We start from the raw sequence: 230,686 nt of genomic DNA, 5'->3' as shown, positions 1-230,686 counted from the left end.
TGTTAGAGGATCTGTTCATTTTCAGTCACCTCAACACTGGCGATTTCTGCACTGTGGTATAACTCACTTCCATGCTCTTTAAAGGCCTGAGACATTTGTTCCATACCAGCCGCATAATCACGTACTTCTTGTGTTATTTTCATTGAGCAGAATTTAGGGCCACACATTGAGCAGAAATGAGCGACTTTTCCTGATGCTTGAGGAAGGGTTTCATCGTGATATTGGCGTGCTGTTTCAGGATCAAGCGCCAAATTAAATTGATCTTCCCATCTAAACTCAAAGCGGGCTTTCGACATAGCATTATCACGGATTTGAGCGCCGGGATGTCCTTTGGCTAAATCGGCAGCATGAGCCGCAATTTTATAAGTAATAAGCCCTTGTTTTACATCTTCTTTGTTTGGTAAACCTAGATGTTCTTTAGGAGTAACATAACAGAGCATTGCACAACCAAACCAACCAATCATTGCTGCACCAATACCTGATGTGAAGTGATCGTAACCCGGTGCAATGTCCGTAGTGAGAGGACCTAATGTATAAAATGGTGCTTCATGACAATGCTCTAATTCTTCTGTCATATTGCGGCGGATCATCTGCATTGGAACGTGGCCTGGGCCTTCTATCATGACTTGAACGTCATATTCCCATGCAATTTTTGTCAGTTCACCTAGAGTATGTAATTCAGAGAATTGTGCTTCATCATTAGCATCTTGAATTGAACCCGGTCTTAGCCCATCGCCCAGTGAAAGGGAAACATCATAAGCGGTACAAATTTCACAGATTTCACGGAAATGCTCGTAGAGGAAATTCTCTTTATGATGTGATAAACACCATTTCGCCATTATCGAACCGCCACGAGACACAATACCCGTTAGGCGTTTTGCCGTCATTGGCACATAACGTAACAATACGCCTGCATGAATAGTGAAGTAATCAACACCTTGCTCTGCTTGTTCAAGCAAGGTATCTCGGAACATTTCCCAAGTGAGATCTTCAGCAATACCGTTAACTTTCTCGAGTGCTTGATAAATTGGAACTGTGCCGATAGGAACGGGGCTATTACGAATGATCCACTCACGTGTTTCATGAATGTAACGGCCTGTTGAGAGATCCATTACGGTATCTGCTCCCCAACGTGTAGACCAAATTAGCTTTTCAACTTCTTCTTCAATCGAAGACGTTACAGAAGAATTTCCGATATTGGCATTCACTTTCACTAAGAAATTACGACCAATAATCATTGGTTCTGATTCTGGGTGATTAATATTGGCAGGAATGATAGCTCGACCAGCAGCAACTTCTTGGCGTACAAACTCAGGGGTAATATTGTCAGGGAGATGCGCACCAAAGCTGAATCCTGCATGTTGTTGACGTAATACTTCGCTTCGAATACGTTCACGCCCCATATTTTCACGAATAGCAATAAACTCCATTTCAGGTGTGATAATACCTTTTCGAGCATAATACAATTGCGTCACGCTTTTACCCTGTAGGGCTTTTTTAGGATTAGGCTTTAACGGGAAACGTAGATGTTCTAATCCTGCATCAGAAAGACGTTGTTGGGTGAAATCAGAGCTTAAGAGTGAAAGCGCTTCAGTATCATTGCGCTCATCAATCCATGGTTGGCGTATTTTTTTTAATCCAAGATTAACGTCGAGTTGAGAAGCCGGATCGCCATAAGGGCCTGATGTGTCGTATACAGGTACAGGTTCATTATCTTCAAAAACAGGGGAATCTTTTGATCCTCCTACTAGCGTTTTATCAAGTTGGATCTCACGCATAGGGACTTGAATATCAGCACGTGATCCTTCGAGGTAAATGCGGTTTGAATTTGGGAAACTGACACCTTGAATGGTGCTGATAAATTCTTGAGCTGCATCACGCTGCTCTTTTCGTGGGCGCAGTTTGTTGTTTGTTGGTGAAATATCTTTAACGGATATAGTTTGATTTTGGGACATAGCATTTCCTAATAAATATCATGCAGGCTGTAGCCTGTCGGGTGAATATTGAGAAAAATGCTTGTCTGGAGGTCGCAGGGAGTATCGACAGATAGGCGTATAAAAAATATACGGATGAAGCTATCAAAAGGTCGAATCACTCTTGTTCCCTTCGCGGGTATTAACCCGATCAGGTTCCGCGGATCCCGAATTAACGGTCTCAGCCTGTGTTTATAATAGCCTTATAAACACTAGGCACTCCGACAAGAAGAAGTCCAGTATATGAAAGATTTTGAAAACTACAAGTCCAGCATGGGTTATTTATTTAAATTCCAATGTTGCTGTTCCCACGCTTTTTCATCCGAAACTTGAGTTAATTTTTTATCTGCATTAACTGCGATAACACGATCCGCTTGGTAACATAATGGAAGGTCATTAGATGAATCAGTATAGAAACAAACATAAAAACTATTAATGTTATTGGCTTCTTTCCATTGATTTAAACGCTCAACCTTTCCTTCTCGAAAGGTAGGAATACCTTCAATAAATCCAGTGTAATGATTGTCCTTAATTTGCATATCAATACCCATTGAAACATCCACATTGAGTTGTTTTGCAATAGCGTGAACGAGAAAGGACATTGTTGCTGAAATAATCATAACGGGAATATTTTGCTGCCGATATTGTGTAATTATTGATATTCCTTGTGGGTAAAGCAGAGGCTGAATTTTTGTTTCAGTAAAGTCATTAATCCAATGATTTATTTTATCTATATTATGATGCTTAAAATATGCTAGATGTTGAAAAAGATATTGGTTTATATCCAGCTTTTCGGCGTAATAGTCTGCAATCATTTGTTCGTCTAGTTTTAGGAAATGAGGATCAGTGACTATTTTTTTATCCCATAAATAACGTGTCCATAAACGACTAGAATCACCCGCTAAAAGCGTTTCATCTAAATCAAAAATCGCAATTTTATTTTGGGTTTTATCAGTCATATTAGCATTCCTTTATTATAAATAAAATTTATGAAACCCCTTTTGAATGTTAATAAATTATAGAGAATAATCATAATACATTGAGAGGGTCTTACTAAAGAGAGTATCCTTAATTCTATATCATTATTTTGGATAGAATTATCATTATGCATTTATATACGTTAACGGGATCAGAGAAAGGCTGGTGGACAGTCAGCCTCGGTGGGCGAGTGTGGTTACCGAAAGGTGAACTCCCTTTTGGTTTTGCAAAGGATTGGGAGCTAGTTGGTCAACACGCCAAAATTGTTGGTGAATGGCAGGGTGAAACTGTTTGGCTTATTCATGGAAAAATGGATAACGATATGTGTTCGCCAAGGCTTATCGCCTCGCAAGATGAGAATTTATTTAAACTAGTGGGTCGTGGTGTTCAGTTAGCAGAGTTTTATCGTTCTCATCGTTTTTGTGGCTATTGTGGTTCTAAAATGCGCCATAGTGAGAGTGAATGGGCTTGTTTATGCGATAACTGTCATGAACGTTATTACCCACAGATTGCCCCTTGTATTATTGTGGGTATTCGTCATGAAGATAAAATTTTACTCGCACATCATGTTAGGCATAAGCATTCCCCTCTTTATACTGTGCTCGCTGGTTTTGTTGAGGTTGGTGAAACCTTAGAAGAGGCCGTCGCTCGCGAAGTATTTGAAGAAAGTAATATTCGTATTCGTAATATTCGCTACGTATCCTCTCAACCTTGGCCGTTCCCTCATTCTTTAATGATGGGGTTTTTGGCTGATTACGATGGAGGAGAGTTGCGCCATGATCCTTCTGAATTAACCAGTGCGGCTTGGTATCGTTACGATCAACTACCACAGATCCCACCTCCAGATACTATTGCGCGACGCTTAATAGAAGATACGATAGCGAATATTAGACAAGATAAAGAAAAGAACTAAATAAAGGCGTTGTCTGCCAACAGTTATTTTTCCAGCATGTTACAATACATACTATTTTGCGGCCCTATTACTGTTAATGGAGTTAGTCATGAGTGAGTTGAAAAACGACCGCTATTTACGTGCGCTGCTGCGCCAACCTGTTGATGTCACCCCAGTTTGGATGATGCGTCAGGCAGGCAGATATCTTCCTGAGTATAAGGAAACACGGGCACAGGCGGGGGATTTCATCTCATTGTGCAAAAATACAGAATTGGCATGTGAAGTGACATTACAGCCTTTAAGACGCTTTCCTTTAGATGCCGCTATTTTATTTTCTGATATTTTAACTATCCCTGATGCAATGGGGCTAGGCCTTTACTTTGAAACTGGTGAAGGACCTCGTTTTAAGTCCCCAATAAATAGCCTTGCCGATATTCAAAAACTGCCAATTCCTGATCCTGAAGACGAACTTGGCTATGTAATGAATGCAGTACGTGCAATTCGTCATGCATTGCAAGGCAGTGTGCCATTAATCGGTTTTTCGGGAAGCCCTTGGACACTGGCAACCTACATGGTGGAAGGTGGAAGTAGTAAGGCCTTCACAAAAATAAAAAAAATGATGTACGCAGAGCCACAAGCACTACATCTATTACTGGATAAACTCGCAGATAGCGTTATCCTTTATTTGAATGCTCAAATTAAAGCGGGTGCACAATCCATTATGATCTTTGATACATGGGGTGGTGTACTAACAGGACGTGATTACCAACTTTTCTCATTACACTACATGCATAAGATTGTTGATGGTCTTATTCGCGAATACGATGGAAGAAAAGTTCCTGTAACCTTATTTACTAAAGGTGGCGGTCGTTGGCTAGAAGCAATGGCAGCAACAGGTTGTGATGCATTAGGGCTAGATTGGACGATTGATATCGAAGATGCACGTCGTCGAGTAGGGGATAAAGTAGCCTTACAAGGTAATATGGATCCTTCTATGCTGTATGCGCCACCAGCTAGAATAGAGCAAGAAGTCGAAACTATTCTTGCTGGGTTTGGTAAAGGCAACGGTCATGTCTTTAATCTTGGGCACGGTATTCATCAAGATGTTCCACCAGAGCATGCTGGTGCATTTATTGATGCGGTTCACCGTTTATCGAAGCCTTATCATCAGGATAATGATTAATACCTCACAATTGCGTCAGGAGCAGACAGAAAAAGCTCAACAAGTTATTTTGACAGACCAATTTACAATGCCTACTTATATTGCTGGTGCTGATGTTGGTTTTGAAGATGGTGGCGCAGTCACTCGCGCTGCCATCGTGATAATGCATTACCCTTCTTTTGAAATTCTTGAATACCAAATCGCGCGAATATCTACAACTCTTCCTTACATCCCTGGTTTACTTTCATTTCGAGAGTGCCCAGCATTACTGTCTGCTTGGCAATTAATTAAACAGAAACCTTCTCTTATTTTTGTCGATGGGCAAGGTATCGCTCATCCTAGAAGGCTGGGTGTTGCCAGCCATTTTGGTTTATTAGTAGACACGCCTACTATTGGCGTAGCAAAAAGTCGTTTATGTGGTACTGATCGGGCGGTCAATGAAGATATGGGAAGTCATGAGCCATTGATGGATAAGAATGAGCAAATAGGGTGGATTTATCGCAGTAAGAAAAAATGTAAACCCCTGTATATATCTCCGGGTCATAAAGTGAGTATGGAAGGTGCTTTGCAGTGGGTTGAGTTGTGTATGAAAGGGTATCGATTGCCAGAACCAACGCGTTGGGCTGATGGTATTGCTTCAAATAGGCGATTATTTGAGCAGTTGAATAAGAATAAGCTCTAAATGACCGGGAAATATGTGGATATTTTTAATTTTCAGGTAAACTGCGCCTAAGTTAAGAAAATGAGTAATCACGAATGTTGAAGAACCCAATCCATTTACGTTTAGAAAAGCTAGAGGCTTGGCAACACCTGACGTTTATGGCGTGCCTGTGTGAGCGAATGTATCCAAATTATCAGGTATTTTGTCGTGAAACAGGATTTGCTGATCCAACGCTTTATCGCCGTATTCTCGATCTGGTTTGGGAAACTTTAACGGTGAAAGATGCAAAAGTGAATTTTGATTCTCAATTAGAGAAGTTAGAAGAAGCTATTCCTGATGCATCTCAATTTGATATTTACGGCGTCTATCCAGCGATTGATGCCTGTGTCGCCTTGAGTGAAGTTGTTCACTCTCGTTTAAGCGGTGAATCGCTAAGTCATGCTATTGAAGTCAGCAAATTATCAGTAGGGACGGTTGCTTCACTTGAAATGACACAAGCAGAAAGAGAAATGAGCGAAGAAGAGCTAAGATCACTGCCTGTTGTTATTGAAGAATTCGATATCCAATGGGAAATTTACCGCCTACTTGTAGAGTGTGAAGAAAGAGATATCGAGCTGATTAAAGGTCTACGTGCAGACCTTCGTGAAGCAGGAATGAGCAATATCGGTATAGAATTAACGCACTAAATCAGAAAAACGTGATTTGGTGCTTGAAAAGCGACGTTTAAAGACTTCACATCACCCCCGTGTATGTTCTACATTGGGTACGAAAAGAAGTGGCTCAGGTGTTTTACTTAATTCATCTTCTTAAAAAGATAAGTTAAGTTTTTTCACCAGATGTTTTTCAAACGATAAAACATACTTTAAGGACTATTTTATGAACAAAGCTGAATTAACCGAATCAGTTGCTGAAAAAGCGGATCTGACAAAAACTCAGGCAAAAGCTGCTATTGAAGCGTTTATCGACTCAGTAACAGGAGCTCTGAAAGAAGGCGATTCTGTACAGTTAGTTGGTTTCGGTACATTCAAGGTAAATCACCGTGCTGAGCGTACTGGTCGTAACCCTCAAACTGGTAAAGAAATTAAAATTGCAGCAGCTAATGTTCCTGCATTTACTGCCGGTAAAGCACTGAAAGACGCAGTAAAATAATTCCTTTGAACGGAATGAACAATAGAGGGGGATTTACTCCCCTTTTGTTGAAACGACAGGGGCTGTTAGCAATAGGATCAGCTTTTTTGCTCAGCGCCTGCTCTTCGACAGTACAACTCCCTGAATTTTCTGCAACAGGGTACATTGCAGATGAAGGTGTTGTGCGACTATGGCGTTTAAATAATAAAACGTCAGAGCCTCAAGTGATCATGAGCGTTTATAGCTTTTATAAAAAGCCAGAAACCATCATCACATTCTATGAGTATCGCCAGAATAAGCTTTGGCAAGTCCGTTCTGAAGTGGTTAATCAAAATGATCCCTCATCTTGGCACCTTCGTTTAAATAAACGTGGTGAAGTCATTTTCATGCAACAGGAAAGTCAGAAGCAAAAACGAGCATTAACAGAAGATGAGCGTTTAAGAATGGTGTTTGCTGCAAGTAAAGAACGTGAAATCAGCGAAGCGCTGACTATTGGAAAAGTGAACTTAGTACAGGGTGTCTGGTATCAAAATACAATGACAACATGTGCTGGCGAGAAAGTGAGTGTTTCATTTGAAGGGCCAGAACAACGCTGGTTAAAAACGAGAACACGTAATCCAAGTAAACCTTCTTATGTTGCTTGGCTTGATTCACCAGAAGGTAAACAGTTGCTTATGGTAGCCGACCATGATTTCTGCAAATGGGAGCCAACAAAAGAGAGTTTGTGATCACTCCCTTCTGCTGTATTTAGTGACTTACTTCTTTAAACGCGCAATTGCACGATAACCAATATCATGACGATAAAAAGCGCCATTCCAATGAATACCTTCCGCTAAAGCATAAGCATTTTTTTGCGCTTGCTCGATATCATCACCTAATGCCGTCGCACATAGCACTCTTCCGCCAGCAGTGATAACTTCACCTTCATTATTCAGAGTTGTTCCTGCTTGAAATACTTTTCCGGTTTTGGACGATGTTGCTGTTAAGCCTTCGATAATATCCCCTTGGCGATAATCAGCAGGATAGCCGCCAGCCGCAATAACAATACCTAAAGCAGGACGAGGGTCCCAAACAGAATCTTTACCTTTTAAATTGCCTTTTGCTCCAGCTAAACAAAGCTCAACTAAGTCAGATTGCATACGCATCATAATAGGTTGAGTTTCTGGATCGCCAAAACGACAGTTAAATTCGATAACTTTTGCAACGCCTTGTTTATCAATCATCAGCCCAGCATAAAGAAAACCCTGATAACGATGACCTTCAGAAGCCATGCCTTTTACTGTTGGGTAAATGATTTTTTCCATTACTTGCTGGTGGATTTCATTAGTGACAACGGGGGCAGGCGAGTAAGCGCCCATCCCACCAGTATTAGGGCCAGTATCACCATCACCAACACGTTTATGATCTTGACTTGTTGCCATTGGAATAACGTGTTCACCATCAACCATGACGATAAAACTGGCTTCTTCACCATCAAGAAATTCTTCAATAACAATGCGATGCCCAGCATCTCCAAAGGCATTACCTGCTAGCATATTTTTTATAGCATTTTCAGCCTCAGATTGCGTCATTGCAACAATAACGCCTTTTCCTGCTGCTAAACCATCGGCTTTGATAACAATTGGTGCGCCTACTTTATTTAAATACTCTAGTGCAGGGGCTATTTCAGTGAAATTTTGATAATCCGCTGTTGGAATATTGTGGCGTGCTAAAAAATCTTTAGTGAAGGCTTTTGAGCCTTCTAACTGAGCTGCACCTTTTGTCGGGCCAAAAATAGTCAGCCCTGCATCTTTAAACGCATCAACAACACCAATAACAAGTGGTGCTTCCGGGCCAACAATGGTTAAATCAATTTTATTTTCTCGTGCGAATGTCAGTAATGACGGAATATCCGTTGCGCTAATTGCAACATTTTGCACACCTTTCTCTAATGCAGTTCCCGCATTACCTGGCGCAACAAAAACGTGTGTTGCAAGCGGGGATTGAACCGCTTTCCATGCTAAAGCGTGCTCACGACCGCCATTACCAATAATCAAAATCTTCATATCAATATCCTATTAATGACGGAAGTGACGCATATTGGTGAAAATCATTGCGATGTTGTGTTCATTGGCAGCGGCAATCACTTCATCATCACGAATTGAGCCACCAGGTTGAATAACACAAGTTACACCGGCAAGTGCTGCCGCATCAATGCCATCTCTGAATGGGAAGAATGCATCTGAAGCCATGGCGCAACCTGCAACTTCTAAACCTTCATCAGCAGCTTTTATACCTGCAATTTTTGCAGAATATACTCGGCTCATTTGTCCTGCACCAATACCGACTGTCATATCATTTTTAGCGTAAACAATGGCATTTGATTTTACAAATTTAGCCACTTTCCAGCAGAAGAGTGCATCTTTAAGTTCGCGTTCACTTGGTTGGCGTTGAGTAACTACTCTTAAGTTTTCTTCTTTAACCATGCCTAAATCACGATCTTGAACTAAAAGCCCACCGTTGACTCGTTTGAAGTCAAAAGCAGGTTTTGGCTCTTGCCATTGACCACAGGCTAATACACGAACATTTGGTTTTGTTTCTAAAATTGGTAGTGCATCTTCATTAATAGAAGGAGCAATGATCACTTCAACAAACTGGCGTTCGATGATCGCACTTGCTGTTTTTGCATCTAATGGACGATTGAATGCGATAATGCCACCAAATGCAGAGGTTGGATCAGTTTTAAATGCATTGTCATATGCTTGTTCGAGCGTGTTCGCAATTGCAACACCGCAAGGATTTGCATGTTTCACAATAACGCATGCAGGCTCGGAAAATGATTTCACACATTCTAATGCCGCATCAGTATCAGCAATGTTGTTATAAGAAAGCGCTTTGCCTTGTAATTGGTTTGCAGTGGCAATAGATGCTTCTTCTATATTCTCTTCTATATAGAAAGCAGCTTGCTGGTGCGCATTTTCGCCATAACGCATATCTTGTTTCTTTATATAGTTCAGATTCAAGGTACGAGGGAAAGTGCCTGATGGTTGTGAAGTATCACCATAATAAGGTGCAACTTTCTGACCGAAGTAGTTAGCAATCATTCCGTCATAAGCGGCTGTGTGTTCAAAGGCTTTAATCGCTAAATCAAAACGAGTATCTAACGTAAGACTGTTTTCGTGATTATCCATTTCTTCAATCACTCTTTCATAGTCATTACTATTTACTACAATCGTAACGTCTTTATGATTTTTCGCTGCTGAGCGAACCATTGTTGGTCCACCAATATCGATATTCTCTACAGCATCTGCTAATGAGCAATCTGGGCGAGCTACCGTTTTAGCGAAAGGATAAAGATTTACGACGACCATATCGATAGGACGAATTTCATGTTCTTCCATAATTGCATCGTCTTGTCCACGGCGACCTAAAATGCCACCATGTACTTTAGGGTGCAGCGTTTTTACCCTGCCATCCATCATTTCTGGGAAACCGGTATAATCGGAAACTTCGATAACAGGTAAGCCAGCTTCTGCTAATAGACGTGCAGTTCCACCTGTAGATAATAGTTCTACGTTTCTTTCAACAAGCGCTTTAGCAAATTCTAAAATACCTGCTTTATCAGACACACTTAAAAGCGCACGGCGGATAGGACGAAGATGTTGCATGAGTTTTATCCCTTGGGTTTGGTATAACGGTAGTAATGATGAAGTTAAATCACATTAATACAGTGAAATTGTGTTTGCTTAACTAACATTTCAGAAGATGGACACAAAATCAATCTTACTTAATAGGCCCTCATAATAACGCAAACGATTGCGTTTGACATGCTAATTTTATGTAAAAAGGACATCTGTGGATAAAATTGTTGATAAGTGCGTATAACTAGGGGTTTTGCTGTGGAATTAAGCAAACGATTTTTTTTCTTAAAAAAACTATTGCCAGCCTCAGAAAACTCCCTATAATGCGTCCTCGTTGTCACGGCAAACCACGCTAAGTGAGTTAGCCGAGAGAACAAAGAAAAAAAGTGAAAAGCCTTGAAAATAAACGCTTGACACTGAATGAGGAAGATGTAGAATGCACCTCCTCGCAACAACGCAGAAGACCGGAAACGGCAGCAAATGTTGCACTGCTCTTTAACAAATTATCAGACAATCTGTGTGGGCACTCGCAGAGACGATATCTTCTAAAATATTAGATGTATCAAGTCTTGAAGAGTGAACAACAAAAGTAAATTCATTTATGAATAGCTAAGTTTTCGATTTCTTTGAGCATCAAACACTTTTAATTGAAGAGTTTGATCATGGCTCAGATTGAACGCTGGCGGCAGGCCTAACACATGCAAGTCGAGCGGTAACAGGAGAAAGCTTGCTTTCTTGCTGACGAGCGGCGGACGGGTGAGTAATGTATGGGGATCTGCCCGATAGAGGGGGATAACTACTGGAAACGGTGGCTAATACCGCATGACGTCTACGGACCAAAGCAGGGGCTCTTCGGACCTTGCGCTATCGGATGAACCCATATGGGATTAGCTAGTAGGTGAGGTAATGGCTCACCTAGGCGACGATCTCTAGCTGGTCTGAGAGGATGATCAGCCACACTGGGACTGAGACACGGCCCAGACTCCTACGGGAGGCAGCAGTGGGGAATATTGCACAATGGGCGCAAGCCTGATGCAGCCATGCCGCGTGTATGAAGAAGGCCTTAGGGTTGTAAAGTACTTTCAGCGGGGAGGAAGGTGATAAAGTTAATACCTTTGTCAATTGACGTTACCCGCAGAAGAAGCACCGGCTAACTCCGTGCCAGCAGCCGCGGTAATACGGAGGGTGCAAGCGTTAATCGGAATTACTGGGCGTAAAGCGCACGCAGGCGGTCAATTAAGTCAGATGTGAAAGCCCCGAGCTTAACTTGGGAATTGCATCTGAAACTGGTTGGCTAGAGTCTTGTAGAGGGGGGTAGAATTCCATGTGTAGCGGTGAAATGCGTAGAGATGTGGAGGAATACCGGTGGCGAAGGCGGCCCCCTGGACAAAGACTGACGCTCAGGTGCGAAAGCGTGGGGAGCAAACAGGATTAGATACCCTGGTAGTCCACGCTGTAAACGATGTCGATTTAGAGGTTGTGGTCTTGAACCGTGGCTTCTGGAGCTAACGCGTTAAATCGACCGCCTGGGGAGTACGGCCGCAAGGTTAAAACTCAAATGAATTGACGGGGGCCCGCACAAGCGGTGGAGCATGTGGTTTAATTCGATGCAACGCGAAGAACCTTACCTACTCTTGACATCCAGAGAATCCTTTAGAGATAGAGGAGTGCCTTCGGGAACTCTGAGACAGGTGCTGCATGGCTGTCGTCAGCTCGTGTTGTGAAATGTTGGGTTAAGTCCCGCAACGAGCGCAACCCTTATCCTTTGTTGCCAGCGCGTGATGGCGGGAACTCAAAGGAGACTGCCGGTGATAAACCGGAGGAAGGTGGGGATGACGTCAAGTCATCATGGCCCTTACGAGTAGGGCTACACACGTGCTACAATGGCAGATACAAAGAGAAGCGACCTCGCGAGAGCAAGCGGAACTCATAAAGTCTGTCGTAGTCCGGATTGGAGTCTGCAACTCGACTCCATGAAGTCGGAATCGCTAGTAATCGTAGATCAGAATGCTACGGTGAATACGTTCCCGGGCCTTGTACACACCGCCCGTCACACCATGGGAGTGGGTTGCAAAAGAAGTAGGTAGCTTAACCTTCGGGAGGGCGCTTACCACTTTGTGATTCATGACTGGGGTGAAGTCGTAACAAGGTAACCGTAGGGGAACCTGCGGTTGGATCACCTCCTTACCTAAGAGATACGTGTTATGTGTAGTGCTCACACAGATTGTCTGATGAAGAACGAGCAGAAATACCGGTATAGGCTTGTAGCTCAGGTGGTTAGAGCGCACCCCTGATAAGGGTGAGGTCGGTGGTTCAAGTCCACTCAGGCCTACCAAATCGTATTGATACTGCGTTGTGAATTCACTCGTTTACTTAATGTAAACTTCGTGACTCCACGCCTTGTCTCACTGCGATTGGCTCAATTCTTACTTAAAGGAAATTCCTGATAAGAGAGAAACCTGAGAAACGACACGGTATTAAGAATGCATTATGGGGCTATAGCTCAGCTGGGAGAGCGCCTGCCTTGCACGCAGGAGGTCAGCGGTTCGATCCCGCTTAGCTCCACCATAATCTCTTGAATATAAAAACAATAATTCAGAGTATATTAGCAATAGTATACTGCGAATTATTTTGCTCTTTAACAATCTGGAACAAGCTGAAAAATTGAAAACAAATCAATATATCACCGAGGTATATTGATGAGTCTCTCAAAATCTCAAACTTTGAATGTGTTTTTCGACATCAAAGTGGGATGAGCGAGCAATTTACAGTTCGAGGCGGCCAGCGCACAGTCAGCGCAACATACATGAGTATGTGAGCATGGCGAGCACTGCCCAACGACGAAATGTAATCTGCACAGTCATCACCACCCAGACGTCTTCAAGAAGAGACACCTTCGGGTTGTGAGGTTAAGCGAATAAGCGTACACGGTGGATGCCTAGGCAATCAGAGGCGATGAAGGACGTGCTAATCTGCGATAAGCGTCGGTAAGGTGATATGAACCGTTATAACCGACGATTTCCGAATGGGGAAACCCAATATCCAATGGATATTATCATGACGTGAATACATAGCGTCATGAAGCGAACCGGGAGAACTGAAACATCTCAGTACCCCGAGGAAAAGAAATCAACCGAGATTCCCCTAGTAGCGGCGAGCGAACGGGGAACAGCCCAGAGTCTTAATCAATAGCAGCATCAGGAGAACGGTCTGGAAAGTCCGGCAGTAAAGGGTGATAGCCCCGTATCTGAAGATGCTGTTATTGTGAACTCGACGAGTAGGGCGGGACACGTGTTATCCTGTCTGAATATGGGGGGACCATCCTCCAAGGCTAAATACTCCTGATTGACCGATAGTGAACCAGTACCGTGAGGGAAAGGCGAAAAGAACCCCGGCGAGGGGAGTGAAAAAGAACCTGAAACCGTGTACGTACAAGCAGTAGGAGCCTCTTTATGGGGTGACTGCGTACCTTTTGTATAATGGGTCAGCGACTTATATTCTGTAGCAAGGTTAACCGTATAGGGGAGCCGTAGGGAAACCGAGTCTTAACTGGGCGAATGAGTTGCAGGGTATAGACCCGAAACCCGGTGATCTATCCATGGGCAGGTTGAAGGTTGGGTAACACTAACTGGAGGACCGAACCGACTAATGTTGAAAAATTAGCGGATGACTTGTGGATGGGGGTGAAAGGCCAATCAAACCGGGAGATAGCTGGTTCTCCCCGAAAGCTATTTAGGTAGCGCCTCGTGAACTCATCTTCGGGGGTAGAGCACTGTTTCGACTAGGGGGTCATCCCGACTTACCAACTCGATGCAAACTGCGAATACCGAAGAATGTTATCACGGGAGACACACGGCGGGTGCTAACGTCCGTCGTGAAGAGGGAAACAACCCAGACCGCCAGCTAAGGTCCCAAAGTCATGGTTAAGTGGGAAACGAAGTGGGAAGGCTCAGACAGCCAGGATGTTGGCTTAGAAGCAGCCATCATTTAAAGAAAGCGTAATAGCTCACTGGTCGAGTCGGCCCGCGCGGAAGATGTAACGGGGCTAAACCATGCACCGAAGCTGCGGCAGCAATACTATGTATTGTTGGGTAGGGGAGCGTTCTGTAAGCCTGCGAAGGTGTACTGTGAGGTATGCTGGAGGTATCAGAAGTGCGAATGCTGACATAAGTAACGATAATGCGGGTGAAAAACCCGCACGCCGGAAGACCAAGGGTTCCTGTCCAACGTTAATCGGGGCAGGGTGAGTCGACCCCTAAGGCGAGGCTGAAAAGCGTAGTCGATGGGAAACGGGTTAATATTCCCGTACTGGTGGTAACTGCGATGGGGGAACGGAGAAGGCTAGGTTGTCCGGGCGACGGTCGTCCCGGTTCAAGCATGTAGGCAGAGTGATTAGGCAAATCCGGTCACTTAATGCTGAGGTGTGATGACGAGCCACTAAGGTGGTGAAGCAATTGATGCCCTGCTTCCAGGAAAAGCCTCTAAGCTTCAGGTTACCAACAATCGTACCCCAAACCGACACAGGTGGTCAGGTAGAGAATACTCAGGCGCTTGAGAGAACTCGGGTGAAGGAACTAGGCAAAATGGTGCCGTAACTTCGGGAGAAGGCACGCTGGCGGTAAGTGAAGTCCCTTGCGGACGGAGCCGAAGCCAGTCGAAGATACCAGCTGGCTGCAACTGTTTATTAAAAACACAGCACTGTGCAAACACGAAAGTGGACGTATACGGTGTGACGCCTGCCCGGTGCTGGAAGGTTAATTGATGGGGTTATCCTTAGGGAGAAGCTCTTGATCGAAGCCCCAGTAAACGGCGGCCGTAACTATAACGGTCCTAAGGTAGCGAAATTCCTTGTCGGGTAAGTTCCGACCTGCACGAATGGCGTAATGATGGCCAGGCTGTCTCCACCCGAGACTCAGTGAAATTGAACTCGCTGTGAAGATGCAGTGTACCCGCGGCAAGACGGAAAGACCCCGTGAACCTTTACTATAGCTTGACACTGAACATTGAGCCTTGATGTGTAGGATAGGTGGGAGACTATGAAATGTGGACGCCAGTCTGCATGGAGTCAACCTTGAAATACCACCCTTTAACGTTTGATGTTCTAACCTAGGTCCATAATCTGGATCGGGGACCGTGTCTGGTGGGTAGTTTGACTGGGGCGGTCTCCTCCTAAAGAGTAACGGAGGAGCACGAAGGTTGGCTAAGCATGGTCGGACATCATGCGGTTAGTGCAAAGGCATAAGCCAGCTTGACTGTGAGAGTGACGGCTCGAGCAGGTACGAAAGTAGGTCTTAGTGATCCGGTGGTTCTGAATGGAAGGGCCATCGCTCAACGGATAAAAGGTACTCCGGGGATAACAGGCTGATACCGCCCAAGAGTTCATATCGACGGCGGTGTTTGGCACCTCGATGTCGGCTCATCACATCCTGGGGCTGAAGTAGGTCCCAAGGGTATGGCTGTTCGCCATTTAAAGTGGTACGCGAGCTGGGTTTAGAACGTCGTGAGACAGTTCGGTCCCTATCTGCCGTGGGCGTTGGAAGATTGAGAGGGGTTGCTCCTAGTACGAGAGGACCGGAGTGAACGCACCACTGGTGTTCGGGTTGTCATGCCAATGGCATTGCCCGGTAGCTAAGTGCGGAAGAGATAACCGCTGAAAGCATCTAAGCGGGAAACTTGCCTCGAGATGAGTCTTCCCTGTCACCTTGAGTGACCTAAAGGAACGTTTAAGACTAAGACGTTGATAGGCTGGGTGTGTAAGCGTAGCGATACGTTGAGCTAACCAGTACTAATGAACCGTGAGGCTTAACCTGACAACACCGAAGGTGTTTTGTCTGAGAGACGAAAAGTAGATGAAGTAAGCTTGTTTAAGATTGAAATTGCTGGTTATGACGAGAAATCGGAGTAACGGGTGATTAAACAGACCAGTTTGTCTGGAACAAACTGGAACAGTGCGGAGCACTGGCCCCAAAGGGGTGAGTCTCAGGATGAGACGAATAATTAAAGAATTTGAAGAATTCTGCTTGGCGGCCATAGCGCAACGGTCCCACCTGATCCCATGCCGAACTCAGAAGTGAAACGTTGTAGCGCCGATGGTAGTGTGGGGTCTCCCCATGTGAGAGTAGGGAACTGCCAGGCATTAAATAAGACGAAAAAGCCAACCCAATGGGTTGGCTTTTTTGCGTTTAAGCTTTTTAAAAGCTCAAATCAATGAGTAATTTATCTTTGTTAATAAAATAATTGCTAAATAATACCTTGGCTCCAACGAGAAAACTGCTCAATTCCCATCCGATTTAATATGTAACGAAACCAAACACTGTAATTTTGTGCGTTCTCTTCAATATCTTGATAAAGATAATCGAGAGAGATCCAGCGATAATTCATCACTTCATTTGGATTACTAAGTGGTAATTCGTTACTAAACCCAAGAAATAGATGATCAAATTCATGTTCTATCAGATCATCAGTCACTTTTTCGTTATATAGAATAGTTCCAATAGATTGCATATCACATTTCATGCCTAATTCTTCATCTAAACGACGATGAATAGCATCTGAAACTAATTCGTTTGGAAGAGGATGACTACAACAAGTGTTTGCCCATAAACCACCAGAGTGATATTTAGATATTGCACGTTGTTGAATAAGTAATTGCTGCTTTGAATTAAAAATAAATATTGAAAAGGCTCGATGTAAGGCGCCTACAATATGAGCTTCAAGCTTTGGCATCGTTCCCAGCTCATTATCATTTTTATCTACGAGAATAACAGCGTCTTCCACAAGAAATCACCTTAATAAAATAATATATTGTTATAGCGTGAATATAACATGACTGTATATCAAATAACGATTTATTGTGTTGTCCTTTTTATGGCATCACATTTGTGATGCCTAGAATAAAAGGAAAAAGATCTAAGCAGTATAATATTGAACGCCAATCTTAATAAGTTCTCGGCCTTGTGATTTACGATATTTATTTGTATCTCTTAACGAATAAATACACCCACAGTATTCTTGTTGATAGAATTGTTCTCGCTTACTTATTTCTATCATTCTGGCTGAGCCACCTTTTTTACGCCAATTATAATCCCAATAAACCATATCTGGATAAGGCGCAACTGCTCTTTCGCCACAACCATTTATCTGTTTCATATCTTTCCACCGTGATATCCCAAGTGAACTTGAAATAACAGAAAAACCATTTTCAGCAGCATAAAGAGCTGTTCTTTCAAAACGCATATCAAAACACATTGTGCATCGGATACCACGTTCAGGCTCTTTTTCCATTCCCTTAGCTCTTTCAAACCAATTGTCAGTATCATAATCGGCATCGACAAAAGGAATATTATGTTTTTTAGCAAAACGGATATTTTCCTCTTTTCGAATTAAATACTCTTTTTGAGGATGAATATTGGGATTATAAAAAAAGATTGTATATTCAATGCCTGATGCTTGTAATGCTTCCATGACTTCACCAGAACAAGGGGCACAACAAGAATGTAATAAGAGTTTATTGGCATTTGCAGGTAATGTCAGTTTTTCTCGTATAAGTGTCATTGATGATCCTAAACTACGTTATTTTAGTTATAAAACAATGCTTATATTATAGATATAAATACGTAATTAATCTGCTGTTTTAAAATTATATTAAAATAACTATTTGTTTTACATGTATTTAAATAATGCAATATCAATATATAAGGTAATAGCTATCAGAGAGTTTACTAGATTCATATTCTGATGAGAGGTAAGATGAAATACTAATTCTGCTATTGTTTATAGCAAAATCAAAAATAAAGGAATTTAGTTATGCCGTCTATATTACCTCGTTCTGTAACCTCCCCAAAAAAATTCTTTATTGGTAGCCAACTTCTTGCTTCTGTTGGTAAATACGTTAAAGATTTTGGTGATAATGCTTTTATTATTAGTGATGAATTTTTCTTAGAAAAAGTAACTAAAGAAGCGCTTCCTTCTCTAAAAGAAAATAAGATTGGAGCGATTGTTGAAAAATTTAATTACGAATGTACTGAAGCAGAAGTTAATCGCCTTGGTCAAATTGCAATTGAGAATAAAGCGAACGTTATTATTGGTATTGGCGGTGGCAAGACATTAGACGTGTCTAAAGCGGTTGCTTATTATCAACATATTCCTGTTATTTTATTCCCTACAATTGCTTCTACTGACGCACCTTGTACTGCACTTTCAGTGTTATACAAAGAAAATGGTGAGTTTGATAAATATTTATTTTTACCACAAAACCCTGATGTTGTTATTGCAGACACTGCGATTATTGCCTCTGCACCACAACGTTTTTTCTCAGCGGGTGTTGGTGATGCTCTAGCGACTTACTTTGAAGCACGCGCTTGCTATCAAGCAGATGGTTTAAACTTAGTCAATCAACGCCCATCACGTACAGGCCTTGGTTTAGCACAATTATGCTTTGAAATGTTAAGTGAAAACATTGATAAAGCAATGGATGCTATCCGTCATAAAATTACTACACCAGCATTAGAACAAACTATTGAAGCAACAATTTATCTTAGTGGTGTTGGTGCCGAAGCTGGCGGTTTAGCCGCTGCTCATGCGGTTAACAATGGTATGTCTGCGGTTGAGTCTTTACATCGTGTTCAACATGGTGAAAAAGTTGTCTTTGGTTTATTAACACAATTAGTGCTAGAAAATGCGCCACAAGAAGAAATTGATGAAGTGATCCGTATTATTAAAGCGGCGGAATTACCACTGACACTTGAAGATATGGGTATGAAAGAATTCATTGAAAGCGAATGGCGTACTGTGGCGAAAATTGCCTGTGCCGAAGGTGATACCATGGGTAATATGCCAATGAGAGTCACTGAATACGATGTTTATAATGCAATGATCGCTGCTAATGCATTAGCTCATCGCTATAAATAATTCTTAGCTTGGCAAATGATTATCTTAAAACCCCAAATTTTATTTTGGGGTTTTTCTTTAATCCAAGGTTGGATTCATATGGGCAAGATCGAACGGTGTTATCTGATAAACATAGTAATTCAACCAGTTTGCAAACAATAAATGCCCATGGCTACGCCAAGAAGCGATAGGTTTTTTACTTGGATCATTATTAGGAAAATAATTTTCTGGTAATTGAGGATCTAGCCCTGCTTTAACATCACGATGATATTCATCTGCTAGTGTATTGGGATCGTATTCTGGGTGCCCAGTTGCAAAGACAACTCTTTTATCTTTTGATGCAAACAAATAAGCGCCAGCTTCTTCTGAAGTCGCAAGGATCTCTAAATCAGTATTATGTTGAATAAAATCGATAGGAAACCCTGCATAACGAGAATGGGGTGCAAAAAAAGTTTCATCAAATCCACGAGTCAATAATGAAAGAGGCGAGCAAGTGCTATGACGATATACTCCTGAAATTTTTTGTTCTAGCGTATATTTTGGTAATCCATATAAAATATTTAGCCCTGCTTGGGCAGCCCAGCAAATAAAAAGTGTTGAAGTGACGTGTTCTTTAGCCCATGTAATAACTTCCTTTATTTCATCCCAATAAGCCACATCTTCAAATTCGACTAACCCTAATGGTGCCCCTGTAACAATAAGACCATCAAAATTTTGTTCTTTAATTTGGTCAAAATCGCAATAGAAAGTATCGAGATGTTCTACTGGCGTATTTTTAGGGATACGAGAATCAATGCGTAATAATTGGATATCAATTTGCAGAGGGCTATTAGAAAGTAACCGCAGAAATTGATTTTCTGTTTCTATTTTCTTAGGCATTAAATTAAGGATAAGCACTTTTAAAGGGCGAATATCTTGAATACTCGCTCTACTGGATGTCATGACGAAGACATTCTCTTTTTGTAAACAACGGACTGCGGGCAGCTCATCGGGTACTCTAATTGGCATTTCAATAACCTCTAAAAAACATCTAGACATCTAGAAGCCTAAATTTAGCTAATAACCTTTTGAATGTCGAGGTCTTCATGTTGTGTATGAAGAATATTCATATAAGAAAAAGCTATATAGGTAAAATCATCAAGTATGAACACTCTTTTTTCCTTTCGTTAGTGATCTCTTCTAGATCCCTCGAGTTATTTTTGAAATTTCCGTTTTTGTACAATAAAAAAACACTATTGTAATCACATTGTTAAAAATTATTTAAATAAAAATGGAATTCATTTTTGATTTTTGTGAAAACTGCATTAATCTTAATCAGGTGTGTAAACGATTTTAGGGGAATGCAGAATGTCACAATCGTTAATAACAGAAGAATTAAATTTTACGCAATCTTTTGGTGAACAGGAAAAAGAGATAGTAAATCAAGACGTTAAGTTATTTTTAACTGATTTGGTTAATCATTTTTCAGAGAGAAGGGATACCTTATTAGCAGAAAGGGAACAGTGGAAAAATAAAGTTGATAATGGAATGCTTCCTGATTTTATTTCGGAATCAGATTCCATTATAAATTCGGATTGGAAAGTTAATCCAATACCTAAAGATCTGCAAGACCGTCGTGTTGAAATAACAGGGCCTGTTGATCGCAAAATGGTTATCAATGCATTGAATGCCAATGTAAAAGTCTTTATGGCGGACTTTGAAGATTCCTTAGCACCAACATGGGACAAAGTGATTGATGGTCAAATTAATCTGCGTGATGCCGTCAAAGGCACCATTTCTTATACCAATGAACAGGGTAAATGCTATCAACTTAAAGCATCACCGGCAGTATTGATTGCCAGAGTTAGAGGATTACATCTTCCTGAAAAACATGTGTTATGGCAGGGGGAGCCTATTTCTGGTGGATTATTTGATTTTGCTTTGTATTTTTATCATAACCACAAAGCACTGTTAGAAAAAGGAAGTGGACCATATTTCTACATTCCTAAATTGCAAACATGGCAAGAGGCTAAATGGTGGAGTGATGTTTTTCATTTCACTGAAAAACGCTTTGGTTTAGCAACAGGAACGATTAAAGCCACGGTATTAATTGAAACCTTACCCGCTGTTTTCCAAATGGAAGAAATCCTCTTCCACATGAAAGAGCATATTGTCGGGCTTAACTGTGGTCGTTGGGATTATATTTTTAGCTATATCAAGACATTAAAAAATTACCCTGATCGTGTATTACCAGATAGACAAGGGATCACGATGACTCAGCCTTTCTTGAGTGCTTATTCTCGTCTACTTGTTCAAACTTGCCATAAACGTGGCGCTTTTGCGATGGGAGGAATGTCTGCGTTTATTCCAAGTCGAGATCCTGAGCAAAACGGCATTATTTTGAAAAAAGTATTTGATGATAAAGAGCTTGAAGCAACAAATGGCCATGATGGTACTTGGATTGCTCATCCTGGTCTTGCTGAAACCGTATTAGCGGCTTTTGATGCCGTATTGGGAGCTCGTTCCAATCAACTTGATGTACAACGTAATGAAAAAATAACGGCAGAAATGTTATTAGCACCTTGTACAGGTGAACGTACAGAAAAGGGCATGAGAGCTAATATCCGTGTTGCTGTGCAATATATCGAAGCGTGGATTTCTGGTAATGGTTGCGTACCTATCTATGGACTAATGGAAGATGCCGCAACGGCAGAAATATCGCGTACTTCTATTTGGCAATGGATTCGCCACCAAAAAACGCTGTCTGATGGGCAAATTGTGACTAAAGATCTCTTCCGTAATATGTTGAAAGAAGAGCTTGAGGTGATACGCCAAGAAGTCGGTGATACTCGTTTCGAAGAAGGGCGTTTTAAAGAAGCCGCCTCTTTGATGGATAACATTACAACCCAAGATGAATTAGTCGATTTTCTGACTTTGCCGGGTTATCAACTTTTAAATTAAAAAAGATACGTCAAAACGTATTTATAAACTGCAAACATCATCACTACCGTATTTATAGGAGCTGTTTTTATGACTATTAGTAGATCAGAGCAAATCGCCCAATTAGAGAAAGAGTGGGAACAACCTCGCTGGAAAGGTATTACTCGTCCTTATAGCGCTGAAGATGTCATTAAATTAAGAGGTTCGGTTAACCCAGAACATACCTTAGCACGACGTGGCGCTCAAAGGCTTTGGTCATCATTAAATGGAAAATCGAAAAAAGGCTATGTGAATGCATTAGGGGCTTTAACGGGTGGGCAAGCGTTGCAACAAGCAAAAGCAGGGTTAGAAGCCGTTTATCTTTCAGGATGGCAAGTGGCTGCTGATGCTAACACTGCGGCAAGCATGTATCCTGATCAGTCTTTATATCCGGTTGATTCTGTTCCTAATATTGTACAACGTATCAATAATACTTTTAGACGAGCTGATCAAATTCAGTGGTCAAATGGTATTGGTCCTCAACATAAAGATTATATTGATTTCTTCCTTCCTATTGTGGCTGATGCGGAAGCGGGCTTTGGTGGTGTATTAAATGCCTTTGAATTAATGAAGGCGATGATTGAAGCTGGCGCAGCAGGTGTTCATTTTGAAGATCAGTTAGCCGCAGTGAAAAAATGCGGACATATGGGGGGGAAAGTATTAGTTCCAACCCAAGAAGCTGTACAAAAATTGGTTGCGGCACGTTTAGCTGCTGATGTGTCTGATGTACCAACTTTATTAGTTGCAAGAACAGATGCCGATGCCGCGGATCTCTTAACTTCTGATTGCGATCCTTATGATAGTTCGTTCTTAACAGGAGAACGTACACCTGAAGGTTTCTTCTGTACCCATGCTGGTATTGATCAAGCCATTAGCCGTGGTCTTGCTTATGCACCTTATGCCGATTTGGTGTGGTGTGAAACATCACTCCCCGATCTGAAAATGGCGGCTAAGTTTGCCGAAGCTATTCACGATAAATATCCCGGAAAAATGCTGGCTTATAACTGTTCACCTTCCTTTAACTGGAAAAAGAATCTTGATGATCGCACGATTGCGCATTTCCAAGATGAGCTTTCTGCAATGGGATATAAATTCCAATTTATTACTTTAGCGGGTATCCATAGCATGTGGTTCAACATGTTTGATTTAGCGCATGACTACGCTAAAGGTGAAGGTATGAAGCATTACGTTGAAAAAGTACAAGAAAAAGAATTTGCTGCACTTAATCAAGGTTATACCTTCTCCTCACATCAACAAGAAGTGGGAACAGGATATTTTGATAAAGTCACGACGATTATTCAAGGTGGTATGTCTTCTGTAACGGCACTAACAGGCTCAACAGAAGAGCAGCAATTCTAAAGTTTAAAAATATTATTATCTCTTTTTGTGGTGATAATTCAGGAGCAGGATGCTCCTCTTTTTCGTGAGGTTGTGAATGACGCCAGAAGATTTGATTGCTCAAACAATTTTACAGGGCTTTGATGCTCAATATGGTCGTTTCCTTGAGATAACATCAGGAGCTCAATATCGTTTTGAACAAGCAGATTGGCATGGTGCTCAACTGGCGATGAAAGAGCGCATCCGTTTATATGATAATCATGTTGGATTAGTGGTTGAACAACTTAGATGTATTCGTCACGACATTGATAAAGAAAGTCTTTTTTTACAAAAAGTAAAAGAAAACTATACGCAATTATTGCCTAATTATCCTCGATTTGAGATTGCAGAAAGCTTTTTTAATTCCGTTTATTGTCGTCTGTTTCACCATCGTGAATTGAATAAAAGAAATCTTTTTGTTTTTTCATCACAACCGGCTTATCGCTTTACGCAAGCCCCTCGACCATTATCAAAGCAGTTTGTTATTCAAAGTGATTTACCGACATTACTGCAAGACATCTTATCGCGCTTACCTTTACGGTTGCCGTGGCAAAATAAGCAACGAGATATTAATTCAATCTGTAATGTGCTAAATGCCCAGTTTTCTTCTTTGCAGTTACGTAATGCGGTATTTCATATTGCAAATGAACTCTTTTATCGAAATAAAGCTGCGTGGCTAATAGGTAAAATTGTTATTGATAATCAATATATTCCGTTTCTATTACCTATTCATAATATTGAACAACAATTGTTGATTGATACTTGTTTGATAACCGCAGATGAAGCCAGTATTGTCTTTGGTTTTGCCCGTTCTTATTTTATGGTTTATGCGCCATTTCCTGCGGCATTAGTTGCATGGTTAAGAGATATATTACCAGGGAAATCTATCGCTGAGCTTTATATGTCTATTGGATGTCAAAAACACGGTAAAACAGAATACTACCGCGAATACCTTGCTTTTATGAATTTTTCATCGGAGCAATTTATCGAAGCACCAGGAGTAAAAGGTATGGTGATGTTGGTGTTTACGTTACCAACGTATGATCGTGTTTTTAAAGTGATCAAAGATAAATTTGCGCCACAAAAAACGATCACCGCTGAGCGTGTAAAAGAGTGCTATCAATTAGTTAAAGAGCACGATCGTGTAGGTCGAATGGCAGATACTCAAGAATTTGAGAATTTTGTGGTCGATAAAAAAAGAATTAGCCCTGAGTTAATGGCTGTCTTTGAACAGGAGATCCCAAATAAATTGGAAGATCTTGGCGATAAGCTACTGATCCGCCATCTTTATATGGAACGCAGAATGACGCCTCTCAATATCTATATGGCGCAATGTAATGATAATCAACTCAAAGCTGTCGTCGAAGACTATGGCCAAGCATTAAAAGAACTTATCGCGGCGAATATTTTTCCTGGTGACATGTTATTTAAAAACTTTGGAGTGACTCGTCATCATCGTGTCATTTTCTATGATTATGATGAAATTAGCTATATTACAGATATGAATTTTCGGGCGATCCCTCCGGCCCGCTATCCTGAAGATGAATTAGCCAGTGAACCTTGGTATAGCGTTGCGCTTAATGATGTTTTTCCAGAAGAATTTCGTTATTTTTTATGCAGTGATAAACAAGTCTGTCGTTATTTTGAGGCTCAACATCATGATCTTTTATCACCAGAATATTGGCAACAACAACAGCAAAGAATTAAAGTAGGGTATATTGAGGATGTTTACGCTTATGCCCAAACTAAGCGATTTGCTTATCGTGATCAGTCAGGATAAAAAAGGTTAAAAACAAAGATAGGCATAAAGGGGATACCTATCTTTATTGAGCTAAATATATTTTTATTGCAAAAATTAGCGCTGAGCGCCAGCAACGGCTTCTCTAGCTAATTCAGTAATACGCTGGAAATCACCAGCTTTAACCGCATCATTAGGCACTAACCAAGAGCCACCAATACAAAGTACGCTTTCTAGCGCCAGATAATTACGGTAATTATCTGGTGAAATACCTCCGGTTGGACAGAAGCGAACTTTTGAGAATGGTCCTGCAATTGCTTTTAATGCCTTAACACCCCCGTTGGCTTCAGCAGGGAAAAACTTAAATTCATTTAAGCCATAACTCATACCGAGCATTAGCTCAGAAACTGTTGAAATACCAGGAATTAAAGGGATCGTTCCAGCTACTGCAGCTTTGAGTAGCGCTTCTGTTAACCCAGGGCTAATAGCAAATTGAGCGCCTGCTTCAGTAACTTGTGCTAACTGTTGTGGATTAATCACGGTTCCTGCACCCACAATGGCTTCTGGGACTTCTTTCGCAATACGGCGAATAGCTTCAATAGCGCAGTCTGTACGTAATGTGACTTCTAAAACTTTTACGCCACCTGCAACTAATGCTCTGGCAACAGGTACAGCTTCATCAATATGATTAATAACAATAACAGGAACGACAGGCCCTGATTTTAGTACAGACTCTGCACTTGTATTCCAATGATTCATCATTTGTATTTCCTAATTAGAAAATGGTGAGCAAATGAATTAAATCTGCTCTTCGTTAGGCATTAGACTTGTTGCTATTAAAAATCAATACAACAAGCACCTTGTTCAGCTCCGGATAAATGACGACGCAAATTCACAAATAGTTCACGGCCACAGCCTATGTCGTTCGCACTTAAATCAGGCATCTTATCTTGGCGAGCATTGAGCGTTTGTTCATCAACAAGGAGTGTTAACTCACCTGTTTTACCATTAACACGAATGATATCACCATCGTGCACTTTGGATAATAAACCACCATTAATAGCTTCAGGAGTGACATGAATTGCGGCAGGTACTTTACCAGATGCGCCTGAAAGTCGGCCATCGGTAACTAATGCTACTTTGTAGCCTTTATCCATTAACACCCCCAGTGGTGGCATTAATTTATGTAATTCTGGCATACCGTTGGCTTGTGGCCCTTGATAACGCACAACCACAACACAATCTTTATTTAGCTCACCGGCTTCAAATTTAGCGGCAATATCATGTTGGCTATTAAACACCACAGCAGGGGCTTCGATAATTTTATTTTCATCAGGTACGGCTGAAGTTTTCATTACAGCTCTGCCTAAATTACCTTGCATCACTTGTGTACCACCATGTGATGAGAATGGTGTATTGATATCAGCAATAACATCTTTATCTAAAGAGCTTGTTGTACCTTCGCGCCAATCAAGTTTACCCTCATTTAACCAAGGTTCTAAGGTATAACGCTCAATGCCAAATCCTGCAACAGTATTAACATCACGATGAATTAAGCCTTTTTTCAGTAGTTCGCGAATAATCAGTGCGATACCCCCTGCTGCTTGAAACTGGTTGATATCGGCAGGGCCATTAGGATAAATACGAGCAATCAGTGGCACAACTTGTGAAAGTTCAGAGAAATCATCCCAATTAATGATAATGCCAGCCGCGCGTGCCATTGCAACTAAGTGCATTGTTAGGTTAGTTGATCCACCCGTTGTTAATAGAGCAATAATGCCGTTTACAATGACCTTCTCGTCAACTAATTGACCGATAGGGAGGTAATTACCTGAGTTTTCAGTAAGGCGTACTATTTGGTTAGCCGCTGCATCCGTCAATGCATCACGCAAGGGGGTATCTGGATGAACAAAAGAAGCACCGGGTAAATGTAACCCCATCATTTCCATGACCATCTGATTTGAGTTCGCTGTACCGTAAAAGGTGCAGGTGCCAATACTATGGTAAGACGCTGCTTCGGCTTCTAACAATGCATGACGATCCACTTTACCTTCAGCATAAAGTTGGCGAATACGCACTTTTTCTTTATTGGGTAAACCACTCGTCATTGGGCCAGCAGGAACAAAAATAGCAGGAAGATGACCAAAAGAGAGTGCTGCCATTGTCAGTCCAGGAACAATTTTATCGCAGATCCCTAAATAGAGTGCACCATCAAACATATTATGAGATAAACCGACAGCCGCTGACATCGCAATCACATCCCGACTCAGGAGTGATAGTTCCATCCCATCTTGACCTTGAGTTACACCATCACACATAGCAGGAACACCACCTGCAACTTGCCCTACGGCACCAACAGCATGTAATGCCTTTTTAATTTTCTGGGGATAATTTTCATACGGCTGATGAGCTGACAACATATCATTGTAAGCAGTGATAATGGCAATATCATTATGAACCATATTTTTCAGGCGATTTTTATCATCAGCCTGACAAGCAGCGAAACCATGAGCCAAATTACCGCAAGCTAATTGAGCACGATGTACTGTTTGGCTTTTTGCAGCTTCGATTTTTTTCAGATAAGCACGACGAGTCAATTGTGAGCGAACAATAATGCGCTCTGTTACCTGTTTTACAGTCTCGTTAAGCGGAACAAAGTCGTTCTGAATTGGGTTATGGTTTTTAGGGTTCATAATGATGCTTCCTTTATTCACACAGGGTGATGAGCGTTACTATCGGCTATGAATAGAGCGTATTTTAATTTAGCTATAGTATTTGTTACCGGTAACATTGTTACGGGTAACAAGAAGAGTTGCAATACTCTTAATGCGTCTTAAACAACATCTGTGATCAACATCAATTTTTTTAGGTGATAAATAACAGTTTTTTAATATTTAACGAATATAAAGCCGAAACTCTGCCTTTTTAAAAAGCTGAATCGGTTTAATTAGGGAGTTCCTTCCTCATTGTTTGGTAACGAGGAAGGTGAAAGATAGGATCAGCTTTTTATACCACCATATTCACGGCTAATTTGTTTTGCGGCTTTGATAACCATAGCGCCTAATTCAGTGATACGTGAATCAGTCATTCTAGAAACAGGGCCTGAAAGTGAAATTGCAGCAAAAGGCTGGTGGTGTTCATCATAAATACAAGCACCAATACAGCGTAAGCCTAAAGCATGCTCTTCATCATCGAAAGAAAAACCTTGTTTACGAGCTTGATCCAAATTTTCTTTTAAAGAAGAAGGGAGTGTTCTGGTGTGAGGTGTATAGGCCATTAAGCCTTTTTTCTGGAGTAGCGGTAGCAATTTATTTTCTGGCAACGTCGAAAGAAATGCTTTACCAGCACCTGAAGCATGCATCGGTAATTTACCACCAATAGGAGCCGACATTCTCATTAGTGCATTACATTGCACTTGATCGACAATCACGGCATCAAATTCAATTTGGTCAAGAATAGCCAGATTGACGGTTTCACCAGAATCTTCCATCAACTGGCGCAAAATAGGATGCACCATTACTAAAAGATTACGAGTTTGCAGAAAGCTACTGCCAACAATAAAGGCGTGTGTACCAACAACCCACAATCCTAAATCTCCAACTTGACGGACAAAACCATGTTGCTGAAGTGTCGTGAGTAAACGGTGTGTTGTGGAATTAGGCAATCCAGCTTGAAAGGCGAGATCTGTTAGGGCGATACCCCCCGGAGATTCGGAAATATATTCCAATAATGTCAGTCCACGGCTTAATGACTGAACGGGGCCTCCTTGTGCAGTACTTTGAGTGGCAGTTGTTTTCGTCTTACGCGCTTTTTTATTTGTAGGGGAAACTGTCATGCATACACTCCAGAAATGCTATCCATATTAATATCTATTATGAACTATCTCGCATAATAAAACTCCTCCGATCACTGCATTTTTCAAAACAAAGTGTGTGATAAGAAATATTTATTAAAAGCATTTATTACTGAGTGAAAATCTCTCATCTTCGTCTTAGAAATCTTTCTAAAAAGATATGGTAGGATAAAAAAACAACGAAAGAAAAATAAAGAAATAAGAATAAAAACATTCTCGATTAAGAGGAAGCAACGTGGCAAACATAAAACAACAACTGGTAGAAGCATTAGAAAAACGTATCTTAGTACTTGATGGTGCAATGGGTACAATGATCCAGCAATATCAACTGACAGAAGCTGATTATCGAGGTGAGCGTTTTGCTAATTGGGGTTGTGATGTTAAAGGAAATAATGACCTTTTAGTGTTAACACAACCCCAGATTATTGCAGATATACATGATGCTTATTTTCAAGCGGGTGCTGATATTGTTGAAACCAATACCTTTAACTCAACGTCCATTGCGATGGCTGATTATCAGATGGAGTCGCTCTGTTTTGAGTTGAATGAAGAAGCTGCAAAATTAGCAAAAATCTGTGCAGATAAATGGAGTGCTTTAACACCTGATAAACCACGTTATGTTGCTGGTGTTTTAGGACCAACAAATAGAACGGCGTCCATATCTCCTGATGTTAATGATCCTGCATTTCGTAATGTTTCATTTGATAAGCTGGTGGATGCTTATCGAGAAGCGATTCGAGGACTAATTAAAGGCGGTGTCGATTTAATTATGGTCGAAACTATTTTCGACACATTAAATGCGAAAGCCGCTATTTTTGCGATTAAATGTGAATTTGAAGCGCTAAATATTGAATTACCTGTGATGATCTCAGGCACCATTACAGATGCTTCAGGAAGAACTTTAACGGGGCAAACAACAGAAGCGTTCTACCACTCATTACGTCATGCTGATGCACTCTCATTTGGTTTAAACTGTGCGTTAGGCCCTAAAGAATTACGCCAATATATTCAAACACTTTCGCAAATTTCTGAAGCCTATGTCAGCGCTCACCCTAATGCGGGTTTACCTAACGCATTTGGAGGTTATGACTTAGATGCTCAAGAAATGGCTGAGCAAATTAAAGAGTGGGCGCAAGCTGGTTTTCTCAATATTGTGGGGGGATGTTGTGGAACAACACCTGCACATATTCTTGCAATTTCACAAGCAGTAGAAGGTATCGCACCAAGAGTATTACCGACTCTTAAGAAAGCGTGTCGCCTTTCAGGTTTAGAGCCTTTAGCGATTGATGAGAACTCATTGTTTGTAAATGTGGGGGAACGAACTAACGTAACAGGCTCGGCGAAATTTAAGCGCTTGATAAAAGAAGGCAATTACCAAGAAGCATTGGATGTTGCACGTCAGCAAGTTGAGAATGGTGCTCAAATCATCGATATCAACATGGATGAAGGCATGCTAGATGCGGTTGAAGCCATGACACGTTTTCTCAATCTTATTGCTGGTGAGCCTGATATTGCCAAGGTTCCGGTGATGATCGACTCTTCAAAATGGGAAGTAATCGAAGAGGGATTAAAGTGTATCCAAGGCAAAGGAATTGTTAACTCAATTTCAATGAAAGAGGGAGAAACACCTTTTCTTGAACATGCTAAATTAGTGCGTAAATATGGTGCCGCTGTCGTTGTTATGGCGTTTGATGAAGTGGGACAAGCGGATACTCGAGAGCGTAAAATCGAAATCTGTCGTCGAGCTTATCAGTTATTAACAGAGCAAGCCGGTTTTCCTCCTGAAGATATTATTTTTGATCCTAATATTTTTGCAGTCGCGACAGGCATTGCTGAACATAATAATTATGCTGTTGATTTTATTGAGGTCTGTGCAGATATTAAATCTCAATTACCTTATGCTTTAATATCTGGCGGGGTGTCTAACGTTTCATTCTCATTCCGGGGTAACGATCCTGTTCGTGAAGCTATTCACTCTGTTTTTCTTTATTACGCCGTAAAAAATGGCATGGATATGGGGATTGTGAATGCAGGGCAACTTGCTATTTACGACTCATTGCCAGATGAACTGCGTAATGCGGTTGAAGACGTTATTTTAAATCGCCATGAAGAAAGCACAGATAATCTATTAGCATTGGCAGAGCGTTATCGTGGAACGAAAAATGATGAACAAAACCATCAACTTGCTGAATGGCGTCAATGGGATGTAGAAAAACGCTTAGAGTACGCCTTAGTTAAAGGGATCACTGAATTTATTGTTGAAGATACGGAAGCTTGTCGTCAACAAGCATCAAGCCCAATTGAAGTTATTGAAGGACCATTGATGAATGGTATGAATACAGTGGGTGATTTGTTTGGCGAAGGGAAAATGTTTTTACCTCAAGTAGTGAAATCAGCAAGGGTGATGAAACAAGCCGTTGCTTATCTTGAACCCTATATTCAAGCAACAAAACAAGCAGGTACTTCCGCAGGTAAAATTTTACTCGCTACTGTAAAAGGGGATGTTCACGATATTGGTAAAAATATTGTCGGAGTTGTTTTGCAGTGTAATAACTATGAGATTATCGATCTGGGGGTAATGGTACCTTGCGATAAGATCCTGCAAACGGCGATTGATGAAAAAGTTGATATTATTGGTCTTTCAGGTCTGATTACTCCGTCACTTGATGAAATGGTGAATGTGGCTAAAGAGATGGAAAGGCGAGGTTTTTCGTTACCATTAATGATTGGTGGTGCAACAACGTCTAAAGCCCATACAGCTGTAAAAATAGAACCAAATTATAGTCATCCTACTGTTTACGTGCAGAATGCATCACGTACGGTCGGTGTTGTTGCAGCTCTATTATCTGAAACACAAAAAGCGGATTTTGTTGCAAAAACACGGCGCGAATATGAAGTCGTACGCCAGCAATACGCTAGAAAAAAACCACGTACACCACCGGTCGCTTTAGACATTGCGCGATCCAATGCACTTAAAATTGATTGGCAAAATTACACGCCACCCAAACCGAACCAACTTGGTGTGCAAGAAATTACTGCAAGCATTGATGTGCTACGTGAATATATCGACTGGACGCCTTTCTTTATGACGTGGTCTTTAGCAGGTAAATATCCTCGTATTTTAGAAGATGACGTGGTCGGTGAAGAAGCGAAACGGGTATTCGCTGATGCGAACGCGATGCTGGATAAGCTAAGTCATGAAAACTTACTCACGCCTAAAGGTATTATGGGGATCTTTCCTGCTAATCGTTTGGGTGATGATATTGTTATTTATCAAGATGAAAGCCGACAACATGAGTTATTGCACAGTTGCCATTTGCGCCAGCAAACAGAGAAAAAAGAGTTTCCTAACTACTGTTTAGCCGATTTTATTGCGCCAGTGGAAAGTGGTGTTCCTGATTATTTCGGTGCTTTTGCTGTAACTGGAGGGCTAGAAGAAGACACGCTCGCCAATGCGTATGATAATGCCCATGATGATTACAATAAAATTATGGTGAAAGCGTTATCGGATCGTCTTGCTGAAGCTTTTGCAGAATATCTTCACCAACAAGTGAGAACAAAAATTTGGGGCTATAGCCCTGATGAAAATCTCTCTAATGACGAACTTATTCGAGAGAAATATCAAGGAACGCGACCTGCGCCGGGATATCCTGCTTGTCCTGAGCACACAGAAAAAGCGAAAATTTGGCAATTACTTGATGTTGAAAATCGCATTGGGATGAAACTAACAGATGCTTATGCCATGTGGCCTGGTGCTTCAGTATCGGGTTGGTATTTTAGTCATCCTGAAAGTAAATATTTCGCGGTTGCTCAAATTCAAAAAGATCAGGTTGAAGATTACGCAAAACGTCGAGGAATGAGTATAAGAGAAGTTGAGCGTTGGTTAGCGCCTAATTTAGGATATGAATCTTAGTTTGTTTTTATTTTTAGATCTCAATAATGTAATAAATAGTGAGGGGATAGTAATATCCCCTTGTTATTTTCACTAGTCGATCCCATTAAAGATGTTTAAGCTGTAAACCTGTATCAGAAAAAAGGACATTACAATGAACTATACTTTGTACCTTCAGAAAACCCCACCTGCTGGCGCTGAAGTGCCATTTCCTTCTTTGGCAAAAGGAAATTATCCATTAAGTGAAGTTTTAATTAATGCTTTTTTAAATCTGATGCAATTAACAGGAAGTTTAGATACAGAGGCAATTTTAGACGAAAAAGTATTTGATAATATTTGGCTAAAAGCAGAAATGACGCCTGCACGAATCGAAGAAGTGGGGGATTATCTTTATCATAAAATTCCTACTACTCCAGAGCCTGTTGAAGAAGAAATTGTGTTATTTAAGCAGGCGATGAAAGAAGAAGAAGCGTTATTAGCCAAAGAGAGTGAGAAAGAAGGCAATATTCCTATTTGTAAATTTGCCACTAATGATGGTTGGATTGTGACACCTAAAGAGTGCGAAATAATTGCAGCTACACTTACCGCTAAATTGCTGGAAGATAACCGAGTTTTCGTTGAAAAAATTGCAAATATGTCACATCTTGCTCATCGTTCTTTAGAAATTGCTTTAATTGATTTTGGTAAGTTTAATCAATTTGCTAAGAAATATGGTGGTTATCGGGTTTATTAATTTATTAGAAGCTAGGCTTCTAGAAAAAGAAGCCTAGATTAAATATTAAAATTTAAGATAAGTGGTATTTATTTTTTCTATGCTTTCTTTATGATTTGTTATTAATTCTAATATTTTATTATGATCTTTTAATTTGTCACTATTTTCTAATATAGATATATAATTTAAAGTAATTGTACATAGTTCATCAATGGCTTTATTTAAATTTTCATTATACTTCTTGGCTTTACTTGTTTCTTCTTCAATTTTCATTCCTATGTTTTTTTGTGATGTATTGTATTTAATTAAGCTTGAGAGAATTGTATTTTGGTCATCATATTCATTTATTTTCTTTTCGAGTTCTGGTGTTTCATCTAGTTTGTCTTTAAGGTTTTGAAAATAACTATCTAGAACTTTTATTATTTTTTTTATTTTGGTGTGATTTTCTATGATTTTATCAGATAGTTTCATAAATTCCTTTGTAAGCTGAATTTCTTTATTTGTAGTATTTATGCCTATTCTTTTTAATATATCTGAATAAAGGCTAATAGCTGAATGGTCTTTTTTCTTTTCTCTATGATGTATATCAATCATAGAGGAAAGGCTATCCTTATCGACTAATTCTAGATTGTATATGGCATCTATATTTTTAGAAATAGGACGCTTATCTTCTATATATTTTAAAAGAGAGAGCGTGGTATCGAGAGGAATATTCAGCGTAACTGAATTATTGTGCAAAGAATTAATTTCTTTTTTTATATCTGTAAGAATACTAGTATGAGGCTTATTAGTGCTAATTTTATTACTTATAATTTCACTTATACTCATGCTGTTATTGCTAGTTATATGCATTTTTTAATACTCCATTAATAGAATTAGGCTTTGATTCTAATTATTATTAAATGAAGTTCTTTAAAGCTTGCACCTTTTCAGCAATAAAGGTTGAATTTTGAGAGAGATAAAATTTTTATCTCTCTTTTCAATGTGAATGTGTTAAAACAAAGTATCATGCAATTTACGCACAATATTATCCGCATCTTTGCCATCAACTAATAAACATAAATTATGAGTACTTGCACCGTGGCTAATCATACGAATATTGTAATTTTCTAATGTGCCGAAAATCTTAATACCTAAACCATTTACCTGTGAAAGAGAGTTACCAATCACGGCAACTAACGCCAGATCTTCTTCTACTTCAACACGGCATAATGCAGAAAGCTCGGTTAATAAGGCATTTGTTAATAAACTGCCTGATGAATTTGTTGTACCTGTTGTATCAAGGGTTAAAGCAATACTGACTTCAGATGTTGTTATCACATCAACCGAAATATGATGGCGCGATAAAATGGTGAAAATTTCAGCCAAGAAACCACGCGCATGAAGCATTTTCAGGCTATGTAACGTGAGCAATGTTTGCTTTCTACGCAGTGCAATCGCACGGAATACAGGTGGATTTTCTGTTTGTGCACAAACTAACGTACCGCCTTCTTCGGGCGCTTTACTTGAGCCAACAAATACCGGAATGCCACTACGAACAGCAGGCAATAATGTAGCGGGGTGTAATATTTTAGCGCCAAAGGTTGCCATCTCTGCCGCTTCATCAAAGGCGATTTGATCAATACGATGCGCCTCTGGCACTATTCTTGGATCAGTGCTGTAAATGCCTGGTACATCCGTCCAGATATCTACACGAGACATTCCTAGTGCTTCACCAATCAATGCAGCCGTATAGTCGCTACCACCACGACCTAGAGTTGTGGTTCTACCTTTTGGCTCTTGACCAATAAAGCCTTGTGTGACAATAACTGTTTCATCTAGACGAGGCTGAAGAAGGCTTTGTGTGAGTTCGGTTAATTGCACCATATCAGGCTCAGCGTGACAAAATAGATCGTTCGTTTTCATCACTTTTCTGACATCAAACCAATCCGCTTGTATGCCATTTTCACGCAGTAACTCAACGAAAAGTAAGGTTGACATTAATTCACCATGACTTACAAGTTCGTCTGTTAATGCATCAGAAGTAGCTAACGTGGCCGCTTCAGAGAGCATCTCAATATTTTCAAGCAGGCGGTTTATTTCTTGGGAAATAATTTCTGGCTGAGAGAGTTGATTGATAATCGCGTACTCAATATCGCGGACTTGTGAAAGTAAAGCTTCTCGTTGTGAAGGCTCAGTGCCTGCTGCAAGTTCAATCAGTAGATTAGTGACTCCTGCAGATGCGGAAAGAACGACGACACGAACTGACTTTTGTTTCAGGATAATATCTGCACATTTTTCCATTGCTGAATAGTTAGCAACACTCGTGCCACCAAATTTAGCGATAGTGTATGGTGATGATGAAGATGAAGGCGTAGCAGTATTATCAGTCATTGTCGTATTCCTTTAGGCAAAAATGAGATGTTGGACACAATTAGGAATATCGGTTATTAAGTAGAGAGTCAATGCAGAGTGAAGAATAATCAATTTAATTAATAATCAGCACCACATTATCGGTTTTACCTATGTAAGTAATTAGTACTAGATTTGTTGATTGGTTTTGACCAATATCATCAAATGAGAAAGAATTGACTGTAACTATTAAATGTCAGGCTACAATCTGAGAATATTGGATTGTAATCTTAAGAGAGTATTGTGAATGAAAAATGTAAACCCAACTCAAACCCTAGCTTGGAAGGCATTAGAAAACCATTTTTCGGTTATCAAAGATACCGATATGAAAACGCTTTTTGCTCAGGAACCATCACGCTTTGAGCAATTTTCAAAAGTATTTTCAGACCAAATTCTAGTGGATTTTTCAAAAAACCGTATTACGAAAGAAACATTAGATAAATTGCAGGCTTTAGCGAAGGAATGTGACGTAGAAGGTGCGATAAATAGCATGTTTACGGGTGAAAAAATCAACCGTACTGAAGATCGTGCTGTATTGCATACTGCATTACGTAATCGTAGCAATACTCCTGTCATCGTTGATGGCAAAGATGTTATGCCAGAAGTTAACGCAGTACTGAATAAAATGAAAAAATTCAGTGAACGTATTATTAGTGGTGAATGGAAAGGTTATACAGGCAAAGCAATCACTGATGTTGTAAATATTGGTATCGGTGGGTCCGATCTCGGCCCTTATATGGTAACAGAAGCATTACGCCCATATAAAAACCACCTTACTATGCATTTCGTTTCGAATGTCGATGGTACTCATATTGCCGAAACACTAAAAAAATGTGATCCCGAAACTACATTATTCTTAATTGCGTCAAAAACATTCACGACACAAGAGACCATGACAAATGCGCATTCAGCAAGAGATTGGTTCTTAGCATCAGCGAAAGAGAGTGTTTTTGTCGCTAAACATTTCGTCGCGTTATCTACGAATAGCACTGAAGTTGAAAAATTTGGTATTGATACTGCCAATATGTTTGAGTTCTGGGACTGGGTTGGCGGTCGTTATTCATTATGGTCAGCAATTGGTTTATCTATCGCGTTATCTGTTGGTTATGACAACTTTGAGCAATTATTGGAAGGTGCTCATGCTATGGATAACCACTTTAGAACCACTGATGCTGAAAATAACATCCCAACAATCCTTGCACTGATTGGCATTTGGTATAACAATTTTTTTGGCACAGAAACTGAAGCGATTCTGCCATACGATCAGTACATGCATCGTTTTGCTGCTTACTTCCAACAAGGTAATATGGAATCAAATGGTAAGTATATTGATCGCGATGGAAATAAAGTCAATTACCAAACGGGACCTATTATTTGGGGTGAACCAGGTACAAATGGCCAACATGCGTTTTATCAACTGATCCATCAAGGTACAAAAATTATCCCTTGTGATTTTATTGCACCTGCAATTAGTCATAATCCATTATCAGATCACCATGCAAAATTGATGTCTAATTTCTTTGCTCAAACAGAAGCGCTCGCTTTTGGTAAAACTCGTGAGCAAGTTGATGCTGAATTTGCGGCAGCAGGAAAAGATCCTAAAACCATGGGATATGTTGCACCTTTCAAAGTATTCGAAGGTAATCGCCCAACTAACTCTATTCTGTTAAAAGAAATTACGCCTTATTCATTAGGTGCATTGATTGCAATGTATGAACATAAGATCTTTGTACAAGGTGTTATTTTCAATATCTTCACGTTTGACCAATGGGGTGTTGAATTAGGTAAACAGCTGGCTAACCGCATTCTTCCTGAATTAAAAGGTAAGGAAAGTGTTAACAGCCATGATAGCTCAACAAATAACCTGATTAATCGTTACAAAGCATGGCGTTAATCGAATAAATTGAATATAAGTAGTCGGTTAGATACAAAGGAGGTTTTTATGGCCTCCTTTATTTTTTGAATGCTTCGTGCTCAATCTGATTTTCTTTTAACGCTTTTTTAGATTATTTATGCGAAATGTTATCAGCTTTTAACTTCCCTTAGTCACATCATGATATCCTTATGTATCATGACTCACACAAGCTAGGATCATCAACGCGTGATGATGAAATAATGTTCAAAAAATCAATAATTACCCCTGCTCCTATCCATTGGTTGCCCAGTGAGGAACATGAAAATATTAAAGAAAGTACATTAAGTTGGTTAATGGAATTAGGCTCAATGACGCGACGCTTTGAACAGCATTGTCAAAAAGTTACAGTGATGCCTTATCAAGAAGGATTTGTTGAGATTATTGAGCCTGCTGATGAAAAAGCATGTTTACCTGAAAGTCAGCGTTATTGGTTAAGAGAAGTGGTATTGTGTGGTGATAATGTTCCTTGGTTATTAGGGCGAACATTAGTACCAGAAGAGACACTGACAGGTGAAGATAGAAAACTGGTCAATTTAAGAACCGTTCCTCTTGGACGTTATCTGTTTCAGGAAACAACCTTAAGCCGTGATTTCATTCATATCGGGCAACAAAATGGATATTGGCTACGCCGTTCTCGTTTCCAGCTTTCAGATAAACCTTTATTATTAACCGAGGTGTTTCTACCTGCATCACCAGTGTATGAGAAGTAATTAGGGGGAGCTAAAATTGGAGGGAAGTATGACGCACAATAAATGGCAGGCATATAGCCGTTTAATGCGTATAGATAAACCTATCGGAGCGCTATTATTACTTTGGCCAACTTATTGGGCTTTATGGATTGCGGCTAAAGGTTTTCCTGATTGGCATATTCTGATTGTCTTTACTATTGGCGTGTTCTCTATGCGTGCCGCTGGGTGTGTAATAAACGACTTTGCTGACAGAAAAATTGACGGCAGCGTTGAACGAACTAAAAATCGACCATTACCTAGTGGGGCTGTGACAGAAAAAGAGAGTAAAATTTTATTTATTGTATTGGTTATCTTGTCATTTGGATTAGTACTTACACTCAATACGATGACAATTTGGCTCTCTGTGGCAGGACTTGCACTAGCATGGTTCTACCCCTTTGTTAAACGCTTTAGTAGTCTACCTCAGCTTATTTTAGGTATGGCCTTTGGGTGGTCAATTCCAATGGGTTTTGCTGCTGTTTCTGAAAGCTTACCATTAGTATGTTGGCTATTATTTCTTGTTAATATTGTCTGGTCGGTGATTTACGATACCCAATATGCGATGGTTGACCGCAATGATGATATAAAGATTGGCGTAAAATCTACTGCTATTTTGTTTGGTCGTTATGACAAAATTATTATCGGTATTTTACAACTGATGATGTTGGCGCTACTCGTGGGTATTGGTGTTCTGCTGAACATGAAAGGTATCTATTATTGGTCGATATTACTCATTACCGCGCTCTTTATCTATCAACAAAAACTGATTGCAGAGCGTGAAAGAGCACCTTGTTTTCAAGCTTTTATGAATAATAATTATGTTGGTTTCGTTTTATTTGCGGGTATTTTATTTAGTTATTTTTAAGATAAATAAGCGCTGAAGTATTCTCTATCATTGAGTAGAAACAAAAAGGGATAAGCAATGCGCTTATCCCTTTTCTATTGCGGTCATGGCGTTATTTACTGATTATTCATCAGCTTTAGGCTCATTTTTTTCATTCATTATCTGTGCTGAATTGTTATCTTCAGTGACACCGACACTCTCAATGGTTAAGCGAATTTCTGGTGACATTAATTTTGCAATCACTTGGTAAAGGGCTGATGCATCTGCTTTTAGGATATCTTCGTTATCGTTGAGATAGCCTTCTTCACGCAGTGTTGAAACTAAGGTAGAGAATACTGCTTTATCAAAAAACTCAGGTGCGTTGATGCCATGTAATACAGAAAGACGTTGTGCCAAGATACGGCTCTCTTTTTCCAATAATGCACGACTAATTTCAGGAGCAAAATTGAGTAAAGACAGCGTAATGCCATAACGTTGTAATGTTTCTCTGACACTAGCCGCTAAAAGCTGTAATGGACGAATACGAGCAGGATTAATGCGTAGTAAGCCATCACTATCACAACAGATTAGACGCTGACGACAAAGTTCTGCGATCAAGGTATTAATGACTTCAGGTAGCTCTTCTTTCTCATAGCGAATAAATAACTCTGCTTTAATTAGAGGGAAGATTAATTCAACCTGTTTCATTAAATCATCACGATGGATTTTTTCATGATGCAAGATGATGCTAGCAATTAACGATGGAGTAATCATTAAATGGATCGTGTTATTACGGTAATAAGTCATTAATACCGCGCTTTCACGAGGAAGCACCACAATATCACCCAAACTATCTTTTTCGACTAAGAATTTATCTGATTGCAGGGCGTGTTCTAATAACGCCTCAGCATTTTTATCAGACACAATCATGTCAGTCGAATAAGGCACATTACGTAATAATTGCAGATAACAATCGACTTGCTCTAACAGCTGTTCTCTAGTGAGTGCTCGCTGACGTGATGCTAACAGTGCCGTTGAGACCAAGTTAATTGCATTAATTGAGGCTGCATTATTGATATGAACCATAATATTGTCAGCTAATGCGCTTACAGCTGGATTTAACCAACTTGGGCGTTGTGGCTCAATGGGATCAATATCATCACGCCACTGTGGAACCGCTTGATTTAAGTACTGTGCAACAGAGATAGGTTCACCAAAGTTAACATAGCCTTGGCCAAGATTACGTAATTTACGTAAACCCCTCACCATCTGCATAAAACCTTCTTTCTCTTTTGTTGCGCCACGTAATTCTTTGGCGTAGGTTGCCACTTCCATAACGTGCTCATACCCAATATAAATAGGAACAACAGAGATAGGGCGTGTTTCACCACGTAACATTGCTTGTACTGTCATTGAAAGTGTTCCTGTTTTAGGATCTAACAATCGACCTGTACGTGAGCGTCCACCTTCAACGAAATATTCAATAGAGTAGCCTCGTGTAAATAGCTCACCTAAATATTCACGGAAAATGGTGGAGTACAGCTTGTTACCTTTAAAGGTTCTTCGGATAAAGAAAGCCCCTAAACGGCGGAAAATTGGACCTGCTGGCCAGAAATTAAGGTTAATACCCGCGGCTATATGTGGAGGAACTAAGCCTTGATGATAAAGCACATAAGAAAGCAGTAGGTAGTCCATGTGGCTACGGTGGCAAGGTACATAAACAATCTCATGTCCATCTTGTGCGAGCTTACGTACACGTTCGGCATTATAGACGTTGATACCTTGATAGAGCTTATTCCATGTCCAACTTAATACGCGGTCACTAATACGCACAGCTTCATATGAGAAATTAGCTGCGATTTCTTCCATGATATCAGTAGCATTTTTGCGCGCTTTATCCAGTGAGATTTTTTTCGCTTTTGATTCATCTTCAATTGCTTTTTCAATGGCTTTCGATGAAAGCAATTTATTGAAGAGGTCTTGACGTGCTGGTAATTTTGGGCCAACAGCGGCTAAACGCTGGCGAGAAAAATGAATACGCGCAACGCGTGCGAGTTTTCGGGCTATACTGGTGTCAGTACCGTGTTCGTTCGCCATTTCACGCATTGATACGGTGGGTGAAAAACGAACAAAGCTATCACGACCTAACCAGAGGATAGCGATAAATTTTTGGATACCATTAAGCACACGTAAATGTGGTACGCCATTATGACCTTCACGGCCAGGAGAGCGACCAAACATCACGGAAACCGGTAACATCTCGATATCAAGGTGTGGATTATTACGATGAGCATCAAGATAAGCGTGGAATGTTTTCACGGAATCTTTACGAGGATCGGGCGAGTAGTAACGGAATACTCTTGGGCCGTCATCAATAAAGACATACGCTGGGAGCTTCGTACCGCCTATCTCAATAGGTTGCAGTGGATCAGGCAATCCTAAAGATAAACATTGCTGTCTTAATGTCAGTAAGTCTGCCTTTGAATGATAAGGCAGCACATAAAGGAAAGATCGCGACGTATCCAACCCTAACTCAGTGATAGGATCAGTCGGAACTCGTTTACTTTTTACCAGTAATTTTAGTGGTAAATTCAATGTGTTATAATATAGTTTACGCCAAGCTGACATAAATAGTTGTAGCCTCTTATTAGCAATACTTCGAAAGCATAACAGAAAGTCTTTCGTAGATCTGTGGTGCTGTGACAATATTAATAGAGAAAAGTGACAAAATAATCGTTTGTTTTCGATAGAGTTTATTATGGCTAATCAAAATAAAGGTCTTACCCGAATCATCAAAGCTGGTGGCTATTCATACAAGGGCATTCGTGCCGCTTGGATTAATGAAGCTGCTTTTAGACAAGAAGCAATTGTGGCCTTGGTTGCAATTATCCTTTCATTTTTCATCGATGTCAGTGGTCTAGAGCGCATTTTACTCATTGGTTCCGTTGTATTGGTTGTGATCTTGGAACTGGTAAATAGTGCAATAGAAGCGGTTGTCGATCGAATTGGATCTGAATACCACGAATTATCAGGACGTGCAAAAGATATGGGTTCTGCTGCCGTTCTCATTGCTATTATATTGGGATTATTTACTTGGGTAACCATTCTTTGGGGACATTTCTTCGCATAAAGTTAAAAAATTCGATTTTTGTCGAAAAATAATCTAAAGATGCGTGTTTTATATTCATTTAAGGTTTCAAATCGTCATATACCTGTATATACTCACAGTCTGACTGTATAAACAAACAGGGGGCGGAATGAAAGCATTAACTGCAAGGCAGCAGCAGGTTTACGATTTGGTTCGTGATCACATTTCGCAAACGGGTATGCCACCAACACGGGCTGAAATAGCTTCCCAACTTGGGTTTCGCTCACCAAATGCGGCAGAAGAGCACTTAAAAGCTCTTGCTCGTAAAGGCGTGATAGAAATTATCTCTGGTGCATCTAGAGGTATCCGTTTGCTGATGGAAGAAGAGCCAGAAGGACTGCCATTAATTGGGCGAGTTGCTGCTGGTGAACCACTTTTAGCACAAGAGCATATTGAAAGCCATTATCAAGTTGACCCAATGCTATTTAAACCAAGTGCAGATTTTTTATTGCGCGTTAATGGTATGTCGATGAAAGATATCGGTATTATGGATGGCGACTTACTTGCTGTGCATAAAACACAAGATGTTCATAACGGGCAAGTGATTGTGGCACGTATTGAAGATGAAGTGACAGTAAAACGCTTTAAGAAAAGTGGTAATAAAATTGAACTTCATGCAGAAAACCCAGAGTTTTCACCTATCATCGTCGATTTACGCGAACAAAGCTTTACTGTGGAAGGTTTAGCAGTAGGGGTTATTCGTAACGGCGAATGGCTGTAATTTGTACCAAAGTAAGTCAATACAACTTATTTTAAAAAGATGCAGATGATGTGTAAAAACACAAAATCATCTGCATTTTTTATTTCTAATTTGTATAAAAAAACACCACCGCACTACAAATGTAATAACAATATGATGTGTTTTAATTGCGGAGGTGCTTATGACAACGATACAAGTTAGAGTAGACGATGAGCTCAAAAAAGAAGCTTATCAAGTATTTGAAAAAATGAACCTGTCTCCTTCAGATGCCATAAGATTATTTCTACGTTATGTTTCTGAAAATGAAAAATTACCTTTCTCAGAAGTTTCTGTCGTTGTTGGGGAGCTGGATGAAGATGGGGATATTTTAGCTGTTGTACGTGAACGTTTGAAAAAACCAAGTAAACGTATAAAAGTTAATATTGATGATCTTTAATATTGAGTTTGATAAGCGTGCCTTGAAAGAATGGCAGAAACTCGATCAAAGCATTAAAGAGCAGTTTAAAAAGAAATTAAAAAAATTGCAGGAAAACCCTTATATCCTTATATAGAGTCAGCTCGCTTAAAAGGTGATCTCACGGGTTGCTATAAGATTAAATTACGAGCATCTGGTTTTCGATTGGTTTACCAAGTTATTGATTCTGAAGTTGTGATTTTAGTTATTGCTGTTGGTAAGCGAGAAGAGAGTAAAGCTTATTCATTAGCTAAAGTGAGAATTCAAAAGTAGAACACGTATTAGCCAGCATTTAGCTGGCTTTTTGTATTTTATAAGCTCAGCGTGGCTTATAGTCACCAGTTTTTTTCTGCTTAAGATTATCATCCATACTGTGGTCATGATGACAACCTTCAGGGTGTGTACACTCTTGAGCTTCGTAGCACAGTGAACACAATCCATGAATTTCGATGACGCTATGTCGTAAATGAAATCCACTCTCTTTTGCTAGTAATGAAATCGCATCTTCGATTTTATGACTATTTTTTTCTGTGACAGATAAGCAACGGTCACAAATTAGCATGACTGACGTATGTTCAACATCATCAAAATGATGACAAAGTACATAACTGTTGGTGGATTCTATTTTATGGATAAATCCTTGCTCAAGTAAAAATTCTAACCCGCGATAGACTGTTGGTGGTTTGGCTTGTGGCTCAACTTGGCGTAATAAATCCAATAAATCATATGCGCTGATAGCAGAAGGTTGCTGCATTATCAGACGTAATACTGCCAGACGTTGTGAAGTCAGGCGAACACCTCGTTTCTGGCAGATCTTTTCTGCCTGAGCGAGCAATTTCTCTTCATTCATGGGGATAAGATGCTCTCAGACGTTGTTAATAACACAGATCCTATCATATTTTTCAAGAGTAAACCTTTGTGTAAAGTGGGGTTTTATGAAAATAACTGTGGTATTACGCTCTTTTTTTAAAGAGAACTGTTGTTAGATAAAAGAACATGTTTTCTTTCAATAATATAAAGAAAGTGTCTTTGAAGAGAGATAAGCACATAACAATTTACTGCGTAAAGCGAATTTATTCTATGTAAACAAGTTGGCTTACATGGGGATATAGCTTTTTGATCATTAGCAACAAAAAACCCAGCCTAAGCTGGGTTAATTTTTTAGATGGTTTTAAATAATTTGTTCTGAACCTTAGAATGGAATGTCGTCATCAAAATCCATTGGTGGTTCATTGTTTGGTGCAGGTGCTGCTGCGGGTTGTTGTGCTGGGCGAGATTGCGCACCACCGCTAAATTGTTGTGATGCTTGTGGCTGTTGTGGTTGGCCCCAACCGCCTTGACCACCTTGTGAAGGTGCGCCATCTTGACCACCACGGCCACCTAACATCTGCATTGAGCCACCGATGTTAACGACAACTTCAGTGCTATATCTGTCTTGACCACTTTGGTCTTGCCATTTACGTGTTTGTAATTGACCTTCGATATACACTTGTGAACCTTTACGCAGATATTCGCCTGCAATTTCAGCTAATTTGCCGAAAATTACCACACGGTGCCACTCGGTTTTTTCTTTCATTTCACCGGTTTGTTTATCGCGCCAGCTTTCTGATGTTGCCAGTGTTAGGTTGGCAACTGCACCGCCACTTGGCATATAACGGATTTCTGGATCCTGCCCTAAATTACCGATAAGAATAACTTTGTTTACGCCTCTGCTCGCCATGTGAGGTACTCCTGCGAAAGTAAATTTTTTGAAATCATAAGCGAATAAGTTTATCACGTACGCTAAAATTTGAATATGACGTGTGATGAATTTCTCAATTGTGAACATTGTCGATATTTTTTTGTCTCAAAATGACAGGTTTACATCATCATTCAATTTCACTATATATACTGTATATCCATTCAGTTAACTTTGTGTCATAATTATCCGATTATTTCTTTTTCGGCGACTCTCTCAATCCGGGATATATTCATGGATAAAATCGAAGTACGGGGCGCTCGCACCCATAATCTAAAAAATATCAATTTGGTCATTCCTCGCGATAAACTTATTGTTATTACGGGACTTTCAGGCTCAGGTAAATCCTCTTTAGCCTTTGATACGCTTTATGCAGAAGGACAACGACGTTATGTTGAATCACTTTCTGCTTATGCTCGTCAGTTTCTTTCGTTAATGGAAAAACCTGATGTTGATCACATTGAAGGTTTATCTCCCGCTATTTCGATTGAACAAAAATCTACATCACATAACCCACGTTCAACGGTGGGAACAATTACCGAAATACACGATTACCTACGTCTCTTATTTGCGCGCGTTGGTGAACCTCGTTGCCCTGATCATGATATTCCATTAGCCGCACAAACGGTCAGTCAAATGGTTGATAATGTGCTTGAACAGCCTGAAGGTAAGCGTTTAATGCTGTTAGCACCAGTGGTGAAAGAGCGTAAAGGTGAGCACATTAAGCTATTGAATAATCTTGCAGCTCAAGGTTATATTCGCGCGCGTATTGACGGTGAAGTGTGCGATCTTTCTGATCCACCAACATTAGAATTACAGAAAAAACATACCATTGAAGTGGTAATTGACCGTTTTAAAGTACGTGACGATCTCGCTCAACGTCTAGCGGAATCTTTTGAAACCGCGTTAGAACTTTCAGGTGGTACTGCCGTTATCTCTGATATGGATGATAACAATGCAGAAGACATTATTTTTTCTGCGAATTTCGCGTGTCCTGTTTGTGGCTACAGCATGAGCGAGTTAGAACCTCGTTTATTCTCTTTTAACAACCCTGCAGGAGCTTGTCCAACCTGTGATGGTTTAGGTGTGCAGCAATTTTTCGATCCCGATTTAGTGATCCAAAATCGAGAGATCTCTCTTGCTGGTGGTGCGATTAAAGGATGGGATCGTCGTAATTTCTACTATTTCCAGATGCTACGTTCACTGAGTGAACATTATCATTTTGATGTTGAAGCACCGTTTGATTCCTTGCCAGATAATATCCAAAAAATAGTTTTGACTGGCTCAGGTAAAGAAAATATTGAATTTAAATACACTAACGACCGAGGCGATGTTGTTGTTCGTCATCATCCTTTTGAAGGTGTACTAAATAATATGGAACGCCGTTACCGCGAGACAGAATCAAGCGCGGTGCGTGAAGAACTTTCTAAGTACATTAGTAACCGTCCTTGTGCATCATGTGGTGGTACGCGTTTACGTCGTGAAGCTCGCCATGTGTATGTTGAAAATACAACATTGCCTGAAATTGCAGATTACAGCATTGGTCATGCCATGACCTTTTTCCAAAACTTAAAGCTCAGTGGGCAGAGAGCGAAGATTGCAGAAAAAGTGTTAAAAGAAATTGGCGATCGACTGAAGTTTTTGGTCAATGTTGGCTTAAATTACCTCACACTTTCTCGTTCAGCTGAAACATTATCTGGTGGTGAAGCACAGCGTATTCGCTTGGCGAGCCAAATTGGTGCTGGGTTAGTGGGCGTTATGTATGTATTAGATGAGCCTTCTATTGGATTACATCAACGAGATAACGATCGCCTACTTGAAACATTGATCCACTTACGTAATTTAGGTAATACCGTGATCGTTGTTGAGCATGATGAAGATGCTATCCGTGCAGCAGATCATGTTATCGATATTGGCCCTGGTGCAGGTGTTCATGGTGGTGAGATTGTTGCTCAGGGGACACTTGAAGATATCATTAATAATCCGAACTCATTAACAGGTAAGTTTTTAAGTGGTGAGCGCCGTATCGCTATTCCAGAGCAGCGTGTTCCGGTTGATCGAGAAAAAATGCTGACCATTCTTGGTGCAAAAGGTAATAACTTAAAAAATGTAAATCTGAAATTACCAGTAGGTTTATTTACCTGTATTACGGGGGTATCAGGTTCAGGCAAATCAACGCTTATCAATGATACGTTATTCCCTATTGCGCAACGCCAATTAAATGGTGCCACAACTATTGTGCCTGCACCTTATTTAGATGTTGAAGGTTTAGAGTATTTCGATAAAGTTATTGATATTAACCAAAGTCCAATTGGCCGAACTCCTCGTTCAAATCCCGCAACCTATACTGGTGTTTTTACACCTATTCGTGAGTTATTTGCGGGGGTTCCTGAATCTCGTACTCGTGGTTATACGCCAGGTCGTTTCAGTTTCAACGTAAAAGGTGGGCGCTGCGAAGCTTGCCAAGGTGATGGTGTATTAAAAGTTGAAATGCACTTTTTACCGGATGTTTATGTTCCTTGTGATCAATGTAAAGGTCAGCGCTATAACCGTGAAACTCTTGAAATTAAATACAAAGGGAAAAATATTCACGAAGCCTTGGATATGACTATCGAAGAGGCAAGAGAGTTTTTTGATGCTGTTCCTGCGCTGGCTCGTAAGTTACAAACATTGATTGATGTTGGGTTGTCTTATATTCGTTTGGGGCAATCAGCGACCACATTATCAGGTGGTGAGGCACAACGGGTTAAGTTAGCGAAAGAGTTGTCAAAACGTGGCACAGGGCAGACACTCTATATTTTAGATGAACCCACAACAGGACTTCACTTTGCTGATATTGAGTTACTGCTTGAAGTTCTTCATCAGTTACGTGATCAAGGTAATACGATTGTGGTGATTGAACACAATCTTGATGTGATCAAGACTGCAGACTGGATTGTCGATCTTGGCCCTGAAGGCGGAAGTGGTGGTGGTCAAATTTTAGTGTCAGGCACACCAGAGCAAGTTGCGGAATTTGAAGGCTCACATACCGCAAGATTCTTAAAGCCAATCCTAGAGCGTGGTTATTAGTACTAGGCTGTTTATTCCCTTATAATCTAAGCGCTACAGATAATAAACTCTTTATTGTTTGTAGCGCTTTTCTTCTAGAAAAGTAAATCTATCATAAATGATAGAATTTAATTCTATTGAAAAAAGTATTCTCTTTTCACCATTCACTTCCTTATATATTTTTATATTATTAATTCTCATTTTTATAAAAAAATAGATTAAATAGTTATTCATGCTGTTTTGTAACGTAATTTTAACCAAATACGATACAACAAAGCTAAATAGAAAAGATTATCATAGTATATCGTGATAGACAGCACAGTTTATTTGGTGATTTGTTTCAATTGTTATACTTGACTATTATTGTATAACAATAAGTGTTTTGCTTTATTAATCAAATGGTTGTGTGTTTCTTGGGGTTACAATAGAGGGAAGGTTATTATTTACTATGCTCTTTGAACAGATAATCCTACTTTTCTCCTTCAGGGAGAATTATTTTCCAAATCATTTCAGGCTATCACGATTTATAACAACTTTTTTCTCCGTAATATTCCCTATCATTTACCCATAATAAATAACGCCTGCAAAGAATAAGGTTATTTTGATATCGCAACGTTAGATAGAGCTTTTTTACCCCCAAAATTCGTTTTGCTATTAACAATTACAATATAAAAAGTGAGTACTAATATGGAAACGGCTTCCTCAAAAACAGAGACCACAAGCTATCCCGCAACTAGTGCTGGCGCTCGCCGCGCAGGTATGACTGAACAAGAATGGCGTGCGGCTATTAAATTCGACGGCAATGATGTGGGCTGGGTTATCATGAGTATCGGTATGGCTATCGGTGCAGGTATTGTATTTTTACCTGTGCAGGTAGGCCTGATGGGATTATGGGTTTTCCTATTATCTTCGATCATTGGTTATCCAGCTATGTACCTTTTTCAACGCTTATTTATTAATACGTTGGCTGAATCTCCAGAGTGTAAAGACTATCCAAGCGTTATTACCGGCTATCTCGGTAAAAACTGGGGTATTTTATTAGGTGCACTCTACTTTGTGATGTTAGTTATTTGGATGTTTGTTTATTCAACAGCAATCACTAATGACAGTGCTTCTTACTTACAAACATTTGGTGTTACTGAAGGTTTGCTATCAGAAAATCCATTTTATGGTTTGATCCTGATTTGTGCCTTAGTCGCTATCTCTTCTCGTGGTGAACAATTACTGTTTAAAGTATCAAGCTTTATGGTACTGACTAAACTGTTTGTTGTTGCAGCATTAGGGATCTCCATGATTGGTATGTGGCATCTTTATAATGTGGGCGCATTACCACCAGCAGGACGTTTAATTAAAGAAGCTATTATCACTTTACCTTTTACACTGACTTCAATTCTGTTTATCCAAACATTAAGCCCAATGGTTATCTCTTACCGTGGTCGTAATAAAAACCGTGAAGTTGCTCGTCATAAAGCGTTACGTGCAATGAACATCGCTTTCGGTGTGTTGTTCTGTACTGTTTTCTTCTATGCAATCTCATTCACATTAGCAATGGGCCATGATGAAGCCGTTAAAGCCTACGAACAAAATATCTCAGCATTAGCGATTGCGGCGAAATTCTTCCCTGGCGGTTGGGTAACAGTTGTTAGCGTTATGCTCAATATTTTTGCCGTAATGACTGCATTCTTTGGTGTTTATTTAGGTTTCCGTGAAGCGACACAAGGGATTGTGATGAATATTCTGCAACGTTATATCCCTACTGAAAAGATTAACCAAAAATGGGTACAAAACGGCATCATGATTTTCGCCGTACTACTAGCATGGGCAGCCATCATCCTTAATGCGCCAGTATTGAGCTTCACTTCAATTTGTAGCCCAATCTTCGGTATGGTGGGTTGTCTTATCCCTGCATACTTAGTGTACAAAGTACCTATGTTACACAAATACAAAGGTGCGTCACTATACCTGATTATCTTTACCGGTTTACTGCTCGTTATCTCTCCGTTCTTGGCATTCTCATAGTCGCCAACTTCGGTTCTAGTTAGACGTTGTTGTAAAAAACTAAATTAATCCAAGGTGTTAGATTATGAGCAAGAACAAGAATTCTCATTTATGGTCACAGTTCGTTCGCCAGTTACGTGAAGGTGTTAAACCTGCAGTGGGTTGTACAGAGCCAATTTCATTAGCACTGGCAGCGGCAAAAGCAACCGCACTTTTAGGCGAGCCAGCTGTTCGTGTTGAGGCTTGGGTTTCACCAAACTTAATGAAAAATGGAATGGGCGTAACCGTACCTGGAACGGGAATGGCTGGGCTTCCTATTGCAGCCGCACTGGGTGCTACGGGTGGCGATCCTGATGCAGGACTGGAAGTCTTGCTAAAGGCTTCCACGGAAGCAGTTGCTCAAGCTAAAACACTGGTTGCTGAAGGTAAAGTCACAGTTGGTGTGAAAGCACCATGTGAAGATGTTCTTTATTCTGAAGCAAAAGTGTATGGTCAATCTGGTTATGCCATTGTCAGTATTGCAAGAGAGCATACACATGTTGTTCGTTGTGAATGTAATGGTGACGTTGTTTTTGAGGAAGATAAAACAGCGTTTGCCAATAATTGTGAATGTACTGATGAAAAACCTTTTACTGATGTTTGTGCCGAAGATATCTATAACTTCGCACTTAATGTGCCTGTGAATGAAATTGAGTTTATGCTCAATGCTGCCCATTTAAACGGTGCATTATCAGAAGAAGGGCTAAAAAACACCTATGGATTAGCAATTGGCCGTACATTAATTCTGCAACAAGAAAAAGGTTTGTTAGGTAAAGATTTACTTAATGAAATCATGATCAGAGCATCAGCTGCTTCTGATGCTCGCATGGGGGGGGCGGTATTACCTGCAATGAGTAACTCAGGCTCAGGTAATCAAGGGATCGCGGCAACATTACCAGTTATGGTTGTTGCTGAATTTATCCATGCTGATGATGAAACTTTATTGCGTGCGTTAGTTTTATCACACTTAATGGCGATTTATGTCCATAGCCATTTTCCACCGCTTTCTGCTCTTTGTGCTGCAACCACAGCTTCAATGGGGGCAGCGGCAGGAATGGCATGGTTACTGACTAAAGATTTCACCACAGTGAGTATGTCTATCAACAGTATGATTGGTGATATCAGTGGCATTATCTGTGATGGCGCATCAAATAGCTGTGCAATGAAAGTATCGAGTAGTGCAGCGAGTGCTTATAAAGCCGTATTAATGGCGATGCAAAATCAAAGTGTTGCGGGTACTGATGGTATTGTCAGCGATGATGTTGATAGCTCAATTGCAAACCTTTGTGCATTAGCCAGTCGCGCAATGCAATATACGGATATTCAAATTATTGAGATTATGGAAGAAAAAGCACGCCGTAATGCTGGGGAAAAGAAACAGGCTGTCAATATATAAAAGGTCAAAACCTAAAATGACAGTGAAAGTTATGATGTAGTAAAAAGAAATACCTGCTTATGAGAATAGGCAGGTATTTTTTATCACAAAAGAGTGTGAGTAATTTAAATACTTACAGCTGCAAAAGCTTGGGCGATGCGCTGAACATTACCTGTATTGACACCAGCCATACAAACACGACCTGTACCAACAAGATAAATACCAAACTCTTCTCTTAATCTATCAACTTGTGCTTGTGTAAAACCGGTATAACTAAACATGCCACGTTGTGTTAATAAGTGATCAAAGTTCTTTTCGGGTAATGCTACTCTCAAGGCATTAACTAAAGTGACTCTCATCTCTTTAATACGATCACGCATATGTGCCACTTCTTTTTGCCATTGTGCTGTTAGCACTTGGTCTGAGAGCACTTTATTAACAATTTGTGCGCCGTAATTTGCTGGGCTTGAATAGATGCGACGTACACCTGCTTTTAGTTGACCTAACACATGTTCGCATTCAGTGGCATTATTACAAACAATGGATAAACCGCCCGCACGTTCACCGTAGATCCCAAAGATTTTTGAAAACGAATTACTGATAAGTATCGGTAATCCTGCTTTCGCCATAGTACGAATAGCATAAGCATCATCATCTAAGTTTTCAGCAAATCCTTGATAAGCAATATCTAAAAATGGAATTGCTTGGCGAGATTTTAATACTTCGGTAACTTGATCCCATTGATCTTTAGTCAGATCGGAGCCTGTTGGGTTATGGCAACAAGGATGCATCAATACAATGCTTTTTTCAGGCAGTTTTTTAAAGCAATCTAATAGTGCTTCAAATTTTACGCCTTTGGTTTCAGGATCAAAGTAAGGGTAGTCATTCACTTTGAAACCTGAACCAGCAAAAATAGAACGATGATTATCCCAAGTTGGATCACTTATCCACACTTCTGATCCTGGGAAATAGCGATGCAGAAAATCAGCACCCACTTTTAATGCACCTGATCCACCTAATGTTTGGATTGTGGCAATTTTTTTTTCTGCAATTAGAGGATTATCTGCACCGAAAAGGAGATCTTGAATTTCGCTACGATAAGGCGCTAGCCCTTCCATTGGTAAATAAAGTGTTGCTGTGGGTGTCATGGCATTGAGTTGCTGGCGTGCAACTGACACTGTTCCTAAAATAGGGGTTTTGCCTTCTTCATCATAATAAAGACCGATGCTTAAATTAATTTTATCCTGACGCGGGTCTTTGTTATAAACATCCATCAATGAGAGAATGGGATCTCCCGGAAACGCTTCAACCTGTTGAAACACGGCTTCTTCTCCAATCACTTTTAGTGTGTCATAGGGATACAATATCGTGTGTATTATTGTTCGTCTAGGTATTCCATGATGACGCGCGAGGTTAATTTTGTAATCAACTCATAGGCGCTAATACCACTATATTTGGCAATTTCTTCTACGGGCAGCACATCTCCCCATAAAATAGCTTCATCACCAACACTATCAATCAATTCAGTCCCCAAATCGACGCTGATCATATCCATCGAAACACGACCCACAATAGGCACTTTTCGACCATTAATCCACACAGGAGTACCTGACGGCGCACTGCGAGGATAGCCATCACCATAACCAATGGCGATAACGCCAAGATAAGTGTCTTTTTCACTTACCCATGTGCCACCATAACCAACTGGTTCACCCGCTTTATGTTTACGAACGGCGATCAGACTTGTTTTCAGTGTCATTGCCGGGGTTAAACCAAAGTCTTTGCCCGTTCTTTCATCACCAGTCGGAGAGATGCCATAAGTGATAATGCCAGGGCGAACCCATTGATAATGAACTTGAGGCCAAAATAAAATACCAGCAGAAGCTGCGATAGACTTATCACCGGCTTTATCTTGAATGAAATCTTGAAATAGTGAGATTTGTTTTTGTGTTGCTTCAGGAACATCAGGTTCATCAGCGCGACTAAAATGGCTCACAATATTGACAGGTTGTTGTACATTCTTGCAGGCAGAAAGTCGTAAATAAAAAGCTTGTGCATCTTCAGGGCGTATACCTAAACGGTGCATACCAGTATCGATTTTCATCCATACTTTTACGGGTTCATCTAAATTGGCTTGTTCTAAAGCTTCCAATTGCTCTTGGCTGTGAACAACGGTTTCAATATGGTTGACGACCAAAATAGGTAAATCAGCAATATCAAAAAAACCTTCTAATAAGAGGATGGGTTTTACAACTCCCCCACTTCGTAAGGTTAATGCCTCACCAATACGTGCAACACCAAAACAATCAGCATTATCCATTAAGGTATACGCTGTTTCTAATAACCCATGACCATAAGCGTTTGCTTTCACGACAGCTATCAGGTGGCTATGTGGGGCATAGTCTCTCACATGCTGAAAATTGTGACGCAGAGCGCGGCGATCTATCACTGCGGTTGCCGCTTTCATATTATTTCAATACTTCCTCTAATTAAATCAAGGTTAGTGATTATTCATCGTCGTAAGCAGGGCCAGCATAGCTATCAAAGCGCGACCATTGACCGTTAAAGGTAAGTCTGACTGTACCAATTGGACCATTACGTTGTTTACCGATGATAATTTCTGCAACACCTTTTAAATCACTACTTTCGTGATAAACCTCGTCACGATAAATAAACATGATAAGGTCAGCATCCTGCTCGATAGAGCCCGATTCACGTAAGTCGGAGTTAACAGGGCGCTTATCAGCACGTTGTTCCAAACTACGGTTTAACTGTGATAGTGCAACCACGGGAACTTGCAGTTCTTTAGCTAATGCTTTTAATGAACGCGAAATTTCAGCAATTTCTAATGTTCTGTTTTCAGATAATGAAGGTACTCTCATTAGCTGTAGGTAGTCAATCATGATAAGGCTTAAACCGCCATGTTCACGATAAATTCGACGAGCGCGAGAGCGCACTTCCGTTGGTGTTAAACCCGATGAGTCATCAATATACATATTACGTTTTTCAAGCAAGATACCCATGGTGCTTGAAATACGCGCCCAATCCTCATCATCAAGCTGGCCTGTACGAATTTTTGTCTGATCGACACGAGATAATGATGCCAACATACGCATCATAATTTGGTTACCAGGCATCTCTAAACTAAAGATAAGTACGGGTTTTTCTTCTGTCATTGCCGCATTTTCACATAAGTTCATGGCAAATGTGGTTTTACCCATCGAAGGACGTGCCGCGACAATAATTAAATCTGATTTTTGTAATCCTGCGGTTTTTTTATCAAGATCTTGATAACCACTTGAAACCCCGGTGACACCATCGTGAGGTTTCTGATAGAGCTGTTCTATTTTTTCAACAGTTTCTTCTAAAATTGCCTCTATTGCTTTCGGGCCTTCATCTTTGTTGGCACGAGTTTCAGCAATTTGGAACACTCTTGATTCAGCAAAATCGAGAAGATCTTCACTGGTGCGTCCTTGAGGATCAAAACCGGCATCCGCGATCTCGTTGGCAACTTTTATCATATCGCGAACAACCGCACGTTCTCGGACAATATCGGCATAAGCGTTGATGTTCGCCGCACTTGGCGTATTTTTAGAAAGTTCTGCTAAATAAGCAAAACCGCCAACACTGTCTAACTCGGCATTTTGCTCTAATGCTTCTGATAGTGTAATTAGGTCAATAGGTTTACCTAATTCCAGCAAGCGTTGCATTTGCGAGAAAATAGTACGATGAGGTCGGCTATAAAAATCTTCTGAGGTAACACGCTCAGAAACATTATCCCAACGTTCATTATCTATCATCAGACCGCCTAACACGGACTGTTCTGCTTCCAGCGAATGGGGAGGTAGCTTTAATCCCTCCATTTGTCGGTCTTTGATATCAGACATCAGTTTGTCAGTGGTCTTATTTCTGGCCATAAATCCTGCATAAAATCGAAAAAGTGTCAGTCAGTGTATGAGAGCGAGTTGATCTTCCCTGTTTATTTTTACAGCAAAAAAAGATCAATTCGTTCTAGTATACGCTAACCCAATTATCTGTGCCTTGTAGAAATAGCTATCCTTTGTCATTATCTCTAAAGGTCTTTTGCGCTCGTTTATTTAACCTCTCATCCTACAAAGGAGATAGTAATGGCTAAACGTATTCAATTTGCAACTCATGGCGATGCAGATGTTCTTGAGTTAGCAACATTTACACCTGCTCCTCTTGGTGATCACGAAGTTCAGGTTGCCAATAAGGCAATTGGTATTAACTATATTGATACTTATGTGCGTAGTGGGTTATATCCTGTAAGCCAATTTCCAAGCGGATTAGGCACTGAAGCTGCGGGCATTATTATCAAAACAGGCGCTAAAGTGACTTCACTAAAAGAAGGGGACCGAGTTGTGTACGCTCAATCTCCGCTAGGGGCTTATAGCGATACGCATAATGTACCAGAAAATAAAGTGGCGCGTCTGCCTGATAATATCTCATTTGAACAAGCCGCAGCTTCTTTTCTAAAAGGATTAACGGTTTATTATCTTTTCAATGAGACCTATAAATTACAAGCGGGTGAAACCTTTTTATTCCACGCAGCAGCTGGTGGCGTTGGTTTAATTGCAAGTCAATGGGCTAAAGCCATTGGTGCAAAAATGATAGGTACAGCAGGCAGTGATGCAAAGGTTGCTAGAGCAAAAGCCGCTGGTGCATGGGAAGTGATTAACTACCAAACAGAATCAATAGTTGAACGTGTATTAGCGTTGACTAATAATCGAAAAGTGCCAGTTGTTTATGATTCTGTTGGTAAAGCGACTTGGTTAGACTCGTTAGACTGTTTGCAACATCGAGGTTTAATGGTGAGTTTTGGTAACGCATCAGGTGCAGTAACGGGTGTTGATTTAGGTATTCTGAATAAAAAAGGTTCTTTATATGTGACGCGCCCATCCATTTCGGGTTATATCACAACACGCGAAGAGCTAGATGCTGCAAGTGACGCGCTATTTGCATTAATTGGTAGCGGTAAAATTGATGTCAGCGTGCCAGATAATCAGAAATTTGCATTAGCGGATGCAAAAGAAGCACATTGTTATCTTGAAAGCCGACAATCTCAAGGTTCAAGCCTACTTATTCCTTAATTATTGTTTGTAAGATTTAAAACCTGTTTAAAATAATTTAGACAGGTTTTAAATATTTATTTTTTAATTATTTTTCAGTCACAAATTTAAGGGCATTATCTAATACAGATAAATCAGCACCTTGCTTATGAGCATTTTCACTTAAATGACGACGCCATTGTCTAGCGCCTGGAATTCCTTGAAAAATCCCCAACATATGACGAGTCACATGTCCTAAATAAGTACCTTGTGAGAGTTCTTTTTCAATATAAGGATACATTGCTTTTACGGCAGCAACTGCATCAGCAATAGGCAATTGATTATCAAAAAGTTCATGATCAACATGCGCTAAGATTGACGGGTTTTGATAAGCCTCACGGCCAACCATAACACCATCCATATATTTTAAGTGTTCCTTAGCTTCTTCTAACGATTTAATTCCGCCATTAATCGCCATGGTGAGATGCGAGAAATCACGTTTTAATTGATAAACACGGGGATAATCTAAAGGAGGAACTTCACGGTTTTCCTTTGGACTTAAACCTGATAGCCATGCTTTACGAGCATGAATTATAAAAGTATCGCAATTATTATCGCGACTAACAGTATCAATAAAGTCACATAAAAATTCGTAGCTATCTTGGTCATCGATCCCAATGCGCGTTTTTACTGTGACAGGGATATCAACCACATCACGCATCGCTTTCACACAATCTGCGACGAGTTGTGCATCTCCCATTAAACAAGCACCGAATCGCCCATTTTGTACGCGATCTGAAGGACAACCTACATTTAAATTAATTTCATCATAGCCACGCTCTTGTGCCAATTTTGCACATTGCGCTAAAGCTTGAGGATCGCTTCCGCCCAATTGTAATGAAACGGGATGTTCTTCTTCACTGTATTTTAGATAGTCGCCTTTACCATGAATAATGGCACCTGTTGTGACCATTTCAGTATAAAGTAACGTATTTTTACTTAATTGACGAAAGAAATAACGACAATGACGATCAGTCCAGTCGAGCATTGGCGCAACAGAGAAGCGGTTTAGTGGGTAATTGCCTTGAATTCCCTGTGTTTGCTTGTTTTCTAGTGTTTTATCAGTTGGTGTGTTTTCGTGCATTATAACCCATTTTAGTGTAATTTCTTGTTATCAGGACACCAGTGAGAACACCAAATTTTGGTGTCTTGCTGAGAGTGAGAGAGGATTTCTATTTAGTTAATCTTCTTTGAGTTAGCTTAATTATATAAAGAAAGAAATAATTGTCTCTATCTTATTTAACTGTTGTTGGTTGCCTTACTGAATAAAATCATCAACCCTTTTAGGTAACGCTTTCATTTAGTGAGAGTTATATTTTTCACCAGACTCGTGAGAACCCAAAATATCATCATGATCAAGCATGGATCGTAGAGAAGCAATGCGATAAATTTCTTTATTTTTATGATTTCGAAAATGAATAGCAAAAAAATAAAATAGGAAAATATAATGCCAACAGAAAAAAAAGCATTACCTTATTTCAAATATCATCCTGAACCGATAAAAACAGGTGCTTTTATTACAGATGATACCGTTATATGTGATTGTTGTGGAAAGGAAACGGATATCTATTATGGTAGCCCTTTCTACTCAGAAGGAGATATTGATGCACTATGCCCGTGGTGTATTGCTGATGGTTCTGCAAGTGAAAAGTTTGATGGTGAATTTCAAGATATTGCAAGCATTGAAGGCGGAGAAGTTCTCTATGACGAAGAAGGGGAGTATTGTGGTTCTACTTTACCTCCTATAGATAAAAACAAACTCGATGAATTAACAAAACGAACGCCTGGTTATCATGGCTGGCAACAAGAATATTGGTTAGTACATTGCGATGAACCTTGTGCCTTTATTGATTATGTAGAATGGGACGATATCAAAGATAAATTAGAACAATTTGCTTCTTTAGAACAAGATATTCAAGACATTGGTTTTGAACTTTCTGATTTATCAGAGCGTTTATGGGATGATGGTGGATGCCAAGGTTATTTATTTAAATGTTGTTGTTGTGAAAAGTTACGTCTACATATTGATTTTAGTTAATAAACATCATTCAAATAATATTAAGTCTATTTAAGTCTATTTTTATTAGAGGATAGGCTTGATATTTTTTTATAAAACACTCTATTTATATTATCTCTATTAAAAATGGAAATAGTCACTGCTCAATATTTTACGCTATAAAGCAAAAATAAAAAGAGGAGCATTGAATATGAACATTAAAAGAAAAATCCTTATAAAATTTAAAAATCCTGATTATGATAATAAAAATCTGTCATGTCCTACTTTCCATGAAAAGCATCGTTCTTTATTATCTGATATATCCTTGGTTCCTGTTATTTCTTCTATCCATCAATTACCTCCTAAAAATAATATTAATTCTATTTCAATAAGCTTTAATGACTTAAACAAATACTATTACATTAAATTACCGGATAATAATCAATATTCATTAGAGAATGTCATCAAAATATTAAAACAGCATCCTGATATTGAATATGTGCAATCTGTACCGATACAACCCATTGAACCTCCTAATATTACACCTGATTTTACTCAGTATCAGCAATATTTAGATGATCCAGAAAGAACAGCCAATATTAATAAGATTATAGGATTGGGGATTTTAGGTGCATGGAAACAAGAAGCATATGGCCAAGGTATACAAGTTGCCGATATTGAATGGGATTTCAATCTATCTCATCATGATTTATCAACTGATAATATTACACCATTACTCCCTTTTAATGAAAAAACGAGTCAGGCAGATCACGGTACTGCGGTTGCAGGATTAATAATGGGAAAAAAAGATGGTAAAGGGATCACTGGGCTAGCGTATAAACTCGATATGTTTTATGCCATCTCTGAATTAACTTGTGGACGTATTGATGCGATCATCGCGAGTAAACGCATACTACATGCTGGTGATATTGTTTTATATGAAATGCAGACAATCTGCGAGCATCAAGCTTATGTCCCCGCTGATTATGAAATGCATATTTGGGAAGCGACACGCGCACTAACAGATGCCGGTATTATTGTGATTATGGCTGCTGGTAATGGTGGTGTTGATCTTGATTTACCTGCTTATGAAAGTTACCGCCAACGTCATGACAACAATTCCATACGTGTTGGCGCTGGTTCACCTTATACATTAAATCGCTTACCTTTTTCAACGCATGGTTCACCCATTCATGTACAAGCATGGGGTGAAGATGTTGCAACAGCAGGTTATGGTGATCTCTTTCGAAGTGATGATAATCATACTTATACCGCCAGTTTTAGTGGAACTTCGTCTGCCAGTGCATTGGTGGCGGGGGCTGCTGCCATGATCCAATCCTGGTATAAAGGCAATACAAATAGAGTGTTAACACCAGTACAAATGCGTGATTTATTAATTAGAACAGGTACTTTCCCATTATTAAAGGACAAGATTGGTCCATTACCCAATGTAAATAATGCAATTTTATACTTAAAAAAATTAATAAAATATCATTGAAAAAACAGTTATCGACAAAACACCTTCTACTGTTTGGGAGGTGTTTTCTAATAAATATCATAATGATTAATAAAAACTTTTATTAGAACTACGTGGGTTTTAGAGCCGTTATCATGCTTTAGTTGTCGAAAAAAAGCATTGAACCAGTCAATATCCTTTTCTGTTTTTATAGAAAAATAGGCCAATTAGCTGACTTATAATAGAAAAATTATTTAATCATAAATTTAGTCGATTTATAATATTTATATAGATAAGTAGCATTCTGATTTTATTAATTTTTTACTAGAAAACAAAAAAGCCTGATTTATGAGGAAAAACTTAAATATGAATAGTTTTTCACTGTTTATGCGCCTTTTTGCTTTCAATTTCGCGCCACTGCGTTTATCATTTTCCGCTTGTACTATACATACGGCGTTGCTGGTTTTGGGCTTCTGTGGAGCATAATGCTCCGGCAGCTCACACAGTCTTTTCCAGTGGCGGTTCTATCTGCATTATTCTTCGGGATAGAGTATTACCTTAAATGACTGAGAAAACATCTCTGACACCAGTTGTCGAATTAAAATCCTTAAGTAAAGGTTTCGACGGAAAACAAATTATTTCCCGCCTCGATCTCACTATCAACCATGGCGAGTTTTTAACCATCCTTGGTCCTTCGGGCTGTGGTAAGACGACGGTTTTGCGTTTAATTGCGGGTTTAGAAGACGTTGACGATGGGCAAATAATTCTTGATGGGCAAGATATTACGGATATCCCAGCAGAACAACGTTTTGTAAATACGGTTTTCCAAAGTTACGCACTTTTCCCTCATATGACTGTTTTTGAAAACGTCGCATTTGGTCTACGCATGCAAAAAACGCCTGCTGAAGAGATTAATGTTCGCGTTGAAGAAGCCTTGCGTATGGTGCAACTTGAAGATTTCGCCCAACGTCGTCCTGCACACCTTTCTGGTGGACAACAACAACGTGTTGCGATTGCGCGTGCTGTTGTGAATAAACCAAAGGTCTTATTGCTTGATGAATCATTATCTGCACTGGATTACAAATTACGTAAACAGATGCAAAATGAATTAAAAGCCTTACAACGTAAATTAGGAATAACCTTTATTTTCGTGACTCATGACCAAGAAGAGGCGCTGACTATGTCAGACCGGATCGTGGTGATGCGTGAAGGGCGTATTGAGCAAGATGGGACACCACGTGAAATTTATGAAGAGCCAACAAACCTGTTTGTTGCGCAATTTATAGGTGAAATTAATATCTTTGATGCGCGTGTTCTTCATCGTATTGATGAGGCGCGTATTCGTGCCGATGTTGAAGGTCATGAATGTGATATTTATACCTCATTGCCTGTAACTCAAAATCAGCAACTCAAAGTATTGCTTCGACCTGAAGATCTTCGTGTTGAAGAAATTCATGATCTTGAAAACCTTCCTGGTCTGATTGGTTATGTTCGTGAACGTAACTATAAAGGCATGACGCTAGATTCTGTTGTTGAAATGGAAAATGGCAAGGTGGTGATGGTCAGTGAGTTCTTTAATGAAGATGATCCAGATGTTGATCACTCGTTAGACCAAAAAATTGCAGTGACTTGGGTTGAAAGCTGGGAGGTCGTGCTGGCAGATGAAGAAAACACGTAAACTATTTCAAAACATCGTAATTACCGGTGTTGTGGGTTGGTTGATGGTGTTCGTCTTCTTGCCGAATATCATGATCATTGCGACCAGTTTTTTAACGCGTGATGATGCTAACCTTGTCGAGATGGTCTTTACACTCGATAACTACTATCGCTTATTTGATCCTATGTATGCAGAAGTATTATTGCATTCAATCAATATGGCGGTGGTAGCAACATTAGCTTGTTTATTATTAGGTTATCCTTTTGCTTATTTCCTTGCAAAAATGCCTAAGAAAATACAGCCATTAATGTTGTTTTTATTGATTGTGCCTTTTTGGACAAACTCGCTTATTCGTATTTATGGATTAAAGATATTCCTAAGTACTAAAGGTTATTTTAACGAGTTTCTGTTGTGGATTGGGATTATTGATAAACCACTCAGGATTATTTATACCCCAGAGGCCGTTGTACTGGGACTGGTTTATATTTTATTACCTTTTATGGTACTACCGTTATATTCCAGCATTGAAAAGTTAGATAAACCTTGCTTAGAAGCAGCGCGCGATTTGGGTGCTAATAAATTTCAGACCTTTATCCGTATTATTATTCCATTAACGATGCCGGGCATTATTGCGGGTTGTTTGCTCGTAATGTTACCTGCCATGGGCTTATTCTTTGTTGCTGATTTAATGGGTGGGGCGAAGAATTTATTAATTGGTAACGTAATAAAAAGCCAATTCTTAAATATTCGTGATTGGCCTTTCGGTGCGGCAACTAGTATTTGCTTAACATTGGTGATGGGATTAATGCTGTTTGTGTATTACCGAGCCGTGAAGCTACTGCATAAGAAGGTAGAAATAGAATGATAGGACGGTTATTGCGTGGTGGATTTATGTCCATTATTTACGCGTATCTTTATATCCCGATTATCATTCTGATAGTTAACTCTTTTAACTCATCGCGTTTCGGGATTAATTGGAAAGGATTTACCACAGATTGGTACGCCATTTTATTTAATAATGACAGCCTGCTTCAAGCGGCTGGACATTCATTAACGATGGCGGTCACTTCTGCAACATTTGCGACATTGATTGGCTCATTAGCGGCGGTTGCACTCTATCGCTACCGTTTTCGTGGCAAAAAATTTGTCGGTGGTATGTTGTTTGTTGTCATGATGTCACCTGATATTGTAATGGCAATTTCATTACTTGTGCTGTTTATGATCCTTGGTGTTTCATTGGGATTTTGGTCGCTTTTATTTTCACATATTACATTTTGCTTACCTTTTGTTGTAGTAACGGTGTACTCACGATTAAGTGGATTTGATGTGAAAATGTTGGAGGCTGCCAAAGATTTAGGCGCGGGTGAATTTACTATTTTACGTAAAATCATTATGCCATTAGCCATGCCAGCAGTGGCTTCAGGTTGGTTATTAAGCTTTACGTTATCCATGGATGACGTGGTGGTTTCTTCTTTTGTGACGGGACCAAGCTATGAGATTTTACCATTGAAAATATACTCAATGGTGAAAGTTGGGGTTTCACCTGAGGTGAATGCGCTTGCAACCATCCTTTTAGGTCTATCCTTAGTATTAGTGTTAATTAGTCAGTTAATCTTAAGAGACCGAACTGGCAAAGCATAATGACATGTATTAGTGCGAGTTTCTCGCACTTTTTGGGGTCTTGATGACCAATCTGTTGGAGGTAGGCTAGCTGCCTATTTGATATTAACGCATCAACCACTGAAGGAAACATAAATGAAAAAGTGGTCCTCTGTACTTGCTGCCAGCGTAATGGCATTAAGTATCGGCACAGCATCGGCTGATGATGGTAAGACATTATATTTCTACAACTGGACGGAGTATGTGCCGCCTGGTTTGCTTGAACAGTTTACGAAAGAAACTGGGATTAAGGTGATTTATTCCACCTATGAATCCAATGAGAGCATGTATACCAAGTTAAAGACCTATAAAGAAGGTGCTTATGATTTGGTGGTTCCTTCCACTTATTTTATTTCTAAAATGAGCCATGAAGGAATGCTGCAAAAAATCGACAAATCAAAATTAACGCATTTTGATAATCTCGATCCTAGCTTATTACATAAGTCATTCGACCCAGAAAATGATTATTCCATCCCTTATATTTGGGGTGCGACCGCTATTGGTATTAATAGTGATGAAGTTGATGTGAGTAGCATTACTTCATGGGCTGATTTATGGAAACCTGAATATAAAGATAGTTTGTTATTAACGGATGATGCTCGTGAAGTTTTCCAAATAGCATTATTAAAACTAGGTTATTCAGGCAACACGACCGATCCTAAAGAGATAGAAGAAGCCTACAAAGAGCTACAGAAGCTGATGCCAAATGTGTTGGCTTTCAACTCAGATAACCCAGCTAATCCTTATATGCAAGGGGAAGTTAATTTAGGGATGATTTGGAATGGCTCTGCATTTATTGCTCGTGATGCTGGTGCGCCGATTGAAATGGTGTGGCCAAAAGAGGGCGGTATTTTCTGGATGGATAGCTTAGCTATTCCTGCTAATGCTAAGAATGTCGAAGGAGCTCATAAACTTATCGATTTCTTATTACGCCCAGAAATAGCAGCCAAAGTGGCGGAAAATATTGGTTATCCGACACCAAATCTAGCCGCACAAAAATTACTGCCAAATGTGATCACTAAAGATAATTCTCTTTATCCAACAGAAGAGATTATTAACAAAGGTGAATGGCAAAATGATGTGGGTGATGCAACCGTATTATACGAAAGCTATTACCAAAAATTAAAAGCTGGACGCTAATCGCGTTTGAGTATAGTTCTGAGCCACCTTTAAGGTGGCTTTTTTATGGTGAAAAAAACGCATTTTTATTTAAGGATATAAGTTGAATTTATTTGTTGAAAGCGTAAAGGTAATTAACACTTTTTATTAGTGAGTGAATAAACTTAATTGAAGGCACAAAATGATATCTAGCGCATCAAAAGGGACGTTATATGGCATCGTTGCTATTTTTCTTTGGAGCACTATTGTTGGTTTAATTCGTAATATCAGTGAATATTTTGGCCCTGTTGGAGGTGCCGCACTGATTTATACCACAGGAACCGTGTTTCTTATTTTGATCTTAGGTGTACCTAAACTATCACTTTTTCCTAAACGTTATCTTTTTTGGGGAGCGCTATTATTTGTTACTTATGAAGTGTGTTTATCCTTGGCATTAGGATTTGCAACAGATAGAACACAAGCCATAGAGCTAGGAATGGTGAATTATTTATGGCCTAGTTTTACCTTAGCGCTTGCTGTCATAGTTAATAAACAGCGATTCTCTATTTTACTGATCGTAGGATTATTATGTTCATTTAGTGGATTAGTCTGGGTTGTTAGTGGGGATAATCCTCTAACCATCGAAGGCTTATGGAAAAATATCCAAAGCAATCCATTAAGCTATATATTGGCGTTTTCAGGTGCCATTTTATGGGCGTTTTATAGCAATTTAACTCGTCTTATTTCTGGTGGGAATAATGGTATTGTGCCTTTTTTCTTATTAACGTCACTTGCGTTATGGGGGCAATACCTATTTTCAACGCCAGTTGAATGGATTATTAATACAAAAAGTATCACGCTTTTGTTAATCACGGGTGCAGCAATTGGGCTTGCTAATGCAGCATGGACAATCGGTATGATCAGAGGCAATGTGACTTTGTTAGCCACACTTTCCTATTTTACCCCTGTTATTTCTACTGCATTTTCCTCAATATTATTGTCTACCGCACTTTCTTTCTCATTTTGGCAGGGTGTAATGATGGTAACTGGTGGCTCTTTAATTTGCTGGTTAGCGACTCGTCAAAAAAAGATAAAAGTGATAAAAACAATAAAATAGAGAGAAAAACAAGATCCTTAACTCAAATATCACAGTGAAAAGCGGCGTTTTGCATTATTGGCGGTATGGTACTTTGGTCGTATTAATCTAAGTTGAAATTTTTTCACTATACGACAGAGACGATATGCGCTTATTTATATGACTTATATACTAAGAATGCTTACTTTGATTTAAGTTATTTAAAATATAAGTAATACGATAAGAACAAATGCAACAAAAAGGGATTGCTATGAAACTTGAGACACTTTCTGTTCACGCCGGTTATTCACCTGATCCAACTACAAAAGCGGTAGCTGTACCTATTTACCAAACCACATCTTACGCATTTGATGATACACAGCATGGTGCGGATCTCTTCGACTTAAAAGTACCTGGTAATATTTATACCCGCATAATGAATCCAACCAACGACGTATTAGAAAAACGAGTTGCAGCATTAGAAGGCGGGATCGCAGCAGTTGCAGTAGCATCGGGTATGGCTGCTATTACTTACGCTATTCAAACCATTGCCCAAGTGGGTGACAATATTGTTTCTGTCGCTAAACTTTATGGTGGTACTTATAATTTAATGGCGCACACTTTCCCTCGTATTGGTATTGAAGCGCGTTTTGCTCCCCATGATGATATTGCTGCATTAGAAGCATTAATTGACGATAAAACAAAAGCGGTATTTTGTGAAACCATCACAAATCCAAGTGGAAATATTGTAGATATTCAAGCATTGGCTGATGTTGCTCACCGTCATGGTGTACCTTTAATTGTTGATAATACGGTTGCAACACCTTATTTGTGTCGTCCTTTTGAACATGGCGCAGATATTATTATTCACTCGTTAACTAAATATATTGGCGGTCACGGTAATTCAATTGGTGGTATTGTTGTTGACTCTGGTAAATTCCCTTGGGCAGAACACAAAACACGTTTTGAAATATTAAATACGCCAGATGTTTCTTATCACGGAGTAAATTATGTTGAGCATTTTGGTGCGGCTGCCTATATTGCTCGTTGTCGTGTTGCTCCTTTGCGTGGAACGGGGGCAGCACTATCCCCCTTTAATGCATTTTTGATCTTACAAGGCTTAGAAACACTGGCACTGCGTATGGATCGTCATACTGAAAATGCGCAGAAAGTGGCAGAATATCTGCAAAATCATCCTCAAGTGGTATGGGTTAAATACGCAGGTTTAAGCAATCATCCTGAACATGATTTAGCGGTACGTTATATGACGGGTAAACCAGCAGGTATCCTCTCTTTTGGGATCAAAGGTGGTGCAGAAGCTGGCGCTAGATTTATTGATGCATTACAACTAATTGTTCGCCTTGTAAATATTGGTGATGCAAAATCATTAGCATGTCATCCAGCATCAACCACACATCGCCAATTAAACGATGAAGAATTAGAACGAGCAGGTGTTTCACGAGATTTGATTCGTTTATCCATTGGTATTGAACATATAGACGATATTCTTGCAGATTTAGAACAGGCATTAAAAGCCAGCATTTAATTGATTTTTATTAATAAGAAACCACTGTTAAATGACGGTGGTTTTTTTATATTTAAAATATAATGTTTATTAATAATACTCATTCTAAAAATTAACTTTATTAGTTCATAGGGAGTATTTAATGAGTATTATCGATTCTGTTAGAACGTCGTTTTCACAAATAAAAGCAACAATAGATAATCTAGATTTAAAAAATAAAATTATGGATTTTTTTTATTACATTGGTTCGAGTATAACAGGATTATTTAATAACAATGTTGAATACCGACATCCTGTTATAGCACGCTATATTCGTAATGATTCTTTTAATGCTCCAAAGCATTCAACATATGAAATGCTAAGAGAAAGTGCTCTTAATATTCAGAATGAAAAAAAATTAGCAATAAATAATGAATTTAACAAAGATGAACCTATATATGAAGAGGTTAATAATATTTTTATTGATAATGGTGTTAGAGACAAAAAAACAAGTGATACGACTACTCAGAGTGAAGAAAATAAAGAACATATTTATGCAACAATAGATTTTAAAAGAAAAAGATCTTATTTGGATAAAATAATAAATAATGAATTTAACAAAGATGAACCTATATATGAAGAGGTTAATAATATTTTTATTGATAATGGTGTTAGAGACAAAAAAACAAGTGATACGACTACTCAGAGTGAAAAAAATAAAGAACATATTTATGCAACAATAGATTTTAAAAGAAAAAGATCTTATTTGGATAAAATAATAAATCAGGCAATTGACGAAATAAAAACTAATTTTTCTTCGATAAAATAGTTTCTTATTAAAATAAAGAAATTAATAAATATTGATTTCTTTATTTTTTCCTAAGCTATCATTTTTAATAAAAAACTAGATCCACATTTGTTTTTTTGATAAAAATCAAACTTATATTATTTTATTTTTTTTAGTTTATTACTTAGATCAATTTTATAAAATAATTTTAATTTTTTAAATCAATTTTAATTGAAAATAAAGGAATGTGAAGTCAACTGCATTATTTACATATAATAAGCATCAGTCGAAATCAGATTGATTTTGATCAATAAGGAACATACCGACTGGTCGGTATTATCCTATGCATGAATACGACTGCACATCACCGAAAAAAAGATCCTATCCGAGTTCAAGAGCAATTATTGGAAGCGGCAAGTGTTATTGTGGCTAATGAGGGAATAGCCTCTCTTTCTTTAAATGCCGTAGCAAAAGAAGCGGGTGTAAGTAAAGGTGGGTTACTTCATCATTTCCCTGGGAAATTAGAATTAGTGCAGGCAGTGTTTAAGCGGTTATTAGGAATTATGGATAGCCGAATTGCAGTTATTATGGAAAATGATCCTATTGAAGCAGGGCGTTTTTCTCGCGCATATTTAACTTATATTTCTGATTTAAAACAGTCAGACGAAAGCCGTCAATTAGCCATACTGTCTTTAGCTATGCCAAACGAGCCTATTATGCGTAAATGCTGGCGAGATTGGATGCTAGACCATTTAGCCAAAGGCGATAAATTAGATAATAGTTATTTAGGTACTTTAATTCGTTATGCCGCAGATGGTCTTTGGTTATCTGAATTAACAGAAGGCCCTACTATCTCACAAGAGGAGCGTAGCGCATTAGTCGAAAGATTATCTGAAATGACATTTGACTATATGGCAAACACAGCAAATCAGTAATTTTAATCAGGATGAATGAGGGCACAATGAAATACAAAATAAATGCCTTAATTTATTACGACGCAACGGATGGCGCGATATCATTAGAAAAAGACAGTGTTGATACACATCTTTCTATTACCGCAAATGCGTTACTTTTTTATTTTATTCAGCACCCTGGAGTAGTTAATCGCGATGAAGTATTAAAACGTGTTTGGGATGATAATGGGTTAGTTTCATCAAACAGTAATTTAAACCAATATTTGAGTTTATTACGAAAGACATTTCGCCATTATGGTATTGAAAATATCATTGTTACCATTGCGAAAGGACGATTAGAGTTTAATCCAGATATTTCTGTTGAGTTAATTGATGACTCAACGCTATTGCCTTTAACTCAAATAAATGAAAAAGCGCTTTCTTTAGCTGAAGATGAAAATAAAACAGCAGAGGAAACAACGTCTTTATCTTCAGTTGCCGATCAAACTCCATTAAATATAACACAAACAGAAGTAACACAAAAAAAACAAAAAACAGAAATTTGTTGGTATTTAGCCAGCATTGGTTTTTTATTCGGTGCGGTATTTCTTGCTGTGATCATCTTTTTTAACCAACATCAATCAAAGCCAATTTCACTAACACCATTAACACACAATGATTGTGAATTACTTTCTAATGAAGCCATGATTAATACTGCGGTAAGTGATAATTATGTTCGCAATTTTGATGCGGTAAGAAAGAAGCTTAATTTACAGTGTGTAAAAGGTGAGCGATTTGTTTTCTTTTATGGTGATAAATTACAAACAAATGGATTAGGGCGGGTATTTTTAGCACATTGTGCAAAGAACGAAGATAACCCATTTAGTTATTGCGATAATTACTTTTACTATTCTTGGAAATACTAATGAAAATCTCAGGGAAACTTTTATGTTTTTTATCGGCCCTGATTTTTATCTTGGTCGCCACTTATGCAGCAACAAGATTATTAACGATTAAAAATGAAGGTGTCATGGTTTGCTCAACCAAAGGCATTATGCGTTTTGAAAATATGGAAGATGAAAATGTAAATGGTAATATTCATTTTTCATTTGGTGCCAATGGTAAAGGATCGATTGTTGTTGAAGGCTATACCACCTCAAAACCAGGATGGTTGTATTTACAACGTTATGTGAAATTTGATTATACGACCAAGCGTGTTTCACCGACAGAACGTCACTATTTTGTTAGCCAATGGGATGCTAGTGCATCATCAATTGATGAATCCCCAGATGTTATTTTTGATTATTTTATGCGCGAAATGTCAGATAGTCATGATGGGTTATTTATTAATGCACAAAAGCTTAATGAGAAAACCTTACTATTAAGTTCGCTTAATTCACCTCTCTATATTTGTACCTTAAAACCAGGTAGTAAATTTGATTAACTGATCCTAATTATCTGATCTTGTTTTTATTATAAGGTGGTACATCTGTTTCCACCTTTTCTGTATTCTAAGAGCTAATTTATTACGCTCCATTCTTTTTCGTATATTCACTGTTATTGTGTGATTACTTTCCCTCTTTTACCTTCCTTTGTTGTACAGACTGAAAACTTTCCTTAAACAAGCATAAATGCTTAGTCGTAGGTTTGTGCCTTTCCAGTAAACGCTACTTTTCTCATTTTATTATTCGTGTCGGCCTCGTGTATAGGTATTAGATAAAACGTGACCCTTTCCACTTTTTTATACCTGTTGTAAGGGTTTAGATTAAATAAATACATTATCAATAAAAAAATAGCACGATTTGTATATAGACTTGATTTAGCCTTTTTCAATTATTGATCTTACGTTGAATTATCAGTGATATTCCGCACATCTTTCCCATCGATATGTACTGGCTTTTTGCACCTTTTAAACATCCTCCTAACAAAGTTTATTTGTCTGTTTTTTAATCTGTTTTTTGTGGGGGCTAATAAATTTATAACGATGAAAAAAGTAAATAAACAGCATGGTTAAATAAATAGAGAGATAAAAAACACTAAATATCAGAGTTAAATTCTATATATATCACCATTGTGGATTTATATTTTGTTTTGTTTTTTGCGCGTTATAGTGATTTTGAAACCAAAGTCTGCGTTTAAAAAATCACCACGCAGACACAATGGGCAAACGTAAAAACGTAAACCGTTAAACGGCTTCTCGGAGGAAATGAAAATGGGTGATGCATTAGGTCTGATTGAAACCAAAGGTCTGGTGGCATGTATTGAAGCCGCTGACGCTATGTGTAAAGCCGCGAACGTTGAACTTATTGGCTATGAAAATGTGGGTTCAGGTCTCGTGACTGCGATGGTGAAAGGCGACGTAGGCGCAGTGAAAGCTGCTGTGGATTCAGGTGTGGAGTCAGCACAACGCGTGGGTGAAGTTGTTACATCGCTCGTGATTGCTCGTCCTCACAATGACATCAACAAGATTGTTATCAAACACAAGGCATAGTTTTTGCCTTAGGAGAACGTATGGGTGATGCATTAGGACTTATTGAAACTCAAGGGCTGGTGGCTTGTATTGAAGCTGCAGACGCGATGTGTAAAGCGGCAAATGTTGAGTTAATCGGCTACGAAAATGTGGGTTCAGGTTTAGTGACTGCAATGGTGAAAGGTGATGTAGGTGCCGTTAAAGCCGCTGTGGAATCTGGCTTAGAAGCTGCTCAACGTGTTGGTACTGTTGTGACTTCATTAGTCATCGCTCGTCCACATAACGATATTCAAAAAATCGTTGCCCAGTACAAAGTGACTGAATAACGAAGGAAATAAATATGAAAGAAGCACTAGGTCTAGTTGAAACCAAAGGTCTTGTCGCTTGCATTGAAGCTGCTGATGCAATGTGCAAAGCAGCCAATGTTGAACTGATTGGTTATGAAAACGTCGGTTCAGGTTTAGTGACAGCAATGGTGAAAGGCGATGTCGGTGCAGTAAATGCAGCGGTTGAGTCAGGTGTTGAAGCGGCAAAACGTATCGGCACCGTGGTGACTTCTCGTGTTATTGCAAGACCGCATAACGATATCGAGAAAATCGCACAACAGCATAAAGCCTAATTATTCAGGCGTGCTGTAAAGCAAAGAAATAAGTTATTCAGCTAAATTTTTTAACTCCTGTATGGGGGAAGACATGGTTGCATTAGATAAAGATTTGCAATCCAGACAACTGGCTCGTGAGCTAGTTCGTAACGCGAAAAATGCACAACTTGTTTATGCTAAATTTTCGCAGGAAAAAATCGACAGTATCGTAAAACACATTGCGTTTGAAGCAGCTCGTCACGCAGAAGAGCTGGCAAAAATGGCAAACGAAGAGACAGGCTTTGGTAAGTGGGAAGACAAAGTTCTGAAAAATACCTTCGCGTCATTGCGTGTGTATGAACATATGAAAGACATGAAGACCGTTGGCATTATCAATGACGATAAAGTGAAAAAAGTCATGGATGTTGGCGTGCCTTTAGGTGTTATCACGGCGTTAGTGCCTTCAACTAACCCAACATCAACCATTATCTATAAAACCCTAATTGCACTGAAAGCGGGTAATGCGATTATTTTCTCTCCGCATCCAAATGCAAAACAGTGCAGTTTCCGTGCGTTAGAAATTGTTAAAAAAGCCGCTTTAGAGGCTGGAGCACCAGCAGGTATTGTTGATGGTGTGACATTACTGACACTGGAAGCGACAAAAGAATTAATGCACAGCAAAGATGTGTCATTAATTTTAGCTACTGGTGGCGAAGGTATGGTGCGTGCTGCTTATGCATCAGGTACGCCAACCATCAGTGGTGGCCCAGGTAATGGCCCTGCCTTTATTGAACGCAGTGCAGATATCAAAAAAGCAGTGAGCGATATCATCACCAGTAAAACATTCGACAATGGCGTTATCTGTGCATCAGAGCAATCCATTATCGTTGAACGTTGTATTTATAACGAAGTTCACCGTGAGCTATTAGCGCAAGGTGCTTACTTTATGAATGACGAAGAAGCAACCAAAGTGGCTTCAATGTTGCTGCGTGCTAACGGCACAATTAACCCAGCCGTTGTGGGTAAAGATGCGATTTATTTAAGTCAGCGTGCAGGTTTTAGTGTGCCAGCAAATACGCGTGTATTAATCGCATTACAAGATACCGTTTCACCTAAAAATCCGTATTCACGCGAAAAACTATGCCCAATCTTAGGGATGTATATCGAAGAAGATTGGAAATCAGCGTGCGATCGTGTGGTGCAATTACTGACTAATGAAGGCTTAGGTCATACCTTAGTTATTCATACCAAAAATGAAGATGTTATTCGTCAGTTTTCTCTAGAAAAACCGGTTAACCGTATTCTGATTAATACCCCAGCGGCATTAGGTGGCATCGGTGCAACCACTAATATTACTCCAGCGTTAACCTTAGGCTGTGGGGCTGTAGGTGGCGGTTCTAGCTCTGACAATGTCGGCCCAATGAATTTACTGAATATTCGTAAAGTGGGTTATGGCGTGCGTACCGTCGAAGAGTTAAAACAACCTTGTCCTTTAGCACAAGAAGCTGCTCAACCTGCTGTTTCTGCTTGCTCTGTTTCCAGTGCAAATCACCAGACCAGCATTCTTGATGATGATCGTTTTCGTTCACCTTCTTTAACGCCTGTTCATGCTGAGTGTGCAACTGCACAACGTCAAACTGAAGGTGATGATCGCTTTGGTGCGTCTCCTTATGCAACAACGGTAAGTGCTTGCGCGCAACAAGTGATTGAACAAGGTGATATTACTGAAGAAAACGTGGAACGCATTATCAAGGAAGTTCTCGGACGTCTGAGTAAGTAACTCATTGATATAAGGCGATATAAACCATGATCCTCGCAAAGGTAATCGGACACGTAGTAGCGACACAAAAAAGCCCAGAACTTAAAGGTAGCAATTTATTAATGATTGCCACTTTAGATGATGAGCTTAAGCCACTGAAAAACAAAACTTATGTGGCAGTGGATAGTGTAGGTGCAGGTATCAACGATGTTGTGTTGGCTGAAGAATATTTTGCACTGAACAAAGAACGTTACAAAGCGATGTCAGTGGTTGCCATTGTTGAGAAGGTTTATCGGGACAGTAAGGAGTAATAACGACATGAGTGAGTTTCTGATAAAACCCAAAATTCAGTTTGGCACCAATGCACTGAATTTTCTCTCTGGGTTAACTGCCCGCCGCGCATTTGTGGTGACAGATAAAGCAATGGTGAAGTTTGGCTTTGCAAATAAAGTTACCGATAAATTATTGCAACGGGGTATCGAGTTCCAAGTTTACGATGATGTTGCGTCAGATCCTGATATTTCAGCCATTGTGAGTGGTATGAAAATCATGGATGCCCATTATCCAGATTTGGTTATCGCACTCGGTGGTGGGTCGGTGATTGATGCCGCGAAAGCCGTTATGTACTCCCTCTGGCATACCCGTAAAGAGAGCAACAGAACAAAACCACAATTTATTGCGATCCCAACCACCAGTGGTACAGGTTCGGAAGTGACCTCATTTTCAGTGATTAAGTCACGCAGTGAAAAATTGGTCTTGGTTGATGAGTTTATGTTGCCTGATGTCGCCATTCTCGATCCTGAGTTGGTGAAGTCTGTACCGCCAGCAATTACTGCTGATACGGGAATGGATGTGCTTTGCCATGCACTAGAAGCATATGTTTCTAAAGCTGCTTCTGATTTTTCTGATGCAATGGCAGAGAAAGCCGTCAAGTTAGTGTTTAGCCATCTTATTGATTGCCATCATCAAGGTGACAACTTACTTGCCCGTGAAAAAATGCATAACGCATCTTGCATTGCAGGAATGGCATTTACTAACGCCTCGCTGGGTATTACACACAGTCTTGCTCACGCATTAGGCGGTGTATTTCACGTTCCTCACGGTAGAGCAAATGCGTTATTGATGACGCATGTTATTGCTTTTAATGCGAATTTTCATGGTGATTGTAATAGCGAAGCAGCCAAACGTTACGCCTATCTTGCTCAAAGCCTAGGACTTCCGGCTAATACGGTAAGAGAAGGGGTCACCAGTTTAATCGTCGCTATTAATGTATTGAAAGATGAAATGGGTATGCCGAAGAGTATTCGCGATACCGGTGTCAGTGAAGCGGACTTTTATGCCCGTTTAACGGAAATGGTCGGACAGGCTTTACGAGATAGCTGTACGCCGACAAATCCGCGTGACGTAAACACACACCAATTAGAAACATTGTATCGTCAGGCATTTGCCGGTGTATCACACAGTTAATGCTCAACCGAATTAATACCGATTAGGTCAAGTAAAGAACATCAGGAGAGCCTCACATGGGCAAATATTCTTTGACGCCACGCGTAAAAATGCTGGCAGAACGTTTAGTTTCACGTAATAGCTCCATCAGCACAGAGCGTGCAACCATTTTTGATTCATTAGACAACAGCATTGCAGGTGTGCCCCAAGCGATTAAACCTGCGCAACGTTTTTATGAATTTATTCGTCATTTTCCAAGCTACATTGCACAAGATGAATTGATTATCGGCAGTCAATCATCAACACCACGTGGCGCGATTTTCCACACTGAAGAAGAAGTGCGTAGCGACTCTATCTACCGTTTCTTAAGTATTAACAATAGCGTTGCATCACCTGATTACATGCTGGTGGTAAACCAAGGTTTCTTAGCAATTAAAGCTCAGCTTGAAGACAGAATTAGAAGCATTGGTAGTGCCGTAAATCGTAGCAGTATGGATGAAGCTAATTACTGTAAATCAGCTATTTATGCATGTGATGCAGCACTATATTTTGCACAAATTCTATCTGCAAAAGCAGAGAATTTAGCTGCAATGGAAGGTAACCCATACCGTAAAGCAGAATTATTAGATAGCGCTGCGGTATTACGTAAAGTACCAGCAAAACCAGCAGAAACCTTTAAAGAAGCAGTTCAAGTTTTCTATTTACTGCAATTAGTCTTACATCTGGAAAATGGCAGTTATGCCATCAATCCAATGGGATTTGATAAAGCACTTTATCCATTCTATCAACGTGATCTCGACCAAGGTCGTTTAACACAAGCACAGGCTTATGAAATCGTTGAAAGTGTTTGGCTGAAATTAGCAGAGCTTTCCGAAGTACGTGCGACCAAAGAAGTTGATGGCTATCCAATGTTTGATGCCATGACTCAGGGTGTTGATATTAACGATCCCCGAGTAAGCATCAACGAATTATCAGAAATGTTGCTATCAGCGCGCGCGAATTTGTCAACATTACACAGTTCACTGCAAGTGCGTTTATACAACGGTCGTATGAATTCACAGCCACAATATGCTGCACCTTCAGCAAGTGTTGTTGCACCAACGGCAGACGCGAGCGAATTCAAAGTGATGGAAGGTTTAACACCTCGCTTACAACGTTTACGTAACCGTTATTTAGAAGCACGTCCAAGCGTTTCTATCTACAGAGCATTAGCATTTACTGAGATTGCTCGTAATAATCCAGGTTTACCACCGATTTTACTACGTGCAAAAGCATTCCGTCGTGCTTGTGAAACCGCACCTATTTTAATTCAAGATGAAGAGCTGATTGTTGGACACCCTTGTGGAAAACCGCGTGCTGGCGCTTTCTCTCCTGATATCGCATGGCGTTGGGTTCGTGATGAACTCGATACTATGAGCACGCGTCCACAAGATCCATTCCAAATTTCAGAAGAAGACAAAAAAGTTATTCGTGAAGAGATTGTTCCATTCTGGGAAGGGCGCTCTCTGGATGAGATCTGTGAAGCTCAATATCGCGAAGCAGGTGTGTGGGAATTTAGTGGTGAAACCTTTGTGAGTGATCTTTCTTATCACCAAATCAATGGTGGTGGCGATACTTGCCCAGGTTATGACGTTCTGTTATTCACCAAAGGTATGAACGGTATTAAAGCCGATGCGCAAGCCAAATTAGCTGAATTAAGCATGGAAAATCCAGCTGATATTGACCGTATCTACTTCTATAAAGCCTCTATTGAAAGCTGTGAAGGTGTGATTGCTTATGCACATCGCATTGCAGAACATGCACGTGAATTAGCATCAAAAGAGAGCAATCCTCAACGTCGTGAAGAGCTACTGACGATTGCTCAAGTCAACGAAAATGTACCCGCAAATCCACCAAAAACACTGCAAGAAGCCTTGCAAAGTATTTGGACAGTCGAGTCATTGTTTGAAGTTGAAGAAAACCAAACGGGTCTTTCTTTAGGTCGCTTAGACCAATACTGCTTCCCAATGTATGAAAACGACATCAAATCAGGGCGTTTAACTCGTGAGCAAGCACTGGAAATGATGCAAGCCTTTATCATCAAATGTGCTGAATTAATGTGGATGTCGAGTGAGTTAGGTGCGAAATATTTTGCTGGTTATCAACCATTTATCAACTTAACCATCGGTGGACAAAAACGTACAGGTGGCGATGCGTGTAATGATTTAACGTACCTAATTATGGATGCTGTACGTTTTGTAAAAGTGTATCAACCATCATTAGCATGTCGTATTCATAACCAATCACCACAGCAATACATGGAAAAAATTGTTGATGTGGTTAAAGCCGGTATGGGCTTCCCTGCATGTCACTTCGATGATTCTCATATCAAGATGATGTTGCGTAAAGGCTTCGATTTTGAAGATGCGCGTGACTACTGCTTGATGGGGTGTGTTGAACCACAAAAATCAGGCCGTATTTATCAATGGACATCAACAGGTTATACCCAATGGCCTATCGCGATTGAGTTTGTATTAAACCGCGGTCGTATGGTGCTGTTTGATAGCTATCAAGGTCTAGATACAGGTGATTTACGTGACCTGCGTACTTATGAAGATTTCGATCGCGCTGTAAAAGAGCAAGTAGCGCATATCGTTCGTTTATCGGCAATTGGTACAGTGATCAGCCAACGTGTTCACCGTGATATTGCACCAAAACCATTAATGTCTTTACTGGTTGAAGGCTGTATGGAACAAGGTAAAGATGTGACCGCAGGTGGTGCAATGGTGAACCATGGCCCAGGTCTGATTTTCTCCGGTTTAGCGACTTATGTGGACTCAATGGCCGCTATTCGTAAATTAGTTTATGAAGATAAAAAATACACGTTAGAACAAATTCGTGACGGTCTATTGGCGAATTTTGAAGGCCAAGAAGAGTTATTACGTGACTGCTTGAACGCACCGAAATTTGGTAACGATGATGATGTTGTTGACCAATATGCGTTGGATATAACGGAATGGACTGAGCGTGAATGTCGTAAATATAAGATGCTCTACTCCACATTCAGTCATGGCACGTTGTCTATCTCTAACAATACGCCAATTGGCGAATTAACCGCAGCTACACCAAATGGTCGTTTGGCATGGAAACCATTATCAGATGGTATCAGCCCAACCCAAGGTGCGGATAAACATGGCCCAACAGCGATTATTAAATCAATCAGTAAAATGAATGTTGAAACCATGAATATCGGAATGGTTCATAACTTCAAATTCCTGAAAGGATTGTTAGATACCAATGAAGGCCGCCAAGGTTTAATTACCTTATTAAGAACGGCTTCCATTTTAGGTAATGGCCAGATGCAATTTAGCTATGTCGATAATGAAGTACTGAAAAAAGCGCAATTAGAGCCTGAAAAATACCGTGACTTAATTGTCCGTGTTGCTGGCTACAGTGCTTACTTCGTTGAATTATGTAAAGAAGTTCAGGATGAAATTATCAGTCGTACTGTGATTGAGAAATTCTAATTACAGCCATAGGGATGGCGCAGGCTATCCCTTTTAATCGACAAGACAAGATTTAAATTTATCGAACAGGGATGTTTGATGCAGATTTGGAGGCGTAAAGATGGAGACGGCAGCAGAAATAAGAGGGCGGATATTTAATATCCAAAAATACTCTATTTATGATGGTGATGGTATTCGTACTCTCGTTTTCTTAAAAGGCTGTAATATCCGCTGCCCTTGGTGTTCCAATCCAGAAGGTCTCAGCAGTCAATTTCAAGTGATGTACTCTCACGACAAGTGTGTGGATTGCGGTAAATGCGTCGATGTTTGTCCTGCGGGTGTGCATTACATGACAACCAATGAAAATGGTAAGCAAGTTCACCGTGTTGATCGTGGCGTTGATTGCATCGGCTGCCGTAAATGTGAAGAGGTCTGTATTTCAGATGCTCTTGATATTATGGGAAAAGATGTTTCTGTTTCTGAACTAATGAAAATCATCATGCAAGATTATGACTTTTACATCTCTTCAGGGGGTGGTGTCACAATCGGGGGCGGTGAAATGAGTCTACAAACTGATTTCGCGGTTGCGCTTTTACGAGAATGTAAAAAGATGATGATCAATACCGCAGTGGAGACGCAAGCGACCACTAACGTGGCGAATTATGAAAAATTAGCGGAAGTCGTTGATCAATTTCTGATTGATATCAAACACATTGATACTACTCAGCATAAAGCGTTGTTTGGCGTTGGTAATGAAAATGTCCGTCGTAATTTAGAACGTTTAATGGATCTCGGTGCCAATGTGGTTATTCGTATGCCATTAGTTAGAGGTTATAACGACTCTTATGATGCAATTACAGGAGCAATTAATTACGCGATGGAGCTATCAAAACGCGGCAATATTCAGCGTATTGATATTCTTCCGTATCATCAATTTGGGCGTAATAAATACGAAAAATTGGAAATGATCTACCCAATAAAAACCGATCCTAGTTATACACCAGAAGAGTTAGACAGTTTAGAAGCCTTCTTTAAGAAATTTGATTTCGATATCCGTCTTGTCCGTCACTAAGTAGGAGAGAAAGATGAACAGTTTAGGTGTGATTGAAACACGAGGATTAACCGCAGCCATTCAAGCGGCTGATGCAGCTTGTAAAGCGGCAAACGTGGAAATTATAGGATACCGAAAAGTAGGATCTGGGTTGGTATCAATTTGTTTTCAAGGCGAGATCAGTGCAGTAAGGACTGCGGTTGATCATGGTGTTGATGTGGTTAGCCAAAAAGAGCTGGTGATTGGTTCATTAGTTATTGCAAGGCCAGAACCAAGTGTTATCACCAAATTACTAACCATAAAAAGTAAGAAAAAAGCACCGGTTGTTACTGAAAAAAAGCCAGAAATTGCTCTTGAAACAGTCGTTGAAACAATCGTTGAAGCCCCGGTTAAAAACGAAGTTGAGAAGCTAGAGGCCACAAAAGCCGTTGCAGATTTACAGGCTCAAAATATTGCTGCTGAAACTAAAGCTACAACAGACAAAGTACAAAGCAGTAAGAAAGAGATCAAACCAGAAGGCCGTAAAGGTAAAAAATAATGATTAATCAACAACTCATGGGAAAAATCCTCTCTCGTTTGCCTGCACATGGCGTGATGTCGGGAGGAACTCAAGGAATGGCAATCCCTGTTGGTATTTCTAATCGACATGTGCATCTTTCACAACAAGATGTTGAAGCATTATTTGGCAAAGGTTATCAACTCACTCCGTTTAAAGATCTTAAACAACCGGGTCAGTTTGCAGCAAAAGAGTGTGTGATTGTTGTGGGATCTAAAGGCTCGATCAGTAAAGTTCGTGTTTTAGGACCAGTTCGTCCGCAAAGCCAATTAGAAATTTCAAAAGCTGACTGTTTTGCATTAGGTATAAAAGCACCAGTACGTGAATCGGGTGATTTAGTTGGTTCTGGCAATGCTGTTTTAATGGGGCCAGCGGGTCATGTTGAATTAAAAGAACAAGTCATTTGCGCACAACGCCATATTCATATGAGCGAAATTGACGCCAGAATGTTAAACGTCATCAATGGACAAAAGGTACATGTAAAAACAGAAGGTGAGCGTAGCCTGATTTTTGATGAAGTCGTTGTTCGTGTTAGTGAAAAGTTTGCCCTTGAGTTTCATATAGATACTGATGAAGCTAATGCTGCTGGGCTTCGTAACAACGATAGCGTATTTATTGTCAGCTAAGACAATGAGGTGACGTAATGGACAATCAGTTAATTGAAAGGATTGTTGCTGAAATAGAAAAAAGAATGAAAAAGTCGGTATTGTTAGCACTTACCCTTGCACCGGGATACCAAGATGAAATCTGTCAACGTATCAACACTTTTTCTGATATTCGATTTTCTCTTTTTGTCACAACACAGGCACAAGTCAGTCATGATTTGTCGAAATGGCGTCATCTAGGGGAAATACATAATGCGAGTGAGTTCGATTGCCAGCAGTTATCGACTTACCATGCACTGTTTGTTCCTTATTTTGATAAAAAGCTGGTGGGTGAAATTATTAACGGGTTATTTATAAGTGAAGAAGGAAAGCTAATTCATTCTGCACTTGCTCAAAATATTCCTGTCATTGCATTACCTTATTTTTGCCAACCAGAAAGTGAATTAAATGAGATTTTAGGTTTAAATAAAAATAAAGAGTACAACCTGCTTATTCAGGAAAATATTAATAGATTAAAGTTATTAGGTGTTTCTTTTTATTCCATCAATGAAATAGAAACTCACTTGATTGATAATAATCATAATAAAGAAACTGAATGTTACCCTGAAATCAAAAAAGAAAATAATAATCGCTATATTACTTTAAATGAAGTAATGAATAAGCCTGGAGAATACTGTTTATCACAAGGTAAATTGACAGATTCTGCTATTGAATATTTAAAAAGCTTAAAAAATTAATATTAAACTATATCTGATAACTCAGGAGTCTTATTATGTCACCAAAAGCTAAATCATGGCTTTGGATGCTGGCGGTTATTATTTCAGAAACCTCAGCAACCTCTACCTTAAAAATGTTTGATAATAGTGAAGGTACAACTAAAACATTATTATTATGCTTAATTGTTGTTCTTTATGTTATTTGTTATTACTCATTATCGCGTGCAGTGAAAAATATTCCAGTTGGTTTAGCTTATGCAACATGGTCTGGTACAGGTATATTAGTGGTTTCTTCTTTAGGTATGTTGTTTTATGGTCAACATCCTGATACTGCGGCAATGATAGGTATGGCTGTTATTGCCAGTGGTATTGTGATTATGAATCTCTTCTCCAAAATGGGATCAGAAGAAGAGGAAGAAGAAACAACTGAAACTCCTAATATTAAACAGACTGCATCGCCAGTTAATAAATAAATCTATTTCTTAATAAATCTATTTTTTAATAAAACTATTTTTTGATAAATAAGTGTTTATTAAAATAAATAAGGATAACAATTATGTTTACCGGATTCTTATGGCTGGCGCTGTCTATCGGTTCTGAAATCACAGGCACGTCTATGATCAAAAAAACAAATGGCTTTAGTAAATTAGCGCCTTCTGTTTTAGTTATTGCTGCTTACTGTATTTGTTATTTTGCCTTGACGCGTGCAATGGGATATATCCCTGTGGGTGTAGCGTATTCACTGTGGTGTGGTTTTGGTATTGTGGGTGTGACGTTAGTTGCGATGATTTTATATAAACAAAAACCAGATTTACCAGCTATATTCTCGATGGCATTGATTATCTCTGGTGGGATAATTATGAATACATTTTCTACAATGTAAGCTAACTTCATCAATTAGATAGTGATTTTACCTTTTTAACTTAAATGCCGATATATTATTAAACTGTATCGGCATTTTTATGTTTTTTGTATTTCTTAAAATGAACATTAGCTATAAAAAGATGTTTTTTTTATATTTAAAAATTTAAGTGAATATAACATTTGGAGGTTTTTATTTAAATGTAAATTATAAAAGGGTCAAATATGTTTTCAATCGTAAATTTTTTTAGCCGCCCAAATGTTGAAAAAATAAATAGAGATTTAGAAATGAGGTATGTTAAGAAAGAGAATGTCGATCATAATAGTATTAGTCATATTAGAAACACCAACCAACAGTTGCATACACCTAATTTAGCACCAAGAACGATGATAGGGGGATCTCCTAAATTAAATAACACTACTAAAATTCAACAAATATATAATCAACCAAGTAGTATTGCTAATCTGCCTGCTTTACCGCCTAAGAGCGTTAAAGTGAATAATCCGCCAAACTTACCACCTAGAGAATTAAGAAATACTACACAGGATTTGAGTACACAAGTACCTATTCAGACAAAATCATTTAGTATCTTAAAACCTGCAGCTTATATTTTTGATGAGAAAGGTAATCGTAACATAGCGAATTCTTCGGATTTTTTAACGGCTGTAAACAGTAAACTAAAAAGTGATGCCCCAGATATAGTGAATATTTTAAATACGTGTAAGATATTATTTAATAATTTAATTTCAAATAATTATTTATCTTCTCGATATGAAAAAATAGATAATTCTAGGTTTGGGATGAATTTATGTAATGAAAATCTATTAAAATATAATAATGAAAAACTACCCGCTAATATAATTAGCGGTACTCAAGAGAACTCTTTAAGGGTTGCTTCGCAATACCCTAAAAATGATGTAAAAAACATGGCTAATTATTTAAACTCTCTAATAGAAAATAAAATTGAGACTGTTTATATTCTTGCATCAGATGATGATATTAAAAATAAAATTAAAAATGTAAAATATTTCGAGAGTAACAGTAGTTATAATGATGTAAATGTAAAAAGTCAGACCTCTAAAGAAAATATAATCGTTAAAGATGAAGACTATATATTGAACTATACAATTTATCCTAAGATAGTAAACTCCTCGCAGGGAACTCAAAAAATAAATTTTGTTCATATTCCTAATTGGAAAGATCATACTGAAGTAGATGCAACTCAATTAGAAATGACACTTTTTTCTATAAAAGAAAAAATAAAGCCGTCTGCTAATTCAAATAGTTTAGTTCACTGTCTTGGTGGTATTGGAAGAACGATAGAAATGCTTCTCGTTGAAAGAATGATGAATATGTCACCTGATGAAAAAAACAAAACAAGTTTAGAAGAAATGGTGCATGAGATAAGAGAAAAAAGAACACCATTAGCACTATATGAAATTAGACAACTTGCAGAATTAACAGCATTTGCTTTAGCAAACGGTATTTCATTATTAAAAAATAACTCCCATTAATAAATAAAATTCCCATTGTATTCACAATGGGAATTGGTTTTACGATATTACTCTTTGTTATCTCTTTAAATTTAAAGATGGAAAACACGATCTTCACCAGTAGGTAATTCAATCGTTAAGCTAAGTTTACCGCCTAAAGCTTCAACATAGCGTTTTAATGTTGCTAGTTTTAGATCGTTACCTCTTTGCTCTATTTGGGTAATCGCAGGTTGAGAAATTCCTAAATGGGTAGCAAGTTCTCTTTGCGAAATATTTAACTCTTCTCTTAAGATTTGCAGCCCTGTTTCTAGTATCAATTCATCAGCCATTTTTTTTATGCGTTCTTGGCTATCAGGAGAACGTTCAGCGATAGCTTGTTGAAGTGTTTTCATTGTCTTCTCTTATTGATAAAAGATATGAGGTAAATTCTCGATCCGCTATATGGATCATCGTTTGGTAAAATTTCTTATTGTTAGCTTTATTTCCTGCACATAGCACAATGGCTCTTCTAGTTGGATCAAACGCAAAAAATATTCGTATAGGTTTTCCTGTGTGTTGTATTCGAAGCTCTTTCATATTCGGATATTTTGAACCTTTGATGTTATCAGCATATGGTCTTGGTAACCTAGGCCCATAAACCTCTAAATTCTGTAAGGCCGCTAAAACGCGTTCTTGTAACTCGATGTTTTGTTCTAATAACCAAGAATCGAAATTATTTGTAAAGAATACATTCCACACAGCTCACCTAATATAAGTTATAACTTATTTACAGGATGATAAGCTACAGCTTATATTTTAATGCTCGTCAGAGTAGCAAGGTAGTGTTTATTTTTCAAAGCATTCCCATTAATAAATAAAATCCCCATTGTATTCACAATGGGGATTGGTTTTACGATATTACTTTTTGTTATTTTTAGTTTTATTGCTCACTGACTTGCTGTAACTGCTTTTGACGCTCAGTTTGAGCGCTGATTTGATGGTTTCGAGCCAAGAAACTATACATCGTTGGTAACACAAACAGAGTAAACAGTGTGCCGACTAACATGCCTGACACAATAATCAGCCCTAATCCATAGCGACTATTCGCCCCAGCACCACTGGCAAATAAAAGAGGAATAAGCCCAATAACCATTGCTGCAGTGGTCATTAAGACAGGACGTAAGCGGATTTTTGCTGCTTCAATAATGGCATCCCGACGGTTTAGATTTTTATGAACTTGCAATTCATTAGCGAATTCCACCATTAAAATACCGTGCTTACTGATAAGCCCTATTAGTGTGACTAAACCAATTTGAGTGTAGATATTTAGCGTCACCATCCCTAAAGCGAGAGGGACTAATGCGCCACAAATTGATAGCGGTACAGTAATTAAGATAATCAAAGGATCGACCAAACTTTCATACTGTGCAGCTAACACTAAGTAAATAATGATAAGTGCGGCAATAAAAGCAAAGACTAACGTATTTCCTTCTTGAGTAAATTGGCGAGAATCAGATTGCCAATCATGGCTAAAACCTGCAGGTAATGAATTAGCCACGGTTTCAAGAAAAGCGACCGCTTGCCCCATTGTTACACCGGGTGCGGGGATCGCTTGGAAAATAGCTGCATTTTGTTGATTAAACTGTGTCAGTTTATTGGGTTCAACTTGAGTCGTAATATTCACAACGGTTGATAATGGGATCAAAACATTATCTTGAGTACGAATATAGTGCCCCGCAAGAGCTGCAGGCGTTAAACGTTGGTGACGTACACTTTGTGGGATCACATCATAAGAGCGGCCATCCATACCAAAACGATTAATATAGTGTTCACCCACTAATAGTGAGAGTGATTCACCAATATCTTGCATACGAATGCCTAAACTATTGGCTTTAGCTCGATCTATGGCAACTTGAACAACGGGATTGTTGTAATCTAAATCGCTATCTACCACGACAAATAAACCGCTTTCTCTTGCTTGTTGTTTTATTTGTTCCATTGTTTCAAACAAAACGGGGTAACCTAATGGACTACGTAGCACCATTTGTACAGGTAATCCACCCACTGAGCCGGGTAGAGAGGCTAATTGGAAAGCAAAAATACTGGTTCCTTCCACATTGTTGACGCGATTTTGTAAATCAGCTTGGATTTGATCTGCGTTGCGATCACGTAAATCCCAACCATCAAAGTTAATACCACCAAAGCTGGCTGAAGGCCCATCTGTACCGTTAATTATCCATGTACTGTCTGTTTCAGGCAGACTCATATAAATTTCATCAAGCTTCTGATTAAAGCGTTCAGCATAGGCAAGGTTTGCATGTTGTGGTGCTTTTACGGCAGTTAAGACACTAGCCTGATCTTCTGAAGGTGCTAGCTCTTGTTTTGTCTGGCTATATAAAAACGGTAAGCTGACGAACACAGCTATGGCAAAAACAACGGTTAACCAGCGATTAGCTAAAGAAAAATTAAGCACGTAACCATAATAATGAGCCAGTTTATCGAAAACAAACTCAGCCATTTTAGCCATTTTGCCTTCATTTTCTTTTGGTTTTAGCATTAATGAGCTCATCACGGGGGATAAAGTTAATGCCACAATACCGGATACAATCACACTACCTGCCAGCGTTATGGCAAATTCTTTAAATAATGCGCCTGTTAATCCAGCCATTAAACCAATCGGAGCATAAACAGCGGCTAAAGTGATCGTCATTGCAATTACAGGACCGGCAACTTCTCTCGCCCCCACTAAAGCGGCTTGAACAGGCGATAAACCCTCTTCAATATGGCGATGCACATTTTCAACAACGACTATTGCATCATCTACGACAAGTCCAATGGCTAAAACCATTGCTAGCAAGGTGAGCAAGTTAATACTAAAGCCAAAGGCAAGCATTAATCCGGCAGCACCTAGCATCGATAACGGAATGGCAAGTACAGGAATAAGAACAGAACGGAACGATCCCAAACAGAGATAAATAACCGCAATAACGATTAAAATCGCTTCAATTAAGGTTTGTACTACTTGGTTAATAGAGGCTTTGATAAAACGTGAGGTTTCAAATGCCAGTTCTACATCGACACTAGGGGGTAAGGTTTTTTGAATATCAACAAGATGATCTCTAATACCATCAACAATCACGAGTGGGTTGCCTGTTGGTGTCGGGAATAAACCTAAAAATACGGCTTTTTTACCATTCATAATACCACTGGTTTCAGTGGCCGCAGCACCTAATTCGACAGTACCGACATCACGCAAACGTACAAGATTATTGCCATCATTAATGATAACCATGTCTTTAAATTCTTCGACATTAGTGAGGTCAGTATTGACATAAACGTTGGCAATTACAAACTCGCCTTCTACTTTACCTGGGGCAGCTTGATAGTTATTACGGCGTACTGCATTTGCGACATCGCTTGCCGTTAAGTTACGACCAGCCAGTTTGTCTGCATCTAACCACAAGCGCATGGCCAATTGTTGACCACCAAATACTTGCACTTTAGCAACGCCATTAATGGATGAAAACATCGGCTCAACAACGCGAGAAAGGTAGTCTGTGAGTTCGGGAATAGAAAGCTGTTCACTTGAGAAACCCACATAAGCTACCGCTGTAGATTCTCCTGATGAAAGTTCGATCACCGGATCATAAGCTTGTTCTGGCAGCTTATAACGAACTTGATTTACCTTCGCCATTACTTGCGTCAAAGCTTGAGTTGGATCGCGGTTTAACTCCATTCTGACGGTAACTAAGCTTTTACCTTGTACTGAAGATGAAGAAATATAATCAACTCCCTCAACAGAGGAAACCGCTTGTGTAATTGGTTGGGTAACAAATCCCTGCATCAATTCAGACGAAGCACCAGGATAATCTGTTGCAATCGTAATTGTTGAGTTTTGTAACATAGGGTATTGACGAACTGGCAGTTTACTGAACGCAAATGCGCCCAGTAACAGGATCAATGTGCTAACAACTAATGCCAAAACAGGTCGCCGAACAAAAATATCGGTAAATTTCATTATTAACTCCCGTTATGGTTTTGTTGTCGCTGATTGAGCTAGTGTTAATGTATCTTGCTCAATAGGTTCAATTGAAATGCCATCACTTAATTTAATTTGGCCAGATGAGACAATTTGATCACCAAGGGATAAGCCTTCTTTTATCTCAATCATGCCGTTGTAGCGCAATCCAACTTTCACAGAGACACGCTTAGCGATAAGGTTTTTTTGATTGTCAGATTGCGCTACAAACACGGTATCTCCATAGGCAGTATAAGTAACTGCCGTTTCTGGTACGGTTAATACCATAGGACTATCTGGAGAAGTAACTTGTACACGAGCAAACATGCCCGCTTTTAATATGTTATCGGTATTAGGTAAAACAGCTTGTACTTGTACAGTACGAGATGGACCAATAAGAGGATCGACGGCATTAATAGAGCCTGTAAATACCATCTCTGGATAAGCATCGACCTCAATATTGATGGGCTGTTTTGCGGAAATTTTGGGAGCAGCTTGCTCATCAAGTGAGAAATTCAGTTTTAAATGACTCGCATCGACTAAAGATGCAACACGTTCACCCGCATTGAGATACTGTCCTTCATGAACAAGTTTTATTCCAACAATGCCATCAAAAGGTGCTTTTATTGCTTTCTGTGCAATTCGCGCTTTCACTTCACGAATGGATGCGGCGATCATATCGCGCTCAGATAATGTACTGTCTAATTGCGCAGCGGCTGCGACATTTTTACTATAAAGCTGTTTTGTGCGGGAGTAGAGTTTATCCGCGTTAGTTAATTGTGCTTGTAAACGCAATAATTCCGCTTGTTCAGGTTCATCATTTAATTTAGCTAAAACTTGACCGGCTTTAACCGTTTGTCCTGAATCAAAATTAATCACAGCAATTCGACCATTGGTTTCAGCGGCTAAATAGACTTGGCGTGCGGCTTCTAATTCCCCAACACCTTGCATATTGTTTGGTAATTTTGATGATTGTACGGTTGCTAATGCCACTTTAGTAGGGGGGTAAGCAAATTGCTGTGATGAATCCTCATCAGATGACGTAGTTGCATAAACCGCAGCTCCTGCACTGAGTAAAAAGAGTGAAGCACATACAGTAAGAGTAAGTTTCTTATTCATATTATTGTTGATCTCATAGTGACTGTTTTTCTATTTTTTATGGTTTTATGCGTTAGCTTTTTTCCATAACGCTCTGAAATGACTTGCCATGGCTGTGGTCATTAACCCGCCAATAACGGCTAGATGCTCTATTGCAAAAAACATCGACAGCATGGCTTTATCTCCCGTCATATCCCAAAAGGTATGAACAATCACAATAGTTAAAAATAAAAAGACAGCTAAAGCGCCAGCACCTAGCCATAGATAGCGATCGAAAAGCACTAAAAGTGAGCCACAAAATAAGACGATCGCAGTGGCAATATTAAAAAACCAATCAGGTTCCAATCCCGCAGCGCGCATTTCCGCCAAACTATTCTCGTAATCAAAGACTTTGGCAAAGCCAGAAGAAAGAAATAAAACAAGAATAAGTAATCTAGCGATAAACCATAAAGAATGGCTTTCGAGAATACGTGCAACTGAACTTGGCATTCATCTGACCTCAACAATCTTAAAAAACAAAAACCAGCATCCCACTGGCTTGACTTAATTTGAGGAGAGGACTATAAAACCTCAAGTTAAGTTGAGGTCAAGAGGAAAAGATGGAAAAAGAGAAAATAGATTTCAATAGAGCACTTACAGTAGGTGAAGTGGCAAAACGTAGTGGTGTTGCTATTTCAACACTTCATTTTTATGAAGAAAAAGGGTTAATTGAGAGTTATCGAAGTGCAGGTAATCAGCGGCGTTACCCACCGGTTGTATTGCGTTATGTGGCAATTATCAAGGCGGCTCAAAGTACGGGAATTCCGTTAAAAGAAATTCAAGAAATATTGGGAAAATATCCGCCAAATAGTAAATTAACAGCAGAACAATGGCACGAAATATCAACGGATTGGAAAGTGCGACTAGATGAACGCATTCGTCGTCTTAAACGATTACGTAACGGGCTTGACCACTGTATTGGCTGTGGTTGTCTATCATTGAGTGATTGTCCGTTGCGCAATCCTGATGATATTTTAGGTGAAAAGGGTGCAGGGCCTCAGATCCTATAATCAAAATGAAAACGATGTACTATCTGGTTTGAAAAATCCCTCATAAGTATCTTGGTTGTCTGTCATTCCCAATAATTCGAGGGTAATCTGATGATAAAAACCTTGATAAGAGAGAAATGAAACCAAGGCCTGATTAATTTCATCTTGGTTTTCTGTGTGTTCTAAAGCACTTTGTTGACGTGCATACATTAAGATGGCTCGTTGGCGATTTTCTTTAATTGTTTGGTTATCTCTATTTTTAACTTCATACTGTACTAAAAAATGAAGAATATCTTTTGCATTGTTAAGATTGAGATTTTGCAACTGTTGATAAAAATCTTGGTTAAGAGAGGCTTGTAAGGGATCCTCTTTTTTTGTCATTAATGCTGATGATGGACGATGAGATGTCGCTTTTGCATTATTAATTTGATGAGTAATATATTGAGGATCAATTTTCATCGTGAGTACCTTTATCTACTGTGTTTTCATCAAACTCTTGTATATAAGCCAATAATCGCATTTTCACTTCTTGAGAAAACAGCATATGATTTTTCTCGCAATAGTATTGATGGAACTGTTTTTTCAGATCTTGAGTGAATAAAGGGGGATCAAAAAAAACAACGTGTGATCCTGAATTGATAGAAAGTGTAGATTCATTATGAAAGATCAATTCAACGTCTTGGCCATTAAGTAATTCTTCCACATAAGAACGCAGTGTTTTCGGGATCTCTAATGTTAATTTAGTATCTGTTGGTACTGTGGTGATCAGATGTTTTGTTAGTTCTATTTGCATTTGTGGTGATTGAAAATAGTGGGCAATTTCTTGAACAATTAATTCTCTTTGTTGTATTTCGTGACGACATAATTCGGTGTGATATTGTGTACATAGCGTCAGGATATCGCCTAATAATACCTGTAACCCTTCAGCATAAGCCTGTTTTTTATTTTCAACAGATTGTAATTCTTGTTTTTTCTCAAGTTCAATCAGCCGTTTCTTTATCTTTTTATGTGTTATTTGCTCTATTCTACGAATATTGTCTAATTGTCGTAGATAGCGAGAACGAATAAGCACACCCTCACAGGTATAACTCAAAAGAGTTTCAGGCAGGGATCGCAACATAATTCAGTACCAAAAGGAAAATAGAATGTGATAAATGCAGTTTTGCAGGCAACGTAATTCGCTTTTTTTCTTTGGGGAAGCAGAGTACAAAGCGTTGTGCTAACGCATTGGATATCGAAGAAATAAAATCTAATAAGAGTTGATAGCCGATATGTTGAGGTTCTCCGAGCATGTCATCTATTTTTTCTTCAGCAAATAAAATCGGTTTTAGAGAAAGAAATGCACGTAATGTAGGGGATAATTGATAGTAATTATCAACCTGTAAAAGAGCTGATGATGAGAAAAGATATCCTAAAAAAAGCGCACATTGAGGCAAGTATGACCATTGCGTAACCAGTTTATTTGCTACAGGATCATTCTCAAGATCAAAATCGATTTCGGTTTTGAGATGGTATTGTTGAATAAGTTGACGGTTTGAAAGCTTTTGCCAAATGAGATCGTCATTGGGTGTTACTAATTGATAATAATCTTGATGGATATATTGTAATGGTTCATACATCACGATAGATATCCGCTCAAATTGCTGAAGAGTGAGCATGGTTTTGCTTTTCCTCTCGCAATATTGTTTTTTCTCGACGATGCTTTATTAGCAGCACAACGGAAATAATAATGATACTGATTGATATCAGCGCAATTAACCAGCCATATTGAAAGAAAATTGAATGATTTTCATCGGGAATAACTAAGTTGGGCTTCGTGAGTTTATTTATATTTCTTGAGTAAAGTAACACAGTAATATTATTTATGCTCATATCACTAAATGCGTTGTTAATAAAAGCACGGATATCTTCACTAAGTTGGTCACTATCCAATGTATTTTCCTCATAAAAAATTAACACAGAGGCATGAGGAGCAGGAGTTCCCCGTTCTGATAATGAAAGGGGATAACTGATATGAACCCTTGCATCAATAATATGGTCAATTGTGATTAAGGATTGTTCCAAGCGTTGCTCAAGTGCAGAAATCAGCCGTGCTTTTTCTGCCTGAGGTGAGGATACCAATGCATCAGAAGGAAATATTTGTGTCACTTCAATACGTGCATTGGTTGGTAGTTGATATTGTTCTAAAATTTGTACTGCAATGGCAAAATCTTCTTTTTTAACTGTAATATCGAATAAACCTTTACCCAGCGCGATTTGGGTTGTCGTAATGTGATGTTTTTGCAATACCGCCTGTACTTGTGTTGTTTGGCGTTGATTAAGGCCCGTCAAAAGTGATTGGTCTTTACAACCCGAAAGCAATGGAAATAGACAAAATAATAGCGCGCATAATAAAGACTTAGCTCTCATTACTATTGTGCCTTTAATAATGTTTCGACAACATTTAATGATTTTCTGACCAATGTGCTGGCGAGATTCATCGTAATGGTGTAATCATTGAGCGTTGTTTGAAGTTGGGTATAACTTTGAACATCCGTCAATTGACTGAGTGTAGAAAGTTTTTCTTGTATCTGTTGTTCATATCGCAAACTATCCGCAATACTTTTTGTCGTTATGGACGCCAATGAATTGTGGCTTAATTCATCAGATGTATCAGATAAAGTGGATAAATTAATAGATGTGATGGGCGTAATTGCCATAGGTACTCCATAAATAAAAGGTTAGCGCATATTACCAATAATGCTCATGGCAAGATCTTTTACGACTTTAATGGATGTTGATTGAGCATTTCGCGTTATATTATATTCCGCAAGTTTGGCCTGATAATCTGCTAATGCCGCAGCATTAGACGTATCCATTTTTAATGCCTCTAAGGCTTTCTTTAAAGCCTCGCTTTGGTTTTTTACGGGGTTTTGAAAATAGTCATCAATATTTTGAATTGAGCTTGCATCTTCAGTATTCGCATTCCCTGTTGGGCTAGTTGACATAATATCGTTCTCTTAAAGTATTAAAGTGTCATTATCAAAAGTGAGATTTTTATCCATTAGGAAAATAAAGGTGTTTATTATCAATAAAGATATAGCCTTTACTTTCTTGTAGCATGGTTTTATTTTGTAATTCAGATTTACCTATATTCTCTTGGTAAAATATAAATTTTCTACCAAAAAAGGATGTTTGTTTTTTTATAAATTGATTTAGCGTTGATTTATCTTGATAAGATAAGTTGCTATTAAATATTAATACAAGCCTATTTTTATCTTTCTTTATTTCATAGTCAGATTTTTGAATAAAAGAAATTTTATTGATTTCATTGATTAAATTATTCATAGAAAGTGAAATAACCTCAGGGTAACAATTTTCTGGAAATTGATGATGAATAGCATTTATCTCCTTTTCTTTTTCAATTTCATTTTGATAAATAAATATTAATTTTGGTTTTTCTTTATTTGATAAAATCAAGTGATTGATTTTATGCTGTCTGGATATTAGTGAATTTTTAATTTTATTAATATCAACATAAATATATTCACCTTCTCTATTTTCTGTTTTTATCCATTCCGGTACTGAATCATCATAGAGGCAGAGATGATTGTTTTCTCCCTTGTAATTAAGAGGCGATAACTGAATCGGTATATCAACTGTTCCATCAATAAATTTATTATCTTTTAATAAGTAATATAAAATAAACAAACTGAGTATTAAAGTAAAAATGAAAATAAAAACAGTAGAATAAGTTTTTACCTTCATTTTATTTAAACTAAAATTCAACTCGTTAATGTTTATATTATCTGATTTGCTAATCAATAAGATTGGAATATCATTTAAATAAATGGGATTATCTAATGTTAATTTTTCTGTTTTTATTTTCCCTAACTTATTATTATTTATAGTAAATAAATTACCATTGTCATTTTTTTGATCAAGTTTAATATCAATATTTACATTTGAGAAATCATCATCAAAAGGAATGTATAAATTGATTTTATTTTTATGTTCACTATTTTCTCTATTTTCACCGTTATATAACAAAATGGAATAGTGATGAGATGAAAGTGATGTTTTTGTGCCTTTTAATGGCCCGTTTAAAATATAAAGATAATAAAAAATATAATTGCTCATAAATAACTTTGTTTATTAATATTTCCCGTGAATAGGTTTGGATAATAATTTAATTAATCTTATTTGTTTTTAAAATAAGGTTTATTATTTTACAGTTTAAGTGTTTTTTAATAAAAATATCTTGTAAAATTTAAACTAATCTGGATGATTGTACATATTTATCACTAATTATTAATGTTATTATATCTAAAGTGCTGTAAATCATAATGCATAAATAATATTTAGGTATTAATGTTATTACCGTTATTTTTGTTTTTTTATAATTTTTAAGGTTCTATTATGTTAATAAATGATATAAAGATAAATGGTGACAATGATATATTGATGGGTGATTCTTTATTCTATTGTATTCCTTTGAGTGATGGTTCGCCGATAAAAATATATGAAAATAAAATCGTAAAGATAGTACAGGGTAAGGCATTTGTTTATAATGCGAAAAATGAGAATATTGTTTTTCAATCTGAACCACATACTTGGAAAATAGAAAAACGTTCTTTTTTTATATGTGCTCGATTATTGGCTTTTATTGATTATGCGCGTGATTTTTCAAAAATGACAGCTATTGGAACTGAATTTGATATTAATCAGAAGATTTTTCATATAGAAAATAGCGAAGGAACACTAGAGCATATTTTAATTAGTGAAGCATTAAAAGAGAATAGCCAATTAGAACCACTTTTTGTGACGATAAGACATAGTGAAAGTTATTGGCTTATTTTGCACCTTATTAGTTATTTAGATGAGAAAAAAAGCAATATTGCACAAATAGGGGAACGCTATGGCGTATCTGGTACGCATTTTAGGCGTTTATGCAAACGCTATTTGGGGAACTGCGGTAAAAGCCAATTACGTTCATGGCGTGCTGCTTCATCGATTTTAACAACGCTTTCAACGGATGAATCATTAACACAAATCGCCGTTGATAATGGATTTAGTTCTGCATCACATTTCTCTAATGAAATTAAAACATTATTTGGTATTACTCCAACGGAATTTCGCCGAATTGGTCGTTTTCTTTATGAATATAAAAAATAAAGTCTGTTTTATTATTGGGATACTTCTTTGTTGTAGTTTGCCTTTATCTGTCAAAGCAGAAGAAGAGCAAATTATTTATACACATCAAAGTAAAAAACCCGATATGTTTATTGCTGTTGATACCCGTATCGAGCAGTTTTTCTTTGTTTTATCAGATAAATTCAATAAGCCCTTTATTTTAAGTCAGGCTGTTAAGAAAAAAAGGATCACCGGTAATTTTTCATTGGCTTCGCCTCAAGAGGCATTTGAGTCGATGGTTCGCCGTATGTCATTACTTTATTTTAATGATGGTGAAGCAATTTATGTGTATGACAATACTGAAATAGAGCAAGCATTATTTCAGGTAAGAAATATTAGTATTTATGAGCTCAAGGAATATCTGCAAGATGTTGGTTTGTACGACCTACGTTTTCCATTACGAGCAGGAAAAGATAAGCGTACTTTTTATTTATCTGGGCCACCTATTTATCTTAAGTTAGCGAGAGCCGCTGCAGATTATCTTGATAATGTTGCGGCAGAAAAACAGCAACAAACAATGAATAATCAAGTTCCCACGGGGAGCTCTCGTTATGGAGAGGAATTTGTGCAGATATTTGCACTAAAAAATACCTTTGTTCAAGATCGTAGCTATTCATTACGTGATGAAAAAATTGTACTACCAGGTATTACGACAGTATTACAGCAGCTATTTCATTCACAAACACAAGAAATGAATGGAGCGTCGCGAAATAGAGAGCAACAGAATACATATTCCGCATCTTTAAATACGAATAGTAGTAATGGCGAAAGTGAAGAGGCGTCTTATTCGACAACACCTATTGTCACTCAAATGGGACAATATCATGTTGAGTTAGTACCGTTGCCAGCATCAAATAGCTTATTAGTTAAAACTAGTCGGGAAGGTTTAGCATTAGTCCATTCATTAATTACTCAGCTTGATAAGCCTAAAAGGCAAGTTGAGCTTTCACTATGGATCATAGATATTTCGAAAAGTAAGGCAGATAGCTTAGGGATTGATTGGAGTGCGCGTTTTGACTCCGGAAATCACGCCTTTTCATTTAATACATCGAGTTTAACACCAGCATCGGGTTTTAGTTTTCTCAGTAAAATTAAAGCATTAAGTGATGATGGTGATGCAAAAATGGTATCAAGACCCATCTTGTTAACTCAGGAAAATACTCCTGCAATTTTTGATAATAATACGACTTTTTATACTCAAATTAAGGGGGAAAGGGTTGCAACATTAGAATCAACAACATTTGGCACAATGATGAGTGTATTACCTCGTATTGGTAGCTCTAATAAAGAGATTGAAATGATCATCAACTTGGAAGATGGCGCAGAAAAAAAAGAAGATTCAAGTAAAGATAATGAACGTCTACCTACGATTAATCGTACTAATATTAGTACCGTAGCAAGAGTTTCAGAAGGTGGAAGTTTGCTTATTGGTGGATATACACGAGAAGATAATGTAAATGCGGAATCTAAAATTCCAGTCCTCAGTGCGATCCCATTATTGGGCAAACTATTTACATATAAATCAGATAACAATAAAAAGATGGTACGTATTTTTATGTTACAGCCACGTTTATTGGGAAGCACTGACAGTGATATCTCACAATCATTAAGTGATGATCCTTTTCAACCGATGAATAAAAAAACGACACAGGCATTGCAACAACTTCAGAATTTTATGAGGTAATGCCATGGTTACGCCAATTAAATCGACGATCCCGATTCAAATTGCAATAAAAGAAAATAAAGTTAATCATGAAAATAGAAGTGATAACGAATATAAGCAGCCTAAAATTTCAGAGAGACAGAACTATCAAAACCAATTGATGGAAATTGCTGATGATATGTCGATGGTTGCCTCGCAATTTTCACAACGCTATGGAAAAGGATTAGATAAAAAAGCAGAACGAGGAAACAATACTTTATATATTACAGAGGAAGGTGCAGATCAAAAATTAGATAAAGTATTAAAAATGTTTAAAAAATCAGATCAAAGCTTACTGGACTTATTGGCTTATTTACGACAGATGTTTCCTGACGATAGTGATTTGATTATGGTTTTACGGGAATTAATTAGAAAGAAAAAATTAGGTGCGCAATTAGATGCTGAGATAGAAAATGAAATTGTGCGTATGCTTGAAGGAGAAAATGCAAAAAATATTCGTGCGGGGATTAATGTCGCTTTAAAAGCAAAAATATTTGGTAAATTATTATTACTTAATCCCTCTGTATTACGAGATCTTTATCGTAGCTATCTTGATTTAGATTTAGAGCCAATTTATTTCTTTCAGTTTTTAATAGAAGAATATGATATTGAACGATGTACGGCTATTTTTACCTTTTTGGCACAAGGTTTGTTATATGATATGCAATCTTTGATGCCGAGCTGCTCACAAAGTTCAGAGTTTGGTTTGCTGTTAGAAAGAGTCAATAAATTAAGAGCAATATATAGTTTTATTTCATTAGGAATGGATCTTTTTAAAGAAAAAGAATTACAGCATATATTATCAGAAAAACAGCTTTATCAATTGTTCTATCATGGTATGACAATACCCGATGAAATGAATATCTATTTGTTGGGTTTATTATCCAAAGAATTTTCAAGTTTATTAATAACGGTAAAGATGCGATTTTTACAAATAATAAGAACACTATTTAATAGATATCCAGAATGCTTGTATTTATCTAATGAAAATAGAATCTCTTGCCAAAAAATAATACAAACTATTATGGATAAGTATATTCATATGGAAAAATTCGAATTAAGAAAAAACAAATAATTATTTTTAATGGATATTAATAATGATATATAAATTTCTTTTCTCGATAAGAAATCGCCCAGAACTTATTGTGTTGTCAGTGATAATTTTAGTTATTTTAATGTTAATTATGCCATTGCCTACCTATTTGGTTGATTTTCTTATAGGTCTTAATATCACGATTGCATTATTGATATTGATGAGTTCTTTTTATGTCACTCGAATATTAAACTTTATGACGTTTCCCGCATTACTTTTGATTACAACGTTATTTCGTTTAGCTCTATCAATTAGTACTAGCCGACTTATCTTATTGGATGCCGATGCTGGAGAAATTATTACCTCTTTTGGTGAGTTCGTTATTGGAGAAAATTTAGTTGTTGGTTTTGTGGTCTTCTCTATCGTGACAGTAGTGCAATTTCTTGTTATTACAAAAGGTTCTGAACGAGTTGCCGAAGTCGCTGCACGTTTTTCTCTTGATGGTATGCCGGGTAAACAAATGAGCATTGATGCGGATTTGAAATCAGGCATCATTAATAATGATGAAGTTAAAATTAGGCGGAAGGAATTAGGGCAAGAAAGTCAGCTTTATGGATCATTTGATGGTGCAATGAAATTTATTAAAGGCGATGCTATTGCCGGCATTGTGATTATTTTTGTTAATTTAATTGGTGGAATGTCTGTTGGTATGGCGCAAATGGGGATGTCACTTTCTCAAGCGTTGCAAACTTATACATTATTAACCATTGGTGATGGTTTAGTGGCACAAATTCCCGCTTTATTAATTTCAATTAGTGCTGGATTCATTGTGACACGAGTCGGAGATGAAAATAAAAACTTAGGCTCAAGTATTATGAATGAGCTGTTATCTCAAGACTTCGCACTCTTAATCACTGCATTGCTTGCTTTTGCTATTGGTTTTTTACCTGGCTTTCCAACGCCCGTCTTTATTATTTTATCTACGATTATTGGATGTTATTTTTTCAAAAAAAACATTTGGGATAAAAAAAAGAAAACTTCTGAGAATAGTGATACTCCTCATCATGAAGAAGGTGATGAGAAAAAAGGTATTATGTCTAATCTTTTTTCTGGAAAAAAAGAACAAGAAGAAGAAAATCAATTAGCAACAGAAACAATTTCTTTATCGCAAGCAGAAACACAGCCACTAATCGTAACGCTTTCAGTGAAAAAGAAAAGTTATCTAACAAAAAAGGTCTTTGATAAATGGTTAAAGAAAGAATTTATATTACAATATGGGGTATTACTTCCCGATATCTTAATTTATTATTCTGATACTATTGATAAAGATAAAGTCATCATTTTAATTAATGAAGTTAAAGCGGATGAGTTTTATTGTTCTTTTCCTCTTATTAATATAGAAGCACCGACAGATGAATTCTTTTCTTTAGGGTTAAAATATATTGAGTTAGAATGTAAGGGAGTAAAAACTTATTGGACTGATGAAGATAATAAATCATTATTAATAAAACTTAATTTTGAACTTATAAGTTCAGAAGATTATTTTTATCAAAAATTTTCCAATTTAATTACAGCAAATATTGTGGAGTTTTTAGGTATACAAGAAACAAAAGATATACTAGATAAAGTAGAGGAAAAATCACCAGAATTAATGAAAGAATGCTATCGGCAAATTTCTATTCAAAGGATCAATGAAGTTTTACAGAGATTAGTGCAAGAAAAAATACCAATAAGAAATATTAAAACGATTATTGGTGGATTAGTTCAATGGGGTGGAAAAGAAAAAGATCCTATTTTGCTCACTGAACATATTCGAACATTACTCTCTCGTTATATAAGTGATTTTTTTTCTAAAAATAGTCAGCTCAATGTTGTTATATTATCTAATGAAATTGAAGTAATTATTCGTGATGGAATTAGGCAAACATCATCAGGGACATTTTTAAATTTAGAACCTGCGGAGCTTGATGTTATTTTAGAAAAAATAACCATTGCACTTGATGAAATAAAATACATTCAAAATTATGTTTTATTAACTGCAATTGATATAAGACGATTTGTAAGAAAATTACTAGAAACACAGTTCTCACAACTATCTGTTTTATCATACGATGAAATATCATCAGATATTGAAATAAATGTTTTACAAACTATTTAGAGGAATAATATGTCATTTGATCTTGCACAATTACTTATAGATGCTATGAACGTTATTGGTCGAACAGACCTTTTTTCTGGAGGGCACTCTATTGATAACCATTCAACTATTACGATTAGCTTAGGCGATATGCCTGATATTAATTTATTAATTGTTGATAATGTTCCTATGATTTGGTCGGTATTACGTGAATATGATGAAAATCAATTAAAACAAAATAGCGCAGAAATTATATTAAGTCATGTGAACTCAGAAACAGAAAGCTTTTATCCAGGCCAACCAGCGTTAGTTAAAGTTGAAAATGATTTAGAGTTACGCGCTTCTTTTATGCCAATAGCCTTGCAAAATGGCGAAACAATGGCAAAAGCGATAGATGAATTTTTTCAAGCCATGAATCGAACTAATCAGCAATTTATTAATTAGTTATGGCTAACGCGTTTTCTCCTTTTCGTTATGCAGCACACCCAATTCGGATACAAGGTAATATTCTTGAGGTGATGTTGCGTAATGTTTTTATTGGTGAAATTTGCCAAATTAGAAAAAGCATAGAAAATAGCATGCCAATTGGTGAAGCTATTGTTATTGGATTTCGCCACGGAATAACAATATTGAGTATGATGGGCAACTCTCAAGGCTATTCTTTGCAAATTATCGTAGAGCCAACAGGTGAGGCTTTCTCTGTTGCTCTAAATCATCGTGTATTAGGTAGCATGATTGATATTAAAGGGCATTGTTTATTACGATTTGACGGTAAAGACTTATCAGAAGATTTACCTTCTAAATTATACCCTGTTCATGCGCAGCCTCCCGCATATCATGAACGATTACCTATCACAACATTATTTCAATCAGGAGTTCGTGCAATAGATGGATTATTAAGTTGTGCTTTAGGACAACGAATGGGAATATTTGCCAGTGCAGGAACAGGAAAAACAATGTTGCTGAATATGATTATTCGTTTTTCTCAAGCAGATGTATTTGTCATCGGATTAATTGGTGAACGAGGCCGAGAAGTTACCGAATTTGTCGAAGAATTAAAACAAGATAGTCGGTGTAATAAGGTCGTATTGATTTGTTCAACCTCAGAAAAACCTGCGGTTGATCGTTGTAATGCGGCATTAGTGGCGACTACAGTTGCTGAATATTTTCGTGAACAAGGTAAACATGTTGTTTTATTTATTGATTCAATAACACGCTATTGCAGGGCGTTACGAGATGTCGCGTTAACAGCAGGCGAATTACCAGTCCGTAAAGGCTATCCTGCTTCAGTTTTTGATACATTGCCCGCCATTCTAGAAAGACCTGGTGTGACAAAACGAGGGTCTATTACTGCATTTTACACCGTCTTATTAGAAAGTGATGATGAACCTGATGCAATAGGTGAAGAGGTTCGCTCTATCGTTGATGGCCATATTTACCTTTCACGAAAAATAGCCGCATCAGGTCATTATCCTGCTATCGATATTTTAGCGAGTGTGAGTCGCCTTTTTCAGCAAATTACAGATGAACGACAACAACAGGCAGGATTAAAAATAAGACAAATTTTAATGCGATTACAGGATATTAAACTGTTACAAGAATTTGGTGAATACCGTATTGGGGATAATGCATTAAATGATGAAGCTGTGAATAAACAATCTAAAGTTGAAAAATTTTTAATGCAGTCATTTAAAGAAAAAGCAGAATTTCAGCAAACATTAGAAAAATTGTATGAGATTGCCAATTAAACAACAAGCTATCATTGATTTATTAGTTAAGCGACAAAGAAAAATTGAAAAAAAACAGTATCAATATGAAAGACTATTAGTTGAGGCGGAAAATAAAAGACAAGAACAAAAGAAATTAATGGAATTATTGAAAAATGAAATACTCAATTATGAAAAAATAGGTATTTATTCCATTATTTCTTTTTATCATCAAAGAAGAAAAAAAGCGATTGTCTTATCTTCATTGAATTTATGTCAAACTCAGCTTAAAGAAATAATTATTCAACAAGAAAAATTGAAAGAAGAAAAAAAAGAACTTGAAAAAGAATATATTATTACAATAAAAAAACAGAAGAAAATGCAACGCTATTTTGATAGAAAGCATAAAAAATTACAGGTATATCTAGAACGTTTAGAACAATATGATATACAGGAGATCGCTTTGTATGACAACGATATTATCTAATAATGTAAAAATAAACAACATAATTCCTAGTGATGAATGTAATTTTGATGAAATGGTTTTATATCAATGTCAAAAGTTTTTTCCTAAAGATAAACAGAAATTAGAAATGAAATTAGAAACATTTCTAAAATTAAATAAATCTAATGTGTTTTTAAATGAAAAAAACAAGGATTTAGAAATATTATCAGATATTGAAGAGAGAGAAGAGAGAGAAGAGAGTGAAGGACTATTCCTGATGAATAGAAATATATTATTTTTTCTTTCCAATAAAATAGAAGAAAAAACATCTGATAAATCAATTATTAAAGCATTGATTATAAGAGCAAGTGAAATTAAAAAAACAAAACAAAATCTTGAAGTAAAGAATATCATCATTAATGATGACTTGTTAAATAAAAAAAATAATATTAAAGATAATGTTAGTAAAAAAAATGAGATAAACGATGTATTTAATAGTGAAATAAAGAATACACATAAAGTTGATACGGAAAATAATACTAATTCTGCACAATTATCTGAAAAAGTAGAATTTGTACAACAACCTCAAATAGAGGTCAAAACGGTGAATAAATCGCCACTTGAAGTGCCTTGTTGGCGAATATTACATACAAAACAATCCACCGAAAAAAATGATATTACTTATGTTTTTAAGCAGTGGGGAAACGAACATCATCAAATAAAAATTCTTTTTTTTATGAAACATCAGATGCAATTTATTGCCTCTACAGGACGTGTTTACCAAACTTCTCTGGATAATTTAAATCAATATCAAGGTAGAGCAATATTGTCGTTAGAAAATAGCTCAGAAAATGAATATGACTATATTACTTCAATTGATGCAGATCCTAAAAAGAAGGATGGTGATTTATGAATACATCATTATTAGCATGTATAAAAGATAATGATGATGATAACACCATGCGATGTTTTTCTGCCTCATTTCAATCATATTCAGTAGATAAAAGAGATTATTATTTTTCTATCTATGGGGAAAATTCACTTGGTTTCTTTAATGGATTAATGTCTGTTAATTGCGTTATGGATAGGCTTTATCCTGAAAAAAAGATTGATTGGGAATTGGTTCCTTCCTCTTATTTGTGTTCTCTTTTTATTCGAAATTATACTCAGATTTTACTTTCATTTTCATCAATACCTTTTTTATTGCGTGTAGAGGATATTTATTTAGGTCAATCAGTAAATGGTGCCTATCCCAAAATTAGCAGTGATCTTGGTGATGTTTTTATTCATGAAATAAAAGGGCATTTTCAATGGATAGCGCTATCTAATAATAAGTTAGGAGTTATAGGAGATTTTTGTTTAGGAACGAGCCAGCTTTCTCTTTCATTATTAAAAAATATATTACTTGGTGATTTATTACTTATAGAAAAAATATCATCTAATTTATTTTTAGGTGAGAAAAAATGGATTAAATTTGAGTGGAATGGGGAAAATAGTGTGCAGCTATTAAATGAGAATGAATCAAAAGTATTAGACAGTAATGAACAAAACAAATCAGCACATGAAATAGAGAGTCAACCTTTTACTACTGATGAAGAGAAAAGATTAGCCCCCATCGGTAATATTCCTGTCACTGTTTCTTTTATTTTAGCCAGTAAAACACTATTAATTGAAGAAATAGAAAATCTGAAATCAGGGCAACATATCATGCTGCCTGAAGAAGCACATCAACAAATTATTTTAAAAGTAAATGGCCTTTCTATTGCTCAAGGAGAATTGATTAGGGTCGGTGATCGTTTAGCTGTTGAGATCCAACGTTCTTTTTCACATAACGAGTAAATAATGGAAAGCTCTACAACATTGATATTAACGCTTGCCTTGGCAACACTTGCGCCTTTTATTATTGCCGCAGGTACGTGTTATCTTAAATTTTCGATAGTGCTTGTTATGACGCGTAATGCTTTGGGTGTACAACAGGTACCTTCTAATATGGTTCTAAATGCAGTTGCGTTAATGATGGCATTATTTGTTATGACGCCAATGACTAAAAATAGCTATCAATATCTTGTGAATAATCCTATTAATTTAGGAGAGCCAGGATCATTAGAACGTTTTTCTGATGAAGCATTAGGTGAATATAAGCATTATTTATACCGATATTCAGAACCAGAATTATTAGATTTCTTTGATAAAGCTCAAGGGTATCGACCAGACAGCATAGACGACGATGAACAAATTGAAAGCTCACTATTTTCTTTATTACCTGCTTATGCGTTAAGCGAGATAAAATCGGCATTTATTATTGGATTTTACCTTTATCTACCTTTTATTGTGATTGATTTGATCGTTTCTTGTATTTTGCTGGCATTAGGAATGATGATGATGAGCCCGATTACACTTTCTGTCCCTTTAAAGTTAATTTTATTTATTGCAATGGATGGCTGGACATTATTATCAAAGGGACTGATAAATCAATACCTTGATTTGATGGTGGTAAAATAATGGATATGGTTTATGCCGCTAATAAGGCAATCTATCTCATTATTTTATTATCAGCAGCACCTATTGCCGTTGCCACTTTTGTTGGATTAATTATTGGATTATTACAGACAATTACACAAATACAAGAACAAACATTACCTTTTGGAATTAAGTTAGTGTGTGTTTTTGTTTGTTTATTAATGACAATGGGGTGGATGGGGGAAAAATTATTGATCTATGCAAAAGAAATGTTAGCGATAGGATTCGCTGGATAAAATATGTTAATAATCTTCGAATATTTTAAAGTTTATCTTATTGATATCTTTTTTCTTATGGCACGTTTACTTCCTGCATTTATGTTTATTCCTTTTTTAAATAGTAGAATTCTTAATAGCCAATTTTTAAAATATGTTATTATTTTCTATGTTGCATTGGGTATAAAAGTCAGTATTCCTATTTCAGATGATATTAGAGATAACGGGGTTATTATTCTAATTAGTGAAATTATTATTGGCCTTTTTATCGGATTGTTACTTGCAACGCCATTTTGGATAGCCTCGGCATTTGGTGAATTTGTAGATAATCAAAGAGGGGCTAGTATTGGTGATACTATTAATCCTACAACAGGTATTGAATCTTCAGAATTTGCTTCGCTAACGGGATTATTTTGTGTTGCTTATTTTCTGCAGTTTGGTGGTTTAGTAACATTAATGACAGTCTTAAAAGATAGTTATAGTGTTTTTCCTGTTGGCTATTTTAATCAAAATATTGGTTATTCACTAATAGGAAAATGGTTGACCGATATAGTACGAGTGGCTATTGTTTTGGTTTCACCTGTATTAGTTTTGATGTTTCTTAGTGAAGTAGCATTAGGTGTTTATTCCCTTTTCTGTCCTCAGTTGAATGCATTTTCACTCTCTTTATGTATTAAGGGCATTATTGCTTTTTCTGCACTTCTGCTTTTTTTTACTTCAGCAATGACAAATGAATTATCAGGGTTTTTTAATTACCAGTATTTCCATACTCTCTTTATGAGTTTTTATTATGGCTGAAAAAACAGAAAAACCTACACAAAAGAAATTAGATGATTCAGCTAAAAAGGGGCAAACATTTAAAAATAAAGAGTTAACTTCAGGTGTGATTTATATTATTGGCATTATCTATCTTTTTCACCGAGTTAATTTTACAGAATTTATTGAATTTTACCAATCTATTTTATTAAATCCAACACATATTAATTTAGAAAGTTATATTAAAATAATATCAAAGCTATTTTTTAATATTATTATACCTGTATTGATTATTACTGCTTTCGTGGGTATTACTATCTCATTGTTTAAGTCTCGATTTAAAATAGCAACTGAAGCATTAAAAATAGATTTAAATCATATCAATCCAATCTCTGGTTTTAAGAAGATATTTAGTTTAAGAACAATAAAGGATTTCATAAAAACATTACTTTTTATTATCGTTTTTTTAGTGGTTTGTTTTGTTTTTATGGTAATAAATAGCCAAGAGATATTTTTACTTTATCGCTCTAATTTAAATATTGTAGTAGAAAAATGGTGCTCTGTTGTTGTCGATTTTGTTTTTATTTTCTTTATTCTTTCATTACCACTTCTTACTTTAAATATTATTGCTGATTTCTTCCTTTTCATGAAAGATATGATGATGGAAAAACATGAAATAAAACAAGAAAATAAGAATATGGAAGGAGATCCTGAAATAAAATCAAAACGCAAATATTTACACCAAGAGTTACTTGATGAGCCAATGAAAAAAGTGATTAGAGATTCTTCTGCTGTAATTGTTAATCCGACTCATATTGCTGTGGGAATTTACTTTGATCCTGATAATAATATTATGCCATTAGTTTCGTTGAAGTGTGAAAATGCAAAAGCACTGGCTGTAAAAACATATGCGAAAAAAGTAGGCACACCAATAGTTCGATATCCAGAATTGGCTCGAAAGCTATATCATAAATATCATCTTTTTGACGTTATGATCGATACTGATCTTCTTGATATTATGGATCTCCTAATTTGGCTAAAAAGAGTTGAATTAGATGGTAGATTAAGAGAAGAAATGGACTATAGATAGAAAAATACATTTATCTTATTTAAATAAATAGTATTTATTTTTATAAATAATAACGTTTGTTTTATTAAAGCTATTTTATAACCATTATTTTATGATTTTGTTAATTATTCATCCTTGATGAAAGGATTAACATCATGTCACTATATGAAAAGATGTCAGAAAAAGAACTTGATCAATTAGCAAGTTACATTGTTTCCATTGTCCAAAATGGTAAGACTATTAAAGATGAAGGCACAATTCCAGAAGGATTTATGGAAGGAATTTATTCATTTGCTTACGATTTCTACCAAAAAGGAAAGTTGGATGAAGCCGAAGCTATTTTCAAATTTTTATGTCTTTATGATTTTTATAATGTTGATTATATCATGGGACTTGCTGCAGTTAAGCAATTAAAAAAACAGTATCAAGCCGCCATAGATCTTTATGCTTTAGCTTATTTAAATGCAAATAATGATTATAGGCCTATGTTTTATGCTGGGCAATGTAATTTATCTTTAGGCGAAAAAGAGAAAGCAAAATATTGTTTTCATCAAGTATCGTTAAATATAAAAGATCCTATCATAAAAGAGAAAGCAGAGATTTATTTAACATCTTTAAAAGATATCCCTTTGGTCGTCATTAATGAAAATAAAGGAGATGAAAATGAGTGATACTATTGTTAATGGTTTAATATCTAATCGTTTAGTCTCATTAAAAATGGACGAAAAGGATCAGATTGTTGAGAACTTGACGAAAAAAGAAAATACAGTCAATGACAGTAACAAGAAAATTATTTCTTCATATTTTATAAAAAAAAATGAAAACATTTTAGTACCTATATTAAGGCCACCTGAAGAGCAGGAAAATGTAAATTCTAATATAGATATAAAACCTGAAGTAGGTGATTCATCTCAAAATAAATCAAGAAGAATAGAAAGGAGTAGTCAAGAGAAAAAAAAAGAAAATAATTATTTGGATTTACAATTAAAGTATCAAGGAATAATTAATGATGGTATTTTAAACTCTATTAAAGACACAGATAAATTCGAAGATTTTTTACATCAATTTGATTATTTAGAAAAGAAAATAGCAGGATTGGTTGAAGATTATAAATCTATTTTAGGTGATGTAAAAAAATACCAAGATGCCAATGTTGATTATTGGATGGCAGTATATAACTCTATACAAGAAAAAGGATTAAAAACAGAAAATGAGGTATGCAAATATTTAAATAATAAAAATATTCCAAAAGAGATTGTTAATGATCTTATCCATAAAAAATTTAATAATAAATCTGAAATGGAAGATTATTTAATAGGGAAATATCCTGCTTTAAATCTTCCCAATGATATATCTAAAAATAAGCTATATGATCTTGATGATTTACACAGTGATATATTGGATTTTTTTAAGGAAATATCAAATATAGCTCCCCATGTCTCGATGAGTGACGAAAAATTAAAATCAATCTCAACAAATTTTAATCATCTTAAGAATATTATTGATAATAAGAGTGATGATCTTCTTACTAAGAAAATGCAAAGTGCAAAAAAGGCTTATATTGACCTGACTTTGACCCAGAGTCATATAGAACTTGAAATAGCCTCTCGCTCTTTATCAGGTTTGGCATTACTTACTTTTTTACTTGCTAAAGTTAGAGAGCTAACAATGAAAGTAATGCTACAACGTTCTGAAAATGAGCAAAAGCTTTTTGAAGAAATGCAAAAAGTAACAGAAAAATCATTGAGAGATAAGGTTGATGATCAAAAAGTAAAAATTAAAAAACAAGAAGAAATTCAATATTGGGCAGGAATTAGTTTAAAGATTTTAGGTGGTTTTCTCGCTATTTTTGCCGGTATTGCGGCTGTTTTTACAGCTGGCGCCTCTTTAGCATTAATGGCCGTGGCTGTAACACTTTTAGTTGCAGATGTAGCATTAACAGTCGCTGATGAGATTTATCAGGCCATTCATGGTGAATCTTTTATGGATGAAATAATGGCACCTGTTTCAGAAGCCATTATGAAAGTGATTGATAAAATGGTTGATGCTTTAATGGATATGTTTGAAGTTTTTTTAGACACGCTTAAAAATTTAGGTCTTGTCGATAAAATTGATGATATTAAAAAAGAAATATATGACAAAATGAAAATGGCACTAAAAATTTTTATTACCATTATTTTATTTGTTGCTGCTATAGCATTAACATTTGTTGCGGGGCCAGCAATTAATGGCATAACCAATGCAGCGAAAAAAATATTCAATGAGCAAATTAAACAGACATTAAAAAAAGTATTAAATGATTGTCTTGAGAAAATGCTCGGTAATATGATTAAAGAAATTATTATGCAAGCAATGGAAGAAATATTGAAAGCAATAAATAAAGCGATTACAAAAATTACCGACAATGTATTATTGCAAAAAATAACTACTATATTAAATAAAGTTAGCCATATGATAACAGAAGATATGTCAGAAAAAGCGGTGAATACAATTCATCGAATAGCTGTAAGTGCTAAATTATTAAATTCAGTTACATCCAATACTATTAACATTTATAGCAATATAATATCAGCCGATATTATGAGATCAGTTGCTGATAGTAAAAAGTTAAATGCAATTCTAGATTTAATTCAGAAGTTTATGGATAAAATCATGGAAGAATATAGTGATAATATGGATACAATTACGGAAATATTAAAAAATATGAGTGATAGCTACTCTATAAGTAGTAAAGTTAAATCTAACATAGCGAAAAGAATCTCTGCTTAATAAAAAGGAATATAAAATGGATATGAAAATTGATAATCATAACTTTTTAAATACTCTTTTTAATAAAGATGTATCAAATATTAGGAATGAAAATGAAATAGAGAATATTGAAGGGCTAAAAACACCCAATAAAACATCTTCAGAATATCTCACTAGAATTAGCTTTAGCAAAGATAACATAAGAATAAATGAAAATAAGCCTTTATTAAAAGGGCCGGAATATAATCACAGTAAAATGAAATCATTTTTGGATGAATTGGAGTTATCAAAGTCTAATTTAAGAGAAAATACGGTTATAAAAGTAGGTGAGTTTAATTTTTTATCAGATGATATGATGGCGTTAATTAATCTTTTTATTAATTATTACAAAGCAATGATTGAAAAGTTCGAAAGATCTAGAGAGCTTGGAAATATGTTAATGAGTATAGAGATAATATTAGCCGATAGTTCAAAAAATATTTTAAATAAAAAAGCAGATATGGTTGTAGCTGCTTCAGTAACTGGTGCAGGGCTTTCATTAGGCTTAAATATTGGTGGTGCGTCTATGTCTATTTTTGGTATGGGAAAAGGATTAGTCACTGGAAATACTAACCAGACAATATTAAAAGGAAATACGTTAACGAATATTGCACCTTCATTGAGTGGGATAGCGGAACAACCTATGCAAGCTGAGGCAATCCGTATTGAAGCTGAAGTAAAAGGAAATGATGCCGCAACTTCCGTTGCAGGACAATTAGTTAATAATAATAATGAACTACAGCGAAATGAGGCCGATATTATCAAAGCACTTTTACAAGGTATCGAAACTATTATTCATGCAACACAAGATGTTGCATCTACAATAGGTTCAAATTTAAAAGGTTAATTATGATTAATAATTTGGGATCTTATCATTTACCTAATGAAGAAAATATTTATTCTCAATATTTAACTAAAAAAAAAGTGGATAAAGATCAACTTAATAATATAGTAAAAAATATTGAACGCAATGAGGATTATTTAGCGAGCAAAAAATTAATCAAAGATTTTGATGTGTCATTCGTTGATAATCCAAATTCAAAAAAAATCGCTTATAGTTTATCTAAATATGTTGAAAATCAAAAATATAATTCTAGTAGATTAGAAAGTAAAGATATTTTATCATCTATATCTAAAATAGAAACAGCAGAAGACTTAGGTAATAATGATAAAAATAAATTTATTGATTCATTAAGTGATCTTTTTGATGATATTAAATCGACGATTAATACAGGTAAGGCTGATTATTTAGATGTATTAAAAGATCTTTTTTCAAATTATATGGATTTTGTGAGTGCAATAAGAACGTTATTATCTAAATTGAGTGAAGCGACTAAAGCCGCTAAAAAAGAAGGCCGTATTAATATTCATCTTGAAGATTTTTATAATGAACTACAAGATTTAAAAAATAAGTATAGTGGTAAGCCACTATTAAGCTTAGATTTATTTTTTAAGAAAGATAAGGAAGGGCGTTACTACCGTGAAATAAAAGGAGAGAAAATTTTCTATGATAATAAAGATGATATTAACAGAGCAATGAAGGCCTTAGGAAATTTGTTGAATGGAATAAAAGGTGTAAAAGTGATTAAAGGTAATGGTGAAGGTAGTGACCATTATTTGGATCCTTATCTTGAGTTTTGGTTCAATGTACAAATTGATTTTACTGATCTTGAAAGCTTGTTAAAATCTTTAAAAGATAAAGGATTGGGATCACAAGATATTTTACAGACAGAGTTTGATCTATTAAAAAAGATGTTAGATTCATTTGAGAAAAAACTAAATAACAATCTTGATGAGTTTTCTAAAAAATACAGCACTGCAAATAGTAATTATGATAATTTTGTTAAAATAGTTAGTAGTACAATGAATACATTACTAGAAATGGCAAAAGGATTTCTACGTTTCTAAGGTTATATTGAGTAATATTATGGAAGATAAGATTTTTTACGAATAAAAGAGAGCTGATATATGATAGATATCAGCTCTTTTTTTTATAAATAATAATTTAAATTAAAATTTATATTCAATACCTAGCCAGTAATTACGGCCATCTTCCATATAACCTTGAGTATATTCATAAGACTTATCAAAAAGGTTATTTACAGAAGCATTAGCAGAAACTCCATACCCAAAATCATAATCTAAACGAAGGTCAGTTTTTGCATAACCTGCCAGTTTGTCATTTTCATCAATGCGGTTATAGGTCCAACTTTGTGCTTCTTCCATAATGGTAAAGCGAACCTGTTCAACAGGAATAAATGTCATCCACATATAGGCTTTATGTTTTGGTAAACCTTCAACATGTGCTACTTGTTTAGGATCGCTATGGATATAGCTGTAATTTAAGCCTAGCTCTAACCAATCTGTCACATTACCTTTAGTACCTAAATCAAGCCCAACATAGTCAACACGCCCACTATTTTGGTTTTGGAAGAATGCATTGCCACCACGATAAACGGTGTGTGCCATAATTGCATCACTGACACGGTTATAGTAAATGCTGGTTTGGTAACCCCATTTATCCGTAATATGTCCTTCATAAGTTAAGTCGAAAGATAATGCGCGTTCAGGATCTAAATCTGGATTGATGATCCCTTTAGAGCCATCTTTGGGTTTTTCACTTGTGTAACGTTCTTTTTGTGTAGGGAAGCGGCTACGATCAGACACAGAGAAACGTACAGCATCATCATTGGCTAATGAATATTTTGCCATCATTTCCCAGTTAAAGGCTGTTTGTTTGTTATCATCAGCGCCTTTGTCAGTCTCAACGCTATCTCGCCAGTCATAGCTAATTGCACCCACTAAATCGAGATCATTAGTGGCAGCCCATTGATATTCAGTTGCTAAAGACCATGTTCTGTCTTTATAACGCATCCAATCACCATTTTTCTCTTTTTGAGAACGGTGAACGTCATCTTTCCAGTGAGCAGCGAAAGAGAGCAGATCATTTTCACGGGTATCGATACCTAATTGTAATGCAGCACCTGTACTGTAGTCGTCATAGTGACTGTAATCAGGTGTATCACCTTTTTTAGGGTACATATAAAGGGTATTTTCAAATTTATCGTGATAAGCACGGCTTTGTAATTTGATACCATCAGTAATTTGAGTAATACCGCTATAGTAATAGCTTTCTTTGTTGTAATCCGGCCATGCCCAATATTTAAATTTACCTTTACCCAATGTTGATGGTGGACTATTTTTTTCACCGTCTTGTTTTACATAAGTTAGGGTATATTCGTCAGAAGCACGTGGTGTCCAACCCACTTTGATCATGCCACGTTTATCATCTGTTGCTGAATTATCACGACGTCCATGAGTTCCCGCAGCCACATTATTTTCATCAGCACCAGGAATTGGAGTAAAGCGTTGTTTTAATTGGCTACCACTGATTTGAATAAAGCCTAAATCATTACGTGCACCTAAGCGTGCACTCATATTGTGTGCATAATCAGCACCACGAGCAAAACCTTGAGAATAAGCAATGCTTCCTTCTAATGGCTTTTTCGGCGTCGCAGTAGTGATATTAATTGCACCACCCATTAAGTTAGGGCCTTGCAGTAATGAGGTATAGCCTTTGTTGACTTCAATGCTTGCCAGATCGTTTGTGGTAAAACGAGCCAAGTCTAAGTTACCATCATAAGGAACATAAGTCGGGATACCATCAAAGAATACAGGTACTTGACGGCTATCAAAACCACGTACTTTAATGGTGTACTCATTACGGTTACCCGATTTTTGCATTACAACACCAGGTAATGTTGCAATGGCTTGCGCCGCATTGACCTTATTTTGTTCAAGCATTTGTTCTTGCGTTAATATATCTGGGTTTGCTGCAATTGGGCTACTCCATACGGTTAATAAGTCGGGAGTAGATTGCCCATAATTGGTGTCAGCAAGAGCAATACTGGGTAATAGAGCTAGAGATAAACAGCAGCATAGAGGTTTTAATTTCATCATTCCAATCTCAGTTCACAATCTATATATAATTTTTTATATAACGATATGCGTAAAAATAAATGAACAAAAAGAGCACTGACATCTGTTAGCGCTCGGTTTTTTTATAAAATAAAGCAACAAATTCATATAAAAGAAGCTCAGCAAAGATGTTCCTCTATGCCATTACAACCATTTCCTTGTTATAACTTCTTTTACATTCAGTAGATGTTGTTTTTATTTATTATTGATTAAATATGTAAATACTCACTTACTTATAAGTTGTTATTTTAATTTAATCTTTTTGGGTAAAGACGAACTTTAATATCCGTCGGTGGTGCATAATAAGGCGCAGATGTCACCAGTAAATTGATGCCTGTCTGTGCATATTTTTCAATTGTGTTTAAGTTAATACCACCTGCCAAGGAAAGATGGCAATGAGGTGCAATGTGAGGTATTTCTTGTTGTAGCTGTGCGATATCTTCAATAGAGAACTTATCGAGCTGTAAAATATCAGGTTGTGCTTTTAACGCTTCTCTTGCTTGTTCAATATCATCAGCTTCTACAACAATGCATTTTTCAGGTGCAGCTTGGCGTAACTGTTTAACATGTTGTGCCCAATTATCAGGCTCTGATAAAAATCGACGATGGTTAGCAAAGAGCAAAATAGTTTCGGAACAACCTTGGCGATGAATGACACCACCGCCCGCTAGTACAGCTTGGGTCGCCAGTAATTTAGTATTAGGGATATTTTTACGTGTACACGCAATTTGCCCTTTAGGTTGATAGCGGTGATAAATATCTAGCATTCTTGCCATATAATCACTCACGCCACAACTCCACTCAAGGACGTTTTGTACCACTTTCCAGCCTTGATGTAGTGCATCAGCACGGCCTTCTGCCGTGATTAAGCAATCACCTGCATTAGCAAAATCGCCATCTTGTTGATGTGCGATTACTCTTAATCCTAATTTTTCCAATAAGCGACAACCTAAAGTGATCCCACTGACGCAACCCGCTTCACGGCGTGTAAAGGTCATGGTGCCTAGTTGATCACCAATATTCAGCGCTCGGCTGGTGAGGTCGCCATATTGGATATCTTCCATCAACAAATTATCAAGAAAGGCATCAGGATAATAAATCATAGGTTCAGCTCACTTTCAGGAACGACATCCCAAGAAACCATTGCCCAATCACGAGTTGGCGAAATCAGTGAAACACCTTTTTCAATACTTTCATGATAGTAATTTGTTAGGCGTACAATTTCGTCTTCGCTTAAAGGTCCTACAGAGAAATTAATACCCTCAATAAATTGCTCAAGGCTATTGAAATTGCTTTGGCAATTACGGCTACGGATATAATCCACTTTAGGGTGAATACCCATTTGGTTTAGCATATTCACAGCATAAATGTACGTTGGAAGCGTAGGAACCTCACGACCTAGTAAGCGAATAATGCGTTGATCAACAAAGGTTGGCGAAACGGTGTGAGTGGTATAAACACGTAATTTGGCTTGGCGATTTAGTTTTAATAGTGCTGCTTGTAAATCCATGACCAATGTTGAACGTGAAGCGACAGCAATATCACAACGAGGAAGCTCATCCCAGCTATCTTCCCATGAGCACGTTATAAATTCTGCGTGGTTGATGCCTGCTTGTTCGGCTCTGCGTTTAGCGACTGCTAACATTCCTGTACTGTAATCAATACCGATGGTTTTTTTGAATTTATCTGCCACATGAATGCTGATAGAGCCAGGACCGCAGCCTACATCTAAGAGAGTTTCAGCACCAGTGAAATCCATCATTTCACGAAATTTTATTAAATAGGGATCGTTAGGATTGGCACAAGTTTCTGCCATTTTTTCAGCACGTTTATCCCAATGCTCAGGCTCTTTTTTGGTTCTTTCTGCCTGTACCATATGGTTTTTATAAAGTTCAGCAAAATCTGTGGTTTCAATTGTGTTCATATTCTTGCCTATGGTCATTTTTATTATCAGAGTAGGCGTGAAAATGCGCCTGAATATCTGTTGGTTGTACACCATAAAGGTGTGCTAAATTATCGGGTGTCAGCAAAATGTCAGGTCTATCTTGCAAAACGGGCACATGAGGTGTCAGCAAAATGACATCATCTGCCAAAGAAGCGGCATGTTGAGGGTGATGTGTGGACATAAAAACACTGATCCCTAATGCTTTTAATGCTTTAACTTGGGTAAGCAGTTTGATTTGATTACCAAAATCAAGGCTTGCTGCAGGTTCATCCATAATCAACAATTTGGGTTGTTGCACTAAAGCGCGTGCAATTAATACCATCTGTTTTTCACCGCCACTTAAGGTATCAAAAGTTCGGTGAGCAAGATGAGAAAGCGAGAGCATTTCTAAGGTTTCCATTGCCATCGTTTTATCTTGTGAGCTAGGCATCGAAAAAAAGGAGAGATGCGCACCTCGCCCCATTACAACCATATCAATAACATTGAAAGAAAAGGGGATATGTGTTGCTTGAGGTACATATGCCACCACTTTGGCTAGTTCTGTTGGTGACCACTCACTTAGTATTTTACCCGCAATATTAATCTCACCATCAATACAAGGTATCAGACCCAATAGCGTTCGCATTAGCGTTGTTTTACCACAACCATTAGCGCCTAATAAGCAGATGATTTGCCCTTGTTTGATGTGAAATGAGAGATCTTTAATTAAGGTTTTGCCTTTATAACCAATGGCGAGTTGCTTTGCATTAGCAATGATCATGTGCCTTTCCTCGTTCTCAGTAACAACATTAAGAAGAATGGCGCACCAATGGCGGAGGTTAAAATGCCTAAAGGGAGTTCAATATTGGCAATTGTGCGGGCTAATGTGTCAGTGATTAATAACATAATAGCGCCAACAAGCAAGGAAACTGGGAACTGTTGACTGAAGTTAGCGCCCACTAACAGTCTTGCAATGTGGGGAACAATTAAACCTAACCAACCAATAATACCCGCAATAGAAACTGCACTTGCAGTTATTAATGTCGCAGACAAAATAAAGACAAGTCGGGTTACTTCGACGTTTAAACCTAATGCTCTGGCTTCTTCATCAGATAAACTGAGAATATTCATACGCCAGCGTAATAAAATGAGTGGAATAAATCCGACTAACATTAAAGGTGCAACGGAAATTAAATCAGAAGCGGTAATAGTCGAAAGACCGCCTAAGAGCCAAAAGGTGATTGAAGGCAATTGAGTGTAAGGATCAGCAAGGATTTTCATTAATGAAATTGCGGAGCCACATAATGCACTAATAGCAATACCAACCAACACAAGGGAGAGTACTGGATCGTGTTGTTTTGCGAGCCTCGCAATAAAGTAGACTAGAGCAACCGTTGCTAAACCGCCCGCAAAAGCGAAAAGTTGAATTGACAACATGGATTGCCCAAGAAAAATACCTAATACAGCTCCTACGCCTGCACCTGATGAAACTCCAAGAATATCAGGTGATACTAAAGGGTTACGAAACATGCCTTGATAAGCCGCACCCGCAATCGCCAATCCTCCACCAATTAAAATTGCCGCCAGAACACGGGGAAATCTTATTTGCCAAAAGACAGTTTCAGTGCGGTTATACTCTACATTGCCCGTTAATTTATTACTCACTAGAGTCCATAGCTCATTGGTAGTAAGTGAATACTTACCACTTGTGATCGCAATTAACGCAACAATGGAGAATAACGCAAATAAAAGCGTGATGCGTACTGATTGACTCATGAATACCCCAATAATTGCTGAGATTGTTCAGCACTTAATTGTGTATGGTAAAAATGAGCAAAGTAATTTTGCAGATCTTGAGCAGCTTGTTTTTCTATTCGAGCGTCAAAATGGCTTTGTAAGCGACGCATCCCCATTAAACGGTTGATACCCGGAGGACCATCTAACCAACCAAATGGTAAGCCTTTAAACAGTAGTACTTTGTTGTTTTTAACTGCTTGAATGCTTTTCCATACAGAATCTTGCATAATTTGCTGATAGGCATTTTCATCTTGTGTGATGATAATTTCAGGATCCCACATCAACAGTTGTTCTGGTGAAACATCCGTTAACCCAGTGAAATTAGGAATATCTACCACGTTTTCAAAGCCTAATGTTTCAATAGCTTCGGTATGAATAGAGCTTCTTGCGCCTGTTTGTAATCCTTTCGCTCCACGAGCAAGGTAAAAACGAGGGTTTGTTTTTTGTGTAGAAGCAAACAAGGCGGCATCACTAAGATATTGCTCTGCAATTAGCGCTAATGTTTCTGCTCTTTCAGTAACACCTAGTAAAGCACCGGTTTGACGTAACTGAGCTGGACTATCTTTTAATGTGCCATCAATTAACACATAAGGTACACCCGTTTGATCGGAAACGCGTTTCGCTAATGAGCGATAGGTTTCATCTACATTTCCACTATCAATAATGACATCGGGTTCTAACGTTAGTAAGGCTTCTAAAGAGAGGGTACTTCCTCGTCCTGATAATCGCCCTAAACGGGGTAATTTACGTAAATCCTCTGCAAATAAAGGGCTTTTCTCTAAGTTAAGGGATGAGAAACCTAATAGTTTTTCAGGGGCTAATGCGAGCAATAATTGATCGGTCGGAGGTCCTGCACTGATCACGCGATGGATCGCGGTTGATGCCGGAACGTGACCAAATTGTGCTGCAATACGCGAGGTTATCGCGGCTCTTACCGAATGCGGAAGTGCAGATAATGTCGCAATTGTTGTGAGGTAAGTTAGAAATTGTCGTCTACGGATCGCCATAAGTTCACACTGTTTATTGTTTTATATTGATATCGTTGTTTCATTTATTATACAGCGAAGAATACTATATTTCCTTTGGCTTAAGTCAAGGGATCATCAGTCAAAATCAAATCTAAGCACACATCTGAAAAACTTTATTCGAAATAGTGTATAACCTAGGGCTATAATCAGCGTTCTTGGAAAATTAAAGCGCGTATTAATACGAGTGTTTTTGGATAGTTGCGATATAAAATGAAGAAAAAACGCCCATCATTACAGGATGTAGCTTCGCGAGTTGGTGTTACCAAAATGACAGTGAGTCGTTTTTTGCGTAACCCAGAACAGGTCTCTGAAGCTTTACGAGAAAAAATTGCGCGCGAGTTAGACAGTCTTAATTATATTCCTAATCGCGCCCCTGATATTTTATCTAATTCTACCAGTCATGCGATTGGGGTATTGCTACCTTCTTTAACTAACCAAGTTTTTGCTGAAGTTATTCGTGGTATTGAATCAGTGACCGATAAATACGGTTATCAAACCATGTTAGCGCACTACGGATATCGTGCTGAAAAAGAAGAAGAACGCCTACTTTCATTGCTCTCTTATAATATTGATGGGCTTATTCTTGCAGAAAGAACACACACGCCAAAAACAATAAAAATGCTAGAAACAGCAGGTATTCCTGTGGTGGAAATCATGGATAGCGTTTCACCTTGTTTTGACTCTGCCGTGGGATTAGACAACATTGATGCATCACAACAGATGGTCAGTGAAATGATCAAGCGCGGTTGTAAGCGTGTTATTTATCTTGGTGCAAGACAGGATGAGCGTACTCTAATGCGTTTAAACGGGTACGAGAAAGCGATGCAAAATGCAGGCTTACCGACAGGCAGTGTAATGACACCGAAAAGTTCGTCGTATTCTTTAGGTGCTGAATTATTACATGCAGCACGTAAACAATACCCTGATTTAGACGGGCTTTATTGTACCAATGATGATATCGCTATTGGTGCTGTTTTTGAGTGCCAGCGCTTAGGTATTTCAGTGCCTAATGATATCGCCATCTCTGGTTTTCATGGACATGACGTAGGGCAAGTAATGACACCTCGTCTGGCGAGTATCTTTACTCCGCGTGATGAAATGGGACAACAAGCGGCAGATTTATTGCTTAAGCGTATGAAAGGCAAAATTGCTCGAGGACAAGTTATTGATGTTGGTTTTCGCATTATTACAGGTGAAAGCATATAATAATTTAACTTATTGATAATATTTAGATTTATCATTTAATAACCCTATTGTTATGAAATAATTAACAGTAGGGTTTTTTATTGAGCCTTAAATAAATATCGAGTTGCTTCTCCAATATTTTGTTGTCAGTTTGTAGATCATCTTACTTTCATTTGAGAGTCGCCTCACATTTTCACTTCTTAGTTGATTTTCGTTGTTGTATTTACCTTACCACTTCGGATATGTTACCCGTAACAGTTACGGGTAACATTACAAAAAAGACTTAATATCTGCCTTAAAGGAGCATTCTATGAACGATACCCAATCCCTACACCATGTTTTCATCTTAATGGGGGTATCAGGCAGTGGTAAATCTGCGGTCGCAAGTGGTGTGGCACAACGTACAGGTGCCGCATTTTTAGACGGTGATTTCCTACACCCTCGCTCAAATATTACAAAAATGGCATCAGGCCATGCTTTAAATGATGAAGATCGCAAACCTTGGTTACAAGCACTCAATGATGCTGCTTTTGCGATGCAAAGAACTAATAGCGTATCGCTAATTGTCTGTTCTGCATTGAAAAAACAGTATCGTGATATGTTAAGAGACGGCAATCAATGCCTGCACTTTTTATATTTAAAAGGTGACTATGAGCTGATTGAAAGCCGCTTAAAAGCACGTAAAGGGCACTTCTTTAAACCTCAAATGTTAGTGACTCAATTTGAAACCTTAGAAGAGCCAACCAACGCTGAAAATGATGTGTATGAAATTGATATTTCAATGCCACTTGATGATGTAATTGAAAGTGCAATCAATAAAATAAATTCAGTGACACAAGGGGCTTTTGAAGGGGAAACAGTATGAGTACATTAACGCTTGTGCTAACTGCGGTTGGCTCGGTTCTATTATTACTCTTTTTCGTTATGTATGCGCGTTTGCATGCATTTATTGCATTGATGATTGTTGCTATCGGCGCAGGTATTTTCTCTGGAATGCCTCTTGAAAAAATCACGCAAACTATGCAAAACGGAATGGGCGGAACATTAGGTTTCCTTTCTATCGTGGTCGCACTGGGTACAATGTTCGGTAAAGTGCTACACGAAACTGGGGCATTAGACCAAATCGCAGTTCGATTATTAAAATATTTTGGTGAGAAACGAGCTAACTACGCATTGGGTATTGCTGGCTTAATTTGTGCTCTACCTCTGTTCTTTGATGTCGCCGTTGTCTTGTTAATTGGTGTTGTATTTGCTGTTGCTCGCCGTACTGGTGGCAATGTGGTAAAAATGGCGATCCCTCTGTTTGCGGGTGTTGCAGGTGCTGCCGCCTTCTTATTACCAGGGCCAACACCAATGTTATTAGCTGACCAAATGAATGCAGATTTTGGTTGGATGATCTTAATTGGTCTGTGTGCGGCTATTCCGGGCATGTTATTAGCAGGTCCTATCTTCGGTAACTTTATCAGCCGTTACGTTACCTTAGAATTACCAAAAGATTTGTCTGAACCAAGTTTAGGCCAAAACAAAATGCCTTCTTTTGGTTTCAGTCTTGCACTGGTGTTATTACCTTTAGTGTTAGTGGGATGCAAAACTATTGGTGCGCGTTTCGTTGAGAAAGGTTCAGAGCTGTACAACATCCTTGAATTTGTTGGTCATCCATTTATTGCGATTCTTGTGGCTTGTTTAGTGGCTATTTACGGTCTTGCGATCCGTCGTGGTATGAGCAAAGAAAAAGTAATGGAAATCTGTTCTGCAGCAATCCAACCTGCGGGGATCATCTTACTGGTTACTGGCGCGGGTGGTGTCTTTAAACAAGTACTTGTAGATTCAGGTGTTGGCCCTGCATTAGGTAATGCTTTAATTGGTGCTGGTATGCCAATTGCGGTGGCGTGTTTTATTCTTGCTGGTGCAGTGCGTGTTATTCAAGGCTCTGCAACGGTTGCTTGTTTAACCGCAGTTGGTTTAGTTTTACCCGTTATCAATGAGTTGGGTTACAGTGGCGCTCAAATGGCGGCATTATCAGTGTGTATCGCTGGTGGCTCTATTATTCTTAGCCACGTTAATGACTCAGGTTTCTGGTTATTTGGTAAATTTACTGGTGCTACAGAAGCACAAACCTTAAAAACATGGTCTTTAATGGAGACTATTCTTGGCACAACAGGTGCAGTTATAGGCATGATCTTCTTCGCTTTTCTTTAATATCTAATCTTTATTTTCACATTATTTAGCGCGTCTTTTGACGCGTTTTTTTTCATTACAATAAATGACTATCAAATGTGACAGAAAATACCAAATTTCTCATTAACCTATAGGCTCTTTATTCGGTGGGCACACTAGGGTTGTCATATTATGGTTGACTATAATTCGCTTTTTATTAAACACACTGATTGCAATATTCACACAATCACGCTTATTCGAAATTCCATCTTAATATCCAGCAATAAGCTACAAGACAAGCTTAATCTGCTTGAGGAAATGGAACATCTCTTTAGTGAAATGTTAGATAATTCCCAGTCATTAGCTCAATTTTTAAATGAAATTGATGCGCATTTTACACATAGCAGAGAAGAGATAGACAATTTTTCAGGCTGGTTAAAAAAAATCAAAGATAGCGCCTGCAATATTGATAGGCTTTCAAATCAGGCTAATATTTTATCGATAAATTCAGCGATTGAAGCTGGTCATATCGGCCGTGAAGGTGCAGGTTTTGCCGTATTAGCTCAAGAGATGAAAAAGTTATCCTTAGAAATTCAGCAACAAGCCTCTTCTATTGCCACCATTAATAATAATTTAGATGCTCGCTTTACTCTTATTAAAGAAGTCACAGAAAAAAACCGAGAACATGTACAACAAGTTAAACAATTGGTTGTAGAAGGCCACCAGAACTTGGTGTCATTATCAGAACAAGCAGGTGACCTAAAACATCTTTTTACGTTTATTGCGATGGAACAGTTTTTTAATACCATCAAACTGGATCATGTTTTATGGAAAGAAGCTATCTACATCCACTTACTTAATAATGATGATGAAAACAGTGTTAATCAGCATACAGAGTGCCGATTAGGAAAATGGTATTATCAAGGAGATGGTCGGAAATTCGCAAATACTGAGGCTTTTCGTCGCCTAGAAGAACCCCATAAGTTAGTGCATGAATGTGGTCGTTTAGCGCTGAGCGCCAATATAGAGGGCAATCAAGAGGCGGTAACTCGGTATATCGAACATATGGAACAAGCCAGTGTTGATGTTATCAAGTATGTGGATGCTTTATTAAATCTCATTGATGAGTGATTAATCCACTCAATGAGAAAAGTAAAAAGGAGCAATAAGCTCCTTTTGGTATCTTGAAAGACTGAATTAGCTTTTGTTCATTAAGGTATTCAATTGACTATACAGCGTATTAGCACTGCTCTCATACCCTTCACGAGAAAGATGCACACCATCAGGCCTTGCTAAATCATACAACGCCCAAGCTTTTATCGAGCATTCTCCCCCCATATAGTCACGCCAATCCCAAAATAGTGTTTTCTCTTGTTGAGCCACTTCTTTTTGTATCCTGACAATATCGCTGAGCCATTGAGGCTGTTGTGAACGGCAATCAGGGGCTTCTTTATTTTTAACTGAATCAGACGGCCCAATTAATAAGATAGCGCTATTCGGTGCTTGTTGGCGAATTTGACGAATTTTATCTGTCAGTTGTTGGCGATAGGCATTCAAATCGAAGGTATCATTAAAGGCTTCATTGGTACCATAAGCTAAAATGACCATATCGGGATTTAGCTGGCCCAATGTTTCTGTCCATTGCGTACCCCATCTATCCATCATATTGATTGTGGCGCCATTAATACCTAATGAGGAGAGCATGACACCAGGTTGTTGGTTGGTGATCAGCCAACCTCCTAATTTAACTGGCTGGCTTTTACTAACCGTTATACTGACTGGAAAAGTTATCGTTGTTGGATTTGAAAACTGCCATTTACCTTGAGTTTGCGATAATGAAAGGACTTTGCTTGTTGATGACTGTACATTTACTTGTGCTGTAGTTGGCGTTTTATAGAGCGCCTGTAACTGATAACGTTGCTGAGTTACTGGGTTTTCAGATAACTGTAATTTAGCCCATTTAGCTTGTGGTTCACTAATAAACCCACCTAATGGGAAATCAGGATCGCTATCTTTTCTGCTTGAAAGTAGTGTCCATGCTTTTTTATCACTTTGGTATTGTACGTTTGCAATACGTTGCCCAGCGATATTAGTCGGAGGAATAAAACCAATACCGCCATTACCGTAATCGGCTTGAAAACGTTCACGCAACTTACCACTGAAAAAATCGGCCGCAGTATGAGAATCCCCTAACTGAACAATGTGCACTGTTTGACGGCCTTGTTGTAACTTTTTAACAAAGCTTGAAAAGTGAGGATCGTGGTAGTTGTAGAGCTGTCTTGAACCATCAGCAGGTAATACTGTGGGGGTAGGTAACTTCACTGTTTTTTCAGTGTCTTGGTTACAAGCAACTAAGAGTGAAACCAAAGCCAGTATAATTGAGCTACTGACTAAAGTTTTACGCTCAAGGATGTGCGTTAATTGTTTCATTTACAATAACCGTGTTTTTATCTTTTACATCATCGACTGCATTATCTTCTTTTGTTTCTTCTTGAAGATGAATACGTGAAAATACCTGTTGAGCAATAATTTGCTGACCTTTTAAGCTAAAATGAATACCATCACCAGCTCTTAACTTAACACGGCTGCTACCATCACCCATATAATCAGAATAAATATCTTTCTCATATTTAAACATATCATTGACGGAAAGGTAAATTTCACCCATTTTCTCAGCTTCTTCTCGGTAAAGTTTATCAAGGTATGCCATACCTTCAGATAACTTCTGCTTGCGCATATTGGGTGGCCCAACCCAAATAACCGTGACATTATTCTGTCTGGCATTTTCTATAATACCTGCAATGCGCGCTCGATAAGTTGATTCCCATGCTTCACTAGCAAATTTTAAGTAACGCCCACCACCATCAGGTGGCATATCCCAAGGATCGTTAGGGCCTAAAAAGACCACTAGTAATTTAATGCTGTCATCACTGGCTAAACGTGTGGCGATAGTTTGTGGCCAATTGAAAAAGCGCGGATAAGCAAGCCCTGTACTTTGTTTACTTAAATCAATACTGCTGATGTTGTAATCCGTTTGCAGTTGACGTTTAAGTAACGGTGCGACACCTTGCATCATTGAGTCACCCGCAAATAGGACTTTATCTTTTGGTGATAAGATAATTTCTGTTTTTTGGACGATAGGTTTTAAGGCTTCTAATGCCGCATCGGAGACGTCAGTAACAGAATGGTAAGGTAATCCTCCCATTGTTTGCTTACGCTCTAATAATTGCGGAAAGCGTTGCGTTAGTTGAGATGCAGGTCGCGTATATCCATTAAAGAAGTGCAAGCCAACGGCAAAACCTTCAGGAAGTTGCTCTGGTGTGGAGGTTTGTACAATAGGTTTTGCCTGATTATCAGGATGGTGAACCTGTAGATAATCGCCATAGCTTGCTATTGCAACAAATACACCATCACGCAGTTGTCCCCCCACTTCCCAAGCGTAATAATGAGAAAGCCCCGACCAAGGTGCAGGGCGATGATATTGTTGTTGCCAAAAGCGCTCTAGTGATGTTTGGTTTAGCCAAATCAGCAAAAGGGTACTCAACAGCACCATTAAGGTAACTTTTGCTGTCTTTTTTAGGTTTGAGCAGAAATCAAAAGCTGGCATAAATAAATCCTGGCACCCCATCTGGAGACAACATAAAAATAATTGTGAGGATCAACGCAAGTGGTAGAGGATAAACATACCACGGCACTCTTTTCTCAAGACGAGCCACTATATCTCTTAAGGTCACAAAGCAAGGATAAAGCAAGAACAGTCCCCAGAACATAAAGAGCGTTAAACCTTCAGCTTGTAATGATGCCCAAGCGCCTGTACTAAAGAGTTGTTGTATTAACACAAACGCATCACCTACAGTTTGACTGCGGAAAAATATCCACGCAAAGCAAACAAAGTGGAAAGTGATTATCCATGACAACAACATATTTAATGACGATAACGCGCTCGGTGGGGCATTTTTCTTCACAGGAAAGAGGCGGTGTTTAATATTTAATAGCACCACACCAATCCCATGAATAGCACCCCAAATAATAAAGGTCATGGCAGCGCCATGCCATAATCCAGAAATCACCATCGCGGCAAAGGCATTAAAGTTCTGCCTAATCACGCCTTTACGATTCCCCCCTAAAGGAATATAGACGTAATCACGAATAAAGGTAGATAAACTGATGTGCCAGCGACGCCAGAAATCGGCTAAGTTTATCGCTAAATAAGGGGCATTAAAGTTACGAGGCACGACAAAGCCCAGTAATAACGCAATACCAGTGACAAGATTGGTGTAACCTGAGAAATTGAAATAGATATGCCATGCGTAGGCATAAACTGCCGCCAGCACTTGTCCGCTTTGCGCTAAATCGGGTGCATTAAAGACCGGATCAACATAGTTTGTTGAAAACCAACCACTCAACCAAAAGAGTTTTGCGATAGCCAACACAATCAGCATAATCGCCCCTTTGTAATCAATGATTTTTCGGGTTGGAGCCTGAATTTGCGGAAGAAATTCTTTAGCACGATTAATTGGGCCAGCTACGATGCTTGGGAAAAAGCATAGATAAAGCACCACATCCAAAAACGGCGCTTTGGGGATCTCTTTTCGACAAACAGAAACCACATAACTTACCGAGTGGAATATATAGAATGAAAGCCCTAATGGCGCAAGTAATTCAATCAGCGGTAACTCAATGCTGAGTCCCCATTGTTGGAATGCTTGTGTCAGCGTTTCTTGGAAAAAGGAGTAATATTTAAAGGTAGTAAAGTAGACACCCACCAATAACCCTAATAGCCAATATATGACTTTAGAAGAGGTGTACTTGGTTAATATATTTGCCAGTAAATAAATTAACAGTGTATAGCTTAATAAGATAATCGCAGGACGATAATCTACATTAAAGAGAAAAGCATAACTGACTGTAATCAGTAGAATATTTTGGATCTTAACGTGCTTTTGGAAGAGCCAGTATAGAATAAAAAAGCTAACAAAGGCTCCGAGAAACTCGAATGAAAAAAAATTCATAAATGGCTCTAAGGGTGTGATTTAAAAGTCATACCAAACGTGTTACCCCATATATTATGAATTCTAAGCTGGCTTTCAATCAAAAGATTATCTTGTGATAAATAAAAGCCACTTTTCTCTAGAAAGAAAAGTGGCTTTTTGCCAGATGAAAGCCTGTTAAGGCTTAACTATCTTGTTTCGACTGTAACTGAACTTGAGTGATCAGTTTTTTATTTGAGTCGAACATTTCGGTCAGATAATCGTTATAACTTGAACCCAATTCTGAGTAACCTTTCAAGTCAGTGATTAACTGGCGAGAGTCGAGTTGTTGCTGCGTCATTCTTTGCTGTGCTCTTGAGGAGCGCAATGAATTATAGGCGCGGTGCGTATTGAGATTACGCATATAAGCAATCACTGAGCCTTCAATATCAGGGTAGGCTGCATAGCCTTTGGTTTTCCCTGGAACGTTATTGCAAGACTGACTCCCACATCGCATACCGAATAGATTGTTATTTTGTTGTGCCAACTTTGATGTCCCCCAGCCTGATTCTGTAGCGGCTTGCGTTGCGACAAAGTGTGTCGGAATAATATCAACGCGAGTCAGTAACGAATCCCAATTTACTTTTTTAGGGCTGGTACATGTGATGCCATAGTATTGACAGATTTCACGCAGTTTTTTTAAATCTGCGCTGCCCCAGTGCTGGGCTTTACGTTGAGCAGTTAACCACTCACGATCTCTCATTATCTTATTATTAACATTGTCAATAATAGGAACTATGACATTTAAAAACGCTTTCTTACGCTGTGTTCCCGAAGGGTATCTTTTCAAATCTGGCAACGGTGTTGACGTGCTTTTGAAAGAATACGCCTGCAGTATCTGGGAACTGCTGGTACTGGTTGAAGCAAAACTTACACCAGTAAATAGTAGTGAAATCAAGAAAGCGAAGACGGCACTTGTCCTCATCAATTGAGAGGGCATTGCTTCTCCTCGTTTAACTGGATAAAAATCGAACGAATACTAGCAAATTACTTTTTTCATAGCTACAAAATATCACCTCACATTAGGATAACTACGAGTGATTTGTTAAATAAATGTATAAGGTTTACTGGAAGGCCACGTTTTATAATCGCTTTTCTTCTTTAACAAAAAATGCTTTTTTGATGTAAACTTAAATTTATCTTATGTAAAAAGCTGTGACTTAACCCAGATTTAGTAAAAATAAGAGTTTTTAATGTGTCAATTTTGTTTATTATTTAGTCAGTTTTTGTTGTTTTTGGTCTAATTTTATTATCAATTTGACGCGCTTTTTCTGTTAAATCAGTAAAATCCGCCTCATGCCAATAGGTTTTTGGATGAGGTAAATTTGCCATTTTCGTTGTCGGCCAAAGCTGAAATTCTGCTAATTGTTCTAAAACGTAACCAGAATAAGCACTAGGTAATGTGAGGTAATGTGGAGACGTTGTTTCCTCAAAAGGTAACACCGGATACCGCTTGTCCGAGATGTGATAATCACGCATTAAAACTAAAAATTTGTCAGGAACACGTTGTTGACTATCCCACCATTGTCCATCAATCACATCAAACCATTGTTGCGTTAATTGGCGGGGTTGAGCTTCTAATTGGTAGAGTGCGGAAGGAATAATGCCCTGCATCGATTGATTATATTGCTCAAGGCTGGTGGCATGACCCTTTAAAATAAGTGTAAGAGAAAGCCTTGCTCCAATTAAATTGGAATAGAGATCTTCAGGTGAAAATGCAGAGATACCTTCAGAGAATCCCGGCACAGAACGAAAACCATACCATTGTGCAATTTCATGCCATACCGCAAGACGATAACCTAATCGTGCGGCAAGATAAGCACTTAAGGTATAGCGTTCTGTTTCATCTTTAGGTGGGGTAAAAGCATTAAAGTGTATTTTACGTTGTGCCAGTTCATTGCTTAGCGTTAGCGTCCACTCTTGACCTAACTTTGGATAGATATGGCTAAAGAGGTAGTAAGTGTAATCTGCGGTATCACGAATATGGGCGATATCAAGGAATCCTCCTTTATGAGAGTAAATTAAACCTGATTTTTCACTTCCTAAACCTAATACGGCCGCTGCACCCAGCCAAAAGCTATCGTTATAACGATGGTTACCTAGTGTCGAAGCTTCAACTACATTATCAATACGATAAAAAGGAACGGGTATTTCAAACGCTTTGACTTTTAAGTTATAACCAAAAGCACAACAAGGCCTTAAGCCATTAGGTGCTGTTAGCGGTTCAGGTATTTGCCAAAGCTGTGTTGCTTCTTCATGGGTAACACTATCAAGATTGGCATGCAGAGATTTTACAGGGGTGACTTGAGTGCAACCTGCAATAAATAAGAAGAAGACAATGGTGTTGATAAAAAGAAACCGCTTAAACATCAAAATGCTTCACCTACTTGAAAATAGAATCCTGTACTTTCTTTACCTATGCCAAAATCGAGACGTACATTCATACGTGGTTTAAATTCAAAACGATAACCCACACCAACACTAGGTAGCCAATGGCTTTTGCCTAAATCACGTGCTTGGTCGCTTAACGTACCACCGCCCATCCAAAGAGCAATGCCATGTCGCCAATTGAGCTTTTGACGGTACTCTACTTGGGTTGAAAAGACATGATTATCTTGATATCGCCCTTCATAATAGCCTCGCATTTGGTGCCCATTGCTCAATTTAGACAATTGGCTCCAAGGCACATCACCCGATGTGAAACGGGCATAATTATCAAATGCCAATACCGCAGTATCACTTAAGGGATAATAGTAGTTATATTGTATCTGTGTCGCATTAAAGCGGTTATTACTGCCAGTATCCGATGAATAATGGGTATAACTGATATCAAAAGCCTGCCCTCGATAAGCGTTTGGTAAAAAATCGCGACTATCGTAAGTAAAGCGAGCAGTTATTCCTGAGCTAGTTGAACGCAAAGGTAAATCACGTGCATTCATATAGGCTTTAAAGGGATTATCAGGGGCAGCAGCTTGTAGACTAGAATAATCCCACCCTAATCCTATATAAGTGTTTTTGGTAATTTGACGCAGTAACGTGGGCGTTAGACGCAATTCTTGAGAGCGAAATTCGCCGAAATGATCTTTTACACGTCCTTCGTGATAACCCTCTCCCCAATAATTGGTAGGAACATTATTTAATGTTCCTGTGAGATAAAAGCGCCACGTATCATCCATTAGGTAAGTGTAGTTGCTAAAGGTCATACCAAAAGCACCGGTTGATGAGCCAAAACCGCTTAACGAGAGAGACGAGATTTTACTATCAGGACGACTATCCGCTTGATAAAGACCAACAAGCGCAATGCCTACACCCAATTCTAGCTCTGGCGTATAAAATGGGCCCGGTAATACACCCCAGTCGATAGTTTTACTGCGATCGAAGTTATTTTCTCCCCCTAATTCAACTAGCCATTGGTCTATTTGTTGTCTATCGGGAAAGAGTTGAGCTTGTGCTGTGTGTGAAGTAAATAGGCTGGCAAATGCCAGCCCAAAAATAAAAGGGTATTTAACCATTAAAAACGGAACTCACCTGAAATAAGGAAGCTATTACGATTATTAAAACCTACTTCAGTGATCACATTAAAGTTACGTGTCACTTCTAAACGCGCCCCAAGAGTTTGGTTCCATTTATGGGCAAGATGCTGTTCAACATCAAATTTGATATTACCCATAAATGAAGAACCGAGACCCATTAAATCATCTAACCCATCAGGTAAATCTAGTCTGCTGACATCTCCCCTAAAACGTTGAGTAATATCTTGGTACATTGCACCTGTCCAGACTTGTAGTTTGGTATTGCCTTGACCCGAAATTAGTGGTGAGAAAATAAATTCATAGCCCACTCTAGGGGTGATAACTAAGGCTTTAATATCACCGTCTAAAATATCAAGGTTTGTTTTGGTATAGTTTAAATCGAAGGTGCCAAAAAACTGGTTATAGCCACCCGCTAAGGTAAAGCCACCACCATAAGACTTGCCCTCATAATTTAATTTAAAAGGAACATTTTCAACAGAAGGTTCAGTTGCATCAGCAAAGTAAACGGAGTTTAATTGTGCAACAGATGTACCCTTTGTTTTTCCATAAATCCCATACACATTCATAAAAGGAAAAACCCAAGTATCCAGTTTTAACATATGGGATTCGTTGTTACTGCGAGTGTGGCCAACATCAATGTCAACAAGGCCAAGAAGAGCCTGACCTATTGGAGTACTGGAGCTAAAACCAATTTTATCTACAACTACATCTTGTCGTAGATTCATATAGTTATAACCAATACCAAAAGGCTCTGGAATATCATAACCGCGGGCGCGAGCTTCATCGCCCCAAATGGGTAAAACACGAGATTGGCTTGCTGGGGTACGTGTATCTAGCGAACCTTCATTATTTAATGCTGTGCCACCAGATTGGCTCACACTTAGAGAGAGCAGAGGACGATCACTGTCCGCATAAGAAAAACTCGTGGCAAGAAGGGAGGCGGTCAATACCACCTTATTTAAATTGGAAAAGTTCATACATAACCCACAAAAAATTAAAAAAGTAAGTAGTAAAAGAGTAGCCGGAAATTTTAATCTTTTTCTAATAGGTGGTCACCAGCTATAAGTGCGATATACAGTAATAGATGCTTATATTTTGCGTTTTTAAAGGATTATTAAGGGTTTATTAAATAAAAAACCCTATTTTTTCTAAGCTAACCTTAATAAAAGTAGTCGATTTCAATTATAAAAGAGAATGATAATTCTTCTTTTAATTATTACTAATATATTAATTTCCCTATTATTGATGAAATTAACAGCAAAATAAGCTATTTCGGTGATAACGCGTTATGATAATAGTCGTTTTATATGGACTTTTTTAATAAAGGAACGTTATGACCTATCAAGAGCTTTATCAATACGCAATTTTTATGCTGTCTCGTCGTGATTACAGTACAAGAGAACTACAACGTCGAATCGAACGCCGAATTCGCGAAACTGAAAAAGACTCACCGACTGCCCCTGAATGTTTGCCTCAAGTAATCGAACGCTTACTTGAAAGTCAGTACCTTGATGACAATCGAACTATTTATAGTTTTTTTCGTAGTTATTTAAATAAATCCTATGGGCCGTTACGTATTCGCCAAGAATTACGCCTAAAAGGATTTCCCAGCGAAATTATTGAACGTGTATTAGAAGAAACAGACACTGATTGGTACGCACTTTGCCAAGAGGTCAAAGAGAAAAAATTTGGTACAGACAATCCTAAGGACTATAAAGAGAAAGCGAAACAAATCCGTTATCTGCAATATCGCGGCTTTACCTCTGATTATATCAATGCGCTGTTTTAATTGATTAGCGTAGTGTCATTGCGATATCAGCTAATTTTTTATCATTATTCTTTTTAAAATAGACTTTTTGATGTAAGAAAATATCAAAAGGAAATGGTGAGCGAATAAATTGTACCTCATCATTTGTGATCGTTGAAATATAATGAATATTTTCAGGCATAAAGCAATAACCAGCTCCTTCATCAATACATTGCAATACATCAGCCATTTCTGTTAAACCTAAAGTATGATATTGGTAACCCTGTTTTTTTAATCTATCTAAAATTGTTGAAAATATCGGATTATGCAAAGAACTGTTTCTTTGTATTAATGTTTCTTTAGCAAAGAATGTTTTGGTATCGGAATGTTTTTCAAAGAGTTTTTTATTTACTAATAAGCCGACTTTTTGTGTGCATAGATTAATCGTATTAATGTTTTTATGAGAATAGTCAAATTCAAGAGAGGAAATAACAAGATCAAACTCTTTATCAAAAAGTTCTTCATTAATATCATCAATATAACCATCTTCTAAAGACAACTTGTATTGATCATTTTTTTGTCTTATTTCCAATAGTTTTGTTTTCAAATCAGGATAATAAAGCCCATCTAACTTAATTGAAAGCAATGTCTTATCTTCATTTAAATCTAAGATCTGAGTTTCAATTTTTCTAATTTTTTTATAATAGGGATATAGTCGTTCATACAGTGTTTTTCCTGCCGGAGTAAGTTCCATTCCATTTTTTGAACGTTTAATCAATGATTTACCTATTTGGTTTTCAAGTTCATTAATACCATGACGTAACGCAGATGGGGTGACATTAATTTTTTCTGCTGCTTTTACTAGACTTTGGTAAGTCGCAACAGCAAAGAATTGATTTATTTTTCGTGAGAAAAACATGCAGGTGTTCTCCACAGAGACATATTAATTGAAATTAATAATCTGCTTGAATGAGATTTTTACATTGATATTTGTCAATAATATTTTTAGAGCGACTAAAAGTGAAAAATTATCGAAGATAAATTAAAAAAATAACTTTGACGACTAAAGTTGATAATAAATAAGAGCATTTTTCACAAAAAATAAAATCAAATGATTGATTTTTTATTATTACTTTATTTTATTTATTGCTTATGTCTGTTTTTTTAATATATTTTTTTATTAAAAATCACGGACAGCCTATAAAGTATAAAAAAACTCAAGATCACATTATAAAAAACTCAATTTTCATTTTTAATTTTCTTGATATTTTAATTTTCGAGATGAAAAGGCGATGTAATTATCTCTATTTTTAATAAACTTATATTAGGAAATATTTAATGAAAAACATTAATACGCTTTTAACGAAAATGAAATCTTCCACTTCGGAAATTATTACATTAAAGGAATTAGCCCCATTATCACTGCATGAAATACGTGCATTAAGTGATGAAAAATTAACGTGGGATGAAGCAAAAATATTATATACACAAGCACAAGAAGCCGAAAAAATTAATAAACTTAATGAAGCTCATTATTTAGCGCGTAATAATCCTCAAGTACAAAATGCGGTCGCGTTAGGTATTCAACCACAATCAGCACAAAGCCGCGCATTAGGTGATTGGATCCCTGAAAGAGGCAATATTTTTGTCGATGATAAATCTGTGGCTTCTATGTTTTCACCCGCGGGGTATTTAACAGAACTTTATCGTGAAGCAAAAGTATTACATGCTGAAAGTTCGGTTTATCATCTTGATAAACGCCGTCCCGATTTAGCGCAATTAGTGCTTTCACAAGAAAATATGGATAAAGAAGTTTCCACACTTACTTTATCTAATCAAATTCTAACCAGAGCACTACAAAATAAATTAGGTGGTGGTAAAGATTTATTTCGTGAATTAGCGACTAACCGTTTAACTGGTGGCACACCTTATCACCAACCTTATGAAACCATTCGCCAAGCAATTTTACTTCAAGATAAAAATCTTGAAGGTTTAATGTCTGCGGTTGATGTGACAAGAACCTTAGATTCAGCACTACTAGCTTCTATTCAAGCTGATATTTCCCCTGAGCTTTATAATATTTTAGTCGAAGATGTTGATAAAGATACCGATACACTATTTAAGAAAAATTTTGGCTCTACTAACAGTGATATTCTAAACAGCACTCATTTTTTAGCGAAATATTATAATATTGAACAGAAAGATGCTCAATTTGTTATTAAAGCGTTTAATAAAAAAGGGAAGTTATCTAATAAAGAATTTTTAAATTTAAATAAAATCATTCGCTTATATAAAGCTACAGACATGCCATTGTCTTCTTTGATTACTGCAATTCAATCTAAAAATATGCAATTAAATATTGATAAAGAAGTATTAAGCAATATTTTTCATTTGCAAGTAATGATGAATACTTACCCTATTACAGTGGAACAAGCGATTGTGCTTAATGGTGGATTAATTTCAAAAACATCATTAGGTAATACACTATCACAATTTGATCAATTATTTAATCATCCGCCACTTAATGGTAACACTTTTACAGATGATGGTTATCATTTCCCTCTAGATAATGCAAATGAAGCTACTAGTATTATTCGTTTAAATACTTTAAAGCGTGCATTTGATGTTAATGATGTTGAACTTGTTATGTTATGGCGGTTAGCAATATCTTATAATAGCGAATTTGATTGCTCATTAAAAAGTCTTTCTTTACTTTACCGTACGAGCTTATTAGCACAAATTTATGGTTTATCGGTTAATGAGTTAGTATTGCTTATTAATATTTTACCAAAACCATTCAATGGAACGATTCAATCTCATGATAGTTCTGATGATATGGGTAATTTAATTCATACTCTTAATGATGTCATTAACTTTGCTAAAAAAGAAAAGTGGACGATAAGTGAATTATTTTTAATTTGTTCATCAAAATTTGAGTCTGAATTTAGCTCTGAACTTGAAGTGTTAATCAATAATTTAAAAGAAATATTAAAAAATACACCAACAGATTATGCAGAACAATTCTCAGCCATTTCTTCATTTATTGCTGCTGAAATGGGTATTGACTCTATTGAAAAATCAAATTCAATATTACAATGGGTTGATCTAGAAGCAGGTAATAAATATCTAAATGAGATATTGCCAATAATTATTAAAGATACTTTAACTCAACAAGATAAAGTAGATATTGCACTATTCTTTAATCGACTTAAAAAAACCACCTTGGTTTCCAATAAAGTGGGATTAAATAAGTATGAATTAGAATTTATTAGTGTAAAACAAGAATATCTTTATCCTAAAGAAAAGCATGTTTTAACCATTGATAAAATAAAGCATATTACTTATTTTCATCACTTTATTTCCCAATGTGGCAATATGGCGAATGAGTTTTTAACTGGACTTAAAAACCAGTCATTAACGACTGAAAAAATGACCTCTATTTTAAATATTGATGAAACAACGCTTAATCAAGCCTTAGTATTAACGCCAACCAAAGAATTAAAAGATTTTCAAAATATTACTATTTTGATTCAATATTTAGAGTTATCTAAAACACTGGGTATTTCACCTAAAGATTTTAAATTGTTAATTGATTTAAAATACACTGAAAATAATGATGTCGCGGGAAATTATGATAAGTGGGATAGGTTAAGCCAAATTATGCAGGCGAATTTAAACAGTGAAAAAACGGCACAGCTTACTCAAATTAAGGATGTGAAAGAAGCGGCAGTATTAACCCATTATTATGCCAGTCAAAGTAGAAATCCATCGTTAATCAGTCGTGATGATGTGTATCACCATTTATTAATTGATAATCAAGTTTCTGCTGAAATTATGACAACACCGATTGCACAAGCGATTGCCAATATTCAATTTTATATTAATAACTGCTTGTCAGGTGATGAAAAAGATGTTGATAAGAATGTAAAAGGCCGTACTTTTTTTGCTCAGTGGGATGAATTTAATAAACGTTATAGCACTTGGGCAGGTGTTTCTAAATTAGTTTATTATCCAGAAAACTATGTTGACCCAACGATGCGTATTGGGCAAACCAAAATGATGGATACCCTATTACAGTCTATTAGCCAAAATAGTGTTAATCGCGATACGGTAGAAGATGCCTTTAAAACCTATTTAACTTCATTTGAGCAAATTGCTAATTTAGAAGTGATTAGTGGATATCATGATAGCGTAACACTGGATGATGGCATTACCTATTTTATTGGCCGTAATCCCGCTGATCAAATGAGCTATTATTGGCGTAGCGCTGATCATAGTAAAATTAAAGATGGCAAAATGGCAGCCAACGCGTGGACAGAGTGGACTAAAATTGAAAATGGTTTAAATCCGTATAATGGTTTAATTCGCCCTGTTATTTTTAATAGTCGTTTATATATTGCTTGGGTTGAACGACTTGAAAAGGCCAAAAATGAAACGGCGGAAAAAATTGAAAAAGAAATTAAATATAGCTTAAAACTTTCTCATATTCGTTATGATGGTTCTTGGAGTTCGCCTATTACTTATGAAATATGGGATAGTTTAGACAAACTGAATAAACTCAACTTCTATCTCAGTTATAGTGATGAGTTTGATAAAGTTATGATTGTGTTTTATAAAATGTCAGAAACATACTCAGCTGAAAAAGATGAATTCAAGATTTACTATATTGATAATGAATTGAATTTTGCCAAAGGAACTTCAAGTGAAATTGAAAGTGTTTATATTAATGCAAAAAATGAATTCGATATATTAGATGATTCAAAAGGAATTCGTGTTAAAGTTATAAACAATCATTTTATTAAAAGAGATAAAACGAATTATACTATTTCACGTGAACCTAATTCTAATATTACAGTTAAAGAGTCTGAACTAGCATCATTACAAGGTAGTTTAATTAATGATGCTAAAATTGAATTAAATAATAATCGCATAACGTGTTTGTTTTCTGCTGCTATTAAATGTGAAATTAAAAAAACAATTGAAGCTGATGATTATGTAAAACAACACGTGGCAGAAATACTGTCATATCATAATGATTCTAATGATGAATTTGAAGATATTTATTATGCTAGGGTTAATATAGGTAAATGTGAAGATGGTTATTTTGAAAATATACATAATGAAGAGACGGATTTTGCTTTGTATTTTATTGTTGATTTGAAATCAAGAAATTTTTATTTTTATTTTATTTATAAAGGTAATGAATACAAAGTGGATCTCGACTTTACTCGTAAAGTTATGAATTCTTATGCTCCATTTATTGGTGTTTTTAATATTAATGATAAAGATAATGAAGCCATTAATCTAATGAGAAGCTCTATTGAGGAAAATGGATATTTCTCTATGAGTATAGATGATCATTTTTATGATCTAATAAAACAAAACAACTGTATGCTTCTTATGACATTTGAACTAGATGATGGTGTTTATGGTATTTATGGTAAAAGCACATTGGATAATTTACCAATTAAAAATCTTGATCCAATATATAACAGTACAGCAAATAAGATCAGTGATATTGCAATTGAAATAAAATCTGCGGAAAATAATAAAGAATACAATATTAATAGTTGGAGTAATCATAGCCAAATTTATGGAGGTATAAATAGTTTCAATAATGTAGATGGTGCACTTAGTTTAGATATTCCTGTTAGTGAATTTACCAGAAATGGAAAAACAACGGTAACGGTAAATGTTAAGGTTAAAAATAAACAATCGGAGGTGTTATCAGAAAAGGCTTTTTCATTTGAAGTTAAGAGAACTATCGTTGCGGATACAGGAAGCGTTATTAAAGTAGAAACAAATTCAGCAATGGCTCAGTATATGTCAATGAGCATTACAAATAAGCCAATGCTTGTGCGTTTAAATACTTTATTTGCCCGCCAATTGGTTAAACGTGCCAATAAAGGTATTGATACTATTTTAACCTTAGATACTCAGCGTTTACCTGAACCTGCATTAGAGGGTAATACGGACGACACCATGGATTTTAATGGTGCCAATGCACTCTATTTTTGGGAGCTGTTCTATTATACCCCAATGATGGTTGCTAATGTGATGCTGGAAGGACATAACTATGATGAAGCTGGTCGCTGGTTACGTTATGTATTTAGTCCTAATGGCTATATAGAAAATGGGACTTATTCTGATCGCGTGTGGAATTCACAACCCCTTTTAACTGATACGGATTGGGATAAAGTTCAACTCGATTCAACCGATCCGGATGCCGTTGCGCAAACAGATCCGATGCACTATAAGTTAGCGACCTTTATGAAGTGCTTGGATATTCTTATGGAGCGTGGTGATAGTGCTTACCGTGTATTAGAACGCGACACCTTAAATGAAGCCAAAATGTGGTATATGCAAGCGCTGAAATTACTGGGTGATGAAACTGAGCTGTTAGGTGATAACGTTTGGTTAACCCCTAAATTAACTGAGGCAGCAACAAAAACGAAACAATCAACACGCGTAATCAAGAAAGAAAATGAAGAAGCGGCATCACCACGTACAGCAAATTCATTAACTGCGCTCTTTTTACCGCAAATTAATGAGAAGTTAGCGCAGTATCGCGACACGTTAAAAGTGCGTCTGTTTAATTTACGTCACAATTTATCAATTGATGGGCAACCTCTGTCGTTAGCGATTTACGCTACACCGGCAGATCCTAAAGCATTACAAAATGCAGCCGTGAATCAATCTCAAGGTGGCAGTACATTGCCAAATGTCGTGATGCCAACACAGCGCTTCCCTGTGATTTTAAATAGTGCTAAATCGGTGGTTAGTCAGTTAATGCAGTTTGGTAGTTCATTATTTAGCATTACAGAACGCCAAGACGCACAAGCATTGTCAGAATTATTCACTACGCAAGGTAGCGAAATTATTCTGCAAAATATGAAGTATCAGACGAAGAGTATTGAAGAATTTATCTATAACGAGAAAGCATTAAAAGCGTTACGCGTTGGGGCACAAAATCGACTTGATCACTATAGCAAGTTATATGATGAAAATATCAGTACCTCAGAGCAACAAGCGATGGATCTCTATCTGGCATCGTCAGTGTTGAATACCGCCAGCCAAGGGCTAAACATTGCAGGAGCTGCTGCAGATTTGGTGCCGAATATTTACGGTTTAGCGGTCGGTGGCTCGCGTCTAGGCGCTATTTTTAATGCCACATCAATTGGTCTGCAATTATCAGGATCTGCAACTCGTATTGCGGCAGATAGATTAAGTCAATCTGAGTCTTATCGTCGCCGTCGTGAAGAGTGGGTATTATCTCGCGATAACGCAAAATCCGAGTTGGAACAAATTGATGCACAACTTGAAGCCTTAAAAGTACGTAAAGAAGCCACGAGTTTGCAGCTGGATAGCTTGAAATTACAACAGCAACAAACGCAAGAGCACTTAACTTTCTTACAAAATAAATTTACCAATAAAGCCCTGTATAACTGGTTACGCGGTAAATTAATGGCGATTTATAAACCTTTCTACGACTTAGCTATTTCTCGCTGTCGTATGGCGGAATTAGCTTATCAGTATGATTTAGGTGAAACCCAAACCTTTATTCGCCCAGGTGCATGGCAAGGTAACTATTCTGGTTTGATGGCGGGTGAAAATTTAATGCATAACCTGACTCATATGGAAAACAGCTACCTTGAAAAAGATAAACGCGCACTGGAAATTACCAAGATTGTTTCGTTGGGTGATGTATATCAAGGGTTAAGCACTAAGCCATTTGGATTTGAACAAGTAACTGATGTGATTAATCAATCGAAAACACAGTTAGGTACAGCAGTAAATGGTATTACGCTGAAAAACGGTCAATTACAAGCTTCAATTAGGCTCTCTGATTTAGCTATCGACAAAGATTACCCTGCTGATTTAGGTCAATTACGTCGAGTTAAACAAATTAGTGTGACATTACCTGCATTAACAGGCGCTTATCAGAATATCAGAGCAGTGCTGAATTATGGCGGTAGTGCGGTGAAACCAAGAGGTTGTAATGCAATCGCGATTTCTCATGGTATGAATGACAGTGGTCAATTCCAACTGAACTTCAATGACGATCGTTATCTGCCTTTTGAAGGTTTACCCGTGAATGATAGCAGTACACTGACTTTAAGCTTCCCTGATGCAACAAGTAAGCAAAAAGAGATGTTACTGACACTGAACGATATCATTCTCCATATTAATTACACCATTCGTTAATTATCTAAATCTTAATTAATTACAGGCTCCTTAGGGAGCCTGTCAGGAGTTCTACATGCAAAATTCAGAGACATTGACCTTTGATGCGCCGAATTTACCGAAAGGTGGTGGGGCTGTCACAGGATTAACGGGCAACATGGGTGCTGTTGGCCCTGATGGTGCAGCCACTTTTAACTTACCATTACCGATTAGCCAAGGTCGTGGTTATGCCCCTTCTTTAGGTTTAACGTATCAAAATCAAGCGGGCAATGGTGCGTTTGGTTTTGGCTGGTCTGTCGGTACGATGTCGATTCGCCGTCGTACATCAAAAGGTGTGCCATCGTACACTCAACAAGATGAGTTTGTTGGGCCAGATGGTGAAGTGATTGTACCGATTATCAATAAGAAAGGTGAAATTGAAACGGCACAACGTAATACATTATTAGGCATAAAACTTGCACATCAATACCAAGTCACAACTTATCGTTCTCGTATTGAAAAAAGCTTTAGTCGTTTTGAGTGTTGGTCATTACATGAGGCTAATACTTCTGCCAATATACCAAAACAATTTTGGGTGATGTTGAGTGCAAATGGTGAGGTTCATTTATTCGGTTATGAAACCACAGCACAGATTGTGGATAGCCAAAACAGCGCACATATTGCGCAATGGAACCTCAATGCTTCGGTTTCAGCGATGGGTGAGCAAATTGAATATCACTATCGCGCTGAAGATGAACAAGGCTGTGATAAACAAGAAATTCAATCACATAAAAATGCCAATACACAACGCTATTTAGAGAAGGTGTATTATGGCAACCCTGTGGGAGAGCGCGCGCTTTCATGTACTAAAATTGATAACACATTACCTAAAAATGCTTTATTTACTTTGGTGTTTGATTATGGTGAGCGTAGCAGTGCATTAGCCTCTTATCCTCAATGGCAGAGCAATTCATCCTGGACACTGCGTCAAGACTGTTTTTCGCTTTTCCATTACGGTTTTGAAGTCCGTACTCGCCGTTTATGTCGCCAAGTGCTGATGTATCACCGTATTGAAAGCTTAGAAAAACAAACAGCACTGACAGAAACACCAGAATTAGTCGCTAGATTAACACTGACTTATGCCGAGTCTGGAGCTAGTTCGATATTAGTTTCTGCACAACAATCGGCGTTTAACGACAATAAAGATACACAGTCGTTAGTGACATTGCCTCCTGTAAAATTTGATTGGCAACAGGTTGGTACGACAAAACAAGCTCAGTGGCAATCATTGGATGAGCTTGCTTCTTTTACACCACAACAGCCTTATCAATATGTTGATTTATTTGGGGAAGGGCTTGCTGGGGTGTTGTATCAAGACCATGGTGCTTGGTGGTATCGCGCACCGATTAGAAAAGAAGATAAGCAAAATCCTAATGCTATAACATGGGATAACCCTAAAAAACTCCCTGTTATTCCATCACTACGAGGTTCAGCTATGCTGACAGACGTTACAGGTGATGGGAAATTAGAATGGCTAGTCACACAAGGTGATATAAACGGTTATTACACTCAGGATGATACTAAAGCCGAGAATTGGCTTAATTTTGTGCCACTTGATGCCATACCTGTGGAATATTTTCACCCTAGAGCTGAAATTACCTCATTAACAGGCAGTGGTTTTGCTGATCTTGCCTTGATTGGTCCTCGTAGTATTCGTCTTTATGCTGGCTCAGTTCGAGGTTGGAAAGAAAGTAAAGAGATAATGCAGGCTGAAGGTGTGATCTTGCCGATTAAGAATATCAATCGTCGTGCTTTAGTCGCATTTAGTGACGTATTGGGTTCTGGTCAACAACATCTAATTAAAGTGGATTATCAAGGAGTAACCTGTTGGGTACATCTCGGTGAGGGTAAATTTAGCACACCAATCACTATTGCGGGATTTTCGGCAGATCGTCTTAAATTTAATCCTAACCAACTCTATTTAGCTGATTTAGATGGCAGTGGTACAACTGACATCATTTATATCCAATCTACTCATTTAGAAGTTTATTTTAATCAAAGTGGTAATCAATTTGTACGTGGTGATGATATCCCATTACCTAAAGGTATGCGTTTTGATAACCAGAGCCAACTGCAAGTGGCGGATATTCAAGGTTTAGGTATTGCCAGTATTTTACTGACAAAATCTTATCCAACACCGCAACATTGGGTGCTTTCTTTACAAAATAACAAACCGTGGTTATTAACCTCGATTAATAACAATATGGGGCTGATCCAAAACTTGCACTATCGTAGTTCTGCTCAATATGGATTGGACGAAAAATTAGCTCAGCAGCAAAGTAAGAATAAAGTGGTGAGTCATTTACCTTTTCCTCTGCATACGCTTTGGAAAATTGAAACGGTTGATGAAATTACACAAAGCCAGTTAACACAGCTTTTCAATTATCGTTATGGTGTCTGGGATGGTAAAGAAAAAGAATTTCGTGGTTTTGGCTGTGTTGAAGCCACAAATGCGGAGTCTTTTAAAAGTGAAGAAAATACAACGAATAAAACGCCAAGTGCGTTAACCCGTCAATGGTTTTCAACCGGTAAATCCATTGTTGATGCTCAGCTTTATAATGAGTTTTGGCAAGGTGACAGTGTGGCATTTCCTCATTTCTCACCGCGTTTTACACAAGGTGAAGGAAGTGCTGAAAAGATCTGTGATAACACAGTACGTCAAGAACAAGCCTATTGGCTTGAGCGTGGATTGCAAGGCCAATTACTTCGAAAAGAGGTCTATGGGCTAGACAGTTCTGTTGTTTCCAATGTGCCTTATGCTGTCACAGAACAACGAGCGCAGGTACGTCTAATTGAAACGCAAGGGCGCTCGCCTGTGGTGATGCCTTCGGTGGTGGAAAGCCGTCAATATCACTATGAGCGTATTGCGACTGATCCTGCTTGTCATCAACAAATCATCTTAGAACAAGATAGTTATGGTTTTATTTCTAAAACAGTTTCTATTGATTATCCAAGACGAGTTAAAGGCACAGAAAATCCTTATCAACATTATGAAAGCCTGCCAGAAACTTTATGGGGATCCAGTTATGATGAGCAACAACATACGCTGCGCTTAGGTTTATCACGTCAAACTTGCCATCATATTAATCATCCTGAAAAGCAGGTTTATCAACTAGGTGTTACAGCAACAAGTCGCCAAGATATCTGGACATATGGCGTAGAAAAACAGCCTAAAGATGGTTTAAGTATCGAAGCATTATTAGCAACTGATAATTTGCTCACACAAAAATCGGCATCCGTATTTGTAGGACAACAGCAACTTGCTTACCTGAATGCGAGCAGTAACGCCACATTTGCAGAACCTGATTTCCCTGCGCGTTTAGCCTCTAGCGAAACGGCCGAACTCGATGAAGAAATCGCAAAAGCTATTTCACAACCTTATCCACATTTAAAACTGGATGAAGTCATGGAAAATGCGGGTTATCAGCAAAAAGTGTATTTATTTGCTGATGTTCCAGAAAAAGGCAAAAAACTGTGGGTGAAATCGTTATTAGGTATCAAAACCTACGGTTCATTAGCGCAATTCTATAAACCACTCGTGTACAAGAAAACAGCACTCTCTTGTGATTACACTTTGCTATGGGATAAACAATTCTGTGTTTTGATGGGTAAAGAGTCTCCTTTAAATACACAAGATTTCCATCTTACTTATGATTGGCGTTTTTTATCACCTAACTCTATTACTGATGAAAATAAAAATATTCATCAAGTAACCTTTGATGGTTTTGGCCGAGTGACAACAACACGTTTTTCGGGGCGTGAAAACGATAGACAAAGTGGCTATAGCGATAAAACGTGCATCATGCCAACAACCATTAATGGGGCTTTGGCGCTAACATCAACGCTGCCTATTGCCACTGGTTTTGTGTATGTGACAGACAGTTGGATGTCAACATCTGCAAAATTGCCTCCTCATGCATTGCAAATCATGACTGATCGTTATGACAGCGATCCACAACAACAAATCCGCCAACAAATCGCGTTTAGTGATGGTTTTGGTCGCTTATTACAAACTTCCGTGAGAGTTGAAACGGGAGAGGCTTTCTTGCGCAGCGAAACGGGTATGTTGGTGATGAGTGGAGAGCAACACGTCCAAGTTAAAAATGCACCGATAAGATGGGCTATTTCGGGTGAAACAGAATATGACAATAAAGGAAATATAAAGCGAGTTTATCAGCCTTATTTTCTCAATGATTGGCGTTATATCAACAATAGCTCTGCACAATCGAATCGGTTTGCGGATACCCATTATTACGATGCATTAGGTCGCTTATATCAAGTGAACACAGCAAAGAACTATCAACGTAATACGATAGTAACGCCTTGGTTTGTGGCTCAGGAAGATGAAAATGACACCTTAATGTAAGTTATTTATTGCTTATTACGCGGATTAATTGGCGATGTCGCTTAATCCGCATTATTTAGGAATTTTATTATGCTAGTTGCGATCCCATCAGAAAGCGATGCACTGGCTTGGATGATAATCGGTGGATTTTCAGCCTGGGGAGGTATCGTGAGGTATTTAATGGAAATTAGGCAAAAACAAATTAAGTGGTCTTGGTGTGGTATCACCAGCCAAATAGTGATCTCTGTTTTTACGGGATTATTAGGCGGATTATTAAGTTTTGAAAGTGGGGCAAGTCGTTATATGTCTTACATGATTGCAGGGCTTTTTGGCTCGATGGGTAGCACAACTTTAATTTGGTTGTGGAACCGGATTTTTGGTGTGAATAACCTTAAGGAGCCTAAATGAGCATATATACATTGAGTCAGCGTAGCCAAAAAAACCTAGAAGGTGTGGATCAGGATTTAGTCCAAGTGGTTAATTTGGCACTGACATTTAGTGAATATGACTTTGTCGTTATTGAAGGGGTACGTTCATTAGCTCGACAAAAAGAGCTAATGAAGGAAGGTAAAAGCAAAACACTCAATAGTCGCCATTTAACAGGTCATGCCGTTGATATTGTGCCCTTAGTGAATGGAGAGATCCCTTGGCAAGATTGGTCAGCATTCGAGTCGGTATCAAAAGCGATGAAAAAAGCTGCTTATCAATTGAATGCTCGAATTAATTGGGGGGGGGATTGGGTTTCATTTCGTGATGGCCCTCATTACGAACTTTGTCGAGAGACATATCCATGAATATAAGCACTTTTTTACGTTTAGGTGTTAAAGGTGGAGTGGCAATTATTATTGTTCTCACTCTGCTGGTTATTCGTTATCAATATAAGCAAATCAATCGACTATCAGAACAAAACAGCCAGCTTGAATATCAACAACGCACATTGCAATCACAATTAATTCAATGGCATGAGCAAGCTGAGCAAGTGTCTGAAGCATTAATGCACCAACAAAAGGAGCAACAATTTTTAGAGGAAGAAAATCATGTTATACGACAAGAATTACGGCAGATTTTGGCTCAAACGCCTTGTGCTAATGAGTCTGTACCTGATGCTGTTATCCGGTTGCAACAGAACACCCTCAATCGTCGTTAAAGCGCCGGATAAATTTGTTCCTTCACATTTGTTACAGCCGTGCTCTGCACCATTCTTTAATGTGCAAGTGTGGGGAGATTACCCTGATTATGTGGCCCGTTTAATATTGGTTTTAGAAAAATGTAATACCGATAAAAAAGCTATTGCCGAAATTTTAGCTTTAAAAAATCAGCGTAGTAGTAACGAATTGGATGCTAAAAAGAAAATCAACTAAGGAATTATAGAAATATGTCAAATCAACAATTATATACACGAACACCCACTGTGGTGGTTCATGACAATCATGGATCAACAATCCGTGAAATTAACTATTGTCGTCATCCAGATACAAGTAACCAAACCGATGAGCGTATTATCCGTCATCACTATCATGTTCGTGGTTACTTAGAGCGCAGTATTGATGCTAGATTGTATGAAGCACAGCAATCAGACTCCTCTATTCAACCCAATATTCAGCAAACAATCAGTTTAGGTGGTGCATTATCGCTTTCACAATGTGTTGATAATGGAAATAACTTTAATCTAAATGATATTGAAGGCACTGTTGCACAGCAGATTAATGCCCAAGGTACTGTGATTACATATGAATATAGTAAACCTGAGTTTGTGCGTAATTTAGAAAAAGTTAAGGAAGGTAGTAAGGTAAAACAACTGTTGAAATGGGCAAATAGCGACGAAATATCAGTTAATAATAATCGTGTAGGAAAATGTATTGCTCATTATGACACTGCGGGTAAAAAAGAATTTAAGACGTTTTCTTTATTAGGAAAAAATACCTATTTCATCAGAAAATTTCACTTTGGTAATGATATACATTGGGAGGAAGGCAGTTACGATATGAATCAAGTGGAGCATGCGGAGAATTATAAAACTATGCTCACTCATGATGCCACAGGGGCTGTATTAAAAGAAACAGATGCTAAAGGTCATCAACGCCGTATTGTCTATGATATTGCTGGTTTTGTTAAACAATCGTGGCTAACCTTAAAAGGAAAATCAGAACAAGAGGTTTTACGTTCACTCACCTATTCGGCGGCAGGGCAAAAATTACGCGAAGAGCACGGTAATGGACTAGTGACCACTTATGAATATGAAGCAGAAACACAGCGTTTACTACAGGTCAAAACAGAACGTCCTCAAGGTCATGCTTTAGGGGCGAAGATCATGCAAGATCTGCGTTATGAGTATGATCCTGTGGGGAATATTATTGTACTAAAAAACGACGCTGAAGCGACTCGCTACTGGCGTAATCAGAAAGTGGTACCTGAAAATCGTTATGTTTATGACTCTCTGTATCAATTAGTCAGTGCTACTGGTCGAGAATCCGCCAATCAGCAAACACCTGCTTCGATGCAATCCCAACCAGTGACAATATTCGCTAAAGATGCGCAAAGTTATACTAATTACACCCGCTTATACACTTACGATCGTGGTGGTAATTTAACGCAAATTCGTCACAACTCCCCGACGGCACAACAAAGTTTTACTCAAGATATTATTGTTTCTCATAAAACCAATCGTGCTTTATTGAAATCTCAATGTGCAGATCCACAAAATGTGGATAGCTATTTTGATGAGAGTGGTAATTTAACCAAACTACTGAATGGCGATACGCTATTTTGGAATAATTGTAATGAATTAGAAGCCACAAATGGAAAAATAGAAAACGGATCAATTTATGAGGGGGAAACTTATCAATATGATAGTGAAGGCCAGCGAGCCACTAAACTAAGAGGACGTAAGCAAGGTTCGTCTGATAAGTTGGAGAAAGTGCTTACTCATTACTTATCTAATATTGATGTTTGGGAGTTTGGTGAATATCCGACAAGAGAAAAATATGATGTCGTCCATATTCAGGTAGGCACTAGTGCAAAAGTCAGAGCATTATGTTGGGAAATCGGATCACCGCAAGGCATTGAAAATAATTCATTGCGTTATAGCTATGATGATGGCATTGGTAACAGCGGATTAGAAACTGATGGTAAAGGGCAATTAATCAGTTATGAAGAGTATTACCCTTATGGAGGCACTGCAATTTGGTCTAGCGAAAATGCGGTAGAAGCTGACTACAAAACGATCCGTTATTCAGGGAAAGAGAAAGATTCCACCGGACTTTATTACTACGGCCACCGTTATTATCAACCTTGGCTTGGTCGTTGGTTAAGTGCTGATCCCGCAGGTACGGTTGATGGGCTTAATTTATACCGAATGGTGCGTAATAACCCTGTGACTATGCATGATCCTGATGGGCGAATGCCAATTCCACCAGCACCGCCAGCACCGCCTATGGCACCACCAGCACCGCCTATGATGGGGGGAGCACCATTGCCACCACCAGTACCTGATGGTATGCAGGCAATATCAAAACCACGGAAAACTTGGGGTGATCCATTAAAGAATGCTAATAGTACGGCATTATCGGATCAGCAAGGAGGAAATTATCCATACTATACGGGATTTTTTAGAACTTTATATGTCTCTAAAATTAAACATTATAACGATATTTCTAATATAAAAATGTTTGTTGATGAATGGCAAGGTATTAATGAAAAATCTCAACGTCAATTAATAAAGGAAAATATTAATGAACAGAAAGTATTATATCTACAAAATAAATTAAATAAAATGGAAGAAGAATGGCCTAAATATGTTAAGACTCATGAGAAAACAACATATCGAGGTGATGGATTATCGATTAGTGAAACTTACCCGTGGTTTAAGGATTTTGTAGATGAAGTTAAAAACAAGGAGAAAGCAGTATTAAAGCAAGTAAATATTCCTGTTTCTGCTGTTTCTATAATGTCTACTGCAACTACACCGAAGTCAGGTTATGTTTCTAACGCAAATGTTATGTGGCATTTTAATCTTGAACCCGAAAATCTAGGTGTTTCTATGCCTGTCTATAAAGGTGAGGATGAAGTGACATTCCCTGTTTATAACAAGATGAAAATTACTTCATTGCAATATTTACCAGAAGGAAGTTCTTATATGAATAATCCAGAGAAGTTTGGTTCGTCTCATCGCTATATTATTAATGCTAATATGCTTCCAAGAGGCTAATCTACAATAGTGTATTTTAAAATTTGTCAGGGCAACATGTATATATTGCTCTGACAGTTTTTAACGCTATCTTAATGAAGATGTTTTTCTACTAAACTCCTTTCTTATAATGCTACTTTTCTATATATAATCGTTAATTTAAATGTGATTATTTTCTCAAAAAAATACATTTTAAAAATTATTTAAATAATGAAGTTTGATAAATTTTAATAGTCAGATACAGTTGGATACTTATTTTTTATATCTTGCTTTAAGGTTTTATTTTCATTTCCATAATAAATTGTATATCTAATAAATATTAAATAGCTGTTTTAATTCCATTTTAATATTAAATTAAATGGCGATATTGCTCACAAATATAAATAAATACATATTCAACTATCTATTTTTGACTAATATCTATTGGGATTGACACAATCATTATATTTTAAAATTTTTAATAATCATTGAGGTTTCATTATGAAGAAAAATAAAATTATGGTATTTACTGCAACATTATTACTATCATCAGCGAGTTTTATTTCAACCGTGTCAGCAGATGTGACATTAAAACATGGATATATTGATGTACCTCCTAGTAGAGCTTTCCTTTGTTCATCAAAAGGAGGAAATTTAAATAAAAATTGTGGACCAATTCAGTATGAACCTCAATCAATTGAAGGACTTAAAGGATTTCCTAAAGATGGGCCTGCTGATGGTCAAATTGCCAGTGGTGGGAAAGAGACTTTTTCTGCTTTAAATGCACAAAGTGCGGATCGTTGGCATAAAGTGGCAATGAAAAGTGGAGAAAATATGTTTAAATGGACATTAACGGCTAAACATAGCACTGAATCATGGCGATTTTTTATTACGAAACCAGGGTGGGATGTAAATAAGCCACTGACCCGTGCTGATTTTGATTTAACACCATTCTGCCAACAAAATGATAATGGCAAAATACCAACAGAAAACGTAGAGATAAATTGTAATATACCAGAGCGTTCAGGTTATCAAATTATTTTAGGTGTTTGGGATATTGCGGATACAGGTAATGCTTTTTATCAAGTTATTGATGCTGAATTTAAAAAATAGTCAAATCAAATAAAATTATTTTTTAATATCAATAATGATATTGTATATATATTATTTCATCTAAAATGTAATCCAGTATTGAATATTAAATTTAGATTGGTAATTATTTAGTTGTTAAATGAAAATAATAGCTATTTATTATTGAAATTAAATCAATAGCGCCTTTGTGTGGGCGCTATTTTCATTGAATCGACTAGAAATCCATCGCGCACAATGCTACTTTCTACGTTATACCTATAATTATTTAGCTTAAAAACCACATCATTGAGGCGCGATTATGGAAATCTATTTAGATACAGCGGATATCGAAGAAGTCAGAAAACTCTCTCAAGTTCTTCCTATTGCAGGTGTCACTACCAATCCGTCTATTATTGCTAAATCGGCACAAGATATTGAAACGCTGTTGCCTGAATTAAAAGCGGCAATGGGAGGAAAAGGTCGGGTATTTGCACAGGTTATTGCCAGTGATGTCGATACCATGATTGAAGAAGCATTACGTATTGGCAATATCGCGGATAATACCGTGATTAAAATCCCAGTTACTGAAGCGGGACTTGTCGCCATTAAACAATTGAAACAAAAAAATATGCTGGTATTAGGTACCGCGATTTACAGTGTCTCACAAGGATTAATGGCAGCTTTAGCAGGGGCAGATTATATAGCCCCTTATGTGCATCGTATGGATAGACAAGGCTCTGATGGGGTAAGAGTAGTAAAAGAGTTACAAACACTGATTACCATGCATAATTTACCGACGAAAATCTTAGCTGCGAGCTTTAAAACACCCCGTCAGGTTGTTGATTGTTTATTAGCTGGGGCTTCTTCGGTGACATTACCGATTGAACTTGCTTACTCAATTATTCGCTCACCGGTTGTCGATGATGCAGTAAATAGATTTGCAGATGATTGGCAAGGCGCATTTGAACGTCGTTTTTTATAATCAAATTAATAATATGAGACTAAGTGCTATAGCGCTATATAGCACTTGATTTATCAGTTTTGGGATATTTAAGATATTAATCTTCACTTTTACTAATGTATTAATAACTAGATTATGATGCCTTAAAATAAAAGAATATTGATTTACATCTAATAATAAGTCACCTTTCTGGCAATCTAAATTTAGATCTATTACTATAATCTTAGTCTATAAATGGATTATTAATATAATCTATCTATTTTTTATTTTTTTGTGAAAAATAGTTTATTTATCAATGAATTGTTATTTTTTCTCTAAAAGCTATTTTATATTTTAATATTTAATTAATTTTTTGTTTTTACTCGGTTTAATTGTTATTGCTTTGGCTTTAATAATAAAATAACAAATTGTGACAAGTGTGTTAATTAAAGAGTTTGGTTGTTAAGAATAAACTAAATATTATATTGATGGGGTTGTTAACTTACCAGATTAACAGGGAAAACCGATACTCCGCGGTGCAATGATAATTAACATATACAGTTATTATCTTTATTTAGCGATAAATAAAACTTTATTTGTGATACTGGAGTAAATATGTGCGAAGAATACATGAATAAGCCACTTTATCTATCAATTGCTGACTGGGTTCAAGCGCAAGAACGTTGGGTAAGTGCGAAAGAAATTGCAACAAAATTCGATATTCCTCAATGTAATGCGATTAATATCGTTTCTTATATTCTTTCTGATGTAAAAGAAATTGAATGTGAAACGAAAAGTGTCCCTAATCAGCTTGAAGGCAGAGGATGCCAATGCCAACGAATGATCAAAGTGAGTCATATCGATCCTCAACTTTATTCACGCTTAAAAGGCCATGTTCAAGGTAAAAGTAGTCAAAGTTCTCCTGAGAAATTAGCATCCATGATCCCTCATGGGTTAAACCATGAACAAAAATGGCAATGGATGTTATCAAAATCACAACGACGATAACGTGACTGATTAAGTTGCAGGTTGAAAAAAGAACAATGACGACAGGCGCGTATAACGCCTGTCGCTGTTTGTTACTGACCTTTTGGTTTCACTTCGGTTGTGCCTCGTAAACGTGGACGATTAGGCTCAGGTGCCGTTAAAGGTGTGGTTTCGACTAAGCTTTGACGACAACGCACCGCTAAGTCTTGATATTCGCGTGTGTTCATACGCTTCCATTCCATGTCATTATCAGTAATATCACGCACATGTTTCGCAGGACTGCCAATCAGCATTTGCCGAGGTTGTCCTTGAAAGCCTGCTTTCACAAAGCTCATCGCGGCAACAATACTTTCTTCACCAATCACTGCACCGTCCATAATCACGCTATTCATACCCACTAAACTGTCACGCCCGATAATACAACTATGGAGAATTGCACCATGCCCAATATGTCCATTTTCTCTAACAATGGTATCCATATCGGTATAACCGTGCATGATACAACCGTCTTGAAGGTTAGCGCCTGCTTCAACAATCAAGCGCCCATAATCCCCTCTGAGTGAGGCTAATGGGCCGATATAAACTCCTGCACCAATAATCACATCACCAATTAATACTGCAGATGGATGAACATAAGCTGTTGGATGAACCACAGGGACAAGGCCTTCAAACGCGTAGATACTCATCTGTTTTCCTCTTTGTTGTATTATCGAAACACTAAATAATTATCGACCTTTCCATTCAGGTGCTCGTTTCTCAGCAAAGGCAAGTGGCCCTTCTGTGGCATCTTCTGAATGGAGAACACTTGGATAATGTTTTAATACACCACTGCGCATTAATTTATAGCCTTCTTCAATAGAAAGTTCGCTAGTGGCACGATAAATCTCTTTTAATGCTGCAACAGCCAGTGGGGCACTATTGGCGATTTGATCTGCGAGTTCACGAGCGCTATCCATTAATTCAGCAGAACTAACAACACGGTTTGCAATGCCCCAACGCAATGCTTCGTCCGCATTCATACGACGGCCGGTCATTAGCATTTCATTGACGATAGCCGGAGGTAAACGTTTAGGTAAACGCAATACGCCACCACTATCTGGCACAATGCCTAGTTGTGCTTCAGGTAACGCAAAAGAAGCGTTGTCTGAACACACTATCATGTCGGCAGCGAGTGCTAATTCAAATCCACCACCAAAAGCATAGCCGTTAACGGCGGCAATAACAGGTTTATCTAGATTGAAAAGCTCAGTTAAACCAGCAAAACCGCCTGCACCGAAATCAGCATCAGGGGCTTCACCTTCAGCCGCTGCTTTTAAATCCCATCCTGCCGAGAAAAAGCGTTCGCCTGCACCTGTAATAATCGCGACACGTAGGTTGGGATCATCACGAAAACGTAGGAAAACTTCGCCCATTTCATGACTGGTTTTCGCATCAATAGCATTGGCTTTTGGCCTATCTAATACAATTTCAAGTACTGAACCACGCGTTGTTAGGTGTAATGATTGGCTCATGTTGTATTCCTTTTCATCATCAAAAATAAGCATTTATGATTGAGGTTATTAAGTTGTGGTTGAACCTACCTATGCCTTATTTCAAATGCTTTTTAATCACTTTTCCGGAGCAATTACGTGGTAAGCCCTCTCTAAATTCAACTGCGCTGGGAACTTTAAACTTCGCCATATTTTGCTCACAGAAATGGAAGAATTCTTCTTCACTCAAGGTTTCATTTTCAACCAGTACCACAAAGGCTTTAATTGCTTCATCACGAATGTTGTCAGGCACTCCAATTACGGCGACATCTTGAATTTTAGGATGTGAAGAAATGATATTTTCAATCTCAACGCAAGAGACATTCTCGCCACCACGTTTGATCATATTGCAACTGCGATCAACGAAATAGAAAAAGCCTTCATCGTCACGATAACCATAATCACCAGTATGTAACCAACCTTCTGGCTCTAGCGCTTTTGCTGTGGCATCGGGTCGGTTGTAATACTCTTTGAATAAGGTTTTTCCAGGCTCGCCTTTTACGCAGATTTCACCCACAACGCCATCAGGCACTTCGTGGTTTTGTTTGTCTCTGATTTGAGCTTGATAACAAAAACCCGGTCTACCAATTGATGGCCAACGGCGTTTATCTCCGGGTCTATCACCAATTAAACCAACGATAGTTTCTGTCATGCCATAAGAGGTGAGCAATCGCACGTTAAAGCGCTCAATAAAAGCGTCTTTTTCTTCATCTGCGAGATTGAGGTAGAACATTACTTCGCGTAATTTGTGTTGCTTTTCTTCGGATGAAACTGGTTGTGCCATTAAGGTTCTCATCATCATGGGAATGCATTCCGTCACCGTCGCTTGATACTTAAGGATTTGTTTCCAAAAAGCTCTAGCACTGTATTTTTCGAGTAGGACAAATGTCGCACCTACAGAAAATGCCGCGAGAGATGCGGTGCATTGGCAATCAATATGAAAGGCAGGCATAACGGTGAGATAAACATCGTCTTCACGTAATGCGTTTTGCCATGATGAGTAATAACCTGCAAAGCGTAAGTTATAGTGTGTAATAACAACGCCTTTGGGTTGAGAAGTTGTTCCTGAGGTAAAAAGAATTTCAGCAGTGTCATCTACACTTAATGGTGTGTGATGATTAAGCGTAACAGGATGCTTGGCTTTCTCTTTTAAAAAGTCGATAACCCCTTTTTCAGCAGGCGGACTGTTTTCTGTTATTAAAAACAGTTGCGTTAAAGGGCATTGTTCATCCTGCAACATAGGTTGGTAAATAGGATAGAAATTATCGCGAGTTACCACGTAATGAGCTTGGCAGTGATTGATTATCCATGCGCTCTCTTCATACATAAAGCGCGCATTAATGGGCACCATGACAGCACCAATTTTTGCCAAGCCAAACCAGCAAAAGAAAAACTCAGGGCAGTTATCAAGATGCAAGGCAACATGGTCGCCTTTTTTTATGCCACCAGCATGGAAAAGATTTGCGGTTCGGTTGATCTCTTCATTTAATTCACTGTAGCTAAATTGTCTCTCTTGTCCTTGTGCGGATACGAAAATTAGCGCTGTTTTTTTGCCAAAAACCTCTGCTAAATCATCCCACATTTGACGTAAGTTTTGTTTGCCAATCACATCCATTAAACTGTTACCCTATTCTTTTGCCGTGAGTTCAGATGCATTTTCTACCTATGTGCTATCTGAATTTAACGGTATTACTTTTCGATTTTAGCCAGCCCCTTATCGACTAGCCCCCTGATTTGTTCGTCGTTATAACCGATGTTTTTCAAAATCGCGTCAGTGTCCATGCCGTGAGATGGCATTCCACGCCAGATCTTTCCCGGATTATTTTTGAATTTCGGCATCACGTTTGGTCCTTTGCAGGTTTCTCCATTCATGGTTTGCCATTCGGTGATCGATTCACGCGCGACATATTGCGGATTGCCTTCAAGCTCAGGAATAGTCAGCACTTTGGCGCTGGCAATATTAAGTTCTGAAAGACGTTTAAGTACTTCAGTGATGGGTTGTTTGGCTAACCATTCATCTAACTTGTCTTCAAATAATTGGCCATGAGGGCAGTTAATACGGTGAATAAGTTGAGTGCCTTCTGGTACTTCAGGTGTACCAAGCAGATGAGCAAGTCCGATATCTTTGAAAATTTCTTGAATTTGAGTGATACCGACAACTTCCATCACGATATAACCATCTTGGCAACGATAAAGCCCACAGCCTGCATAGTACGGATCTTTCCCTTTGGTCATTCGAGGGCAGATTTCTCCACCATTGAAATAATCCATCATGAAGTATTGCCCCATGCGCAACATCACTTCATACATAGCAATATCAATACTTTCGCCTTTACCTGTTTGTTGAACTTTATACAGTGCCGCTAACGCCGAAGTGGTTGCGGTCATCCCTGAGAAATAGTCTGCGGTATAAGGGAAGGCTGGCATTGGCTGATCTTTGTCACCGTTTTGAATAAGGTAACCACTGAAAGCCTGAGCGATGGTGTTATAAGCGGGTAGGTTGGTATATTGCGGATCGCCATATTGACCAAAACCCGATAAATGAGCGATAACTAATTTAGGGTTATGTTCCCATAATACTTCATCTGTAATACCGCGACGTGCAAAGGCTGGGCCCTTACTGGCTTCGATAAAGATATCAGTGGTTTCCATTAATTTTAAGAACGCATCACGACCTTCGTCTTTAAAGATATTTAACGATAGTGCATGAAGATTACGGCGAGAAAGTTGAGGGTAGTGAGGTTGAACGCGAATGGTGTCAGCCCATGCAACGTTTTCAATCCAAATCACTTCAGCACCCCATTCTGCAAACATTTGTCCTGCAAATGGCCCTGCAATTTCAATTCCTGAAAACACAACACGAACCCCTGAAAGTGGGCCGAATTGTGGCATTGGTAAATGTTCTGTCATAGCGTCACCTCGTAAGTGGTTTAATGAATACTCTCTCACCTAATGATGAGAGAGTTTTCGTGATTAATTAGCGATACTGTTTAAGTACTGAACGTCCTAATGTCAGGATCTGCATTTCATCAGAACCACCAGAGACACGATCAACACGAAGGTCACGCCAGAAACGAGAAATACGGTGCTCGCCAGCAATACCAACACCACCAAGCACTTGCATTGCACTATCAACTACTTCAAATGCCGCATTCGCACAGAAGTATTTACACATAGCTGCATCACCAGAAGTGATTAAGTTGTTGTCACTCTTCCATGCAGTTTCATATAACATGTTGCGCATTGAATTGAGTTTGATCGCCATATGAGCGAATTTTTCTTGAATAAGTTGGAAACGGCCGATAGCTTCGCCAAATTGCACACGTTGGTTGGCATAACGAGCCGCATCTTCGAATGCACACATTGCGGTACCGTAGTTAGTGAGAGCCACTAAGAAACGTTCGTGATCGAACTCTTCTTTCACACGGTTAAAGCCGTTGCCTTCACGGCCAAACATGTCTTTTTCTTCAAGTTCAACGTTATCGAAAGTGATTTCACAGCAGCTATCCATGCGTAAACCCAGTTTTTCTAACTTGTTGACTTTAATACCCGGTTTACTCATATCCACAAACCATTCAGTAAAGATTGGTTTATCTGGAGATGCTGAGTCACGGCTCATCACAACAACATAAGGGGTATAGGCACTACTGGTGATAAAGCATTTGCTACCGTTAAGGTAAACTTTGCCATCTTTACGGGTATAAGTGGTTTGTAAGCTACCAACGTCGGAGCCTGCACCCGGTTCAGTGATAGCAGAGTTCCACATCTGTTTACCTGTACCACGGAACGCCATGATTTTATCAATTTGCTCTTGAGTCCCTTCACGCAATACGGTGTTAAAGCCACCAGGTAATTGGTAAAGCACGTAAGTTGGCGCACCTAAACGACCTAATTCCATCCAGATGGCAGCAACAGTAACAAAACCTGCATTTAAGCCGCCGTGCTCTTCAGGGATAAGCAGATTGTCAATTTCCATATCCGCTAAGGCTTTGACAAAACGTTCTGGGTATTTGCTTTCGCGATCACACTGTGCGAAATAAGCTTCCCAGTTTTCACTGGCCATTAATTCGCGGACACCGTCAACAAACAGTTCCTGCTCATCATTCAATCTAAAATCCATGTTAATAACCTCTTAATATGTCATTCTTTGCGTATAGCGGATCAGTCTTTCCAATGTACTTTGGCATCTTTAATAAAGGACAAGGTGACCATGATATTGACGAAAAATAGTGGGCATCCTCCGGCGATAATGGCGGTTTGAATTGGTTTTAAACCTCCAAGTGCTAGAAGAATGATGCCGATAACACCGACCAGCACAGACCAGCCGATACGCACTAATAAAGGTGGCTCAGAGCCTTCTTTCATAGAGCGACAAGTGGACATTGCTAGTGTGTAAGAACAGGCATTGATTAAAGTGACAGTGGCAATAAAGCAGAGGATAAAGAAGCCCCACATTGTCGCTGTGCTGAACGGTAATGCCGCCCATGTTTCGATAATGGCGCGAGGTACACCGTATTGTTCAATTAGTTGTGGAATGTTGAGAATATTTTGGTCAATCAGTTGTAAGGTGTTACCACCAAGAATTGTCCAAATTAACCATGTGCCTGCGGTTAAGCCTGTAACCATACCTAAACACAGTTCACGAACAGTACGGCCTTTAGAGATACGGGCTAAGAAGATGCTCATTTGGATGGCGTAAATAACCCACCATGCCCAATAGAAGACCGTCCAACCTTGAGGGAATCCACCTTTACCGATTGGGTCTGTATAGAACAGCATACGAGGCATATACATCATCAATGTACCAACAGAGTCTGTGAAGTAATTGACGATAAAGCTCGCACCACCGACGATAAATACCCAACCCAGTATTAAGAAGCTCAGGTAAGTACGAATATCACTGGCGATTTTTACCCCTTTTTGCAGACCAAATGCCACGCAAATCGCGTTTAATAAGATCCAGCAAGAGATAATGATGGCATCTAATTGCAGAGTATGAGGAATACCAAATAAGTATTGAATACATTCAGTGACTAACGGTGTTGCTAAACCAAGGCTAGTCCCCATTGCCAGAATTAAAGCAACAAGATAGAAGTTATCAATAATCGTCCCAACAATGCCATTAACGTGTTTTTCACCAATTAATGGGGTTAAGGTGCTACTTGGGCGGATAACTTCCATTTTGCGAACAAAGAAGAAATAAGCGAACGCAACAGAAAGGAAGCTGTAAGTTGCCCAAGGTAGAGGACCCCAGTGGAACAAGCTGTAAGCAAGGCCAATTTCTTTAGCTTGAGTCGAATAACCTTCCATTCCAAAAGGCGGGCTTGAAATGTAGTAGTATATTTCAATCGAGCCCCAGAAAAGGACGGCGGCTGATGTACAAGACGCAAACATCATAAAGATCCAGCTTGCGGTACTAAACTCAGGTTTGTCTTCCCCAAGACGTTTATTGGCATAACGACCGAAGACTAACCAAAACCAACCTCCGAACATGATAACCATGTACCATTCAAAGGCCCAACCCCAGACATTGGTAACATAGCTGAATACGGCATTAATCACTTCATTTGAAGCATCAAGATCACGTACCGTTAACCAACATAAAATACCAACAATGATCAATGGCGGAAAAAAAACCTTCGGTTCTATTCCTGCCTTTTTATTATCTTTGCTCATAGGTAAATTTTCCAAATATATTTAGCGCAGAAGTTTAAGTAGTGTTAATTCCTAATAACTAATAAAACAATTAAGTTTATTTATGAATATTTTGTCTATTGGTGATTCATCATAATAGAAAAATAAAGTCATTGGCTAATCTACAAATCCATTAATGATGAAGAATGATGGATATTATAAGAAATCTATTCTGTTATTCACTTCACACTATTCTTTTTGTCGATTTTATGTTACGTTTTATAACGTTTTATTTTCATTATAACTTATTGATAATTATTGGTATTGCATTGTATGTAATCGGCTTGTTATATTCCGTCTTTCAATATTGTTGATCTGAGTGGCAATATTGAATGTTAAATACCATTATATTTATTATGTTCAATATTGTTGATCGAAGTAGCAATATTGAAAGTTGAACACTTTAATTAAAACTAATTTCAATATTGGTGATGTATTTAGCAATATTGAACGCTATCTCTTCTTTATTTAATAATGTTCAATATTGGTGACCTAGGTTTAATTTTTTAATCACTTAATTATGTTAATTCTATATTACATTGCCAGAGTAAATGACATTATTTATTAATTCCAGGAGATGTAATGAATATTATTACATGTTACAAAAGTGTTCCCGATGAGCAGGATATTACGGTAAATAGCGCAGATAGTTCGCTAGATTTTTCTCGCGCTAATACCAAAATCAGCCAATATGATTTAAATGCGATTGAAGCCGCTAATCAGCTTAAGACGCAACTTGATGGTATTCAAATCACGGCAATGAGTGTTGGTGGTAAAGCACTGACAAATGCGAAAGCACGTAAAGACGTTCTTTCTCGTGGTGCTGACGATTTAGTGGTTGTGGTTGATGACCAATTTGAAGCCTCTTTACCCTATCAAACGGCGGTTGCGCTGGCGGCTGCAGCCACTAAAAAAGGTTATGACTTAATTCTTTGTGGTGATGGCTCTGCAGATCTCAGCTCACAACAAGTTAGCTTGCTGGTGGGGGAAATTTTAAATATCCCTGCAATCAATGGTATTAACAAAATTGTTTCGCTCTCTAATGATTCAATTACGGTTGAGCGTGAATTAGAAAATGAAATTGAAACACTGACCATTCCATTACCTGCTGTAATTGCGGTATCTACTGATATTAACACACCTCAAATTCCTTCGATGAAAGCCATTCTTGGCGCTGCCAAAAAACCTGTTCAGCAATGGAGTGTTGCCGATCTTGGTCTGGATGTGATTACTGCGCGTTCAGAGCAAAAAATTGCGGCACCAAAACAGAAAGTGCGTCAACGCATCATTATTGAAGGTGATGGTGACGATCAGATTGCTGAGTTGGCAGAACATTTACGTAAAATTCTTAAGTAATAGGGGGAGTTATGAGCCAGTTTTCAACTGTTTGGGTATTTAGTGATGCACTTTCCCGTTTACCAGAGTTAGTGGGTGGCGCTTCTTCATTAGGACAATCTATCAATGTATTTACATTGAATGATGAACAAAGCGTGGCTGCTTTTAAATTAGGGGCAACTGAGGTTTTCCAATTAGAAGGTAAACCTGACGATCGCATTATTGAAGACTATGCACAAAGCATGGTTGAAATCATCAAACAAAAAGGTGATGCAGGTTTAGTGCTATTACCTAATACACGTCGCGGAAAATTACTCGCAGCACGTTTGGGTCATCGTTTAGCGGCGGTTGTTTCTAATGACGCACAATCTTTAAAAGTAGACGGTGATGCATTAGTAACAAAACACATGGTTTACGGGGGTCTTGCCTTTGGTGATGAAACCCTGAAAACCCCTTATTGCGTAGTGACTGCAAGTGTCGGTGCTTTTGATGTTGCACCAGAAACAAGTGCGGCAGGTAATGCACAAAAAGTGGCATGGATTGCTCCCGCTCAAACCATCGTTCGTAATTCAGTTCAACCGCGCGCAATCAATGCGGTTGATTTAGATAAAGCGCGTTTTGTTGTCAGTGTAGGTCGCGGTATTGGCAGTAAAGAAAATATCGCTATTGCAGAAGAGCTAGCGAAAGCCATTGGTGCTGAAATCGCGTGTTCTCGTCCTGTTGCTGAAAATGAGAAATGGATGGAGCACGAACGCTATGTCGGTATTTCTAACCTGATGCTGAAACCTGAACTCTACCTAGCTGCGGGTATTTCAGGACAAATTCAACATATGGTCGGCGCTAATGGCGCACAAACTATTGTTGCTATTAATAAAGACAAAAATGCCCCTATCTTCCAATTTGCTGACTACGGCATTGTCGGTGATTTAATGAAGATTTTACCTGCATTAACTCGTCAATTATCTAACTGATTTATTTAAGCAGAGAAGGTGACTTCTCTGCTTTTATCGCAAATTCTGGAGATGTTATGTCCGATTCCGAAGATATTTTCGATGCCATTATTGTTGGCGCAGGATTAGCAGGATCTGTGGCTGCACTTGTTTTGGCAAGGGAAGGCGCACAAGTATTGCTAATAGAAAGAGGTAACTACGCTGGCGGGAAAAATGTAACCGGTGGTCGTATGTATGCACATACTCTTGAACGCATCATTCCTGAGTTTGCGCAAGAAGCACCTGTTGAACGCGTTATTACTCACGAAAAATTGTCGTTTATGACTGAAGCCGGTGCAATGACAATTGATTACCAAAATGCCGAAGGGAATAACCCCAAAACGGCTTCTTGGTCTGTATTACGTGGTGAGTTTGATCAATGGCTAATGGAACAAGCCGAAAATGCCGGTGCGCAATGTATTACAGGTATTCGCGTTGATAAGCTCGTCGAACGTGATGGCAAGATTGTTGGTGTGGAAGCTGATGGTGATGTGTTAGAAGCCAAAGCCGTTATTTTAGCTGATGGTGTGAATTCTATCTTAGCTGAACAGTTAGGGATGACAAAACGTGTTGCCGCTGAAAATGTAGCAGTAGGTGTAAAAGAGATCATCGAATTGCCTGAAAGTGTGATTAAAGATCGCTTTAACCTAAAAGATAACGAAGGCGCGGCTTGGTTATTTGCAGGATCACCTACCGATGGATTGATGGGCGGTGGTTTTTTATATACCAATAAAACCACGCTCTCTTTAGGTCTTGTTTGTGGGTTGCACCATATTAAAGATGCGAAAAAATCAGTACCACAAATGCTGGAAGATTTTAAACAGCATCCCGTTGTTGCTCCGCTAATTGAGGGCGGAAAAATGGTGGAATACGGTGCGCATGTCGTTCCAGAAGCGGGCTTAAGAATGCAAAACGAATTAGTACGCGATGGCGTATTAATTGCTGGTGATGCAGCAGGGATGTGTATGAACCTTGGCTTTACTATCCGAGGAATGGATTTAGCGATGGCATCTGGTGAAGCGGCTGCAAAAACGATGCTTTCTGCTATGGCAAAAAATGATTTTAGTAAACAATCACTTAATGAATATCTCAAACATTTAGAAGATGGCCCGTTGCGCGATATGAAAGCGTATCAGCGTATGCCTGATCTACTTGATAATCCTCGTATGTTCACTGCTTATCCTGAAATGGTCGTTGGTATCGCGAAAGATCTCTTTACCGTTACGGGTGAAGCCCCCGTACCAATGCGTAAAACCATGATGCGTCATACCAAAAAAGTCGGTTGGATGAATCTGATCAAAGATGGGATCAAAGGAGTAAAAGCAATATGAGTTCTCCCGTAAATGTCGATGTCAAACTAGGCATCAATAAATTTAATGTCGATGAAGAAAATCCACATATCGTCGTTAAAGAGCAACCTGATATGCAGGTATTGGAAACCTTAGTCAAAGCTTGTCCTGCAGGTCTATATAAAAAACAAGAAGATGGCACTATCAGTTTTGATTATGCAGGGTGCTTAGAGTGTGGAACGTGTCGAATTCTTGGTTTAGATAGTGCGCTTGAAAAATGGGAATACCCACGCGGAACTTTTGGCGTGGAATATCGTTACGGATGATGTATCGCTACTTTTCTCCCAGCGCTGCTCCGGCCTGGGAGCTTTTCTTTTTTTGCTTTATTTAGAAAAAATACCAGGACGCAGTCATGCAACCCAGAAACTTTGATGATATTCGTTTTACCTCTGTACATCGTCGGGTGATGTTATGGGGGAGTGGTGGCCCTTTTCTTGATGGCTATGTATTAGTGATCATCGGTGTGGCATTAGAGCAACTCACACCGTTATTACAGCTTGATACACGATGGATTGGGCTGCTTGGTGCGGCAACATTAGCAGGGCTTTTTATTGGCACATCACTTTTTGGTTATATTTGTGACAAAGTGGGTCGTCGCAAAATGTTCCTCGTTGATATTGTGGCTATTGGGCTTATTTCGATTGCAACGATGTTTGTGTCAACACCAGTGGGTCTATTGGTGATGCGATTCCTTATTGGAATTGTGATTGGTGCTGATTACCCCATTGCGACGTCAATGATCACGGAGTTTTCCAATAAAAAACAACGTGCTTTTGCTGTCGGTTTTATTGCCGCAATGTGGTATATCGGGGCAACATGTGCCAACTTAGTCGGTTATCTTTTATATGATGTTGCAGATGGCTGGCGCTGGATGTTGGGCAGTGCTTTTATTCCTTGCGTTATTATTTTAATTGGTCGCTTTGATTTACCTGAATCCCCGCTTTGGCTAATACGCAAAGGGCGTATTCAAGAGTGTAATGAAATGATGATAAAGCTTTTTGGTGAACCTGTCGTTTTTGAAGCTGAAAATGCCAAAACAACGCGTTTTATCGAGCTATTTAATAAACGTCATTTTTCTTTCGTGCTTTTTGTTGCGGTCATTTGGACTTGCCAAGTTATTCCGATGTTTGCCATTTATACCTTTGGACCTCAGATTGTCGGTTTATTAGGATGGGATGCGGGAAGGAGTGCGGCACTGGGTAATGTGGTGATTAGCCTATTCTTCATGTTTGGATGTATTCCTGCTATGTTTTGGTTAAATCAAACAGGGCGACGTCCGTTATTGATTGGTAGTTTTGCCATGATGACATTGGCATTATTAGTGCTAGGGGTTTTCCCAGATTTACCTATCTTATTTGTTATCTTAGCCTTTGCGACTTATGCCTTCTTTTCTGGTGGCCCCGGAATTTTACAATGGCTTTATCCTAATGAATTGTTCCCAACCGATATTCGTGCATCGGCAGTTGGTGTCATTATGTCAATAAGCCGTATTGGTACGGTTATTTCAACTTGTGCGCTTCCTGCCTTTATTGCCACTTACGGGATTAATACGACGATGTTAGTGGGGGCCGCAATTTCTTTATTCGGCATGATAGTTTCTGTGTTGTTTGCGCCAGAAACCAAAGGATTAACGCTTAATCAGACTTCAACCATGCCAATGAGGCGAGGTAAATAACATCTTTAATTGATAAGCAAGAAAATAAGTTAAGTAATTTAAAACGTTTTTTATTTAGATGTTATAAACTTTAATCATTATTGTATTTATTTTTATATTATTTTAATTTAAATTATCACACCAATGATTATTGATAAGATTTATTTATACCTTAAAGAGAGATGAGACTATTTATATTAAAGAGAGAGTGATTTTATTTTTATTATTTAAATAAAATGACTCTCCTTTTTATTTTTAAAAATAACACCTTTATAACGCCTTGGTTTCAAATTTATTTCATTGTTATTAATTCATCTTCAATTACAAATTATATTTAACTCATCAAATCTAGACCCCAATCACAGATCTCTCTCATACTATTCAAATGACGAAAAACAGTTCGTTATTTACCAAGAATGAATAATTCCCCCTACCCAGAATAAGGTCATTACAGACGCAAACACCAGCAAAAAAGCGGTTGAGTAGGTATTTATGACCTTATTAGAAATGACAGTTAAAGAATGTCTAAACAATATTGTAAAGCAATATGCTTCACAAACAGCCTTGATTGAAAACCAAAGTAAAAAGACACTTTCTTGGCAACAATTACAACAAGAAGTAGAAAATGTTGCGCGTGGTTTTTTAGCGGTTGGTTTAAAAAAAGGTGATCGTTTAGGTATTTGGTCTGCTAATAGTAAAGAGTGGATAATTTGTTTTCTTGCTGCTGCTCAAATTGGTGTTCCTGTTGTTTGTATTAACTTTCATTTTAAAAAAAGAGAGTTATTAGATTTATGTCGATTAACCGGTATTAAAGCATTATGTTTTTCTGATGGGTTTAAAAGTAATGACTTTATTGAAGTGATTAATTGCCTTGCTAAAAAAGTAACTGAAAATAAGGATGTATTACCTCAGTTATTTATTAGTATGGGAAATAAATCGGCAGAAAAAAGTGTCTCATTATCTCAATTAAAAGCAATTAGCCAAAAAATATCAGATAAAGAATATCAACATGCTATTTCACAAGTTAGTGTAAAAGATTTACTGACTATTCAAATGACCTCAGGCAGTACTGCTATGCCTAAAGGTGTCATGTTAAGCCAATATAATGTGATTAATAATGCCATGCTGTCAGCACAGCGATTAGGCGTAACACATAACGATGTCATTTGTCTTGCTGTTCCTTTATTCCACTGTTTTGGGCTCTCTTCTTGTCTCTTTTTTGCGTTAACAACCGGATGCCAACTAGTTCTTCTTGATAACTATTGTGCAGAAGATGTTTTGAAAGTCGTCCAAGACTATCGTTGCACCGTTATGCATGGCGTACCAACGATTTTTAGCCGTTTAATGAAGCACGAGCAGTTTTCTCACTACGATTTATCTAGCCTTGATAAAGGCATTATTGCCGGGGCAAGTTTTCCTCCTGTGTTAATTGATGACATTGAAAATACGTTAGGAATGAAAGGGATCACCGTCTCTTATGGACAAACAGAAGCCTCGCCTTGTTGTACTCAAACATTACCAAACGATACTTTACCCATAAAACGCAGTTCTATCGGTAAACCATTACCTTTTGTTGAAATGCAAATCATTAGTCCGAAAACGGGTAAACCTGTGCCAGTGGGCGTTTTGGGTGAAATTTGTACTCGTGGTTTTCATGTGATGATGGGTTATGACAATGCCCCTGATAAAACCAAGGAAGCTCTAGACGAGGAAGGTTGGTTACATACAGGGGATATTGGTTATGTCGATGAACAAGGAAATTATCACCACGCCTATCGCATGAAAGAGATTGTCGTTCGTGGTGGTGAAAATATCAGCCTTTGTGAAATAGAAGAGGCCATTGCGGAATATCCCGGTGTTGACGCAACGAAAGCGTTCGGCATTCCTTCTGTCGATTTAGGTGAGGAAGTCATTGCCACTATTTGTGTGCAAAAAGATTGCACCCTAAATGAAAGCGAATTACGTGTATTTCTACAAGAGCGATTAGCTCGCTACAAAATCCCCAAAGAACTCCATTTCTTTACGCAGTTTCCTCATACCCCTTGCGGAAAAATTGATGTGCAAGCCCTGAAATTGCAATTGGGTTATGGCGTTTCAATCAAGGATGAAGAAACCAAAGTAGCGGGTTAAGTGACAACGGATTTATCCACATTCTGACAACAGCAGTATGAAGTCTAAAAATAATTAGGAGAAAAAATGACAAGTCGTAAAGCACTGGAAGGCGTCACTGTAGTTGAGTTGGCGACCTTTATTGCCGTACCCGCAGCGGGCCGTATTTTAGCTGATATGGGGGCGAACGTAATCAAAATTGAATCCCCAAGTGGTGATAACTTACGTTATACCGCACCGACTGAAGGCCGTCCGTTAGATCAACATGAAAACACCAGTTTTGATTTAGAAAATGCCAATAAACGTGGCATCGTGTTAAATACGAAAACAGAAGCAGGTAAAAAAATTCTGTTTGAACTGCTAGAAAAAGCCGACATTTTCTTAACTAACTGGCGTCCTGGTGCAAGAGAACGTGCAGGGTTGGATTATGAAACGTTAAAACAACGTTTTCCAAAATTAGTTTACGCCAGCGTGACCGGCTATGGTGATGAAGGCCCAGATAAAGATCTACCTGGATTTGACTACACGGCATTCTTTGCTCGTGGTGGCATTTTAGGTTCGCTGTACCAAAAAGGCACAGTACCGATGAATGTGATCCCTGGCCTTGGTGATCACCAATGTGCATTAGGTTTAGTGTCTGGTGTGTTAGCTGCTTATATTCGCGCTAAAAATATTGGGCAAGGTGAGTATGTTTCAACTAACTTACTGCATACCTCAATTTATACCCAAGCAATCATGATCCAAGCGGCACAATACCCAGATTATGGTCAGCCGTATCCAATCGATCGTCGTAATACTACTAGCCCATTTATTCTGGCTTATAAAACAAAAGATGACCGTTTTATTCAAGTCTGTATGCCTGTTTATGACGCCTACTATCCAACCTTTATTTCTTGTATTGGTCGTCCAGATTTAGCGGAAGACGCTCGTTATACACGTCTACAAGAAGTAGCGAAAAATAATCGCTCCCCTGAATTATATGATCTGATTTGGCAACAAGTTGAGCAAAAAACAGCATCAGAATGGGCAGATATTTTCACCAAAAACGATATCCCATTCAGTATTGCGCAAACATGGGAAGAAGTGTTGGAAGACAAACAGGCTTGGGCAATCAACACCTTCTACAACATGAAGTACAAAAATGGCAGTGAAAAAGCCTTAGTTCGCCCACCTATTGATTTCTTAGAGAGTGGTTTACCTGAATATCGTCGTGGTCCTTTGTTAGGTGAAGACACACCGTCTGTATTAGCTGAATTAGGGTATAGCGCAGAAGAAATTGCCAGCCTTGAAGCCAATAAAGACGTGATGACGTGGAAAGAATAATCCACTTATTTTTTTAATTTTCAGGAGAGCAAAGGCATGCAACAAGACATTTTCACAATGGGCGTTGATATCGGATCGTCTGCATCAAAATGCATCATCATGAAAAATGGTGACGCCATTGTCGCTAAATCACTGGCATCTGTGGGTGCAGGAACTTCTGGGCCTGAAAAAGCGATCGCTGAAGTATTAAGCCAGTTTGGTGGCGATCTCAGTCAGATCAGTTGGATCTGTGCAACCGGTTATGGCCGTAATTCTCTGAAAGAAGCCAATAAAGAAGTGAGTGAACTGAGCTGTCACGCCAAAGGCGCGCACTTTCTTTTTCCGGGCGTAAAAACAGTGATTGATATCGGCGGTCAAGACGTTAAAGCACTTCATATGGATGGTGCAGGCCGTTTATTAAACTTTGTGATGAATGACAAATGCGCCGCCGGTACAGGACGCTTTTTAGATGTAATGTCGAGAGTATTAGAAACCAAGATTTCTGACCTCGCTCAAGAGGGCGCCAAGTCCACTAAGAAAGTCACGATTAGCTCAACCTGTACCGTGTTCTCTGAATCAGAAGTGATTTCTCATCTCGCGAATAACGAAACAATACCCGACGTTATTAATGGCATTCACCGTTCTGTGGCTAGCCGTATTGCTGGTCTTGCAAAACGAGTGGGGGTTGAAGCCCCTGTCGTGATGACAGGCGGTGTTGCCAGTAATTTTGAAGTTGTTCGTTATGTTAGCGAAGAGTTGAACGCCTCTATCGCCACTTCACCTTTATCACAATACAACGGGGCGATAGGTGCCGCCATTTATGCCTTTGAAGCGTACCGCCATCAACTGGAAGACGATGCGTTAACAATAGGAACATCAAAATGAGCAATGTAGATATGAATGCGCCGGATTATATTCCTGCGAAAAAACGACTGCAAAAAATCGCTGCTGATGCTTATCAGCGTGCGTGGGATGCTAAAAATAGCGGTGAAAAAATAGGCTGGTGTGCCTCTAACTTCCCACAAGAAATTGCTGAAACATTAGGTTTATGCGTGGTTTATCCTGAAAACCAAGCCGCAGCCATTGCGGCAAAAGGTGCAGGTTTAAAAATGTGTGAGCATGCAGAAAGCATGGGATATTCCAATGATATCTGTGCTTATGCTCGAATCAGCCTCTCTTACATGGATATTAAGCAGTGTGAAGAGATGGATATGCCTCAGCCTGATTTCTTGCTGTGCTGTAACAATATCTGTAACTGCATGATCAAGTGGTATGAAAATATCGCATACGAATTGAATATCCCGATGATCCTTATCGATATTCCTTATAAAAATGATTATGACACTGATGATGTGACAGTGAAGTATGTTCAAGCACAATTTGATGATGCGATTAAACAACTTGAAAAAGTCACTGGCAAAGTCTTCTCCGAAGAGAAGTTTAAAGAAGTCTGTGAAATCTCACAACGTACAGGGCGTGCATGGTTAAAAGCGGCAGAATATTGCCAATTTGAGCCGTCTCCAATGAATGGTTTTGATCTGTTTAATCACATGGCGGTTGCTGTTTGTGCTCGCGGTAAATTAGAAGCTGCACTGGCTTTTGAGCAACTGTGTGAAGAGATGGAACAAAATATCAAAGAGAAAAAATCGACTTACCGCGGTGAAGAAAAATACCGTGTTCTCTTTGAAGGTATTGCTTGCTGGCCTTATTTGCGTGCCACATCTACCCCGTTAAAAGAGCAAGGTATTAACGTTACCGCTACTGTTTACGCCACCGCATTTGGTGTGATTTATCAAAACAGTGACGAGATGATGCGTGCTTACTCTTATGTTCCTAACTGTGTCTCTGTTGAGCGTGCTGCTGATATGCGTATTGACGTTAGTCGTCAGAATAAAGTGGATGGCGCGATTATTCACGTTAACCGCAGTTGTAAGCTCTGGAGTGGCATTATGCCCGAAATTGAGCGCCGTATTCGCCATGAACTTAAGATCCCAACGGTGACTTTTGATGGCGACCAAGCAGATCCCCGAGTTTTCTCTGAAGCGCAGTATGTCACCCGTGTTGAAGCATTAACAGAAATTATGGCTGCGAATAAAGCAGATATGAAAAAGGGAGACATCTAATGAAAGCATTAACGGATAGATTTGATGAGCTGCAAGCCGTGGTGGATAACCCCGTTGCGCAATTAGAGGGTTTTATTCGTAGTGGCAAAAAGGTGATTGGTTGTTTTCCTGAATATACTCCGAATGAAATTGTCTATGCAGCAGGCATGGTGCCTTTTGGCATTTGGGGCGCGGAAGGACGTGAGATCTCAGAAGCGAAGAAATATTTTCCTCCTTTCTATTGTGCGCTAGTGCTTTCTTCTCTTGAGATGGGATTGGATGGTGCGCTGAATAAACTATCAGCAGCCATAATTCCTTCTTTGTGTGACACCTTAAAATGCTTAGGGCAAAACTGGAAAGCCGGTGTGCCACAAGTGCCTTTTATCCAACTGGTGCATCCACAAAATCGTAAAACCCCAGCGGGTATTGCTTTCTTAACCGAACAATACAAAAAAATCGCACTGCAATTAGGGGAAATTTCAGGTCAGCCTGTGACAGATGATGCACTAAAAACTGCAATCCATTTGTTTAATCAGCGACGCGCCGCGTTACGCGAATTTTCAGAGATGGCCGCGCTTCATCCAAACTTAATCACACCACAACGTCGTAATACTGTGATCAAAAGTGGTTACTTTATGGATGTCGTTGAACATACAAAAGCCGTTGAAGCCATTGTTGCACAATGCAAAACCTTATCTCCAGAACCTTGGAAAGGGCACAAAGTTGTTGTGACAGGCATTATTGCGGATAGCCCTTCTATTCTACAAATTTTGGCTGATAACAAGATAGCGATTGTGGCAGATGAAGTGGCACATGAGTCTCGTCAGTTCCGTCAAGATATCCCAGAAAATAACGCACCTTATGAAGCAATGGCAGAGCAAATCGCCCAGCTTGAAGGGTGTTCACTTTTATATGATCCAGAGAAAAAACGTGGCCGTTTAATTGCCGATATGGTGAAAAACACAGGCGCTGATGGTGTTGTCTATTTGCTAACAAAATTCTGTGATCCAGAAGAGTTCGATGCCCCGATAGTGAAGAAATTCCTCGATAGAGAAGGCATTCCTTCCATCATTATCGAAATCGATCAGCAAACTAAAACGTATGAACAAGCTAGAACGGCACTGCAAACTTTTGCTGATGTGCTTTCTGCTTAACAACATTAATCAATAGTCACAAAAGACCTGTGTGGATAGCACAGGTCAATTGAACCCTAACACATATAAGTGGGGCAATCATGGGTATTATTTGTTTAATCATTGGGCTAGCGATATTAATGATCATGTGTATGAAAGGCATACATATCTTCATTTCTGTCTTTACCACCAGCCTATTTCTTGCTGTGACTGCATGGCTTGTATCACCAGATATGCTTAATCCTGTCGATGCACTGTTACAAGTGTATACCGGTGGATTAGGTGGTTATTTTGGTAGCTTCTTCTTCATTTTCGTACTTGGTGCGATTTTTGGCAAATTAACCGCTATCAGTGGCGCTGCTGATAGTGTTGCCTCTTTTATTATTGGTAAATTTGGTGAAAGAGCCGTTATTCCTTCATTAGTTGCGGCTTGTGCCATTTTAGCCTACGGCGGTGTTTCAGTGTTTGTTGCACTGTTTACCGTTTATTCGATGATGGTGAGTTTATTCCGCAAAGCGAATCTTCCTCGCAGACTTATTCCTGCTGTCTATTTTGCTGGTGCAGGTACGTTTGTGATGATAATGCCTGGATCACCACAAATCCAAAACCTTATCCCAATGAAGTTCTTAGGTACGTCAGCTACGGCCGGTTTAGTACCGGGTATGTTGACAGCATTATTCCAAGTCACCTTAGTGATTATTTATCTCACTTGGTTATTTAAGCGTGTAAAAGCGAAAGGTGAAGGCTGGGTTGAAGACGAAAAAACAGCAAAAGCCGAAGAAGGTAAAAAAGATCGTCAATTACCTAATGTGCTCGTTGCATTACTCCCTATGCTTATTTTGCTGGTCGTGCTGAATATCCTGAAATGGGACCCAGCTATCGCACTATTCTGCGCCATTATCGCCGCCTTGATTGTGTATTTACGCTATCTCGATTGGAAAAAGCTCGTACCTAATTTAGCCGCAGGAACAATGGAAGGGGTGACCTCCCTCTTTAATACGGCGGTTATTGTTGGGTTTGGGGCATTAGTGATGACCTTACCTGCGTTCAAAGAATCATTCCAAGCGATTGCTCAATCGGGTCTTAATCCACTTGTTGTTACTGCAATTTCAGTTGGTGCCTTGGTGTTTATCAGTGGTTCTGGCTCTGGTGCGCTAAGTATTGCTATGCCAATGATTGCCGCAATGTTCCCTGCAACTGTGGTTGATCAAGGCTCCTTACACCGTGTGGCAACAATGGCATCAATGAGTACAACTCCACCATTTAACGGATTGATTATTACTGTCTTTAGCGTTTGTGGTGTCAGCCATAAAGAGGGCTATGGCCCTGTAGGAACGTTAACTCTCGCTATTCCACTGTTAGCCATGATGTTTATGTTGCTGCTGTACACCTTCTTACCTGCATCCATAGCGACGATGTAGAAATAACGTTAACCCATTAATGCGTGCGATAAGACGACAAACGTGAAATCGCACGCCATAGAGATAACCCTATATATTCACAGAGGAAGATAAACATGGATTTTCAGCTAACAGAAGAACAAGTCCTGATCCGCGATATGGTCAGAGAGTTTGTTGAAAATGATATTAAGCCTATTGCTGGCGAAATTGATAAAGAACACCGTTTTCCAAGTGAAAGCATTGCACCTATGGCTGAATTAGGACTCTTTGGTTTCAATATTGATGAAAATTATGGTGGAACAGAAGCGGATGCAATTAGCTATGTATTAGCAACAGAAGAAATGGCAAAAGTCAGCGCTGCACACGCGATGATCATGGGATCACAGTGTTCATTAACTGGCCCTGTTATTCAAAAATATGCTGATGAAGAAACCAAAGCACGTATTTTACCGGGAGTGGTTTCAGGTGAACAAATTGGTTGCTTCTGTTTATCCGAACCAAGTGCGGGTTGTGATGCCGCTGCTCAACAAACAACCGCTGTTCGTCAAGGTGATAATTATGTGATCAATGGCTCTAAATTGTGGATCACTGCAGCACCTCAAGGTGCATTCTTTATCGTATTTGCCATGACTGATAAAAGTGCGGGTGTTAAAGGGATCACCGCATTCTTAGTTGAGCGTGATAACCCAGGGATCAGCATTGGTTTACCAGAAGAAAAAATGGGTATGAATGGCTCTGAAACTTGTTCTGTCAGTTTTAGTGACTGTGTTGTACCTGTTAGTGCACGTTTAGGCGCGGAAGGTAAAGGCTTTAGCATTGCCATGGAAACCTTAGATGGTGGCCGTTTAAGCTGTTCAGCTATTGCGTTAGGTATCGCACAAAGTGCATTAGATGCCACGATTGATTACACCAAAGAGCGTATTCAATTTGGAAAACCTATTGCAGCTAACCAAGGTGTGCAATGGATGCTAGTGGATATGGCTACCCGCGTAGATTGTGCTCGTATGTTGGTGTATCGCGCAGCGGCGGCAAAAATTGCTGGGCTTCCTTATACCCGCGAATCAGCGCAAGCCAAATTATACGCTTCTGAAACAGCAACCTATGTCACTCAAAAAGCCGTTCAACTCCACGGTGGTATGGGCTACACCAAATCTTATCCTGTTGAACGCCTAATGCGTGAAGCAAAACTCACTGAAATTTTTGAAGGCACAAGCGAAGTGCAACGCATGGTGATCGCTAAACATATTTTAGCGTAATGACATTGGGATTTTATTAATTTGCTCCCTTGAGCAAAACGGAGAATGTGAATTATGAAACTTATTGCCTGCTGTAAGGTTGTTCATGACGAACAAGACATCACAACGCGGCCTGATCGTACACTCGCAACTGATAATGCGGGTTTAAAAATTAGTTTATATGATTTAAATGCAATTGAAACCGCAGTAGAAATTGCCTCGGCTCTGGGTGATAGTACCGTAACTGCGCTTAGTGTAGGCACGAGTGCAATGGTAGAAAACGCGAAAATTAAAAAAGATATTTTATCGCGTGGCCCTGATGCATTAACACTTGTTGCTGATGATGCGTGCAATGCTCTTTATTCAACAGATACCGCCAATATTATTGCGCAAGCAGCACAAAAGGTGGGTTTTGATTTATTAGTTTTCGGTGAAGGATCTGGTGACTTATACGCTCAACAAACAGGTTTAGCAGTAGGTGAATACTTAGGCTTACCTTGTGTTAATGCCGTTAACAAAATCACCGTTGATGGTGACAAAATCATTGTTGAGCGTGATTTAGAAAATATCACTGAAGAGCTAGAGCTGACATTACCTGCCGTTGTCTGCGTGACATCAAGCATTAACACTCCCAAATTACCGTCAATGAAAGCCATTTTAGCTGCGAATAAAAAATCTGTTGAGAAACTTGGTTTAGGTGATATTGGTGTTGATATTTCAGCACTGACTGTCGTGCAAACACAAGTGTGCGCACCAGAACAGACTGATCGCCTTGGCATTATTTTAGAAGGTGATTCAGATGAAAATATTGCCACATTTGCTGAGCATTTACGCCAAGCGGTTAATCAATAAGGAGATTAAAAATGGCTAGTTTACTACCTACTACCTTTGTTTATGCCGAGAAAGCGGATGATTTAGCAAAGCTGATAGCGTTTGCTCGTGGTCTTGGTGAAAAAGTGAATGTGTTATTTATCGGTGATGACGAAAGCACGCGTGAATGTGTCAGCCTTGGTGCTGATTGTGTCTATTGCTTTGCGCCACAAGATGGTGTGATTGCTGAAGATTATGCGGCCTCTTTTGCTGAAATTATTAAAGAAGCAGGTGCTAATGCATTGGTTTTATTAGCATCATCAAAACGAGCAAAAGCCATTGCGGCCCGCCTAGGTGTTACGTTAAAAGCGGGTGTTGTCAGTGATGCATTAAGTCTGACTGTTGAAAACAATACCGTGATCGCAACACACCAAGTTTATGGTGGTTTAGCACATGCTAAAGCAGAAATTCGCTCACCTTATGCTATTGCTACTGTTGGTGGTGCATTAGATGTGGAAGTCATTACAGATGCTCCCAATGCATCAGTGGTACAAGGCACCTTTGTCGCCCCTGCGCATACATTAAAAGTGTTAACACGTAAGCCAAAACAAGGTAGTAGCGTTGATTTAGGTAAAGCGCATTGTGTTGTTGGTGTTGGACGTGGCTTTGGTAAGGCAGATGATATTGCGTTAGCGTCAGCATTAGCAAAAGCCCTTCAAGGTGAAGTGGGTTGCTCACGTCCAATTGCTGAAGGTGAAGGCTGGATGGAACACGATCGCTACATTGGTGTTTCAGGCGTGACCTTAGGTGCTGATGTTTATGTTGCCGTTGGTATTTCAGGGCAAATTCAACATATGGTCGGTGTAGATAGAGCAAAAATTATTGTTGGTATCAACAAAGATAAAAATGCGCCTATCTTTAATATGGTGGATTACGGGATTGTCGGCGACCTCTACAAAGTGTTACCTGCATTAACAGCAAAACTTGGCGACTAATCCCCGTCGGTCGCTTAGTGAAAGTGTGCTAAGCGACCACACATAATAAAAGGATAGAAAAGTATGTCAGACGATATTTTTGACGCCATTATTGTGGGTGGTGGACTTGCTGGTGGTACTGCTGCCTATGTTTTAGCGCAAGCAGGATGTGATGTTTTAGTGGTTGAGCGAGGTAATTTCGCTGGCAGTAAAAATATGACGGGTGGGCGTTTATACGCACATAGTCTTGAAAAAATCATTCCTAACTTTGCCGAAGAAGCCCCAGTTGAACGCCTTGTGACGCGTGAAAAGATCTCCATGTTAACGCCGACAGATGGCGTGACGTTAGATTATCAGCATACACAGCAAGAAGAGGAAGCGGCGCGCTCTTATACTGTATTGCGTTCTTCATTTGATCAGTGGTTAATGGAAAAAGCGGAAGATGTTGGCGCACAAGTGATCACGGGCGTTCGTGTCGATGAAGTATTAGTAAAAGAGGGCAAAGTATGCGGCGTTAAAGCGGGTGATGATGAAATTGAAGCCCATGTTGTGATTTTAGCTGATGGTGTTAATTCATTATTAGCGAAGCAATTAGGTATGACGCAAAAAGTAAATCCTCATACTGTTGCCGTTGGTGTTAAAGAGTTACTTGAATTTACTCCTCAACAAATGGAAGACCGATTTGGTTGCACCAATGATGAAGGGTTAGCTTGGCTTTTTGCGGGCGCACCATCAGGGGGATACTTAGGTGGTGGTTTTTTATATACCAATAAAAATACCGTTTCTTTAGGCCTAGTTTTAGGGCTACATAACGTCGATAAGTTCGAAAAAACGGTTCCTCAATTATTAGAAGATTTTAAACAACATCCTGTTGTTGCACCGCTTATCAAAGACGGAAAATTATTAGAATATTCAGCCCATATGGTGCCAGAAGGTGGCATGAATATGGTGTCTGAATTAGTGAGAGATGGTGTATTAGTGGCGGGTGATGCAGCTGGTTTTTGCCTCAATGTGGGTTATACCGTAAGAGGGATGGATCTGGCGATTGCTTCAGGTGAAGCGGCCGCAAAAGCGGTATTAATGGCGAAAGAACAAGGTAGTTATAGCCAAAAAGAATTAAGTTGTTATCAATCTTTATTAAATGACAGCTTTGTGATGAAAGATATGAAGCTATATAAAGATCTGCCTGCTTTCCTTGATAACACCAGATTTTTTACGGATTACCCACAAATGGCGGCCAATGTCATGCATGATTTATTCGTGATTAATGGCCCAGAAAAACCAGTACGTAAGAAAATACTGTCTCAAGTGAAGAAAGTTGGTGTGATGAACTTAATTAAAGATGGCTTTAAAGGAGTACGTTCTTTATGAGTCAAGTAAACGTAGACGTTAAATTAGGCGTCAATAAATTTAATGTGGATGAAGAAAATCCGCATATTGTCTTAAAGGATGATATCGATCCTGCGCAATTTGAAATCTTAATGAAAGCTTGTCCCGCAGGGCTATATAAAAAAGATGAGAAAGGGCAATATCTTTTTGATTATGCGGGGTGTTTAGAGTGTGGTACTTGCCGTGTGTTATGTGGTGAGACGATTTTAAAGAAATGGGAATATCCGTGTGGCACACTAGGCATTGAATTTCGTTACGGCTAATGAAATAGATCTTTTTCCCCTCTAGTGTAACCTCCAAAATTTAAACTAGAGGGGGATAAGTATTCTGGGTACATATTGATTCATATACGAACCATAATGCTTGTAATGATACTTATATAACCCATAATTTTGTTTTATAACTTATCTCAACGAGTGTATTTTTCGATACTCTGAAGGTGTCATAAAAAATTCAGATTTAAATTTTCGGCTTAAATTAGAAATATCACTAAACCCACATTCATAAGCCAGTTGTGTAATATTTTTCTCTGCTAAAAGCGGGTTAACTAACGCTATTTTATAATTCTCAAGACGCTTTTGGTAGATCCAACGAAGTACAGATGTATTTTGTTCTTTAAATAGCATCTGTAAATAGCGGACTGAGATCCCACACGCATTAGCACATTCATTAACACTTAAATCGGGATCGGAAAGATGTTGCTCAAGATAGTGCTGAGCAAAATAAAACAGTGTTGATCTTCCTAAGCTTTGCGGTGGTGTCGCAATACTAAATTCGCTAAAGGCTGAAGTAATTAAATTCAATAAAATATCAGCAAGTTGTTGTGCATGTTGTGGTGGCATTGAATCCAAAAATGGAATATAACGCATCACAAAACTATAAACGAGAGAGCCGGTAATGCTATTACCGCGTATTGCTCTTGCCGTAAGATTTTGCGTATTACCTAAACGTGATGCTAGCTTCTCCCTTGGGATAAGGATCTTAAATAACGAGTAGTCGTTATCAAAAGACCAGGATACGGGTCTTGCCATATCAAAAATACAAAAGTCGCCTTGTCGCAGAAATGCCGTTCTTCCATCTTGAGTTAGATGGCTGGTTCCTGAACGCTGTATCTCAATTTGAAAATGTTCTTCTAAGCTCAGTTTATGGCTCAAAGGACGGCTACTTGCCCAGTGTCCATTAGACTCTAACTGAATAAAGCGCATATTTGTCACCTGCTGCTCGACAATATTGGCATAAAATCGAGAATGAGGAGGCAATTCGACTTCATTGCATTCATAAGACGATAAAAAGCGGTCTTTTATTGTATCCCTGAATACGGAAAACCGATCTACGTCAGGGAGTTCCCGAGTCGTAAACATGCTTTTCATAGTACGCCCACTTTTATTGAAAGTATTTTTGTTGTGTTGCCATCAATCTAGTATAAAAAACAACTTAAACTAGACGGAAATAGAATAATATTTTTTATAACTTTAAACTTAAAATAGTACATTTAAATAATTATTAGCGAAGATAGTTATTATCTTTTTTGTTAATAAATTGAAGGTAATATATTTAAAAATTTTTAATTTTTTAAATTAAAGCCATATAAATAATATAATTAATTTATAGCATTTTTGATGCTATCATTTCTATGCTATTAATCCTAAGTTAATTTCCTATCTTTAGAGAGAGATCTCATAAATGGATTAAGAGTGATTATTATTAATGTCTTATTTATTTCATTCTTTTCAGAGTGTGAGTTAATATGGATTTTATGTACATAATAGAATTGGTTGTTAAATAATTTTGTTTTTTTTATTGTTAATCATATAATTATTAATTATATAAAATTAAATTAATTTTTTATAAATTTAAGTATTAATAGTAAATATATTTAATCTTAATGACGTTCACGTTTTCACTTGTTTTGAAAAAATCAATATTGTGAACGTGAAATAGGTTTCTCGATTTATAAACATTATTTATGTAGTATTTAGCCCACTAAAATTAGTGGGCTGAAAATGAATATTTTCTATCTTTAACGTAGACCTTGCACACTTTCCACTAAATTGGCTAACTGTGATACTACGCGGTCGCCAATATCGGCATTATCACCACCCAATGCTTTATTGCGCATAAAGTCTTTCTTGATTTGTTGCCAACGAATAGCGTCTTTTTCAGTTAGTTTTCCACGTAATTCAGCGAGTTTTAATAAATTTTCTTCGGCTCCAGTTGTCAGCAATTGTGCTTCACCAAGATAATGATCGTCGAGTAAGCGTTCAATCTCTTCATCATTCATTACCGCAGAGACTTTTTCACTTAATTTATTCATATTGCGGTAGCTGCCTTGCAAACGGAATGCTGGCTCTGTGCGATATTTATCTGATTGTGCCGCACTGGCGATATATTGCTGATTTACTTTTAAAATGACATTGCGTAGCGTAATTAAGTGTTTAAGCACCATTACAATTTCATTAATTTCAGCATCAGAATAAGGATAACTTAATGTATTGGTAGAGACAGATTTCCCCATCGCCTTATCAACTAAAATATAGAGATCGTTAAGATCACGTAGTGCAAGCGGTGCCAATACCGCATTCGACGTTAAGCTATTTTCGATATAACTCAGGGCAAAAGCATCGTCCATACCACCTAATACTTCACCTAAGTTATAAATATCAGCTCGGTTAGCCAACATATCAGGAATACGGAAGACTTCACCTGATTCGGTGTAAGGGTTACCTGCCATGACGACACAGAATTTTTTACCCCGCATATCATAGGTTTTGGTTTTTCCTTTCCATACCCCTTCAATACGTCTTGTTCCATCACAGAGCGAAATGAACTTTTGTAAGAATTCAGGGTGAGTATGCTGAATATCATCCACATACAGCATAACGTTATTACCCATTTCTAATGCTAAGTTGAGTTTTTCAAGCTCTTGTCTCGCTGTTGCGTTGGGCGCTTGTTCGGGATCGAGTGATAGCACGTTATGTCCTAATGCAGGGCCATTGATCTTCATAAAAATAAGACCTAAACGTGCGGCTGCATATTCCATTAATGTGGTTTTGCCATAACCCGGAGGGGAGATCATTAATAATAATCCCATTAAGTCGGTGCGTTTACCTTCGCCTAATGCACCAATTTGTTTTGCCATATTGTCGCCAATAATCGGTAAATAGACATCGTTAATCAGCTTATTACGGACAAAAGAGCTTAATGGTTTGGCTTTAAATTCATGCAGTTTTAAGCGTTCACGTTCATCGCTGACTATTTTTTGACGCAGTGTGAGATACTGTCGGAATGCAGGAATAAAGTTCTTTCTTTGCCCGCGCATTCGGCTGAAATAGTCATCTAAACTGAGTGATAATGCTTGGTTTTCAATGGTGGAGTGAGAGCCTAATAAACCCGTTACAGTGAAGTATAAATCAGCTTCACTATAACGAGCTGATGCGACTTTATCTAATATAATGATAGCGATAGCACCCGGAATATAAGGTGAGAGTTCGGCATAATCAGGCAGAGAGCACAACCCTTGTAGCCAATTTTGGATCAGCGCCCAACGCTGTGCGTATCGCGTACCTAAATTCTGTTGCGAACGATTAAAGTCTATCCACATATGGGCTTCTTCTAATCGACTTTGTAATGCAATCACTAACTCTTTAGCATATTTGCTATAAACTAATTCAATAGGTGTTCTCGCCAACGCAAAACTTAAATATTCAGAGGCCTGCATCGGTACATAGTGTTCGCACTCAATCGGATTATCATGAAGGAAGAGGCGTATATCTGCTTCGATTTCTGCTTGCAGATCGGTTAACGCATCGTCAGTATGGAATAATTGCTGAATATTCAGTGCGGTTCTTGCGCGTTCAGGCCATAAAGCGGGATATTGCTCATTTTGTTTTGTTTCCCAAAAGAGCGCAGCTATTGCGCGTGCCGTTGGGTTGTAGCGTAGAAGATCAGCACTTTCGCCAATAGGGATCAGCTTTTTCAATATGGCGATCGCATCGTGATCGTGGATCCCTTTTTCATAGCCTTCTTTATAACGTGGGGTTGCAAAATCACGCACGAGTTTTTCCAGCTTTTCTGGAAGAGTGAGTGCTTCTTTTAGCGTTTCGTAATCAAGACCATCTTGACGTTTTGCCGCTGCATAAATAATGGAATAAGCAAGGTACTCTGCACGATAAACAGTGTCCGATTCAGATTCAAGTGAGGCATTCCAATAAGGCTGTAATTGAGCAAGTTCTGTATTTTCAATCGGTTCTTGGTAATCCGTTCCTGTCAGATATAACCAAAGCTTATCTTCTTTAGGTAAGATAGTGAGATCAAGTTCTTGCGTATTAACGCTAAAGCGATGGCGAGGCCCTAATTTAATAACATTGCCACCGTCTTCAAAAATATCAGTTTTATCCCGCAGAATACGAATAGCCTGGTCGCGAGAGGATTTTAAGCGTGCATCAATATCATCAGCTTTGACGTTATCATTGATTTCTCTTAATTTTTCAATGATCTCTCGTGTTTTTAGTGATAAAGGATCTGATGCGAAAAAGGCATTTAACTCATCTTGTGACTGTAATCGAGATGTTCGACGTTGCAGATTTTCCAGTAAGCGATTGGCTGCGGTTAATAGGCTTTGTGAGCGACGTTGGCGATCATCAAGCAACACTTGTTTGTGTGACTCAAAAGTTTCTACTAACTCTTCACGTTTAGCCATAATATCATCAAGAAATTCATCATGATGGCTAAACTGACTTTCTAGCTCTTCTAATTGAACTAAAAGACGCGAAAGCTGATCGTCACAACGTTCAGGATCGGTTGCAAGGGATAAAGCATTGGTGATCCCTTGGCTAAATAAGCGAAATTGAGCACCAAATTGTGCCACGCTTTCGACGCTACTTTGTGATTTGCGTTTTTGTTGTAGTCGAGCGCGAGATTGATTGAGCTGAGCATAGATTTGTGAGATTGCATCAATAATATGCGTTTGTTGGGTAACGTCTTGGAACGTTAAAGATGCCATTAAGTTAGAAAGCATATCCAAATCAGCAGACATTTTTTCCATGTCATTCATTGGTGCATCTAGTTGTGCGCTGTTCTGGGCTTTTTCAATGAGGTTTTCAAAGGTAACAAGTTGAGCTTTGAATGGTTGTAATGCTTTATCACTGGCAAGGAAAAGTGCGGTTGCTTGTGAAACACGCTGCTGTGTTTCGGTAATTTCTGTTTCCATGGCGCTAAGCTTGGTTAAATCCATATAACGGAATTCACGCAATGAAATCAGATGCCCTCGATGGGCATTTAATAAATTCAAGCTATCAACAAATTGTTGAATATCAGTCCAACTATCGGGGAGTGTTAAGGCCAGTAGTGATTTTTGGCGATTAACCGCTTCAAGCATTGATTTCGCAGATTGCTGACGAATACTTTCCACTTTTTCATATTCATCAAGTACTAATTCACTGGTTTGAGCGATATCTTTTAATAATTTACCAATTCCTAAACAGTGTTCATCATTAAACCAATAATAGAGATCTAATAAGTTTTTAGGTTGTAAGCTGAGTTGCTCATAACGAGCAATAGAGATTTGATCACCTTCAATTTCTTTTGAAACATGCAAAATTTCAGAAATACCTCGTACTAAATCAGCATTACCAATACGGCCATAAAAACCATTACGAGGCGGTTGTTTATCGGCAAATTCTTCAGAATAGAAGGGAGTTTGCCAAACTTGCATTGGATGAACACGCGTGGCTTCTTCGCCTTCACCTTCAAACAGCACCATTTTCCCATCTTCAAGCATCGCATAGCCATGACCAACTAACGGCACAGCAAGTTTACGCTCAATCATATTGTAATTGAAAAGCGCAAGGCGACCTTGTGAAGGAGAGTAGAAAACATATAACACATCTTCGCCATTAGGCGAACGGCGTAGACGGCGGAAATACATTCCTTCCATTGGTTGATCAAAGGTTTTATATTCGCCATTTTGCAGGTAATAGCCACCCGGGAAAATAATGCCGTGATCTTCAGGTAATTGAACACAAGCTTGTCCAATTGCATCAATGCGTTGTACAGTTTGCGTCAAAATGTTGTAGACCAAATAACGCCAGTTTTCTTCGCGATACGGTAAGATTTTTAACAGAATTAAACTGCCTGTTTGAGCATATTCAATTTGTGCATCATCGAGAGATTGGTTTTTATCTAAGACGGCTTCACGATAAATCCCTAAACCATCTTCGGTATTATTTTCACATTTAACGGTTAGATCACCACCAGTCGTTTCGACAAAAACGGTATCAAGAATATTGATATGGGGAAAACGGCCATTAACCGTATCTTCACGTTGGGTTTTTGTCCATTCGAAATCGTAAGCAGGAGGGAGGGCAATATCGCGTTCACCACGATTATCAATATAGTCGATACGCTTTTTATCACTTGAGATAGCCCAGCGGAAAACACGCACATCAGTAATTCGCGCACCAATTTGAAAACTGGCAAGCAGTTTCCCATCACGCTCAACAAGTTGTAGTAATTGCGTATTTTTGTAATAAGTATAAAGCTCAGTAAAATCCTGAATAAAACGATTATCGTTTAAAAAAGTCTCTTCATAAGGGACTGCCTCAACGTCAAACTCTCCCTCGCTTTCAGTTAAACAATAAAGTGAAAAGACATCTTCAAGATGAATTTCACGTTTTAATCCAAGGAAAACGTTATAACCAAACAGTAGCCATTCACCAACACGAACAATATCTCTGGCTTGGCAGTTATTTTCAGTACGAATACGGATACGGCCAATAATATCCATTTGGCTTTGACCAAATTCATCTAAGCGATGTTGATTTAACTCAGTGGCTTTTTGATGAAGTTGTTGGCCTTGCTCAGTGAGGCGTTTGCGTAAGATTTCATACGCGCCACCTTGTGCAACGGCGCTATCGAGTATTTCCTGCTCGCGATTCGTATCCAGAATTTCAGACATGGTATAACGGATTTCCTTGGCTTAAACGATAAAAACAAGATAAAAGACATAGAGATGTCTCTATGCCTTTCGCCTCCTAAATAGCATTATTCTTCTTTAGAGGAGTCTGATTTAGTTGTCACATCTTTAATCAGCTGACTGGCACCTTTTGTTGCCATAAATCCATTAATTAAATCTTGAACTTCAGGATTTTTTAATAAAGAAGCGATATCGAGCTTTTTATCTTGTTGAGTACGGTTAATCAGTTTTTCAACGTTCTCTTTGGCAAAACTGCTTTTATCCATAAAACCATCTACCGCTTTACCTAAGCTTAATGCTTTAGAGAAGGTGTTAAAGAAGCTGCCATCACCGCCTACAATTTCAATATTGGTTTTGCTCAGTGCAGCGGCCAATACATCGGCTTGTTCGCGTGCAATTTCTTTGTTGGCTTCGATAGACGCCATAGCCTGTTCAAATTGTTTTTCAAGTTGCATACGGAACTCTTCATGTGAACGAGCCGTATCGCTAAGGTGATCCATAGATTTGAATTTATCTGTTAAACCATCGGCTTCTGCTTTCAAGCGTTGGCGAATAACTTCAGCTTGTGCTGATCCTAATTGGCCTTCACCACGCGCTTGTGCTGCGAGTTTCTCTTCAAGAATTTTCGCATCAGCAAGACCTAATTTCTCTTTTGCATTGGCTTGTTGTTCTTCACCACGCGCTTGTGCAGTAAGTTTTTCTTCTAAAATCTTGGCTTCAGCAAGACCTTGTTGTTGCTGGGCTTGTGCTTTTGCCTCCATCACTTGCGCTTCCGTTAAGCCTTTTTCTTTCATGCCTCGTGCTTCAGCTAATAGTTTTTCAGCAGTGATGTTTGCCAGTACAAGACCTTCTTTCTCTTCAGCCTCGGCTGTGGCTTGACGCACTCGTGCTTCGGCAAGACCTAATGCAGCATGCTCTGCTTCAATACCTTCTGCTAAGCGTTTCTTGGCTTCTGCTTGTTTAACAGAGGCTTCGAGTTCTGCTTTTGCCATCGTACTGATTTCTTCCGCTTTATGCTTTGCACTGGCTTCATCTGCTTCTGCTTTTTTCACTTGGCGCACTAATGATTCTTCTGCTTCAGCTTGTGCATTAATGATTGTGACTTGTTTCATACGATCCGCTTCAGATATTTCACGGACTTCTTTAATGCGCTCTTCTTCTTGTGCTACCGTTTTTTCTACAACCACGCGTTCGCGGATAACATTTGAGATGTTTTTACGTTCTTCTTCTAACGCTTTTTCTTTCTCAATCCGTTGCAACTCAACTTCGCGTTCGCGAGCAACAATTTCTAATTCACGAGCACGATTAACTCGCTCTTGTTCAATGGTGACTGCACGAGTACGATTTTGTTGTGCAACTTCCACTTCACGCATGCGGTTTTCTTCACGAATTTCAATTTCTTGCTGCGTTTGAATACGGGCTTGTTCTGCTTTTAAGCGCTCTTCTTCTTGTACACGCAAGGTTTCAGATGTTTCACGAGCACGAATATTATCGATTTCACGTTTTTGGCGTGCTTCTGCATCGGCTTGTTGGCGTTCTAAGGCCAGACTTGCTTCTCGGGTTTCCACGTTTTTCTTTTGAATAGCAAGTTCTTGGTCGCGCTCTTTTTGGTTGGTTTCAATATTATGAATGGCGGTAATTTCCGTGATTTTACGGATACCTTCAGAGTCAAAAATATTATTAGGATCAAGTGCTGATTTCGGGGTTTGTTCTAAATAGTCGATAGCAACGTCTTCTAATGCATAACCATTAAGATCTTTACCGATGACATCAACAATGCGATCACGGAAATTTTGTCTATCTTCAAAAAGTTTAGACAGTTCAAACTGTTTACCTACTGTTTTTAATGCTTCTGAGAATTTAGCACTAAATAGGGTACTGACTGCTTGGTGATCTGATGCTCTATCAACACCAATGGCTTTTGCGACTTTTAATACGTCTTCAGTGGTTTCATTTACACGTAAATAAAATGCAACGGTAATATCAGCACGTAAGTTATCTTGGCAAATCAAACCATCTTTACCACGACGATCAACCTCTAACGTTAAAAGAGAAATACGCATAAACTCTTTTTTGTAGATAACAGGATAAACTAAAGCACCTGTAAAATGGACTTTAGGTTGTGAGCTCATGTCGTTGACAATTAAGGCTGTACCCTGTGGCACTTTAATATAAAAAGCTTTAAATAATCCAAATAACCCTAAAATAATTAGAATTGCGAAGCCAACAATAGTTAAGAAAGGCATAACGAAAGCCAAATCCATACTTTTTTCTCCATAGGTTCAGACGATGCCGTCATTTTTTAATCGTATTTGTCTGTTAACTTAATTGCATTTCATCGAATGCGAATATCAGCGATGAAATTCATCTTCCGTTACGACTTGATAACTGTGAGTAGACGCGTCATAGCTAATAATAATAACGTTGTCTCCTCGTTTAATATTTTCTTGTTCTGGTGCTCTAACTTGTAAAATTAAACCTGCACCTCCATCCTCTAAAACGGCTTCACCTTTGTTTTCCGCTACATTCGCTGATCGTACTATGGCTAATTTACCTATTAATTGGTGTACTGATTTAGGCTTATTACGCGACATGAGTTTTTTGCGAATAGGTTTTAAACATACCGCAGTAAGATTAAGAGAAATAAAAGAGATAATGATTAAAGCAACAAAGCCAACTAAATAATGAATAAAATTGGTTTCAATAGCGCTGATAATCCAATAGTTAGTAAAGTAACTGATAAACCAGGCAATAAGGGTAAAAAAGGTTACAATAATCGTAACTGGGATACCGGCTAATCCTAATTTTGTTAACCAACCTGCGAAACCTGTTGCATCAACATCCAATTCACTATCAATATTAAATAAATCAATATCTAATAATCCAAAAGCAGCACAAAGCCAATAAAAAGAGATAATAATAAGTAATGCACTAAAAATAATGCTAGGAAAAGCTAGGCTATTTTGGAAAAACAAATTCATAAAGAGTTCTCTTAATTTAAGAAGAAGGTAATATCCTTGTCATATTAATATCTCTTATCATACTTTAATACGCTGAAAAAGCATGTAGTTATAATCACATTCTATATTTATTTTTTCATTTTATTTTTTATGGAAGTTAATATAACTTATTTAGATAATGATGAATAATATTCGGTATTATTGCGTATAAAATCAGATCATTCTCTAAAGTAATAATAAAAATATTTTTATCTATTACATATCATTTATTATTAACTGAATAAGTGTTTTGTTATAAAAAATAGAAATTTATTAAATAAAAACTCTATAACATTAAAAAAATGACACTAATAGTGTTGTGCATTCCATGCAGTACTATCGGTGCGATTAATGAACGAGTTCCTATTCTGATTTGGCAAAACACAACACCCACAACAAAAATAAGGATAAACGTAGTCATTGACTCATATTGAGTATGCATAGCGGCAAATAAAAGTGAAGAGATAATAATGGCAATCCATTTTCCGATATTGCCATACCACATACCCGCATTTAGTAGAAAACCTCTAAAAATGACTTCTTCAGTAATTGGAGCAATAAAAATAACTGAGAGTGCAAATAAGAAGAAGGCAAAACCTGTAATGGATTCAATTTCTGTAACCCATGAATCATCTTCAGAGCCTAAAAATAGACTAATAAAATATAATCCCACTAAGGCCAAAAAGGGGGCTTTTAGTGTACTCCATTGAAGGCGACCTAACGGCATTAATTTAATATGTTTTTGATAGGCAAGCCAAATAATTAGACAGTAGGGGAGATAAATAAAAAAACTGATCAATGAGATGATATAAGGTGATTGAAATAGTGCAACAGGAGAGGGAGTCAGTAATAGACTAAAAGATGAGAAAAAATAACCTATAAAGGCAAGTACGCAAATAAAGGAGTGATAAATTCGGTCTTTGGGAAATTCCATTTTTGTTGATCCTTGAAGTTATACCGATGAGGTAGTTCTATTTTTATCATGTTCCAAATTATAAAGGCTTTGTAAGAAAAGAGTATGAAGGAATATTTGAATTATTAGGATATAAGAAAATACTTAGATGTTTGGTTTATGTAGGAGTTGCTCTATCGTTTTCAATTATGCTTTTAGTTATCGATGAGTCAGTCGTATTTCACTCTTTTAATGAGGTGATTAATAAACACTCAACGTGTTCGACCTATGATATTTAAGAGATAATAATGGTAGCTAATTATTTTCCTTTGTGTTTTTTATAAATACAAAGATTTATATCTTAATATTGGTGTGGAAGAGAAAAGAACGATAGCGATGGTAATTAAAAATGCCATTTTTTAACATTAAGCCTTCAATTCCATTTTTCATAATCTATCTACCTGATCCTCATATGATACAAATATATCTGAACTAGCATATTACTAATAGTGTTGTATTTATTTTGATCTACTTTCTAATAGATAGGAATGAGGTAGGTAGAAAAGAGAAGCGGTATTTAGTAAGAATAACAATTAGTTTAGTCTATGAAAGCAAAAAACCAGCCCTAAGGCTGGTTTTTCTAAAGATGGTGCCCGAACTCGGAATCGAACCAAGGACACGGGGATTTTCAATCCCCTGCTCTACCGACTGAGCTATTCGGGCTAACGAGGCGCATTAAACCGTATTCAGCGTGATGCGTCAACGTCTTTTTAATAAAAAATGCAAAAATAAGTTTGTTTGCTTTCTTTTTATTCTATTCGAGTTTAAATTTTCATCATAAGCAATTTTTTAGTAAAAAGTGCTTAAATAACAATCAGTAAAGATATTCACTTTTTTGCAGATCAAAGAGAAAACTTTCTCTTTTTTTGATGATTAAATTTGATTTTTGCTACTCAGCAGAGAGAAATTGGGTACAAGCAAAAAAACAGATCATTTTTCTCGTTTTCCAACACTCAAAACTAACTTAATGCACCATTTTTACGGCATTGAGCAATCTTAAGAATATCCTCAGCCAATAATTTTGCTGTAATAATATCATCAGCATGATGATTCACCATTAAACGGCTTAAACAGCCTTCTAAGATGAGTTCCATCTGTTTAGCAACTAACTCGCTGTCTTCGATATCAAGCTCGCGTAGTAGCGTTCTAGAGTAATCAAATGAGCTTTGCTTTTGACGTTGGCTTAATTGGTGAATTTGAGAGTGCTCATCAGGGTATGCGCTACATGCTGCAACAAATAAACAACCAGGAAAACGGTTTTTCTCTAAACGTATGACCAGTTGATCATAACGGGCAAGTAACTTTTGTTCGATAGTCAGTTCTTCATCTAACATCACTTGGCGTTGCCAAATATCAATTTGCTGCCCATGATGGCGAAGACAATCAAAAATTAAGGCATCTCTATCAGGCCAAAATGGGTGAAGTTGAGATTCATTGATACCCGAATCTTGAAGAAGCTCTGGTAAAGTTGCGGCTAAGCCGTATTGCTCTAGCTTGATAAGTACGTGGTCTAATAATGCTTCACGTTGCACGGAAATCTCCTTAAATCACGTTGTCGCGAAAACATCATAATTAGCAGACTTTAACTAAAAATGAAAGCAAGAGGCGACAGGGTAAAATGAAAATACCCCATCTTGCGACGGGGTATTTTCTTGTTTTTTTATTTCTTGTAAGCGCTAGGCGCTTTTTTGCAATGTTTTAATTTTTTACTTCAAACTACAGGATCATACCGCCGAAGAGGAAACCAAATCCGACAGCTAATACCACACCAATTGTACCAGGGATAAAGAATGGGTGGTTGAAGACTAATTTACCGATACGGGTTGTACCGGTGTCATCCATTTGAACTGCCGCAACCAGTGTTGGGTAAGTTGGCAGGATGAACAGACCAGAAACCGCAGAGAAAGATGCAATTGCAGTTAATGGAGATACACCTAGTGCTAAAGCCATTGGCATTAATGCTTTTGCTGTTGCTGCTTGTGAATATAACAGTGCAGAACAGAAGAAGAAGATAACGGCTAATAACCAAGGATGGCCAGTGATTAAATCACCCGCAGTCAGTTTGATCCAATCAATGTTACTTGAAACGAAAGTATCACCTAACCATGCAACACCCAGAATACAGATACATGCACTCATACCGGCTTTAAAAGTACTTGAGTTGAGGATGGTATCAGTTTTAACTTTACAGAAAACAGTGATAAGCGTTGCAACACTCAGCATGATGATAAGAATAGCGTTAGTGGTGTTCATTAACGGTTCTTTCACAATACCTAAGCTTGGGCTGTTGATGATTGCATAAGTAACAACACAGACAACACCCAGTAAGAACAGCATTACAGATGATTTAGCACCTGGTAATGTTTCTCTACGTTCTTGGCTACCACGTAACTCAACCAGACCTTGTTCTAAACGTTCACGATAAACAGCATCATCAGATAGTTTTGAGTTAAATACCCAAGACACGATGAATGACATCAGAATGATAGCAAGGAAAGTTGCTGGTAATAAGATAGACAGTAGAGTGATGTAACTTACTGTATTACCTTCACCGACCATTGCTGGGTTTTCCATGACTGATGCCATGTACACAACTGCAGCAGAGATAGGAGATGCAGTAATACCGATTTGAGCTGCAACAACACCTGTTGATAAAGGACGGCAAGGTTTGATGCCTTGTTCTTTTGCAACTTCTGCGATAACAGGCAGTGTTGCTAGAGAAATGTTCCCTGTACCTGCAAATAGAGTTAAGAAATAAGTCACAATTGGCGCAAGAATTGTGATGTATTTTGGATTACGTCTTAACAGTTTTTCAGTTTGGCCAACAAGGTAATCTAAACCACCAGCAACCTGCATCGCAGAGATTGCGGCAATAACAGCCATAATGATGGAGATAACATCAAAAGGGATTGAACCAGGTTTAACACCGATAGCAGCTAAAACTAAAACCCCTAAACCACCGGCAAACCCGATACCAATTCCCCCAAGTCTCGCACCGAGGAAAATGGCCAGCAGAACGATAATCAATTCTACGGCTAACATAGCGTTTACTCCTTGAGATAATTAAAAAAATGAGAAAGATAAGTTAAATTTTTGTTTTTACAATCAAGTAAAAAGGCACGCCTCTTAAAGAGTCCGTGCCTTGTATTTTTAAGAGCTCATTCTTATGTTTAACAGTGTCATGTTATAAAACACAATTATTAATCATCGAAGCGTTTTGCTTTGTAAGCCGGGTTTTTTAAGTTCTCGATAGAGAAGATATCATCCAGTTGTTCTTCGGTTAATAAACCGCGTTCTAGAACAACTTCTCGTACACTCTTACCAGTTTCTGCACAAATCTTACCAACGATGTCGCCGTTATGGTGACCAATGAATGGGTTCAGATAAGTAACGATACCGATTGAGCTAAATACGAAGTGTTCACAGACGTCTTTATTCGCAGTGATACCATCAACACATTTTTCTACTAAGTTACGGCAAGCGTTGCTTAACAGAGAGATTGATTCGAACATTGCTTGACCGATTGCAGGTTCCATTACGTTTAATTGTAATTGACCTGCTTCAGCAGCCATTGTTACACAAGTGTCATTACCGATAACTTTAAAGCAAGCTTGGTTAACAACTTCTGGAATAACTGGGTTTACTTTAGCTGGCATGATTGAAGAACCTGCTTGTAGTTCTGGAAGATTGATTTCTTTCAGACCTGCACGAGGACCAGAGGACAGTAAACGTAAGTCATTACAGATTTTAGACATTTTCACAGCTAAGCGTTTTAATGCGCCGTGAACCATTACATAAGCACCACAGTCAGAAGTTGCTTCAATTAAGTCTTCTGCTGGAACACAAGCTAAACCAGTTACTTCTGCCAGTTTTTCAACAGACAGTTTTTGGTAACCTGGTGCTGTGTTCAGACCAGTACCGATAGCTGTTGCACCTAAGTTCATTTCTAACAGTAACTCAGCAGTGCGTTTCAGGTTTTTGATTTCTTCTTTCATCAGTACAGAGAAAGCGTGGAATTCTTGACCTAAAGTCATTGGTACAGCATCTTGTAATTGAGTACGACCCATTTTCAGGATGTCTTTAAACTCAACTGCTTTTCTATCAAAACCTGCTTTCAGCAGTTCGATAGATTCAGTTAATTTGATAACAGAGTTATAAACCGCTACACGGAAACCACAAGGATAAGCGTCGTTTGTTGATTGGCTCTTATTGACGTGGTCATTCGGGTTCAGGTATTGGTATTCACCTTTTTGGTGGCCCATTAATTCCAGACCGATGTTTGCGATAACTTCATTGGTATTCATATTTAATGAAGTACCCGCACCGCCTTGGAATACATCAACTGGGAATTGATCCATGTGTTTACCTGTTTCTAATACTACGTCACAGGCTTTGATAATCGTATCAGCGATTTCACGAGGAATAGTGTGAAGTTCTTTGTTTGCTAATGCTGCGGCTTTTTTCACCATTACCATACCGCGGATGAATTCTGGAACATCATTGATGGTACGATCACTGATGTAGAAGTTTTCAATTGCACGTAAAGTGTGGACGCCATAGTAAGCATCAGCAGGAACTTCTCTTTTACCTAACAGGTCTTCTTCGATACGAGTTTTATTTGACATGAGAACCTTCTTATTAAAATTTTAACTGTCTAGTTATGCGCTTGTTAATAAAATATATCGTTAACGGTTAATAATGTAATATAACTTACCGTTTTGCTTGGTACTGACACGATCATATTCGGGTTGTGAACAAATACCTTTAAGCTGGATCACTTTATACGTAAATAACGTCTAAATATTTTCTTTTTGTGATCTATCTCATGGATTTTACAGTTCTACTTCTCTTTTTAACGCCCCTTGAAAAGGAGTGTTAGGCTCCCCATTATTATGTAGATAAACTAAGAAAAAGCGAGTTCGTAAACCATCACCTTAGATGTAGTTCACACTCCTTTCTATTAATAATATGAATCTTTTTTTATAAAAAGGAGAACCAAGTGCGTTGGCTCCCATTAATTGTTATTTGTCTTCTTATCTATGTAGAAGCTGTTATTTTCGTCAATGTAGCATCTTCGATTGGCGTACTTACAACACTATTCCTTGTGGTGCTGACTTCTTGTGTTGGTGTCTCATTGGTAAAAAATCAGGGCGTAAAAAATATTGCTTCAATGCAGCAAAAACTTGCCGTGGGTGAAGTGCCTGCTGCTGAAATGGTGAAAAGCGTTTCGTTAATACTGGCGGGTATTTTATTGCTGATCCCCGGCTTCTTTACGGACTTCTTAGGTTTGCTGTTATTACTGCCACCGTTACAAGCACTGTTAGTGACAAAATTAATTTCTCGTATTCGTGTTTATTCAGGTAGTAACGGACAAAGTGGATTTTCTTCTAGTCAAAATGGCACCACTTTTGAAGGTGAGTATCAGCGCAAAGAAGATTCACCAAGTAACCAACTGAATAATAAGGGTGAAGATCAGGATAACGACCATTTTTCTGATAAAAAATAATTAGCCCAAAGCATAATCGACTAAAAAGGGGAAAATTTGAAAAAAAAACACACTTCTCCCCTTGAAGTTTTACCGGATGCCCCCACCTGTATCGTCATGGTACTGGTTCATCTTAGGCACTGGTATCAACCTTAATCCTGATATGGACTTTTTTATAGGAGCACTATTAATGAAGATTCGTCCATTACATGACCGTGTTATTGTTAAACGTAAAGAAGTCGAAGCTAAATCAGCAGGCGGTATCGTCCTTACTGGCACAGCGGCGGGTAAATCTACTCGTGGCGAAATCTTAGCCGTAGGTCAAGGCCGTATTATGGAAAACGGCGACGTTAAACCACTGGATGTTAAAGTTGGCGATATCGTAATTTTTAACGACGGTTATGGCGTTAAAACAGAAAAAATTGATAACGAAGACGTGCTTATCATGTCTGAAAGCGACATTTTAGCAATTGTAGAAGAATAATTTTTCTCTTTTAAGATCTTCTTAAACTGAACGAATTCAAAGGAAATATACGATGGCAGCTAAAGACGTCAAATTCGGTGTAGATGCTCGTAATAAAATGTTACGTGGTGTTAATGTTCTTGCAGATGCAGTTAAAGTAACTTTAGGCCCTAAAGGTCGTAACGTTGTTTTAGATAAATCTTTCGGCTCACCTGTTATTACTAAAGATGGTGTATCTGTCGCACGTGAAATTGAACTTGAAGATAAATTCGAGAACATGGGTGCGCAGATGGTGAAAGAAGTTGCTTCTAAAGCCAATGATGCGGCTGGTGACGGTACTACAACTGCAACAGTATTAGCACAATCAATTATTGCCGAAGGTTTAAAAGCCGTTGCCGCTGGCATGAACCCAATGGATCTGAAACGTGGTATCGATAAAGCAGTTATTGCTGCTGTCGAAGAACTGAAAAAACTGTCTGTTCCATGTTCAGATACTAAAGCGATTGCTCAAGTTGGTACAATTTCTGCTAACGCTGATGAAACCGTCGGTACTCTGATCGCGCAAGCGATGGATAAAGTAGGTAAAGAAGGTGTTATCACTGTTGAAGAAGGTACTGGCTTAGAAGATGAGCTAGATGTTGTTGAAGGTATGCAGTTTGACCGCGGTTATCTGTCTCCTTACTTCATCAACAAACATGAAACAGGTACAGCAGAATTAGAAAACCCATTCATTCTGTTAGTTGACAAAAAAGTGTCTAACATCCGTGAATTACTGCCTGTTTTAGAAGGTGTTGCTAAAGCTAACAAACCTCTGCTTATCATTGCAGAAGATGTTGAAGGCGAAGCACTGGCAACCTTAGTTGTAAACAACATGCGTGGTATCGTTAAAGTTGCTGCGGTTAAAGCACCTGGTTTTGGTGATCGCCGTAAAGCAATGTTACAAGATATCGCAACGTTAACTAACGGTGCTGTCATTTCTGAAGAAATCGGCATGGAGTTAGAAAAAGCAACCTTAGAAGACTTAGGTCAAGCAAAACGTGTTGTTATCAACAAAGACACTACCACAATCATTGATGGTTTAGGTGACCAAGACGCAATCAGCGGTCGTGTAGCTCAAATCCGTCAACAAATCGAAGATGCAACTTCAGATTATGACCGTGAAAAATTACAAGAACGCGTTGCTAAATTAGCTGGCGGTGTTGCAGTAATTAAAGTCGGTGCAGCAACTGAAGTTGAAATGAAAGAAAAACGCGCTCGTGTTGACGATGCTCTGCATGCAACTCGTGCAGCTGTTGAAGAAGGCGTTGTTGCTGGTGGTGGTACTGCACTGGTTCGTGTTGCTAACGCTCTGCGTGAGATGATTGGTGATAACGAAGAACAAACCGTGGGTATCCGTGTTGCATTACGTGCAATGGAATCTCCAATGCGTCAAATCGTTGCTAACGCAGGTGAAGAACCATCTGTTATTGTAAACAACGTGAAAGCGGGTGAAGGTAACTACGGTTATAACGCTGCAACTGATGCTTACGGCGATATGATTGATATGGGTATCTTAGATCCAACTAAAGTTACTCGTTCTGCACTGCAATTTGCTGCATCTATCGCAGGTCTGATGATCACAACAGAAGCGATGATCACTGATTCACCTAAAGATGACAAAATGGATTTAGGTGGCGCTGGTGGTATGGGCGGCATGGGTGGAATGGGCGGCATGATGTAATTCATCAGCTAACTGTTTTACACGAAAAACCCGAGCTTAGGCTCGGGTTTTTTTATGCTGTTTTATTTCAGAATTATCAGATAATTTGTTTTTTATATAATTAGAAACAACTTATTTCTTTACAACGAGACAATAGATCGTTTTTACTGCATCGCTTAAAAATAATTAAATAAATTGGGGTATCCACCATGTCTGTCGTCGCGATTGTACTTATTTTTCTTTTTGCTGTGATTGTGAGTGTGTTTATCTCACGATTATTGTCAGAAAAAATTCCTCTGCCATTGATCCAAATAGCTGTAGGGGCTTGTTTGTCGATTTTTGGTTTTGAGGTGGCTTTTGATCCACATCTTTTTTTGTTCCTCTTTATTCCACCGCTTCTATTTTTAGATGGGTGGCGTATCCCTAAAGAGGCACTATTTCAAGAAATTAAACCTATTATGTCATTGGCGATCGGTTTAGTGGTTGTCACCGTAATTGGCATGGGCTTTTTTATTCACTGGCTTATTCCTTCTATTTCGCTTGCGATTGCATTTGCTTTAGCAGCAATTTTGTCTCCAACCGATCCTGTTTCAGTATCTGCAATGACTGTAAATTCGCCACTTCCTTCTCGTATGACGCATATTTTAGAAGGGGAATCGTTACTTAATGACGCAACAGGTTTAGTTTGTTTTAGCTTTGCGGTTGCGGCTGCATTAACGGGATCTTTTTCTATTGCTTCAGCAACAGGACAATTTTTAGTTGTGGCTTTAGGTGGGGCGGCAATTGGTTTAATTGTGGCAGGTATTATAGGGCGGTTTAATCAGTTTTTGGTGAGACGCACTGGTGAAGATCCTGCAATCCAAATTTTGATTAGTTTATTAATGCCATTTTTTGCCTATTTATTGGCAGAGCATTTCCATGTATCGGGGATCTTAGCTGCAGTGGTTGCAGGTATTGCAATGCACTATGAAAAAATTGTTGGCCGTATGCAAGCGGCCACACGTATGCAAAGTAAAGCGGTTTGGGATACGGTTCAAGTTGCACTTAACGGCATGATCTTTATTTTATTAGGTGAACAACTTCCGGCAATGTGGAAAATTTTACCTGAAGTGACGCAATCCGCTGGGGCTACTAACCCTTGGGCTGTTTTAGGTTACATTATCGTGATCACTGTAGGACTTGCTGTACTGCGTTTTACATGGGTTTGGGTATCAATGTCACTTACCGTTTTTCGTTCACCTAATAAACGTTTATCTCGTCATGATCTGCGTTTAATGGCGATTATGGCAACTGCTGGTGTGAGAGGTGCAATTACATTAGCTGGTATTTTAACACTTCCTTTATTAATGACTGACGGCTCGCCATTCCCAACGCGTGATCTCGCTATCTTTATTGCTATGGGAGTTATTCTTTGCTCATTATTAATCGCAACAATCGCATTGCCGATTTTAACTAAAGGGCTCTCAGAAGACTTACCATATGAGGATGATGAAATTCGTACACGTTTAGCCTTAAATGAAGCAGCAATTGCACATATCAATGAATTAATGAATCAACCTTGCGAAGACTTAGATGAAATGTCGCTACGCATAGAAGCTGGCTCTCATTTATTAGAGATCTACAGTCGCCGCCTTGATAGTGAAAATAGTGTGCAAGAAGGTGCGCTTGATCTTAAGCGCTTGTTTAGTATGGAGCGAAAATTATCTCGTAGTGCATTAAAGGTTGAACGTGATGCATTGCAACAACTGCGTAAATCTCGCCATATTAGTGAACATATTTATCATCGTTTACGTCATGAATTAGATTTAAAAGAAGAAGCGCTGAATCATCATTTGAGTTAATTTAGGCCAATATTATCGTCAGATGATGATTGATTGTCTGACGATTTTTAAAAAATGAACAAATAGTGTGTTCATTCTCGCACTGTGTAGGCTGAAAATAGGACAGATCATTTTAAAAGCATAAAAGCGGTGTAGAATAGGGGCATTGTTGCTTTGTCTATCTCAAAGCCGAATTTATACGTTAAAATAAGTTTAAAGCGAAAATAATATCTTAAGGCTATTGGCTAATGTGAGATAGTAATAATGATTTATTTTTGCGCATAAGAGGGATGACAAGGTATATTGTTGTCTTGACTAAACGGACACTCAAATAAATGAGGGGATCATGCGAATTAAATTGTTATTGGGAGCTGCTGCAGCGTTGTTATTAGCAGGCTGTTCTGCAACAAACACATTAAGCACTGCTGGCTCACAGGTACAAATCACTGATACGCAACCAGGCAGTGAATGCCAATTATTAGGAACAGTGACAGGTGTTCAAAATAACTGGTTATCAGGTTCCCGTACTGAAAGCCAATCACTGCGAGGTGCTGCTAACGACTTACGTAATAAAGCAGCCGCAATGGGTGGTAACGTTATTTTTAACGTTGGTACTGGCGCAGGTAGCTTTGTTGATAGCTTTGCACCATTAGATAGCAAAATGAGTGGGCAAGTTTATAAGTGTCAGTAATTGAATACGTGGTTACTTTTTAAGTACCAAGACCTGACCTCAATACTTTTTTCTTTGGGGTCAGGTTTGTTTTTTATTATTAAGGGCAAATTCTATTGAGTATTTAGATCTGCTTAATAGCCTCTTTTATCTCGATATCACCATCTAATATTGGAATACATTTTTTAAAGGTATTCTTCTTATCTAAAATTTCAGCAAGCGTTAACGCTACATTATCAATAGATATTTCGCCATCAGCGGGTATTTCTTCTTTTTTTGTGCAGATCTTATGTGTTCCTGAGTGTTCAGTTAAATAACCAGCTTGAATTATTGTGTAATCGAGGTTGGTCTGATTGATCAGATAAAGATCTGCAAAATATTTAGCAGTAAAATAATCAACTAATGTGGTCCATTTATCAGGTAATAAAGAATTTACTGCACTAAGCATGATATATCTTTTTATACCTTTCTCCATGGCAATTTGCATGGTTTTTACAGCACCATGTAGATCAACCTGTAATAGATCTTCCCCTCTAGAGCCTGTTGTAAAATAGATGGCATCTAAATGTTCAGGGAATTTATGAGAAATGGAAGACAAAGGTTTTGTGATATCTAGTTCAATTTCACGATAATGTGAATCTTTGATTTTAGATGAGTGTGAGATTTTTCTGGTAGTTCCGATGACATGGTGCCCATTAGCTAATAGTGTTCCAACTAATTTATGCCCAACTCGCCCTTTTGCACCGATTACCATTATGTTCATATTGTCTCCTCAATACTATTTAAGTGTTCACTGATTTAAAAGACAAAAAAGCACCCAAGAAGGTGCTTTTTCATAATGAAAGAAAGTGAACATAACTTAATTAGATAAATGATTTTTATGAAAATCACCACCAAACCTATCTTTATAGTGTAGTCACTTTTGTGTGATTATGTTGGGTTAATTATATAATCTAAACGTAAATAGTATCGGTTAGCATCAGGGATCACTCTTGACGTAACCCTAAATCAAGTAACGTCTTACTTGGTTCACCACCAATTTCACGCGTGAGTTTAGGCACCATATAACCTGATACTAAGCTCATAAGCCCTTTCATAATTTCTCTAGCTTCACTGTCTGGCACCATAAAGTGAGCCGCACCTTGTACTTTATCTAGAACATGCAAGTAATAAGGCATAACACCTGCATCAAATAAGGCACGACTTAAATCTGCAAGGACTTCAGCACTGTCGTTAACCCCACGCAATAACACACCTTGATTTAATAAAGTGACATTGGCCTTTTTTAGCTTTAAACAGGCTTCTTTCAATGCGTCATCCATTTCATTAGCGTGATTGGTATGCAGTACCATAATATTTTGCAAACGTGATTGTTGTAAGCGCTGACATAGTGCATCAGTTACGCGAGCAGGAATAACCACAGGTAAGCGAGAGTGGATACGTAAACGTTTAAGATGAGGGATCGCTTCCAGTTGTGTTATTAACCAATCAAGCTCATCATCTTTCGCCATAAGAGGATCGCCCCCAGAGAAGATGATTTCATCGAGTTTTGGGTTATTTTTGATATACTCTATTGCCTTTTGCCAATTAGCCTTGTTTCCTTTGTTGTCTTCATAGGGAAAATGACGACGAAAACAGTAGCGACAATTGACAGCGCAACCACCTTTGACCAGAAGCAATGCACGATTCTGATATTTATGTAATAAACCTGGCACCGCATTTTGTTGCTCATCTAACGGATCCGTAGAAAATCCTGGTGTTATGGTAAATTCAGCATTTGCAGTTAATACTTGTAAAAGTAATGGATCGTTAGGATCGCCTTTTTTCATGCGTGCAACGAATTCACGGGGAACCCGTAGCGGAAAAAGCCGTCGCGCCTGAGCCCCTTTTTGGAGATCAGCGTGATGTTCCAATGCTAAAAGTTGGAGTAATTCAACAGGATCACTGATTGCCTGCGCGAGTTGTGTTAACCAGACTTCTCTGGTGGGGTGATTATGAGTTACAATGTGTGCCATTTTTTGGCTATGCCATTTTAAATTAAAAAAGTTAGAGGATATTCATGGCTTCTTATAATACCAACGATTTTCGTTCAGGTCTTAAAATCATGTTAGATGGCGAGCCAGCCGTCATTACTGAATGTGAATTTGTTAAACCTGGTAAAGGTCAGGCATTTGCTCGTGTACGTCTGCGTAAACTGATCTCTAACAAATTACTGGAAAAAACATTTAAATCTACTGATTCAGCAGAAGGTGCTGATGTCATGGATATCAACTTAACTTACCTGTACAACGACGGTGAGTTCTGGCATTTCATGAACAACGAAACTTTCGAACAATTAGCTGCAGACGAAAAAGCTGTTGGTGATAATGCTAAATGGTTGATCGACCAAGCTGAGTGTATCGTAACACTGTGGGATAATCGTCCTATTGCTGTTATTCCACCAAACTTTGTTGAATTAGAAATCGTTGATACTGATCCAGGTCTGAAAGGTGACACTGCAGGTACAGGTGGTAAACCAGCAACATTAAGCACTGGCGCTGTTGTTAAAGTTCCACTGTTTGTACAAATTGGTGAAGTTATCAAAGTTGATACTCGTTCAGGCGAATACGTATCACGTGTAAAATAATCGCGTAGATTATTTTACTGAGTACAACGTTAAGTACAATAATTAATTACCGCAGATAATGTTAACTATCTGCGGTATTTTTTTGTTTTAATTTATAATAATTGAATAAACTATACTATTTTCTTTCTAAAAAATTGATTAATTTGTATTACTGCATTATTTAATTTTTTATGTTATTATTTTGTTCCTAATTTATTTATCCTTTCATTATATTTTAAATGCCAAAAATGAATGCTCTATTCAATATTGGAATTGGTAAAAAATAACCATTTTCTTAGAATGAATGTGTAGGTTGTTTTGGTAAAGATAATCCACAGCAATATTTATTTTAAGTTTTTTGACTTTCCTTTAAGAGATATTGAAGAGTATAGATAAAAACATTAATCCTGTAATATTATTGATCTTTATTTTATATTTTAGTTGTACTAGGGAAACCCTTTCAATATAGACATTTACTTTGATATATCTCTTTTATTTTTTTATCAATTCAATTTATGACATAAAAAATTTAACTTATTTTATAGGTTAAATACTTTTTTTATGGAATGAATTTCCATTTCTTTATTTCTTCTTATTTTTTGTAAATCCCCCATACTTAAACACAAATAATAGAATTTTAATCTATACTTTATGTAGGTTAAATATAAATAATAGTCTTTAAATTTATTTTAAATTTGAATATTATCAATTAGTTATATTTACCAGTAGTGCTTGAGTTATTTTAGGAGGCTATATGGAAAATAGAACGATTATTATGGGCGCTGACCCTTCAGGATTTGAACTTAAAAATACGATTAAAACGTATTTGTTAGAAAAAAATTACACAATAAAAGATCTCACAGAATCAGGTCCTATTGGCTATTGTGATGTAGGTGATAAAGTAGGTTCAATTATTTCTGAACATCCTGAATATATTGGCTTTGTTTTCTGTGGTACAGGAATGGGGGTGAGCATTAGTGCGAATAAACATAAAAATGTTTATTGTGGTGTATGTGAAAGTATCACGACAGCCCGTTTTTGTAAGATCATTAATAACTGTAATATGATGGCAATGGGTGGCTTATTAATAACACCGTTTAAAGCTAAAATGATGGTTGATGCTTATTTATCAGCAACCTTTACAGAAGGTTTTTCTGAAGCAACACCAGAAGATTTACAATCTGGCTTAAATTCAATGAGACAAATAGAAAAGAAAATTTATAAAATTTAAGTCATTATTATTATTCACTTTTATAAGCCTGAATTATCAGGCTTATTTTTTGCTTAAGTGATATATTTTGCTTATTAAATAGATAAAGATCTAGTATCTATACTAGATAATAAATAAAGCATTTTTATGGCTTAACAATAAATTAAAAGTAGGTGAACAATGGAACATCAACACTCTGATGCAGTAAATGCCCCATTACGTATTACCTCTAAAACCCGTGATGTTGGAGGGATTGAAACTTATCGTGCTTTACCTGATAAAAAACAACGATTAGTTGGGCCTTGGTGTTTTCTCGACCATTTAGGCCCCACTGTTTTTAATGACACCGTCGATAAATTAGCTATTTCTCCACATCCCCATATTGGCTTGCAAACTTTTACTTGGATGTTAGAAGGGGAGATTTTGCATCGCGATAGCCTCGGTTTTCAGCAAGTTATTCGACCTCAACAAGTGAATTTAATGACAGCAGGTCACGGTATTAGCCATTCAGAAGATAGTCACGGTGATAAAAAAGAAGTTCATCTGGCACAATTATGGATAGTGCTACCAAAAGATAAAAGAAATATGCCACCGCGCTTTGATCACTATCCTGATCTCCCTAAATGGCAAGCCGATGGTGCTGATTTCACGTTACTAATCGGTGATTATCAAAACTACAATTCCCCCGTATTATGTTTATTACCCATGGTTGGCATAGATATTATGGCAAAACATGCTACTCGGATTCCTTTATCATTAAATCCTAAATATGAATATGGGCTTTTTGTCTTAACTGGAGAAATGACAATAGAAGGGGAAACCTTTGCTGCGAATGAACTTGCTTATATTGGAATACAAAACACTGAATCACTAACGATTGAACTAAGTGATAATGCTCAAATTCTTTTCTTAGGTGGCGAACCTTTAAATGAAAAAATTTTGATGTGGTGGAATTTTATTGGTCGTAGCAAAGAAGAAATTCAACAAGCAATCACCGATTGGAATGCAGGCAGTGAGCGTTTTGGTAAAGTGGTTAATGATGAAAGAACACCACTGGTATCGCCTTTAATGCCTTAATCTTATGTTATAAAAGAAAATATTAATATTACGTATTTTAACTTAGCTGAGTTATCTAAAGATAATTCAGCTATTTTTTTCTTTGTACTCTGCTATTTTTGATACCTCATCATAGTGATGACAAAATTGTTGTTTAGAACTCACCACTTACTGTCAACGTCATAATTGTCGACACGTCATTTTTTGTTTCCTTTCTGTTTTTTTAATTTATTGATTTTAAATGAAAATAAAATAAGTCATCTCTTGGCACGAAATATGCTTCATCTAAAGAAAAATTGACGACAGTAATGCTGTTAAACGTTTTTCTCGGAGGATGTGGCGAATGAATCGCTTTGTAATTGCAGAGCCACAACGATGCATAGGGTGTAATACCTGTATGGCAGCTTGTTCGGAAGTTCACCAAGCTGTGGGATTACAGGCGCATCCGCGTCTTACAGTGGTAAAAGTGGAGGATCAGACAGCCCCGATGCTTTGTCGGCACTGTGAGGATGCTCCTTGTGCTCGCGTGTGTCCAGTCAATGCCATTACTCATGAAGATAATATGATCTTTCTTAATGAGAGCCTGTGTATTGGCTGTAAGTTATGTGGTCTGGTTTGTCCCTTTGGGGCAATTACACCATCAGGTAGCAAACCCGTTAACTTACCAGCTGTCTTTGAACATTTTGTTCCAGAAGAGATGTTGGCCGATGTGCCAGCAAGTCTTCCAACAACCAACCCATTTCTTGCGTGGAATGTGGGTATTCGTGCAATTGCAGTGAAATGTGATTTGTGTGCTTTCTCTGATGAAGGCCCTGCTTGTGTCAAGGTGTGTCCGACAGATGCATTGCATTTAGTTGAAGAAGACAAACTTGAAGAGCAGATGAAAACGCGTCGCTTAGATTCTGTGATGGAACCTATTACGAGTCTTGACGATTTATCTACTTTGACACAGGAGCGGAAGTAATATGGAACCTCTTCAGTTACTGCTGTGGTCAGTCATCCTGTATGTTGTTGGTGGCGTTATTGCACTGTTTTTAAAGAGACAGGAAGGGTTGGCAATCCTTATTTCAGGGATCAGCGCAATCATCGGCGGTGTATTAGGTGTTTTAAGTGCATTACCAGTTATTTTTGGTGGTGAAATCGCCACATTTACCGCGGCAGGCCCATTTGAATTTGCTGCCTTCGTGGTACGCATGGATATGTTAGGCGCCTTTATGGTGTTCGTCATTTCATTATTGGTCAGTGTGTGCGCGCTTTATTCTCTTGCTTATGTGCAAGAATATAAAGGACGTGGCGCTTGGAGCATGGGATTCTTTATGAATCTATTTATTGCTTCTATGGTTGGCTTAGTAGTGATGGATAATGCGTTCTACTTTATTATCCTATTCGAAATGATGTCACTAGCTTCTTGGTTCTTAGTTATTGCTGACCAAGATGACGAATCTATTCACGCAGGTTTACTTTATTTCTTTATCGCTCACGCAGGCTCCGTGTTAATCATGATTGCCTTCTTCTTGATGTGGCGTGAAAGTGGTAGCCTTGATTTTGATTCATTCCGTCAACTCTCTCTTTCTCCTGCAATGGCCTCTGTGGTGTTCTTACTGGGTTTCTTTGGTTTTGGTGCCAAAGCCGGTATGTTGCCATTACACAGTTGGTTACCAAAAGCCCACCCCGCAGCACCTTCACACGCATCGGCATTAATGTCAGGTGTCATGGTGAAAATTGGTATCTTTGGGATAATCAAAGTCGGTATCGATTTATTAGGTGCCACAGAAATGTGGTGGGGCATTGTTGTTCTTGGGTTTGGTGCTGTTTCTTCTGTATTAGGTGTTATGTACGCCTTAGCAGAGCATGATTTAAAACGCTTACTCGCATGGCACACCGTTGAAAATATCGGCATCATTTTAATGGGTGTAGGTGTTGGCATGGTAGGAATGGCAACCGATCATCCTGTTATAGCAGCACTTGGCTTGTTAGGCGCTTTATATCACTTATTAAACCATGCGGTGTTCAAAGGATTATTATTCCTTGGTGCAGGTGCCATTATTAACCAAATTCACACTCGTGATATGGATAAAATGGGGGGCTTAGCAAAACTAATGCCTTATACCGCAACAGCCTTCCTAATTGGTTGTATGGCGATTTCAGCGTTACCACCATTAAATGGTTTTGTGAGTGAATGGTATACCTATCAATCCCTTTTCTCGATGAGTTACGAAGGTAACTTTGTAATGCGCTTAAGTGGTCCAATTGCCATTATTATGTTGGCAATTACAGGGGCATTAGCGGCCATGTGTTTCGTTAAAGTCTATGGTGTTAGCTTCTGTGGTGGCCCGCGTAGCGAGCAAGCAACAAAAGCGAAAGAAGTGCCTTTACCAATGACGATTGCAATGGGTTTATTAGCACTATTCTGTGTTGTATTAGGTGTTGGGGCTGCTTTTGTTGCGCCAATTATTGCAAACATTGCAATGTCACTTAGCGAAACCAGTGCATTAACCGTGACTCAAGGCACAATGCTTGTTCCTGATACCGCATCACAAGCAATGTTCTCTCCAGCATTAACATTTGTTTTATTAATTGCCTTACCGCTTATCCCATTCCTGATTTATCTCGGCCTAAAGGGCAATCAACCTGCGTTTCGTCGTAAAGGTAACCCTTGGGCGTGTGGTTATGTATGGGAAAAAGACATGGCAGTATCAGCAGGTGGCTTTACTCAAGCATTACGTAGCATGTTTGCACCGCTTTATCGTATGCGTAAACAACTTGATCCATCTCCATTGCTGTCTCGTGGTTTTAATAAAACACAGCTCGGTGCTGAAAAGGTCGAACCATTCTGGGATGAACGCATTATTTATCCTCTGGTTCGTGGTATCCAACGCTTTGCAAAACGTATCCAATGCCTACAAGGCGGGGATTTCAGACTCTATTGTCTCTACGTTGTCGCAGCGCTGGTCATCTTGCTTTTAGTCATCGCAGCGTAAGGAGAGGGACTTATGACTTTCCAAGAAGCACCTACGTTAATGATGGGAATATTCGCATTAATTCAAGCACTCTTTTTGCTGGCGATAACCCCATTATGTACAGGTATTTCGCGCACAATTCGTGCCAAGATGCATTCGCGTCGAGGCCCCGGAATTTTGCAAGATTATCGAGATATCTTTAAGTTATTTAAACGCCAATCAGTAGCGCCCGAGCAATCTGGTGTGATCTTCCAAGTGATGCCGTATGTGTTACTCGGAAGTATGTTAGTGGTTGCTATGGCACTGCCCGTCTTTACTGCAACGTCACTGTTTGCAGGTGCGGCTGATCTTATCGCACTGATTTATTTGTTTGCACTTTATCGTTTCTTCTTCTCTTTATCTGGTCTGGATTCAGGAAGCCCATTTGCGGGTATTGGTGCTAGCCGTGAATTAACATTGGGTGTGTTAGTTGAGCCAATTTTAGTGTTATCGCTGATTGTGGTGGCTTTAATTGTAGGTTCAACCAACGTTGGCACCATCAGTGCAACACTGGCTCAAGGTTGGGTATCACCCACAGCCACACTGTTAGCCTTATTAGCTTGTGCTTTTGCGGCATTTATCGAAATGGGCAAAATGCCATTTGACGTTGCTGAAGCTGAACAGGAGTTACAAGAAGGACCATTAACTGAGTATTCAGGCTCTAGTTTTGCCATGGTGAAACTAGGTCTTGGCTTAAAACAAGTCGTGGTGGCTGAACTGTTCTTAGCCATATTTATTCCTTTCGGTAAAGCAACAGAATTCACCTTTATTGCACTGATCATAGCGTTAGTTTTAATGGCAGTGAAATTGTTAGTGGTGTTTGTATTAGCGTCATTGGTTGAAAACAGTTTAGCGCGTGGTCGCTTCCTGCTGACTCACCATGTGACATGGTTAGGATTCGGTGTTGCGGCACTGGCTCTTGTTTTCTATTTAACCGGTCTATAAGGAGCGATGATTACAATGGAAAATATAGCTCTTGCGACCTTACTCATCCCATTTGCGGGGGCGTTGATTACGTCCTTAATGCCAAATCGGATGGCGAAGTGGTTATGTACACTGTTCGCTTTATTAGCCACATTAGGAACGGTTGTTTTAGGTTGGCAGTTCCTCGCTGAAGGTAAAGTCGATACCACAATTACGCTAGTACAATATGGTGATGTCGCGCTCTTTGGTTTTACCATTGACCGTGTCAGTACTTTGATTGCTTTCGCTGTTGTGTTCTTAGGATTGTTAGTGAGTTTTTACTCTACTGGCTATCTGACTAACGGCAACCGTGAGCATCCACATGATGGTACTCGTCGCTATTATGCCTTCTTGCTGATTTTTATTGGAGCAATGGCTGGTTTAGTCCTTTCATCGACTATTTTGGGGCAACTCCTATTTTTTGAAATCACAGGGGGATGTTCTTGGGGATTAATCGGTTACTACCAATCTGAAAAATCACTCCGTTCAGCAATGAAAGCGTTGTTGATCACTCACGTTGCTTCAATCGGTCTTTATCTCGCAGCAGCAACTTTATTTGTGAGTACGGGTACATTTGAATTAACCGCCATTGCCACCTTAGATGAACCAACCAAACTGATTGTGTTTGGCGGTATCCTCTTTGCTGCTTGGGGTAAATCAGCTCAACTACCACTACAAGCTTGGTTACCTGATGCGATGGAAGCACCAACTCCTGTGAGTGCTTACTTACACGCAGCATCAATGGTGAAAGTCGGTGTTTATATCTTTGCTCGTGCGATTATGTCAGCTGATGGAGATGTCCCTCATCTTATTGGGTGGGTGGGTATTACTATGGCGGTTATCACGTTGATTTATGGCTTTATGATGTATCTGCCACAAAAAGATATGAAACGCCTGTTAGCATGGTCAACCATTACTCAGCTCTCTTATATCTTCCTCGCATTATCTATCTCTATCTTTGGACCGCGCGAAGCGTTTGAAGGGGGTATTGCTTATATCTTTAACCATGCCTTCGCTAAAAGTTTGTTCTTCTTAGTTGCTGGTGCATTGAGCTATAGCTGCGGTACTCGCATGTTGCCTCGCTTAAAAGGGTTAATTAATAAATATCCATTATTGGGTGTGGGGTTCTGTGTCGCCGCATTGGCAATTGCAGGTGTTCCACCACTTAATGGCTTCTTTAGTAAATTCCCAATTTTTGCTGCAGGTTTTGAACTGTCGAGTATTTTCTGGGTGATGACACCAATTATGGTGCTGGTGCTGATTGAGTCTGTGGCTAGCTTCACTTGGTTTATCTACTGGTTTGGTCGTGTTGTACCGGGCAAGCCAAGTAAAGAAGTTGAGGAAGGACAACCCGTTCCTATGGCGATGCAAATTGTCATTGGAATACTGATTATTATGTCCTTTGCATCCAGTGTTATCGCAGTCACTTGGCTAGGATAAGGGAGATAAATCATGACTGGAGCACTTATCGTAAACAATTTGGCGGGGTTAATGATGATAACTTCGCTATTGGTAATTGGCGCGAAAAAGCCGATTGCTTCTTGTTGGTTCTATGCATTGCAATCTTTCGTCTTGGTGATGATTTTTGTCACCTTGGCTAATACGTTAGATGCACACCAACTGACACTTTGGGCGATTACCGCCTTCTTTACTAAAGTTCTGCTTGTTCCACTTATTTTAGGATTTGCATTCCGTAAGTTATCAGATCCTAGTGCGAATATCAGTGTTATTAGCCCCGCACTATTGATGTTGCTGGCGGCTGTTATCGTCATTTTAAGCTGGTTTGTGGTTGAACCAATTCAAATACCAATGGTTGTTGATTTGAAACCTGCACTCGCAGTTTCTTTGGGGCACTTTATGTTGGGGCTACTTTGTATCGTGACTCAACGTAATATCCTAAAACAAGCTTTTGGTTACTGCTTAATGGAAAACGGCTCTCACTTAACACTGGCATTATTAGCTTGGAGAGCACCAGAACTGGTCGAAATCGGTATCGCCACTGACGCCATCTTTGCTGTGATTGTGATGGCAGTGTTGGCTCGTAAGATTTACCGCACGCTCAACACACTGAACGTGGATCAACTGACCGCGCTGAAGGGGTGAGGAGATGAACCAAACAACCATGTTAACAATTTTAATGTTTGCGCCGTTGGTATTTTCAATATTGGCGTTTCTGAGTCCGTTATTAAAAGCGGGTGCTCGTCCTATTGTGACAGGCATTCATGCAATTGGTATCACCGTCTTGTTAGTCGCCGCATTAGGAACTGTGGCAGATGTCATGTCTCATGGCGAAATATTGGCGGCGGCTAATTGGGTTCACGTTGATAGCTTAGGCGCATTATTCCTAGCAATCTTAGGCATTATTGGCTTTTTAACGGGGCTTTATTCTATTGGCTATATGAGCCACGAAGTGGATGAGGGTGAAATCTCAGTACGTACTTTGTGTAATTACTATGGCTTCTTCCACCTGTTTTTATTCACCATGTTATTAGCGATCACCAGTAATAACCTGATCTTAATGTGGGCAGCCATTGAAGCAACAACCCTAAGCTCTGCATTCTTAGTGGGAATTTATGGTCAACGTTCTTCTTTGGAAGCAGCGTGGAAGTACATCATCATCTGTAGTGTCGGTGTCGCGTTTGGTCTTTTTGGTACTATTTTGGTTTATGCCAATGCTGCAAGCTTTATGCCTGATCCAGATCAGGCCATTTTCTGGACTGAAGTGTTGAAATATACAGACCAGTTAGACCCAACTCTGATGCATTTAGCTTTTGTCTTTATTTTAATCGGTTTTGGTACCAAAACGGGGTTATTCCCAATGCATGCTTGGTTACCAGATGCGCACAGTGAAGCACCAAGCCCAGTTAGTGCTTTGTTATCGGCAGTGTTACTGAACTGTGCTCTATTAATCATTATTCGTTACTACATCATTATCGATGCTGCTATTGGCACTGAGTTCACACGTAACTTACTGTTAATCTTTGGTTTCCTCTCTGTTGCTATCGCGGCTTTCTTTATTCTTATTCAGCGCGATATGAAACGTCTTTTAGCGTATTCCAGTGTGGAAAACATGGGATTAATTGCCGTCGCGTTAGGAATTGGCGGACCAATCGGTATTTTGGCGGCTTTATTCCACACCTTAAACCATAGTTTAGCGAAAGCACTGTTGTTCTGTGGCTCTGGTAATGTGCTATTGAAATACGGTACACGTGATTTAAATGTCGTAAAAGGCATGTTTAAAGTGATGCCATTAAGTGCGGCTCTTTTTGCTGGTGGTGCGTTAGCGTTAGGGGGTATGCCTCCTTTCAACGTCTTTATCAGTGAATTTATGATTGTTGTGGCAGGTTTAGCTTCTCAGCACATAGGTTTAACTATTCTACTATTATTGTTATTAACCATAGTATTAGGTGGATTAGTTCGTATGGTGGCGAAAACTGTCTTTGGTCCAAAACCTGATGTTGTTGCTAAAGGTGAACTGGGGATCTTAACCACATTACCAATGGTCATTTTGATTGCCCTTATGTTGTTAATGGGAACTCACATTCCTAAGCCTGTCAGCGAGCTGTTAGAAAATGCCGCTAATATCGTGATGAATATTGATAAAAATGAATCACCAAATTATGCATGGCCAACAACTTTAATCAGCAATCAATCCACATCAGTTCAGGAGATGTAACGTGAGCTACCAAAATTATGTCAGTAGAAAAGAGGGAAAAGAACTAGGTGGAGATTATGTTGCCAAAGTTCGTGAAAAATTCCCATCAGCTGTTCTTGATGAAGAGCGACAAACCGCTGATCAATTGACGATAACAGTAAAAACAGAATCACTCCCTGAAGTGGTGGAATACTTGTATTACGGCTTAGGCGGTTGGTTGCCGGTTTTATTTGGTAATGACGAACGTAGTTTAAACGGGGATTATGCCGTGTACTACGCATTATCAATGGAAGAGGGTGAAAAATGTTGGGTTGTAGTTAAAGCCCATGTTAGTCCAATTACGCTAGAATTTCCGTCTGTAACCCCGCGAGTGCCAGCTGCTGTCTGGGGTGAACGTGAAATCCGTGATATGTATGGCCTTATTCCCGTTGGTTTACCTGATGAGCGTCGTTTAGTGCTTCCAGATGACTGGCCTGAAGAGATGTATCCATTGCGTAAAGATGCGATGGATTATCGTCAACGTCCGGCTCCAACGACAGAAGTTGAGACTTACCCTTTTGTGAATGAAGGTAAGCAAGATGCGCGTGTTGTACCAATCGGCCCTATGCACATTACTTCAGATGAGCCTGGACATTTCCGTTTATTTGTAGACGGTGAAAATATTGTCGATGCAGATTACCGCATGTTCTATGTTCACCGTGGTATGGAAAAGCTGGCTGAAACCCGAATGGGTTATAACGAAGTGACATTTTTATCAGATCGCGTGTGTGGTATCTGTGGTTTCACTCACAGTGTGGCCTATGTGACTTCTGTTGAAAATGCATTAGGTATTGAAGTGCCTCGTCGTGCGCATACCATTCGTTCAATCTTATTAGAAGTTGAACGCCTTCATAGCCATTTATTAAATATTGGTTTAGCGAGTCACTTTACAGGTTTTGATACTGGCTTTATGCAATTTTTCCGCATTCGTGAAAAATCAATGCAGATTGCAGAAATGCTCACCGGCGCACGTAAAACGTATGGCTTAAACTTAATTGGTGGTATTCGTCGCGATATCTTAAAAGATCAGCGCCTTAAAACTATTCAACTAGTTAGAGAAATGCGTCGTGAAGTCACTGAATTGGTAGATATACTTCTATCAACCCCTAATATGGAACAGCGTACTGTCGGCGTAGGTATTTTAGATAAGAAAGTGGCTCGTGATTTTAGCCCTGTAGGCCCTATGATCAGAGCGAGTGGCTTTAAACGTGATGTGCGTTTTGACCATCCATTTGCCGATTATGGCAATCTCCCTCTCACTCTTTTTAGTTATGAAGGTGGCGATGTATTCTCTCGTGTGATGGTGCGTATTAAAGAAGTATTGGATTCAATGGCAATGATTGAATATGCCTTAGATAACCTGCCAGAAGGGCCTTTATTAACGGAAGGCTTTACTTATCAACCTTATAAATTTGCACTGGGCTTTACAGAAGCACCACGCGGTGAAGATGTTCACTGGAGTATGTTGGGTGATAACCAAAAACTCTTCCGCTGGCGTTGTCGTGCAGCGACTTATGCTAACTGGCCTGTATTACGTTATATGTTGCAAGGAAATACCGTATCCGATGCGCCATTGATTATCGGTAGCCTTGACCCTTGCTATTCCTGTACTGACAGGGTAACGCTCGTCGATGTGAAAAAACGTAAATCTAAAACAGTTTCTTATAAAGAAATTGAACGTTATAGCATCGAACGTAAAAATTCGCCGCTCAAGTGAGGGAATGAACGATGTTAAAATTGTTTAAAACCATAATCAAAACAGGCGAAGCAACAACAAAATATCCATTTAAACCACTGGATTTACCGGATGGTTTTAGAGGAAAGCCTGAATATGATCCACAGCAGTGTATTGTTTGTGGTGCTTGTACTGCGGCTTGCCCTGCCAATGCATTAACGATGGAAACCAATTTAGAAACAGGTGAGCGTCACTGGCAACTGTTTATTGGTCGTTGTATTTACTGTGGTCGCTGTGAAGAGGTTTGCCCAACAAGAGCGATTGTCTTATCGGATATGTTTGAAACGGCAGTAACGAAAAAATCAGACCTTTATATTAAAGGAACATTTAAGTTATTGAATTGCCGTGAGTGTCATCAGCCATTTACCCCTAAAAAATCTGTTGAATATGCGATGGCATTATTAGTGCAATCGGGTTGGGATGAAAATACCGTGGAAGCAATGCGGCCACAATTTGAAACCTGCCCTGAATGTAAGCGTAAACATAACTTATTATCTGATGGCCGTGAAAATATTAGTATGGGCGAGATCGGGAGTACAATAAAATGAGTCTACCAGAAATTCCCATTAATCATCATGTTAGCCAACCTATCACTCTTGATGAACAGGTACAAAAGCTAAAGCAAACATTGTTGAAAGATATTCAGCGTTCAGCTTATGTTTATCGTGTTGACTGTGGTGGTTGTAATGGTTGTGAGATTGAAATTTTCTCCGCAATTACACCGGTTTTTGATGCTGAACGTTTTGGTATCAAAGTGGTAGCCTCACCTCGTCACGCTGATATTTTATTATTCACTGGCGCAGTAACGCGTCAGATGCGTGTTCCTGCATTACGTGCTTATGAATCAGCGCCTGATCCAAAAATTTGTATCTCTTATGGTGCTTGTGGCTGTGGTGGCGGTATTTTCCACGATCTATATTGCGTATGGGGTGGTAGCGAATCTATCGTGCCTATTGATGTATGGATCCCAGGTTGTCCTCCGACGCCAGCAGCAACTATTTATGGTTTTGCTGTTGCTTTAGGTTTGCTCGATCAAAAATTAAAAGGCGAATCACACATAGAAGTTGAGAATGAAAAAGCCTCACTTATTTTGCCTTCTATTCCTCTTGATGCTCGGGTAATGATTGAGCGTGAAGCGCGTCGTCTTGCAGGTTATTACCAAGGAAGACAAATCAGTGATCATTTCTTGACGTTACTTGAAGGTGCCACAATTCAAGAAGTGAGTGGCCGTGTTGATGAATGGTTACGACAAGCTAACGATCCTCGTTTATCAGAGATTGTGAAACGCTTGGTTTACTCTTTAAGTCAAGGAGGCATATATGCCTGATGACGCTAAAGTCTACTTTTGGTCATTAAGACAAAAGTTTGTAGATAGTGATGATGATATTCCTGAACAAGCACAACAGGTGATGTATTACTCGCTCGCAATTGGCCACCATGTGGGAATGATTGACTGTTTAAAAACAGAGTTAGTCTGCCCTTTAGAAAAATATAAAGAGTGGATCGATTTATTACCTGAAGGTGAAGCGAAGCGCAAAATGCACGGATTACTGACATTTGGTGAAATCAATATTAACTCTGAGCATACTCACTTATTAGCGTTAGCATTTGATCCTATCACAAAAAGTGACGATCCTATTTTTAGTGAGTGGAGTCAAACGCTGATTAAATTACTAGGTGAGATCCACGCAGAACCTGCGATTTATTTGATAGTGAAGAGAAAACCATGAGTGAAGCAATGACAGCACCTAAAGTGGTATTAACGGTTGGCAACAGCATGATGGGCGATGATGGTGCAGGCCCTCTGCTTGCTGAATTAATGGAAGCAAACCCAATTGATGGATGGATTGTTATCAATGGGGGAAGTGCACCTGAGAATGTTTCTTACCAAGTAAGAGCGCTACAACCGCAATGTGTTGTCATTGTTGATGCTGCTGACATTGGTTTAAACCCGGGTGAGATTAGGGTGATAGATCCTGATTATATAGCGGAAATGTTTATTATGAGCACCCATAATATGCCACTGAATTTTCTTATTGATCAATTAAAAGATGATATTCCTGATATCACTTTTCTAGGGATCCAACCTGATTTAGTCGGTTTTTACTACCCAATGACTGAAGCAGTAAAAAATGCCGTTGATGAGGTTTATCAAGGTATCAAGTCTTGGCGAGTTGATTACTTTCCAGAGCTTGAAGTTTGTGATGAAGAAGATATCGAAGAATAAAAATAGAACAAGTATCCAAAGATTATAGATAAAAACTAAAACATCCGCTTTGCGGATGTTTTTCATTAATGACACTTATATTACTCATTAATAAATAGCATAACGACTGATAACATGTTTTTTTTGTATAAACCTTAATTTTTCCTTTAGTAATTTCTTTTAAAAAACAATCCTGCTTAACCTTTTCTTCATCGGATATTTCAAAAGTTAACTATACTAATTCTTTATTAATAATGATTTTTACTTCGAATTAGCAGAAAAGTAACTTTTTCACTTAAGCATAACAAGAGAATAGCAAGAATAGCTCCATATTCAGCTAGGTACCTCTGCTATCCTTAAGCGGTATTTTCAGAGCAAAAGTTACCTATTACAAAGAATGAAAGGTTGATTATGTCTTCTTTTGTACCTCAATTAAGTATTGTGGTTGCCGTTTATAATGGTGAAAAATTTTTATCGCAATTTTTTAATTATTTACAAGCGCAAAAACTACAGAATTGGGAGCTTATTCTTGTTGATGATGGTTCTAAAGATAATTCCTTAAAATTACTTTATGAATGGAAAGATAAATTCCCTGATGTCACTATTTTAACCCAAGAAAACCAAGGCGTTTCTGTTGCTCGTAATACTGGTTTTCATGTTGCCCGTGGAAAATACGTTGCTTTCCCGGATATTGACGATGTTATTGATGCCAGAATGTATCCTCGGTTACTTGAAATCGCCCTTGCAGATGATTTAGATATTGCGACTTGCAATGGTAATTATGTTTATGCCGATGGACGCCCTTCACGTCCTATCTTTCCATCTAACCGATTACATTCAACGGATGTTTTAACAGGGCCACAGTGGTTAGAAATAGCATTAAACTCTAAAAAATTCTTACATGTAACTTGGTTAAATATTTATCGACGTGAGTTTTTACTTGCTCATGGTTATTATTTTGAGCCAGGCTTACATCATCAAGATATTCCATGGACAACGGAGGTATTATTAACTGCCGAACGTGTTAAATATATTGATGAGCGTTATTACGACTATCTTATTCACTCTGAATCAGTTTCTCATGCAACGCCTAATGATACTATTCATGTTCGAACTATTCATAATTACATGAAAATATTAGAGATGCTTGATGCTATTAATCAAAAGCATAAGGATGTCGCTAAAAATATTAATGCATGTTATTGGCAAATCGCAAAAGAAGGTTTGGGAATTATTCACTCAATCGGTTCTATTCAATCTATTGAGGTTAAAAAACAAATAGTTAAAGAGTTTTTTGATAGAGGAATTTGGACACTTATCTGGCAGAATGCGAAAGATTTCAGATTACGTTGGCGTTTAGGTAGGCGTTATTTTAAATTAAAGAAAATATTAAACTCATAATCATAAAAAGGCACAATAATGTGCCTTTTTATTTTTAATGCATATTAAATAAAATGAAATAATTTAATTTCGTTAAAAAGTCACTTTATTTAGTTTTGCGCTCACTGATAAATTCAATGATAAATATATAACCTATTTATTATAAAAATACTGTGCACTTGCTAGAAGTTTGCCATAATGAGTAATGCTGCTTAATAAAAGTTTATGTAAAATCAATAAACTGTCGAATATTATTCGAGTAGTTGGATGAAAAATTTTATTATGGTGCCACTGATTTATTCTTTATCTGCAATAATTGTAGAGCATCGTAATTATCATTGTTATTTATCTTATTTCAGCCTCTTCTCTAATGGGATTAGAGACTGGTGATAAGTCGTATCTAAAAAATCGGAGAATGTTTTATGTCTATTCGGTTTGGTTGGCGGCAATCATTAGTAACTTTAACTTGCTTAGCCGCACTAAGCGTTCCTTTTGCAACATCTGCTCAAACGTTAAAACTGGCTATTGGTGAAGAGCCAACAGAAGGTTTTGACCCAATGTTGGGGTGGAGCCATGGTAGCTATTTACTTCTTCATAGCCCATTGTTAAAGCAAAATGCGGATCTCTCTTGGTATAGCAATATGTTAAGCGACTACCAGCCAAGTGAAGATGGTAAAACATGGAAATTAACATTAAAACCTGATTTAAAATTCTCGGATGGCTTGCCACTAACGGCAAAAGATATTGTGTTTACCTATAACAATGCGGCTGCAAGTGGCGGTAAAGTAGATATGGGAAATTTTCTTTCTGCAAAAGCAGATGACGATTTACATGTCACTATTACCTTAAAAGCACCACAGAGTACGTTTGTTAATGTATTAGGCTCGTTAGGTATCGTCTCTGCTGATAAGTATGATGAAAAAACCTATGCACAAAAACCAATTGGTGCAGGTCCTTATCGCATGGTCAGTTTCCAACCGGGTCAGCAATTAATTGTTGAAGCTAACCCTTATTATGCGGGGCAGAAAAACGATTTTGAAAAGCTCATTTTTGTTTTTCTTGATGAAGATGCGGCCTTTGCTGCGGCTCAAAGCGGGCAATTAGGCATCGTTCGTATTCCACCAGCAACAGCGGCTATTGCTAAAAATTTACCTAATACAAAATTATGGGAAAGGCCGAGTGTTGAAAATCGCGGTATTGTTTTTCCAATGGTAAAATCAGGTGAGAAGAACGCACAAGGCTATGATATTGGTAATGATATCACGGCTGATATCGCTATCCGTAAAGCCATAAATTATGCTCTTGATCGTAAATTGCTGTCAGAACAAGTCCTTGATGGTTATGCAGTTCCCGCTTATACCGGTGTAAAAGGACTACCTTGGGATCAAACTGAGGCAGCATTTAAAGATGGTGATGTTGAAAAGGCAAAACAAATTCTTGAAGATGCAGGTTGGAAACTCAACAAAAATGGTATTCGTGAAAAAGACGGTTTAGAAGCTAAATTAACCTTGTGGTATACCAGTGGTGATGCGACACGTCGCGATTTAGCAGAATCAGTTCGTGCGTTAGTACAGCCTCTTGGTATTCAAATGGATCTTAAATCAGGAAGTTGGGATACGGTAGAGCGTTATATGCACTCAAATCCAACTTTATTTGGTTGGGGAAGTCTTGATCCTATGGAGTTATATCATCACTACAGCGAAAAGGCGGCAGGTGTTGGTTATTATAATCCAGGTTATTACAAAAACGCTGAAGTTGAAAAACACCTACAAGCTGCACTTGATGCTCATACATGGCAAGAAGCCGTTCCTCATTGGAAAGCTGTTGAGTGGGATGGTAAAAATGGCGTTGGTGTTAAAGGTGACGCAGCTTGGGCTTGGCTGATGAATGTGCAACATACTTATCTAACTAACCCTTGTGTTGATCTGGGTACAGGAACACCTGAAATCCATGGTTCATGGTCATTATTAAATAGCGTAGATACTTGGAAGTGGACTTGTCAGTAATACGTCAAAGTGCAGGTTTTTTCCTGCGATTACTCTGCCTGCTGTTGGTGACAACAGCGGGTGTTTTTATTTTATTAAGTTTTTCACCGATTGATCCCATTAAGGCCTATATCGGTAGTGATCTCCTGAATGTTCCCCCTGAGCAATACCCTTTAATCGCAGCTCGTTGGGGAATTGACCAGCCTTTATGGATGCGATTTTGGCTCTGGTTTAGTCAAATTATCCAAGGGGATTTTGGCTATTCCATGCTGTATAACATGCCTGTTATTGATGTTATTCGTGAGCGTGCCGGACCTTCCTTTATTTTACTTTCTTCCGCGTGGGTGTTTTCAGGCGTTATTGGTGTTGTGATGGGATTAGTGGCTGGCCGATACCTTAATCGTTGGCCCGATAGAATTATTTCTACACTCTCTTATTTGTTAGCCTCTTTACCGACATTCTGGGTAGGATTACTGCTGTTATCACTGTTTTCTGTCACTTTGCACTGGGCACCAATTTGTTGCGCATGGCCGATGGGAAGTAGTGCTGAAACAGCAACATTAAGCCAACGTTTTTCTCATCTTATTTTACCTATGATTGCTCTTGGATTATTAGGTACAGGAAATATCGCACTGCATACTCGAGCGAAAGTTGCTGAAGTGATGGGAAGTGAGTTTATTCATTTTGCTAAGGCTCAAGGTGATAAAGGTTGGGCTATGATGCTATTTCATGTTCTACGTCATGCCATAACGCCTGCACTTTGCTTACAGTTTGCATCAATTGGTGAATTACTTGGTGGCTCACTTTTGGCTGAAAAAGTATTTGCTTATCCAGGCTTAGGGCAAGCAACGGTCGATGCAGGATTACGAGGTGATATTCCTCTCTTAATGGGGATTGTTGTTTTCAGCACTATTTTGATTTTCTTTGGTAATAGTATTTCTAACATATTATTAAGACGTATTAATAAAGGAATTTTACGAGACTCATGATTTACGATCCGAACAAGCCTTTGCTACGACTTTTGTTAGTCACCCTCGCGTTAATTGGGTTAGTTGCATATGGTTTTTCTGTTTCTCATACTGATATCGTAATGGACTTTTTGGCGAGAAATCAGGCGCCGTCAGATCAATATTGGTTCGGTACTGATAATTTAGGGCGTTCTTTGTGGTTGCGTTGTTTTCAAGGAATGTTAAGCAGTTTAAATATTGGTGTGACAAGTGCGATTGTTAGTGGTGCTATCGCTCTGATTTTCGCAGGTATTTCGTCAATTAATCGTTATTGTGATTTCTTTGTTAGAGGTATTGTTGATGCGCTTTTAGCATTACCTCATTTATTACTATTGATTTTGATTTGTTTTACCTTAGGTGGTGGGCAACAAGGAGTGATTTGGGCTGTGGCATTAACTCATTGGCCTAAGCTTGCGTTGATTTTACGTGGTGAAATTCAACGTATTCGAGAGGCGGATTACGTCATGCTATCACGTCGTATTGGCAATTCACCTTTTGAATGTGTAAAAAAACACTATATTCCCATGTTATTACCGCAGTGGATTGTAGGAACGCTATTGATGTTTCCTCATGCAGTATTACATAGCGCAGCGTTAAGTTTTTTAGGTTTTGGACAAGCGGCTCATGAACCTTCTTTAGGTTTATTACTATCTGATGCATTACGTTATTTAAGTACAGGCTCTTGGTGGATGGTGGTGTTTCCGGGATTGATTTTGATGTGCTTGGTCTTGATTTTCGATCAATTTGCTAAGGCAATGCAACAACTGTGGTTAAGAGGGGCAGGATGTTAAGTTTTGAACAGCTTTCCATTGATATTGCACAATTTCGTTGGTTGGGAAAACGAAATTGGCAACCATTGCTAAAATCAATTTCTTTGGATATTAAACCAGGAAAAATGTTGGCATTAGTGGGGGGAAGTGGCGAAGGTAAAAGTTTATTACTTCAAAGCGCTTTAGGACTTTTGCCTGCCAATATGCGCGTTCGTGGTGCGATTAAATTGAATGGGCATACACTAAGTGAACGGGAGCTTATTGCTTATCGAGGAAATACTTTTTGCTATATTCCTCAGGGAGTGACTGCACTTAATCCTTTAATTTGTATCGGTGAACAGTTAAGTCGCTCTGCGCATTTGAGTGGTGCTGAAGTTACATCAGATGATATTGTGCAGCAATTAGGGCTTTATCATCTCTCTGGCTCATTGATAAAAACCTATCCAGCAAAATTATCTGGTGGGATGGCAAAACGTGTATTGGCCTGTAATGCAACACTCTCTAATGCACAATATATTTTGGCTGATGAAATCACCTCGTGGCTGGATGATGAACATGCCTGTTTGTTATTAGGGCATTTAAGAGAGTTATGTAATCAAGGTAAATCAGTACTTTGGGTTACACATGATTTGGCCTTAGCCGCAAGGTTTGCGGATACGATAGCAGTGCTTAATCAGGGTGAAGTTAACGAAGTTATTCCTGCTAATGTGCTTAATCGTCATGAAGGTAGTGAGTGGTTGAAGACTCTCTGGAACGCATTACCTGAACAACAATTTATAAATACAAAAGAAGCATCACTTAATCCATTATAATATTGAGTTCTTAAGTTTTATTTTTATACATTTCATTTGTTATTTTGGGAGTTATCTTTATGCCACTTTTAGAGTTAAAACAATTATCTGTGGAGCAAGCAGGTAAGGTGTTATGGCAAGATCTCTCCTTTTCGTTAGATGCGGGAGAGCGACTCGGTATTTCAGCGCCAAGCGGTACAGGAAAAACGACATTAGGTCGTGTTCTAGCGCAGTGGCAAGCATCAACTCAAGGTTCAATTCTTGTGAATGGTAAACCATTATCTAACAAGGGTTATTGCCCTATTCAATTAGTCCCTCAGCATCCTGATAAATGTTTTAATCCGTTTAGAACAACAGGAGATAGTGTTCGTGATGCTTGGTCGCCAGATAAAGATTGGTTTGAAAAATTAAGAATAAAATCAGAATGGTTAACACGTAGACCTAATGAACTATCTGGCGGAGAATTGGCACGTATTGCGTTATTACGTGCGTTAGATCCTCGTACTCAAATATTGATTGCAGATGAAGTCACGGCACAATTAGATGCGAAAATTCAAGCTGATATTTGGCAAGTATTGATCGATGAAAGTCAGAAGCGTCCTTTAAGTTTGATTATTTTTAGCCACAATAAAGCACTACTTGAAAAAGTATCGACGAAGGTGTGGTGGGTTAATGAAGAAAAAAATAATTCTACTATTTTAAATTTGAATTCTTCAATCAGCTAATAAAAAAAGAGCTTCCTATATTTTTATAGGAAGCCAAATAATACAGCTAAAATTAACCTCAAACAAAACAATAAGGAATTAGAAGCGATAAGTGTAGTCAATACCAAATTGCATATCGTGATTACGATATGTAGTCATTTCCCAATTTGCTTTAGTACCAATAGATGAGTGTTTATCCACTTGATACATTAATCCAATATGAACAAATGGACGTTGTTTTAACTGCTTTTTATTTTCTAAATAATCAATTTTTTGTTGACCTAAATAGTCAATATGGCTACGGAAGTCGCCTTGATAATGTGATAAGTTCCACAGTAATCCTGCTTTTGTATTAAGTATGAAAGAGGAACCTAATAAATGATCCATACCCAATCCTATTTTGGCTAATAATGAATGCGTTTTGAGGGCATCATAGTGTGCTGCAAATTGGGCATTTTGAGTTTCACTATAAGCTGAACGTGAGATTTGATTAAAAGTAAGTCCTACAAATGGTGTAAGCATAAATTCATTTGATATGGCATATGGATAAGAGCCTTGTAAATCAATGTGATAACCAGATATTTTAGTGTTGCCTTTACCTGATTCAGTATCTGCTAATGCTTGTCTTTCAATAGAAACTTTACGATTTAAATAAGCACCTTTTAATGACAGATGTAATGCGTTGTTATTTAACTCAGCATTGAGTGATGGTATTAAATCTAGGCTAAAACCAATTAAAGGTAATGCATAACTTTGATATTGATAGCCTTTAGGTAATGAAGAAGAGATATCTGTATCAATGGCAAGCCCTACAACTAATGGAATATGATTAATATCAAAACGATAAGCAGTGCTAATACCGGTTTGCGTTGCATTGGCTTTACTCACGCGTTGATGATGTGCAAAGCCACTAATACAGGCTTTTTCAGTACCAACAGAACAGGTTGCAGAAGCTAAATAACGCAGTTGCCCTTGTTGCATATCCATAAACTTATAACCGTTTTCAGCCATTAATTGCATTGATTTATAGGTATTTTCAATATCAATAGGTTTACTAATAACAATGGATGGTTTTGTTTTTTCTTTTTCAGCTTGGGCTTCTTGTTGTTTGGTGATTTCCGCTAAGCGTTCTTTCTCTGCTTGGGCTTTGTCCGCTTGCTCTTTGGCTAGACGCTCTCGTTCAGCTTTGGCTTTGTCCGCTTGCTCTTTGGCTAGACGCTCTTGCTCCGCTTTGATTTTATCAGCTTGCTCTTTGGCTAGGCGCTCTCGTTCAGCATTGGCTTTGTCCGCTTGCTCTTTAGCTAGGCGCTCTCGTTCAGCATTGGCTTTGTCCGCATGCTCTTTAGCTAGGCGCTCTCGTTCAGCATTGGCTTTGTCCGCTTGCTCTTTAGCTAGGCGCTCTTGCTCCGCTTTGGCTTTGTCCGCTTGCTCTTTAGCTAGGCGCTCTCGTTCAGCATTGGCTTTGTCCGCTTGCTCTTTAGCTAGGCGCTCTCGTTCAGCATTGGCTTTGTCCGCTTGCTCTTTAGCTAGGCGCTCTCGTTCAGCTTTGGCTTTGTCCGCTTGCTCTTTAGCTAGGCGCTCTCGTTCAGCTTTGACTTTGTCCGCTTGCTCTTTGGCTAGACGCTCTCGTTCAGCATTGGCTTTGTCCGCTTGCTCTTTGGCTAGACGCTCTCGTTCAGTATTGGCTTTGTCCGCTTGCTCTTTAGCTAGGCGCTCTCGTTCAGCATTGGCTTTGTCCGCTTGCTCTTTGGCTAGACGCTCTCGTTCAGCTTTGGCTTTGTCCGCTTGCTCTTTAGCTAGGCGCTCTCGTTCAGCATTGGCTTTGTCAGCTTGCTCTTTGGCTAGGCGCTCTCGTTCAGCATTGGCTTTGTCAGCTTGCTCTTTGGCTAGGCGCTCTCGTTCAGCATTGGTTTTATCAATAAGGTTATTTTTTTTATCTGCAATTTGTTGTTTTTCAGCATTGAAAGATTTATCACTGAGTTGAGCATTTATCCAGATAACTTGGCGCCAATTATTATATTCATCAGTAGATAGCCCATAAATAATTCTTCCATCATCTGTAATGGCATGTGCTTCCGAATCTTTACCGTTACTAAGTGTTCCTAAATCATGCATTGTATTATTAAAATAAACAAAGCCATGACGGTGGAACATGATAAAGGCTGGCACTGGTTTTAACTTAGCATTATCGGGAATTGTATCATTGTTGTAATTGTCGGTTTCAGACCACCCTACGATATATTTACCATCAGCCGAAATATCATTTGCTTTTGCATTCCTAAATCGATTTTCATTTGGTTTCTGTGAAAGATTACCAATATTAATAAGACTATCTTGTGATAAATCATAGAGTATCGCTTGGCTAAAAAGTGAGGAAGAGACCTTAACATGAGTTGGTAGCTTAATGTCATAATCATCATGCCAAACTTCTTCCCAACCAACACTATAGTTTCCATCTGTGGAAATATCAGTTAGTTTTGACGAGCCAAACTCGGATCGATTAATTTCTCTGATAGGGCCATCATTTGTAGTAACAAAAGCAGTTCTAGGATACTTACCATCATTGAGTTGTTTTTTAGAAATATCTCGGTTGAGCTGACCAATAAACACTCGACCATTATCACTGATTTTTTGAATATCAATATTTCGTCTTTTTATACCAGAAAAGAATGGGTATTCAGTTATTGATAAAAGTAGGATATTCTTTTCAGGGTGGTCTGGTAAATAATTATTAATATTATCAACAGATAAAAGGAGACTCTCTTTTTTATTTATATCATATATAAATTTTTCATTTTCATTATTAATAGGATTGTATAAAATAAAATTACCATCTTTTGTTAAATGTTTAATTTTTATATTTTTTTCTAAAATAGTAAATGTGTTATTCATTGTGTTGTATGAAAAAGCATAACACTCAGATTGTCCTCGACAGTTATTATTCACTACCGAAAAATTTTCTTCTTTAATTATTTTATCTAATATGGACTTGGATTTTGTTGCATAACCGACAACGATTATACCATCTTCAGAGATCCGCTCTAGATAAATGGTATCTAATTGTTTATCACTCTCTTTATTTATTTTATTTTGAGTTTTACCGCCATCTGTACTAATAAATAGCTCACTTGGTAAAAAAGATTCATCAAACACATTTATTTTTCTGATGTCATAACTAGGTATTTCCACTCTTATTATGCTGTTATAATCATCTGCTACAATGTTATATTTATCAATTGTATGTTGATTTATAGCTGTATACACAGATACACTACCAAATGGAGTAAATAAGTATTGATTATAATTATTATTGTCTACGATTTTACCTTGATTATGTTTGAAATGATTATGTTTTTTATCTCGAAGGTGATCATAATACGTTGCATAACTCAACATACTAAATGGTTTATAGATTGAATGACCTATATCTTCTATATTATAATTTCCATAAGAATTAATAGGAAATATATATATTGAGCACAATATCAATAATATTGAATTATATTTTATCTTCATTGTTGGTATCCATAAGAGAGTTTTTACAGGAGGTTAACTTCTGTATTAATTAAAGTCAATTGGATAAAATAAAATGAATATAATATATAATGGTTTTAAATTTATTATTATCACAAGTAAGTGTTGGGTGTGTTAATTAAATTAACAGTTCTAAGTTCTAATTCATTTTTTAGAGTGATAATTTCTTCTTCGCATGCTGAACGCCAAATACTGGCTACACCATAAACACCATGTTGATGAAATGCATTAATACGAATCAATACAGATTCACTAAGTGAATTAATAAACTGAGAAAGTAATTCGATATTCTCTAAATAGTCGGTTTTTTCTGGAATATATAAAAGGCGTAATTCCGTAAGTAGATTATTATTAGCTAACCATATGATTGATTCTTTAATACGCTGATTACCTCGGCCAGTTAAATAAATATGAGTCTCTTCATCCCAACTTTTTAAATCGATCATCGCACCATCCATAAAGGGGGCGATTTTTTGCCAGCCATTAAGAGAAAGAGTGCCATTACTGTCGATTAAACAACTAAGGTGTTTAAGATCAGGTGCTTCTTTGATTGCTTTAAAATAATCAATTAAAAAAGGCAGTTGTAACGTGGATTCACCACCGCTTACTGTTATGCCATTAATAAAGGCTGCATATTTGCGTGTAATAGCCATTAGTTCATCAACAGTATAGGTTAATGTCATCGGGCTTGATTGTCGTGGGCACTGCTGAATACAGGTGTCACATTGTTCACAACTGGTACTATTCCAACTTATGGCACCATTTTGTAATGAAAGTGCTTGCTGTGGGCAAGCCGGAATGCAGTCACCACAATTATCACAGATCCCTATGGTGTAGGGATTGTGACAATTTTTACAGCGCAGATTACACCCTTGTAGGAAGATGGCCAGACGATTGCCTGGGCCATCTACACAAGAAAAGGGCAATATCTTATTTATCGAAACGCATCTGCTGTTCATGACTAATAACTCGTGGTTTACGTTCAGCGATATGACAGTTTGCTGTGGCTTCATCACCTAACCAAGTGGTATTAAGGCGGGAGCCTTCTTCTTTGTATTTGTTTAAATCCGATAAACGCACCATATAGCCTGTAACACGAACGAGGTCATTACCACCTACATTGGCAGTAAATTCTCTTAATCCTGAAGAAAATGCCCCTAAGCAGAGTTGCATTAGGGCATCAGGATTTTGTTTGATGGTTTCATCAACCGTTAAAATATCGCTAATTCCTGAGGTATAAAATTGATGGTGAGGAGCAACCGTCATTAAATGGGTAACAGGATCTGGCTCTTTACCATAAGGAATGCGAGTTGCAGGGGTTGTGCCAATATCAGAGCTAATGCCCGATTGAGCATGTAACATTGAGCGATGCTTCCAACCATATTTAACCGGTGTATCAGCGACAAATTGTGCTAATTTTTCGCTGATCATATAGCTAAGTTTGTTGGCAGAGCCATTATCACCATAAGCAGCTTGCTTGCCTTCTTTTTCGAGTAGAAGTGCTACGGCTTCTGCCATGGCGTAAATACCAAACATTGGCGCAAAACGATCAGGTGAGATTAATCCTTCTTCAACTAAGAAACTCTGTTTAAAGAAATTAGATTTTTCATAGAGAAACTCACAACGGGCATCGATGATCTCAATCTGTTTTTGCATATAAAAAGGCAATACATTATCAAGAAAATCGCGACTATCTTGGCTACGCTGTGCAACCTCTTTAAGATTTATACGCACTAAGGTGCTACCACCACCACTTTGAGGCAGAGAGTTATAACAACTCACAATGCCATATTCATCTTTACCAAATACCGCATCTTGCAAGGTACCATTAGCAATATGAGGTTTGCTACTGTGGCAAATATTAGTAATGGCTTGGTGAAGTAAATCTGTTGGTGTTGAATTTGCATCATAAATAAATGTGAGATTAGGTGCGACTTGTTGAAGCTCAACATCCACTTTAAGAATTAAACGTGTAAGAACAGAGTCTTCTGGACCAATATTGGCGTGCATAAAAGCATCTGGTAGCGTTCTATCAAGATAACGCCAGAAGCGTTTTAATTTAGGGTAAAGCTGTTCTTCGGTTAACTCGCCGACATAAGGCAGTAAAATTTTATCAATACGTCCTAAATAAACAGGCAAAGAGGTTACAGAAGGAACATGATGATAAAGGATAGTCAGCATGTTTAAGGCATCGTCAAAATCTTGCGCAGGTTCGAGTTCTAAATAACGAGAACCTTGTGCTAAAAACTTCGCGTAATCAGGTAAAACATAACGAGGTTTATAAGGGGCGTGACCTTCATACATATCACAGATAACCCGTTCATTAAGCGCTTTAGCTGCATCATCAGGAAGTGACGGATAAGGCAACATATTTTCAGCTTCTAACGCCAGAAAATGACGTTTTTGTTCCGGGGAAAGGGTTGGATTTTCTACGATTTGTTGACAACGTTGGATAACAGATTGTTCAGTCATAACCACCTCAGTACTCAAAGAGCCAGAAAAAGATTTAAAACTTATCTTTTTAGGTTAATGACTTGGTCAGAATTTACCGTGACTTTAAACAAAACCCCTTTAAAGATTAAGGAAATAGCACGAAAATACGCATAAATTAGATATATCTAATTTATAGTTAATTAGATATAAAAAATGAGTTTAGTTAATGATCCACTAAACTCACTAAGTAATTCGTTAAAGAATAAGAATTTATGTTTTATCTATTTTATTATCAGTGTCGTTATTTTCCTCTTTGACACTCTCTTTTGATTCATTTTCTTCATTTTCTTCATTATTTTCATCTTCACTGTCTTCATCTTCCTCTTTTTCAGTACGAGGCGGTAAATTAGCCGTTAATAAATAGGGCGATTGTTGCCAATGAACGGGGGTTAACTGAAGCAGGTTATGAGAAAGTAAAAAGCCAATGGCGAGCGCAACTAATAGCATCACACGTAATAAATTTGTTGTGTTATCGACTTGGCTTGATTCAGTGACCAACTGGTGAGTATCTAATGTTAGCCTTAAAAATCCCTTCGGTTTATCTTTGCCCGGTACGGGAACAACAAGTTGGTGATTAAAAGAACCACCACTCTTTTGTCCTTCTAGCGCTAATCGCTCTTTAACAGTGACATTTTCACCACTATGCGCTATTTGTGTACCATCTTCTAAATAAAGGCTGGCATCAAGTACCCGACTATTGTGAGTTAGATGATTTAAATTAGCCATAATGAGGGGATTTACGTTATCTTTGCTACTGTCATCCAGATAAGTGGATAAAGAGAACGCAACTTGTTCTGCCAGCGTTTTTGCAAGCTCTTCAAACTGGGTAATTCGGGCATGCTGATTAGCACGGCTAAAATAAGACGCGCCCTGCATAAGAAATGCCAATAGTGCGATACAAATCAGTATAATCGCCGTTTTTTGTAGTTTGAATTTTAGTTTGTCTTTAAGCATGTTCATCCTTTTGCGTAAGCAAGTATGTGCATGTTGCCAGATGAGTCAGAGATAGAATAGGCTGAATAACGATTATTTTGTTCAGACAGGGGAAAACAGGAGAATAAGTATGTCAAATAGTCTGACCTATTGCTATTTACCGGATGAAATCCGTAAATGGCCAGGTCTGCCGTTATCACTCAGTGGTGAAGAGGTAATGCCACTAGATTACCGCGCTGGTGATAGTGGGTGGTTACTTTATGGACGTGAACTTGATAAGAAAAGAATAAGTGAGTTCCAACATAAATTAGGTGTGGCAATCGTAGTGGTTTCTTCATGGCGTATTGATGATTACCAAGTTGTGCGTATTGCAGGTAGCCTAACCCGTAGAATTCGCCGTTTATCTGATGAATGTGGCCTAGATGTCGTTCCACTAGGTGAAATTCCTCGCTTGCGTTCTCCTGGGCTTTTAGTGATGGATATGGACTCAACGGCTATTCAAATTGAGTGTATTGATGAAATCGCCAAACTTGCGGGAGTGGGTGATAAAGTTGCGGCAATAACAGAACGCGCTATGCAAGGTGAAATGGATTTTAGCGAAAGCTTAAAACTCCGTGTTGCTGAACTTAAAGGAGCCGACGCTTCTATTTTGCAAAAAGTGATGGATGATTTGCCTCTTATGCCGGGGTTAACGAGCTTAGTGCGCAAACTTCAGGCGATGGATTGGCATATTGCTATTGCATCAGGCGGCTTTACTTATTTTGCAGACAACCTAAAACAAAAATTACGCTTAGTGTCTGCTGTTGCTAATCATCTTGAAATTAAAGATGGCAAGCTAACAGGTAAAGTCAAAGGCACTATTGTTGATGCAAAATATAAAGCACAAGTGCTTGCGCGTTTAGCTAAAGATTTAGAGATCCCAATGGAGCAAACTATTGCCATTGGTGATGGCGCAAACGATCTTAAAATGTTGAGAAAGGCAGGACTGGGCATTGCCTATCATGCAAAACCAAAAGTGTATGCTCAGGCAAAAGTGGCTATTCGTCATGCCGATTTAATGGGTGTGATGTGTATTTTAAGTGGTGGTTTAAAACACGAAGAGCGTTAAACACGTTTTTTAGAATTGTTATCGTAGGGAGAGAAGTGTGGCAAAAGCAGCAAAAAGAGCCTTTGTATGTAATGAATGTGGTGCAGATTATCCTCGCTGGCAAGGGCAATGCTCGGCTTGCCATGCGTGGAATACAATTACAGAAATTCGTCTTGCTGCCACCTCTTCCTCCCGTAATGAACGCTTTAGTGGCTTTGCGGGGGATGCTAAAGGTGTTAGTCGTGTTCAAAAGTTATCGGAAATTAGCCTTGAAGCATTACCCCGATTCTCCACAGGATTTAAAGAGTTTGACCGAGTATTAGGTGGTGGCGTTGTTCCCGGAAGTGCCATTTTAATCGGGGGAAGTCCCGGCGCAGGTAAGAGTACTTTATTACTACAGACTATGTGCCGTTTAGCTACTGAAATGAAAACGCTGTATGTCACGGGTGAAGAGTCGCTACAACAAGTCGCTATGCGCGCTCATCGATTAGGTTTACCGACAGCAGAACTGAATATGTTGTCAGAAACCAGCATTGAGCAAATCTGTTTAATTGCTTCACAAGAAAAGCCTAAATTGATGGTGATTGACTCTATTCAAGTGATGCATATGGCGGATATTCAATCTTCACCGGGCAGTGTTGCTCAAGTACGTGAAACGGCCGCTTATCTGACTCGTTTTGCTAAAACCAATGATGTTGCCATTATTATGGTAGGTCATGTAACAAAAGATGGCACCTTAGCTGGGCCGAAAGTGCTAGAACACTGTATTGACTGCTCTGTTATGCTTGATGGCGAAACAGACTCTCGTTTTCGTACCTTACGTAGCCATAAAAATCGTTTTGGTGCCGTTAATGAATTAGGTGTCTTTGCAATGACAGAGCAAGGATTGCGAGAAGTGAGTAATCCTTCTGCTATCTTTTTAAGTCGAGGAGATGAGATCACATCAGGCAGTTCTGTGATGGTGGTATGGGAAGGAACAAGGCCTTTATTGGTTGAGATCCAAGCATTAGTTGATCACTCGATGCTATCAAATCCACGCCGTGTGGCTGTGGGGTTAGAGCAAAATCGCCTTGCTATTCTACTTGCAGTTTTACACCGCCATGGCGGATTACAAATGTCTGATCAGGACGTTTTTGTCAATGTGGTAGGAGGGGTTAAAGTCACAGAAACCAGTGCTGATTTAGCCTTGTTATTATCATTAGTATCGAGTTTTCGTAATCGTCCTTT

General features: G+C 38.3%; 190 protein-coding genes, 3 tRNA genes, 3 rRNA genes, 1 pseudogene and 1 riboswitch (2 of these 198 cut by a window edge). Of the genes and pseudogenes, 130 read left to right on the top strand and 67 right to left on the bottom strand.

What is annotated here, in order from left to right:
• The 3 genes from thiE to LG402_RS18910 form a co-directional block, all read right to left on the bottom strand.
• Positions 1-19, bottom strand: partial view of a thiamine phosphate synthase gene (gene thiE / locus LG402_RS18920; protein ID WP_227336127.1) — the beginning only. It extends 629 nt beyond the left edge of the window; the window shows 19 of its 648 coding nt (coding positions 1-19); the start codon lies at positions 17-19; its stop codon lies off the left edge, out of view.
• Positions 3-1,955: a phosphomethylpyrimidine synthase ThiC gene (gene thiC, locus LG402_RS18915; protein WP_227336126.1), complete on the bottom strand. Its 1,953-nt coding sequence runs from the start codon at positions 1,953-1,955 to the stop codon at positions 3-5. Before thiC ends, thiE begins: the two co-directional genes overlap by 17 nt.
• A gap of 129 nt (positions 1,956-2,084) precedes the next feature.
• Positions 2,085-2,207, bottom strand: a riboswitch (TPP riboswitch).
• A gap of 44 nt (positions 2,208-2,251) precedes the next feature.
• Positions 2,252-2,932 (bottom strand): HAD family hydrolase, encoded by a 681-nt coding sequence (locus LG402_RS18910; protein ID WP_227336125.1) that lies wholly within the window; start codon positions 2,930-2,932, stop codon positions 2,252-2,254.
• Positions 2,933-3,078: 146 nt separating this feature from the next.
• Between LG402_RS18910 and nudC the strand changes: the two genes are divergently transcribed.
• The 6 genes from nudC (at position 3,079) to LG402_RS18880 (ending at position 7,522) form a co-directional block, all read left to right on the top strand.
• The gene (gene nudC, locus LG402_RS18905) at positions 3,079-3,864 is read left to right on the top strand and encodes an NAD(+) diphosphatase (protein ID WP_109410146.1); all 786 of its coding nucleotides are present in this window, start codon (positions 3,079-3,081) and stop codon (positions 3,862-3,864) included.
• A gap of 88 nt (positions 3,865-3,952) precedes the next feature.
• Positions 3,953-5,026 (top strand): uroporphyrinogen decarboxylase, encoded by a 1,074-nt coding sequence (gene hemE / locus LG402_RS18900; RefSeq protein WP_109410145.1) that lies wholly within the window; start codon positions 3,953-3,955, stop codon positions 5,024-5,026.
• Positions 5,019-5,687, top strand: a complete 669-nt coding sequence (gene nfi, locus LG402_RS18895) for a deoxyribonuclease V (RefSeq protein WP_166539405.1) — start codon at positions 5,019-5,021, stop codon at positions 5,685-5,687. Before hemE ends, nfi begins: the two co-directional genes overlap by 8 nt.
• Positions 5,688-5,761: 74 nt before the next feature.
• The gene (locus LG402_RS18890) at positions 5,762-6,352 is read left to right on the top strand and encodes a YjaG family protein (RefSeq protein ID WP_072071056.1); all 591 of its coding nucleotides are present in this window, start codon (positions 5,762-5,764) and stop codon (positions 6,350-6,352) included.
• Positions 6,353-6,542: 190 nt separating this feature from the next.
• Positions 6,543-6,815, top strand: a complete 273-nt coding sequence (locus LG402_RS18885) for an HU family DNA-binding protein (protein WP_004246922.1) — start codon at positions 6,543-6,545, stop codon at positions 6,813-6,815.
• A gap of 44 nt (positions 6,816-6,859) precedes the next feature.
• Positions 6,860-7,522 carry a DUF1481 domain-containing protein gene (locus tag LG402_RS18880; protein ID WP_227336124.1) on the top strand — a complete coding sequence of 221 codons (663 nt, stop codon included), beginning with the start codon at positions 6,860-6,862 and terminating at the stop codon, positions 7,520-7,522.
• Between the two features lie 27 nt (positions 7,523-7,549).
• On the opposite strand, the gene purD is transcribed toward LG402_RS18880, so the two are convergent.
• Positions 7,550-8,839, bottom strand: coding sequence for a phosphoribosylamine--glycine ligase (gene purD, locus LG402_RS18875; RefSeq protein WP_166539404.1), 1,290 nt, complete (start codon positions 8,837-8,839; stop codon positions 7,550-7,552).
• Between the two features lie 12 nt (positions 8,840-8,851).
• A complete protein-coding gene (gene purH / locus LG402_RS18870) occupies positions 8,852-10,441 on the bottom strand; it encodes a bifunctional phosphoribosylaminoimidazolecarboxamide formyltransferase/IMP cyclohydrolase (RefSeq protein ID WP_227336123.1) in 1,590 nt (529 codons plus the stop codon).
• Between the two features lie 617 nt (positions 10,442-11,058).
• Here purH and LG402_RS18865 point away from each other — a divergent pair.
• The 5 genes from LG402_RS18865 (at position 11,059) to rrf (ending at position 16,549) form a co-directional block, all read left to right on the top strand.
• Positions 11,059-12,601 (top strand): 16S ribosomal RNA (locus LG402_RS18865).
• 71 nt (positions 12,602-12,672) lie between these two features.
• Positions 12,673-12,749: transfer RNA gene (locus LG402_RS18860), tRNA-Ile, on the top strand.
• A gap of 157 nt (positions 12,750-12,906) precedes the next feature.
• Positions 12,907-12,982: transfer RNA gene (locus tag LG402_RS18855), tRNA-Ala, on the top strand.
• 339 nt (positions 12,983-13,321) lie between these two features.
• Positions 13,322-16,224 (top strand): 23S ribosomal RNA (locus LG402_RS18850).
• A gap of 209 nt (positions 16,225-16,433) precedes the next feature.
• Positions 16,434-16,549: ribosomal RNA gene (gene rrf, locus LG402_RS18845) — 5S ribosomal RNA — on the top strand.
• Together the 16S, 23S and 5S rRNA genes with 2 tRNA genes alongside form the textbook arrangement of a ribosomal RNA operon.
• Positions 16,550-16,654: 105 nt before the next feature.
• Here the strand turns inward: rrf and idi are convergent.
• Together idi and LG402_RS18835 are read right to left on the bottom strand one after the other, a co-directional pair.
• Positions 16,655-17,191: an isopentenyl-diphosphate Delta-isomerase gene (gene idi, locus LG402_RS18840; protein WP_166539876.1), complete on the bottom strand. Its 537-nt coding sequence runs from the start codon at positions 17,189-17,191 to the stop codon at positions 16,655-16,657.
• A gap of 132 nt (positions 17,192-17,323) precedes the next feature.
• On the bottom strand, positions 17,324-17,968 hold the full coding sequence (locus LG402_RS18835; RefSeq protein ID WP_109408462.1) for an epoxyqueuosine reductase QueH: 645 nt from the start codon (positions 17,966-17,968) through the stop codon (positions 17,324-17,326).
• Between the two features lie 252 nt (positions 17,969-18,220).
• On the opposite strand from LG402_RS18835, the gene LG402_RS18830 reads away from it, so the two are divergent.
• On the top strand, positions 18,221-19,324 hold the full coding sequence (locus LG402_RS18830) for a glycerol dehydrogenase (RefSeq protein WP_166539877.1): 1,104 nt from the start codon (positions 18,221-18,223) through the stop codon (positions 19,322-19,324).
• 57 nt (positions 19,325-19,381) lie between these two features.
• On the opposite strand, the gene metA is transcribed toward LG402_RS18830, so the two are convergent.
• Positions 19,382-20,311 (bottom strand): homoserine O-acetyltransferase MetA, encoded by a 930-nt coding sequence (gene metA, locus LG402_RS18825; protein ID WP_166539878.1) that lies wholly within the window; start codon positions 20,309-20,311, stop codon positions 19,382-19,384.
• Positions 20,312-20,650: 339 nt separating this feature from the next.
• Here metA and aceB point away from each other — a divergent pair, with 339 nt between their 5' ends.
• The 3 genes from aceB (at position 20,651) to aceK (ending at position 25,418) form a co-directional block, all read left to right on the top strand.
• Positions 20,651-22,243, top strand: coding sequence for a malate synthase A (aceB, locus tag LG402_RS18820; RefSeq protein WP_166539879.1), 1,593 nt, complete (start codon positions 20,651-20,653; stop codon positions 22,241-22,243).
• A gap of 69 nt (positions 22,244-22,312) precedes the next feature.
• The gene (gene aceA / locus LG402_RS18815) at positions 22,313-23,620 is read left to right on the top strand and encodes an isocitrate lyase (protein WP_227336122.1); all 1,308 of its coding nucleotides are present in this window, start codon (positions 22,313-22,315) and stop codon (positions 23,618-23,620) included.
• A 76-nt stretch (positions 23,621-23,696) separates the two neighbouring features.
• On the top strand, positions 23,697-25,418 hold the full coding sequence (gene aceK / locus LG402_RS18810; protein WP_166539880.1) for a bifunctional isocitrate dehydrogenase kinase/phosphatase: 1,722 nt from the start codon (positions 23,697-23,699) through the stop codon (positions 25,416-25,418).
• Between the two features lie 75 nt (positions 25,419-25,493).
• Here the strand turns inward: aceK and LG402_RS18805 are convergent, their stop codons facing one another.
• The 3 genes from LG402_RS18805 to iclR all read right to left on the bottom strand — a co-directional run bounded on the left by LG402_RS18805 (position 25,494) and on the right by iclR (position 29,211).
• Entirely contained in the window at positions 25,494-26,135 is a 642-nt protein-coding gene (locus LG402_RS18805; RefSeq protein ID WP_166539988.1) for a bifunctional 4-hydroxy-2-oxoglutarate aldolase/2-dehydro-3-deoxy-phosphogluconate aldolase, read from the bottom strand.
• A gap of 77 nt (positions 26,136-26,212) precedes the next feature.
• Complete coding sequence (edd, locus tag LG402_RS18800; protein WP_109408458.1) at positions 26,213-28,069, bottom strand: phosphogluconate dehydratase; 1,857 nt, start codon at positions 28,067-28,069, stop codon at positions 26,213-26,215.
• 305 nt (positions 28,070-28,374) lie between these two features.
• The gene (gene iclR / locus LG402_RS18795; protein WP_166539882.1) at positions 28,375-29,211 is read right to left on the bottom strand and encodes a glyoxylate bypass operon transcriptional repressor IclR; all 837 of its coding nucleotides are present in this window, start codon (positions 29,209-29,211) and stop codon (positions 28,375-28,377) included.
• 253 nt (positions 29,212-29,464) lie between these two features.
• On the opposite strand from iclR, the gene metH reads away from it, so the two are divergent.
• Positions 29,465-33,142, top strand: a complete 3,678-nt coding sequence (gene metH / locus LG402_RS18790) for a methionine synthase (RefSeq protein ID WP_166539883.1) — start codon at positions 29,465-29,467, stop codon at positions 33,140-33,142.
• Positions 33,143-33,275: 133 nt separating this feature from the next.
• A complete protein-coding gene (locus LG402_RS18785; protein ID WP_208105138.1) occupies positions 33,276-33,854 on the top strand; it encodes a hypothetical protein in 579 nt (192 codons plus the stop codon).
• Between the two features lie 45 nt (positions 33,855-33,899).
• On the opposite strand, the gene LG402_RS18780 is transcribed toward LG402_RS18785, so the two are convergent.
• On the bottom strand, positions 33,900-34,685 hold the full coding sequence (locus tag LG402_RS18780) for a hypothetical protein (RefSeq protein WP_227336121.1): 786 nt from the start codon (positions 34,683-34,685) through the stop codon (positions 33,900-33,902).
• 141 nt (positions 34,686-34,826) lie between these two features.
• Positions 34,827-36,206, bottom strand: a complete 1,380-nt coding sequence (gene lysC / locus LG402_RS18775) for a lysine-sensitive aspartokinase 3 (protein WP_166539885.1) — start codon at positions 36,204-36,206, stop codon at positions 34,827-34,829.
• 265 nt (positions 36,207-36,471) lie between these two features.
• Between lysC and pgi the strand changes: the two genes are divergently transcribed.
• The 3 genes from pgi to ubiA all read left to right on the top strand — a co-directional run bounded on the left by pgi (position 36,472) and on the right by ubiA (position 39,732).
• Positions 36,472-38,118, top strand: a complete 1,647-nt coding sequence (gene pgi, locus LG402_RS18770; RefSeq protein ID WP_227336120.1) for a glucose-6-phosphate isomerase — start codon at positions 36,472-36,474, stop codon at positions 38,116-38,118.
• 221 nt (positions 38,119-38,339) lie between these two features.
• Positions 38,340-38,849, top strand: coding sequence for a chorismate lyase (ubiC, locus tag LG402_RS18765; RefSeq protein ID WP_166539990.1), 510 nt, complete (start codon positions 38,340-38,342; stop codon positions 38,847-38,849).
• Positions 38,850-38,877: 28 nt separating this feature from the next.
• Positions 38,878-39,732, top strand: coding sequence for a 4-hydroxybenzoate octaprenyltransferase (ubiA, locus tag LG402_RS18760; RefSeq protein ID WP_109408451.1), 855 nt, complete (start codon positions 38,878-38,880; stop codon positions 39,730-39,732).
• A gap of 102 nt (positions 39,733-39,834) precedes the next feature.
• On the opposite strand, the gene plsB is transcribed toward ubiA, so the two are convergent.
• Entirely contained in the window at positions 39,835-42,318 is a 2,484-nt protein-coding gene (gene plsB, locus LG402_RS18755; protein ID WP_227336119.1) for a glycerol-3-phosphate 1-O-acyltransferase PlsB, read from the bottom strand.
• A gap of 130 nt (positions 42,319-42,448) precedes the next feature.
• Here plsB and LG402_RS18750 point away from each other — a divergent pair, with 130 nt between their 5' ends.
• From LG402_RS18750 to LG402_RS18735, 4 genes and pseudogenes are all read left to right on the top strand, one after another.
• Positions 42,449-42,820, top strand: a complete 372-nt coding sequence (locus tag LG402_RS18750; protein WP_227336118.1) for a diacylglycerol kinase — start codon at positions 42,449-42,451, stop codon at positions 42,818-42,820.
• A 127-nt stretch (positions 42,821-42,947) separates the two neighbouring features.
• The gene (lexA, locus tag LG402_RS18745; protein ID WP_072070935.1) at positions 42,948-43,559 is read left to right on the top strand and encodes a transcriptional repressor LexA; all 612 of its coding nucleotides are present in this window, start codon (positions 42,948-42,950) and stop codon (positions 43,557-43,559) included.
• 160 nt (positions 43,560-43,719) lie between these two features.
• Entirely contained in the window at positions 43,720-43,974 is a 255-nt protein-coding gene (locus LG402_RS18740; RefSeq protein ID WP_166539888.1) for a type II toxin-antitoxin system RelB/DinJ family antitoxin, read from the top strand.
• A pseudogene (locus tag LG402_RS18735) lies at positions 43,964-44,265 on the top strand (type II toxin-antitoxin system RelE family toxin). The gene LG402_RS18740 and the pseudogene LG402_RS18735 overlap by 11 nt, the downstream one beginning before the upstream one ends.
• A 46-nt stretch (positions 44,266-44,311) precedes the next feature.
• Here the strand turns inward: LG402_RS18735 and zur are convergent.
• Both zur and ssb1 read right to left on the bottom strand, forming a co-directional pair.
• Entirely contained in the window at positions 44,312-44,842 is a 531-nt protein-coding gene (gene zur, locus LG402_RS18730; protein ID WP_166539889.1) for a zinc uptake transcriptional repressor Zur, read from the bottom strand.
• 342 nt (positions 44,843-45,184) lie between these two features.
• Positions 45,185-45,712, bottom strand: coding sequence for a single-stranded DNA-binding protein SSB1 (ssb1, locus tag LG402_RS18725; RefSeq protein ID WP_088494417.1), 528 nt, complete (start codon positions 45,710-45,712; stop codon positions 45,185-45,187).
• 252 nt (positions 45,713-45,964) lie between these two features.
• Between ssb1 and uvrA the strand changes: the two genes are divergently transcribed.
• The 3 genes from uvrA (at position 45,965) to LG402_RS18710 (ending at position 52,211) form a co-directional block, all read left to right on the top strand.
• Positions 45,965-48,799 carry an excinuclease ABC subunit UvrA gene (gene uvrA / locus LG402_RS18720; protein ID WP_109408444.1) on the top strand — a complete coding sequence of 945 codons (2,835 nt, stop codon included), beginning with the start codon at positions 45,965-45,967 and terminating at the stop codon, positions 48,797-48,799.
• A 666-nt stretch (positions 48,800-49,465) separates the two neighbouring features.
• Positions 49,466-50,797 carry an amino acid permease gene (locus LG402_RS18715; protein WP_166539890.1) on the top strand — a complete coding sequence of 444 codons (1,332 nt, stop codon included), beginning with the start codon at positions 49,466-49,468 and terminating at the stop codon, positions 50,795-50,797.
• A gap of 64 nt (positions 50,798-50,861) precedes the next feature.
• Positions 50,862-52,211: a serine dehydratase subunit alpha family protein gene (locus tag LG402_RS18710; protein WP_166539891.1), complete on the top strand. Its 1,350-nt coding sequence runs from the start codon at positions 50,862-50,864 to the stop codon at positions 52,209-52,211.
• Between the two features lie 104 nt (positions 52,212-52,315).
• On the opposite strand, the gene LG402_RS18705 is transcribed toward LG402_RS18710, so the two are convergent.
• From LG402_RS18705 to dnaB, 3 genes are read right to left on the bottom strand one after another with little or no spacing between them, the layout of a single operon-like run.
• Positions 52,316-53,512: an aromatic amino acid transaminase gene (locus LG402_RS18705; RefSeq protein WP_166539892.1), complete on the bottom strand. Its 1,197-nt coding sequence runs from the start codon at positions 53,510-53,512 to the stop codon at positions 52,316-52,318.
• A gap of 53 nt (positions 53,513-53,565) precedes the next feature.
• Positions 53,566-54,657: an alanine racemase gene (gene alr, locus LG402_RS18700; protein ID WP_109408441.1), complete on the bottom strand. Its 1,092-nt coding sequence runs from the start codon at positions 54,655-54,657 to the stop codon at positions 53,566-53,568.
• Between the two features lie 40 nt (positions 54,658-54,697).
• Positions 54,698-56,107 carry a replicative DNA helicase gene (gene dnaB, locus LG402_RS18695; protein WP_166539893.1) on the bottom strand — a complete coding sequence of 470 codons (1,410 nt, stop codon included), beginning with the start codon at positions 56,105-56,107 and terminating at the stop codon, positions 54,698-54,700.
• Positions 56,108-56,317: 210 nt separating this feature from the next.
• On the opposite strand from dnaB, the gene LG402_RS18690 reads away from it, so the two are divergent.
• A complete protein-coding gene (locus LG402_RS18690) occupies positions 56,318-57,301 on the top strand; it encodes a quinone oxidoreductase (RefSeq protein ID WP_166539894.1) in 984 nt (327 codons plus the stop codon).
• 67 nt (positions 57,302-57,368) lie between these two features.
• On the opposite strand, the gene dusA is transcribed toward LG402_RS18690, so the two are convergent.
• On the bottom strand, positions 57,369-58,403 hold the full coding sequence (dusA, locus tag LG402_RS18685) for a tRNA dihydrouridine(20/20a) synthase DusA (RefSeq protein ID WP_227336117.1): 1,035 nt from the start codon (positions 58,401-58,403) through the stop codon (positions 57,369-57,371).
• A 363-nt stretch (positions 58,404-58,766) separates the two neighbouring features.
• Here dusA and cbrC point away from each other — a divergent pair, with 363 nt between their 5' ends.
• The 26 genes from cbrC (at position 58,767) to LG402_RS18555 (ending at position 84,488) form a co-directional block, all read left to right on the top strand.
• On the top strand, positions 58,767-59,357 hold the full coding sequence (cbrC, locus tag LG402_RS18680) for a PF03691 family colicin E2 tolerance protein CbrC (RefSeq protein WP_227336116.1): 591 nt from the start codon (positions 58,767-58,769) through the stop codon (positions 59,355-59,357).
• Between the two features lie 169 nt (positions 59,358-59,526).
• Positions 59,527-60,813 (top strand): S8 family serine peptidase, encoded by a 1,287-nt coding sequence (locus LG402_RS18675; RefSeq protein WP_166539897.1) that lies wholly within the window; start codon positions 59,527-59,529, stop codon positions 60,811-60,813.
• 520 nt (positions 60,814-61,333) lie between these two features.
• The gene (gene potA, locus LG402_RS18670) at positions 61,334-62,449 is read left to right on the top strand and encodes a spermidine/putrescine ABC transporter ATP-binding protein PotA (RefSeq protein ID WP_109408434.1); all 1,116 of its coding nucleotides are present in this window, start codon (positions 61,334-61,336) and stop codon (positions 62,447-62,449) included.
• Positions 62,433-63,293, top strand: coding sequence for a spermidine/putrescine ABC transporter permease PotB (gene potB, locus LG402_RS18665; protein WP_109408433.1), 861 nt, complete (start codon positions 62,433-62,435; stop codon positions 63,291-63,293). Before potA ends, potB begins: the two co-directional genes overlap by 17 nt.
• Positions 63,290-64,069, top strand: a complete 780-nt coding sequence (gene potC / locus LG402_RS18660) for a spermidine/putrescine ABC transporter permease PotC (RefSeq protein WP_036934543.1) — start codon at positions 63,290-63,292, stop codon at positions 64,067-64,069. The genes potB and potC overlap by 4 nt, the downstream gene beginning before the upstream one ends.
• Positions 64,070-64,183: 114 nt before the next feature.
• The gene (gene potD / locus LG402_RS18655; protein WP_227336115.1) at positions 64,184-65,227 is read left to right on the top strand and encodes a spermidine/putrescine ABC transporter substrate-binding protein PotD; all 1,044 of its coding nucleotides are present in this window, start codon (positions 64,184-64,186) and stop codon (positions 65,225-65,227) included.
• A 160-nt stretch (positions 65,228-65,387) separates the two neighbouring features.
• A complete protein-coding gene (yddG, locus tag LG402_RS18650; protein ID WP_166539899.1) occupies positions 65,388-66,302 on the top strand; it encodes an aromatic amino acid DMT transporter YddG in 915 nt (304 codons plus the stop codon).
• 229 nt (positions 66,303-66,531) lie between these two features.
• Positions 66,532-67,806, top strand: a complete 1,275-nt coding sequence (locus tag LG402_RS18645) for a bifunctional O-acetylhomoserine aminocarboxypropyltransferase/cysteine synthase (protein WP_109408466.1) — start codon at positions 66,532-66,534, stop codon at positions 67,804-67,806.
• A 121-nt stretch (positions 67,807-67,927) separates the two neighbouring features.
• Entirely contained in the window at positions 67,928-68,593 is a 666-nt protein-coding gene (locus LG402_RS18640) for a hypothetical protein (protein ID WP_227336114.1), read from the top strand.
• Between the two features lie 305 nt (positions 68,594-68,898).
• On the top strand, positions 68,899-69,486 hold the full coding sequence (locus tag LG402_RS18635) for a TetR/AcrR family transcriptional regulator (RefSeq protein WP_088494441.1): 588 nt from the start codon (positions 68,899-68,901) through the stop codon (positions 69,484-69,486).
• 26 nt (positions 69,487-69,512) lie between these two features.
• Positions 69,513-70,370, top strand: a complete 858-nt coding sequence (locus tag LG402_RS18630; RefSeq protein ID WP_166539901.1) for a transcriptional regulator — start codon at positions 69,513-69,515, stop codon at positions 70,368-70,370.
• Positions 70,370-70,888 (top strand): FidL-like protein, encoded by a 519-nt coding sequence (locus LG402_RS18625; RefSeq protein WP_166539902.1) that lies wholly within the window; start codon positions 70,370-70,372, stop codon positions 70,886-70,888. The genes LG402_RS18630 and LG402_RS18625 overlap by 1 nt, the downstream gene beginning before the upstream one ends.
• Before the next feature lie 768 nt (positions 70,889-71,656).
• Positions 71,657-71,935 (top strand): BMC domain-containing protein, encoded by a 279-nt coding sequence (locus tag LG402_RS18620; protein ID WP_004249182.1) that lies wholly within the window; start codon positions 71,657-71,659, stop codon positions 71,933-71,935.
• A 20-nt stretch (positions 71,936-71,955) separates the two neighbouring features.
• Positions 71,956-72,240: a BMC domain-containing protein gene (locus LG402_RS18615; RefSeq protein ID WP_006536329.1), complete on the top strand. Its 285-nt coding sequence runs from the start codon at positions 71,956-71,958 to the stop codon at positions 72,238-72,240.
• 14 nt (positions 72,241-72,254) lie between these two features.
• Positions 72,255-72,533 carry a BMC domain-containing protein gene (locus tag LG402_RS18610; RefSeq protein WP_006536328.1) on the top strand — a complete coding sequence of 93 codons (279 nt, stop codon included), beginning with the start codon at positions 72,255-72,257 and terminating at the stop codon, positions 72,531-72,533.
• A 73-nt stretch (positions 72,534-72,606) separates the two neighbouring features.
• Entirely contained in the window at positions 72,607-74,274 is a 1,668-nt protein-coding gene (locus LG402_RS18605) for an acetaldehyde dehydrogenase (acetylating) (protein ID WP_109408428.1), read from the top strand.
• Positions 74,275-74,300: 26 nt separating this feature from the next.
• Positions 74,301-74,564, top strand: a complete 264-nt coding sequence (locus LG402_RS18600) for a EutN/CcmL family microcompartment protein (RefSeq protein ID WP_036934514.1) — start codon at positions 74,301-74,303, stop codon at positions 74,562-74,564.
• A gap of 7 nt (positions 74,565-74,571) precedes the next feature.
• Positions 74,572-75,720, top strand: coding sequence for a 1-propanol dehydrogenase PduQ (locus tag LG402_RS18595; protein WP_166539904.1), 1,149 nt, complete (start codon positions 74,572-74,574; stop codon positions 75,718-75,720).
• A 56-nt stretch (positions 75,721-75,776) separates the two neighbouring features.
• The gene (gene cutC / locus LG402_RS18590) at positions 75,777-79,205 is read left to right on the top strand and encodes a choline trimethylamine-lyase (RefSeq protein WP_166539905.1); all 3,429 of its coding nucleotides are present in this window, start codon (positions 75,777-75,779) and stop codon (positions 79,203-79,205) included.
• A gap of 100 nt (positions 79,206-79,305) precedes the next feature.
• Positions 79,306-80,256 carry a choline TMA-lyase-activating enzyme gene (cutD, locus tag LG402_RS18585; protein ID WP_109408425.1) on the top strand — a complete coding sequence of 317 codons (951 nt, stop codon included), beginning with the start codon at positions 79,306-79,308 and terminating at the stop codon, positions 80,254-80,256.
• A gap of 13 nt (positions 80,257-80,269) precedes the next feature.
• Entirely contained in the window at positions 80,270-80,773 is a 504-nt protein-coding gene (locus LG402_RS18580) for a BMC domain-containing protein (protein WP_166539906.1), read from the top strand.
• Positions 80,773-81,417, top strand: coding sequence for a phosphate propanoyltransferase (locus LG402_RS18575; RefSeq protein ID WP_166539907.1), 645 nt, complete (start codon positions 80,773-80,775; stop codon positions 81,415-81,417). Before LG402_RS18580 ends, LG402_RS18575 begins: the two co-directional genes overlap by 1 nt.
• 17 nt (positions 81,418-81,434) lie before the next feature.
• A complete protein-coding gene (locus LG402_RS18570; protein WP_227336113.1) occupies positions 81,435-82,133 on the top strand; it encodes a hypothetical protein in 699 nt (232 codons plus the stop codon).
• Between the two features lie 35 nt (positions 82,134-82,168).
• Entirely contained in the window at positions 82,169-82,585 is a 417-nt protein-coding gene (locus tag LG402_RS18565; RefSeq protein WP_166539909.1) for a DMT family transporter, read from the top strand.
• 83 nt (positions 82,586-82,668) lie between these two features.
• Entirely contained in the window at positions 82,669-82,995 is a 327-nt protein-coding gene (locus tag LG402_RS18560) for a DMT family transporter (protein WP_004245856.1), read from the top strand.
• 203 nt (positions 82,996-83,198) lie between these two features.
• Positions 83,199-84,488: a protein-tyrosine phosphatase family protein gene (locus LG402_RS18555; RefSeq protein ID WP_227336112.1), complete on the top strand. Its 1,290-nt coding sequence runs from the start codon at positions 83,199-83,201 to the stop codon at positions 84,486-84,488.
• 71 nt (positions 84,489-84,559) lie between these two features.
• On the opposite strand, the gene LG402_RS18550 is transcribed toward LG402_RS18555, so the two are convergent.
• The 5 genes from LG402_RS18550 to LG402_RS18530 form a co-directional block, all read right to left on the bottom strand.
• Positions 84,560-84,859, bottom strand: coding sequence for a helix-turn-helix domain-containing protein (locus tag LG402_RS18550; RefSeq protein WP_166539911.1), 300 nt, complete (start codon positions 84,857-84,859; stop codon positions 84,560-84,562).
• Positions 84,831-85,205, bottom strand: a complete 375-nt coding sequence (locus LG402_RS18545) for a type II toxin-antitoxin system RelE/ParE family toxin (protein ID WP_166539912.1) — start codon at positions 85,203-85,205, stop codon at positions 84,831-84,833. The genes LG402_RS18550 and LG402_RS18545 overlap by 29 nt, the downstream gene beginning before the upstream one ends.
• Positions 85,206-85,386: 181 nt before the next feature.
• A complete protein-coding gene (locus LG402_RS18540; protein WP_227336111.1) occupies positions 85,387-88,464 on the bottom strand; it encodes a MexW/MexI family multidrug efflux RND transporter permease subunit in 3,078 nt (1,025 codons plus the stop codon).
• Between the two features lie 12 nt (positions 88,465-88,476).
• Entirely contained in the window at positions 88,477-89,583 is a 1,107-nt protein-coding gene (locus LG402_RS18535) for an efflux RND transporter periplasmic adaptor subunit (RefSeq protein ID WP_227336110.1), read from the bottom strand.
• Between the two features lie 45 nt (positions 89,584-89,628).
• Positions 89,629-90,051: a DoxX family protein gene (locus tag LG402_RS18530; RefSeq protein ID WP_166539915.1), complete on the bottom strand. Its 423-nt coding sequence runs from the start codon at positions 90,049-90,051 to the stop codon at positions 89,629-89,631.
• A gap of 110 nt (positions 90,052-90,161) precedes the next feature.
• Here LG402_RS18530 and soxR point away from each other — a divergent pair, with 110 nt between their 5' ends.
• Positions 90,162-90,611 (top strand): redox-sensitive transcriptional activator SoxR, encoded by a 450-nt coding sequence (gene soxR / locus LG402_RS18525; RefSeq protein WP_088494455.1) that lies wholly within the window; start codon positions 90,162-90,164, stop codon positions 90,609-90,611.
• Here soxR and LG402_RS18520 read toward each other — a convergent pair whose 3' ends face one another.
• The 7 genes from LG402_RS18520 to LG402_RS18490 are packed head-to-tail and all read right to left on the bottom strand — an operon-like array spanning position 90,612 to position 94,709.
• Positions 90,612-91,049: a hypothetical protein gene (locus LG402_RS18520; RefSeq protein ID WP_166539916.1), complete on the bottom strand. Its 438-nt coding sequence runs from the start codon at positions 91,047-91,049 to the stop codon at positions 90,612-90,614.
• Positions 91,039-91,710, bottom strand: a complete 672-nt coding sequence (locus LG402_RS18515; protein WP_166539917.1) for a type III secretion protein — start codon at positions 91,708-91,710, stop codon at positions 91,039-91,041. The genes LG402_RS18520 and LG402_RS18515 overlap by 11 nt, the downstream gene beginning before the upstream one ends.
• Positions 91,691-92,248 (bottom strand): type III secretion protein, encoded by a 558-nt coding sequence (locus LG402_RS18510; RefSeq protein ID WP_166539918.1) that lies wholly within the window; start codon positions 92,246-92,248, stop codon positions 91,691-91,693. The genes LG402_RS18515 and LG402_RS18510 overlap by 20 nt, the downstream gene beginning before the upstream one ends.
• Positions 92,226-92,999, bottom strand: a complete 774-nt coding sequence (gene sctJ, locus LG402_RS18505) for a type III secretion system inner membrane ring lipoprotein SctJ (RefSeq protein WP_166539919.1) — start codon at positions 92,997-92,999, stop codon at positions 92,226-92,228. Before sctJ ends, LG402_RS18510 begins: the two co-directional genes overlap by 23 nt.
• Before the next feature lie 2 nt (positions 93,000-93,001).
• Entirely contained in the window at positions 93,002-93,289 is a 288-nt protein-coding gene (sctI, locus tag LG402_RS18500; protein ID WP_166539920.1) for a type III secretion system inner rod subunit SctI, read from the bottom strand.
• Between the two features lie 21 nt (positions 93,290-93,310).
• Entirely contained in the window at positions 93,311-93,577 is a 267-nt protein-coding gene (gene sctF / locus LG402_RS18495; RefSeq protein ID WP_109408410.1) for a type III secretion system needle filament subunit SctF, read from the bottom strand.
• A gap of 49 nt (positions 93,578-93,626) precedes the next feature.
• Positions 93,627-94,709 (bottom strand): hypothetical protein, encoded by a 1,083-nt coding sequence (locus LG402_RS18490; RefSeq protein WP_166539921.1) that lies wholly within the window; start codon positions 94,707-94,709, stop codon positions 93,627-93,629.
• Between the two features lie 324 nt (positions 94,710-95,033).
• Here LG402_RS18490 and LG402_RS18485 point away from each other — a divergent pair, with 324 nt between their 5' ends.
• The 17 genes from LG402_RS18485 to LG402_RS18405 all read left to right on the top strand — a co-directional run bounded on the left by LG402_RS18485 (position 95,034) and on the right by LG402_RS18405 (position 112,040).
• Positions 95,034-95,744: a helix-turn-helix domain-containing protein gene (locus LG402_RS18485; RefSeq protein WP_227336109.1), complete on the top strand. Its 711-nt coding sequence runs from the start codon at positions 95,034-95,036 to the stop codon at positions 95,742-95,744.
• Complete coding sequence (gene sctC, locus LG402_RS18480; protein WP_166539923.1) at positions 95,728-97,446, top strand: type III secretion system outer membrane ring subunit SctC; 1,719 nt, start codon at positions 95,728-95,730, stop codon at positions 97,444-97,446. Before LG402_RS18485 ends, sctC begins: the two co-directional genes overlap by 17 nt.
• Positions 97,447-97,450: 4 nt before the next feature.
• Entirely contained in the window at positions 97,451-98,539 is a 1,089-nt protein-coding gene (gene sctW, locus LG402_RS18475; RefSeq protein ID WP_166539924.1) for a type III secretion system gatekeeper subunit SctW, read from the top strand.
• Between the two features lie 22 nt (positions 98,540-98,561).
• Positions 98,562-100,655, top strand: a complete 2,094-nt coding sequence (locus tag LG402_RS18470) for an EscV/YscV/HrcV family type III secretion system export apparatus protein (RefSeq protein ID WP_227336108.1) — start codon at positions 98,562-98,564, stop codon at positions 100,653-100,655.
• 9 nt (positions 100,656-100,664) lie between these two features.
• Complete coding sequence (locus tag LG402_RS18465) at positions 100,665-101,078, top strand: type III secretion protein (RefSeq protein ID WP_166539926.1); 414 nt, start codon at positions 100,665-100,667, stop codon at positions 101,076-101,078.
• 2 nt (positions 101,079-101,080) lie between these two features.
• The gene (sctN, locus tag LG402_RS18460) at positions 101,081-102,382 is read left to right on the top strand and encodes a type III secretion system ATPase SctN (protein WP_227336107.1); all 1,302 of its coding nucleotides are present in this window, start codon (positions 101,081-101,083) and stop codon (positions 102,380-102,382) included.
• Positions 102,366-102,827 carry a type III secretion protein gene (locus LG402_RS18455; protein ID WP_227336106.1) on the top strand — a complete coding sequence of 154 codons (462 nt, stop codon included), beginning with the start codon at positions 102,366-102,368 and terminating at the stop codon, positions 102,825-102,827. The genes sctN and LG402_RS18455 overlap by 17 nt, the downstream gene beginning before the upstream one ends.
• On the top strand, positions 102,808-103,698 hold the full coding sequence (locus tag LG402_RS18450; protein ID WP_227336105.1) for a hypothetical protein: 891 nt from the start codon (positions 102,808-102,810) through the stop codon (positions 103,696-103,698). The genes LG402_RS18455 and LG402_RS18450 overlap by 20 nt, the downstream gene beginning before the upstream one ends.
• A complete protein-coding gene (locus LG402_RS18445; RefSeq protein WP_166539930.1) occupies positions 103,695-104,624 on the top strand; it encodes a FliM/FliN family flagellar motor switch protein in 930 nt (309 codons plus the stop codon). Before LG402_RS18450 ends, LG402_RS18445 begins: the two co-directional genes overlap by 4 nt.
• A 3-nt stretch (positions 104,625-104,627) precedes the next feature.
• Positions 104,628-105,287, top strand: a complete 660-nt coding sequence (locus tag LG402_RS18440) for an EscR/YscR/HrcR family type III secretion system export apparatus protein (protein WP_166539931.1) — start codon at positions 104,628-104,630, stop codon at positions 105,285-105,287.
• Positions 105,287-105,541: a type III secretion system export apparatus subunit SctS gene (gene sctS / locus LG402_RS18435; protein WP_166539932.1), complete on the top strand. Its 255-nt coding sequence runs from the start codon at positions 105,287-105,289 to the stop codon at positions 105,539-105,541. Before LG402_RS18440 ends, sctS begins: the two co-directional genes overlap by 1 nt.
• 3 nt (positions 105,542-105,544) lie before the next feature.
• A complete protein-coding gene (sctT, locus tag LG402_RS18430) occupies positions 105,545-106,318 on the top strand; it encodes a type III secretion system export apparatus subunit SctT (RefSeq protein ID WP_166539933.1) in 774 nt (257 codons plus the stop codon).
• Positions 106,311-107,366, top strand: coding sequence for an EscU/YscU/HrcU family type III secretion system export apparatus switch protein (locus LG402_RS18425; protein WP_166539934.1), 1,056 nt, complete (start codon positions 106,311-106,313; stop codon positions 107,364-107,366). The genes sctT and LG402_RS18425 overlap by 8 nt, the downstream gene beginning before the upstream one ends.
• Before the next feature lie 134 nt (positions 107,367-107,500).
• Positions 107,501-108,016 carry a SycD/LcrH family type III secretion system chaperone gene (locus LG402_RS18420; protein ID WP_166539935.1) on the top strand — a complete coding sequence of 172 codons (516 nt, stop codon included), beginning with the start codon at positions 107,501-107,503 and terminating at the stop codon, positions 108,014-108,016.
• Positions 108,009-110,114 (top strand): type III secretion system translocon subunit SctE, encoded by a 2,106-nt coding sequence (gene sctE, locus LG402_RS18415; protein ID WP_227336104.1) that lies wholly within the window; start codon positions 108,009-108,011, stop codon positions 110,112-110,114. Before LG402_RS18420 ends, sctE begins: the two co-directional genes overlap by 8 nt.
• A gap of 16 nt (positions 110,115-110,130) precedes the next feature.
• Complete coding sequence (locus LG402_RS18410) at positions 110,131-110,979, top strand: type III secretion protein (protein WP_227336103.1); 849 nt, start codon at positions 110,131-110,133, stop codon at positions 110,977-110,979.
• A 2-nt stretch (positions 110,980-110,981) separates the two neighbouring features.
• Positions 110,982-112,040 carry an IpaD/SipD/SspD family type III secretion system needle tip protein gene (locus tag LG402_RS18405; RefSeq protein WP_166539938.1) on the top strand — a complete coding sequence of 353 codons (1,059 nt, stop codon included), beginning with the start codon at positions 110,982-110,984 and terminating at the stop codon, positions 112,038-112,040.
• Between the two features lie 102 nt (positions 112,041-112,142).
• On the opposite strand, the gene LG402_RS18400 is transcribed toward LG402_RS18405, so the two are convergent.
• From LG402_RS18400 to LG402_RS18375, 6 genes are all read right to left on the bottom strand, one after another.
• Positions 112,143-114,089 carry a TonB-dependent receptor plug domain-containing protein gene (locus LG402_RS18400; RefSeq protein ID WP_166539991.1) on the bottom strand — a complete coding sequence of 649 codons (1,947 nt, stop codon included), beginning with the start codon at positions 114,087-114,089 and terminating at the stop codon, positions 112,143-112,145.
• A gap of 269 nt (positions 114,090-114,358) precedes the next feature.
• Entirely contained in the window at positions 114,359-115,213 is an 855-nt protein-coding gene (gene modD / locus LG402_RS18395) for a ModD protein (protein ID WP_166539939.1), read from the bottom strand.
• Positions 115,210-116,034 (bottom strand): class I SAM-dependent methyltransferase, encoded by an 825-nt coding sequence (locus tag LG402_RS18390; RefSeq protein WP_166539940.1) that lies wholly within the window; start codon positions 116,032-116,034, stop codon positions 115,210-115,212. The genes modD and LG402_RS18390 overlap by 4 nt, the downstream gene beginning before the upstream one ends.
• Positions 116,021-116,815: an ABC transporter ATP-binding protein gene (locus LG402_RS18385; protein ID WP_166539941.1), complete on the bottom strand. Its 795-nt coding sequence runs from the start codon at positions 116,813-116,815 to the stop codon at positions 116,021-116,023. Before LG402_RS18385 ends, LG402_RS18390 begins: the two co-directional genes overlap by 14 nt.
• Positions 116,812-117,810 carry a FecCD family ABC transporter permease gene (locus LG402_RS18380; protein ID WP_166539942.1) on the bottom strand — a complete coding sequence of 333 codons (999 nt, stop codon included), beginning with the start codon at positions 117,808-117,810 and terminating at the stop codon, positions 116,812-116,814. The genes LG402_RS18385 and LG402_RS18380 overlap by 4 nt, the downstream gene beginning before the upstream one ends.
• Positions 117,807-118,838, bottom strand: a complete 1,032-nt coding sequence (locus LG402_RS18375) for an iron ABC transporter substrate-binding protein (RefSeq protein WP_227336102.1) — start codon at positions 118,836-118,838, stop codon at positions 117,807-117,809. Before LG402_RS18375 ends, LG402_RS18380 begins: the two co-directional genes overlap by 4 nt.
• A 231-nt stretch (positions 118,839-119,069) precedes the next feature.
• On the opposite strand from LG402_RS18375, the gene gntR reads away from it, so the two are divergent.
• From gntR to LG402_RS18355, 4 genes are all read left to right on the top strand, one after another.
• Positions 119,070-120,065 (top strand): gluconate operon transcriptional repressor GntR, encoded by a 996-nt coding sequence (gene gntR, locus LG402_RS18370; RefSeq protein ID WP_109408387.1) that lies wholly within the window; start codon positions 119,070-119,072, stop codon positions 120,063-120,065.
• 289 nt (positions 120,066-120,354) lie between these two features.
• Positions 120,355-120,909: a gluconokinase gene (gntK, locus tag LG402_RS18365; protein ID WP_166539944.1), complete on the top strand. Its 555-nt coding sequence runs from the start codon at positions 120,355-120,357 to the stop codon at positions 120,907-120,909.
• A complete protein-coding gene (gntU, locus tag LG402_RS18360; protein ID WP_227336101.1) occupies positions 120,906-122,243 on the top strand; it encodes a gluconate transporter in 1,338 nt (445 codons plus the stop codon). The genes gntK and gntU overlap by 4 nt, the downstream gene beginning before the upstream one ends.
• A 150-nt stretch (positions 122,244-122,393) precedes the next feature.
• The gene (locus LG402_RS18355; protein WP_227336100.1) at positions 122,394-123,332 is read left to right on the top strand and encodes a CZB domain-containing protein; all 939 of its coding nucleotides are present in this window, start codon (positions 122,394-122,396) and stop codon (positions 123,330-123,332) included.
• Positions 123,333-123,398: 66 nt separating this feature from the next.
• Here the strand turns inward: LG402_RS18355 and LG402_RS18350 are convergent, their stop codons facing one another.
• The 7 genes from LG402_RS18350 to LG402_RS18320 form a co-directional block, all read right to left on the bottom strand.
• Positions 123,399-124,631, bottom strand: coding sequence for an SGNH/GDSL hydrolase family protein (locus LG402_RS18350; protein ID WP_109408384.1), 1,233 nt, complete (start codon positions 124,629-124,631; stop codon positions 123,399-123,401).
• Positions 124,606-125,808 carry a GDSL-type esterase/lipase family protein gene (locus tag LG402_RS18345; protein WP_227336099.1) on the bottom strand — a complete coding sequence of 401 codons (1,203 nt, stop codon included), beginning with the start codon at positions 125,806-125,808 and terminating at the stop codon, positions 124,606-124,608. The genes LG402_RS18350 and LG402_RS18345 overlap by 26 nt, the downstream gene beginning before the upstream one ends.
• Entirely contained in the window at positions 125,795-127,213 is a 1,419-nt protein-coding gene (locus LG402_RS18340) for an MBOAT family O-acyltransferase (protein ID WP_227336098.1), read from the bottom strand. The genes LG402_RS18345 and LG402_RS18340 overlap by 14 nt, the downstream gene beginning before the upstream one ends.
• Before the next feature lie 163 nt (positions 127,214-127,376).
• Entirely contained in the window at positions 127,377-128,171 is a 795-nt protein-coding gene (locus LG402_RS18335; protein ID WP_227336097.1) for a protein bax, read from the bottom strand.
• A 275-nt stretch (positions 128,172-128,446) separates the two neighbouring features.
• Positions 128,447-129,601, bottom strand: coding sequence for a DUF4056 domain-containing protein (locus tag LG402_RS18330; RefSeq protein WP_227336096.1), 1,155 nt, complete (start codon positions 129,599-129,601; stop codon positions 128,447-128,449).
• The gene (locus tag LG402_RS18325; protein ID WP_166539949.1) at positions 129,601-130,743 is read right to left on the bottom strand and encodes a BamA/TamA family outer membrane protein; all 1,143 of its coding nucleotides are present in this window, start codon (positions 130,741-130,743) and stop codon (positions 129,601-129,603) included. The genes LG402_RS18330 and LG402_RS18325 overlap by 1 nt, the downstream gene beginning before the upstream one ends.
• Positions 130,743-131,741, bottom strand: coding sequence for a hypothetical protein (locus LG402_RS18320; RefSeq protein ID WP_166539950.1), 999 nt, complete (start codon positions 131,739-131,741; stop codon positions 130,743-130,745). Before LG402_RS18320 ends, LG402_RS18325 begins: the two co-directional genes overlap by 1 nt.
• A gap of 356 nt (positions 131,742-132,097) precedes the next feature.
• Between LG402_RS18320 and LG402_RS18315 the strand changes: the two genes are divergently transcribed.
• Positions 132,098-132,553: a regulatory protein RecX gene (locus tag LG402_RS18315; RefSeq protein WP_109408377.1), complete on the top strand. Its 456-nt coding sequence runs from the start codon at positions 132,098-132,100 to the stop codon at positions 132,551-132,553.
• A 4-nt stretch (positions 132,554-132,557) separates the two neighbouring features.
• Here the strand turns inward: LG402_RS18315 and LG402_RS18310 are convergent, their stop codons facing one another.
• The gene (locus tag LG402_RS18310; RefSeq protein ID WP_166539951.1) at positions 132,558-133,430 is read right to left on the bottom strand and encodes a LysR family transcriptional regulator; all 873 of its coding nucleotides are present in this window, start codon (positions 133,428-133,430) and stop codon (positions 132,558-132,560) included.
• Between the two features lie 419 nt (positions 133,431-133,849).
• Between LG402_RS18310 and LG402_RS18305 the strand changes: the two genes are divergently transcribed.
• From LG402_RS18305 to caiF, 10 genes are all read left to right on the top strand, one after another.
• Positions 133,850-140,716, top strand: coding sequence for a neuraminidase-like domain-containing protein (locus LG402_RS18305; RefSeq protein WP_227336095.1), 6,867 nt, complete (start codon positions 133,850-133,852; stop codon positions 140,714-140,716).
• Between the two features lie 55 nt (positions 140,717-140,771).
• Complete coding sequence (locus LG402_RS18300) at positions 140,772-145,100, top strand: SpvB/TcaC N-terminal domain-containing protein (RefSeq protein ID WP_227336094.1); 4,329 nt, start codon at positions 140,772-140,774, stop codon at positions 145,098-145,100.
• Positions 145,101-145,169: 69 nt separating this feature from the next.
• Entirely contained in the window at positions 145,170-145,487 is a 318-nt protein-coding gene (locus tag LG402_RS18295) for a phage holin family protein (protein ID WP_166539954.1), read from the top strand.
• Complete coding sequence (locus LG402_RS18290) at positions 145,484-145,873, top strand: M15 family metallopeptidase (RefSeq protein ID WP_166539955.1); 390 nt, start codon at positions 145,484-145,486, stop codon at positions 145,871-145,873. Before LG402_RS18295 ends, LG402_RS18290 begins: the two co-directional genes overlap by 4 nt.
• Entirely contained in the window at positions 145,870-146,226 is a 357-nt protein-coding gene (locus tag LG402_RS18285; protein ID WP_166539956.1) for a DUF2570 family protein, read from the top strand. Before LG402_RS18290 ends, LG402_RS18285 begins: the two co-directional genes overlap by 4 nt.
• The gene (locus LG402_RS18280; RefSeq protein WP_227336093.1) at positions 146,183-146,440 is read left to right on the top strand and encodes a hypothetical protein; all 258 of its coding nucleotides are present in this window, start codon (positions 146,183-146,185) and stop codon (positions 146,438-146,440) included. The genes LG402_RS18285 and LG402_RS18280 overlap by 44 nt, the downstream gene beginning before the upstream one ends.
• Before the next feature lie 14 nt (positions 146,441-146,454).
• Positions 146,455-149,286: an RHS repeat domain-containing protein gene (locus LG402_RS18275; protein WP_227336092.1), complete on the top strand. Its 2,832-nt coding sequence runs from the start codon at positions 146,455-146,457 to the stop codon at positions 149,284-149,286.
• Positions 149,287-149,745: 459 nt separating this feature from the next.
• Positions 149,746-150,357 carry a lytic polysaccharide monooxygenase gene (locus LG402_RS18270; RefSeq protein ID WP_166539958.1) on the top strand — a complete coding sequence of 204 codons (612 nt, stop codon included), beginning with the start codon at positions 149,746-149,748 and terminating at the stop codon, positions 150,355-150,357.
• A gap of 277 nt (positions 150,358-150,634) precedes the next feature.
• A complete protein-coding gene (gene fsa, locus LG402_RS18265; RefSeq protein ID WP_109408367.1) occupies positions 150,635-151,297 on the top strand; it encodes a fructose-6-phosphate aldolase in 663 nt (220 codons plus the stop codon).
• Positions 151,298-151,870: 573 nt separating this feature from the next.
• On the top strand, positions 151,871-152,263 hold the full coding sequence (gene caiF / locus LG402_RS18260; RefSeq protein ID WP_109408366.1) for a carnitine metabolism transcriptional regulator CaiF: 393 nt from the start codon (positions 151,871-151,873) through the stop codon (positions 152,261-152,263).
• A 71-nt stretch (positions 152,264-152,334) separates the two neighbouring features.
• Here caiF and caiE read toward each other — a convergent pair whose 3' ends face one another.
• The 6 genes from caiE to caiT all read right to left on the bottom strand — a co-directional run bounded on the left by caiE (position 152,335) and on the right by caiT (position 159,447).
• Entirely contained in the window at positions 152,335-152,928 is a 594-nt protein-coding gene (gene caiE / locus LG402_RS18255; RefSeq protein WP_166539959.1) for a carnitine operon protein CaiE, read from the bottom strand.
• 39 nt (positions 152,929-152,967) lie between these two features.
• Entirely contained in the window at positions 152,968-153,753 is a 786-nt protein-coding gene (gene caiD, locus LG402_RS18250) for a crotonobetainyl-CoA hydratase (protein ID WP_109408364.1), read from the bottom strand.
• 76 nt (positions 153,754-153,829) lie between these two features.
• A complete protein-coding gene (gene caiC / locus LG402_RS18245; protein ID WP_166539960.1) occupies positions 153,830-155,386 on the bottom strand; it encodes a crotonobetaine/carnitine-CoA ligase in 1,557 nt (518 codons plus the stop codon).
• A 74-nt stretch (positions 155,387-155,460) separates the two neighbouring features.
• Entirely contained in the window at positions 155,461-156,681 is a 1,221-nt protein-coding gene (gene caiB / locus LG402_RS18240) for an L-carnitine CoA-transferase (protein ID WP_227336091.1), read from the bottom strand.
• A gap of 67 nt (positions 156,682-156,748) precedes the next feature.
• Entirely contained in the window at positions 156,749-157,891 is a 1,143-nt protein-coding gene (caiA, locus tag LG402_RS18235; protein ID WP_023582983.1) for a crotonobetainyl-CoA dehydrogenase, read from the bottom strand.
• Positions 157,892-157,932: 41 nt separating this feature from the next.
• The gene (caiT, locus tag LG402_RS18230; protein WP_227336090.1) at positions 157,933-159,447 is read right to left on the bottom strand and encodes an L-carnitine/gamma-butyrobetaine antiporter; all 1,515 of its coding nucleotides are present in this window, start codon (positions 159,445-159,447) and stop codon (positions 157,933-157,935) included.
• A gap of 600 nt (positions 159,448-160,047) precedes the next feature.
• Between caiT and fixA (LG402_RS18225) the strand changes: the two genes are divergently transcribed.
• From fixA (LG402_RS18225) to LG402_RS18150, 16 genes are all read left to right on the top strand, one after another.
• Positions 160,048-160,821: a putative electron transfer flavoprotein FixA gene (gene fixA, locus LG402_RS18225; protein WP_166539962.1), complete on the top strand. Its 774-nt coding sequence runs from the start codon at positions 160,048-160,050 to the stop codon at positions 160,819-160,821.
• A gap of 11 nt (positions 160,822-160,832) precedes the next feature.
• The gene (locus LG402_RS18220; protein WP_227336089.1) at positions 160,833-161,771 is read left to right on the top strand and encodes an FAD-binding protein; all 939 of its coding nucleotides are present in this window, start codon (positions 160,833-160,835) and stop codon (positions 161,769-161,771) included.
• 56 nt (positions 161,772-161,827) lie between these two features.
• Complete coding sequence (gene fixC / locus LG402_RS18215) at positions 161,828-163,120, top strand: FAD-dependent oxidoreductase FixC (RefSeq protein WP_227336088.1); 1,293 nt, start codon at positions 161,828-161,830, stop codon at positions 163,118-163,120.
• On the top strand, positions 163,117-163,404 hold the full coding sequence (fixX, locus tag LG402_RS18210; RefSeq protein WP_023582978.1) for a ferredoxin-like protein FixX: 288 nt from the start codon (positions 163,117-163,119) through the stop codon (positions 163,402-163,404). Before fixC ends, fixX begins: the two co-directional genes overlap by 4 nt.
• A gap of 86 nt (positions 163,405-163,490) precedes the next feature.
• Positions 163,491-164,813 carry an MFS transporter gene (locus LG402_RS18205; protein ID WP_227336087.1) on the top strand — a complete coding sequence of 441 codons (1,323 nt, stop codon included), beginning with the start codon at positions 163,491-163,493 and terminating at the stop codon, positions 164,811-164,813.
• Positions 164,814-165,284: 471 nt separating this feature from the next.
• Entirely contained in the window at positions 165,285-166,922 is a 1,638-nt protein-coding gene (locus LG402_RS18200) for an AMP-binding protein (protein ID WP_227336086.1), read from the top strand.
• A gap of 66 nt (positions 166,923-166,988) precedes the next feature.
• Positions 166,989-168,224, top strand: coding sequence for a CaiB/BaiF CoA transferase family protein (locus LG402_RS18195; protein ID WP_109400052.1), 1,236 nt, complete (start codon positions 166,989-166,991; stop codon positions 168,222-168,224).
• A 36-nt stretch (positions 168,225-168,260) separates the two neighbouring features.
• Positions 168,261-169,088 carry an acyl-CoA dehydratase activase gene (locus tag LG402_RS18190; protein WP_109408356.1) on the top strand — a complete coding sequence of 276 codons (828 nt, stop codon included), beginning with the start codon at positions 168,261-168,263 and terminating at the stop codon, positions 169,086-169,088.
• The gene (locus LG402_RS18185; protein WP_166539965.1) at positions 169,085-170,326 is read left to right on the top strand and encodes a 2-hydroxyacyl-CoA dehydratase subunit D; all 1,242 of its coding nucleotides are present in this window, start codon (positions 169,085-169,087) and stop codon (positions 170,324-170,326) included. Before LG402_RS18190 ends, LG402_RS18185 begins: the two co-directional genes overlap by 4 nt.
• Positions 170,326-171,459 (top strand): 2-hydroxyacyl-CoA dehydratase subunit D, encoded by a 1,134-nt coding sequence (locus tag LG402_RS18180; protein ID WP_227336085.1) that lies wholly within the window; start codon positions 170,326-170,328, stop codon positions 171,457-171,459. Before LG402_RS18185 ends, LG402_RS18180 begins: the two co-directional genes overlap by 1 nt.
• Before the next feature lie 80 nt (positions 171,460-171,539).
• Positions 171,540-172,859, top strand: coding sequence for a GntP family permease (locus LG402_RS18175; protein WP_072069069.1), 1,320 nt, complete (start codon positions 171,540-171,542; stop codon positions 172,857-172,859).
• Positions 172,860-172,954: 95 nt separating this feature from the next.
• Positions 172,955-174,094 (top strand): acyl-CoA dehydrogenase family protein, encoded by a 1,140-nt coding sequence (locus LG402_RS18170; RefSeq protein ID WP_166539967.1) that lies wholly within the window; start codon positions 172,955-172,957, stop codon positions 174,092-174,094.
• A 54-nt stretch (positions 174,095-174,148) separates the two neighbouring features.
• Complete coding sequence (gene fixA, locus LG402_RS18165; RefSeq protein ID WP_227336084.1) at positions 174,149-174,925, top strand: putative electron transfer flavoprotein FixA; 777 nt, start codon at positions 174,149-174,151, stop codon at positions 174,923-174,925.
• 11 nt (positions 174,926-174,936) lie between these two features.
• The gene (locus LG402_RS18160; RefSeq protein WP_227336083.1) at positions 174,937-175,878 is read left to right on the top strand and encodes an FAD-binding protein; all 942 of its coding nucleotides are present in this window, start codon (positions 174,937-174,939) and stop codon (positions 175,876-175,878) included.
• Between the two features lie 63 nt (positions 175,879-175,941).
• Complete coding sequence (locus LG402_RS18155; protein ID WP_166539969.1) at positions 175,942-177,228, top strand: FAD-dependent oxidoreductase; 1,287 nt, start codon at positions 175,942-175,944, stop codon at positions 177,226-177,228.
• Complete coding sequence (locus LG402_RS18150; protein WP_060556296.1) at positions 177,225-177,509, top strand: ferredoxin; 285 nt, start codon at positions 177,225-177,227, stop codon at positions 177,507-177,509. The genes LG402_RS18155 and LG402_RS18150 overlap by 4 nt, the downstream gene beginning before the upstream one ends.
• Before the next feature lie 141 nt (positions 177,510-177,650).
• Here the strand turns inward: LG402_RS18150 and LG402_RS18145 are convergent, their stop codons facing one another.
• The 9 genes from LG402_RS18145 to aspA form a co-directional block, all read right to left on the bottom strand.
• Positions 177,651-178,616 (bottom strand): helix-turn-helix domain-containing protein, encoded by a 966-nt coding sequence (locus LG402_RS18145; protein WP_227336082.1) that lies wholly within the window; start codon positions 178,614-178,616, stop codon positions 177,651-177,653.
• A 650-nt stretch (positions 178,617-179,266) separates the two neighbouring features.
• The gene (locus LG402_RS18140; RefSeq protein WP_227336081.1) at positions 179,267-184,201 is read right to left on the bottom strand and encodes a DNA repair ATPase; all 4,935 of its coding nucleotides are present in this window, start codon (positions 184,199-184,201) and stop codon (positions 179,267-179,269) included.
• Positions 184,202-184,287: 86 nt separating this feature from the next.
• Entirely contained in the window at positions 184,288-186,483 is a 2,196-nt protein-coding gene (locus LG402_RS18135; RefSeq protein WP_166539972.1) for a flotillin family protein, read from the bottom strand.
• Positions 186,484-186,570: 87 nt separating this feature from the next.
• Positions 186,571-187,200 (bottom strand): OB-fold-containig protein, encoded by a 630-nt coding sequence (locus LG402_RS18130; protein ID WP_227336080.1) that lies wholly within the window; start codon positions 187,198-187,200, stop codon positions 186,571-186,573.
• A 304-nt stretch (positions 187,201-187,504) separates the two neighbouring features.
• Positions 187,505-188,152: a CPBP family intramembrane glutamic endopeptidase gene (locus LG402_RS18125; RefSeq protein WP_227336079.1), complete on the bottom strand. Its 648-nt coding sequence runs from the start codon at positions 188,150-188,152 to the stop codon at positions 187,505-187,507.
• 605 nt (positions 188,153-188,757) lie between these two features.
• Positions 188,758-188,833: transfer RNA gene (locus LG402_RS18120), tRNA-Phe, on the bottom strand.
• 296 nt (positions 188,834-189,129) lie between these two features.
• Positions 189,130-189,702 carry a division control transcriptional repressor DicD gene (gene dicD, locus LG402_RS18115; RefSeq protein ID WP_166539975.1) on the bottom strand — a complete coding sequence of 191 codons (573 nt, stop codon included), beginning with the start codon at positions 189,700-189,702 and terminating at the stop codon, positions 189,130-189,132.
• Positions 189,703-189,886: 184 nt separating this feature from the next.
• Positions 189,887-191,212 carry an anaerobic C4-dicarboxylate transporter gene (locus LG402_RS18110; protein WP_072069058.1) on the bottom strand — a complete coding sequence of 442 codons (1,326 nt, stop codon included), beginning with the start codon at positions 191,210-191,212 and terminating at the stop codon, positions 189,887-189,889.
• A 158-nt stretch (positions 191,213-191,370) separates the two neighbouring features.
• A complete protein-coding gene (gene aspA / locus LG402_RS18105) occupies positions 191,371-192,795 on the bottom strand; it encodes an aspartate ammonia-lyase (RefSeq protein ID WP_109408344.1) in 1,425 nt (474 codons plus the stop codon).
• A gap of 374 nt (positions 192,796-193,169) precedes the next feature.
• Between aspA and LG402_RS18100 the strand changes: the two genes are divergently transcribed.
• The 5 genes from LG402_RS18100 to LG402_RS18080 all read left to right on the top strand — a co-directional run bounded on the left by LG402_RS18100 (position 193,170) and on the right by LG402_RS18080 (position 198,328).
• Positions 193,170-193,676, top strand: coding sequence for an FxsA family protein (locus tag LG402_RS18100; RefSeq protein ID WP_109408343.1), 507 nt, complete (start codon positions 193,170-193,172; stop codon positions 193,674-193,676).
• A gap of 169 nt (positions 193,677-193,845) precedes the next feature.
• Positions 193,846-194,139 (top strand): co-chaperone GroES, encoded by a 294-nt coding sequence (locus LG402_RS18095; RefSeq protein ID WP_036914050.1) that lies wholly within the window; start codon positions 193,846-193,848, stop codon positions 194,137-194,139.
• Between the two features lie 52 nt (positions 194,140-194,191).
• Positions 194,192-195,838, top strand: a complete 1,647-nt coding sequence (gene groL, locus LG402_RS18090) for a chaperonin GroEL (RefSeq protein ID WP_166539976.1) — start codon at positions 194,192-194,194, stop codon at positions 195,836-195,838.
• A 188-nt stretch (positions 195,839-196,026) separates the two neighbouring features.
• Complete coding sequence (locus LG402_RS18085; protein ID WP_227336078.1) at positions 196,027-197,658, top strand: Na+/H+ antiporter; 1,632 nt, start codon at positions 196,027-196,029, stop codon at positions 197,656-197,658.
• A gap of 325 nt (positions 197,659-197,983) precedes the next feature.
• Positions 197,984-198,328, top strand: a complete 345-nt coding sequence (locus LG402_RS18080; RefSeq protein ID WP_023582946.1) for a DUF4156 domain-containing protein — start codon at positions 197,984-197,986, stop codon at positions 198,326-198,328.
• A 103-nt stretch (positions 198,329-198,431) separates the two neighbouring features.
• Here the strand turns inward: LG402_RS18080 and LG402_RS18075 are convergent, their stop codons facing one another.
• Together LG402_RS18075 and epmB are read right to left on the bottom strand one after the other, a co-directional pair.
• Positions 198,432-199,070: an NAD(P)H-binding protein gene (locus LG402_RS18075; RefSeq protein WP_166539978.1), complete on the bottom strand. Its 639-nt coding sequence runs from the start codon at positions 199,068-199,070 to the stop codon at positions 198,432-198,434.
• Positions 199,071-199,293: 223 nt separating this feature from the next.
• The gene (gene epmB, locus LG402_RS18070) at positions 199,294-200,322 is read right to left on the bottom strand and encodes an EF-P beta-lysylation protein EpmB (RefSeq protein WP_227336077.1); all 1,029 of its coding nucleotides are present in this window, start codon (positions 200,320-200,322) and stop codon (positions 199,294-199,296) included.
• A gap of 44 nt (positions 200,323-200,366) precedes the next feature.
• Between epmB and efp the strand changes: the two genes are divergently transcribed.
• The 20 genes from efp (at position 200,367) to LG402_RS17970 (ending at position 221,433) form a co-directional block, all read left to right on the top strand.
• On the top strand, positions 200,367-200,933 hold the full coding sequence (gene efp, locus LG402_RS18065) for an elongation factor P (protein ID WP_006536168.1): 567 nt from the start codon (positions 200,367-200,369) through the stop codon (positions 200,931-200,933).
• 733 nt (positions 200,934-201,666) lie between these two features.
• Complete coding sequence (locus LG402_RS18060) at positions 201,667-202,143, top strand: RpiB/LacA/LacB family sugar-phosphate isomerase (RefSeq protein ID WP_109408338.1); 477 nt, start codon at positions 201,667-201,669, stop codon at positions 202,141-202,143.
• 159 nt (positions 202,144-202,302) lie between these two features.
• Positions 202,303-203,199: a pirin family protein gene (locus LG402_RS18055; RefSeq protein WP_166539979.1), complete on the top strand. Its 897-nt coding sequence runs from the start codon at positions 202,303-202,305 to the stop codon at positions 203,197-203,199.
• Positions 203,200-203,521: 322 nt separating this feature from the next.
• On the top strand, positions 203,522-204,142 hold the full coding sequence (locus LG402_RS18050) for a 4Fe-4S dicluster domain-containing protein (RefSeq protein ID WP_072069038.1): 621 nt from the start codon (positions 203,522-203,524) through the stop codon (positions 204,140-204,142).
• A 1-nt stretch (position 204,143) separates the two neighbouring features.
• Complete coding sequence (gene hyfB / locus LG402_RS18045) at positions 204,144-206,159, top strand: hydrogenase 4 subunit B (protein ID WP_109408335.1); 2,016 nt, start codon at positions 204,144-204,146, stop codon at positions 206,157-206,159.
• A 12-nt stretch (positions 206,160-206,171) separates the two neighbouring features.
• A complete protein-coding gene (locus LG402_RS18040; protein WP_319800741.1) occupies positions 206,172-207,122 on the top strand; it encodes a respiratory chain complex I subunit 1 family protein in 951 nt (316 codons plus the stop codon).
• A gap of 6 nt (positions 207,123-207,128) precedes the next feature.
• Positions 207,129-208,580 carry a hydrogenase 4 subunit D gene (locus tag LG402_RS18035; RefSeq protein ID WP_109408334.1) on the top strand — a complete coding sequence of 484 codons (1,452 nt, stop codon included), beginning with the start codon at positions 207,129-207,131 and terminating at the stop codon, positions 208,578-208,580.
• 12 nt (positions 208,581-208,592) lie between these two features.
• Positions 208,593-209,243, top strand: a complete 651-nt coding sequence (hyfE, locus tag LG402_RS18030; RefSeq protein WP_036934333.1) for a hydrogenase 4 membrane subunit — start codon at positions 208,593-208,595, stop codon at positions 209,241-209,243.
• 4 nt (positions 209,244-209,247) lie between these two features.
• Positions 209,248-210,816, top strand: coding sequence for a hydrogenase 4 subunit F (locus LG402_RS18025; protein WP_109408333.1), 1,569 nt, complete (start codon positions 209,248-209,250; stop codon positions 210,814-210,816).
• 1 nt (position 210,817) lies between these two features.
• Entirely contained in the window at positions 210,818-212,551 is a 1,734-nt protein-coding gene (locus LG402_RS18020; RefSeq protein WP_166539981.1) for an NADH-quinone oxidoreductase subunit C, read from the top strand.
• A gap of 11 nt (positions 212,552-212,562) precedes the next feature.
• A complete protein-coding gene (gene hyfH / locus LG402_RS18015) occupies positions 212,563-213,117 on the top strand; it encodes a hydrogenase 4 subunit H (protein ID WP_036934329.1) in 555 nt (184 codons plus the stop codon).
• A complete protein-coding gene (locus LG402_RS18010) occupies positions 213,114-213,896 on the top strand; it encodes an NADH-quinone oxidoreductase subunit B family protein (RefSeq protein ID WP_109408331.1) in 783 nt (260 codons plus the stop codon). The genes hyfH and LG402_RS18010 overlap by 4 nt, the downstream gene beginning before the upstream one ends.
• Positions 213,889-214,299 (top strand): formate hydrogenlyase maturation HycH family protein, encoded by a 411-nt coding sequence (locus LG402_RS18005; protein WP_072069031.1) that lies wholly within the window; start codon positions 213,889-213,891, stop codon positions 214,297-214,299. Before LG402_RS18010 ends, LG402_RS18005 begins: the two co-directional genes overlap by 8 nt.
• On the top strand, positions 214,296-214,796 hold the full coding sequence (gene hycI, locus LG402_RS18000; RefSeq protein ID WP_166539982.1) for a hydrogenase maturation peptidase HycI: 501 nt from the start codon (positions 214,296-214,298) through the stop codon (positions 214,794-214,796). The genes LG402_RS18005 and hycI overlap by 4 nt, the downstream gene beginning before the upstream one ends.
• A 390-nt stretch (positions 214,797-215,186) precedes the next feature.
• On the top strand, positions 215,187-216,176 hold the full coding sequence (locus LG402_RS17995) for a glycosyltransferase (protein WP_109408328.1): 990 nt from the start codon (positions 215,187-215,189) through the stop codon (positions 216,174-216,176).
• A gap of 401 nt (positions 216,177-216,577) precedes the next feature.
• Positions 216,578-218,161, top strand: coding sequence for an ABC transporter substrate-binding protein (locus LG402_RS17990; RefSeq protein ID WP_227336076.1), 1,584 nt, complete (start codon positions 216,578-216,580; stop codon positions 218,159-218,161).
• On the top strand, positions 218,146-219,129 hold the full coding sequence (locus LG402_RS17985) for an ABC transporter permease (RefSeq protein WP_109408326.1): 984 nt from the start codon (positions 218,146-218,148) through the stop codon (positions 219,127-219,129). The genes LG402_RS17990 and LG402_RS17985 overlap by 16 nt, the downstream gene beginning before the upstream one ends.
• The gene (locus LG402_RS17980) at positions 219,126-219,938 is read left to right on the top strand and encodes an ABC transporter permease (protein WP_166539985.1); all 813 of its coding nucleotides are present in this window, start codon (positions 219,126-219,128) and stop codon (positions 219,936-219,938) included. The genes LG402_RS17985 and LG402_RS17980 overlap by 4 nt, the downstream gene beginning before the upstream one ends.
• Complete coding sequence (locus LG402_RS17975) at positions 219,932-220,729, top strand: ATP-binding cassette domain-containing protein (RefSeq protein ID WP_166539986.1); 798 nt, start codon at positions 219,932-219,934, stop codon at positions 220,727-220,729. The genes LG402_RS17980 and LG402_RS17975 overlap by 7 nt, the downstream gene beginning before the upstream one ends.
• A gap of 59 nt (positions 220,730-220,788) precedes the next feature.
• Positions 220,789-221,433: an ATP-binding cassette domain-containing protein gene (locus LG402_RS17970; protein WP_166539987.1), complete on the top strand. Its 645-nt coding sequence runs from the start codon at positions 220,789-220,791 to the stop codon at positions 221,431-221,433.
• A 78-nt stretch (positions 221,434-221,511) separates the two neighbouring features.
• Here the strand turns inward: LG402_RS17970 and LG402_RS17965 are convergent, their stop codons facing one another.
• From LG402_RS17965 to LG402_RS17950, 4 genes are all read right to left on the bottom strand, one after another.
• Entirely contained in the window at positions 221,512-224,565 is a 3,054-nt protein-coding gene (locus LG402_RS17965; RefSeq protein WP_227336075.1) for an autotransporter domain-containing protein, read from the bottom strand.
• A gap of 473 nt (positions 224,566-225,038) precedes the next feature.
• Entirely contained in the window at positions 225,039-225,905 is an 867-nt protein-coding gene (locus LG402_RS17960) for a YjjW family glycine radical enzyme activase (RefSeq protein WP_166540087.1), read from the bottom strand.
• The gene (locus LG402_RS17955; RefSeq protein WP_227336074.1) at positions 225,877-227,418 is read right to left on the bottom strand and encodes a YjjI family glycine radical enzyme; all 1,542 of its coding nucleotides are present in this window, start codon (positions 227,416-227,418) and stop codon (positions 225,877-225,879) included. Before LG402_RS17955 ends, LG402_RS17960 begins: the two co-directional genes overlap by 29 nt.
• A gap of 231 nt (positions 227,419-227,649) precedes the next feature.
• Positions 227,650-228,393, bottom strand: coding sequence for a YtjB family periplasmic protein (locus LG402_RS17950; RefSeq protein WP_227336073.1), 744 nt, complete (start codon positions 228,391-228,393; stop codon positions 227,650-227,652).
• A gap of 109 nt (positions 228,394-228,502) precedes the next feature.
• Between LG402_RS17950 and serB the strand changes: the two genes are divergently transcribed.
• Positions 228,503-229,480, top strand: a complete 978-nt coding sequence (gene serB / locus LG402_RS17945; protein ID WP_166540085.1) for a phosphoserine phosphatase — start codon at positions 228,503-228,505, stop codon at positions 229,478-229,480.
• A 37-nt stretch (positions 229,481-229,517) separates the two neighbouring features.
• Positions 229,518-230,686, top strand: the 5' portion of a protein-coding gene (radA, locus tag LG402_RS17940; RefSeq protein ID WP_166540084.1) for a DNA repair protein RadA. The gene runs 223 nt beyond the window's last position; 1,169 of the gene's 1,392 nt are visible here — the first part of the coding sequence; it begins with the start codon at positions 229,518-229,520; its stop codon lies off the right edge, out of view.

Source organism: Proteus sp. NMG38-2 (genome assembly GCF_020640995.1).
In the GTDB taxonomy this organism is placed as follows: domain Bacteria; phylum Pseudomonadota; class Gammaproteobacteria; order Enterobacterales; family Enterobacteriaceae; genus Proteus.
The sequence above is the reverse complement of the archived record's forward strand: the minus strand, read 5'-3'. Positions and strand labels throughout refer to the sequence as shown.

Excerpts from the sequence above, each read along its gene's own strand:
- LG402_RS18305 (WP_227336095.1), top strand. The coding sequence starts at position 133,850 with ATGAAAAACATTAATACGCTTTTAACGAAAATGAAATCTTCCACTTCG.
- LG402_RS18195 (WP_109400052.1), top strand. The coding sequence starts at position 166,989 with ATGACAAGTCGTAAAGCACTGGAAGGCGTCACTGTAGTTGAGTTGGCG.
- LG402_RS18440 (WP_166539931.1), top strand. The coding sequence starts at position 104,628 with ATGGAAAGCTCTACAACATTGATATTAACGCTTGCCTTGGCAACACTT.
- hyfE (WP_036934333.1), top strand. The coding sequence starts at position 208,593 with ATGACTGGAGCACTTATCGTAAACAATTTGGCGGGGTTAATGATGATA.
- LG402_RS18490 (WP_166539921.1), bottom strand. The coding sequence starts at position 94,709 with ATGAGCAATTATATTTTTTATTATCTTTATATTTTAAACGGGCCATTA.
- sctW (WP_166539924.1), top strand. The coding sequence starts at position 97,451 with ATGGTTACGCCAATTAAATCGACGATCCCGATTCAAATTGCAATAAAA.
- LG402_RS18170 (WP_166539967.1), top strand. The coding sequence starts at position 172,955 with ATGGATTTTCAGCTAACAGAAGAACAAGTCCTGATCCGCGATATGGTC.
- LG402_RS18145 (WP_227336082.1), bottom strand. The coding sequence starts at position 178,616 with ATGAAAAGCATGTTTACGACTCGGGAACTCCCTGACGTAGATCGGTTT.
- LG402_RS18135 (WP_166539972.1), bottom strand. The coding sequence starts at position 186,483 with ATGGATTTGGCTTTCGTTATGCCTTTCTTAACTATTGTTGGCTTCGCA.
- aspA (WP_109408344.1), bottom strand. The coding sequence starts at position 192,795 with ATGTCAAATAAAACTCGTATCGAAGAAGACCTGTTAGGTAAAAGAGAA.
- dusA (WP_227336117.1), bottom strand. The coding sequence starts at position 58,403 with ATGCACGAAAACACACCAACTGATAAAACACTAGAAAACAAGCAAACA.
- LG402_RS18400 (WP_166539991.1), bottom strand. The coding sequence starts at position 114,089 with ATGAAATTAAAACCTCTATGCTGCTGTTTATCTCTAGCTCTATTACCC.
- zur (WP_166539889.1), bottom strand. The coding sequence starts at position 44,842 with ATGAATGAAGAGAAATTGCTCGCTCAGGCAGAAAAGATCTGCCAGAAA.
- LG402_RS18715 (WP_166539890.1), top strand. The coding sequence starts at position 49,466 with ATGGAAACGGCTTCCTCAAAAACAGAGACCACAAGCTATCCCGCAACT.
- caiT (WP_227336090.1), bottom strand. The coding sequence starts at position 159,447 with ATGAGCAAAGATAATAAAAAGGCAGGAATAGAACCGAAGGTTTTTTTT.
- LG402_RS17975 (WP_166539986.1), top strand. The coding sequence starts at position 219,932 with ATGTTAAGTTTTGAACAGCTTTCCATTGATATTGCACAATTTCGTTGG.
- LG402_RS17970 (WP_166539987.1), top strand. The coding sequence starts at position 220,789 with ATGCCACTTTTAGAGTTAAAACAATTATCTGTGGAGCAAGCAGGTAAG.
- LG402_RS18625 (WP_166539902.1), top strand. The coding sequence starts at position 70,370 with ATGAAAATCTCAGGGAAACTTTTATGTTTTTTATCGGCCCTGATTTTT.
- LG402_RS18220 (WP_227336089.1), top strand. The coding sequence starts at position 160,833 with ATGAGCCAGTTTTCAACTGTTTGGGTATTTAGTGATGCACTTTCCCGT.
- edd (WP_109408458.1), bottom strand. The coding sequence starts at position 28,069 with ATGAACCCTAAAAACCATAACCCAATTCAGAACGACTTTGTTCCGCTT.
- gntR (WP_109408387.1), top strand. The coding sequence starts at position 119,070 with ATGAAGAAAAAACGCCCATCATTACAGGATGTAGCTTCGCGAGTTGGT.
- LG402_RS18420 (WP_166539935.1), top strand. The coding sequence starts at position 107,501 with ATGTCACTATATGAAAAGATGTCAGAAAAAGAACTTGATCAATTAGCA.
- sctC (WP_166539923.1), top strand. The coding sequence starts at position 95,728 with ATGAATATAAAAAATAAAGTCTGTTTTATTATTGGGATACTTCTTTGT.
- LG402_RS18595 (WP_166539904.1), top strand. The coding sequence starts at position 74,572 with ATGAGTGAGTTTCTGATAAAACCCAAAATTCAGTTTGGCACCAATGCA.
- LG402_RS18290 (WP_166539955.1), top strand. The coding sequence starts at position 145,484 with ATGAGCATATATACATTGAGTCAGCGTAGCCAAAAAAACCTAGAAGGT.
- LG402_RS18575 (WP_166539907.1), top strand. The coding sequence starts at position 80,773 with ATGATTAATCAACAACTCATGGGAAAAATCCTCTCTCGTTTGCCTGCA.
- LG402_RS18785 (WP_208105138.1), top strand. The coding sequence starts at position 33,276 with ATGAACTATACTTTGTACCTTCAGAAAACCCCACCTGCTGGCGCTGAA.
- LG402_RS18405 (WP_166539938.1), top strand. The coding sequence starts at position 110,982 with ATGATTAATAATTTGGGATCTTATCATTTACCTAATGAAGAAAATATT.
- LG402_RS18010 (WP_109408331.1), top strand. The coding sequence starts at position 213,114 with ATGAGTCTACCAGAAATTCCCATTAATCATCATGTTAGCCAACCTATC.
- hyfH (WP_036934329.1), top strand. The coding sequence starts at position 212,563 with ATGTTAAAATTGTTTAAAACCATAATCAAAACAGGCGAAGCAACAACA.
- LG402_RS18425 (WP_166539934.1), top strand. The coding sequence starts at position 106,311 with ATGGCTGAAAAAACAGAAAAACCTACACAAAAGAAATTAGATGATTCA.
- LG402_RS17960 (WP_166540087.1), bottom strand. The coding sequence starts at position 225,905 with ATGAACAGCAGATGCGTTTCGATAAATAAGATATTGCCCTTTTCTTGT.
- purH (WP_227336123.1), bottom strand. The coding sequence starts at position 10,441 with ATGCAACATCTTCGTCCTATCCGCCGTGCGCTTTTAAGTGTGTCTGAT.
- sctT (WP_166539933.1), top strand. The coding sequence starts at position 105,545 with ATGTTAATAATCTTCGAATATTTTAAAGTTTATCTTATTGATATCTTT.
- LG402_RS18310 (WP_166539951.1), bottom strand. The coding sequence starts at position 133,430 with ATGTTTTTCTCACGAAAAATAAATCAATTCTTTGCTGTTGCGACTTAC.
- pgi (WP_227336120.1), top strand. The coding sequence starts at position 36,472 with ATGAAAAATGTAAACCCAACTCAAACCCTAGCTTGGAAGGCATTAGAA.
- LG402_RS18050 (WP_072069038.1), top strand. The coding sequence starts at position 203,522 with ATGAATCGCTTTGTAATTGCAGAGCCACAACGATGCATAGGGTGTAAT.
- alr (WP_109408441.1), bottom strand. The coding sequence starts at position 54,657 with ATGAAAGCGGCAACCGCAGTGATAGATCGCCGCGCTCTGCGTCACAAT.
- sctJ (WP_166539919.1), bottom strand. The coding sequence starts at position 92,999 with ATGAGAGCTAAGTCTTTATTATGCGCGCTATTATTTTGTCTATTTCCA.
- LG402_RS18710 (WP_166539891.1), top strand. The coding sequence starts at position 50,862 with ATGAGCAAGAACAAGAATTCTCATTTATGGTCACAGTTCGTTCGCCAG.
- LG402_RS18780 (WP_227336121.1), bottom strand. The coding sequence starts at position 34,685 with ATGCATATAACTAGCAATAACAGCATGAGTATAAGTGAAATTATAAGT.
- LG402_RS18140 (WP_227336081.1), bottom strand. The coding sequence starts at position 184,201 with ATGTCTGAAATTCTGGATACGAATCGCGAGCAGGAAATACTCGATAGC.
- LG402_RS18620 (WP_004249182.1), top strand. The coding sequence starts at position 71,657 with ATGGGTGATGCATTAGGTCTGATTGAAACCAAAGGTCTGGTGGCATGT.
- sctS (WP_166539932.1), top strand. The coding sequence starts at position 105,287 with ATGGATATGGTTTATGCCGCTAATAAGGCAATCTATCTCATTATTTTA.
- caiE (WP_166539959.1), bottom strand. The coding sequence starts at position 152,928 with ATGAGTATCTACGCGTTTGAAGGCCTTGTCCCTGTGGTTCATCCAACA.
- uvrA (WP_109408444.1), top strand. The coding sequence starts at position 45,965 with ATGGATAAAATCGAAGTACGGGGCGCTCGCACCCATAATCTAAAAAAT.
- LG402_RS18185 (WP_166539965.1), top strand. The coding sequence starts at position 169,085 with ATGAGCAATGTAGATATGAATGCGCCGGATTATATTCCTGCGAAAAAA.
- hycI (WP_166539982.1), top strand. The coding sequence starts at position 214,296 with ATGAGTGAAGCAATGACAGCACCTAAAGTGGTATTAACGGTTGGCAAC.
- LG402_RS17950 (WP_227336073.1), bottom strand. The coding sequence starts at position 228,393 with ATGCTTAAAGACAAACTAAAATTCAAACTACAAAAAACGGCGATTATA.
- lexA (WP_072070935.1), top strand. The coding sequence starts at position 42,948 with ATGAAAGCATTAACTGCAAGGCAGCAGCAGGTTTACGATTTGGTTCGT.
- ubiC (WP_166539990.1), top strand. The coding sequence starts at position 38,340 with ATGTTCAAAAAATCAATAATTACCCCTGCTCCTATCCATTGGTTGCCC.
- cutC (WP_166539905.1), top strand. The coding sequence starts at position 75,777 with ATGGGCAAATATTCTTTGACGCCACGCGTAAAAATGCTGGCAGAACGT.
- hyfB (WP_109408335.1), top strand. The coding sequence starts at position 204,144 with ATGGAACCTCTTCAGTTACTGCTGTGGTCAGTCATCCTGTATGTTGTT.
- LG402_RS18600 (WP_036934514.1), top strand. The coding sequence starts at position 74,301 with ATGATCCTCGCAAAGGTAATCGGACACGTAGTAGCGACACAAAAAAGC.
- LG402_RS18485 (WP_227336109.1), top strand. The coding sequence starts at position 95,034 with ATGGGTGATTCTTTATTCTATTGTATTCCTTTGAGTGATGGTTCGCCG.
- potC (WP_036934543.1), top strand. The coding sequence starts at position 63,290 with ATGATAGGACGGTTATTGCGTGGTGGATTTATGTCCATTATTTACGCG.
- LG402_RS18640 (WP_227336114.1), top strand. The coding sequence starts at position 67,928 with ATGAGTATTATCGATTCTGTTAGAACGTCGTTTTCACAAATAAAAGCA.
- sctI (WP_166539920.1), bottom strand. The coding sequence starts at position 93,289 with ATGGCAATTACGCCCATCACATCTATTAATTTATCCACTTTATCTGAT.
- fixA (WP_166539962.1), top strand. The coding sequence starts at position 160,048 with ATGAATATTATTACATGTTACAAAAGTGTTCCCGATGAGCAGGATATT.
- LG402_RS18605 (WP_109408428.1), top strand. The coding sequence starts at position 72,607 with ATGGTTGCATTAGATAAAGATTTGCAATCCAGACAACTGGCTCGTGAG.
- fixC (WP_227336088.1), top strand. The coding sequence starts at position 161,828 with ATGTCCGATTCCGAAGATATTTTCGATGCCATTATTGTTGGCGCAGGA.
- fsa (WP_109408367.1), top strand. The coding sequence starts at position 150,635 with ATGGAAATCTATTTAGATACAGCGGATATCGAAGAAGTCAGAAAACTC.
- LG402_RS18335 (WP_227336097.1), bottom strand. The coding sequence starts at position 128,171 with ATGCCCTCTCAATTGATGAGGACAAGTGCCGTCTTCGCTTTCTTGATT.
- LG402_RS18155 (WP_166539969.1), top strand. The coding sequence starts at position 175,942 with ATGTCAGACGATATTTTTGACGCCATTATTGTGGGTGGTGGACTTGCT.
- LG402_RS18550 (WP_166539911.1), bottom strand. The coding sequence starts at position 84,859 with ATGAAAACACTTCAACAAGCTATCGCTGAACGTTCTCCTGATAGCCAA.
- LG402_RS18350 (WP_109408384.1), bottom strand. The coding sequence starts at position 124,631 with ATGAAACAATTAACGCACATCCTTGAGCGTAAAACTTTAGTCAGTAGC.
- LG402_RS18450 (WP_227336105.1), top strand. The coding sequence starts at position 102,808 with ATGACAACGATATTATCTAATAATGTAAAAATAAACAACATAATTCCT.
- LG402_RS17990 (WP_227336076.1), top strand. The coding sequence starts at position 216,578 with ATGTCTATTCGGTTTGGTTGGCGGCAATCATTAGTAACTTTAACTTGC.
- LG402_RS18535 (WP_227336110.1), bottom strand. The coding sequence starts at position 89,583 with ATGAATAAGAAACTTACTCTTACTGTATGTGCTTCACTCTTTTTACTC.
- metA (WP_166539878.1), bottom strand. The coding sequence starts at position 20,311 with ATGCCAATTAGAGTACCCGATGAGCTGCCCGCAGTCCGTTGTTTACAA.
- caiD (WP_109408364.1), bottom strand. The coding sequence starts at position 153,753 with ATGAGCCAATCATTACACCTAACAACGCGTGGTTCAGTACTTGAAATT.
- fixX (WP_023582978.1), top strand. The coding sequence starts at position 163,117 with ATGAGTTCTCCCGTAAATGTCGATGTCAAACTAGGCATCAATAAATTT.
- plsB (WP_227336119.1), bottom strand. The coding sequence starts at position 42,318 with ATGTCAGCTTGGCGTAAACTATATTATAACACATTGAATTTACCACTA.
- LG402_RS18610 (WP_006536328.1), top strand. The coding sequence starts at position 72,255 with ATGAAAGAAGCACTAGGTCTAGTTGAAACCAAAGGTCTTGTCGCTTGC.
- LG402_RS18470 (WP_227336108.1), top strand. The coding sequence starts at position 98,562 with ATGATATATAAATTTCTTTTCTCGATAAGAAATCGCCCAGAACTTATT.
- LG402_RS18455 (WP_227336106.1), top strand. The coding sequence starts at position 102,366 with ATGAGATTGCCAATTAAACAACAAGCTATCATTGATTTATTAGTTAAG.
- LG402_RS18560 (WP_004245856.1), top strand. The coding sequence starts at position 82,669 with ATGTTTACCGGATTCTTATGGCTGGCGCTGTCTATCGGTTCTGAAATC.
- LG402_RS18355 (WP_227336100.1), top strand. The coding sequence starts at position 122,394 with ATGGTTGACTATAATTCGCTTTTTATTAAACACACTGATTGCAATATT.
- LG402_RS18520 (WP_166539916.1), bottom strand. The coding sequence starts at position 91,049 with ATGAAAATTGATCCTCAATATATTACTCATCAAATTAATAATGCAAAA.
- LG402_RS18580 (WP_166539906.1), top strand. The coding sequence starts at position 80,270 with ATGAACAGTTTAGGTGTGATTGAAACACGAGGATTAACCGCAGCCATT.
- LG402_RS18740 (WP_166539888.1), top strand. The coding sequence starts at position 43,720 with ATGACAACGATACAAGTTAGAGTAGACGATGAGCTCAAAAAAGAAGCT.
- purD (WP_166539404.1), bottom strand. The coding sequence starts at position 8,839 with ATGAAGATTTTGATTATTGGTAATGGCGGTCGTGAGCACGCTTTAGCA.
- LG402_RS18645 (WP_109408466.1), top strand. The coding sequence starts at position 66,532 with ATGAAACTTGAGACACTTTCTGTTCACGCCGGTTATTCACCTGATCCA.
- LG402_RS18175 (WP_072069069.1), top strand. The coding sequence starts at position 171,540 with ATGGGTATTATTTGTTTAATCATTGGGCTAGCGATATTAATGATCATG.
- LG402_RS18890 (WP_072071056.1), top strand. The coding sequence starts at position 5,762 with ATGTTGAAGAACCCAATCCATTTACGTTTAGAAAAGCTAGAGGCTTGG.
- caiA (WP_023582983.1), bottom strand. The coding sequence starts at position 157,891 with ATGGATTTTAGATTGAATGATGAGCAGGAACTGTTTGTTGACGGTGTC.
- thiC (WP_227336126.1), bottom strand. The coding sequence starts at position 1,955 with ATGTCCCAAAATCAAACTATATCCGTTAAAGATATTTCACCAACAAAC.
- LG402_RS18275 (WP_227336092.1), top strand. The coding sequence starts at position 146,455 with ATGTCAAATCAACAATTATATACACGAACACCCACTGTGGTGGTTCAT.
- LG402_RS18320 (WP_166539950.1), bottom strand. The coding sequence starts at position 131,741 with ATGAACTTTTCCAATTTAAATAAGGTGGTATTGACCGCCTCCCTTCTT.
- LG402_RS18085 (WP_227336078.1), top strand. The coding sequence starts at position 196,027 with ATGTCTGTCGTCGCGATTGTACTTATTTTTCTTTTTGCTGTGATTGTG.
- LG402_RS18390 (WP_166539940.1), bottom strand. The coding sequence starts at position 116,034 with ATGAACACAATTGAAACCACAGATTTTGCTGAACTTTATAAAAACCAT.
- LG402_RS18570 (WP_227336113.1), top strand. The coding sequence starts at position 81,435 with ATGGACAATCAGTTAATTGAAAGGATTGTTGCTGAAATAGAAAAAAGA.
- LG402_RS18325 (WP_166539949.1), bottom strand. The coding sequence starts at position 130,743 with ATGGTTAAATACCCTTTTATTTTTGGGCTGGCATTTGCCAGCCTATTT.
- aceA (WP_227336122.1), top strand. The coding sequence starts at position 22,313 with ATGACTATTAGTAGATCAGAGCAAATCGCCCAATTAGAGAAAGAGTGG.
- LG402_RS18025 (WP_109408333.1), top strand. The coding sequence starts at position 209,248 with ATGAACCAAACAACCATGTTAACAATTTTAATGTTTGCGCCGTTGGTA.
- efp (WP_006536168.1), top strand. The coding sequence starts at position 200,367 with ATGGCTTCTTATAATACCAACGATTTTCGTTCAGGTCTTAAAATCATG.
- LG402_RS18635 (WP_088494441.1), top strand. The coding sequence starts at position 68,899 with ATGAATACGACTGCACATCACCGAAAAAAAGATCCTATCCGAGTTCAA.
- LG402_RS18385 (WP_166539941.1), bottom strand. The coding sequence starts at position 116,815 with ATGATCATTGCTAATGCAAAGCAACTCGCCATTGGTTATAAAGGCAAA.
- LG402_RS18060 (WP_109408338.1), top strand. The coding sequence starts at position 201,667 with ATGGAAAATAGAACGATTATTATGGGCGCTGACCCTTCAGGATTTGAA.
- LG402_RS18690 (WP_166539894.1), top strand. The coding sequence starts at position 56,318 with ATGGCTAAACGTATTCAATTTGCAACTCATGGCGATGCAGATGTTCTT.
- LG402_RS18515 (WP_166539917.1), bottom strand. The coding sequence starts at position 91,710 with ATGTTGCGATCCCTGCCTGAAACTCTTTTGAGTTATACCTGTGAGGGT.
- serB (WP_166540085.1), top strand. The coding sequence starts at position 228,503 with ATGTCAAATAGTCTGACCTATTGCTATTTACCGGATGAAATCCGTAAA.
- sctF (WP_109408410.1), bottom strand. The coding sequence starts at position 93,577 with ATGTCAACTAGCCCAACAGGGAATGCGAATACTGAAGATGCAAGCTCA.
- LG402_RS18805 (WP_166539988.1), bottom strand. The coding sequence starts at position 26,135 with ATGAATCATTGGAATACAAGTGCAGAGTCTGTACTAAAATCAGGGCCT.
- LG402_RS18160 (WP_227336083.1), top strand. The coding sequence starts at position 174,937 with ATGGCTAGTTTACTACCTACTACCTTTGTTTATGCCGAGAAAGCGGAT.
- aceK (WP_166539880.1), top strand. The coding sequence starts at position 23,697 with ATGACGCCAGAAGATTTGATTGCTCAAACAATTTTACAGGGCTTTGAT.
- LG402_RS18675 (WP_166539897.1), top strand. The coding sequence starts at position 59,527 with ATGAACATTAAAAGAAAAATCCTTATAAAATTTAAAAATCCTGATTAT.
- hemE (WP_109410145.1), top strand. The coding sequence starts at position 3,953 with ATGAGTGAGTTGAAAAACGACCGCTATTTACGTGCGCTGCTGCGCCAA.
- LG402_RS18315 (WP_109408377.1), top strand. The coding sequence starts at position 132,098 with ATGACCTATCAAGAGCTTTATCAATACGCAATTTTTATGCTGTCTCGT.
- LG402_RS18530 (WP_166539915.1), bottom strand. The coding sequence starts at position 90,051 with ATGCCAAGTTCAGTTGCACGTATTCTCGAAAGCCATTCTTTATGGTTT.
- LG402_RS18295 (WP_166539954.1), top strand. The coding sequence starts at position 145,170 with ATGCTAGTTGCGATCCCATCAGAAAGCGATGCACTGGCTTGGATGATA.
- LG402_RS18830 (WP_166539877.1), top strand. The coding sequence starts at position 18,221 with ATGCCGTCTATATTACCTCGTTCTGTAACCTCCCCAAAAAAATTCTTT.
- groL (WP_166539976.1), top strand. The coding sequence starts at position 194,192 with ATGGCAGCTAAAGACGTCAAATTCGGTGTAGATGCTCGTAATAAAATG.
- LG402_RS17995 (WP_109408328.1), top strand. The coding sequence starts at position 215,187 with ATGTCTTCTTTTGTACCTCAATTAAGTATTGTGGTTGCCGTTTATAAT.
- LG402_RS18200 (WP_227336086.1), top strand. The coding sequence starts at position 165,285 with ATGACCTTATTAGAAATGACAGTTAAAGAATGTCTAAACAATATTGTA.
- LG402_RS18190 (WP_109408356.1), top strand. The coding sequence starts at position 168,261 with ATGCAACAAGACATTTTCACAATGGGCGTTGATATCGGATCGTCTGCA.
- LG402_RS18300 (WP_227336094.1), top strand. The coding sequence starts at position 140,772 with ATGCAAAATTCAGAGACATTGACCTTTGATGCGCCGAATTTACCGAAA.
- gntU (WP_227336101.1), top strand. The coding sequence starts at position 120,906 with ATGAGTACATTAACGCTTGTGCTAACTGCGGTTGGCTCGGTTCTATTA.
- LG402_RS18465 (WP_166539926.1), top strand. The coding sequence starts at position 100,665 with ATGTCATTTGATCTTGCACAATTACTTATAGATGCTATGAACGTTATT.
- LG402_RS18910 (WP_227336125.1), bottom strand. The coding sequence starts at position 2,932 with ATGACTGATAAAACCCAAAATAAAATTGCGATTTTTGATTTAGATGAA.
- LG402_RS18110 (WP_072069058.1), bottom strand. The coding sequence starts at position 191,212 with ATGTTAGCCGTAGAATTGATTATCGTTCTGCTGGCCATTTTCCTCGGT.
- LG402_RS18885 (WP_004246922.1), top strand. The coding sequence starts at position 6,543 with ATGAACAAAGCTGAATTAACCGAATCAGTTGCTGAAAAAGCGGATCTG.
- cbrC (WP_227336116.1), top strand. The coding sequence starts at position 58,767 with ATGCCAACAGAAAAAAAAGCATTACCTTATTTCAAATATCATCCTGAA.
- caiF (WP_109408366.1), top strand. The coding sequence starts at position 151,871 with ATGTGCGAAGAATACATGAATAAGCCACTTTATCTATCAATTGCTGAC.
- LG402_RS18125 (WP_227336079.1), bottom strand. The coding sequence starts at position 188,152 with ATGGAATTTCCCAAAGACCGAATTTATCACTCCTTTATTTGCGTACTT.
- LG402_RS18095 (WP_036914050.1), top strand. The coding sequence starts at position 193,846 with ATGAAGATTCGTCCATTACATGACCGTGTTATTGTTAAACGTAAAGAA.
- LG402_RS18330 (WP_227336096.1), bottom strand. The coding sequence starts at position 129,601 with ATGTTTAAGCGGTTTCTTTTTATCAACACCATTGTCTTCTTCTTATTT.
- LG402_RS18835 (WP_109408462.1), bottom strand. The coding sequence starts at position 17,968 with ATGACACTTATACGAGAAAAACTGACATTACCTGCAAATGCCAATAAA.
- modD (WP_166539939.1), bottom strand. The coding sequence starts at position 115,213 with ATGATTTATTATCCTGATGCCTTTCTTGATAATTTGTTGATGGAAGAT.
- LG402_RS18340 (WP_227336098.1), bottom strand. The coding sequence starts at position 127,213 with ATGAATTTTTTTTCATTCGAGTTTCTCGGAGCCTTTGTTAGCTTTTTT.
- LG402_RS18075 (WP_166539978.1), bottom strand. The coding sequence starts at position 199,070 with ATGAACATAATGGTAATCGGTGCAAAAGGGCGAGTTGGGCATAAATTA.
- LG402_RS17955 (WP_227336074.1), bottom strand. The coding sequence starts at position 227,418 with ATGACTGAACAATCTGTTATCCAACGTTGTCAACAAATCGTAGAAAAT.
- LG402_RS17980 (WP_166539985.1), top strand. The coding sequence starts at position 219,126 with ATGATTTACGATCCGAACAAGCCTTTGCTACGACTTTTGTTAGTCACC.
- aceB (WP_166539879.1), top strand. The coding sequence starts at position 20,651 with ATGTCACAATCGTTAATAACAGAAGAATTAAATTTTACGCAATCTTTT.
- LG402_RS18380 (WP_166539942.1), bottom strand. The coding sequence starts at position 117,810 with ATGAGTCAATCAGTACGCATCACGCTTTTATTTGCGTTATTCTCCATT.
- ubiA (WP_109408451.1), top strand. The coding sequence starts at position 38,878 with ATGACGCACAATAAATGGCAGGCATATAGCCGTTTAATGCGTATAGAT.
- LG402_RS18150 (WP_060556296.1), top strand. The coding sequence starts at position 177,225 with ATGAGTCAAGTAAACGTAGACGTTAAATTAGGCGTCAATAAATTTAAT.
- yddG (WP_166539899.1), top strand. The coding sequence starts at position 65,388 with ATGATATCTAGCGCATCAAAAGGGACGTTATATGGCATCGTTGCTATT.
- potA (WP_109408434.1), top strand. The coding sequence starts at position 61,334 with ATGACTGAGAAAACATCTCTGACACCAGTTGTCGAATTAAAATCCTTA.
- cutD (WP_109408425.1), top strand. The coding sequence starts at position 79,306 with ATGGAGACGGCAGCAGAAATAAGAGGGCGGATATTTAATATCCAAAAA.
- dnaB (WP_166539893.1), bottom strand. The coding sequence starts at position 56,107 with ATGGCCAGAAATAAGACCACTGACAAACTGATGTCTGATATCAAAGAC.
- LG402_RS18615 (WP_006536329.1), top strand. The coding sequence starts at position 71,956 with ATGGGTGATGCATTAGGACTTATTGAAACTCAAGGGCTGGTGGCTTGT.
- LG402_RS18055 (WP_166539979.1), top strand. The coding sequence starts at position 202,303 with ATGGAACATCAACACTCTGATGCAGTAAATGCCCCATTACGTATTACC.
- nudC (WP_109410146.1), top strand. The coding sequence starts at position 3,079 with ATGCATTTATATACGTTAACGGGATCAGAGAAAGGCTGGTGGACAGTC.
- potD (WP_227336115.1), top strand. The coding sequence starts at position 64,184 with ATGAAAAAGTGGTCCTCTGTACTTGCTGCCAGCGTAATGGCATTAAGT.
- LG402_RS18630 (WP_166539901.1), top strand. The coding sequence starts at position 69,513 with ATGAAATACAAAATAAATGCCTTAATTTATTACGACGCAACGGATGGC.
- LG402_RS18205 (WP_227336087.1), top strand. The coding sequence starts at position 163,491 with ATGCAACCCAGAAACTTTGATGATATTCGTTTTACCTCTGTACATCGT.
- lysC (WP_166539885.1), bottom strand. The coding sequence starts at position 36,206 with ATGACTGATAATACTGCTACGCCTTCATCTTCATCATCACCATACACT.
- sctE (WP_227336104.1), top strand. The coding sequence starts at position 108,009 with ATGAGTGATACTATTGTTAATGGTTTAATATCTAATCGTTTAGTCTCA.
- iclR (WP_166539882.1), bottom strand. The coding sequence starts at position 29,211 with ATGACAGTTTCCCCTACAAATAAAAAAGCGCGTAAGACGAAAACAACT.
- LG402_RS18750 (WP_227336118.1), top strand. The coding sequence starts at position 42,449 with ATGGCTAATCAAAATAAAGGTCTTACCCGAATCATCAAAGCTGGTGGC.
- fixA (WP_227336084.1), top strand. The coding sequence starts at position 174,149 with ATGAAACTTATTGCCTGCTGTAAGGTTGTTCATGACGAACAAGACATC.
- LG402_RS18410 (WP_227336103.1), top strand. The coding sequence starts at position 110,131 with ATGGATATGAAAATTGATAATCATAACTTTTTAAATACTCTTTTTAAT.
- gntK (WP_166539944.1), top strand. The coding sequence starts at position 120,355 with ATGAACGATACCCAATCCCTACACCATGTTTTCATCTTAATGGGGGTA.
- LG402_RS18005 (WP_072069031.1), top strand. The coding sequence starts at position 213,889 with ATGCCTGATGACGCTAAAGTCTACTTTTGGTCATTAAGACAAAAGTTT.
- ssb1 (WP_088494417.1), bottom strand. The coding sequence starts at position 45,712 with ATGGCGAGCAGAGGCGTAAACAAAGTTATTCTTATCGGTAATTTAGGG.
- LG402_RS18445 (WP_166539930.1), top strand. The coding sequence starts at position 103,695 with ATGAATACATCATTATTAGCATGTATAAAAGATAATGATGATGATAAC.
- LG402_RS18080 (WP_023582946.1), top strand. The coding sequence starts at position 197,984 with ATGCGAATTAAATTGTTATTGGGAGCTGCTGCAGCGTTGTTATTAGCA.
- LG402_RS18510 (WP_166539918.1), bottom strand. The coding sequence starts at position 92,248 with ATGCTCACTCTTCAGCAATTTGAGCGGATATCTATCGTGATGTATGAA.
- sctN (WP_227336107.1), top strand. The coding sequence starts at position 101,081 with ATGGCTAACGCGTTTTCTCCTTTTCGTTATGCAGCACACCCAATTCGG.
- LG402_RS18555 (WP_227336112.1), top strand. The coding sequence starts at position 83,199 with ATGTTTTCAATCGTAAATTTTTTTAGCCGCCCAAATGTTGAAAAAATA.
- LG402_RS18565 (WP_166539909.1), top strand. The coding sequence starts at position 82,169 with ATGTCACCAAAAGCTAAATCATGGCTTTGGATGCTGGCGGTTATTATT.
- LG402_RS18375 (WP_227336102.1), bottom strand. The coding sequence starts at position 118,838 with ATGGCGATCCGTAGACGACAATTTCTAACTTACCTCACAACAATTGCG.
- LG402_RS18040 (WP_319800741.1), top strand. The coding sequence starts at position 206,172 with ATGACTTTCCAAGAAGCACCTACGTTAATGATGGGAATATTCGCATTA.
- potB (WP_109408433.1), top strand. The coding sequence starts at position 62,433 with ATGAAGAAAACACGTAAACTATTTCAAAACATCGTAATTACCGGTGTT.
- LG402_RS18270 (WP_166539958.1), top strand. The coding sequence starts at position 149,746 with ATGAAGAAAAATAAAATTATGGTATTTACTGCAACATTATTACTATCA.
- caiB (WP_227336091.1), bottom strand. The coding sequence starts at position 156,681 with ATGACAGAACATTTACCAATGCCACAATTCGGCCCACTTTCAGGGGTT.
- nfi (WP_166539405.1), top strand. The coding sequence starts at position 5,019 with ATGATTAATACCTCACAATTGCGTCAGGAGCAGACAGAAAAAGCTCAA.
- LG402_RS18035 (WP_109408334.1), top strand. The coding sequence starts at position 207,129 with ATGATTACAATGGAAAATATAGCTCTTGCGACCTTACTCATCCCATTT.
- LG402_RS18345 (WP_227336099.1), bottom strand. The coding sequence starts at position 125,808 with ATGCCAGCTTTTGATTTCTGCTCAAACCTAAAAAAGACAGCAAAAGTT.
- soxR (WP_088494455.1), top strand. The coding sequence starts at position 90,162 with ATGGAAAAAGAGAAAATAGATTTCAATAGAGCACTTACAGTAGGTGAA.
- LG402_RS18130 (WP_227336080.1), bottom strand. The coding sequence starts at position 187,200 with ATGAATTTGTTTTTCCAAAATAGCCTAGCTTTTCCTAGCATTATTTTT.
- LG402_RS18285 (WP_166539956.1), top strand. The coding sequence starts at position 145,870 with ATGAATATAAGCACTTTTTTACGTTTAGGTGTTAAAGGTGGAGTGGCA.
- LG402_RS18180 (WP_227336085.1), top strand. The coding sequence starts at position 170,326 with ATGAAAGCATTAACGGATAGATTTGATGAGCTGCAAGCCGTGGTGGAT.
- epmB (WP_227336077.1), bottom strand. The coding sequence starts at position 200,322 with ATGGCACACATTGTAACTCATAATCACCCCACCAGAGAAGTCTGGTTA.
- LG402_RS18280 (WP_227336093.1), top strand. The coding sequence starts at position 146,183 with ATGCTGTTATCCGGTTGCAACAGAACACCCTCAATCGTCGTTAAAGCG.
- caiC (WP_166539960.1), bottom strand. The coding sequence starts at position 155,386 with ATGGATGTGATTGGCAAACAAAACTTACGTCAAATGTGGGATGATTTA.
- LG402_RS18540 (WP_227336111.1), bottom strand. The coding sequence starts at position 88,464 with ATGAAATTTACCGATATTTTTGTTCGGCGACCTGTTTTGGCATTAGTT.